At 72.2% G+C, this 190483-nt stretch carries 187 protein-coding genes, 6 tRNA genes, 1 other RNA gene and 2 riboswitches; of the genes, 66 read left to right on the top strand and 128 right to left on the bottom strand.

What is annotated here, in order from left to right; genetic code table 11:
• The 4 genes from ACE3QY_RS12840 to ACE3QY_RS12825 form a co-directional block, all read right to left on the bottom strand.
• On the bottom strand, positions 1–295 hold a 295-nt coding region (locus ACE3QY_RS12840), incomplete at its 3' end, for a dihydroxy-acid dehydratase (protein WP_374456413.1).
• A gap of 69 nt (positions 296–364) precedes the next feature.
• The gene (locus tag ACE3QY_RS12835; RefSeq protein WP_374456412.1) at positions 365–970 is read right to left on the bottom strand and encodes a helix-turn-helix domain-containing protein; all 606 of its coding nucleotides are present in this window, start codon (positions 968–970) and stop codon (positions 365–367) included.
• 276 nt (positions 971–1246) lie between these two features.
• On the bottom strand, positions 1247–1702 hold the full coding sequence (locus ACE3QY_RS12830; protein WP_374456411.1) for an SRPBCC family protein: 456 nt from the start codon (positions 1700–1702) through the stop codon (positions 1247–1249).
• A 31-nt stretch (positions 1703–1733) separates the two neighbouring features.
• Positions 1734–2825, bottom strand: a complete 1092-nt coding sequence (locus tag ACE3QY_RS12825) for a WD40/YVTN/BNR-like repeat-containing protein (RefSeq protein WP_374456410.1) — start codon at positions 2823–2825, stop codon at positions 1734–1736.
• Between the two features lie 54 nt (positions 2826–2879).
• Between ACE3QY_RS12825 and ACE3QY_RS12820 the strand changes: the two genes are divergently transcribed.
• From ACE3QY_RS12820 to ACE3QY_RS12810, 3 genes are read left to right on the top strand one after another with little or no spacing between them, the layout of a single operon-like run.
• Positions 2880–3461: a PadR family transcriptional regulator gene (locus ACE3QY_RS12820; protein WP_374456409.1), complete on the top strand. Its 582-nt coding sequence runs from the start codon at positions 2880–2882 to the stop codon at positions 3459–3461.
• Between the two features lie 9 nt (positions 3462–3470).
• Positions 3471–4370 (top strand): DMT family transporter, encoded by a 900-nt coding sequence (locus ACE3QY_RS12815; protein WP_374456408.1) that lies wholly within the window; start codon positions 3471–3473, stop codon positions 4368–4370.
• 11 nt (positions 4371–4381) lie between these two features.
• Complete coding sequence (locus ACE3QY_RS12810; RefSeq protein ID WP_374456407.1) at positions 4382–5518, top strand: sorbosone dehydrogenase family protein; 1137 nt, start codon at positions 4382–4384, stop codon at positions 5516–5518.
• On the opposite strand, the gene ACE3QY_RS12805 is transcribed toward ACE3QY_RS12810, so the two are convergent.
• The 9 genes from ACE3QY_RS12805 to gatC form a co-directional block, all read right to left on the bottom strand.
• On the bottom strand, positions 5505–6299 hold the full coding sequence (locus ACE3QY_RS12805; protein ID WP_374456406.1) for an ECF transporter S component: 795 nt from the start codon (positions 6297–6299) through the stop codon (positions 5505–5507). The two genes, ACE3QY_RS12810 and ACE3QY_RS12805, sit on opposite strands and share 14 nt — an antisense overlap.
• Positions 6296–7888: an ABC transporter ATP-binding protein gene (locus ACE3QY_RS12800; RefSeq protein ID WP_374456405.1), complete on the bottom strand. Its 1593-nt coding sequence runs from the start codon at positions 7886–7888 to the stop codon at positions 6296–6298. The genes ACE3QY_RS12805 and ACE3QY_RS12800 overlap by 4 nt, the downstream gene beginning before the upstream one ends.
• Positions 7885–8994, bottom strand: a complete 1110-nt coding sequence (locus tag ACE3QY_RS12795; protein ID WP_374456404.1) for an energy-coupling factor transporter transmembrane component T — start codon at positions 8992–8994, stop codon at positions 7885–7887. Before ACE3QY_RS12795 ends, ACE3QY_RS12800 begins: the two co-directional genes overlap by 4 nt.
• The gene (locus ACE3QY_RS12790; RefSeq protein WP_374456403.1) at positions 8991–10022 is read right to left on the bottom strand and encodes a hypothetical protein; all 1032 of its coding nucleotides are present in this window, start codon (positions 10020–10022) and stop codon (positions 8991–8993) included. The genes ACE3QY_RS12795 and ACE3QY_RS12790 overlap by 4 nt, the downstream gene beginning before the upstream one ends.
• A gap of 7 nt (positions 10023–10029) precedes the next feature.
• The gene (locus ACE3QY_RS12785) at positions 10030–11739 is read right to left on the bottom strand and encodes a hypothetical protein (RefSeq protein WP_374456402.1); all 1710 of its coding nucleotides are present in this window, start codon (positions 11737–11739) and stop codon (positions 10030–10032) included.
• A gap of 72 nt (positions 11740–11811) precedes the next feature.
• Positions 11812–11951, bottom strand: a riboswitch (cobalamin riboswitch).
• Positions 11952–12053: 102 nt separating this feature from the next.
• The gene (locus ACE3QY_RS12780) at positions 12054–13463 is read right to left on the bottom strand and encodes a prenyltransferase/squalene oxidase repeat-containing protein (protein WP_374456401.1); all 1410 of its coding nucleotides are present in this window, start codon (positions 13461–13463) and stop codon (positions 12054–12056) included.
• Between the two features lie 196 nt (positions 13464–13659).
• Positions 13660–15162 carry an Asp-tRNA(Asn)/Glu-tRNA(Gln) amidotransferase subunit GatB gene (gatB, locus tag ACE3QY_RS12775; RefSeq protein ID WP_374456400.1) on the bottom strand — a complete coding sequence of 501 codons (1503 nt, stop codon included), beginning with the start codon at positions 15160–15162 and terminating at the stop codon, positions 13660–13662.
• Positions 15159–16673: an Asp-tRNA(Asn)/Glu-tRNA(Gln) amidotransferase subunit GatA gene (gatA, locus tag ACE3QY_RS12770; RefSeq protein ID WP_374456399.1), complete on the bottom strand. Its 1515-nt coding sequence runs from the start codon at positions 16671–16673 to the stop codon at positions 15159–15161. The genes gatB and gatA overlap by 4 nt, the downstream gene beginning before the upstream one ends.
• Positions 16673–16972 carry an Asp-tRNA(Asn)/Glu-tRNA(Gln) amidotransferase subunit GatC gene (gene gatC / locus ACE3QY_RS12765; RefSeq protein ID WP_374456398.1) on the bottom strand — a complete coding sequence of 100 codons (300 nt, stop codon included), beginning with the start codon at positions 16970–16972 and terminating at the stop codon, positions 16673–16675. The genes gatA and gatC overlap by 1 nt, the downstream gene beginning before the upstream one ends.
• A 182-nt stretch (positions 16973–17154) precedes the next feature.
• On the opposite strand from gatC, the gene ACE3QY_RS12760 reads away from it, so the two are divergent.
• Genes ACE3QY_RS12760 through ACE3QY_RS12750 form a run of 3 tightly spaced genes read left to right on the top strand, consistent with a single transcriptional unit; the run spans position 17155 to position 20275 of the window.
• Entirely contained in the window at positions 17155–18702 is a 1548-nt protein-coding gene (locus ACE3QY_RS12760) for a N,N-dimethylformamidase beta subunit family domain-containing protein (RefSeq protein WP_374456397.1), read from the top strand.
• Positions 18703–18737: 35 nt separating this feature from the next.
• Positions 18738–19367 (top strand): hypothetical protein, encoded by a 630-nt coding sequence (locus ACE3QY_RS12755; protein WP_374456396.1) that lies wholly within the window; start codon positions 18738–18740, stop codon positions 19365–19367.
• Positions 19364–20275 (top strand): LCP family protein, encoded by a 912-nt coding sequence (locus tag ACE3QY_RS12750; RefSeq protein ID WP_374456395.1) that lies wholly within the window; start codon positions 19364–19366, stop codon positions 20273–20275. Before ACE3QY_RS12755 ends, ACE3QY_RS12750 begins: the two co-directional genes overlap by 4 nt.
• A gap of 3 nt (positions 20276–20278) precedes the next feature.
• On the opposite strand, the gene ACE3QY_RS12745 is transcribed toward ACE3QY_RS12750, so the two are convergent.
• The 4 genes from ACE3QY_RS12745 to ligA all read right to left on the bottom strand — a co-directional run bounded on the left by ACE3QY_RS12745 (position 20279) and on the right by ligA (position 26686).
• The gene (locus ACE3QY_RS12745; RefSeq protein WP_374456394.1) at positions 20279–20923 is read right to left on the bottom strand and encodes a response regulator; all 645 of its coding nucleotides are present in this window, start codon (positions 20921–20923) and stop codon (positions 20279–20281) included.
• Positions 20924–20946: 23 nt separating this feature from the next.
• Positions 20947–23187 (bottom strand): sensor histidine kinase, encoded by a 2241-nt coding sequence (locus ACE3QY_RS12740; RefSeq protein ID WP_374456393.1) that lies wholly within the window; start codon positions 23185–23187, stop codon positions 20947–20949.
• Between the two features lie 64 nt (positions 23188–23251).
• Entirely contained in the window at positions 23252–24502 is a 1251-nt protein-coding gene (locus ACE3QY_RS12735; RefSeq protein WP_374456392.1) for a hypothetical protein, read from the bottom strand.
• A gap of 78 nt (positions 24503–24580) precedes the next feature.
• Positions 24581–26686: an NAD-dependent DNA ligase LigA gene (ligA, locus tag ACE3QY_RS12730; protein WP_374456391.1), complete on the bottom strand. Its 2106-nt coding sequence runs from the start codon at positions 26684–26686 to the stop codon at positions 24581–24583.
• Positions 26687–26875: 189 nt separating this feature from the next.
• On the opposite strand from ligA, the gene ACE3QY_RS12725 reads away from it, so the two are divergent.
• The 4 genes from ACE3QY_RS12725 (at position 26876) to ACE3QY_RS12710 (ending at position 31004) form a co-directional block, all read left to right on the top strand.
• Positions 26876–27502 (top strand): TetR/AcrR family transcriptional regulator, encoded by a 627-nt coding sequence (locus ACE3QY_RS12725; protein WP_374456390.1) that lies wholly within the window; start codon positions 26876–26878, stop codon positions 27500–27502.
• 45 nt (positions 27503–27547) lie between these two features.
• A complete protein-coding gene (locus tag ACE3QY_RS12720; protein WP_374456389.1) occupies positions 27548–29155 on the top strand; it encodes an MFS transporter in 1608 nt (535 codons plus the stop codon).
• Positions 29156–29274: 119 nt separating this feature from the next.
• A complete protein-coding gene (locus ACE3QY_RS12715) occupies positions 29275–29907 on the top strand; it encodes an alpha/beta hydrolase (RefSeq protein ID WP_374456388.1) in 633 nt (210 codons plus the stop codon).
• A 47-nt stretch (positions 29908–29954) separates the two neighbouring features.
• Entirely contained in the window at positions 29955–31004 is a 1050-nt protein-coding gene (locus ACE3QY_RS12710) for a M57 family metalloprotease (protein WP_374456387.1), read from the top strand.
• Here ACE3QY_RS12710 and ACE3QY_RS12705 read toward each other — a convergent pair whose 3' ends face one another.
• From ACE3QY_RS12705 to ACE3QY_RS12690, 4 genes are read right to left on the bottom strand one after another with little or no spacing between them, the layout of a single operon-like run.
• Complete coding sequence (locus ACE3QY_RS12705) at positions 31005–31985, bottom strand: methionine synthase (RefSeq protein ID WP_374456386.1); 981 nt, start codon at positions 31983–31985, stop codon at positions 31005–31007.
• The gene (locus ACE3QY_RS12700) at positions 31982–32935 is read right to left on the bottom strand and encodes a serine hydrolase domain-containing protein (protein ID WP_374456385.1); all 954 of its coding nucleotides are present in this window, start codon (positions 32933–32935) and stop codon (positions 31982–31984) included. Before ACE3QY_RS12700 ends, ACE3QY_RS12705 begins: the two co-directional genes overlap by 4 nt.
• A complete protein-coding gene (gene mnmA, locus ACE3QY_RS12695; RefSeq protein ID WP_374456384.1) occupies positions 32932–34035 on the bottom strand; it encodes a tRNA 2-thiouridine(34) synthase MnmA in 1104 nt (367 codons plus the stop codon). Before mnmA ends, ACE3QY_RS12700 begins: the two co-directional genes overlap by 4 nt.
• Positions 34035–35216, bottom strand: coding sequence for a cysteine desulfurase family protein (locus tag ACE3QY_RS12690; RefSeq protein ID WP_374456383.1), 1182 nt, complete (start codon positions 35214–35216; stop codon positions 34035–34037). Before ACE3QY_RS12690 ends, mnmA begins: the two co-directional genes overlap by 1 nt.
• Before the next feature lie 73 nt (positions 35217–35289).
• On the opposite strand from ACE3QY_RS12690, the gene ACE3QY_RS12685 reads away from it, so the two are divergent.
• Positions 35290–36537 carry a hypothetical protein gene (locus tag ACE3QY_RS12685; RefSeq protein WP_374456382.1) on the top strand — a complete coding sequence of 416 codons (1248 nt, stop codon included), beginning with the start codon at positions 35290–35292 and terminating at the stop codon, positions 36535–36537.
• A 1-nt stretch (position 36538) separates the two neighbouring features.
• Here ACE3QY_RS12685 and ACE3QY_RS12680 read toward each other — a convergent pair whose 3' ends face one another.
• The 7 genes from ACE3QY_RS12680 to ACE3QY_RS12650 all read right to left on the bottom strand — a co-directional run bounded on the left by ACE3QY_RS12680 (position 36539) and on the right by ACE3QY_RS12650 (position 45215).
• Complete coding sequence (locus ACE3QY_RS12680; RefSeq protein ID WP_374456381.1) at positions 36539–37198, bottom strand: nucleotidyltransferase domain-containing protein; 660 nt, start codon at positions 37196–37198, stop codon at positions 36539–36541.
• 109 nt (positions 37199–37307) lie between these two features.
• Positions 37308–38426, bottom strand: coding sequence for a glutamate 5-kinase (gene proB, locus ACE3QY_RS12675; RefSeq protein ID WP_374456380.1), 1119 nt, complete (start codon positions 38424–38426; stop codon positions 37308–37310).
• Positions 38423–39985, bottom strand: coding sequence for a GTPase ObgE (gene obgE, locus ACE3QY_RS12670; RefSeq protein ID WP_374456379.1), 1563 nt, complete (start codon positions 39983–39985; stop codon positions 38423–38425). The genes proB and obgE overlap by 4 nt, the downstream gene beginning before the upstream one ends.
• A 117-nt stretch (positions 39986–40102) precedes the next feature.
• The gene (gene rpmA, locus ACE3QY_RS12665; protein ID WP_230443899.1) at positions 40103–40357 is read right to left on the bottom strand and encodes a 50S ribosomal protein L27; all 255 of its coding nucleotides are present in this window, start codon (positions 40355–40357) and stop codon (positions 40103–40105) included.
• A gap of 63 nt (positions 40358–40420) precedes the next feature.
• Complete coding sequence (rplU, locus tag ACE3QY_RS12660; RefSeq protein WP_374456378.1) at positions 40421–40723, bottom strand: 50S ribosomal protein L21; 303 nt, start codon at positions 40721–40723, stop codon at positions 40421–40423.
• Between the two features lie 194 nt (positions 40724–40917).
• Positions 40918–44160, bottom strand: a complete 3243-nt coding sequence (locus ACE3QY_RS12655; RefSeq protein WP_374456377.1) for an Rne/Rng family ribonuclease — start codon at positions 44158–44160, stop codon at positions 40918–40920.
• A gap of 335 nt (positions 44161–44495) precedes the next feature.
• The gene (locus ACE3QY_RS12650; protein WP_374456376.1) at positions 44496–45215 is read right to left on the bottom strand and encodes a TIGR03936 family radical SAM-associated protein; all 720 of its coding nucleotides are present in this window, start codon (positions 45213–45215) and stop codon (positions 44496–44498) included.
• A gap of 103 nt (positions 45216–45318) precedes the next feature.
• Here ACE3QY_RS12650 and ACE3QY_RS12645 point away from each other — a divergent pair, with 103 nt between their 5' ends.
• The 4 genes from ACE3QY_RS12645 to ACE3QY_RS12630 are packed head-to-tail and all read left to right on the top strand — an operon-like array spanning position 45319 to position 49267.
• Positions 45319–47154 (top strand): hypothetical protein, encoded by a 1836-nt coding sequence (locus tag ACE3QY_RS12645; protein ID WP_374456375.1) that lies wholly within the window; start codon positions 45319–45321, stop codon positions 47152–47154.
• A 48-nt stretch (positions 47155–47202) separates the two neighbouring features.
• On the top strand, positions 47203–47985 hold the full coding sequence (locus tag ACE3QY_RS12640) for a glycosyltransferase family 2 protein (RefSeq protein WP_374456374.1): 783 nt from the start codon (positions 47203–47205) through the stop codon (positions 47983–47985).
• Positions 47982–48386, top strand: a complete 405-nt coding sequence (locus tag ACE3QY_RS12635) for a DUF2304 domain-containing protein (protein ID WP_374456373.1) — start codon at positions 47982–47984, stop codon at positions 48384–48386. Before ACE3QY_RS12640 ends, ACE3QY_RS12635 begins: the two co-directional genes overlap by 4 nt.
• The gene (locus ACE3QY_RS12630; protein WP_374456372.1) at positions 48383–49267 is read left to right on the top strand and encodes a glycosyltransferase family 2 protein; all 885 of its coding nucleotides are present in this window, start codon (positions 48383–48385) and stop codon (positions 49265–49267) included. Before ACE3QY_RS12635 ends, ACE3QY_RS12630 begins: the two co-directional genes overlap by 4 nt.
• 11 nt (positions 49268–49278) lie before the next feature.
• On the opposite strand, the gene ACE3QY_RS12625 is transcribed toward ACE3QY_RS12630, so the two are convergent.
• A complete protein-coding gene (locus tag ACE3QY_RS12625; RefSeq protein ID WP_374456371.1) occupies positions 49279–50379 on the bottom strand; it encodes a glycosyltransferase family 4 protein in 1101 nt (366 codons plus the stop codon).
• 173 nt (positions 50380–50552) lie between these two features.
• Here ACE3QY_RS12625 and ACE3QY_RS12620 point away from each other — a divergent pair, with 173 nt between their 5' ends.
• The 6 genes from ACE3QY_RS12620 (at position 50553) to ACE3QY_RS12595 (ending at position 55959) form a co-directional block, all read left to right on the top strand.
• Positions 50553–51770 carry a glycosyltransferase family 2 protein gene (locus ACE3QY_RS12620; RefSeq protein ID WP_374456370.1) on the top strand — a complete coding sequence of 406 codons (1218 nt, stop codon included), beginning with the start codon at positions 50553–50555 and terminating at the stop codon, positions 51768–51770.
• A 123-nt stretch (positions 51771–51893) separates the two neighbouring features.
• The gene (gene rfbF / locus ACE3QY_RS12615; RefSeq protein ID WP_374456369.1) at positions 51894–52661 is read left to right on the top strand and encodes a glucose-1-phosphate cytidylyltransferase; all 768 of its coding nucleotides are present in this window, start codon (positions 51894–51896) and stop codon (positions 52659–52661) included.
• Entirely contained in the window at positions 52658–53902 is a 1245-nt protein-coding gene (locus ACE3QY_RS12610; RefSeq protein ID WP_374456368.1) for a methyltransferase domain-containing protein, read from the top strand. The genes rfbF and ACE3QY_RS12610 overlap by 4 nt, the downstream gene beginning before the upstream one ends.
• On the top strand, positions 53899–54432 hold the full coding sequence (locus ACE3QY_RS12605; RefSeq protein WP_374456367.1) for a dTDP-4-dehydrorhamnose 3,5-epimerase family protein: 534 nt from the start codon (positions 53899–53901) through the stop codon (positions 54430–54432). Before ACE3QY_RS12610 ends, ACE3QY_RS12605 begins: the two co-directional genes overlap by 4 nt.
• Positions 54414–55196 carry an NAD-dependent epimerase/dehydratase family protein gene (locus ACE3QY_RS12600; RefSeq protein WP_374456366.1) on the top strand — a complete coding sequence of 261 codons (783 nt, stop codon included), beginning with the start codon at positions 54414–54416 and terminating at the stop codon, positions 55194–55196. The genes ACE3QY_RS12605 and ACE3QY_RS12600 overlap by 19 nt, the downstream gene beginning before the upstream one ends.
• On the top strand, positions 55189–55959 hold the full coding sequence (locus ACE3QY_RS12595) for a CmcI family methyltransferase (RefSeq protein WP_374456365.1): 771 nt from the start codon (positions 55189–55191) through the stop codon (positions 55957–55959). Before ACE3QY_RS12600 ends, ACE3QY_RS12595 begins: the two co-directional genes overlap by 8 nt.
• A 7-nt stretch (positions 55960–55966) precedes the next feature.
• Here ACE3QY_RS12595 and ACE3QY_RS12590 read toward each other — a convergent pair whose 3' ends face one another.
• Complete coding sequence (locus tag ACE3QY_RS12590) at positions 55967–57307, bottom strand: lipopolysaccharide biosynthesis protein (protein ID WP_374456364.1); 1341 nt, start codon at positions 57305–57307, stop codon at positions 55967–55969.
• Between the two features lie 112 nt (positions 57308–57419).
• Between ACE3QY_RS12590 and rfbG the strand changes: the two genes are divergently transcribed.
• On the top strand, positions 57420–58493 hold the full coding sequence (gene rfbG / locus ACE3QY_RS12585) for a CDP-glucose 4,6-dehydratase (RefSeq protein ID WP_374456363.1): 1074 nt from the start codon (positions 57420–57422) through the stop codon (positions 58491–58493).
• A gap of 45 nt (positions 58494–58538) precedes the next feature.
• Here the strand turns inward: rfbG and ACE3QY_RS12580 are convergent, their stop codons facing one another.
• The 8 genes from ACE3QY_RS12580 to ACE3QY_RS12545 form a co-directional block, all read right to left on the bottom strand.
• The gene (locus tag ACE3QY_RS12580) at positions 58539–60353 is read right to left on the bottom strand and encodes a glycosyltransferase (RefSeq protein ID WP_374456362.1); all 1815 of its coding nucleotides are present in this window, start codon (positions 60351–60353) and stop codon (positions 58539–58541) included.
• Complete coding sequence (locus ACE3QY_RS12575) at positions 60350–61276, bottom strand: hypothetical protein (RefSeq protein ID WP_374456361.1); 927 nt, start codon at positions 61274–61276, stop codon at positions 60350–60352. Before ACE3QY_RS12575 ends, ACE3QY_RS12580 begins: the two co-directional genes overlap by 4 nt.
• 98 nt (positions 61277–61374) lie before the next feature.
• The gene (locus ACE3QY_RS12570; RefSeq protein WP_374456360.1) at positions 61375–63336 is read right to left on the bottom strand and encodes a TIGR03960 family B12-binding radical SAM protein; all 1962 of its coding nucleotides are present in this window, start codon (positions 63334–63336) and stop codon (positions 61375–61377) included.
• A gap of 112 nt (positions 63337–63448) precedes the next feature.
• Positions 63449–64621 (bottom strand): rod shape-determining protein RodA, encoded by a 1173-nt coding sequence (rodA, locus tag ACE3QY_RS12565; protein WP_374456359.1) that lies wholly within the window; start codon positions 64619–64621, stop codon positions 63449–63451.
• Positions 64618–66741 carry a penicillin-binding protein 2 gene (gene mrdA / locus ACE3QY_RS12560; protein WP_374456358.1) on the bottom strand — a complete coding sequence of 708 codons (2124 nt, stop codon included), beginning with the start codon at positions 66739–66741 and terminating at the stop codon, positions 64618–64620. Before mrdA ends, rodA begins: the two co-directional genes overlap by 4 nt.
• Positions 66738–67250, bottom strand: a complete 513-nt coding sequence (mreD, locus tag ACE3QY_RS12555; protein ID WP_374456357.1) for a rod shape-determining protein MreD — start codon at positions 67248–67250, stop codon at positions 66738–66740. The genes mrdA and mreD overlap by 4 nt, the downstream gene beginning before the upstream one ends.
• Entirely contained in the window at positions 67247–68200 is a 954-nt protein-coding gene (gene mreC / locus ACE3QY_RS12550; protein WP_374456356.1) for a rod shape-determining protein MreC, read from the bottom strand. The genes mreD and mreC overlap by 4 nt, the downstream gene beginning before the upstream one ends.
• Positions 68200–69228 carry a rod shape-determining protein gene (locus ACE3QY_RS12545; RefSeq protein WP_374456355.1) on the bottom strand — a complete coding sequence of 343 codons (1029 nt, stop codon included), beginning with the start codon at positions 69226–69228 and terminating at the stop codon, positions 68200–68202. The genes mreC and ACE3QY_RS12545 overlap by 1 nt, the downstream gene beginning before the upstream one ends.
• Positions 69229–69355: 127 nt before the next feature.
• Here ACE3QY_RS12545 and ACE3QY_RS12540 point away from each other — a divergent pair, with 127 nt between their 5' ends.
• On the top strand, positions 69356–69916 hold the full coding sequence (locus tag ACE3QY_RS12540; RefSeq protein WP_374456354.1) for a DUF937 domain-containing protein: 561 nt from the start codon (positions 69356–69358) through the stop codon (positions 69914–69916).
• A gap of 113 nt (positions 69917–70029) precedes the next feature.
• Here ACE3QY_RS12540 and ndk read toward each other — a convergent pair whose 3' ends face one another.
• Genes ndk through ACE3QY_RS12525 form a run of 3 tightly spaced genes read right to left on the bottom strand, consistent with a single transcriptional unit; the run spans position 70030 to position 72275 of the window.
• Complete coding sequence (ndk, locus tag ACE3QY_RS12535) at positions 70030–70461, bottom strand: nucleoside-diphosphate kinase (RefSeq protein ID WP_374456353.1); 432 nt, start codon at positions 70459–70461, stop codon at positions 70030–70032.
• A 30-nt stretch (positions 70462–70491) separates the two neighbouring features.
• A complete protein-coding gene (locus ACE3QY_RS12530) occupies positions 70492–70914 on the bottom strand; it encodes a DUF4233 domain-containing protein (RefSeq protein WP_374456352.1) in 423 nt (140 codons plus the stop codon).
• Entirely contained in the window at positions 70911–72275 is a 1365-nt protein-coding gene (locus ACE3QY_RS12525; protein WP_374456351.1) for a folylpolyglutamate synthase/dihydrofolate synthase family protein, read from the bottom strand. Before ACE3QY_RS12525 ends, ACE3QY_RS12530 begins: the two co-directional genes overlap by 4 nt.
• Before the next feature lie 50 nt (positions 72276–72325).
• On the opposite strand from ACE3QY_RS12525, the gene ACE3QY_RS12520 reads away from it, so the two are divergent.
• On the top strand, positions 72326–74218 hold the full coding sequence (locus ACE3QY_RS12520) for a M48 family metallopeptidase (RefSeq protein WP_374456350.1): 1893 nt from the start codon (positions 72326–72328) through the stop codon (positions 74216–74218).
• Positions 74219–74234: 16 nt separating this feature from the next.
• Here ACE3QY_RS12520 and ACE3QY_RS12515 read toward each other — a convergent pair whose 3' ends face one another.
• Positions 74235–75257, bottom strand: coding sequence for a hypothetical protein (locus ACE3QY_RS12515; protein ID WP_374456349.1), 1023 nt, complete (start codon positions 75255–75257; stop codon positions 74235–74237).
• Between the two features lie 9 nt (positions 75258–75266).
• On the bottom strand, positions 75267–76196 hold the full coding sequence (locus ACE3QY_RS12510; protein WP_374456348.1) for a GNAT family N-acetyltransferase: 930 nt from the start codon (positions 76194–76196) through the stop codon (positions 75267–75269).
• Positions 76197–76273: 77 nt separating this feature from the next.
• Here ACE3QY_RS12510 and valS point away from each other — a divergent pair, with 77 nt between their 5' ends.
• Positions 76274–78892 (top strand): valine--tRNA ligase, encoded by a 2619-nt coding sequence (valS, locus tag ACE3QY_RS12505; protein ID WP_374456347.1) that lies wholly within the window; start codon positions 76274–76276, stop codon positions 78890–78892.
• Between the two features lie 256 nt (positions 78893–79148).
• Here valS and ACE3QY_RS12500 read toward each other — a convergent pair whose 3' ends face one another.
• The 5 genes from ACE3QY_RS12500 to ACE3QY_RS12480 form a co-directional block, all read right to left on the bottom strand.
• A complete protein-coding gene (locus ACE3QY_RS12500) occupies positions 79149–79991 on the bottom strand; it encodes a hypothetical protein (RefSeq protein ID WP_374456346.1) in 843 nt (280 codons plus the stop codon).
• Positions 79992–80122: 131 nt separating this feature from the next.
• Positions 80123–81403, bottom strand: coding sequence for an ATP-dependent Clp protease ATP-binding subunit ClpX (clpX, locus tag ACE3QY_RS12495; protein ID WP_311288661.1), 1281 nt, complete (start codon positions 81401–81403; stop codon positions 80123–80125).
• A gap of 134 nt (positions 81404–81537) precedes the next feature.
• Positions 81538–82146, bottom strand: coding sequence for an ATP-dependent Clp protease proteolytic subunit (locus ACE3QY_RS12490; protein ID WP_310254171.1), 609 nt, complete (start codon positions 82144–82146; stop codon positions 81538–81540).
• A gap of 2 nt (positions 82147–82148) precedes the next feature.
• Positions 82149–82754, bottom strand: a complete 606-nt coding sequence (locus tag ACE3QY_RS12485) for an ATP-dependent Clp protease proteolytic subunit (RefSeq protein WP_374456421.1) — start codon at positions 82752–82754, stop codon at positions 82149–82151.
• A 116-nt stretch (positions 82755–82870) separates the two neighbouring features.
• Positions 82871–83299, bottom strand: coding sequence for a MarR family winged helix-turn-helix transcriptional regulator (locus tag ACE3QY_RS12480; protein ID WP_374456345.1), 429 nt, complete (start codon positions 83297–83299; stop codon positions 82871–82873).
• Positions 83300–83321: 22 nt separating this feature from the next.
• Here ACE3QY_RS12480 and ACE3QY_RS12475 point away from each other — a divergent pair, with 22 nt between their 5' ends.
• Positions 83322–84485, top strand: coding sequence for a phosphotransferase (locus ACE3QY_RS12475; RefSeq protein WP_374456344.1), 1164 nt, complete (start codon positions 83322–83324; stop codon positions 84483–84485).
• Between the two features lie 64 nt (positions 84486–84549).
• On the opposite strand, the gene tig is transcribed toward ACE3QY_RS12475, so the two are convergent.
• The 10 genes from tig to ACE3QY_RS12425 form a co-directional block, all read right to left on the bottom strand.
• Complete coding sequence (gene tig, locus ACE3QY_RS12470; protein WP_374456343.1) at positions 84550–85932, bottom strand: trigger factor; 1383 nt, start codon at positions 85930–85932, stop codon at positions 84550–84552.
• Positions 85933–86099: 167 nt separating this feature from the next.
• A tRNA-Pro gene (locus tag ACE3QY_RS12465) sits at positions 86100–86175 on the bottom strand.
• Positions 86176–86226: 51 nt separating this feature from the next.
• Positions 86227–86297 (bottom strand) — tRNA-Gly (locus ACE3QY_RS12460).
• A gap of 95 nt (positions 86298–86392) precedes the next feature.
• Positions 86393–87478 carry a PP2C family protein-serine/threonine phosphatase gene (locus ACE3QY_RS12455; protein WP_374456342.1) on the bottom strand — a complete coding sequence of 362 codons (1086 nt, stop codon included), beginning with the start codon at positions 87476–87478 and terminating at the stop codon, positions 86393–86395.
• Positions 87475–88371: an Fpg/Nei family DNA glycosylase gene (locus tag ACE3QY_RS12450; protein ID WP_374456341.1), complete on the bottom strand. Its 897-nt coding sequence runs from the start codon at positions 88369–88371 to the stop codon at positions 87475–87477. Before ACE3QY_RS12450 ends, ACE3QY_RS12455 begins: the two co-directional genes overlap by 4 nt.
• A complete protein-coding gene (locus ACE3QY_RS12445) occupies positions 88364–88870 on the bottom strand; it encodes a ribose-5-phosphate isomerase (protein WP_374456340.1) in 507 nt (168 codons plus the stop codon). Before ACE3QY_RS12445 ends, ACE3QY_RS12450 begins: the two co-directional genes overlap by 8 nt.
• 33 nt (positions 88871–88903) lie before the next feature.
• Complete coding sequence (locus tag ACE3QY_RS12440; RefSeq protein WP_374456420.1) at positions 88904–89773, bottom strand: alpha/beta hydrolase; 870 nt, start codon at positions 89771–89773, stop codon at positions 88904–88906.
• Positions 89774–89786: 13 nt separating this feature from the next.
• The gene (locus ACE3QY_RS12435; RefSeq protein ID WP_374456339.1) at positions 89787–90365 is read right to left on the bottom strand and encodes a hypothetical protein; all 579 of its coding nucleotides are present in this window, start codon (positions 90363–90365) and stop codon (positions 89787–89789) included.
• 32 nt (positions 90366–90397) lie between these two features.
• Positions 90398–92200, bottom strand: a complete 1803-nt coding sequence (gene metG, locus ACE3QY_RS12430) for a methionine--tRNA ligase (RefSeq protein WP_374456338.1) — start codon at positions 92198–92200, stop codon at positions 90398–90400.
• Positions 92201–92274: 74 nt separating this feature from the next.
• Positions 92275–92874 (bottom strand): DsbA family protein, encoded by a 600-nt coding sequence (locus ACE3QY_RS12425; protein WP_374456337.1) that lies wholly within the window; start codon positions 92872–92874, stop codon positions 92275–92277.
• A gap of 263 nt (positions 92875–93137) precedes the next feature.
• Between ACE3QY_RS12425 and pepN the strand changes: the two genes are divergently transcribed.
• The gene (gene pepN, locus ACE3QY_RS12420) at positions 93138–95696 is read left to right on the top strand and encodes an aminopeptidase N (RefSeq protein ID WP_374456336.1); all 2559 of its coding nucleotides are present in this window, start codon (positions 93138–93140) and stop codon (positions 95694–95696) included.
• 201 nt (positions 95697–95897) lie between these two features.
• On the opposite strand, the gene ACE3QY_RS12415 is transcribed toward pepN, so the two are convergent.
• Positions 95898–96284, bottom strand: a complete 387-nt coding sequence (locus ACE3QY_RS12415) for a DUF5130 family protein (protein WP_374456335.1) — start codon at positions 96282–96284, stop codon at positions 95898–95900.
• On the bottom strand, positions 96271–96648 hold the full coding sequence (locus ACE3QY_RS12410) for a hypothetical protein (protein ID WP_374456334.1): 378 nt from the start codon (positions 96646–96648) through the stop codon (positions 96271–96273). Before ACE3QY_RS12410 ends, ACE3QY_RS12415 begins: the two co-directional genes overlap by 14 nt.
• Before the next feature lie 30 nt (positions 96649–96678).
• On the opposite strand from ACE3QY_RS12410, the gene ACE3QY_RS12405 reads away from it, so the two are divergent.
• Both ACE3QY_RS12405 and ACE3QY_RS12400 read left to right on the top strand, forming a co-directional pair.
• On the top strand, positions 96679–97749 hold the full coding sequence (locus tag ACE3QY_RS12405; protein WP_374456333.1) for a mechanosensitive ion channel family protein: 1071 nt from the start codon (positions 96679–96681) through the stop codon (positions 97747–97749).
• Positions 97750–97780: 31 nt separating this feature from the next.
• Complete coding sequence (locus tag ACE3QY_RS12400) at positions 97781–98158, top strand: globin (RefSeq protein ID WP_374456332.1); 378 nt, start codon at positions 97781–97783, stop codon at positions 98156–98158.
• 3 nt (positions 98159–98161) lie between these two features.
• Here the strand turns inward: ACE3QY_RS12400 and ACE3QY_RS12395 are convergent, their stop codons facing one another.
• The 3 genes from ACE3QY_RS12395 to ACE3QY_RS12385 form a co-directional block, all read right to left on the bottom strand.
• On the bottom strand, positions 98162–98548 hold the full coding sequence (locus ACE3QY_RS12395) for an acyl-CoA thioesterase (protein ID WP_374456331.1): 387 nt from the start codon (positions 98546–98548) through the stop codon (positions 98162–98164).
• A complete protein-coding gene (locus ACE3QY_RS12390) occupies positions 98476–99003 on the bottom strand; it encodes an acyl-CoA thioesterase (RefSeq protein ID WP_374456330.1) in 528 nt (175 codons plus the stop codon). Before ACE3QY_RS12390 ends, ACE3QY_RS12395 begins: the two co-directional genes overlap by 73 nt.
• A gap of 65 nt (positions 99004–99068) precedes the next feature.
• Positions 99069–99251: a hypothetical protein gene (locus tag ACE3QY_RS12385; protein ID WP_374456329.1), complete on the bottom strand. Its 183-nt coding sequence runs from the start codon at positions 99249–99251 to the stop codon at positions 99069–99071.
• Between the two features lie 119 nt (positions 99252–99370).
• Here ACE3QY_RS12385 and ACE3QY_RS12380 point away from each other — a divergent pair, with 119 nt between their 5' ends.
• From ACE3QY_RS12380 to ACE3QY_RS12370, 3 genes are read left to right on the top strand one after another with little or no spacing between them, the layout of a single operon-like run.
• Positions 99371–99961 carry a TetR/AcrR family transcriptional regulator gene (locus tag ACE3QY_RS12380; protein WP_374456328.1) on the top strand — a complete coding sequence of 197 codons (591 nt, stop codon included), beginning with the start codon at positions 99371–99373 and terminating at the stop codon, positions 99959–99961.
• A gap of 52 nt (positions 99962–100013) precedes the next feature.
• Positions 100014–101228: an acetyl-CoA C-acetyltransferase gene (locus ACE3QY_RS12375; RefSeq protein ID WP_374456327.1), complete on the top strand. Its 1215-nt coding sequence runs from the start codon at positions 100014–100016 to the stop codon at positions 101226–101228.
• Between the two features lie 16 nt (positions 101229–101244).
• Positions 101245–101733 (top strand): MarR family winged helix-turn-helix transcriptional regulator, encoded by a 489-nt coding sequence (locus ACE3QY_RS12370; RefSeq protein WP_374456326.1) that lies wholly within the window; start codon positions 101245–101247, stop codon positions 101731–101733.
• Between the two features lie 118 nt (positions 101734–101851).
• On the opposite strand, the gene ettA is transcribed toward ACE3QY_RS12370, so the two are convergent.
• The 5 genes from ettA to ACE3QY_RS12345 all read right to left on the bottom strand — a co-directional run bounded on the left by ettA (position 101852) and on the right by ACE3QY_RS12345 (position 108774).
• Positions 101852–103534 (bottom strand): energy-dependent translational throttle protein EttA, encoded by a 1683-nt coding sequence (gene ettA, locus ACE3QY_RS12365; protein ID WP_374456325.1) that lies wholly within the window; start codon positions 103532–103534, stop codon positions 101852–101854.
• Positions 103535–103668: 134 nt separating this feature from the next.
• Positions 103669–104082 carry a single-stranded DNA-binding protein gene (locus ACE3QY_RS12360; protein WP_374456324.1) on the bottom strand — a complete coding sequence of 138 codons (414 nt, stop codon included), beginning with the start codon at positions 104080–104082 and terminating at the stop codon, positions 103669–103671.
• Positions 104083–104222: 140 nt separating this feature from the next.
• Positions 104223–105878 (bottom strand): YfjP family GTPase, encoded by a 1656-nt coding sequence (locus tag ACE3QY_RS12355; RefSeq protein WP_374456323.1) that lies wholly within the window; start codon positions 105876–105878, stop codon positions 104223–104225.
• Between the two features lie 38 nt (positions 105879–105916).
• Entirely contained in the window at positions 105917–107659 is a 1743-nt protein-coding gene (locus ACE3QY_RS12350) for a dynamin family protein (RefSeq protein ID WP_374456322.1), read from the bottom strand.
• Positions 107656–108774: a PrsW family intramembrane metalloprotease gene (locus tag ACE3QY_RS12345; protein WP_374456321.1), complete on the bottom strand. Its 1119-nt coding sequence runs from the start codon at positions 108772–108774 to the stop codon at positions 107656–107658. The genes ACE3QY_RS12350 and ACE3QY_RS12345 overlap by 4 nt, the downstream gene beginning before the upstream one ends.
• Before the next feature lie 107 nt (positions 108775–108881).
• Here ACE3QY_RS12345 and ACE3QY_RS12340 point away from each other — a divergent pair, with 107 nt between their 5' ends.
• The 3 genes from ACE3QY_RS12340 to ACE3QY_RS12330 are packed head-to-tail and all read left to right on the top strand — an operon-like array spanning position 108882 to position 112570.
• Positions 108882–110294: an aminopeptidase P family protein gene (locus ACE3QY_RS12340; RefSeq protein WP_374456320.1), complete on the top strand. Its 1413-nt coding sequence runs from the start codon at positions 108882–108884 to the stop codon at positions 110292–110294.
• Positions 110287–111441, top strand: coding sequence for a methyltransferase domain-containing protein (locus ACE3QY_RS12335; protein WP_374456319.1), 1155 nt, complete (start codon positions 110287–110289; stop codon positions 111439–111441). The genes ACE3QY_RS12340 and ACE3QY_RS12335 overlap by 8 nt, the downstream gene beginning before the upstream one ends.
• A 58-nt stretch (positions 111442–111499) precedes the next feature.
• Positions 111500–112570, top strand: coding sequence for a PASTA domain-containing protein (locus ACE3QY_RS12330; RefSeq protein WP_374456318.1), 1071 nt, complete (start codon positions 111500–111502; stop codon positions 112568–112570).
• 61 nt (positions 112571–112631) lie between these two features.
• Here ACE3QY_RS12330 and ACE3QY_RS12325 read toward each other — a convergent pair whose 3' ends face one another.
• On the bottom strand, positions 112632–113327 hold the full coding sequence (locus ACE3QY_RS12325; RefSeq protein ID WP_374456317.1) for a hypothetical protein: 696 nt from the start codon (positions 113325–113327) through the stop codon (positions 112632–112634).
• An 81-nt stretch (positions 113328–113408) separates the two neighbouring features.
• Here ACE3QY_RS12325 and ACE3QY_RS12320 point away from each other — a divergent pair, with 81 nt between their 5' ends.
• From ACE3QY_RS12320 to ACE3QY_RS12305, 4 genes are all read left to right on the top strand, one after another.
• A complete protein-coding gene (locus tag ACE3QY_RS12320) occupies positions 113409–113513 on the top strand; it encodes a putative leader peptide (protein ID WP_374456316.1) in 105 nt (34 codons plus the stop codon).
• A gap of 75 nt (positions 113514–113588) precedes the next feature.
• Complete coding sequence (locus ACE3QY_RS12315) at positions 113589–114977, top strand: dicarboxylate/amino acid:cation symporter (protein WP_374456315.1); 1389 nt, start codon at positions 113589–113591, stop codon at positions 114975–114977.
• 78 nt (positions 114978–115055) lie between these two features.
• A tRNA-Arg gene (locus ACE3QY_RS12310) sits at positions 115056–115132 on the top strand.
• A gap of 143 nt (positions 115133–115275) precedes the next feature.
• A complete protein-coding gene (locus tag ACE3QY_RS12305; protein WP_374456314.1) occupies positions 115276–116199 on the top strand; it encodes an aldo/keto reductase in 924 nt (307 codons plus the stop codon).
• Here ACE3QY_RS12305 and ACE3QY_RS12300 read toward each other — a convergent pair.
• From ACE3QY_RS12300 to ACE3QY_RS12290, 3 genes are read right to left on the bottom strand one after another with little or no spacing between them, the layout of a single operon-like run.
• Positions 116178–117206: an adenosine deaminase gene (locus ACE3QY_RS12300; protein ID WP_374456313.1), complete on the bottom strand. Its 1029-nt coding sequence runs from the start codon at positions 117204–117206 to the stop codon at positions 116178–116180. The two genes, ACE3QY_RS12305 and ACE3QY_RS12300, sit on opposite strands and share 22 nt — an antisense overlap.
• 13 nt (positions 117207–117219) lie before the next feature.
• Entirely contained in the window at positions 117220–118002 is a 783-nt protein-coding gene (locus ACE3QY_RS12295; RefSeq protein ID WP_374456312.1) for a DsbA family protein, read from the bottom strand.
• Complete coding sequence (locus ACE3QY_RS12290) at positions 117968–118519, bottom strand: MauE/DoxX family redox-associated membrane protein (protein WP_374456311.1); 552 nt, start codon at positions 118517–118519, stop codon at positions 117968–117970. Before ACE3QY_RS12290 ends, ACE3QY_RS12295 begins: the two co-directional genes overlap by 35 nt.
• Before the next feature lie 75 nt (positions 118520–118594).
• Here ACE3QY_RS12290 and orn point away from each other — a divergent pair, with 75 nt between their 5' ends.
• Together orn and ACE3QY_RS12280 are read left to right on the top strand one after the other, a co-directional pair.
• Positions 118595–119227, top strand: coding sequence for an oligoribonuclease (gene orn, locus ACE3QY_RS12285; protein ID WP_374456310.1), 633 nt, complete (start codon positions 118595–118597; stop codon positions 119225–119227).
• Between the two features lie 47 nt (positions 119228–119274).
• A tRNA-His gene (locus ACE3QY_RS12280) sits at positions 119275–119350 on the top strand.
• A gap of 61 nt (positions 119351–119411) precedes the next feature.
• On the opposite strand, the gene ACE3QY_RS12275 is transcribed toward ACE3QY_RS12280, so the two are convergent.
• Positions 119412–119675 carry a metal-sensitive transcriptional regulator gene (locus ACE3QY_RS12275; protein ID WP_374456309.1) on the bottom strand — a complete coding sequence of 88 codons (264 nt, stop codon included), beginning with the start codon at positions 119673–119675 and terminating at the stop codon, positions 119412–119414.
• 107 nt (positions 119676–119782) lie between these two features.
• Between ACE3QY_RS12275 and ACE3QY_RS12270 the strand changes: the two genes are divergently transcribed.
• Genes ACE3QY_RS12270 through ACE3QY_RS12260 form a run of 3 tightly spaced genes read left to right on the top strand, consistent with a single transcriptional unit; the run spans position 119783 to position 122239 of the window.
• A complete protein-coding gene (locus ACE3QY_RS12270; RefSeq protein WP_374456308.1) occupies positions 119783–121198 on the top strand; it encodes a rhodanese-like domain-containing protein in 1416 nt (471 codons plus the stop codon).
• Complete coding sequence (locus ACE3QY_RS12265) at positions 121195–122019, top strand: sulfite exporter TauE/SafE family protein (protein WP_374456307.1); 825 nt, start codon at positions 121195–121197, stop codon at positions 122017–122019. The genes ACE3QY_RS12270 and ACE3QY_RS12265 overlap by 4 nt, the downstream gene beginning before the upstream one ends.
• Before the next feature lie 37 nt (positions 122020–122056).
• Positions 122057–122239, top strand: coding sequence for a hypothetical protein (locus ACE3QY_RS12260; protein ID WP_374456306.1), 183 nt, complete (start codon positions 122057–122059; stop codon positions 122237–122239).
• A gap of 6 nt (positions 122240–122245) precedes the next feature.
• Here ACE3QY_RS12260 and ACE3QY_RS12255 read toward each other — a convergent pair whose 3' ends face one another.
• Positions 122246–123358 (bottom strand): aromatic acid exporter family protein, encoded by a 1113-nt coding sequence (locus ACE3QY_RS12255; RefSeq protein WP_374456305.1) that lies wholly within the window; start codon positions 123356–123358, stop codon positions 122246–122248.
• A gap of 58 nt (positions 123359–123416) precedes the next feature.
• On the bottom strand, positions 123417–124307 hold the full coding sequence (locus ACE3QY_RS12250; RefSeq protein WP_374456304.1) for a universal stress protein: 891 nt from the start codon (positions 124305–124307) through the stop codon (positions 123417–123419).
• Positions 124308–124470: 163 nt separating this feature from the next.
• On the opposite strand from ACE3QY_RS12250, the gene ACE3QY_RS12245 reads away from it, so the two are divergent.
• From ACE3QY_RS12245 to ACE3QY_RS12235, 3 genes are all read left to right on the top strand, one after another.
• On the top strand, positions 124471–125538 hold the full coding sequence (locus ACE3QY_RS12245; protein ID WP_374456303.1) for an NAD(P)-dependent alcohol dehydrogenase: 1068 nt from the start codon (positions 124471–124473) through the stop codon (positions 125536–125538).
• Positions 125539–125555: 17 nt separating this feature from the next.
• Entirely contained in the window at positions 125556–127124 is a 1569-nt protein-coding gene (locus tag ACE3QY_RS12240) for a phytoene desaturase family protein (RefSeq protein WP_374456302.1), read from the top strand.
• Between the two features lie 77 nt (positions 127125–127201).
• Positions 127202–127274, top strand: a tRNA-Lys gene (locus tag ACE3QY_RS12235).
• A 124-nt stretch (positions 127275–127398) separates the two neighbouring features.
• Here ACE3QY_RS12235 and ACE3QY_RS12230 read toward each other — a convergent pair.
• The 8 genes from ACE3QY_RS12230 to ACE3QY_RS12195 all read right to left on the bottom strand — a co-directional run bounded on the left by ACE3QY_RS12230 (position 127399) and on the right by ACE3QY_RS12195 (position 132660).
• A complete protein-coding gene (locus ACE3QY_RS12230) occupies positions 127399–127545 on the bottom strand; it encodes a GPGG-motif small membrane protein (RefSeq protein WP_191280429.1) in 147 nt (48 codons plus the stop codon).
• Between the two features lie 87 nt (positions 127546–127632).
• Entirely contained in the window at positions 127633–129618 is a 1986-nt protein-coding gene (locus ACE3QY_RS12225) for an NAD(P)-binding domain-containing protein (RefSeq protein ID WP_374456301.1), read from the bottom strand.
• A gap of 23 nt (positions 129619–129641) precedes the next feature.
• Positions 129642–129941, bottom strand: coding sequence for a co-chaperone GroES (locus ACE3QY_RS12220; RefSeq protein ID WP_374456300.1), 300 nt, complete (start codon positions 129939–129941; stop codon positions 129642–129644).
• A gap of 35 nt (positions 129942–129976) precedes the next feature.
• On the bottom strand, positions 129977–130225 hold the full coding sequence (locus ACE3QY_RS12215; RefSeq protein ID WP_374456299.1) for a DUF3618 domain-containing protein: 249 nt from the start codon (positions 130223–130225) through the stop codon (positions 129977–129979).
• On the bottom strand, positions 130222–130977 hold the full coding sequence (locus tag ACE3QY_RS12210) for an energy-coupling factor ABC transporter ATP-binding protein (protein ID WP_374456298.1): 756 nt from the start codon (positions 130975–130977) through the stop codon (positions 130222–130224). The genes ACE3QY_RS12215 and ACE3QY_RS12210 overlap by 4 nt, the downstream gene beginning before the upstream one ends.
• Positions 130974–131654: a cobalt ECF transporter T component CbiQ gene (cbiQ, locus tag ACE3QY_RS12205; protein WP_374456297.1), complete on the bottom strand. Its 681-nt coding sequence runs from the start codon at positions 131652–131654 to the stop codon at positions 130974–130976. Before cbiQ ends, ACE3QY_RS12210 begins: the two co-directional genes overlap by 4 nt.
• Positions 131654–131974 (bottom strand): PDGLE domain-containing protein, encoded by a 321-nt coding sequence (locus ACE3QY_RS12200; RefSeq protein WP_374456296.1) that lies wholly within the window; start codon positions 131972–131974, stop codon positions 131654–131656. Before ACE3QY_RS12200 ends, cbiQ begins: the two co-directional genes overlap by 1 nt.
• On the bottom strand, positions 131974–132660 hold the full coding sequence (locus ACE3QY_RS12195) for an energy-coupling factor ABC transporter permease (protein ID WP_374456295.1): 687 nt from the start codon (positions 132658–132660) through the stop codon (positions 131974–131976). Before ACE3QY_RS12195 ends, ACE3QY_RS12200 begins: the two co-directional genes overlap by 1 nt.
• Positions 132661–132791: 131 nt before the next feature.
• Between ACE3QY_RS12195 and bcp the strand changes: the two genes are divergently transcribed.
• The 3 genes from bcp to ACE3QY_RS12180 all read left to right on the top strand — a co-directional run bounded on the left by bcp (position 132792) and on the right by ACE3QY_RS12180 (position 134377).
• The gene (bcp, locus tag ACE3QY_RS12190; protein WP_374456294.1) at positions 132792–133262 is read left to right on the top strand and encodes a thioredoxin-dependent thiol peroxidase; all 471 of its coding nucleotides are present in this window, start codon (positions 132792–132794) and stop codon (positions 133260–133262) included.
• A gap of 105 nt (positions 133263–133367) precedes the next feature.
• Positions 133368–133440: transfer RNA gene (locus tag ACE3QY_RS12185), tRNA-Leu, on the top strand.
• Positions 133441–133501: 61 nt separating this feature from the next.
• Positions 133502–134377: a bile acid:sodium symporter family protein gene (locus tag ACE3QY_RS12180; protein ID WP_374456293.1), complete on the top strand. Its 876-nt coding sequence runs from the start codon at positions 133502–133504 to the stop codon at positions 134375–134377.
• Here ACE3QY_RS12180 and rdgB read toward each other — a convergent pair.
• Together rdgB and rph are read right to left on the bottom strand one after the other, a co-directional pair.
• A complete protein-coding gene (rdgB, locus tag ACE3QY_RS12175; RefSeq protein WP_374456292.1) occupies positions 134370–135011 on the bottom strand; it encodes an RdgB/HAM1 family non-canonical purine NTP pyrophosphatase in 642 nt (213 codons plus the stop codon). The two genes, ACE3QY_RS12180 and rdgB, sit on opposite strands and share 8 nt — an antisense overlap.
• Complete coding sequence (gene rph, locus ACE3QY_RS12170; RefSeq protein WP_374456291.1) at positions 135004–135735, bottom strand: ribonuclease PH; 732 nt, start codon at positions 135733–135735, stop codon at positions 135004–135006. The genes rdgB and rph overlap by 8 nt, the downstream gene beginning before the upstream one ends.
• Positions 135736–135973: 238 nt before the next feature.
• On the opposite strand from rph, the gene ACE3QY_RS12165 reads away from it, so the two are divergent.
• Both ACE3QY_RS12165 and ACE3QY_RS12160 read left to right on the top strand, forming a co-directional pair.
• Complete coding sequence (locus tag ACE3QY_RS12165; protein ID WP_374456290.1) at positions 135974–137137, top strand: sensor histidine kinase; 1164 nt, start codon at positions 135974–135976, stop codon at positions 137135–137137.
• On the top strand, positions 137116–137784 hold the full coding sequence (locus tag ACE3QY_RS12160) for a response regulator (RefSeq protein ID WP_374456289.1): 669 nt from the start codon (positions 137116–137118) through the stop codon (positions 137782–137784). Before ACE3QY_RS12165 ends, ACE3QY_RS12160 begins: the two co-directional genes overlap by 22 nt.
• Positions 137785–137790: 6 nt before the next feature.
• Here ACE3QY_RS12160 and ACE3QY_RS12155 read toward each other — a convergent pair whose 3' ends face one another.
• From ACE3QY_RS12155 to ACE3QY_RS12145, 3 genes are all read right to left on the bottom strand, one after another.
• The gene (locus ACE3QY_RS12155; RefSeq protein ID WP_374456288.1) at positions 137791–138576 is read right to left on the bottom strand and encodes an MBL fold metallo-hydrolase; all 786 of its coding nucleotides are present in this window, start codon (positions 138574–138576) and stop codon (positions 137791–137793) included.
• Complete coding sequence (gene murI / locus ACE3QY_RS12150; RefSeq protein WP_374456419.1) at positions 138573–139376, bottom strand: glutamate racemase; 804 nt, start codon at positions 139374–139376, stop codon at positions 138573–138575. The genes ACE3QY_RS12155 and murI overlap by 4 nt, the downstream gene beginning before the upstream one ends.
• 80 nt (positions 139377–139456) lie before the next feature.
• Complete coding sequence (locus ACE3QY_RS12145; RefSeq protein ID WP_374456287.1) at positions 139457–139813, bottom strand: winged helix-turn-helix transcriptional regulator; 357 nt, start codon at positions 139811–139813, stop codon at positions 139457–139459.
• A 105-nt stretch (positions 139814–139918) separates the two neighbouring features.
• Here ACE3QY_RS12145 and ACE3QY_RS12140 point away from each other — a divergent pair, with 105 nt between their 5' ends.
• Positions 139919–140779 (top strand): SDR family oxidoreductase, encoded by an 861-nt coding sequence (locus ACE3QY_RS12140; protein WP_374456286.1) that lies wholly within the window; start codon positions 139919–139921, stop codon positions 140777–140779.
• Positions 140780–140824: 45 nt separating this feature from the next.
• Positions 140825–141871 (top strand): alkaline phosphatase family protein, encoded by a 1047-nt coding sequence (locus ACE3QY_RS12135; protein ID WP_374456285.1) that lies wholly within the window; start codon positions 140825–140827, stop codon positions 141869–141871.
• On the opposite strand, the gene ACE3QY_RS12130 is transcribed toward ACE3QY_RS12135, so the two are convergent.
• The 4 genes from ACE3QY_RS12130 to ACE3QY_RS12115 are packed head-to-tail and all read right to left on the bottom strand — an operon-like array spanning position 141855 to position 144201.
• Positions 141855–142490 (bottom strand): DUF3152 domain-containing protein, encoded by a 636-nt coding sequence (locus ACE3QY_RS12130; protein ID WP_374456284.1) that lies wholly within the window; start codon positions 142488–142490, stop codon positions 141855–141857. The two genes, ACE3QY_RS12135 and ACE3QY_RS12130, sit on opposite strands and share 17 nt — an antisense overlap.
• 33 nt (positions 142491–142523) lie before the next feature.
• On the bottom strand, positions 142524–143474 hold the full coding sequence (locus ACE3QY_RS12125; protein WP_374456283.1) for a PLP-dependent cysteine synthase family protein: 951 nt from the start codon (positions 143472–143474) through the stop codon (positions 142524–142526).
• 11 nt (positions 143475–143485) lie between these two features.
• Entirely contained in the window at positions 143486–143758 is a 273-nt protein-coding gene (locus tag ACE3QY_RS12120) for a MoaD/ThiS family protein (protein ID WP_374456282.1), read from the bottom strand.
• Entirely contained in the window at positions 143758–144201 is a 444-nt protein-coding gene (locus ACE3QY_RS12115) for a Mov34/MPN/PAD-1 family protein (RefSeq protein ID WP_374456281.1), read from the bottom strand. Before ACE3QY_RS12115 ends, ACE3QY_RS12120 begins: the two co-directional genes overlap by 1 nt.
• 85 nt (positions 144202–144286) lie before the next feature.
• Here ACE3QY_RS12115 and ACE3QY_RS12110 point away from each other — a divergent pair, with 85 nt between their 5' ends.
• Positions 144287–145540 (top strand): MFS transporter, encoded by a 1254-nt coding sequence (locus ACE3QY_RS12110; protein WP_374456280.1) that lies wholly within the window; start codon positions 144287–144289, stop codon positions 145538–145540.
• A gap of 129 nt (positions 145541–145669) precedes the next feature.
• Here ACE3QY_RS12110 and ACE3QY_RS12105 read toward each other — a convergent pair whose 3' ends face one another.
• From ACE3QY_RS12105 to clpS, 3 genes are read right to left on the bottom strand one after another with little or no spacing between them, the layout of a single operon-like run.
• Positions 145670–146875, bottom strand: coding sequence for a DUF429 domain-containing protein (locus ACE3QY_RS12105; protein WP_374456279.1), 1206 nt, complete (start codon positions 146873–146875; stop codon positions 145670–145672).
• Between the two features lie 7 nt (positions 146876–146882).
• Positions 146883–147488 carry a DUF2017 domain-containing protein gene (locus ACE3QY_RS12100; RefSeq protein ID WP_374456278.1) on the bottom strand — a complete coding sequence of 202 codons (606 nt, stop codon included), beginning with the start codon at positions 147486–147488 and terminating at the stop codon, positions 146883–146885.
• 2 nt (positions 147489–147490) lie between these two features.
• Positions 147491–147787, bottom strand: a complete 297-nt coding sequence (gene clpS / locus ACE3QY_RS12095) for an ATP-dependent Clp protease adapter ClpS (protein ID WP_374456277.1) — start codon at positions 147785–147787, stop codon at positions 147491–147493.
• Positions 147788–147813: 26 nt separating this feature from the next.
• On the opposite strand from clpS, the gene ACE3QY_RS12090 reads away from it, so the two are divergent.
• Positions 147814–149103: a nicotinate phosphoribosyltransferase gene (locus ACE3QY_RS12090; RefSeq protein ID WP_374456276.1), complete on the top strand. Its 1290-nt coding sequence runs from the start codon at positions 147814–147816 to the stop codon at positions 149101–149103.
• Positions 149104–149135: 32 nt separating this feature from the next.
• Positions 149136–149711 carry an isochorismatase family protein gene (locus ACE3QY_RS12085; protein ID WP_374456275.1) on the top strand — a complete coding sequence of 192 codons (576 nt, stop codon included), beginning with the start codon at positions 149136–149138 and terminating at the stop codon, positions 149709–149711.
• On the opposite strand, the gene ACE3QY_RS12080 is transcribed toward ACE3QY_RS12085, so the two are convergent.
• The 3 genes from ACE3QY_RS12080 to ACE3QY_RS12070 form a co-directional block, all read right to left on the bottom strand.
• Positions 149712–150251: a DUF1697 domain-containing protein gene (locus ACE3QY_RS12080; RefSeq protein WP_374456274.1), complete on the bottom strand. Its 540-nt coding sequence runs from the start codon at positions 150249–150251 to the stop codon at positions 149712–149714. It abuts the gene before it with no gap.
• A 36-nt stretch (positions 150252–150287) separates the two neighbouring features.
• Positions 150288–151097 (bottom strand): hypothetical protein, encoded by an 810-nt coding sequence (locus ACE3QY_RS12075; RefSeq protein WP_374456273.1) that lies wholly within the window; start codon positions 151095–151097, stop codon positions 150288–150290.
• A gap of 98 nt (positions 151098–151195) precedes the next feature.
• Complete coding sequence (locus ACE3QY_RS12070) at positions 151196–152107, bottom strand: LysR family transcriptional regulator ArgP (protein WP_374456272.1); 912 nt, start codon at positions 152105–152107, stop codon at positions 151196–151198.
• A gap of 72 nt (positions 152108–152179) precedes the next feature.
• On the opposite strand from ACE3QY_RS12070, the gene ACE3QY_RS12065 reads away from it, so the two are divergent.
• Entirely contained in the window at positions 152180–152779 is a 600-nt protein-coding gene (locus ACE3QY_RS12065; protein WP_374456271.1) for a LysE/ArgO family amino acid transporter, read from the top strand.
• A 124-nt stretch (positions 152780–152903) separates the two neighbouring features.
• Here the strand turns inward: ACE3QY_RS12065 and ACE3QY_RS12060 are convergent, their stop codons facing one another.
• Both ACE3QY_RS12060 and hppD read right to left on the bottom strand, forming a co-directional pair.
• Entirely contained in the window at positions 152904–153701 is a 798-nt protein-coding gene (locus ACE3QY_RS12060) for a hypothetical protein (protein ID WP_374456270.1), read from the bottom strand.
• A 254-nt stretch (positions 153702–153955) separates the two neighbouring features.
• Positions 153956–155188, bottom strand: coding sequence for a 4-hydroxyphenylpyruvate dioxygenase (hppD, locus tag ACE3QY_RS12055; protein WP_374456269.1), 1233 nt, complete (start codon positions 155186–155188; stop codon positions 153956–153958).
• An 82-nt stretch (positions 155189–155270) separates the two neighbouring features.
• On the opposite strand from hppD, the gene ACE3QY_RS12050 reads away from it, so the two are divergent.
• Positions 155271–155741: an Lrp/AsnC family transcriptional regulator gene (locus ACE3QY_RS12050; RefSeq protein ID WP_374456268.1), complete on the top strand. Its 471-nt coding sequence runs from the start codon at positions 155271–155273 to the stop codon at positions 155739–155741.
• Here the strand turns inward: ACE3QY_RS12050 and ACE3QY_RS12045 are convergent.
• Positions 155722–156249 (bottom strand): PaaI family thioesterase, encoded by a 528-nt coding sequence (locus tag ACE3QY_RS12045; RefSeq protein ID WP_374456267.1) that lies wholly within the window; start codon positions 156247–156249, stop codon positions 155722–155724. The two genes, ACE3QY_RS12050 and ACE3QY_RS12045, sit on opposite strands and share 20 nt — an antisense overlap.
• 55 nt (positions 156250–156304) lie before the next feature.
• Between ACE3QY_RS12045 and ACE3QY_RS12040 the strand changes: the two genes are divergently transcribed.
• Positions 156305–156802 carry a winged helix-turn-helix transcriptional regulator gene (locus ACE3QY_RS12040; protein ID WP_374456266.1) on the top strand — a complete coding sequence of 166 codons (498 nt, stop codon included), beginning with the start codon at positions 156305–156307 and terminating at the stop codon, positions 156800–156802.
• Between the two features lie 16 nt (positions 156803–156818).
• Here ACE3QY_RS12040 and ACE3QY_RS12035 read toward each other — a convergent pair whose 3' ends face one another.
• The 4 genes from ACE3QY_RS12035 to ACE3QY_RS12020 form a co-directional block, all read right to left on the bottom strand.
• Complete coding sequence (locus ACE3QY_RS12035) at positions 156819–157454, bottom strand: IclR family transcriptional regulator (RefSeq protein WP_374456265.1); 636 nt, start codon at positions 157452–157454, stop codon at positions 156819–156821.
• Positions 157455–157482: 28 nt separating this feature from the next.
• Positions 157483–159165, bottom strand: coding sequence for a DEAD/DEAH box helicase (locus ACE3QY_RS12030; protein WP_374456264.1), 1683 nt, complete (start codon positions 159163–159165; stop codon positions 157483–157485).
• 92 nt (positions 159166–159257) lie between these two features.
• Positions 159258–159527: a DUF3039 domain-containing protein gene (locus ACE3QY_RS12025; protein WP_374456263.1), complete on the bottom strand. Its 270-nt coding sequence runs from the start codon at positions 159525–159527 to the stop codon at positions 159258–159260.
• A gap of 23 nt (positions 159528–159550) precedes the next feature.
• The gene (locus tag ACE3QY_RS12020) at positions 159551–160105 is read right to left on the bottom strand and encodes a YqgE/AlgH family protein (RefSeq protein ID WP_374456262.1); all 555 of its coding nucleotides are present in this window, start codon (positions 160103–160105) and stop codon (positions 159551–159553) included.
• 68 nt (positions 160106–160173) lie between these two features.
• On the opposite strand from ACE3QY_RS12020, the gene ACE3QY_RS12015 reads away from it, so the two are divergent.
• Entirely contained in the window at positions 160174–161547 is a 1374-nt protein-coding gene (locus tag ACE3QY_RS12015) for a calcium-binding protein (protein ID WP_374456261.1), read from the top strand.
• Positions 161548–161561: 14 nt separating this feature from the next.
• Here the strand turns inward: ACE3QY_RS12015 and ACE3QY_RS12010 are convergent, their stop codons facing one another.
• The gene (locus ACE3QY_RS12010) at positions 161562–162086 is read right to left on the bottom strand and encodes a hypothetical protein (RefSeq protein ID WP_374456260.1); all 525 of its coding nucleotides are present in this window, start codon (positions 162084–162086) and stop codon (positions 161562–161564) included.
• A 150-nt stretch (positions 162087–162236) separates the two neighbouring features.
• Between ACE3QY_RS12010 and ACE3QY_RS12005 the strand changes: the two genes are divergently transcribed.
• A complete protein-coding gene (locus tag ACE3QY_RS12005) occupies positions 162237–162893 on the top strand; it encodes a TetR/AcrR family transcriptional regulator (protein ID WP_374456259.1) in 657 nt (218 codons plus the stop codon).
• A 15-nt stretch (positions 162894–162908) separates the two neighbouring features.
• Here ACE3QY_RS12005 and ACE3QY_RS12000 read toward each other — a convergent pair whose 3' ends face one another.
• From ACE3QY_RS12000 to ACE3QY_RS11990, 3 genes are all read right to left on the bottom strand, one after another.
• Positions 162909–163928 carry a DUF3048 domain-containing protein gene (locus ACE3QY_RS12000; protein ID WP_374456258.1) on the bottom strand — a complete coding sequence of 340 codons (1020 nt, stop codon included), beginning with the start codon at positions 163926–163928 and terminating at the stop codon, positions 162909–162911.
• A gap of 116 nt (positions 163929–164044) precedes the next feature.
• Positions 164045–164593 (bottom strand): C40 family peptidase, encoded by a 549-nt coding sequence (locus tag ACE3QY_RS11995; protein ID WP_374456257.1) that lies wholly within the window; start codon positions 164591–164593, stop codon positions 164045–164047.
• A 7-nt stretch (positions 164594–164600) separates the two neighbouring features.
• A riboswitch (cyclic di-AMP (ydaO/yuaA leader) is annotated at positions 164601–164794 on the bottom strand.
• A 142-nt stretch (positions 164795–164936) separates the two neighbouring features.
• The gene (locus ACE3QY_RS11990; RefSeq protein ID WP_374456256.1) at positions 164937–165704 is read right to left on the bottom strand and encodes an SDR family NAD(P)-dependent oxidoreductase; all 768 of its coding nucleotides are present in this window, start codon (positions 165702–165704) and stop codon (positions 164937–164939) included.
• An 86-nt stretch (positions 165705–165790) separates the two neighbouring features.
• Between ACE3QY_RS11990 and ACE3QY_RS11985 the strand changes: the two genes are divergently transcribed.
• Positions 165791–166858 (top strand): phosphatase PAP2 family protein, encoded by a 1068-nt coding sequence (locus ACE3QY_RS11985; RefSeq protein WP_374456255.1) that lies wholly within the window; start codon positions 165791–165793, stop codon positions 166856–166858.
• Positions 166859–166861: 3 nt separating this feature from the next.
• Here ACE3QY_RS11985 and ACE3QY_RS11980 read toward each other — a convergent pair whose 3' ends face one another.
• Genes ACE3QY_RS11980 through ACE3QY_RS11970 form a run of 3 tightly spaced genes read right to left on the bottom strand, consistent with a single transcriptional unit; the run spans position 166862 to position 169255 of the window.
• Complete coding sequence (locus ACE3QY_RS11980) at positions 166862–168082, bottom strand: hypothetical protein (RefSeq protein WP_374456254.1); 1221 nt, start codon at positions 168080–168082, stop codon at positions 166862–166864.
• 51 nt (positions 168083–168133) lie between these two features.
• A complete protein-coding gene (locus tag ACE3QY_RS11975; protein WP_374456253.1) occupies positions 168134–168550 on the bottom strand; it encodes an HIT family protein in 417 nt (138 codons plus the stop codon).
• 27 nt (positions 168551–168577) lie between these two features.
• Positions 168578–169255, bottom strand: coding sequence for a nitroreductase (locus ACE3QY_RS11970; protein WP_374456252.1), 678 nt, complete (start codon positions 169253–169255; stop codon positions 168578–168580).
• Between the two features lie 82 nt (positions 169256–169337).
• On the opposite strand from ACE3QY_RS11970, the gene ACE3QY_RS11965 reads away from it, so the two are divergent.
• On the top strand, positions 169338–170516 hold the full coding sequence (locus tag ACE3QY_RS11965; protein ID WP_374456251.1) for a glycoside hydrolase family 6 protein: 1179 nt from the start codon (positions 169338–169340) through the stop codon (positions 170514–170516).
• Between the two features lie 302 nt (positions 170517–170818).
• Here the strand turns inward: ACE3QY_RS11965 and ssrA are convergent.
• From ssrA to ACE3QY_RS11885, 16 genes are all read right to left on the bottom strand, one after another.
• Positions 170819–171188: a transfer-messenger RNA gene (gene ssrA, locus ACE3QY_RS11960) on the bottom strand.
• 67 nt (positions 171189–171255) lie between these two features.
• A complete protein-coding gene (locus tag ACE3QY_RS11955) occupies positions 171256–172659 on the bottom strand; it encodes a M15 family metallopeptidase (RefSeq protein ID WP_374456250.1) in 1404 nt (467 codons plus the stop codon).
• A 58-nt stretch (positions 172660–172717) separates the two neighbouring features.
• A complete protein-coding gene (locus ACE3QY_RS11950) occupies positions 172718–174004 on the bottom strand; it encodes a hemolysin family protein (RefSeq protein ID WP_374456249.1) in 1287 nt (428 codons plus the stop codon).
• Positions 174005–174043: 39 nt separating this feature from the next.
• Positions 174044–174958 carry an ROK family protein gene (locus ACE3QY_RS11945; protein WP_374456248.1) on the bottom strand — a complete coding sequence of 305 codons (915 nt, stop codon included), beginning with the start codon at positions 174956–174958 and terminating at the stop codon, positions 174044–174046.
• Positions 174955–176361 (bottom strand): glycoside hydrolase family 3 protein, encoded by a 1407-nt coding sequence (locus tag ACE3QY_RS11940; RefSeq protein ID WP_374456247.1) that lies wholly within the window; start codon positions 176359–176361, stop codon positions 174955–174957. Before ACE3QY_RS11940 ends, ACE3QY_RS11945 begins: the two co-directional genes overlap by 4 nt.
• The gene (locus ACE3QY_RS11935) at positions 176361–177200 is read right to left on the bottom strand and encodes a carbohydrate ABC transporter permease (protein ID WP_374456246.1); all 840 of its coding nucleotides are present in this window, start codon (positions 177198–177200) and stop codon (positions 176361–176363) included. The genes ACE3QY_RS11940 and ACE3QY_RS11935 overlap by 1 nt, the downstream gene beginning before the upstream one ends.
• On the bottom strand, positions 177200–178168 hold the full coding sequence (locus ACE3QY_RS11930; RefSeq protein ID WP_374456245.1) for a carbohydrate ABC transporter permease: 969 nt from the start codon (positions 178166–178168) through the stop codon (positions 177200–177202). Before ACE3QY_RS11930 ends, ACE3QY_RS11935 begins: the two co-directional genes overlap by 1 nt.
• 115 nt (positions 178169–178283) lie before the next feature.
• Positions 178284–179573, bottom strand: a complete 1290-nt coding sequence (locus tag ACE3QY_RS11925; RefSeq protein WP_374456244.1) for an extracellular solute-binding protein — start codon at positions 179571–179573, stop codon at positions 178284–178286.
• A 56-nt stretch (positions 179574–179629) separates the two neighbouring features.
• Positions 179630–180763, bottom strand: coding sequence for an ROK family protein (locus ACE3QY_RS11920; RefSeq protein WP_374456243.1), 1134 nt, complete (start codon positions 180761–180763; stop codon positions 179630–179632).
• Between the two features lie 128 nt (positions 180764–180891).
• Positions 180892–181758, bottom strand: a complete 867-nt coding sequence (locus tag ACE3QY_RS11915; protein WP_374456242.1) for an amidohydrolase family protein — start codon at positions 181756–181758, stop codon at positions 180892–180894.
• A gap of 4 nt (positions 181759–181762) precedes the next feature.
• Positions 181763–182242, bottom strand: coding sequence for an SsrA-binding protein SmpB (smpB, locus tag ACE3QY_RS11910; RefSeq protein ID WP_374456241.1), 480 nt, complete (start codon positions 182240–182242; stop codon positions 181763–181765).
• A 31-nt stretch (positions 182243–182273) separates the two neighbouring features.
• Positions 182274–183509 (bottom strand): peptidoglycan DD-metalloendopeptidase family protein, encoded by a 1236-nt coding sequence (locus ACE3QY_RS11905; protein ID WP_374456240.1) that lies wholly within the window; start codon positions 183507–183509, stop codon positions 182274–182276.
• Positions 183510–183629: 120 nt separating this feature from the next.
• Positions 183630–184541 carry a permease-like cell division protein FtsX gene (gene ftsX / locus ACE3QY_RS11900; protein WP_374456239.1) on the bottom strand — a complete coding sequence of 304 codons (912 nt, stop codon included), beginning with the start codon at positions 184539–184541 and terminating at the stop codon, positions 183630–183632.
• Positions 184542–184574: 33 nt separating this feature from the next.
• The gene (ftsE, locus tag ACE3QY_RS11895) at positions 184575–185264 is read right to left on the bottom strand and encodes a cell division ATP-binding protein FtsE (protein ID WP_311288553.1); all 690 of its coding nucleotides are present in this window, start codon (positions 185262–185264) and stop codon (positions 184575–184577) included.
• Positions 185265–185365: 101 nt separating this feature from the next.
• Positions 185366–186481, bottom strand: a complete 1116-nt coding sequence (gene prfB, locus ACE3QY_RS11890) for a peptide chain release factor 2 (RefSeq protein ID WP_374456238.1) — start codon at positions 186479–186481, stop codon at positions 185366–185368.
• Positions 186482–186611: 130 nt separating this feature from the next.
• Positions 186612–187385: a hypothetical protein gene (locus tag ACE3QY_RS11885; RefSeq protein WP_374456237.1), complete on the bottom strand. Its 774-nt coding sequence runs from the start codon at positions 187383–187385 to the stop codon at positions 186612–186614.
• A gap of 99 nt (positions 187386–187484) precedes the next feature.
• Between ACE3QY_RS11885 and ACE3QY_RS11880 the strand changes: the two genes are divergently transcribed.
• Together ACE3QY_RS11880 and ACE3QY_RS11875 are read left to right on the top strand one after the other, a co-directional pair.
• Entirely contained in the window at positions 187485–190058 is a 2574-nt protein-coding gene (locus ACE3QY_RS11880; protein WP_374456236.1) for an AAA family ATPase, read from the top strand.
• A 77-nt stretch (positions 190059–190135) separates the two neighbouring features.
• Positions 190136–190387: a DUF4242 domain-containing protein gene (locus ACE3QY_RS11875; RefSeq protein ID WP_374456235.1), complete on the top strand. Its 252-nt coding sequence runs from the start codon at positions 190136–190138 to the stop codon at positions 190385–190387.
• The last annotated feature ends 96 nt before the right edge of the window (positions 190388–190483 follow it).

Here is a 190483-nt window from a genome sequence, read left to right as displayed (position 1 = left end):
GCATGCCCTCGTGGCCCATGGAGATGCCGTCGGAGACGGAGATGGTGCCGAACTCCAGGGGGTACCCGCCGCCGGCGTGCACGCCGCTCTTCACGGCCTTCGCGAGCCGGTCGAGGCTGAGGTTGCACGGCGTGATCTCGTTCCAGCTCGACGCGACGCCGATCTGGGGCTTCTCCCAGTCGTCGTCACCCATGCCCACGGCCCGGAGCATCCCTCGCGCAGCGGTCGCCTCGAGGCCGTCGGTGACGGCGCGGCTCCGGGGCTTCAGGTCGGGTGCGTCGGCTCTGTGGGTCATGCCGTCAGGCTAGTGCGCCCTCCCCTGCAGGCCGCGCGCCGTCTCATCCGGACCGCGGTCCGTGCGGCCTCAGGCGAGCGTCGCGCCTCGTCTCCGCTGCTCCCGGACCTCGTCGAGGTGCTCGGCCTCCGCGGCGAGCTGCCACACGGACGGGTGGTCGTCGGGGGTGCCCCACACCGCCCGGAAGACCGCTCGCCAGTGCGGGTCGTACGTGCACCGGATCCCGGGGTCCCGCTGCTTCCGCGAACGGTCGATCGCGCGGTAGTAGTCGATCGAAGTGCTCCGGAGGTGGCGCGGCACCCACCACCCCCGCACCGTGAGGTCGCCGTGTGCCGGGTAGCGGCTGCCACCGTGCTGCCGCGCGCCGTCGTCACGCATCGGACCCACCTCCTCCCCTGTCTCCTCGTCGTGGAAGCTGGTGCGCAGGCCAGCCAGCCACAGCAGGTGGCGCAGCACGCTGGCCCGTGGGCTCGTCCGCTCGGTCTCCCACCTCGCCACGACCGACTGCGACACCCCGAGGATCTCCGCCAGCCCGCGCTGCGACACCTCGAGGATCCGCCTGATGCGGCGTACGAGCCCTGGTATTCCGCCGTCGAAGGGCCCCATGGCCATCCACTCGATCTCCTCCTCCGTCAGGAGGTGGACGGGGATCTGGTGCGGGTCGGTGCTGGTCATGCTTGTCTCCTCCGGTCGGACGGAACGTCGTCCTGCCATCCCAGAGGCGGCCCCCGACAACCGCGGACTGCTCCTCCACACGCCATGCGCGCCACGCTCGGAGCCTGCGTCCTGTGGACGCTTCGTGGCCTGGTCGGCGCCGGCCGCCCTCGCCGCCGTACGTCCCTCGACCCCCTGCGCGTTGAGTCTCTGAGGGACTCGACGCGCATGCCGGGCGCGCGGCGGCCTTGAGTCTCCTGGAGACTCAACGCACACAGGGCGGCGGGCGGGGTCGGGTCAGACCCGCTCGGCCTCCTGCTTGAGGGACGCGAGGCCCTTCTCGAAGTCCTTGCCGATGGCCTTGTCGAAGAACAGCTTGCCCATCACCGACATGATCGCGCTGCGCTGACCGGTCATCGTCCACGTCACGTCGGTCGCGTCGCCGGACGGCACGAGGCGGAAGCTCGTCACGTTGGTGGCCTTGAAGGGCTTGAGGAACTGGAGGTCGACCACGACCGACGTCGGGGTGGACTCCTTGATCTGCATCTCGCCCTCGCCGGCCTTCTTGTTGCCGGCCCAGTGGTACGTCGAGCCGACCCCGTGGTCGGGGCCGGTGTACTCGCGGCTCAGGTCCGGGTCCAGGCCCTCCCACGGGGACCACTTCTGCCACTCGCGGAAGTCGTCGAGGAGGGCGTGGACGCGGCTGGGCTCCGCCTGGATGCGGGTGCTGCGGGAGAGCGAGAAGTCGGCCATGGCGCTGAGGGTAGACCCAGGTGGGCCGGTGTCAGGAGATCTTCGCGGCACGTACGACGAGCACGTCGGGCAGGTCCTTGTGGATCTCCTGCCACGACCCGCCCTCGTCGGGCGAGGCCCACACGCCGCCGTTGCGGCCGCCGAAGTACAACCCGACCTGCTCGTGGTCGTCGACGCACATCGCGTCGCGCATCACGGCCGTGAAGTAGCCGTCGGGGAGCGCGCCCTCGCCGAGCGGCTCCCACGACGACCCGGCGTCGGTCGTCCGGTAGACCCGCGCCTTGCCGTCGACGGGCCACCGGGCCTCGGCGCCGGTGATCGGGAAGTTGTACGCCGTGTCGGCGCGGTGCGGGTGGGCGACCATCGCGAAGCCGAACTCGGTGGGCAGCCCCGGAGCGATGTCCTGCCAGCTGGCGCCACCGTCGTCGGAGCGGTAGACGCCGCCGTGGTTCTGCAGGTAGAGCCGGTCGGGGTCGGCCGAGTCGCGGGCGACCTTGTGCACGCACTGGCCGAACTCTGGGTAGTTGCGCTCGCCCGGGAAGAACTCTGCCTTCACGCCGGTGTTGGACGGCTTCCACGACTCACCCCCGTCGGCGGTGGCGTACACACCACCGGTCGAGAGGGCGGCCAGGACGTGCTCGCCGTCGCGCGGGTCGGGCAGGATCGTGTGGAAGGCCTGACCGCCGAAGCCCTCGTTCCACTCGGGCCGGTGGGGGTGGTCCCAGAGCCCGCGCACCAGCGAGAAGGTCTCCCCGCGGTCGGTCGAGCGGAAGACGGCTCCCGGCTCGGTGCCCGCCCACACCACGTCGTCCTCGAAGCCCGGCTGGAGCTGCCAGACGCGGGCGAGGGTCGCCCCGGTGTCCTCCGGGAACCGAGCCGCACCGTTGGGTGTCTCGTCCCAGGTCGCGCCGAGGTCGTCGGAGCGCCACACCTGCGGCCCGAGCCAGCTCGACGAGGCGCCTGCGAGCAGCCGCGGCGACGCGCCGCGGTTGTCGATCATGACGGAGTAGACCTCCTCCATCGGGAAGTGCGGGCCCGTCCACTCCCAGGAGGTCCGGGCCTCGTCGGAGGTCCCCAGCCACATGCCCTTGCGAGTTCCGACCATGAGCAGCGTGCGCGACATCGAGCCTCCCCGTTCCGTGACTATTCCGATTAGGAACACTACTCTCGGGACGAGATGAGTCAAGACATCCCGGTGACCGGTTACGCGATCCTCGGCCTCCTCACCTTCGGCGACGAGCTGACGGGGTACGAGATCAAGCAGCGCGCCGACATCACGCTGCGCTTCTACTGGGTCTCCCCCGCGATGAGCCAGATCTACACCGAGCTCCGCCGGCTCACCGACCACGGCCTGGTGCGGGCCGACGCCCGGCAGGAGGGCGGGCGCGAGGTGACGTCGTACGCCATCACGGCGGACGGGCAGGACGCCCTGCGCGCGTGGCTGGACGGCACGCCGGCCGGGTTCCCGGTGCTCAAGCACACGGTGCTCCTCCGGCTGCTCATCGGTCACGCGACCGAGCCCGACCACACGCGGCAGATGCTGCACGACTACCTCGGCGAGCTCGACACGGCCCTGCACGACCTCGCCGAGGTGCGTGAGGCGCTCCGCGGTGCGGACCGGCCGGGTGAGCCGTTCCGGTTTCCCTCGCTGGTCGCGGACTGGGGCCTGGACTACTTCGCCGCCGAGGCCCGGCACGCCCATCGTGCGCTGGCCAGCCTCGGTGAGACCGGCGACGGCACCCGGGCCGCCACTGAATAGGCTGGCCGCGTGACCGAACGACCGAGCCGCTCCCTGCTCGGGCCGGTCGGCCTGGTCCTCGTCGGGATCCTCTCGGTGCAGCTCGGCGCTGCGATCGCGAAGGGCCTCTTCGGCGAGATCTCGCCGACGGCGATGGTCTGGCTCCGGCTCGTCACCAGCGCGCTCGTCCTCGCCGCGGTCGCCCGGCCGCGGTTCGCCGGCCACTCCCGCCGGGACTGGCTCGTCGTCGTCGGGTTCGGCCTGAGCCTGGCCACCATGAACTGGGCGATCTACCAGTCCTTCTCGCGCATCCCGCTCGGCATCGCCGTCACGATCGAGTTCATCGGGCCGCTGACGCTCGCCGTGCTCGGGTCACGGCACGCCCGCGACCTGGTCTGGGTGCTGCTCGCCGGGCTGGGGGTGGTGCTGCTCGGCTTCGAGCGGAGCGACCTCGACGTCCTGGGCGTCGTGTACGCCCTCCTCGCCGGCGCGGCGTGGGCGGCGTACATCCTGCTCAGCGCGAGCACTGGACGTCGCTGGCCGGGGTTCGACGGCCTGGCGGTCGCCAGCCTGGTCGCCGCGGCGGGGATGACGCTGCCGGCGCTGCTCAGCGCCGGGTCGAGCCTCTGGGACGGGCGGATCCTGCTCATCGGCGCCCTCGTCGGGCTGCTCAGCTCGGTGATCCCCTACAGCTGCGAGCTCGTCGCGCTCCGCAGCCTGCGCCCGGCGGTCTTCGGGATCCTGATGAGCCTCGAGCCGGCAGCCGCGGCGCTGGCGGCGATCGTCGTCCTGCACGAGACCCTCGCACCGGTCCAGTGGTTGGCGGTCGCGTGCGTCGTCGCCGCCTCCATCGGCGCGACCCGGTCGGGGTCGGCGCCCGGCGAGCATCCCTCGGAGCATTCGGCGGCGCCGGGCACACTGGCCACGTGAAAGGGGGCCACATGAGGTCACGACTCGCCATCGGTTCGCTGGCGCTGGCGCTGGGGGCAGCGGCCGGGTGCTCGAGCGACACGGAGGACCCGATCCCGCGCACGACCCAGCCCACCGACCTGCCCAGCCAGCCCACGCCGAGCCAGACCGAGGACGGTGGCGGCAACGGAGGCGGCAACGCCGCACCGAAGGCAGGGGGCACGATCGCGGACCTGCTCGAGGTCCCGTGGGGCGTGGGCTTCCTGCCCGACGGGGACGCGGTCGTCACCGAGCGGATCTCGGGCCGGGTCCTGAGGGTCACCGCCGACGGCACGCTGACCCGGCTCGGCGCCCTGTCGGGCGCGGTGCCCGAGGGCGAGGCCGGACTGCTCGGCGTCGCGGTGTCGCCGGACTTCGACAGCGACCGGACGCTGTACTTCTACCTCACCACCGATAGCGACAACCGGGTCGTCAGCGCCGAGCTCGACGGCGACGCGCTCGGCGAGCCGACCCTCGTCCTGGACGGCATCCCGCGCGGGTTCATCCACGACGGCGGGCGGCTGGCCTTCGGCCCGGACGGCTACCTGTACGTCACCACCGGCGAGACCGGGAACCCCGACCTGGCGCAGGACCCCGCCAGCCTCGCCGGGAAGATCCTGCGGATCACGGCCGACGGCGAGCCCGCGCCCGGCAACCCGGACCCCGGCTCCCCCGTGTGGTCGCTGGGCCACCGCAACGTGCAGGGCCTGGCGTGGGACGACGAGGGCCGGTTGTGGGCCTCGGAGTTCGGCGATTCCTCCTGGGACGAGCTCAACCTCATCGAGAAGGGCGGCAACTACGGCTGGCCGCGCTTCGAGGGCCGGAGCGGCGGCGAGGACTTCGTCGACCCGCAGCTCGTCTGGCCGGTCGAGGAGGCCTCCCCCAGCGGGCTCGCGTGGGCCGACGGCCACCTGTGGATGGCCGGTCTGCGCGGCCAGCGGCTGTGGCGGATCGACGTGTCTGCTAGCGGCAAGGCGTCGAACCCCACGGCGTTCTTCACCGAGGACTACGGCCGCCTGCGCACCGTGGCCGCCGCGCCCGACGGCACGATCTGGGTCACCACCTCCAACCGGGACGGACGCGGCGAGCCGACCCCGACCGACGACCGGATCATCGTCATCCAGCCCTGACGACGGCGCGCCGTGCCGCGCGGCGCAGCGTGGTCAGGATCGCCGGGCCGAGCACGACGACGGCAACGGCCGTCGTGATGGCCCGGCCGGTGTCCCACCCACCAGTCGAGGTGAGCAGCGAGTAGACGAGGAACCGGTGGGCGTTCTCCAGGACCGGGGCGCCGGCGACGTAGGCCAGCGAGCCCTCGTGCCCGGGCACCGCGATGCCGAGGGTGAAGGGCCAGGAGCTGAGGTTCATCAGGAGCCCGTAGAGGTAGGACGCCACCACCGCGTAGCCGGCGAGCATCGCGATCTCGACCCGCCCACCGACGCGGCGCGGCAGGAGCCCGGCCCCCATCCCGACCCACGCCGAGCAGATCATCTGGAACGGCAGCCACGGGCCGACCCCTGCCGTGAGCAGGGCCGAGGCGAAGAGCGACGTACAGCCCAGGGCGAAGCCGAATCCGGCCCCGAACACGCGCCCGCCCAGCACCAGCAGGAAGAACACCAGCTCGATGCCGGCCGTGCCGGCACCGAGGCCGCGCAGCACCGCGTTGATCGCCGACAGCACGCCGAGGACCGCGAGGACGCGCGAGTCCATGCCGCCCTCCCCCATCTCGGCGAGCACCACGACCATGACCAGCGGCAGGAGCGCGAGGAACACGAACGGCGGCTCGACGCGCTGCCCCGGCTGGGCGTCGAGCAGCAGCGGCCAGCACAGCATCATCAACCCGGCCACGGAGGCGAGCGCCAGGACCACGGCGGTACGCCGGCCGATCGGGAGCGCGACGGGGCTGCTCATCGGCCGCTCTCGCGCAGCGCCGCGGCCACTTCCTCGACCACGAGCCACGGCGGCCCGAGGACCTTGGTGACCTGCGGGGCGAACGACGGCGACTCGGCGAGCACCCGGCGCGGCGGGCCGCTGGAGACGACCTCCCCCTCGGCCATCACCACGACCTCGTCGGCGACGTGGGCGGCGAACTCGACGTCGTGCGTGGCCAGGAGGACGGCCCGTCCGTCGGCGGCGAGGTCGGACACGATCCGGGCCAGCTCGGCCTTGCCGGCGTAGTCGAGGCCGCGGGTCGGCTCGTCAAGGAGGACCACCGGGGGCCGGGCGGTCAGCACGATCGCCAGCGCGAGGGCGAGCCGCTGTCCCTCCGAGAGGTCGCGCGGGTGGCTGTCGCCGTCGATGCTCGGGGCGAGCCGGTCGAGCAGTCCCCGGCAGGTGCCCGGCTCGGCGTCGGTGCCGCCGTCGGCGGCCGCGCACTCGTCGGCGACCGTCTCGAGGTAGAGCAGGTCGGCGGCCGTCTGCGGCACCAGCCCGACGTGCGTACGTCGTTGCGCCGCGGACAGCGACGCCGGGTCGTCGCCGGCGATGTTCAACGTGCCGGAGCGGCGCTTCCCCGATCCCTGCAGCGCCCAGATCAGGCTCGACTTCCCTGAGCCGTTGCGGCCCATCAGCACGGTCACACACCCCGCGGAGAGGGTGAGGTCGACCTCGCGGACGGCCACCGTGGAGCCGTGGACGACGGTGATCCCCCGCCCGGCGAGGACGGGATCACTGACGGCCTCCGGCGACGGCTGCGGCGCGGGCAGCGCGGGGAGCGAGCGGGCGTGGCGCCGGGCATCGCGCACCGTCAGCGGCAGCGGCTCCCACCCGGCGAGGCGGCCGAGCTCGACCAGCGGCGGGGCGACCGGCGAGTCAGCGAGGACGACCTGCGGGCGGTCGACCCGGATCCCGCCGTCGCCGGTGACCAGGCAGATCCGGTCCGCGAACGGCACCACCCGCTCCAGCCGGTGCTCGGCGAGCAGCACCGTCAGGCCGAGGTCGTGGACGAGGCGGGTGATGGTGGCGAGCACGTCCTCCGCGGCGGTCGGGTCGAGCGCGGAGGTCGGCTCGTCGAGGACGAGGACGCGCGGGTGCGTGGTGAGCACGGAGCCGATGGCGACGCGCTGCTGCTGGCCGCCGGACAGCGTGCGGAGGTCTCGCGCCCGGAGGTCGGCGATGCCGAGCAGGTCGAGGGTCTCCTCCACCCGGCGGCGCATCGTCTCGGGGGCGGTCCCGAGCTGCTCCATCCCGTAGGCGAGCTCCTCCTCGACGGTGTCGGCCACGAAGCCCGCGAGCGGGTCCTGGCCGACGTAGCCGACGAGGTGGGCACGCTCCCGTGGCGGCTGCTCGACGATGCTGGTGCCGTCGAGGAGGACGTCGCCGGTGAGGACGCCGCCGGTGAAGCGCGGCACGAGGCCGGTCACCACGCCGAGCAGCGTGGACTTGCCGACGCCCGTGCGTCCGGAGACGAGCACGAGCTCGCCCTCCTCGAGCGTCAGGTCGACGTCGCGCAGCACCTCGTGGCGGTCGTAGCGGAAACCGATCCCGCGCAGCTCGATCATGCCGCCGCCTCCTGCGCGAGTGCGGTGGACGGCAGCGGCGTGGTGACGGCCGGGACCAGGCCGAGCAGGCCGACGAGCAGCGCAAGCGGGGAGAGGTACGGCGTCACGTCCACGCCGGGGTAGGCGACGGCCACCTGGCTGCGGGCGAACCACCAGCCGAGGACCGCGACCGCGAGTCCGATGCCGACGGTGACGAGCTCGGGCGAGCGCCACGCGTCGGGTCGGTAGCGGGTGCGCTGGACGCGGCGGCCGGCGCTGACCAGGCCGACGACCGCGGCGACCACCCCCGCGGCGAGCATCGGCAGGGCCAGCACCCGGGGCGCGGTCGGGTCGAGCCAGGCATAGGTGCCGACGCAGATGCCGGTCAGGGCGAGGAGCAGCAGGGAGCCGGTCGTCCAGCGCTCGCGTGCCGTCGCGCCACCGGAGCGGCCGTACCCGCGGGTGTCCATGCCGGCGGCGAGGGCGAGCGACCGCTCGAGCGCGTCCTCGAGCACCGGGACGAGGAAGCGGCGCAGCCGTCCCACACCCGTCGTCGTACCGCCGCGCAGCGCCTGGGCCGCCCGGACCCGGCGGGCGCTGTCGGCGAGCTGCGGGAAGATCGTGACCGCCACGACCATCGCGGTGCCGATCTCGTACAACGCCGGCGGCACCGAGGCGAGCAGGCGCTTGGGGTTGGCGAGCGAGTTGGCGGCGCCGACGCAGAGGATGATCGCGGCGAGCCGTAGCCCGTCGTAGAGCCCGGCGAGGAGCGCCTCGCTGGTGATCGGTCCGAGCAGCCGGATGCCGGCCGCCCAGTCCGGGAGCGGAACCTCGGGGAGGTCGAGCAGCACGTGCCCGACCTCCTGGCCGCCGAAGAGGATCCGGAAGACGACGCGCGCGACGACCGTGACGGCGGCGAGCAGGGCGTACAGCCGGAACGAGCGCCCGAACGGGTGACCGGAGCGTCGCGCCATCACCACCACCGTGGCCGACCCCATGACGAGGAGCAGCAGCAGAGGGTTGGTGGTCAGCGAGGCTGCGGTGGCGAGCCCGACCGCCCAGGTCCACCAGGCGATCGGGTGCAGGTCACGCGGCAGTCCCCACAGGGACGGCGCCGAACCGGTCACGGCGTGCCGGACCCCCGTCGACGCCGAGCGACCAGTGCACTGGCCACGATCGCGACGGCGAGCAGGCCGACGACGCTCCAGGTGACCGCCGCGGGGATCCGGGTCGGCTCGCCGGCGGCGGGCTCCCCGGCCTCGGACGACGCACTGGGCGTTGAGTCGCTGGGAGACTCAACGCCCACGGACGTGTCCTCGGAGGGGTCGCTGGACGTTGAGTCGCTGGGAGACTCAACGCCCACGGTCGGGTCCTCGGACGGCGTGCTCGACGCTGAGTCGCTGGGAGACTCAGCGTCAAGGGGCGACTCGGAGGGGCTGCTGGGCGAGGTCGACGGGGAAGGCGAGGGCGAGCCGGACTTCGTCGGTGACGGCGTGGCCGACGGCGAGCTGCCGCTGCCCTTGCCGCCGCCCTTGCCGCCGCCCGTGCTACCGCTGCCACCCTGGCCGCCGCCGCCACCGGATCCCGAGGTCGGCGTGGCCGTCGGCGACGAGGTCGGCGACGAGGTGGTCGGTGACTGCGTCGGGCTGGGCGGCGCGACCGGCGGGGCCACGGACGGCGGGACCGTCGAGCCGCTGGGGCGGTCCTGCTGCCACGACCAGCCCACGGACCCGCCGGCGGGGACGGTCTGGCCGCCGACGCCGGCGGAGGCGTAGGTCCACGACCCGGTCGTGCCGTCGGACCACCACAGGCCCCAGTAGGCGTTGGCGGGCGAGGCGTTCACGCACGGGTCGCTGGCAGGTACGCCGTTGACCCGGCAGACGAAGCCCGGCGACCGGGTGGCGTAGCTGATGTCCACCCCGACCGAGGCGAAGACCGCGGCTGCGCTCTTGCCGCCGCCGTCCGGGGCGCACGCCGTGACGGTGCTGCCGCCGAGCTCGCGGTAGTCGACGACGACGCTCACGCCGCCCGACGTGGTGCAGGTGGCGGCACCGGCCGCAGCGACGTACGCCGTCGGTGCGAGCAGGACCGATCCCCCGCCCACAACGGCGAGTGCCAGCGCGCGGGCGAGGGACCGCATCCAGGAGGAGCTCATCGAGTGATCAGCCCTTGGCGGCCTTGAGCCGGAACGTCGTGACCGAGCGCTGCGCGCCCTTGGCCTTCTGGACCGCGCGGACCTTCAGCGGACCCTTGGCCACGAGTGCACGCGCGGTCTTCGTCAGCTTGAGGACCAGGCGCTTCTCGCCGCCGGGGGCGACGCGGTAGGTGCGCTCGGAGACGGTCACGAGCTTCTTGTGGACCATCCCGGGGACCGTGACCTTGCCAGCGGTGCGGACGGTGAGGGTGCCCGCGCAGGCCACGGTCGAGACGCAGTCGACGTCGAGCGAGAAGCGGTTCTTCCGCACCTTCTCGACCTTGGCGGCGCTGAGCTTCCCGACGGTCGGCGGCACGACCGGCGTGGCGGTGGCGAGCGTGCTCGCGGCCGCGGACCCACCGAGGGTGGCCAGCTTGAAGGCGTGGGTGGCCGCGCCGGCCGGGAGGTCGAAGGTCACCGGGACCGCGCCGCCGGTGCCCGTGACGGGCTTCGCCACGGTGCCGAGGCTGACGCACGCCGCCTCACCCTGGCCGAGGCCGGTCACGGTGACGGTGACGGTGCTCTTCTCCACCGCGGTGGCCGGGGCGGAGAGCCCCAGGGTCCCGGTCGCGGCGGGCGCGCTCGCCAGGGCCGGGAGGGCCTGGGCGGTGGTCCGGCGGTACTGGTCGCGGGCGCCCACGGTGATGCCGGACGTCCGGGCGGCCGTCAGGATGCTCGGCTTGTAGGCCACGCCACCGTTGTCGGCGGCGAGCTTCGTCGCGCACGGGGCGAGGTCGGCGACCTGCACGGCCCGCAGCCAGGTGGCGGCCTTGGCGGCCGCGGACGTCTCGCCGGCGCGGGACAGCGCCCAGCCGGCCAGGCCGGTGGTGTTGGCGTTGTAGCCCTCGGTCGCACCGGCGCTGAACGAGCCGTCGGCGGCCTGCTGGCCCTTGAGCCAGTCGGCCGCGAGGGCGGCCGCGCCGCGGGAGGCCTTGGTGGCGCCCGGGGTGTCGAGGAGGTTGATGACCGTCAGGGCAGTCGTGTCGACGCTGCCGGTGTCGGCGCTCGTGCAGCCCTGCTCGGTGTCGGCCTTGTCGCCGTTGAGCTGGGCACGGAAGAAGCCGTCGTCGCACTGCTGGTCGAGCAGGAACGCCGTCGCGTCGGCCGCGCGCGACGAGCCGGCCGTGGTCAGCGCCCGCGCGGCGAACGACTGGCCAATGACGTTGACGAAGTCGGCGTCGTAGGGGTCGCTCGGGTTCACGCCGGCGTCCTCGAGGCGGCCGGTGAGCGGGGCGGAGGACGAGACGAGGTCCTCGAGGCGGGCGACCTGGTCGATGCCGTTGAAGTCGGTGGCGTCCTTGCCGGTCGCCTGGGCGAGGCTGACCAGCTTGGCGGCGCTGCCGGCGTACACCCGGCTGGGGGTCCACGGAGCCCCTGTGGCCCAGGACTCCGACAGCGGCTCGACCGCGTCGGTGATGCCGGCGGCGGCAGCGTCCTTGCCGACCGCCTTCAGCGCGAACGCGACGTCCGCGGACAGCCCGAGGTCGTCGAAGTCGTACTCGTCGTTGTGCACCACCCCGCCGGTGAGCTGGCCGGTCAGCCACGTCGCGCCCGCGTCGACGGCGCGCTGGGCGGTCGGGCTGGCCGGAAGCGGAGCGGCGTACGCCGGCTGGGTGAGCGCGGGGGCGAAGGTGGTGGCGGCCAGGGCGACGGCGGCCAGTCCGGAGAGGATCTTCATGGTCCCTTCCCTCACTGCGACAGCGAGGGCGCCGGTGGGACCGTCGACCCGCTGCATTCCTCGACAGCGATGGTGATCAAGACGCGTCGAGGCAGGTGTTCCGGCTCGCACGGGATCGCTCCCGTGCCCACGGTTGCGGGTCAGCGCCGGAATCGGACCGGCTTTCCCCAGCTCGGGCGTGTGTGGTGCCGACCCGGGTGGGTGCGGCGTGCGAAGCGTAACCCCGCCCCCGTCCGGGACGCACTTCGGCCCGGCGTCTCGGGACGCCGGGCCGAAGCAGGCCGAAGCCGGGTGGAGCGGGTGGTGCGGGTGGGTCAGTTGCGGACCCGGAGCGACGTACGAGCGTCGTCGTCCGAGGTCTTCACGAGGGCGACCCGGCGCTGGTTGCCCGCGGGCAGCTGCAGCTTGCGCACGATCTTCTCGCCGGACTTCTTGCCCGTCAGGCGCAGGAAGTCACCCTTGACCTGCAGGCAGGCGCTCTCGCTCGGAGCCAGGCCGTAGACCCGGAACTGCACGCGCTGGCCGGCGCGGGCCTCCTTGCGCACGGACACGATCTTCAGCTTGTCCTTGCTCGCCGGGGCGAACTGCAGGCCGAGGATCGCCTGGGCGGTGGCACGTCGCCACTCGTCACGGGCGTCGGCCGGGATGCCGGTGACCGCGGCGCCCTTCGTCCGGTCCTTGCGATAGGCGACGGCACCGGTGTCCTTGGTCAGCGCCGTGCGGCACTTGTACTTGTCGACCGGCTGGTTCTTGCGGACCCACAGCGCCGCCTTCTGGGACGCGTCGCGGTTCTGGAGCAGGCCGAGGGCGTAGCCGCCGATGGCCGTGGTGTTGGTGTTGATCTTGCTCACCGGGGCGGCGGCGCGGATGGCACCGCTGCCGCGCTGGCGCGCGGCCAGCCAGGTGCCGGCCTTGGCCAGGGCGCCGGTGACCGCGGCGCTCTTGTCGCCCGACTCGATCAGGTTGATCACGGCGATCGCGGTGGCGTCCGGGTCGGCCTGGCTCCCGGCGGCACCCTCGGCGCACGCCTGGCTGGGCACGTCGGCGTTGTCGAAGCCGCCGCGGAAGTAGCCGGAGGCGCACTGCTGCTTGAGCAGGAAGTCGCGCGCCGCACCCGCCTCGGCGGAGCCCGCGAGCGTCAGCGCACGCACGGCGTACGACTGGCCGATCACGTTGGCGTGGTTGCCGAACTCGGACTTGTCGAACACCCGGCCGGCGATGGCTGCCGCCTGCGGCTGTGCCGCGGGGTCGGCCGGGACGTTGGCCGTGCGCTCCTCGAGGCGGGCGATCAGGTTGATCCCGCCGTAGCTGGTCGGGTTCTTCTTGGCGACGCGGGCGAAGGTCGCGGCCTTGGCGAGCGGGCCGGCGTAGCTCTCCTTGGTGCCGTCACCGACGTACTCGGCGATGCGCGGCTCGAGGGAGTTGTTGATCGCCGTGACCGTCCCGCCCTGGCTGGCGACGGTGGAGAGCGACATCCCGGTGTCGATGGTCAGGCCGAAGTCCGGTGCGGACTTGCCCATCATCAGGCCGTTGCTGAGCTCACCGGCGATCCACTCCGCGGCGATCGTCGACGGCGTGCTGTCGGTGCCGCCCGCCGCCTTGGCGGCGCGCAGGGCGGGCGTCGGCTCCGCGGACGCGGGCGGCGCGGCGAGCACGCCGGCGCCCAGCGCCACGGTCGAGAGTGCGACCGCGGCCGATCGGATGGGTCGAATGCGATGGTGCATGACTTCCTTCCCGCTCGCCGAGGACCCCACGACGGCAGGCAGCCGTCCAGTACCCCGTGTGGTGCGAGCGTTGGTTGGTGATGTGACCAATGTGACTCGCCACGACCCTAACAAGTTGTCTAGACCGGGCCGCAAGTGGGCGAATCAGACCAAAGTCGGGGGTACCGGACGGCTATGAGGAAGCAATGGGGCCGGGTCAGGCCAGCTTCTCGAGGATCAGCTCGCGCACCCGGCCGGCGTCGGCCTGGCCACGCATCTCCTTCATCACCGCGCCGATGAGGGCGCCGGCCGCGGCGACCTTGCCGTCGCGGATCTTGTCGGCGACGTCGGGGTTGGCGGCGATCGCGTTGTCGACGGCCGCGCCCAGGGCGCCGTCGTCGGACACGACGGCCAGGCCACGAGCAGCCACGACCTCGTCGGGCGTGCCCTCACCGGCGAGCACGCCCTCAAAGACCTGGCGCGCGAGCTTGTCGTTGACGACCTTCTCGTCCACGAGCGCCTGGATGCGTGCCACGTCCGCCGGGGTGATGGGCAGGTCGACCAGGTCGACCCCGTCCTCGTTGCTGCGCCGCGCGAGCTCACCGAGCCACCACTTGCGGGCAGCCTGAGGCGCGGCCCCCTCGGCGATGGTCTCCTCGACCAGGCCGAGCGCGCCGGCACCGATCGTGTCGCGCATCTCCATGTCGCTGAAGCCCCACTCGGCCTGCAGCCGGGCGCGGCGCACGGTCGGGTTCTCCGGCAGCGTCCCGCGCAGCTCCTCGACCCACTCACGGCTGGGGGCGACGGGGACGAGGTCGGGCTCGGGGAAGTAGCGGTAGTCCTCGGCGTCGGACTTCTCCCGGCCGCTCGTGGTGATGCCGGTGTCCTCGTGCCAGTGGCGGGTCTCCTGCAGGATCGAGCCGCCGCTGCTGAGGATCGCCGCGTGGCGCTGCATCTCGAAGCGCACCGCCCGCTCGACGGACCGGAACGAGTTGACGTTCTTGGTCTCGGTGCGGGTGCCGAGCACGCCGCTGCCCTTGGGCGAGAGCGAGAGGTTCACGTCGGCGCGCAGGTTGCCCTGGTCCATCCGGGCCTCGGACACGCCGAGCGCGACGATCAGCTCGCGCAGCTGGGCGACGTACGCCTTGGCGACCTCGGGTGCCTTCTCCCCCGCGCCGAGGATCGGGCGGGTGACGATCTCGATGAGCGGGATGCCAGCGCGGTTGTAGTCGACCAGCGAGTAGTCGGCGCCGTGGATGCGGCCGGTGGCGCCGCCGACGTGCAGCGACTTGCCGGTGTCCTCCTCCATGTGGGCGCGCTCGATCTCGACGCGGTAGGTCTCACCGTCCACGTCGACGTCCATCCAGCCGTCGAAGCAGATCGGCTCGTCGTACTGCGAGGTCTGGAAGTTCTTCGGCATGTCCGGGTAGAAGTAGTTCTTCCGGGCGAAGCGGCACCACTCGGCGATCTGGCAGTTCAGCGCCAGGCCGATGCGGATCGCCGACTCGACGGCCTTGCCGTTGACGACCGGCATCGCGCCGGGCAGGCCGAGGCAGGTCGGGCAGGTGCCGGCGTTGGGCTCGCCGCCGAAGACGGCCGGGCAGCCGCAGAACATCTTCGAGGCGGTGTTGAGCTCGACGTGGACCTCCAGGCCCAGCGCCGGGTCGTACGCCGCCAGCACGTCGTCGTACGCCATGAGCTCGGTAGTGGTCGCTGTCATCGCGAGACTCCTTCCAGGCCGGCGGCCTTGTCGAGCAGCGGACCGCCCCACTTCTGGGTGAGCAGCGCCTCGGCGGCCGCGCCGACGCGGTAGACGCGGTCGTCGGCGAGGGCCGGGGCGAGGACCTGGAGGCCGACCGGGAGGCCGTCCTCGTCGGCGAGTCCGTTGGGCACCGAGATGCCCGGCACGCCGGCCAGGTTGGCCGGGATGGTGGCGAGGTCGTTGAGGTACATCGCCATCGGGTCGTCGAGCTTCTCCCCCAGCCGGAACGCGGTCGTCGGCGCGGTCGGCGAGACGAGCACGTCGACCTGGTCGAAGGCCGCCGCGAAGTCGCGGCTGATCAGCGTGCGCACCTTCTGGGCCTGGCCGTAGTAGGCGTCGTAGTAGCCGCTGGAGAGGGCGTAGGTGCCGAGGATGATGCGGCGCTTGACCTCGTCGCCGAAGCCGGCGTCGCGGGTCGCGCGCATGACCTCCTCCGCCGACGGGTCACCGTCCGGCACCACGCGCAGGCCGTAGCGCATCGCGTCGAACTTGGCGAGGTTGCTCGACGCCTCCGCCGGGAGGATCAGGTAGTAGGCCGCGAGCGCGTGGACGAACGACGGGCACGAGACCTCGACGACCTCCGCGCCCGCGGCGACCATCGTCTCGACCGACTCGGTGAAGCGGGACATCACGCCCGCCTGCCAGCCCTCGCCCTGCATCTCGGTGATGACACCGATCTTCACGCCCGTCAGGTCGCCACTGGCGCCGGCATGCGCCGCCTCGGTGAAGGAGGGCCACTCCTGGGCGATCGAGGTGGAGTCGCGCGGGTCGTGGCCGCCGATGACGTCGTGCAGCATCGCCGCGTCGAGCACGGTGCGGGTGACCGGGCCGGCCTGGTCGAGGCTGTTGGCCAGGGCCACCAGGCCGTAGCGGGAGACGCCGCCGTAGGTGGGCTTCACGCCCACGGTGCCGGTGACGGCGCCGGGCTGGCGGATCGAGCCGCCGGTGTCGGTGCCGATCGCGAGCGGCGCCTCGAACGCCGCGACCGCCGCGGCGGAGCCGCCGCCGGACCCGCCGGGGATCCGGTCGAGGTCCCACGGGTTGCGGGTCGGGCCGTAGGCCGAGTGCTCGGTGGAGGAGCCCATCGCGAACTCGTCCATGTTGGTCTTGCCGAGGATCGGCAGGCCGGCCTCGCGCAGCCGCGTCACCACAGTCGCGTCGTAGGGCGGGATCCAGCCCTCGAGGATCTTCGACCCGCAGGTGGTCGGCAGGCCGCGGGTGGCCAGCACGTCCTTGACCGCGATCGGTACGCCGTCGAGCGGGCCGCGCGCCTCGCCGCGGGCGCGACGGGCGTCGGACTCGGCGGCCTGGGCGAGCGCGCCCTCGGGGTCGACGTGCAGGAAGGCGTGCACCCGCTCGTCGACCTCGGCGATGCGGTCGAGGTGGAGCTGGGTCACCTCGACGGAGGTGACCTCGCCGGCGGCGAGCTTGTCGGCGATGTCGGCTGCGGTGGTGCGCGGGTCGCCCATCACGCCTCCTCACCGAGGATCCGCGGGACGGAGAAGCGCTGCTCCTCCACGGCCGGGGCGCCGGACAGCGCCTCCTCTGCGGTCAGGCCGGGCACCACGACGTCCTCGCGGAACACGTTGGTCAGCGGCAGCGCGTGCGACGTGGGCGGCACGTCGTCCCCGGCGACACCGTTGATGGACGCGACCGAGTCGAGGATGACGCTCAGCTGGGGCGCCAGGTGGTCGAGCTCGGCGTCGGAGAGGTCGATGCGGGCGAGCATGGCCAGGTGGGCCACCTCGTCCCGTGAGATCTCAGGCATGCGCGCAATCCTAGGTCCCTGCCCCGCCCACCCACGCGACCGGTCGGGACCGCCGTCCCGATCGTCCCGGGCTGCCGGGATCCGTGCCCCATGTGCCGGGAAGCGCCCCCGGCGAATCGTCGGTCCCACGGCGTCGGAGGGTCCGTCGCCACGGACCACCCGGCAGGGGCGAGGCGATCGCGATGAGGGCACGGACACTGGTGGTGGGGCTGGCGATGGCGCCGATCCTGATGGGGTGCGGATCGTCGTCACGCCTGCCGGTCCGCGACGCGGGACACGGGGTGGGGGCCCTGCCCGCGCCGCGGACCTCCGGCACGGCGACCGAGGAGCCGCTCCCCGAGCCCCGCGGCTCGGAGGAGTGGCGGATCAGCCGGCCGGGCCTGCACGGGGAGGTGGCGGCGTACACCACCCGCGCCAGCGGGCTCCCGGGGACGCGGGTCGGGCTCAAGGTCTCGACCACCGAGGGTGGCTACGAGGTCTCGGCCTACCGGATCGGCTCCTACGAGGGAGGGACCGGCGCCTTCGTGTGGGAGTCCGGCTTCCGGCTCGGCCGGCAACAGTCGGCCCCGCGCTACTCGTCGTACGAGCGCCGCACGGTCGTGGCACCGTGGAAGCGCGACCTGACCGTCGACACCTCGACCTGGCTGCCCGGGTTCTACGTCTTCCGCCTGCGCACCGACACCGGCTTCGAGACCCAGGTCCCCTACGTCGTCACGTCCCCCTCGGCCGCCGGCACCGTCGCCCTCGTCGCACCCGTCACCACGTGGCAGGCCTACAACGAGTGGGGCGGCTACAGCCTGTACGCCGGCGCGAACGGCGACCACCCCAGCCGGGCCGTCAGCTTCGACCGGCCCTACAACGGGGCCACGGGCGCCAACGACTACCGGACGGCCGCCATCCCGATCGTGGTCCGGGCCGAGAGGACCGGGGTCCCGCTGTCGTACTTCACCAACATCGACCTCCACACGACGCCGAAGGCGCTGCAGGGCGCGCGCGGCTACGTCTCGATGGGGCACGACGAGTACTGGACGAACGACATGCGCGACGCGGTCCTCGGCGCCCGGGACGCCGGGACCAACCTGGCCTTCCTCGGTGCGAACACGATGTACTGGCGGATCCGGCTGGAGGAGGGTGCCGAGGACCCCGGGCGGGTCGTCGTCGGCTACCGGCACTCGGCCCACCTCGACCCGCTCCACGCGCAGGGATCGGTCGACACCACCGGCCTGTTCCGCGACCCGCCGGTCCCCCGTCCCGAGCACGACCTGCTGGGCATGCAGTACGAGTGCTACCCGGTCGACACCGACTACGTCGTCGCCAGCCCGGGCTGGTGGGGCTTCCGCGGCACCGGCGTACGACGCGGCGACCACGTCCACGGCCTCGTCGGCCCGGAGGCCGACCGGGTCTACCCCGACGGCCGGCTCCCCCGCCCGCTGCAGGTCCTGAGCCACTCGCCGTACTCGTGCCGGGGCGTCACCACGACGACGCAGTCGGTCTACTACACCTCCCGGTCGGGGGCGGGCGTCTTCAACGCCGGCACCCTGCGCTGGGGCTGCGCGATGGTCGACCGGTGCGAGCGCCCGCTGGGCGACGCGACCGCGGAGTTCGCCCGCACGGTGACCGGGACGCTGCTCGAGGAGTTCGCCCGCGGCCCCGTCGGCGAGCGGCACCCGGCGCACGACAACGTCGCCGACTTCGACCTCTCGACCGTCAACACGGTCCCCGCGAGCTGAGACAGCACGGGACACCGTCGGCCATGATGAGCGACATGGGTCAGCCTGGACGCCCCACCGGTCGCGCCACGCGCACCGCTGCGGTCGTCGCGGCCTGGGTCGCGGTCGCCGCCCTCGCCGCAGGGTGCTCGACGGGCCAGGAGCCCGACGACCCCGACCGGACGCAGGACGCGGAGAACGCCGCGCTGCGGGTGCAGACCGTCTGGGGGGCCGACCGGCTCGACGAGCAGACCGTCACCCGGCTCGAGGGCGAGGTCGGTGACGTGCTGTCGGACTACGTCGTCGAGGCGTTCCTCGGCGAGTTCCCGCGGGAGGACTTCGTCCAGTCGTTCGGCGCGTTCACGAGCAGGGCCGCCAGCAAGGCCGCGGGACAGATCGACATGCTCACCGCGTCCAGCTCCGGCGACGCCACGGCGATGCGCGCCACGCAGCTCGAGGCCCGGCTCTCCTTCCTCTCCCAGAGACGCACCGTGTACGCCGGCAGCGCCGCGGTCCGCTTCGCGTTCGAGGCCACCATGGACGACGGGTCGACGCGGCCGCTCGTGCTCGACGGCCGGATCCTGCTCGAGACCGACGGTGACAAGTGGCGGATCTTCGGCTACGACCTCGACTTCGACGACGGTGTCGCGACCGATGCCGACACGGAGCAGGAGGATGGGTCATGAGGTGGCTGCGCCGCATGACGGCCCGCCTCGTCCTGCTGGCCGGGGTCGCCCTGGTGGTGCCCACGGGCGGGGTCCACCCGACGACGATCAGCCTGACGACGATCGGCACGGCGAAGGCCGTCGACGCCGGCGCCGACACTCTCTGGGTGCTCGCCCTGGGCGCGGAGGCGTCCGGCGGGGCGGACGTCGAGGAGGCGCTGACCGACGCGATCCAGCTGGTGGGCGTCGAGCCGGGCACCGGGCGCGCGGTCGCGATCGGCCTCCCCCGCGACCTCTACGTCGACCTCCCCGGCGACCCCGGCCGGCTCAACACGGCGCTGCGGGACCACGGCCCCGAGGAGGTCGCCCGGCAGGTGGCGCAGCTGACCGGCGTCGAGCCCGACGTGGTGCTGGTGACGGGCTTCGACGGCTTCCTGACGATGATGGGCACGCTGGGTGACGTCGAGGTCGACTCTCCGCTGGAGCGGTTCACGACCGAGGAGGGCGGCGTCGTCGTGCGGCGCGGCGCCAACACGTTCGACGCCGAGCAGGCGCTCTACTACGCCCGCACCCGCACCTCGTTGCCCGGCCAGAGCGACTTCGAGCGGGTCGCCAACCACCAGCGGCTGCTCCTGGCGGCGCTCGAGCGGCTCAAGGCGGCCGAGGACGAGGAGGGCTTCATGGAGAGCGTCGCGCTCTCGGCGCTGGCCGGCCTCGAGACCGACATGACCCCCGGTCAGGTCTACCGCCTGGTGCAGTCGCTCACCACGGTCGAGCCGCGCCGCACCGCGGCCTGCATCATCGGTGGCACCTTCGAGACGATCGACGACGCCGCCGTCGTCGTGCCCGACCGCGACCAGGCGCGTGCGGTCGGCCGGGACGCCCTCGACGACATGCGCCTGCAGGGCGGCTGCCGCGACGGCTCGTGAGGGTCACCCCATCCCGGCCTCGCGTGCCTTGACGATCGCCTGCGCCCGGTGGGCGACCTGCAGCTTGGCGAAGATGTTGCTCGCGTGGTTGCGCACGGTCTTGACCGAGAGGTTCAGCTGCCGGGCGATCTCGCCGTTCTCCTTCCCCTCCGCGATCAGGCCCAGCACGACCCGCTCCTTGTCGGTCAGCTCGGGGAAGGCGTCACCCTTCGGGCGGCTGCGGGCGCCCGCGAAGTACGCCATCACCCGGTCCGCGATCCCGGGACCGAAGATCACCTCGCCGGCACCGACGGCCTGCACCGCCCGGGTGATCTCCCCGCGCCGCGCACCCTTGAGCAGGTAGCCCCGCGCGCCCGCCCGCACGGCCGCGAACACCGACTCCTCGTCCTCCATCATCGTCAGCACCAGCACCCCGATGTGGGGCGAGGACTGCACGATCTGGGCCGTCGCGTCGATGCCGTTGACCCGCGGCATGTGCAGGTCCATCAGCACCACGTCGGGTTGCAGGTCGAGCGCGAGCGCGACGGCCATCGCGCCGTCGCCCGCCGTGCCCACCACCTCCAGCGCCGGCGCGGCCGCCAGCAGCGCCTCGAGCCCACGACGGAACTCCTCGTGGTCGTCGGCGATCAGCACCCGGTGGGTGTCCATGCCCGCACCTCCCTCGACCTCGCTCATCCCTCGCCGAGCGGCAGCCGGACCCGTACGACGGTGCCGCCGCCCGGTCGCGGCACCACCTCGAACGAGCCACCGAGCTCTTCGGCCCGCTCACGCATCGAGGACAGGCCTACACCCGCCCGCCGGTCCGGGGCCAGACCCGAGCCCGTGTCGGCCACCTCGACGTGGAGGTCCCCGCCCCCGCGGGACAGCACCACGGTGCAGCGGTCGGCCCCGCTGTGCCGCTGCACGTTGTTCACCGCCTCCACCACGATCCGGTACGCCGCCACCTCCACCGCGGCCGGCAGCGGCTCGAGGTCGTCGCCCGCCTCGACGCTCCACGGCACCCGGACCGGCCCCGTGCCGGTCGTGTGCTCGGCGGCCCGGTGCCGCAGCGCCGAGACCAGGCCGAGCTGGTCGAGCGCCGGCGGCCGCAGCCCCTCGACGAGGCGGCGTACCTCCGCGATGTCCTCGCGCGCCTGGTCCGAGAGCCGGGCGACCAGGTCGGCGGCCTCGCCGGGGTCCTCGTGGATCAGGTCGGACGCGGCCTCGAGCCGCATCGCCAACGTCGCCAGCGACGGACCGAGCCCGTCGTGCAGGTCGCGACGCAACCGGCGACGCTCCTCCTCGCGGGCCGCCACCAGCCGCTGGCGCGACACCTGCAGCTCGCGGTTGGCCGCCATCGCCTGCACCAGCGCTCCCACCTGGCTGCCGATGTCCTCGAGGAGCCGCCGGTCACCCGGGCCGAAGGGGTCCCGGCCGACGTCGACCTCGACCTGCAGCCGGCCGAGGGTGGTGCCGCCGACCGCGAGGTCGACCGTCGCCGGAGTGCCGTACGCCGTCCCGATGGACGTGGCGATCGGCTCCGAGGTCCCCGTCGCGACGACGTCCACGGCGGCGTACGACAGGTGCAGGCGGCGGGCCAGCAGCTCGAGGGCCTCGCGCAGCACGTCCTCGGGCGCCGTCACGGCGTCGAGCCGTCGCAGGTCGGAGACGACCCGGTCGGGGAACTCGCGGTCGCCGTAGACGACGCGGCGGACCAGGCGCTGCACGGCCACCGCGACCGGCAGCAGGAGGAGGGCGAGCAGGCCACCGGTGAGCATCGACCCGACCGAGATGTCGGCCGCGGCGTCGACCGCGCGGACCAGGGCGACGAACGCCACGCCCACCACGACCAGCACCAGCGCCTGGACCAGCCCGCGCCGCACCCGCGGCTCGATCTCGTCGAGGTGGAAGTGCGCCGCGGCCGCGGCCAGGCACGCGAGCGGCACGCCTGCAGCGAGCGCGGCCAGGACGTCCCAGCGCAGCGGCGAGTCCACCGACAGCCACGCCGGCAGCTGCCCGAGGAACACCCAGGTGCCGAGTCCGGCACCGAGGCCGAGCAGCACCAGGCGGGTGGCGAGCACGTCCTCGCGCCGCTCGGCGCGGGCGTGGGCGAACGCCGCGACGAGGACCAGGGCCGGCACCGCCGCCCACAGCGCGGGCGTGGCGATCGTGGCGAGCACGTCGAGTCGCTCGGGTCGGGAGCCGGCGTCCCCGAGCGCCAGCCCCAGCCACGCGGCGTAGCCGACGAGCGGGACCGGCAGCGCCAGCGCCGGCACCCACCAGCCCAGCCGGCCCGGCAGCCGCACGAGCAGGGCGGCGGCCACCACGAGCGCGACGAGCCCCAGCGCGGCCAGGGACTCACCGACCACCTCCGGCCAGGCGCCACGCGAGTCCACCAGGTCGATCACCCCGGTGCCGAAGGGCACCGAGGTCAGCACCGCCGGCAGCAACGCCGCGGCGGCGAGGAACGCCCGGGCGGAGCCGGCCAGGGGCCGCGCCCAGAACACGGCGGAGCCCACGAGCAGGACCACGACAGCAGCCACGACCGACCGCCACTCGGCTCGGAGCGCCGAGACCACGGGGTAGTCGACCAGCCGGACGTCGACCTGCTGGATGCGGTCCAGCGCCCCGCCCGCGCGTCGCACCTCGTAGCGGAGGACGTCGCCGACCTCGCGCGCCGTCGTGGCGTCGCCCGCCAGCCACTCCTCCAGCGCGCGGCCGTCCACTGCCTGCACGCGGTCGCCCGGCAGCAACGGCGTCGAGCCGAACGTGCGGGCCACGGTCACCGACTCCGGCGACCGGGTCCCGTCCGGGAGCAGCGACGCCGACAAGCTGGTGCCGTCGGACGGACCTGCGGTGAGCGCGAGCAGCAGCCAGCCGGCCGGCAGCACCCAGGCCGCCGCGAGCACGAGCAGCCTGCCGGAGCGCGACATGGAGGCATCGTCCCGCGCCGCACGGGCGTGCGGAAGTGGACGCGCGGCCGGGCGGCGGGCCCGCTCAGCAGCTGGAGCGCTTCTCCGCCGCCTTGCAGGTGTCGTTGCCGCCACGACCGCGGGCGATGTCGAATCCCTTGCCGCCGTCGAGGCGGTCGGGCTGCCGCGAGCCGGTCATCACGTCCGCGCCGCCGCGGCCGTAGATCTCCGCGCGGTAGTCGGGGTGCGCCGTGATCACCTCGGAGGAGTTGCTGCCCTTGAAGATCGAGAGGGCGCGCGCCGGCAGCTGGACGTCGCTGAAGCCGGTGATCTTGCCTTCGAGCGTGTAGGGCTGCAGGTCTCGGATCGTGGTCTTCCTGAGCTGGTCGATGCGCACGGTCGGCTTGAGGGCCGGGTTGGAGTTGGGCAGCAGGCGCAGCTTGTCCTGGCCGCCGGAGCCCTTGGCCACGAAGCCCGAGTCGACCGGGAGCGGGAACGTGATCGTGTCGATCCCGCTGCCGCCGCGGATCACCTGGTGCAGCTCCGAGGCGCTCGAGATGGTGTCGCTCCCGCTACCACCGACGAGGTAGTCGCTGCCGACGGTGCCGGTCAGCGTGTCATCGCCGGCGTCACCGTAGAGCCGGTCGTTGCCGACGGCACCCGCGGTGTCGGCGACGACCGTGTCGTCGCCACCGCGGCCGAAGATGGTGTCGTCGCCGCCACGCGCGTAGATCGCGTCGGCCTTGTTGGTGCCCTTGACGGTGTCGTTGAGGGCCGATCCGACCAGGCGGATGCCGCCGTTGAAGCCGGTCACCGTGTCGTTGCCCTCCGCGGCGATCGCCACCGTGGCGCCCGCGCGGAAGTCGACCACGACCGGCGCGGCCGCGTTGGCGTACGACACCCCGTCGAGCACCACGAGGGTGCCGTCGGTCGCCGGCCGCGGGTCGTAGCCGAGGTCGATCGTGTCGTTGCCCTCGCCGCCCCAGACGGTGTCGCCCTTCTTCACCACGCGACCGAACTGGTCGATCCTGAGGGAGTCCGACTCGCCCCAGATCCGGTCGTTGCCGGGACCGCCGGCGACCCCGTCGGCGCCGTCGCCGGCGCAGATCAGGTCGTTGCCGCCGAGTCCACGGATCGTGTCGTTGCCGCCGCGGGCGACGATGACGTCGCGGCCCTCGGTGCCGGTGATGGTGTTGGGCTTGTTGTTGCCAACGATCGTCGCCTTCACGCCACCGCACGTCGGCGGCGCCGCCTGCGCGGACGGCACCAGGGCGAGCGGGACGGCGAGGCCGACGGCCGCGGCGAGCGCGGGGACGAGTGACCGGACGAGGCGCATGCTGACTCCCAAGGACTAGTCGTTCCGGGTCTCCTACCGCATCCTGCGCCTCTCAAACCCCGGGAGCCACCCGACCGGCTAGGAGCCGACGCCTTCGGGGCCCTTCTCCAGCAGCGCGGTGAACTGCTCCTCGTCGAGGACCGGCACGCCCAGCTGCTCGGCCTTGTCGGCCTTCGACCCGGCGTTCTCGCCGACGACGACGTAGTCGGTGTTCTTGGAGACCGATCCCGCCGCCTTGCCGCCGCGGCTGATGATCGCCTCCTTCACCGAGTCGCGGGTGTAGCCCTGCAGCGACCCGGTGGCCACGATGGTGAGGCCCTCCAGGGTGCGGGCGATCGACGCGTCGCGCTCGTCGGCCATCGACACCCCGTCGGCCTCCCAGCGGTCGACGATCGCGCGGTGCCAGTCGACGTCGAACCACGCGATGACGGCCTCGGCGATCGTGGGGCCGACCCCCTCGGCCGCGGCGAGCTCCTCCTCGCTCGCGGCCCGGATCGCGGCCATCGACTCGAACTCCTGCGCGAGGGCCCGCGCCGCGGTCGGACCGACGTGACGGATGGACAGCGCGACCAGCACGCGCCACAGCGGCACCTGCTTGGCCCGGTCGAGGTTGGCCGCCAGGCGCTCGCCGTTGGCCGAGAGCTGCGGTCCGTCCTCCCCCTTCTTCGGCGCCCGGGTGAACAGCGGCGCCTGCACCAGCTGCTCGCGGGTGAGGGAGAACAGGTCGCCCTCGTCGGTGACCACGCCGGCGTCGATGAGGGCCGACGCCGCCTCGTAGCCCAGCCCCTCGATGTCGAACGCACCGCGGCCCGCCACGTGGAAGACGCGCTCCCTGACCTGGGCCGGGCAGTGCTGGTGGTTGGGGCAGCGGAGGTCCTTGTCGCCCTCCTTCTGCTCGGCCAGCCGCGTGCCGCAGGACGGGCACTCCTCCGGCATCACCCACTTCTCGAGGCCCTCGGGACGCAGGCCCAGCACGGGCCCGACGATCTCGGGGATCACGTCGCCGGCCTTGCGCAGCACCACGGTGTCGCCCGGCCGGACGTCCTTGCGCTCCACCTCGTAGCGGTTGTGGAGGGTGGCGTTCTCGACCGTGGAGCCGGCCACCTTGGTCGGCTCCATCACGCCGTAGGGGGTGACCCGGCCGGTGCGGCCGACGTTGACCCGGATCTCGAGCAGCTTGGCGTTGACCTCCTCAGGCGGGTACTTGAACGCGATGGCCCACCGGGGTGCCCGCGACGTCGAGCCCATCCGGCGCTGGAGCGAGACCTCGTCGACCTTCACCACGACGCCGTCGATCTCGTAGGGGACGATCGAGTGCCGGTGCTCGCCGGCGTTCTCGATGTAGGCCTCCACGTCCTTGAGCGTCGGCACCACCCGGACCTGGTCGGAGGTCGGCAGCCCCCACGCGGCGAGCGCTTCGTAGGCGTGGGACTGGGCGACCGGCTCGAAGCCGCGTCGCTCGCCGATGCCGTGACAGACCATGCCGAGCGCACGACTGGCGGTCACGCGCGGGTCCTTCTGGCGCAGCGATCCGGCCGCGGCGTTGCGCGGGTTGGCGAAGGCCGGTCGACCCGCCTCGGTCATCGAGAGGTTGAGCCGCTCGAACGCCTCGACGGGGAGGAACACCTCGCCCCGGACCTCGAGCAGGGACGGCACCGGGAACTCGTCGGTGCCGGTGAGGCGGTGGGGCACCGAGTCGATGGTCTTGACGTTGGGGGTCACGTCCTCACCGGTCCGGCCGTCGCCCCTGGTCAGCGCGCGGACCAGGCGACCGTCCTCGTAGAGCAGGTTGATCGCGAGGCCGTCGACCTTGAGCTCGCACAGCAGGTCGGGAGCGGACAGCCCTTCGCGCTGGAGGCGGGCGTGCCACCCCTCGAGCTCGTCGTAGGAGAAGGCGTTGTCGAGGCTCTCCATCCGCTGGAGGTGGTCGACGGCGGTGAACTCGGTCGACACCGCGCCGCCGACCTTCTGGGTCGGCGAGTCGGGGGTCCGCAGCTCGGGATAGCTCTCCTCGAGCGCCTCGAGCTCCCGCAGCCGGACGTCGAAGTCGGCGTCGGAGAGGGTCGGGTCGTCGAGGACGTAGTAGCGCCAGCGCGCGTCCTCGACCTGCTCGCTGAGCTCCTGGTGGCGCTCGCGCGCCTCGGGCGTGGCGCTGGCGACCTGGGGCTCGTCGGCGGGACTCATGGAGGACAGTCTGCCGCCCACCTCCGACACCCGGCGTACGCCCTCGCCGCGCGGCTGCGGCGAGGACCGGTCTGGACCGGATGAAACTGATTTGTTCCATCGGAATAACCGTGGCTACGCTCCGGTTGCTCGAAACGAAACCGTTTCGTTTCATCGCTTGACCGACCTACGGACCCCCGGAGAGGACGCATGACCCCGACCGAGACCGGCGCCCGCCCCCGTGTGGAGGGCGAGCGCGAGCTGGAGATCTTCGAGGCGACCCTCGCGGTGCTCGACGAGGTGGGCTACGACCTGCTCACCATGGATGCCGTCGCCACGCGTGCGAAGGCGTCGAAGGCGACCCTCTACCGCCGGTGGAAGGGCAAGCCCGAGCTGGTCGTGGCCGCGATCATGGCCCACAAGGGCGAGGCCGTCGTGCCCGACACCGGCACGCTGCGCGGCGACCTCCTGGAGGCCTACTGCGGGGCGAGCGGCGGCCTGGACGACCCCCTCGCCCAGTCGGTGCTCTCCGCCGTCGTCACCGCGATGGGCCGCGACCCTGAGTTCGCCGAGGTCTACCGACGCGACTTCATCGGCCCCAAGGTCGCCGTCTCGCGCGCGATCTACGACCGTGCGCGCGAGCGCGGCGAGGTCCACCCCGACGTCGACCTGGCCATCCTCGCGCCCTCGCTCGCCGGGATCGTCCTGCACCGGGCGTTCCTGCTCGGCGACACCGTCACGCCGGAGCTGGTCGGGCGGATCCTCGACGAGGTGATCCTCCCGGCCGCCCGCTGCGGCCCCCGCAGTCCGAAATCACCGTCCGACCCCACTGTCTGACCCTTCCGCTCCACTGGACCCGACCCACCCACTCTGAGGATTCCCATGACCGACCAAGCCCTGGTTGCCGACGAGGTGACCCCCGAGCAGCACAAGCGCCTGCGCTGGGCGCTCGTGCTCATCTCGCTCGCGCAGCTGATGGTGGTGCTCGACAGCACCATCGCCAACATCGCGCTGCCGTTCATCGGCAACGACCTGTCCATCGACCAGGCCAACCTGCAGTGGATCGTCACGGGCTACGCCCTGACGTTCGGCGGCTTCCTGCTCCTCGGCGGCCGGCTGGCCGACCTGATGGGCCGCCGCCGCATCTTCATCGCCGGCGTGCTGCTCTTCGCCGTGGCCTCGCTGGTGGGCGGCTTCGCCGCGAACGAGGCGATGCTGCTCGGTGCCCGTGCCTTCCAGGGTCTCGGCGCCGCGCTGGCCTCCCCCGCCGCACTGGCCCTGATCGCCACCACGTTCCCCGCCGGCCGCGAGCGCAACCGCGCCTTCGCCGTCTACGCCGCGATGGCCGGCGTCGGTGCCGCCGTCGGCCTGATCCTGGGCGGCTGGCTCACCGGCCTCGACTCGCCGCTGGGCATCGCGGGCTGGCGCTACACCTTCCTCATCGTGGTCCCGATCGGCCTGGCCGCGGCGTTCTTCGCCCCGCGCTTCTTCGACGAGTCCGAGCGCCACGAGGGCGAGCTCGACGTCCCCGGCGCCATCACCGGCACCGCCGGTCTCCTCGCCATCGTGTTCGGCCTGAGCCGGGCCGGTCAGGAGGAGTACGGCTGGGACGCCACCAGCACGATCCTCAGCCTCGCCCTCGGTGTGGCCCTGCTGGCGCTGTTCATCGTCATCGAGACCCGCGTCCAGCACCCGCTGCTGCCGTTCCGGATCTTCGCCAGCCGCAACCGCGCGGCTGCCTTCGCCGTGATGATGATCGTGCCGGCGGCGATGTTCGCGATGTTCTTCTTCCTGTCGCTGTTCATCCAGCTGGTCGTGGGCTACTCCCCGCTCCACACCGGCGTCGCGTTCCTGCCGTTCTCGATCGCGATGATCATCTCGGCCACCGCGGCGTCCAAGCTGGTGAGCTCGGTCGACCCGCGCTTCCTGTCCGGCATCGGCACGATCCTGTCGGCCGCGGCGCTGTTCGGCTTCAGCCGCCTCGACGTCCCCGACAGCGCCACCGGCATCCTCGACGCGGTGGCCGGCGGTGGCCACCTCGGTGACGGTGTGAACTACTGGACCCAGGTCCTGCCGTTCATCGTGCTGATGGCCTTCGGCATGGGGCTCAACTTCGTGCCGCTGACCCTCGTCGCGGTGCACCGCCTCCGCACTCAGGACTCCGGCATCGGCTCGGGCGTGCTCAACACGATGCAGCAGGTCGGCGGTGCGCTGGGCCTCGCGACGCTGAGCACGGTCGCGCTGTACTTCTCGCAGTCGCGGGCCGAGGAGGTAGCCCCGCAGCTGGGCGCGGCCGCGCAGGGCCAGCTCACGCCCGACCAGATCGGTCCGATCGCCGGGATCGTGGGCTTCGCCGACGGCGCGACGCACGCGTTCCTGGTCGGCTCGATCATGATGCTGGCCGCCTCAGTCGTCGTGTGGATCTTCCTCAACGTCCACCACGACGAGCTCGCCACCGACGACGCGCCCGAGGGCGTGGGCGTGCACTGATCGAGCACTGGTTCGTGCGGAGGGAGGATCTCCGGGGACGGAGGTCCTCCCTCCGCACGCCTCCCCCATCCCACCCGATCCACACCCATCCGAGTCCGCCCCGGTTCCGAAGGAGACGCGTGACCGACCCGCACCTGACCTCCTACGACGCTCCGGGCCGACCGCGCGCGGTCGCGCTGGTGCTCCACGGCGGCAAGCCGCGTTCGCGGCAGGCGGTCGACGGGAGGAGCGCCTCGTGGCGGCGCGCGCTCTGGTTGCAGCGCAGCATCGCGAGGCGTGCGCACGAGGCCGGCGTCGGGGTGTGGCTGGTGCGCTACCGGCGGCGCGGGTGGAACTCCGGCGAGCGAGTCGCGGACGCCCGCTGGGCGCTCGACCGGATCCGCACGGTGCACGGCGACGTGCCCGTGGTGCTCGTCGGCCACTCGATGGGCGCCCGCGTCGCGGTCCACGTCGCCGACGACCCGTCGGTGCGCGGCGTCGTCGGTCTCGCGCCGTGGTGGTCGGCCCAGGACCCCGTCGACACCCTGGCCGGACGGGTGATGCACGCCGCCCACGGCCGCCGCGACCGCATCACGTCCTTCCGCGAGACCACCCGCTTCGTCGAGCGGGCCGGCGCCGTCGCCGAGTCCGCCGACCTGCGCGACATGGGGCCGGTCGGCCACTACATGCTCACCGCGTCCGCGCGCTGGCACGACGTCGCGATCGAGTCGGTGCTCGACGTGCTCGATCGGACCCGCTTCCCAGGAGCCTGACCGCGTCGTACGCTCCCCGCACGTCGCACGCCCACGGGGGTTGTCCAGTGTCACGAGTCCGCGTCCTCCTCGCCCTGCTCGTCGCCGTCGTGCTGACGGCCGGCCTCGCGTCCGCTGCCGAGGCGGCGCCGCGCAAGTGGCCCAAGGGCCGCATCACCTACGTCGACAAGTCGAAGGACCCCGATGCGGTCAAGCTGGCCGTGCAGGTGTGGAACTCCAGCGGCCTCAGGATCAAGTTCGTCAAGGTGCGAAACGTCCGCAAGGCTCGGCTGGTCATCCAGAACACCCGGCGGGTCCCCTCGGGCTGCGGCTCGGGGTTCGGCACGCTCGGCTACCCGGGCCCGGGCCGCAAGGCCTACGTGAGCATCCTCCACGGCGGCGACGCCGACGGGCAGGGGTGCGCCTGGCCGGGCCAGACCCTGGTCGTGGCCCACGAGCTCGGCCACGTGCTGGGGCTGAACCACAACATGTCGGGGTGCTCGCTGATGAACACCTCGCACACCAACGGGGTCGCGCCGACGCTCTGCCTGGGCGACGACGTCGACGCCTCCAAGCCCGGCCGGTGGTACTGCCGGGTCCTGGAGAAGGTGGACCTGAGGAAGGTCAAGCGCATGTACGGCGGCAAGCCGAGGCTCCGCGAGCCCGAGTGGTGCGACGCGATCGAGCGGATCCCCGCCAGCGGTCCGGTGACCGTGGCGCAGGACCCCGACACCGGCTGGTTCACCACCACCGTCACGCGGGCAGCGGAGCCGGCGGTGCCGGGCTGGATCGGCACGTGGGGCTACGGCGAGCCGGGCTACGAGATCCACGCGACGCCCGCCGCGTGCACGGCGGTGCCTGGCGACGACAGCACCCAGGTCGGCATCGGGCTGTGGGGCGACGTCCCTGTCGGAGGCACCCTGACGGAGGACCTGCAGCCGGTGCCGGCCGGGCCGGTCTGCCTGTCGGTGTGGCAGTTCGACCGCGGCTACAACTTCGCGCTCGCGCCGAGCACCGTCATGGTCACCGGGACCGGGGCGCGCGACGCGAGCCTGCGTGCGCCGGACCTGCCGCCCCGCGCACGCCCGGCGGTCGCGGTCGTCACGCCCTTCGACTGATCAGAGGTTCCGCGCGACCGTCGCCGACAGCCGGACCGCCCGTGCCGCCCACGCCGGACTGGCACCCGCCAGACCGCAGGTCGGGGTGACCACCACCTGCTCCCCCACCGCCTCGGGGTCGAGGCCGAGCATGTCGAGCCAGCGCTGCACCCGCTCGGTGACGCGCGCATCGGACGGCTCCGTGGCCGGGTCAGTGGAGGGTACGACGCCGAGCGCGGCCGTGCGCCCACCTTCCAGCGCCTCGGCGAAGGTGTCGAGGTCCTCGGGACCGAGCATGGACAGGTCGGCAGACAGCCCGGCCGCCCCGGCCCCGGCCACCAGCGCCCACGGGGTCTGCGGTGCGCAGGAGTGCACCCACGGCTCGGCCCCCGCGTCGGCGATCGCGCCGACCACCCACTCCAGGTGGGCCGACGCCTCCGGCAGGTCGACGCTGCGGTGGCGGCCGTAGCCGCTCGCCGTGGGCACCTGTCCCGCCACGACCGCGGCGAGCGCGGGCTCGTCGACCTGCACGACCAGCCGGTCGACGCCGCCGAGGCGGCGCCGGAGGTCGGCCACGTGCGTGCCGAGGCCCTCGGCGAGCGACTGCGCGAGCTCGCGCCGGGCACCGTGGTCGCTGAGCACCTTGTCGCCGCGAGGCTTCTCGACGGTGGCCGCCAGGGTCCACGGGCCGGTGACCTGGGTCTTGAAGGAGCCCTTGTAGCCCTGCGCCAGCTCCTCGACGGTGTCGAGGTCCTGGGCGAGCAGCGACCGGGCGCGCCGGTGGTCGACCCCGCTCGCGTCGGTCAGCCGCCAGCCGGCGGGCTGGAGGTCGGCGGCGAGGCCCTCGACGACGGCCAGGCCGCGGGCCGTCATCCCCGCGGTCACCCCGCGACCCGGCAGCTCCGGCACGTGCGGCAGGTCGGGCAGCTCACCGAGCACCAGCCGCACGGCCTCGGCGTGGTCGGTCCCGGGCAGCGAGCCGACGCCGGTCGCTGTGCTCATGCGTCGCCGGCCTCGGCGAGGAGGCGCGCGGCGGCGCCGTCGACGGAGCGGGTGGAGGCGCTGACCAGGGCCACGCCGACGCCGTGGGAGCGGTCGATCCCGACGAAGGACCGGAAGCCGCCGGTCCCGCCGTTGTGCCAGGTGACCTCGCGGCGCAGCAGGTCGCCGGTGAGCCAGCCGGCGCCGATGCGCTGCTTCCCGGCGAACGGAACGCGCGGCTCGAGCGCGTCGGCCCCCGGGACGGTGCCGTCGAGCAGCGCGCGCAGCAGGACCGCGAGGTCGGCCGCGGACGACCGGACGCCGCCCGCCGGCGCGACCGCCTCGTTGGCCCACGGCTCCACCACACGGCCGACGCGGTTGCGCGGGGCGACGGCCCCCGGGCGTACCCCGGCCGTGGACGTCGGGACGTAGGTGTCCACGAGCCCCAGCGGGGCCGCGAGCCGCTGCGCGACCAGGTCGGCGTACGTCGTCCCGGCGGCGGCGGCGACCGCGTGCCCGAGCAGCTGGAAGCCCAGGTTGGAGTAGCTCGGCCGGCCGGCGCGGCGGATGCGCACGTGCTCGACCTGGGCCAGCAACGTCGGCAGGTCCTCGCGGTAGGGGTTGCGGCCCTCGCGCCAGAGCTCCCACGTGCGCCGCACCGCGTCACCGCCGGCGAGCCGCGGCAGGCCCGAGGTGTGGGTGGCGAGGTCCGCCAGCTTGATCGACCCGACCGGTCCGCCGACCGCGAGGTGGTCGGCCAGCACCGCCGTCGCGGCCACCTCGCCACGCGCGACCGCGTCGCGCCACAGCAGACCGGTGAGGCCCTTGGAGACCGAGCCCAGCTCGACGTCGGCATGCACGTCGGCGCCGACCGCGTCCACCTCGGTGCCGTCGGGGGTCACCAGCGCGACGACGTACGTCGTGTGCCGGGGGCCGAGCAGTGCCCCCGCCCGGTGGGTCAGCGTGCTCATGCCGGGACGGTGGCCGGCCGGGTCGAGGCGATGGTGGCCGACCCGACGACGCGCGTGCCGTCGTAGATCACGGCCGCCTGCCCGGGGGCGATGCCCTGGGCGGGCTCGTGCAGCTCGATCTCGACGCGGTCCCCCTCGACCACCACGGTGGCGCGGTGCTCGGCGCCGTGCGCCCGCAGCTGGACGGTGCCGTCGACGCGCTCGGGCACGGTGCCGCACCAGCGGGGCCGGATGCCGGAGACGTGGCCGACCGCGAGCCGCTCGCGCGGACCCACGGTGACGGTGCCGCTGACCGGCTCGATGTCGAGCACGAAGCGCGGCTTGCCGTCGGCGGCCGGCACGCCGAGCCGAAGCCCACGCCGCTGGCCGATGGTGAAGCCGTAGGTGCCCTCGTGCCTGCCGACCGTCTCCCCCGTCGTCGCGTCGACGATGTCGCCGCCGTGGTTGGGCGCGCGGTCCCCGAGCTTCTCGCGCAGCCAGCCGGCGTTGTCACCGTCGGCCACGAAGCAGATGTCGTGCGAGTCGGGCTTGTCCGCGACGAGCAGGCCGCGTGCCTGCGCCTCGCGGCGGACGGCCGGCTTGTCGGTGTCGCCGAGCGGGAAGAGCGAGTGCCGCAGCTGCTCCTGGTCCAGCACACCGAGGACGTAGGACTGGTCCTTGCCGTGGTCGGCGGCGCGGTGCATCTCGATCAGGCCGTCGGCGCCGGTCCGGAGCCGGGCGTAGTGCCCCGTGGCGACCGCGTCGAAGCCGAGCGCGAGCGCCCGGTCCAGGACAGCGGCGAACTTGATCTTCTCGTTGCAGCGCAGGCAGGGGTTCGGCGTGCGGCCGGCGGCGTACTCGTCCATGAAGTCCTCCACGACGTCCTCGTGGAAGCGGTCGGACAGGTCCCAGACGTAGAACGGGATGCCGATCACGTCGGCCGCGCGACGCGCGTCGTTGCTGTCCTCGATCGTGCAGCAACCGCGCGCGCCGGAGCGGTACGACGCCGGGTTGCGGCTCAGCGCCAGGTGGACGCCCGTCACCTCGTGGCCGGCCTCGACGGCCCGGGCGGCGGCGACGGCGGAGTCCACACCGCCGGACATGGCGGCGACGACCCTCATCACAGCCCCTTGGCGGCCCGGGCGCGCTCGACGACGGGTCCGATCGCCCCGACGAGGGCGTCGACGTCGGCCGGGGTGGTCGTGTGGCCGAGCGAGAAGCGCAGCGAGTGGCGGGCCTGGTCGTCGTCGCACCCCATCGCCAGCAGGACGTGCGAGGGCTGCGGCACGCCGGCGGAGCAGGCGGAGCCGGTGGAGCACTCGATGCCACGAGCGTCGAGCAGCATCAGCAGCGAGTCGCCCTCGCAGCCGGGGAAGCCGAGGTGGGCGTTGCCGGGGAGCCGGAGCGGGCCGCACGGCGTGCCGTGCAGGTGGGCGTCGGGCACGACCTCGACGACCCGGCGGACCAGGTCGTCGCGGAGCGCCGCCACCCGGACGGCGTGCTCGTGCTGGCCCTTGACCGAGGCCTCGACGGCCGCGGCGAGGCCGGCGATCGCCGGCACGTCGAGGGTGCCGCTGCGGATGTCGCGCTCCTGCCCGCCGCCGTGCACCAGCGCGCTGACGGCCAGGTCGCGGCGTACGACGAGGGCACCCACGCCGTACGGGCCGCCGACCTTGTGACCAGTGAAGGTGAGCGCGTCGACGCCGGCGCCGCCGAAGTCGACCGGCACCTGTCCGACCGCCTGCACCGCGTCGGTGTGCACGGGGATGCCGTGCTCGGCGGCGATGGCGACCACCTCGTCGATCGGCTGCAGCGAGCCGACCTCGTTGTTGGCCCACATCACCGAGACCAGCGCGACCGAGCCCGGGTCCCTGGCCACTGAGTCCCTGAGCGACTCGACGTCCAGGACGCCCTGCGTGGACACCGGCAGCAGCTCGACCTCGGCGCCGTCGCTCTCCGCCAGCCAGTGCAGCGGGTCGAGGACGGCGTGGTGCTCGATCGCCGTCGCGAGGATGCGGGTGCGGCGGGGGTCCTCGGCGCGACGGGACCAGAAGATCCCCTTCAGCGCGAGGTTGTCCGACTCGGTGCCGCCGGAGGTGAAGACCACGTCACCGGGTCGGGCCCCGATGACGCCGGCGATGGTCTCGCGCGACTCCTCCACGACCCGGCGGGCGCCGCGCCCGGAGGCGTGCAGCGAGCTCGCGTTGCCGACGCCGGTGAGCTGGCGGGTCATCGCCTCGACCGCGACCGGCAGCATCGGCGTGGTCGCGGCGTGGTCCAGGTAGACGATGCGCTCGCTCATGACCTGCCAAGCCTACGGGGCCACCTGCGCAAACCCCCTCCCGGCGCCACCCCTTCGACGTACGCTCCGCCGCATGCGCGCATCCCGGGCCTGGCTCGCCTGCCTCCTCCTGCTCCCGCTGGCGGCGTGCCAGGCCGACGGGAGCGGTCAGGACGGGTCTCCGGACCTTCCCGAGCGGTCCGCGCCCGCCGGCATGGACCAGACGCTGCGCGACGCGGCCCTGGCGCTCGTCGACGAGCGCGAGCAGGCGCTGGTCGACGGCGACCGCGACGCGTTCCTGACCACCGTCGACCCGCAGGCGGAGGACTTCGCCGAGACCCAGGCCCGCTGGTGGGACAACGTCGCGCAGCTGCCTGCCACCGACTTCTCGCTCGAGCTCGGTGACGAGTCGGTGATGACGCGGGTCCACGGCGAGGGCGACCTCCAGCTGCCGGTCAACTTCACGATGCGGCTCGACGGCTACGACGCGAGGCCGGTGACGCAGCCGCTGATCTACACGTTCGTCGGCGACGACGACGGCGTCCGGCTCGCCGACGACCGCAACATCCAGAGCGACGCCCTGACCGGCTGGGTCCCGGCTCCGTGGGACGTCACCGCCGTCACGGTGGAGGAGTCCGAGGGCGTCCTGGCCGTCTTCGACGACGAGACCCGCGACGACGCCGACGACCTCCAGGCCGACATCGTGGCCGCGCGTGACGACATCGAGCCGCTGCTTCCGGCCTGGTCAGGACGCGTCGTCGCCTACGACATCTCCGATCTCGACGCCATCGACCGGATGAGCGTGGTGGAGGTCGACGACACGGCGGGCATCGCCTTCCCGGTCCTGCGCCGGCCGGGTGTCGACCAGGTCGCCGCCTACCGCTTCGCGGTCAACCCGGCGCACACCGGGTCCGGCTTCGAGCGCGACCTCCTCTTCCGCCACGAGCTCGCCCACGTCGCGCTGGGCGACCGGGACGACTGGAGCCCTGCATGGCTGGTCGAGGGCACGGCGGAGTACGTCGCCCGCGCCGCCACCTACGACGTCGCGCAGCGCAAGGTCGAGGCCATGGGTCGCCTCGAGGGCCGGCCCGGCCTGCAGCTCCGGATGGGACAGGACTTCTACACACGCGGTGAGACGTGGTTGAACTACGAGCTCGCAGCGCTGGTCTGCGACTACCTCGCCAGCACCCGTGGTCCAGAGGCGGTCTGGAGCCTGATGGACGCCTTTGACGGTCGCCAGTTCGCCTCCCTCGCCGAGGCGGAGGCCTTCGTGCGCCGGCAGCTCGGGCTGACGCCTGCCCAGCTCCGGACGGCCGCGCTCGCCTGGGCGCGTACGGCCTGAGTCAGGTCATCACGTCGAGCCACGCGTGGCCCGGGTACAGGCGGCCCACGGCCTCGCGCAGCCACGCCTGCGCCTCCGCGTCCAGCAACGGCCAGGTCACCGCGAGGTCGCGCGCGTCCTTGGGCCGGCTCGGGATCGCCTTGTAGAGCAGCGTGACCTCGGGCCGTTGGTAGCGCACGCCGGTGTCGGCGACCCACGTCACCTCGTCCAGCGGCGCGACGTGGTCGGGGTCCCGCTTGTTGGTCCACAGCCCGTCACGGTCCGGGGTCGGCACCATGTCGACGACCCACGGGTCGGCGGCGCTGCGCCGGATCCACACCTGGCTGCCGACGTCCAGGACCTCGGGGTGGGTGTCGTTGAAGGGCCGCAGGGTGCCGCCGTGGTTGCTCCAGAGGTTCCACGCGTCGCCGACGTGCGCGCGGAAGGCGCCGAGGTCGCAGCCAAGGATCGACACGTCGACGTCCTCGTGCTCCCGCGGCCGCCCGGTGAAGGCCTCGATCGACCAGCCCCCGACGATCCACCACGGCCGGTCGAAGCCGGCCATCAGCTCGACGACGCCGTCGGGGTCGAGCGGGTCCCACCTGCCGTACCAGCGGAAGAAATCCTCGTCCTCCGCCACCTCCTCCGGGAACCGGTGCAGAGGCTCGCGCTCCTCGGTCATGCGGTGACGGTAGCGCCGCGGGTCCGGCCGCCACACGTGTCCGAGTCGTCGCCCCGGAAACCGCCGCGCGAGGGCGACGTCGCGGACACGTGTCCAGCGACTCGAAGGGCTAGAGGAGCACGAGGTCGTCGCGGTGGATGACCTCACGCTCGTACGCCGCCCCCAGCGCGGCCTTGAGCTCCCTGGTCGACCGGCCGAGCAGCCCCGGGAGCTCGTCGGAGTCGAAGTTCACGAGCCCTCTGGCCACCGCTGCGCCGGACGGGTCGAGCACGTCGACGGCGTCGCCGGCGACGAAGGTCCCGCCGACCGACGTGATCCCCGCCGCCAGCAGCGAGGCGCGACGCTCGACCACGGCGCGTACGGCACCTGCGTCCAGCGTCAGCGTGCCCTGCCCCGAGGTGGCGTGCGCCAGCCACAGCAGGCGGGTCGGGCGGCGCTTGCCGGTCGCCTCGAACAGCGTGCCGACCTCGGCCCCGGACAGCGCGGCGGCTGCCTGGTCGGCCGAGGTGAGCACGACGTCGATGCCCGCGCCGGTCGCGATCCGGGCGGCGTCGACCTTGGTGGTCATGCCGCCGGTGCCGACGCCCGAGGCCCCGGCGGAGCCGATGGTCACCGCCGCGAGGTCCTCCTCGGAGTGCACCACCGGGATCAGCTGTGAGCCCTCGCGGCTCGGCGGGCCGTCGTAGAGCCCGTCGACGTCGGAGAGCATCACCAGCAGGTCGGCGTGCACGAGGTGCGCGACCAGGGCGGCGAGGCGGTCGTTGTCGCCGAACCGGATCTCCGACGTCGCCACGGTGTCGTTCTCGTTGACGATCGGGACGACGCCGAGCTCGAGCAGCTTGGCGAAGGTCTGATGGGCGTTGCGGTAGTGCGCACGCCGGGTCACGTCGTCGACGGTGAGCAGCACCTGGCCGGTGACGATGCCGTGCCGGGCGAACTCCTCCTGGTAGCGGTGGGCCAGCAGGCCCTGCCCGACCGAGGCGGCGGCCTGCTGCGCGGGGAGCGCCCGGGGCCGCTTCTTCAGGCCGAGCGGCGCCAGGCCGGCGGCGATGGCTCCGGACGACACGAGGACCACCTCGGCCCCGGCACCGCGCGAGGCGGCGAGCACCTCGACCAGCTGGCGCACGCGCGCGGGGTCGATGCCGCCGGCCGCCGTCGTCAGCGACGACGAGCCGACCTTCACGACGATGCGCCGAGCAGCACGCACCAGCCCCGCGCGGTCGCTCACTCCTCGCCGTCCCAGTCGGGGTCGTCCTTCGTGCCGATCTCGTAGGCCATCGGGCCGACGCCCGAGCTGCCGGTGCTGCGCGAGCGGGCCTTCTTGCCCTTGCCCTGGTCGAGGCGGCGGGCCACGTCGGCGCGGGCCTCCTCCTCGGCCTTGCTCTCCATGCCCTCGTCGATGCTCCGGCGGCGGGCGACGGCCGGCCGCTCCTCGCGCAGCCGCTCGTCCTCGCCGCGGCGACCGAGCATCTCGGCACCCGCCTCGATGCTGGGCTTGAAGTCGAAGACGACCGAGTTGGCGTCACTGCCGATCAGGACCGCGTCGCCCTCCTGGGCCCCCATCTGCGCGAGCTTCACCTCGACACCGAGACGGTTGAGGCGGTCGGCGAGGAAGCCCACGGCCTCCTCGTTGCTGAAGTCGGTCTGACGCACCCAGCGCTCCGGCTTGGTGCCACGCACCCGCCACCCCTCGTCGGTCGCCACCACGTCGAAGTCGTCGCCGCCGTCGACCGCCTTCGGGCGCAGCACGATCCGCTCGGCCACGACCTCGGGGGCCGCCTCACGGGCCGCCACGACGATCTCGGCCATGGCGAAGGTCAGCTCGCGCAGCCCGGCGCCGGACGCGGCGCTCACCTCGAAGACGCGCAGGCCGCGTCCGCGCAGCTCCTCGACGACCATGTCGGCGATGTCCTGGCCGTCCGGGACGTCGATCTTGTTGAGGGCCACCAGCCGGGGCCGGTCCTCGAGGCCGCCGTAGCGGGCGAGCTCACCCTCGATGACGTCGAGGTCGTCGAGCGGGTTGCGGCCCGGCTCGATGGAGGCGGTGTCGATCACGTGGACCAGCGCCGCGCACCGCTCGATGTGGCGCAGGAAGTCGTGGCCGAGCCCACGTCCCTCGGCCGCGCCCTCGATCAGGCCGGGGACGTCGGCGACCACGAAGGTCGTCTCGCCCGCGGTGACGACGCCGAGGTTCGGGATGAGGGTGGTGAAGGGGTAGTCGGCGATCTTGGGCCGCGCCCGCGAGATCGCGGCGATGAGCGAGGACTTGCCGGCGCTGGGGAAGCCGACGAGGCCGATGTCGGCGACGACCTTCAGCTCGAGGCGTACGACGAGCTCGTCTCCGGGCTCTCCGAGCAGCGCGAAGCCGGGGGCCTTGCGCTTGGAGGAGGCGAGGGCGGCGTTCCCGAGCCCGCCGCGTCCTCCGGCCGCCACGACGAGGGTGGTCCCGTGGCCGACGAGGTCGGCCAGGACGTTGCCGTCGGCGTCCTTGACCAGGGTGCCGTCGGGGACCGGCAGCGTCAGGTCCTTGCCGTTGCCGCCGTTCTTGTGGTCACCGGCACCTTGGCCGCCGTTGTCGGCCTTGCGCTTGGGGCTGTGGTGGTAGTCGACGAGGGTCGTGACGCTCGTGTCGACCTGCAGGATGATCGACCCGCCCTGGCCGCCGTTGCCGCCGTCGGGGCCGCCGAGCGGCTTGAACTTCTCGCGCTTGACCGAGGCCACGCCGTTGCCGCCCCGTCCGGCCGCGAGGTGCAGCGTGACCTGGTCGACGAAGGTGGGGATGGCCATGGGGGATCTCAGTTTCTCTCGGTGGTTGAGGTGCGAGCGGAGCGAGCCTCGAAACCACGAAGGGCGCCCCCGAGACGGGGACGCCCTTCGCAGAAGTGGATCAGTGTCGCGGTGACGTCACTCGCCGGGAACGACGTTGATGACGCGACGACCGCGGCGGGTGCCGAACTCGACGGCGCCGGCCTGCAGGGCGAACAGGGTGTCGTCGCCGCCGCGCCCCACACCGGTGCCCGGGTGGAAGTGCGTGCCGCGCTGGCGGACGATGATCTCGCCGGCGCCGACGACCTGGCCGCCGAAGCGCTTCACGCCGAGGCGCTGCGCGTTGGAGTCACGACCGTTCTTGGTGCTCGCAGCACCCTTCTTGTGAGCCATTGTTCAATCCTTTGGAAAGAAGATCCGGTGAGTGGCGACCTCGGGACGGCCCGAGGACGGTGCTCAGAGGGAGATGTCGGTGACCTTGACCTGGGTGTACTTCTGGCGGTGACCCTGGCGCTTCTTGTAGCCGGTCTTGTTCTTGTACTTCTGGATGACGATCTTCGGGCCCTTGGTGGCACCGGTGACCTCGACGGTCACGGACGCCTTGTCCAGGCCGGTCGCGGTGACCTTCTCGCCGTCGACGACCATCACGACGGGCAGCGTCAGGGTGTCGCCCGTGGCCGCCTCGGTCTTGTCGATGTTGATGACGTCGCCCACGGCAACCTTCTGCTGCTTGCTGCCAGCGCGCACGACTGCGTACACGGCGACTCACTCTCCTCGTCAGACTGCGAAAACTAGGACTGGTACTCGGGGTCTGCGCACGACACCGCCTGTACTTCGGGCGAGGTACGCCGCGGGGCGGGCGCGCAGGATCGGTGCTCGAACACCGAGGGTCAAGAGTACGGGATCGGGTGCCGACCGGGCAAAACGACGCCTTGCGACAGAGATCACCGTACTCAGCGCTTGCGCGAGCCCTTCTTCTTGATCGGGACGTGCTCGACGCTCGGGGCCTCGGCAGCTGCCTCGGCCTCCTCGGACAGGGGCGTGCCGACGCCGGGCTCGACGTCGACCACACCGGGCTCGACCGCACCGGACTCCGGCAGGGTGCCGGCCACCCCCGGCGCGGCGCCCGGGGCGGGCTCGGCCTCGGGCAGCGACGGCGGGCCCGCGGGGCGGCTCGCGGAGCGGCGACGCGTACGCGTGACCACCCGCGGCTTCTCGGGCTCGGCGGGCGCCTCGACCTCCGGCTCCGCGACCTCCTCGGGCTCGCTCGCGGTCACAGCGTCCGCCGCCACAGCCGCATCAGCCTGGGCCTCGTCGGTCTGGGCATCGTCGACCTGAGCCTCGTCGGCCTTGGCCTCGTGGGCGGGGGTCTCGGCCGGGGCGTCTGCCGCAGGGTCGGCCGGAGCGTCGGCCGGGACCTCCGGGGAGGTCTCCTCGGCCGGCGCCTCGACCATCTCGTCGGAGGGCTTGTCGTGGCGCGCCATCGCGGCCACGTCCTTCGGGGAGGGGGCGTGGTGCTCGGCGGGCTTGTCGCCGCCGTTCTCGCTCCCGTTGCCGTTCGCGGCGCCCTCGCCGGACGAGCCGCGGCGACCGCGACGGCGGCTGCTGCGCCGGCCGTCGCCCTCCTCGGCCTTCGCGCCCGGGTCGACGGGCTGGTCCTTGATGACGACGCCGCGCCCGTGGCAGTGCTCGCAGTTCTCGCTGAACGCCTCGAGCAGGCCGGTGCCGATCCGCTTGCGGGTCATCTGCACCAGGCCGAGCGAGGTCACCTCAGCGACCTGGTGGCGCGTGCGGTCGCGTCCCAGGCACTCGACCAGGCGGCGTACGACGAGGTCGCGGTTGGACTCCAGCACCATGTCGATGAAGTCGACGACGATGATGCCGCCGATGTCGCGCAGCCGGAGCTGGCGCACGATCTCCTCGGCCGCCTCGAGGTTGTTCTTGGTGACCGTCTCCTCCAGGTTGCCCCCGGAGCCGGTGAACTTGCCGGTGTTGACGTCGACGACGGTCATCGCCTCGGTGCGGTCGATGATCAGCGAGCCGCCCGAGGGCAGCCAGACCTTGCGGTCCAGCCCCTTGTGGATCTGCTCGTCGATCCGGTAGGTCGAGAACACGTCACCGGCGCCGTTGCGCTCGTACTTCTCGACGCGCTCGGCGAGGTCGGGTGCCACCGACTCGACGTAGCCGTGGACGGTGTCCCAGGCGTCGTCGCCCTCGATGACCAGCTTGGAGAAGTCCTCGGTGAACAGGTCACGCACGACCTTGAGCGTCAGGTCGGGCTCGCCGTAGAGCAGCTGCGGGCCCGAACCCTTGTTGCCGGACTTCTTCTCGATGTCCTCCCAGCGCGCCTTCAACCGCTCGACGTCGTGGGTGAGCTCCTCCTCGCTCGCGCCCTCGGCCGCAGTGCGCACGATCACGCCGGCGGTATCGGGGACGATCTCCTTCAGCAGCGTCTTGAGGCGGTTGCGCTCGGTGTCGGGGAGCTTGCGGGAGATGCCGGAGGTGGTGCCGTCCGGGACGTAGACCAGGAAGCGGCCGGCCAGGCTGACCTGGCTCGTCAGGCGGGCGCCCTTGTGGCCGATCGGGTCCTTGGTGACCTGCACCAGGACCATCTGTCCGCTGGACAGCACGGACTCGATCTTGCGCGGCGAGCCCTCCTTGTGGCCGAGCGCCTGCCAGTTGACCTCACCGGCGTACAGGACGGCGTTGCGACCCTTGCCGATGTCGATGAACGCCGCCTCCATGGAGGGCAGGACGTTCTGGACGCGGCCGAGGTAGACGTTGCCGATCAGCGAGGTCTGCGACTCGCGGGCGACGTAGTGCTCGACGAGGACGCGGTCCTCCAGCACGCCGATCTGGGTCAGGTCCTTGCGCTGGCGGATCACCATCACGCGGTCGACGGCCTCGCGGCGGGCGAGGAACTCCGCCTCGCTCACGATCGGGGCGCGCCGGCGGCCGGCCTCGCGGCCCTCGCGGCGGCGCTGCTTCTTGGCCTCCAGGCGCGTCGAGCCGGAGACGGCGGTGATCTGGTCCTCGGCCGAGCGGCGGCTGCGGACCCGGGTGACGGTGTTGGGCTCGTCGTCGTCCGACGCACCCTCCTCGCCGGCGCGGCGACGACGACGGCGACGACGCGAGGTGCCCTCGCCGTTGCCCTCGGCCACGTCGCCGGAGTCGGCCTCACCGGAGTCGGCCTCGTCCGAGGAGCCCTCCCCCGTCGGCTCGCTGTCGCCGTCGGCGCCCTCGCCCTGCCCGTCGGAGGACTTGCGGCGACGGCGACCGCCACGACGACGGCGTCGGCGGGCAGGCCCGCCCTCGCCGTCACCCTCGGTGGACTCGTCCTGGCCCTCGCCCGACTCGGCGTCGGTCTCGGTGGCCTCGTCGGTCTCGACGGTGTCAGCCTCGGTGGCCTCGGTGGACTCGGCGTCCTCGTCCTCGGCCTCCTCCTCGGTGACCTCGGCCTCGGCGACCTTCTTCGCGGCCGTCTTCTTGCGCGACTTCGAGCCGGACTTCGAGCCGGACTTCGAGCCCGACTTCTTCGTGGCGGGCGCCTGCGCCTCGGCGCCGTCCGCTCCGGACTCCTCGGCTGCCGCGGACTCGACCGGCTCCTCGGCAGGTGCCGGGGCGGCCTTCTTGCGCGTACGACGGGTGGTGGTGACCACGGGGGCCTGGAACAGCACGGCGTGCCCGGTGGCGGCGTCGGTGGTCGCGTCGTTGGTGGCGTCCGTGGCGGCGTCCGTGGTGGCGTCCGCCGCGTCGTCGGCGGGGGCGGGCTCGGCGGCGGGCGCGGCCTTCTTGGCGGTCCGCCTGGCGGGAGCCTTGGTGGCCTTCTTCGCGGCCGCCTTCTTCGCGGGTGCCTCGGCAGGCGCCTCAGCAGGCACCTCAGCGCCCTCGGTGACCTCGGGCGTCGCGGCCGGCTCCGTGGCCGCGGTCTTCCGGGTCGTCGTCTTCCTGGCGGCCGCCTTCTTCGCGGGCGCCTTGCGCGCTGCGGCCTTCTTCGCGGCCGGGGCCGCGGCCGTCCCCTCGGCCGGCGCGTCGGAGGCGTCCGGGCCCTCGGCGGCGGGCGTGGCGGCCACCTTCTTGGCCGGGGCCTTGCGCGTGCGCCGGGTGACGACCGGCGCTGCCGGCGTCTCGGGCGCGGAGCCCGTGTCGGCGTTCGCGGCGTCGGTGGTGCTGTCGGGCTGGTCGGAATCGAGCATGTGGTGCTCCTCGGGCACCGTGACGGTGCCGGATACGGCGTCCACCGCTCTCTGTGGCGATCCCGGGGACGCAAAGCTTCTGTGGCGGCGACACCCTCCGCGTGTGCGTCACCGGTGGCTGTCGGTCACCTGCCGCGGTCGCCGGGCCCGTGTCGAGGTCGCTGTCACCGACCCCGGAGGCCGCGTCGCGGTCCGGTGACGTCCACCCGTCCGGGGTGCCGGGCACTCCCCACAGGAGCAGGTGTGACCGGCGAGAACGTCGTCGGCTCGACGGATCCCGACGGTGGTCGGGGCGTCGAACGTGGCGAGTATCGCACACGGACGCCCATCGGACCCTATGGCCGAGTCGCCAGCGGGTCGCCCACCTCACGGGAACGGACCAGCGGACCCTGCGCGAGGCGGGTCATCAGCGGGGCCTCCCCGGCCGCCAGGCCGGCCACCGCCTCGAGCCCGCGGAGCACGTCGTCGGGCCGCACGGCGGGCGTGCCGTGGCGCAGGACGACGTCGAGGGACGTACGACCGGAGTCGTCGGCCGGGAGGACCTCGAGCGAGACCACCGCCCCGCGGGCGTCGAACTCGCGCATGCCCTTCTTGGTCATCCGCTCGACCAGCGCCTCGTCGGCGGCGAGGAAGCGCTCGACCGCGGCGGTCGTGGCCTCGCGGTCGGCGTCGAGGTCGAGGCGCCACCGGCTGGCCTCGAGCAGGTCGGCCAGCGAGCCGCCGGGCGACTCGACGACCTCGAGGACGTCGAGCCCGGGCGGCAGCGCCTCGTCGAGCATCGCGTGCACGTCGGCGGGGACGACGACCTCGGCGAGCGCGAGCTCGAGGTACTCCGCCTCGCTGGCGGAGCCCGTCGGGGCCGCGCCGGCGTAGGAGATGCGCGGGTGCGGGTTGAAGCCCGAGGAGTACGCCATCGGCACCCGCGCCCGGAAGACCGCGCGCTCGAAGGCCCGGCTGAAGTCCCGGTGGCTGGTGAAGCGGAGCCGTCCGCGCTTGGCGTAGCGGACGCGCAGTCGCTGGACGGGCGGGGCTTGCTGCTCGGGCTGCTGCTTCACCGGCACAGGCTAGTCCGAGGCGGGGCGGAGGGCGTGATCGCGCGGCCACTACAGTGAGCCGCTGGACTCGAGCCAGATCCAGGCACCTGCAGGGGGAACGACAGTGAACGAGGCACGACGCCGGGTGGCGCTGCCATGGGCCGGTGCCGTGCTGGCGCTGGTCCTCCTCGGCGCGACCAGCGCCGTGGTGAGCAGCTCGGCGTTCCCGCTCGTCCTCGTCGTGCTCGCGGTCACCACCGCCGTCCACGCTCCGGTCGCGGGCTGGCGCGCGGCGTTCTTCCTCACCCTCCTGGCCGCCCTCACGCTCCAGACCTCGTGGGCATGGCTCACGCCCATGCTCGGCTGGTCCCTCGCGACGGACAACACGGTCGCGTGGACCGTGGTCGGCCTGGCCGCGGTGCCGGTCGCGGCGCTGCGGGGTGCGCCGCCGCTCAGCCGCCGGCAGATGGCGGACGCGGCGGCCGTCCTCGTGGTCCCGGTGGCCGTGATGTCCTACCTCACCTGGACCGCGGCGACCCGCCACTACGAGTTCCTCGGCTGGGCGATGGCCGGTGACTCCGCCAACAACATGATCCAGGTGCGGACCCTCATCGAGGACGGCGGCCTGCTCCGGAGCCAGGGCAACCCCGCCCCGCTGTCGGCCGCCGTCTACGCCGCGCTGGGCGCACCCGGCATCCCGGGCGACGCTGCTGGGGTGGTGAAGCACCTCGTCCTCGACGGTGGCCACCTCACCCTCCTGCTCGGGTGCCTGCTGAGCGTGCTCACCTCCCTCCTCGCCCTCCGCGCGACGCGGACCACCGGGGTGGGGCGGTTCGCGCTCGCCGCCACCGCCGGCCTGCTCCCGTGGCTGTGGTGCGTGATGGGGTACTCGTTCCGGCAGGGCTTCCACAACGCCGCACCGGCGATGATCGTGCTCCTGCTGGCGTGGTCGTGCTGGCAGGTCCAGCGCCGCCACCCCGTCGTCGCCGCCACCGGCATGATCCTGGCGACGTGGGCGTCCGCCGCCACCTGGGGACCGGTGCTCCTCATCCCTGCGCTGTGGCTGGTCGGTGTCCTGGTCTGGCGGTGGCGGGGCCTGCTCCGCGCGGGTCGAGCGCTGCTGCTGCCGGCCTCGGCGCTCGTCGGCGCCGGCACCTACGCGGTGCTGGTCACCCTGCGGGACCTGCGCGCCACCGGCGGCGTGCCCGGGGTCGACGGCGCCGTCCCCAACTACGACCCCTGGTGGTCGCTCGGGGTCGGCATCGCCCTCCTCGTGCTCTCCCTCGCCTGCTTCCGGTGGCTGCCCCGCGAGACGACGATCGGCTACTGGCTCGTCCTCCCCGGCCTGGCGCTGAGCCTCTACCAGCTCATCGGCACGCGGCTGGACGCGGGACTCCCGTTCTGGGGCTACTACCCGCTCAAGCTGACCTGGATCGTGATGGCCACGACCGTGCTCGTGCTCTTCAGCGTCGTGCAGCCTGCCCTCGAGCGCGTGGCGCGGCGCGGCTGGAACGGCAACGGCATGCTGCTGGCGTTCGCGGTGTGCGTGTCGACGATGTTCTGGACCACTCCCCCGCTCCGGCCAGCGACGCTCGCCTCCGTGGTCACGCCGGTGTGGTTGCACGACGACACCGGCAACGACCGCGCCTACCAGCGGATGTTCGAGCTGATGGAGGACCAGCCGCGCACCATCCTGTCCGGCTACTGGCGCCTGCCCGAGGGAGCGGGCTTCGACGGGCTCAGCAACTTCTGGCTGCTCCAGTCGGGTTCGGAGGACCTCGGCGACCCGCTGCGCAGCTGGGCGTACTTCATGAACCCCTCCGACCCGGCCCAGCTGTGCGCGGCCGTCACCGAGTGGGGCGGCGACGTGCGGGTGATGACGCGCGAGCGCAAGCTGGAGCGGTTGCTGGACAAGACGTGCCCCGACGCGGCGTACGACATCCGCCTGGCGCCGAAGTGACGACCCTCGACTGAGCCCCGGGCGGGCCACGTTGTTAGGATCGCGGCCATGTCTGGGGGTCTTCCAGCACGCCGTGTGCTGATCATCGTCCCGGCGTGGAACGAGCAGGAGGCGGTCTCCGAGACGGTGACCGAGATCCTGGCGACTGTGCCCGACGCCGACCTCCTCGTCATCGACGACGGGTCCGACGACCGGACGGCGCAGCGGGCGCGCGCCGCCGGTGCGCTGGTGTGCGAGCTGCCGTTCAACCTCGGTGTCGGGGGCGCGATGCGCACCGGCTACCGCCACGCCCTCCGTCACGGCTACGACGTGGCTGTGCAGATTGACGCCGACGGGCAGCACGACCCCCGCTACCTCGCCCGGATGCTCGAGCGCCTCCCCGAGGCCGACGTCGTCATCGGCGCCCGGTTCGCCACCCCGGACGACCCCTACAAGGTGCGTGGTCCGCGCCGCTGGGCCATGGTCCTGCTCGCGTGGGTGCTCTCGCGCCTCGCCGGCACCCGCCTCACCGACGTCACCTCCGGCTTCCGGGTGTCCAACCGCCGGGCCATCGCGCTCTTCGCGACGCACTACCCGGCCGAGTACCTCGGCGACACGGTCGAGAGCCTGGTGATCGCCGCCCGGTCGGGCTGCCGCATCGTCCAGGAGCCCGTCACGATGCGCGCCCGCGCGGCCGGTCGCGCGTCGCATTCGCCGGTCAAGGCCGCGATCTACCTCTTCCGAGCGGTCGTCGCGCTGATCCTCGCGCTGGTCCGTGACTGGTCGGCCCAGTTCGAGGACGGCGCCGACCAGGCGACCATGGTCGCCGCGGCCCAGGAAGCGCACCCATGAGCGGCGTGACGATCCTGGGCGTCGCCGGCTCGCTGATCATCCTGGTGTCGCTGTTCGAGATGATGCGCCGCAACCGGCTGCGTGAGAAGTACGCCCTCATCTGGGCCGTGGTGGCACTGGCGATCATCACCGTGGCCGCCTTCCCCGCGCTGCTGATCCGCGCCTCGGAGGCCATCGGCCTCGAGGTGCCGGCGAACCTCCTCTTCTTCGTCGCGTCGATGGTGATCATGGTGATCACGCTCCAGCACAGCACCGAGCTCGGTCGCCTCGAGGAGCGGACCCGCACCCTGGCCGAGGAGATCGGCCTGCTGCGCATGGAGATCGCCAGCCGCGAGGATGCCGCGGGCAGCACCCCGGACGCCGCACAGGAGTCGGGACCCGGCGACGAGAGCCGCCCGTGACCCTCGAGCTGCTCATCCCCTACTGGGGTGACCCGCAGCGGCTCTTCGCGACGATCGAGAGCATCCGGGCGCAGAGCGACCCGCACTGGACGGTCACGGTCGTCGACGACTGCTACCCCGACCCGAGCGTCGCCGAGCACTTCGCGCGCGAGCCCGACCCGCGGATCCGCTACGAGCGCAACGAGACCAACCTCGGCATCGCCGCCAACTGGCAGCGCTGCCTCGAGCTCGCCTCCGGCGACACCCTGATGTTCATGGGGTGCGACGACCTCCTCGAGCCCGGCTTCGTGGCCCGCGTCCGTGAGCTGGTCGAGCGCCATCCGGAGGCGGACATCATCCAGCCGGGCGTCCGGGTCATCGACGAGCGCGGCAGGCCCGCCACGACCCTGGCGGACCGGGTCAAGGCCTGGCTCCGGCCGAGCGTGTCCGGGCCCACCGTGCTCGCGGGCGAGGAGCTGGCGGCGAGCCTGCTGCGCGGCAACTGGCTCTACTGGCCCTCGCTGGTCTTCCGCACCGAGCGCGTCAAGCAGCACGAGTTCCGCCGCGACCTGCCGATCATCCTCGACCTCGCGCTGGTGGTCGACATGGTGGCCGACGGCTGCAACCTCCTGCTCGACCCCGAGGTCACCTTCGCCTACCGGCGCCACGCCTCCAGCATGTCGGGCACGACGCTCGCCGACGGCAGCAGGTTCGCCCAGGACCGGCGCTACTTCGCCCAGACCGAGCGGCAGATGCACCGGCTCGGCTGGGCGCGCGCCGCGCGCGCCGCGCGCTGGCGGTGGACGTCGCGGCTGCACGGCCTGACCGTGCTCCCCGACGCGGCGCGGTCGCACCGGCGCGCGGGTGTGGCGCAGGTGCTGCGCCACGTCGTCGGCCGCTGAACGAGCGTCCCTCAGGCGCGCTCGGCGAGGGCCCGGTGGAAGACCTCCAGGGTCTCCGCGGCCACGCGCTCCCAGCTGAACGAGCGCGACCGCTCCAGGCCGGCCGCGGCCAGGGCGGAGAGCTCGTCCGGCCGGGTGGCCGCGAGGCGGAGCGCGTCGGCGATCGACCCGAGGTCCAGCGGGTCGAACCAGACCGCCGCGTCGCCGCCGACCTCGCGGAGCACCGGCAGGTCGGAGGCGAGCACCGGCAGGCCCTGCGCCATCGCCTCCAGGATCGGGAGGCCGAAGCCCTCGGCGAGGGTCGGGAAGGCCATCGCCCGGGCGCGGGAGCGGAGGTCCGCGAGCTCGGCGTCGTCGACCCAGCCGCGCAGCTCGACCCAGTCCCCCATCCCGGACTCGGCGACGACCGGCTTCAGCGGGTCGTCGCCCCGGCCACCCGTGATGACCAGCCGGGGTCGTACGTCCTCCTCGACGAGGGCGAGGGCGCGGATCAGGCGGTCCCAGTTCTTGTGGGGGCGGCGCTGGCCGCTGGCGAGGACGAGGTTCTCGGTGGGCCGGTCGAGCGAGGCCGGCACCCCGGGCTGCTCGGCGGCCAGCGGCACGACGTGGAGCCGCTCGCGGGGGAAGCCGAGGTACTTCACGATCTCGTCGGCGGACACCTGGCTGTCGGTGACCACGTGGGCGGCGTTGGCCGACCCGCGCTTCTCCATCCACATGACCGGCCGCGTGTAGAGCGGCGTGGTCATCAGCTCCGGATGGCTCCAGTAGAGCATGTCGTGGATGGTGATCACGGTCGGCATCGACGTCCACATCGGGCCGAGAGTCGCCGGGCAGTGCACGAGGTCGGCCTTGCGGCGGCGCGAGATCCAGCTCGAGGCGACGAGCTCGCCGAAGGCCCACACGAAGCGGTTCTCGCCGCTGATGCGGGAGGCGATGACCTCGCCGGGGAACCACGAGAGGTCGAGCCGCGCGCCCTCGGCACTGGCGTACGCCACGAAGTCCAGCCCGGTGTCCATCCGCCCGAGCTGCCGGTAGAGCTCGCGGGTGTAGGTCTCCATCCCACCCTTGGTGCCCGTGTAGGACAGCATGTCGACGAGGACGAGGGGGCGCACGGGGTTCCTTCCACCGGGAGCAGGGGACAGGCGACCCTAACCGACCGGTTCCCCGCTCCCGCAGGCGTGCTGGGTGGCGGCCGACTCGTATAGTGACGCGGCCCGGTGCCCGCCCGCGCACCGGCCCTGCCGTGCCCGACCTTCCAGGAGGACCATTGAACGCCGGATCCGCGATGACGGGACTGGTCATCGTCGTGCCGACCCGCAACCGGGCCGACCTGGTCGAGCTGACGCTCACCTCGATCCTCGACCAGGCCCCCGGTGTCCCGCTGACGGTGGTCGTGTCCGACAACTCCAGCTCCGAGGAGCAGGCCGAGCGGACGCAGGACGTGGTCGAGCGCCTCGGCGGGCAGGCCCCGGACGGGACCGTGGTGCGCCGGATCCGCCCCCCGGAGGACCTGCCGATGGGGAAGCACTGGGAGTGGGCCAGGCGCGAGGCCCGGTCGACGTCCGACGCGAGCCACCTGATGTACCTCACCGACCGGACGCTCCTCAAGCGGGGCGCCCTGGCCACGCTGGTCGCGGTGGCAGCCGCCCGTCCCGACGAGGTGGTCAGCTACAACAACGACGAGGTCAATGACGACGTCGACCCGGTGACGCTGTCCGCCCAGAGGGGCACCGGCCAGGTCCACCGCATCCCCGCGCAGCGGCTCAAGGCCCTTGCCAGCGAGCTGATCCTGGCGCGCCCCCTGCCGCGCGCCCTCAACTGCGTCATCCCCCTCAGCGCGCTGGCCCGGATCGAGGCCGCCCACGGCGACGTGTTCGACTCGGTGGCACCCGACTTCTGCTTCTGCTTCAGGCTGCTCGACGACGCCGAGCACCTCGTCTACGTCGACCAGTCGATGACGGTCATGCACGGCCTGGCGAGGAGCAACGGCCGCTCGACCACCCGGGGCGTGGCCTCGCCCGACACCACGGACTTCATCAAGCACGCCGCGGCGCGCGGGATCGCCCCGTGGGCGCCGCTCCCCAGCGTGGCGACCACCTACAACGTGATCGCCAGCGAGTACCTCCGCGACCCCGACCGCACACCGGCCTTCAACCGGCACGCCTACCTCTGGTCGGTGGCCGCGGAGACCGACGGATTCGAGGCCGGTCCGATGCGGGAGGCCAACGTCCGCGACCTCACCGCGGCCGGGCAGCGGTTCGGACGCTTCTCCCCCCTCGTGCGAGCGCTGCGCCGAGCCGTCCACTTCCTGCGGGTGCTCGGCCCCGTGGACTTCCTCGTCCTCGCCTGGGACCGACGCAGCATGCCCCAGCCGCGGCCGTTCGCCACGTCGGGGGAAGCACTCGACGCGGCCCGCGCGGCCGGCGACCGCACGGGTTCGGGTGCGGCGCTGCGCTACCTCCGCGGCACCCGGCTGACCACGACGGACCAGACGTCCGCCTGACGCCCGGGACCACGGGAGGGCACCCCGGGCGGGGGTGCTCCGGACGGCCGGTGCGACGAGCCGGCGCGCGCTTCGTTACTGTGCGTGCCTAGTCCGCGCGGCCACGACGAGGGGAAGAGACGCGTGAAAACAGTGATCCTGGCGGGAGGCCGCGGGACTCGGCTGGCCGAGGAGACCCATGCGATCCCCAAGCCGATGGTCACCATCGGTGAGCGCCCGATCCTGTGGCACATCATGCAGCACTACGCCGCCCACGGGTACGCCGACTTCGTCGTCGCGCTGGGCTACAAGGGCTACGTGATCAAGGAGTACTTCGCCAACCAGCTGATGCACTCCTGCGACATGTCGGTCGACCTCTCGACCGGCTCCGTGGAGTACCTCTCGCGCAGCAAGGTGGACTGGAAGGTCACCCTGATCGACACCGGCGCCGACTCGATGACCGGCGGCCGGATCAAGCGCCTGTCGGACATCCTCACCGAGCGGTTCCTGCTCACCTACGGCGACGGCCTGTCCGACGTGCCGATCGACGCGGTCATCGCCCACCACGAGTCCGTCGGCGCGCTCGCGACGATCACCGCCGTGCACCCGCCGCCGCGCTTCGGCTCGCTGGGCCTGCGCGACGGCGTCGTGACCGAGTTCCGCGAGAAGCCGCACGACTCCCACGACTGGATCAACGGCGGCTACTTCGTCGTCGAGCCCGAGGTGCTCGACCTGATCGAGGGCGACGCGATGCCCTTCGAGTCGGCACCGCTGACCGCGCTCGCGGAGCAGGGCCGGCTGGGGGCCTACCAGCACGAAGGCTTCTGGATGCCGATGGACACCATCCGCGAGCGCGACGAGCTCAACAAGATCTGGGAATCTGGAAAGGCACCATGGTGGAGCACCCGATGAGCGACGAGCTGACCCCCCGGGGGTCCCTGACCTGTCGCGGCTGCGGGTCCGACGGACTGGTGTCCGTCCTCGACCTCGGCCGCCAGCCGCTGTCCAACGAGATGGCGCTGACGACCACCGAGCCCAGCCCGACCTTCCCGCTGCACCTGCGCGTCTGCCCGGCGTGCGGCCTGGGCCAGATCGGTGAGTACGTCCTCCCCGAGCGCATCTTCGGCGCCGAGTACCCCTACCTCTCCTCGGTGAGCACCTCGTGGCTCGCCCACGCGGGTGAGTACACCCGCCACATGACCGAGGAGCTCGGCCTCACCGAGGGCGACCTCGTGATGGAGGTGGCCAGCAACGACGGCTACCTGCTCACCCAGATGCGCGACGCGGGGATGCGGGTGCTCGGCATCGAGCCGGCACTCCAGGTCGCCGAGATCGCGCGCTCGCGCGGCGTCGACACCGTCAACGAGTTCTTCGGGCTCGCCCTCGCCGAGAAGGTCGCGGAGTCGCACGGCCGTCCGCGCCTGATCGCGGCCAACAACGTGATGGCGCACGTGCCGGACCTGCAGGACTTCCTCGCCGGCCTGAGCCACCTGTGCGACGACGACACCGTGGTGACCGTGGAGAACCCGTCGTTCGTCACGCAGATGCAGGAGACGCAGTTCGACACGATCTACCACGAGCACTTCTCCTACCTCTCCGCGCACGCGGTGGCGGCCGCGACCCGGGACGTCGGGCTCGAGCTGACCCGGGTGGAGAAGCTCACGACCCACGGCGGCTCCAACCGCTACTGGCTGACCCGCACCGGCGCCCGCGAGGCGCACCCCAGCGTCGCCGAGGTCGTGGCCGAGGAGCTCGCTGCCGGCCTGCTCACCCCCGAGCTCTGGGAGGACTTCGCCGACCGCAGCCGCGCAGTGATCCGGGGTCTCCGCACGTGGCTGGACGAGCGGCACGCCGCCGGTCGCACGGTCGCCGGCTACGGCGCGGCGGCCAAGGGCAACACCCTCATGAACGCCGCCGACGTGCGTGCCGACGACCTCGTGCTGGTCGTGGACGGCAGCGAGGCCAAGCAGGGCAAGTTCCTGCCCGGCAGCCACGTGCCCGTGGCCGCGCCGTCCGAGCTCGCCGCCGCCGAGCCCGACGACGTGCTCGTCCTCCCCTGGAACATCGCCCCCGAGATCAGCCGGCTCGTCGCCGAGCTCACCCCGGGCGCGGCGTGCTGGATCGCCGTGCCCGAGATGAGGGAGATCGGATGATCGAGGACCTCGGGCTCCGTGGTGTGGCGCTGCTCCGCGGCGCTCGTCACCACGACGACCGGGGCTTCCTGCGCAAGGTGCTCGTCTCCGACGAGGCGCGCGAGCACGGCCTCGACGTCGGAGTCGCCGAGGTCGTGACGACCGCCAACGAGGTGGCCGGGACCATCCGCGGGATGCACTACCAGGTGGCTCCCGCCGCCGAGTCCAAGACGCTGTGGGTCACCGACGGGACCCTCCTCGACGTCCTCGTCGACCTCCGCCCGGACGAGCCGACCTTCGGCCGCTGGATCTCGGTCGAGCTCTCCGCGGGTGACGACGTCGCCCTCCACGTGCCGACCGGCATCGCCCACGGCTACCAGACGCTCGAGGACGACACCCGCCTGACGTACCTGATCAGCGCGTCCCACTCCCCCGACCACGCCCGCACCCTGGCGTGGGACGACCCGACGGTCGGGATCGAGTGGCCGATGGCGCCGACGCGGATCTCGGTCAAGGACCGCGAGGGACACCCGTGGCCCCCCGCGCACTGATCACTGGGGCGTCCGGCCTGATCGGGCGCTGGGTCCTGCAGCACTGGGGCGACACCCCCGTGGAGCCCGTCCCCGTCCGGCACACCGACGTCGACCTCCTGGCGCCCGGTGCAGCAGCCGACCTCGTCGAGCGGACCGCGCCGACCCACGTCGTGCACCTCGCGTGGTCGGCCAGCGGGCGCGCCGACTACCGCACCACCGACGACAACGAGCGCTGGCTGGACGCCACCCTCGAGCTCGTCGAGGCGGTCCGGGCGTCGGGCAGCACCGTCTGGCTGACCGGCACCGCGGTCGACGACGAGGACGACGCCGCGGATGCCTACGCCCGCTCCAAGGCGCGCCTCAAGGCGACGCTCGCGCCCCTCATCGAGGACTCCTCGGTGGGCTGGCTCCGCCCCTTCTACGTCTTCGACGAGGCTCGCCGGCGCCCCGCGCTGGTCGACCTCGCGACGACCGCACGCGAGAGCGGCGAGACCCTCCACCTCCGCAGCCCCCACCAGCACCACGACTTCGTGCACGCCTCCGACGTGGGCCGCGCGGTCGTGGCGGCCGTGTCCCACGACCTCGTCGGCGAGGTGCCGATCGGCTCGGGGAGCCTGCGGTCCGTCGCGGACCTCGTGACCCGCCTCGGCGCCCCGTGGTCGGCCGACGACGCCCAGCAGACCCCCGCACCGACCCACTCCGGCGACACCGCCGACACCACCCGCCTGGCCGCCGTCGGCTGGGCACCCACCCGAACCGAGGAGTTCTTCACCCATGGCTGACACCACCGACCGCGAGTCACACGGCGACTACGTCCCCGACGGCGGCGAGTTCGCCGACCAGCGCCGCGCGTGGCGCGAGTCCCTCGCGGGTGACCAGGCCCTGCGCCAGCAGGCCGTCGACCTCCAGGTCGCCGCCGAGGCCCACAACTACACCTACCAGTGGGAGTGGGCCGGCGTGCCGGTCATCCGGATCCCCGACGACGTCATGGTGCTCCAGGAGCTCTTCTGGTCCTACCGCCCCGAGCGCGTCGTCGAGACGGGCGTGGCCCGCGGCGGCAGCATGCTCCTCAACACCAGCCTGATGAAGATGTGCGGCCTCGAGCCGCGGGTGCTCGGGATCGACCACAAGCTCTTCCCCCACACGACCACCGCGCTGGCCGATCACCCGCTGGGCGAGGGCGTCACCCTCCTCGAGGCCGACTCGACCTCGGAGCAGGCCGTCGAGGCCATGCGCGAGTTCATCGACGGCGCCGAGCGCGTCGTCCTCGTCCTCGACAGCAACCACACCCACGACCACGTGCTCGGCGAGCTCGAGGCCCTGGCCCCGCTGCTGCCGTCGGGCGGCATCGTGATGGTCGCCGACACCCTCGTCGAGGAGTTTCCCGAGGGGCACTACGAGGGTCGCCCGTGGGACCGCGGCGACAACCCGATGACCGCGGTCAACGCCTTCGTCGAGGCCCACGACGACTTCGACCGGGCCGACGAGTGGACCCGACGGGCCCTGGTCACCGAGTTCCGCGACGGGATCATCCGGCGCCGCTGAACCGAGGTCAGGGACGCGGCGCTCGCGCGAGCACCTTCGAGCGCGAGCGCCACCCGTTCCTGCCGAGCAGCCACATCGTCACCAGGGCGGCAACGACGCCCACCAGCGGGGCCGCGGTCGCCCGCCAGAGCGGGTCGACCGGGACGAGCAGCACGAGCACGAACGCGACGGCGGCGACCACCCACGCCCAGGCGATGCGGTCCCACAGGCCGAGCGCGCCGAGCGCGGCCTGCTGCACGACGCCGATGAACATCCCGCTGCTGGCCGCGGCCAGGACGGCGAGGTTGGCCACGCCGAGCGAGAAGTCCGGGCCGAGCATGATCCGGATCGCGAGCTGCCCGAGCAGCGCGAAGGCGACGACGAAGGCGACACCGGCGCCTGCCGTCAGGAGCTGTGCCCGCGCCCGCGTGCGCTCGAACGCCGCCTCGTCGGCCAGCTCGACGGCCTCGGACAGGTGCGCGAGCAGCGGACTCATCACCGCCGAGAAGAACTGGGTCGGGATCCGGCTCAGCGTGATGGCTCCGGCGAAGGCGCCAAGGAGGTGCGGCCCCACCTCGTCGGTGGACTTCAGCCACGGCACGGAGCCGTTGTTGGCCAGGAGCGGACCCACGGCGCCGATCAGCAGCAGCACCACCGGCAGCAGGGGCACGTCGGCACCGCGCACGGACGGCCTGGCCAGCCACGGCCCGATCACCCGTCCTCCCGCGACCAGGCTCAGCACGACGGCCACGCACGAGCCCAGCGCGAGGGACGTGACCGAGTCGTTGCCGGTCAGGGCGAGGACCCCGATGATGGCCGCTCGCGCGACACCGTCGGTGGACAGCTGGGTCGCGATCGCCACCATGTTGTGGCGTCCGGTCGCCGCCCCGCGCTGCAACGACTGCGACGCCGCCAGGCACATGAAGACCCACAGCAGCAGGGCCGGCGCCAGCTCGCCGCTGAACAGCTCGTCGGCCAGGAACGGCGACAGGGCCGCGATCACCACGCCCAGACCACCGGCCATCGCCATCGCCCGGCCGAGCATCACCCCCGTGACCCGCGCGGGCGACCCGCCACCGGCGAGCTCGAAGATGAGGAGCCTGGCCAGGTAGACCTCGAAGACGCCGAAGCTGGTGCCGAGGAGCGTGGCCACCGTCCACCACACCGCGAAGTCGGCGTACTCGGCGCTGGGCATGCTGCGCGCGGCGAGGCCGAGCATCGCCAGCGTGCCCACACCGGTGACGCCGAGTCCGATCGCGACCACCACTGTGCCGGTCAGGAGCGTCGTCCGCCTCGCCGCCGGTGGGACCGATCCCGGTCGGGGGGTCTGGTCCGACACTGACGGCGTCTCCTTCATCTGGTCGAGCACGTGCGGGGGCTGAGCCGCGCCAGCCTATCCTCCCGTGACCCGGGGACCTCGCGAGGGCTGCGCTCCCGTGTGGTTCAATCGCGGCCGATCACCACGACGTACGAGGGGACCCATGCACCGCACACACGATCCCGACTTCTGGTCCGGGCGCCGCGTGCTCGTCACCGGGCACACCGGGTTCAAGGGCTCCTGGCTCACCTGCTGGCTGAGGGACCTCGGCGCCGAGGTCCACGGCGTCTCGCTGCCGGCCGACGCCGAGGAGACACCGCTCTGGGACAGCCTCGCGCTCGAGGGCGTCCACGAGACGCGGGCCGACGTCGCGGGCACCGACTGGGTCGCCGACGCCGTGTCCTTCGCACCCGAGGTGGTCTTCCACCTGGCCGCCCAGTCGCTGGTCAGCGAGGGCTACCGCGACCCCGCCCTCACCTTCACGACCAACGTCCTCGGCACCGTCCGCCTGCTGTCCCTGGTCGAGTCCCTCCCCGACCTGCAGGCCGCGGTCATCGTCACGACCGACAAGGTCTACGACACGCGCCAGCCCACGCCGTTCGGCGAGGGCGACTTCCTCGGCGGCAAGGACCCCTACTCCGCCAGCAAGGCGGCCGCCGAGCTCGTCACGCACTCCTGGCCGGACCTGTCCGACCGGGTGGTGACCGCGCGAGCCGGCAACGTCATCGGTGGCGGCGACTTCGCGCTCAACCGGATCGTCCCCGACATCGTGCGCGCCTGGTCCGCCGGCGACACGCTGACGCTGCGCCGGCCCGACGCCGTACGACCCTGGCAGCACGTCATCGAGCCCCTCCTGGGCTACCTGCTCTACGCCGAGGACGTCGCTGCGCGGCGCCCCGTGCCCACCGCCCTCAACTTCGGCCCCGACCCCAGCCAGGCCGTCGCCGTGCGCCAGCTCGTCGAGCTCGCGTCCGAGCGGTGGCGCGACCTGCGCGGCGCCTCGTCGGCTGCCACGTGGGACGTGGAGGGTGCACCGACCATGGAGGAGACGCACGACCTCACCCTGGACCCCCGGCAGGCCCAGGACGTCCTCGACTGGGGCAACGTGTGGGGGTGGCGCGAGGCCACCAGCAAGGCCCTGGAGTGGTACGTCCGCGCGGACGCCGGCGAGCAGCCGCGCGACCTGGTCCTGGACCAGGTCCGCGAGTACGTCGACCGGGCGGGTCGGACCGCCTAGCGGCACGGGGCGCGGCCGGACGCCGCGCCCCGTCCGTCCGATGGCTCAGGAGCCCCGCAGCCGGCGCGCGAGCGCCTTGACGCGGGTCCGGGGGCGCAGCCGCGCCCGCAGCCCCGGCTTCGCGGCCCTGGCGCCGGCTCCACCCGGCTTCTGCCCCTGCGGCTGGCCCTGACGCACCTTGCCGCGCAGCCGGCGGATCTGCTGGGTCTTCTTCCGCGACGTCTGCTCCACGCGCCGGATCTGTCGCTCCAGGCGCGCGTTGCGCTTGCGGAGCTCCTTGAGCTCGAGCAGGTCGGTGCGCAGCTGGCGGGTCTCGCCCGGCGGCAGCAGGAAGGGACGGGAGTCCACGCGCCGCTCGATCTCGCGCTGGTTCTGCGCCCACTCGTCGGCGGGGTGGGCGGTGCGCGAGGACTCGCGGGTCTCCCACCAGCGGTAGATCGCGGTGCCGCGCCCGATGTCGGTGACGCCCGCCACCTGGGCCGCGCGGAGCAGGAACTCCCAGTCCTCGGTGGTGGTCATGGAGTCGTCGTAGCTCATCCCGAAGTCCGTGGCCAGCGATCGCGGGAAGATCCAGCTGATCGGGGGCGACTGGTTGGCGACGAGGTGGCCGGCCAGCGAGAAGTCGTGGTCGTAGGCCTTCTCCGGCGCCGTCGTGGAGCGGATGCCGGGGAGCCCGCGGACGGTGTCGACCGAGGCGCCCTGCTTCATGGCGATCGTGCGGAGCAGGCGGCCGCCGTGCTCGCGCTCGGCGTCGGCGAACTCCTTGACCCAGTCGCCCATCACGACGTCGTCGTCGTCGAAGATCGCGACGTAGCGCCCGGTGGCCGCGTCGATGCCCGCGTTGATCGGGGCCGAGCGCTGGCCGCGGTCGAGCAGGATCAGCCGGATCCGCTCGCGCAGGGCCGGCGGCTGGTCGTCGATGACGACCTCGACGGCCTTCTGCTCGGCCGCGTTGGTCCGGTGGGCGACGATCAGCACCTCGAAGTCCTGGCAGGACTGGGCGCCGAGGCACAGCAGCGCCTCGCGGAGCTCCTGGATCCGGCGGCCCTGGGTGCGCATCACGACGCTGAGGAACCGGTCGGCCTCGGTCGCGTCCGGGTCGACGTAGTGCCGCGTCGGCCGTGCCGGCGCGGCGGTCAGGGCCCACACGAACTGGTTGACCAGGCCGTTGGGCTCGGCGTCGCCGCGCACGGTGCGGAGGTAGCGGGAGAACGTCGTGGCCTCGGACAGCCCGACGTGGTGGGACGGGAAGTGCTGGTCGCTCTTGGCGAGAAGGACGTCCTCGCGACCGATGCGCGACAGCCCGGCCGAGCGGAACGCCGCAGTGAGGCTGCGCTCGCTGTAGAGCTGGAAGTGGGTGACGTCGAGCAGGCCGGCCTCGGTGTAGTCCCAGGTGCCGAGCAGCGTCTTGATGCCCACGTCGAGGTGGGTCACGTTGGGCACGCTCGTGACGGCGATGGCGCGGTGCTCGGCGAGCAGCTCGCCGAGGGCGTTGAGCGCGTAGGTGCCGTTGGTGAGGTGCTCGAGGCCGTCGAGGAACGTCACCGACACCAGCCGGCGGCCGTCGAGGACCTTGCGCAGCCGCTCCCCCACGTCGGGGTCGGTCAGGTCGGCGGCGTGCGCCTCCAGTCCGCGCTCGCGGAGCTGGTCGAGCTCGTGGTCGTCGACGTCGACGCCGACGTAGTGGAGGCCGAAGCGGTCCTTGATCGGCTCGGCGATGTGGCCGAAGCCGCACGCCAGGTCGAGGTGGACGCCGTCCTGGCCCAGGTCGGCCGGCAGGTGCTCCTCGAGCAGCCGGAGCGTGTGCCCGAACTTGTTGTCGGGCTGGACCTCGTTGTCGTACTTGTGGAAGTCGTTCACAGTGAGTACCTGTGCTCCGCGTAGCGGCCCTTGGCGAAGGTGCCGATCTTGTGCTGGGGGTCACGCTGCTCGACGAGGTTGCCGTGGCGCTCGCGCGCCCGGAACTCGGCGGCCGCGGCCTTCTCCTCCGGACTGGCGTCGTCGGACTCGAAGCGCCGCAGGATGGACTTCACGAGGCCGGGCTTGGACCACTTGTGGGCGATCAGCAGGCCCGCCTCGGCGGAGAAGCGCACCTCGGCACTGGTGGGCATCCACCGGCCGTCGGTGTCGAGGTACTTGTCGTGGAAGACCACGGCGGCGGGCTGGAAGACGACCTGCTTGCCGGCCTCGCGCACCCGCCAGGAGTAGTCGACGTCGTCGCAGTACATGAAGAAGGTCTTGGCGTCGAAGCCGCCGAGCTCGAGGAAGAGGTCGCGCGGCGTCATCGCGAACGCGGTCGTGGCCCACGAGGTGAACCCGGTGCCGCTCGAGTAGTCCTTGGGGTGCTCGATCGGCAGCTGCTTGGCCTCCACGAAGCCCACCGAGGAGTCCTTGAAGACCGCGAGCATCCGCCAGATCGCCCGCGGCTCGGCCACGACGTCGGGGTTGGAGAAGATGATGTAGTCCGGGTTGTCCAGGATCTGCGCCATCTCGTTGTGCCCGCGCGAGGTGCCGACGTTGCCACCGAAGAAGTGGTAGCGCAGCTGGTGGATGTGGGGCAGGCGGGCGCGCAGCTCCTCGAGCTGCTCCTCGCTCAGCAGCCGCTCGGAGGACGCGTCACCCAGGGTCACCACGAAGCCCGTGCACATGCCCTCGCTCTGGCCGATGCGGGAGGAGTTGTCGAGCGCCTCCAGCATGCGCTCCACGCCCTCCAGCGGCGTGTGGTAGAGCAGGGACTGCACCCCGACTATCACCGGCTCGTCCAGTCGTGGCTCGTCGAGCACGCGATTTCCCTCCTGTTGCACTACGGGTCGTCCGCGGGCGCGTGGGTGCACCCCGCAAACGTCGAGCAGTATAGGTGGCCCGGGTCCCGGGCCCTCGCTCAGACGACGCTGAGCGGCAGCAGCTTCTGGCCCGTCGGGCCGACCTGGATCTCGGTGCCCATCTCGGGGCACACGCCGCAGTCGTAGCACGGCGTCCAGCGGCAGTCCTCGATCTCGATGTCGGCGCCGTCGGCGGCCGCGAGCGCGTCCTCCCAGTCGCCCCACAGCCAGTCCTTGTCGAGGCCCGAGTCGAGGTGCTCCCACGGCAGCACCTCGTCGTAGTCCCGCTCGCGGGTGGTGTACCAGTCGACGTCGACGCCGGTGCCGGCGAGCGCCTTCTCGGCGGAGGCCATCCAGCGGTCGTAGGAGAAGTGCTCGCTCCAGCCGTCGAACCGGCCGCCGTCGCGCCACACCTCCTCGATGACCCGCCCGACCCGGCGGTCACCGCGCGAGAGCAGTCCCTCGACGATGCCGGGCTTGCCGTCGTGGTAGCGGAAGCCGATCGCCCGGGCGTACTTCCGGTCCTCGCGGACCACCTCGCGCAGCAGCCGGAGCCGCTCGTCGGTCGCCTCGTGGTCGAGCTGCGGAGCCCACTGGAACGGGGTGTGCGGCTTGGGCACGAAGCCGCCGATGGAGACGGTGCAGCGGATGTCGTTGCGGCCCGAGACCTCGCGGCCCTTGGCGATCACGCGCTTGGCGAGGTCGGCGATGGCCAGCACGTCCTCGTCGGTCTCCTGCGGGAGCCCGCACATGAAGTAGAGCTTCACCTGGCGCCAGCCGTGGGAGTACGCCGCCGCGACCGTGCGGATCAGGTCCTCCTCGGTGACCATCTTGTTGATCACCTTGCGCATCCGCTCGGAGCCGCCCTCCGGGGCGAACGTGAGCCCGGAGCGGCGGCCGTTGCGGGAGAACTCGTTGGCGAGGGTGATGTTGAAGGCGTCGACGCGCGTGCTGGGCAGCGACAGCGAGACGTTGGAGCCCTCGTAGCGGTCGGCGAGGCCCTTCGCGACGTCACCGATCTCGGTGTGGTCGGCGCTCGAGAGCGAGAGCAGGCCGACCTCCTCGAATCCGGACTTGCGGATGCCGTTCTCGACCATGTCGCCGATGGTCTTGATCGAGCGCTCACGCACCGGACGGGTGATCATGCCGGCCTGGCAGAAGCGGCAGCCGCGGGTGCAGCCGCGGAAGATCTCCACGGAGAAGCGCTCGTGCACCGTCTCGGCCAGCGGCACGAGCGGGTTGGCCGGGTAGGGCCACTGGTCGAGGTCCATCAGGGTGTGCTTGCGCACCCGGAACGGGATGCCCGGGCGGTTGGGGACGACGGCCTCGATGGAGCCGTCCGCGGCGTACGCCACGTCGTAGAAGCGCGGGACGTAGATGTTGCCGGTGACGGCCAGGCGGCGGAGCAGCTCATCGCGGCCGCCCGGGCGGTCCTCGGCCTTCCACTCGCGCACGACCTCGGAGATCGCGAGCACGACCTCCTCGCCGTCGCCGAGCACCGCGGCGTCGACGAAGTCGGCGATCGGCTCGGGGTTGAAGGCGGCGTGGCCGCCGGCGATCACGACCGGGTCGTCCTCACCGCGGTCGGCCGCGTGCAGCGGGATGCCGGCGAGGTCGAGCGCGTTGAGCATGTTGGTGTAGCCGAGCTCGGTGGAGAAGCTCAGGCCGAAGAGGTCGAACGCGCCGACCGGGCGGTGGCTGTCGACGGTGAACTGCGGGATCTGCTCCTCCCGCATCACCTTCTCCATGTCGGGCCACACCGAGTAGGTGCGCTCCGCGAGGATCCAGTCGCGCTCGTTGAGCACCTCGTAGAGGATCTGCACGCCCTGGTTGGGCAGGCCCACCTCGTAGGCGTCGGGGTACATCAGGGCCCAGCGCACGGTGGGGCCGCCGGTCTCCGAGGAGGCGGCGCAGTCCCAGTCCTTGACGACGGAGTTCAGCTCCCCGCCGACGTACTGGATGGGCTTCTGCACCGACGGCAGCTTCGCCTCCAGGCGCGGGAAGACCGACGCGACGGACATGATCGGAACACCTCGATGACAGCTCGACGACAAGACGGGAGAGGGGCGGGCCGGCACGCCTGGTCCGGCGGCCGACCCCCAAGGCTACGTCGCGTCGGGTGGTGCGACCTAGTCAGCGACCGACGGGGCCGGACGACCGCAGGTGGATGTTCTGGAGCAGGCCGAGTGCGAGCATGCCGGCGAACAGCGAGCTGCCGCCGTAGGAGACGAACGGCAGGGGGACGCCGGTGACCGGCATGATGCCGAGGCACATGCCGATGTTCTGGAAGGCCTGGAAGCCCCACCAGCAGGCGATGCCGGCCGCGGCGACGCGGCCGAAGAGGTCGCCGGCGTCGGCGGAGATCGCCAGCGCCCGCCAGACCAGGACCGCCAGCAGCAGGATCATCACGCCTGCACCGACCAGCCCCAGCTCCTCACCGGCGACGGTGAAGATGAAGTCCGTGTGCTGCTCGGGCACGAACCCCGACCGGGTCTGCGAGCCGTCGAAGAGGCCCTGGCCGAACAGGCCGCCGTTGCCGACGGCGATACGCGCCTGCTCGGTGTTGTAGCCGGCGCCGCGCGGGTCCAGGCCGGGGTTGGTGAAGGCGAGGAAGCGGTCGACCTGGTAGGGCTTGAGCACGCCGGCCGACACCGCGGCGACCGCGCCCGCGACGGCGCCGAGGGTCAGTCCCGCCAGCCAGCGGCGCCCGGCGCCCGCGACGGCGAGCACGCCGAAGACCGTGGCCGAGAGGACCAGCATGGTGCCGAGGTCGGGCTGCAGCAGGATCAGCACGGCGGGCACACCGGCGATGGCGAGCATGGCGAGGACCTCGAGGCTGCCCACGCTGCGCCCCCAGCGCCGCTCGGTCCGCTCGGCCACCACCAGGGCCATCCCGATGACCACGGCGAGCTTGGCGAGCTCCGAGGGCTGGATCGACATCCCGCCGACCTGCAGCCAGGAGCGCGAGCCGTTGACCGTGCTGCCCGCGACGAGCACGAGCACGAGCCCGACGACGCTGGCGAGGTAGGCCAGCGGCGCGAGGATCCGCACCCACCGGTGGTCGGTGGCCATCACCGCGACCATGAGCACGACGCCGATGGCGACGTTGACCAGCTGCTTGCGGAGGTAGGCGTTGGGGTCGCCGCCGGTGAGGTCGGCGCGGGTCGAGGTCGCGGACCACACCAGCAGGCTGCCGAGCACCAGCAGCGCCGTCGCGGCGAGCATCAGCAGCCAGTCGAGTCCCGGCGCCCGCAGGCTGCTGGTGGCCTGGCCGGGGCGTGCCGGCCGGGTGGACAGGATGGTCATCGCGTCACTCCCCCCACCCGCGGCGGCATGATCGACCCGTCGTCGAGGAACTGCGGCAGCTTCGCCGGCGGGACCGTGCCGGGCGTCGCGGCGCGCGCGGGGCGGACGGTCTCGCCGTCGACGCCGTACAGCGCCTCCCAGATCGCGCGGATGCCCTCACCCGTCGAGCCCGAGCCCGTGCCCGCCTGGCTGATCATCATCACGACGACGTAGTCCTTGGTGTAGGACGCCACCCAGCCGGTCGTCTGCTTGCCGTAGACCTCCGCGGACCCGGTCTTGGCCCGGATGGTCACGTCGTCCAGCGGGAAGCCGACGAGCTTCCAGGCCATCGTGCCGACGCGGCTGACGTTCTGCAGGGCTCCGTCGATGTAGTCGAGGTACTTCTTCGGCACGTCGACCTGGGCCACCTTGCGCGGGGCGATGCGGCGCAGCACCGTGCCCTCGGGACTCACGATCGCCTTGGCGACGGTGGGCGCCCAGAGGGTGCCGCCGTTGCTGAGGGCGGCGTAGGCCCGGGCGAGCTGCAGCGGCGTGACAATGGTGTCGCCCTGGCCGATCGAGAAGTTCACGGCGTCGCCGGCGCGGTAGAGGTTGCCCTCGAGGCAGAACTCGTGCGCGTACTTGTAGACGAAGTCGCTGGTGTCCTTGGTCTGCGGCTTGGCGCTGAGCTCGCAGTAGTAGTCCTTCTGCGCCTCGTAGTTGTCGAGCTTCCACTGCCGGTCGGCGATGCGACCGGGGGCCTCGCCGGGCAGGTCGATGCCGGTGCGGGAGCCGAAGCCGAACTCCTTGGCCTCCTCCACCAGCGGGTCCTTGGCCTTCACGTCGGCCGGGTCGCTCCCGAACTTCTGCCAGAAGTTGTAGCCGATCCGGTAGAAGAAGGTGTTGCAGGAGACCTCGAGCGCCTTGGCGAAGCCGATGTTGCCGTAGGCACCGGACTCGTAGTTCTTGAACACCCGGTTGCCGACCTGGAAGCCCGACGAGCACGGCAGCGCCGTGTCCATGGTGTAGCCGTTGGTCAGCGCGCCCGCGGTCATGAACGGCTTCCACGTCGACCCCGGCGCGAACTGGCCCTGGGTGGCCCGCGACAGCAGCGGCGTGCCGGCCTTCTCGGAGTAGAGGTGCGCGAGCTGCGCCTCGCTGATGCCGCCCGTCCACACGTCGGGGTCGTACGTCGGCTGACTGGCCATCGCGACGACGCGGCCGGTCTTGGCGTCGAGGACCACCGCGGCGCCGGAGTCGGCGACGTACTTGCGGCCGGTCACCGGGTCCATCTGGGTGCGCTGGTAGGCGATGCGCGCGGCAAGCTGCTTCTCGACGACGGACTGCACCTTGGCGTCGATCGACGTGACGAGCGTGTCGCCCGGGGTGCTCTCGACCAGCGAGTCGTCGCCGAGCACGCGCCCCATCGAGTCGACGGCCACGCGGCGGTAGCCGGGCAGGCCGCGCAGCCACTCGTCGTACTCCTTCTCGACGCCGGCGCGGCCGACGACGGAGGCCCCGTTGAGGGAGCGGTCGTCGCGCTCGGAGGCGAGGTCGTACTCGTCCTCGGTGATCGGGCTGAGGTAGCCCAGGACGTGGGCGAGGTTGATGCCGAAGGGCCGCGGGTAGGAGCGGACGTTCTGCTGCTCGGCGAGCACCCCGGGGTAGTCCTCGGGCTGCTCGAGGACGCGCAGCGCGACGGCCTTGGGGACGTCGGTCGCGACCGGCACCGGCTGGTAGGGCGAGCCGTTCCAGCAGACGTCGCGGACGCTGCCGGGGTCGCCGCACGTGACGAGCCTCGCCTCGACCTCCTTCGGCGTGCTGTCGACCACGACGGAGACCCGGCGGACGAGCTCGGTGCGCTCGTCCTCGTCGAGCTTGCCGAGCAGGGTGCGGTCGACCGAGATCACCCACGACGTGCGGTTGGCCACCAGCGGACGGCCCTGGCTGTCGACGATGAGCCCGCGCTGCGGCTGGACCACGATGTCGCGCACCGACTGGTTGGCGGCCTGCGCCTGGTAGGACTCGCCGCCGATCACCTGGAGGTAGTAGAGCCGGACGAAGAGCGTGGCGAACAGCGAGAACGCCAACGCCTGGACGACGACGAGCCGCAGGCGGCTGCGCTGGCTGGCCGGGCTCACGTGGTGGCCCACTGCGGGCTGAGCCGGCTGAACAGCCTCATCAGCGGCGGCAGCACGAACGGGGTGAGGAGCACGTCCCAGACGACCGCGACCAGCACGACCTCCAGCAGCCCCGAGATGGACATCGTCGGGTCCTTGAGCAGCACGCCGGTCAGGGCGAACAGCGAGGTGGCGACGAACGACGAGGCGGCCACGGTGCCGATGACCGCGAGGGCGCTCGGCTTCTGGTCCTGGCGGACGCGGGCGGCCAGGAAGGCGGCGACGGTGAGGGCCAGCGCCCAGCGGCCGGCGATGTGGTCGGCCGGCGGGGCCAGGTCGAGCGTGAGCCCGGCGGCGAAGCCGAGCACCAACGCGAACGGCGCCTCCACGGTGAGCGCGGCCGCGACCACGACGAGGAGGCAGAGGTTGGGCACGATGCCGTGCCACGCGACGTGCGGGAAGAGCGAGACCTGGAGCGTCAGCGCGAGGACCACTGCCGCCAGCGCGGCCAGCCAGCGGAGGTACGTCATCGAAGGCTCCCGTCGGCCTCGACGATCGCCCGGTCGCTCGCCGAGCCGCTGGGCACCATCACGCCCACCACGTCGAGGGCGGAAAAGTCGACGAACGGCTTGACCACCGCGCGCTGGGAGGCCTCGCGGAGCGAGCTGTAGACCTCGGTGATCGTGCCGATCGGCACACCCGGGGCGTAGGGGCCGGTGCTGCTCCCCCACGTCACGACGGTGTCGTCGCGCGAGGGGACGGAGGCGTCGTCGACCAGGCGGAGGTCGAGGCCGGCCTCCTCCTTCAACGAGCCGCTGCCGGTGACGAAGCCGATCTCCATGCTGGAGCCCACGCGGCCGCCGACGGTCGAGTCGGGGTCGACGATGAGCAGCACCGTCGCGGTGCCGCGCGTGACCCGCAGGACCCGGCCGACGAGGCCGTCGTTGTTGACGACGGTCATGTCTGGGCCCACCCCGGCGTCGGAGCCGGCGTCGATGGTGACGGTGAAGCTCTGCGACTGGCGGGAGCCGAGCGCGACCACCCGGGCGGGGACCAGAGCGGACCCGAGGTCGGCAGCGGCGCTGGTGAGGCCGTCGTACTGCTCGAGGCGGTTGCGGTCGAAGCCGGCGAGCTCCACCTTGCCGCGGAGCTCGGCGTTGCTGGCCTCGAGGTCGCGGACCTGGTCGGCGAGGTCTCCCTTGCTGCGGAACCAGGCGGGCACCGAGGTGAAGGGACGTACGGCGGCAGCGGCGGCGGACTCGGCCGGGCCGAACGCCTCCCCCACCGCGCGGCGGGCCGGCTCGAGCGGCGAGCTGCCGCCGCCGGAGACGTCCAGCGTGATCAGGGTGACGCTGGCGAGCAGCAGCGCCACCAGGAGCGAGCGGGGCGCGCGGTTGCGCGACTCGAGCCGGTCGAGCCCGGTCCAGCGCCGCTCACGGCCGTCCTGGCCGCCGCCGAGCCTGCCCCCGAGGCCACGCATCAGAACCGCCTCACGTCGGAGACGAGGACCTGCTGGAGCGCCTCGAACTCCTCGACACACTTGCCGGCGCCGTAGGCGACGGAGGACAGCGGGTCCTCGGCGACGTGGACCGGCATGCCGGTCTCGTGGCGCAGCCGCTCGTCGAGGCCGCGGAGCATGGCGCCGCCGCCGGTCAGCACGATGCCGCGGTCCATGATGTCGCCGGCGAGCTCGGGCGGGGTCTGGTCGAGCGTCGAGCGGACCGCGTCGATGATGTTGTGGAGCGGCTCCTCGAGCGCCTGGCGCAGCTCCGAGCTGGACACCACGACCGTGCGGGGCAGGCCGGACACCATGTCGCGGCCGCGGATCTCGGCGTCGGGCTCGGTCGGCAGCGGGAAGGCCGACCCGAGGGTCATCTTCATCTCCTCGGCGGTGCGCTCCCCCAGCATGAGGGAGTACTCCTTCTTCATCCACGCGATGATCGCCTGGTCGAGGTCGTCGCCGGCGGTGCGCACGGACAGGCTGGTCACGATGCCGCCGAGGCTGATCACCGCGACCTCGGTGGTCCCGCCGCCGACGTCGACGACCATGTTGCCGGTGGCCTCGTGGACCGGCAGGCCGGCGCCGATGGCGGCCGCCATCGGCTCCTCGACGATGTAGACCCGGCGGGCGCCGGCCTGGTAGCCGGCCTCCTTGACCGCGCGCTGCTCGACCGCGGTGATCCCGCTCGGCACGCAGATCACCATGCGGGGCTTGGCGAAGTAGCGGCGGCGGTGCACCTGGTGGATGAAGTAGCGCAGCATCTGCTCGGTCGCCTCGAAGTCGGCGATCACGCCGTCCTTGAGCGGCCGGATGGCGGCGATGTTGTCGGGCGTGCGGCCGATCATCCGCTTGGCCTCGTGGCCGACGGCCAGCACCTCGCCGTTGGTGGTGTTCATCGCGACCACCGACGGCTCGTCGAGCACGACGCCCTTGCCGCGGACATAGACCAGCGTGTTGGCGGTGCCGAGGTCGACGGCCATGTCGCGGCCGATGATGTTGTTTGCCATTGGCGCTGGAGCCCTTGCGGTCGGGTGCTGCTGGGAAGAGGGGTCAGCGGTGCCACCGACCCACGCTCAGGCTAAGGAGCGCGCACGGCTGTTCCCGGGAGGACACGCGCGGGTCTACGTTCAGGACATGGCTGACCTCGACGAGCTCCGCGCCTCGCTCCCCATCGACCAGATCGCCGCGCAGGTCGGTGAGGACCCCGACGACGTACGCCGTGCGGTGGACGTGGCGCTGCCCGCGCTGCTCGGCGGCCTCCGGGCCAACGCCGAGGACCCGGGCGGCGAGGCGTCGCTCGCCGAGGCGCTCGGCCAGCACGACCCGGCCGTCGCGACGGCGCCGATCAGCCTGGCCGACGTCGACACCGCGGACGGCGAGCGGATCACGCGCCACATCTTCGGGGGGCAGCAGGACCAGGTGGTCCGCCAGCTCGGCAGCACCGGCGCCGGGAGCTCGCTGGTGCAGAAGCTGCTGCCGATCCTCGCGCCGATCGTGCTGTCGTACGTCGCCAAGCAGATGGGGGCCAAGGGCGGCGCGGCCGGCGGCGGCGTGGTCGGCTCGATCCTGTCCTCGATCCTCACCGGCGCCGCCCAGGGCGCGGGCGGCTCGTCCCGCTCGAGCTCCTCGGGTGGCTTCGGCGACCTCCTCGGCGACCTGCTCGGCGGGCTGCTGGGCGGCGGCCGCAAGAGCTGACCTCGTCTCAGCGAGAGCCTGACAAGTCCTCCGACGCCCGCGGTCGATGCTGGGGTCGCACGGGGCTGATGTTCAAGAACCTCGCTCGCGGACTGACCGCGAGCGAGCTCGCGTCAGTCCGCGAGCCCGGGAAACCAGATGCCGATCTCGCGGGCGGCGGACTCCTCGGAGTCGGAGCCGTGGACGATGTTCTGCTGGACGGCGACGCCCCAGTCGCGGCCGAGGTCGCCGCGGATGGTGCCGGGGGCGGCGACGGTCGGGTCGGTGGCGCCGGCGAGGGAGCGGAAGCCCTCGATGCAGCGCTGGCCCTCGACGACCACGGCGAGCACCGGGCCGGAGAGCATGAACTCCACGAGCGGACCGTAGAAGGGCTTGCCCTCGTGCTCGGCGTAGTGGGCGGCGAGGATCTCGCTGGTCGCCTCGCGCAGCTCGACGGCCGCGAGCGTGTAGCCCTTGGCCTCGATCCGGCGGAGGACCTCCCCCGAGAGGCCGCGGCGTACGCCGTCGGGCTTGACGAGGACGAGGGTGCGCTGGACGTCGGTCATGGGCTGCAGCCTAGCCAGCGGAGACCGCGGTCACTCCTGCTGGGCCTGCTCCGACCGCCAGGCTGCCCACGCCTCGGCGCGCTCGCGCTCGATCTTGCGGCCGAGCAGGTCGGCCGCGGCCCAGAGGGCCGCGAAGACCGCCCCGAGCGCGAACATGACCGGGATGACGAAGCCGAGGCCGATCGCGGCCACCTGTACGACGTAGCCGACGAGGTAGGCCCACTCCGCGCGCAGCATCCCGGCCAGCAGCAGGCAGACCACGGCGAGGCCGAGGCCGACCGACAACGCGGTGCCAGTGGCGACGCCGGCGATGGTGATCATGACCGGAGTGGTCAGGCCGAGCGTGATCGCCTCGAGGCTCAGCACGGCGGCGCACATGCCGCGGCGCGGCGAGCGCTCGGTGTTGGTGGGGGTGTCCTGCTCGGCGATCCGCTCCGGGGTGTCGTCGCTCATCGGCGGCCCTTGAGCAGCGCGCGGGCCTCGCCGACGGTGACGACGGACCCGGTGACCAGCACCGCGCCGGCGCCGATCGAGACGTCGATGGCCTCCCCCGCCTCGGCGAGGGTGGCGGCCCGGTCGATGGCGTCGGCCAGGTCGGGGACGACCGAGACGCGGTCGTCGCCGAAGACCTCGACGGCGACGCGGCCGAGCGAGGCGGCCGACATCGCGCGCGGCGTGGAGTTCTGCGTGCACACGACGTAGGCGAGGTGCGGCTCGAGGGCGGCCAGGACGCCTTCGTAGTCCTTGTCCTCCATCACGCCGATGACGCCGACGAGCGGGCTGAAGGAGAACGAGTCCTCGAGGGCCTCGCCGATCGCCTCCGCGCCGTGCGGGTTGTGGGCCGCGTCGAGCAGGATCGTGGGGCTGCGGCGGATGATCTCCAGCCGGCCGGGCGAGGTGACCTCGGCGAACGCCGCCCGCACGAGCTCGTCGTCGAGCTCGCCGTTGCCGAAGGCCTCGACCGCGGCCAGCGCCACGGCGGCGTTCTGCGCCTGGTGGGCGCCGTAGAGCGGCAGGAAGACGTCGTCGTACGTCCCTCGCAGGCCCTTGAGCGTGACGACCTGGCCACCGACCGCGGGGGTCCGCGACAGCACGCCGAACTCCACGCCCTCCCGGGCGACCGTCGCGCCGACCTCGGCGGCCCGCTCCAGCAGCACGGCGGCAACCTCGGGCGTCTGCTCGGCCAGCACGGCGAACGATCCGGACTTGATGATCCCGGCCTTCTCCACCGCGATGGTCGCGGGGTCCTCGCCGAGGTACTTCGCGTGGTCGACCGCGATCGGCAGCACGACGGCGACGTCGGCGTCGATGACGTTGGTGGCGTCCCAGCTGCCGCCCATCCCCACCTCGACCACGGCCACGTCGACCGGAGCGTCGGCGAAGGCGGCGTAGGCCATCCCCACGATGGTCTCGAAGAAGCTCAGCGGGTGGTCCTGCTCGGCGTCGACGAGGTGCGTGTAGGGGGCGACGTCGTTGAACGCGCGGACGAACGCCTCGTCGTCCAGCGGCTCGCCGTCGATGCTGATCCGCTCGCTCATCCGCTCGAGGTGCGGCGACGTGAAGCGACCCGTGCGCAGGTCGAGCGCCCGCAGCAGGGTCTCGATCATCCGGCTGGTGCTGGTCTTGCCGTTGGTGCCGGTCAGGTGCACCGAGCGGAAGGCGTGCTGCGGCTCGCCGAGCAGCTCGGTGAACGCCTCGATCCGGTCGAGGCTGGGCTCGAGCTTGGTCTCGGGCCAGCGCGACAGCAGCGCGTCCTCGACCTCGTCGAAGGTCTCGGCGAGGCGGCCATTGCCGGAAAACGTCTGCTCGGACACTCCCGGGAGTCTAGTGTCACCGCATTCGAGGTTCTGGGGGAGGACCTGCCATGAGTCACACCGGTCGGGCCGCGCTCGCCGTCGCCCTGCTCGTCGGGTTCTACGTCTACGGCGTCGCCGTCCTGGTGGGCCTCGGCTGGCTGCTGGTCCTCGCGCTGCAGCACGGCCTGCCGGGCTTCCTGGCGGGCAAGGGCTTCCTCGTCCTCGCGATCGTCGCGGTGGCGGTCGCCCGCAGCCTGTTCGGGCTCCGCAGGCGCGACACCACGCCCCCGCCCGGACTGCTGCTCACGCCGCAGGAGCAGCCGCGCCTCTGGGCCGTCGTACGCCAGCTCGCGGACATGGTCGGCACCCGCCCGCCCGACGAGATCCGGCTGGTGCCCGACGTCAACGCCGCGGTCTCGGAGGAGTCGAGCTGGCTGGGGCTGCGTCCCGGGCGGCGGCGCATGTTCGTCGGCGCCCCCCTGGCCACCACGTTCAGCGAGGCCGAGCTGGCCTCCGTGCTGGCCCACGAGCTGGGCCACTACAGCGGACGCCACACGGCGCTGGGCGGGCTGGTCTACCGGAGCCGCGAGGCCATCGGGCGGACCCTCGAGCGACTCCAGGACCACCCCGTCGTGGCCACCTTCTTCCACCTCTACGCCCGGTTCTACGTCGCCGTCACTGCGGCGACCAGTCGCGCGCAGGAGATCGAGGCCGACCGGTTCTCCGTCCAGGTGTCCGGGACGTCGACCGCGACCCGCGCCCTGCTGGCGGTGGAGCCGCTGGCCGCGGCGTGGGCCTTCTTCCTCGAGACGTACGCCCTCGCCGGACGCGAGGACGGCCTGCGGCCGACGGACGTGTTCGGCGGCTTCGAGCTGTTCCTCAACGACCCCGAGCGGCAGCGCCAGCTCGCCGAGCTGAACCTCCGCGCCGAGCCCGAGCCCACCCGGTGGACCGACACGCACCCGTCCGTCGAGCACCGGGTGCGGGCGATGGAGGCGCTCGGCCTGCCCGACGCCGACGACTCCTCCCCTCCCTCCATCGAGCTGCTCGGCGACTACCTCGTCGTGCTGCGCGCGCTCGAGGACGAGATGTTCGCCGGCACCGGCCTGAGCGCCGCCGGGTGGGACGAGGTGGTCGGCTCCGGTGCCCGGCGCACGTGGGACGAGCTCTCCGGCCTGGTGACCTCCTCGGCCCGGGTCGGCGACGCCACCCCGCGCCTCGGAGGGGTCCTCGACGCGGTGGCCGACGGTCGCTACCGCGGCTACGTCGCCGCAGTGGTGGCCGATCCGGAGACCCACGGCGAAGCGGCCCAGCGCGAGCTGCTGGACGCCCTGTGCCGATCGGCGCTGGTGGCCGGTGGCGCGCGGGTGCGCGTGAACTGGGCAGGCCCCGCACACGTGGTGGGCACCCACGCCGGACGCCTCGACCCCGCGCCCCTCGTGAGCGCGTCGCTCGACGACCCGGCCGGTGTCGCCGCCCTGCGGGAGTGGCTGGTGGCCAACGGCGCGTCCCTCGACCACGAGCCCCCGGAGGTCCCGACCGACGTGGGACGGGGTGCGGCCGTCGCGGCCGGACCGCCCGAGCTGCTGGCGGTGATCGGTCGCGTGAGGTGCGCGGGCGCCTTCCGCTCCGGCGGCTTCTGCTGGCTCCTCACCCACGGCCTCGTGCTCCGCAGGATGCGGATCAAGGACAGCGCGGCGGGCATGGGCTCGTACTCGGCCATCCTGAGGAGGGCACGCCGCCGCACCGCGGACGAGGTGCTGGGTGACCGGAAGGCCGTGTTCGTGCCCTGGGACGACGTCCGCAGCGCACAGCTCTCCACGAAGTGGCGCTTCAAGCGCGTGCGCCTCGACCTCGTCGACGGCCGCAGCCTGACGCTGAAGTGGCTCTACGACACGATCGACGACCCGTCGTTCCTCCCGGCCCTGGCCTACTTCCTCGGCGACCGCTTCGAGGAGTGAGGCGCTGGTCGGGCGCTCAGCAGGAGACGACCTTGCGCCACGGCTTGACGACCTGCAGCGAGCGCCCGTCGAGCGGCTTGGCACGGAACTGGTCGAGCGCGTCCTCCCACCGGGGGTCGGCGGTGCCGGTGACGTACATCGCGGAGCCCTGGTCGGCGTAGACCAGGCCGTACGTCTTCATCGCCTTCACGATCGTGCGGGCCACGCCGGTGTAGCGGTTGGCAGGGAACGACCTCGGCAGCCGGAAGCGCAGGCCGTACGCCGGCAGGTCGCGCGCGGTGTTGCCGCTCGGGCCGCAGTGGCGGGCCGGCCACGTGTAGGCGCTGCGGGCGCTCGGCATGGTGAAGCGCAGCGCGTGGGTGATCCGGCCGGAGGCGGCCTCCTCGTAGGACAGCAGGCCGGGCGTGATCGGCAGGCCGGCGGCGTCGGCGGAGGTCCAGCGGGCGGGTCGCAGCTTGTTGGAGGAGAGGTCCCACCGGGCCGCCGCCGCCGCCCGCCAGGCGACCACCCTGCCGGAGGCGTCGCGCACCCGCTCGGCGGCGTACAGCTCGATCAGGTCGCACGTGCCGCTCCGCACCGCCAGCACGTGCCGGTCGCCCTCCCCCGGGTCGGGCTCGGCGCGGCTGCCGCCCTCGATCGCGGCGTCGGCCGGGACGAACACCGGGCCGCGGTCGCTCTCGTCGCCGTAGTCCTCCCCGTCCACCCCGAACTGCAGGGGCAGGAGCGGCTGGTCCTGGGGCACCACGTTGACCGGGATCCCGTAGTACTCCTCGGTCGTGCCGAGGTCGAGGTGGAGGTCGTGGCCGGCGAGCTGCCGGCCGACGATGGCGTCGGACCACTTCCACTCCGGGCGCCGGTCGACGCGCTGGTTCCACGGGTTGTCCGCCGGGAAGACCTGGCAGCCCCCGATCCGGTGGACGCGGGGTGCGGACCTCACGTCGTCCGCCGCACCCCGGTCGGGGACCGAGGCCGGAGCCGCGGTGACCGGGAGCACCAGGGCGAGCGGGAGGAGCGCGAGGGCCAGGGTCGTACGCCGCATCGGGCGAGCCTAGGCGTTGGTCGGGACCTTGACGAGGTGCTCGGCCATGTCGACCACGGGCTCGTAGCCCAGGCTCGCGTAGATCTTGTTCGACGTCGGGTTGGCCTGGTCGGTGAACAGGCACATCCGGGTGCCGGCCTCGAGGCCGCGCCGGGTCAGCTCCCCGACGACGTACGACGCGATGCCGCGGCCACGGAACGCCTTGGGCGTGTAGACCGGCCCGATCCGCCCGACGCCGTACGACGGCAGGCCGGAGCCGGTCAGGTGCGCGACCGTGCCGTCGGGGAGCTCCCACAGCCACTCGACGCCCTCGCGGATCCGGACCAGCACGCTGTCGAGGGTGTTGTGCTCGCCCGAGTGCGGGTCGGGCTCGCGGCCTGCCTGCTCGTCGGCCTCCTCGTGGAAGGCCGTGAACCACGCGAGCACCAGCTCCGCGTCGTCCTCGGTCGCCTGCCGCAGCCGGCCCTCGGGTGCCCGCGGCACGTCGACCGCGGTGGCCTCCCAGAGCCGCGTCGCCTTGTCCGAGACCATCACTCCCCCGGCCAGCTCGGCGGTGGCGCGGGCCAGCACCTCGGCGCCGGGCAGCGCGCCGTTGGCCCCGCCGAGGAGCTCGCCGCGCTCGTGCAGGGCGACCGCCAGCGCCCGCGCGGCCGCCTCGGGCATCGGCAGCGCGAAGGTCGGGTAGGGCTTGAACGTGGCGGTGCGCATCGCGGCGCTGACCACCTCGCCCGAGCCGTCCCGCACCGCGAGCCACCAGCGCGCGAACGGCGCGTCCGCCTCGACCCAGGAGTCACGCCCCTCGGCCAGCTCCCGCTCGATCCGCTGGGTCACGCTGGCGATCACGCTGCCGAGCACGGGCTCGGCGGCGAGCAGCCCACCCGCCGCCGCGAGGAACGGCTCGGGGGCGTCGAAGAACTCCAGCGTGAAGGCGGCTTCCATGGCCGCACGCTAGGGCCCGGCAGCCGTGGGTCGATACTCGTTTTCGCAGGCCGGAGGCCCGTCAATAGACTTCCGGCATGACTGAGAACCCCAGCACCCACGCCCCGGACACGACGAGCGCCGACCCGCGTGCCGTCGTCGTACCCGAGCGTCCGGCGCTGGAGGGCCTGGAGGACAAGTGGTCCCGGGCGTGGGCCGACAACGACACCTACGCCTTCGACCGCACCCAGCCGCGCGAGAACGTCTACTCCATCGACACCCCGCCGCCCACCGTGAGCGGTTCGCTGCACGTCGGCCACGTCTACTCCTACAGCCACACCGACCTGATCGCGCGCTACCAGCGCATGCAGGGCAAGGCGGTCTTCTACCCGATCGGCTGGGACGACAACGGCCTGCCGACCGAGCGCCGCGTGCAGAACTACTTCGGCGTCCGCTGCGACCCGACCCTGCCCTACGACCCCGACTTCACCCCGCCGGAGAAGCCGGACCCCAAGCGGCAGGTGTCGATCAGCCGACCGAACTTCATCGAGCTGTGCGAGCAGCTCGTCGTCGAGGACGAGAAGGCCTTCGAGGCGCTGTGGCGCCAGCTCGGCCTGTCGGTGCAGTGGAACCCCACCTACACCACGATCGGCGACCACTCCCGCACGGTCAGCCAGCGCGCGTTCCTGCGCAACTACGCCCGTGGCGAGGCCTACCTGTCCGAGGCGCCGACCCTGTGGGACGTCACCTTCCAGACCGCGGTCGCGCAGGCGGAGCTCGAGGCCCGCGACTACCCCGGTCACTACCACCGGGTCGCGTTCCACAAGCCCGACGGCAGCCCGATCCACATCGAGACCACCCGGCCCGAGCTGATCCCGAGCGTGGTCGCGCTGATCGCGCACCCCGACGACGAGCGCTACCAGGACGTCTTCGGCACGACCGTCACCTCGCCCGTCTTCGGCGTCGAGATCCCGGTCCTGGCCCACCCCGCCGCCGAGCCCGACAAGGGCGCCGGCATCGCGATGTGCTGCACCTTCGGCGACCTCACCGACGTGATGTGGTGGCGCGAGCTCGACCTCCCGATCCGCACCGTGGTCGGCCGCGACGGCCGCCTCCACCGCGAGACCCCGGAGTGGCTCGCGAGCGACGCGGCCTCGATGGCGTACGCCGAGATGGCGGGCAAGACGACGTTCAGCGCCCGCGAGGCGATGGTCGCCCTGCTGCGCGAGTCGGGCGACCTCGATGGCGAGCCCAAGGCCACCCAGCGCATGGCGAACTTCTACGAGAAGGGCGACAAGCCGCTCGAGATCGTCGCCACGCGCCAGTGGTACATCACCAACGGCGGCCGCGACGCCGCGCTGCGCAAGGAGATGCTGGTCCGCGGCGAGGAGATCACCTGGATCCCCGCCCACATGAAGCACCGCTACGACAACTGGGTGGGCGGCCTCAACGGCGACTGGCTCATCTCCCGCCAGCGGTTCTTCGGCATCCCGTTCCCCGTCTGGTACCCGCTCGACGTCGACGGCGAGCCCGACCACGACCACCCCCTGCTGCCCACCGAGGACCAGCTGCCGATCGACCCGTCGACGCAGGTCCCGGGCGGCTACACGGAGGACCAGCGGGGCAAGCCGGGCGGCTTCATCGGGGACCCCGACGTGATGGACACGTGGGCGACGTCCTCCCTCACCCCGCAGATCGCCGGCATGTGGGAGGAGGACGACGACCTGTTCCAGCGCGTCTTCCCCTACGACCTGGCCACCCAGGCGCACGACATCATCCGCACCTGGCTGTTCTCCCGCGTGGTCCGCGCCGATTTCGAGCACCAGGTCGTGCCGTGGTCGCACGCGATGATCTCCGGCTTCATCGTCGACCCCGACCGCAAGAAGATGTCGAAGTCGAAGGGCAACGTCGTCGTCCCGACCGACATCCTCGACACCTACGGCGCCGACGCCGTCCGCTGGCGCGCCGCCATCGGCCGTCCCGGGCTGGACTCGCCGTTCGACGAGTCGCAGATGAAGGTCGGCCGCCGGCTGGCGATGAAGGTGCTCAACGCCTCCAAGTTCGTCCTCGGCAACGTCGGCGCGACCACGTTGGTGCCCAGCGCCGTCAGCGCTCCGGTCGACTGCGCCCTGCTGGGCCGCCTGGAGATCGTGGTCCGCAAGGCCACCGAGGCGTTCGACGCCTACGACTACACGACCGCGCTCGAGGTCACCGAGAAGTTCTTCTGGGAGTTCTGCGACGACTACCTCGAGCTGGTCAAGGAGCGCGCGTACGACACCGAGGGCGGCGCCGCGACCGAGTCGGCCAAGGCGACGCTGGCCATCGCGCTGCACACCCAGCTGCGGCTGCTCGCGCCCTTCCTGCCGTACGCCACCGAGGAGGTGTGGTCGTGGTGGCAGGACGGGTCCATCCACCACGCGTCGTGGCCCACCGCCGCCGACCTCGGCTCCGCGGCGGCCGCCCAGCCGCTCGTGCTCGACGCCGTCGCCGCCGCGCTCACCGGGATCCGGGGCGCGAAGTCGCAGGCCAAGGCCAAGATGCGCGCCGCGCTCTCCCGGGTGGAGATCACCGGCCCGGAGGCTCTGGTCACCGCGGCTCGCGAGGCCCAGGACGACCTGAGGGCGGTCGGCACGATCGTCGGCGAGCTGGTGTTCACCACCGACGAGGCGGCGACCGAGCTGCGCGTCAGCGCCGAGCTGGCGCCGACCGACGCCTGACCGGAGCGACCCGACGAGCGACCGGGCCCTGGCCCGGCTGCGGACCCACGAAGCCGCAGCCGGGCACCCCCCTGCTCACATGAGGATCATCAGGACCAGGCACAGCAGGGCCACCAGCACCGCCGCGATGATCGGTCGCTTCTCCTCGGCCCGTAACGGGTCTTCGCCCCACATGCCAACGAGACGGGGATCACGCCGATCCATGACACGGTTCCGGCGTCGAGTTCCGTCGGGATCCCCAACGGGCTAGACCACCTCAGGGGTGGCGCGCCGCCTTCGCGGCGTCGCGCGCGGCCTGAGCGGCGTCGCGCGCGGCCTGTGCGGCCTGGTGCTCGGCCTCCCGCGCGGCCTGTGCGGCCTGGTGCTCGGCCTCCCGCGCGGCCTGCGCCGCCTGGCGCTCGGCCTCCCGGACTGCCTGCGCAGCTGCGCGCTCCGCCTCGCGCGCGGCCTGCGCCGCGGCGTGCTCGGCCTGGCGCTCGGCCTGACGGGCCGCCTTCGCTGCCTCGTGCTGGGCCTGACGGGCCGCCTGGGCGGCGTCCCGCTGGGCCTCACGGGCCGCCTTGGCCGCCTCGTGCTGGGCCTGACGGGCCGCCTTGGCGGCGTCCCGCTGGGCGTCACGGGCCGCCTTGGCTGCCTCGTGCTCGGCCCGGCGCTGCGCCTTCGCGGCGTCCCGGAGCGCCTGCTCGACCAGGCGCTCGGCCTCGGCCTGCTCGTCACCCTGAGCCGCAGTCTCGGCGGTGGTGCTCCCGGTGGGCTCAGGGGTCTCGGGGGTCTCGGTGCCCTCCGGGGTCGCCACCGACCGGCCGGACGTGCGCACGGGACGGGCGTGGGCCTTCGCGTGGGCAGCGCCACCGGTGGCCACGCCCAGGGGCTGGGTGCTCAGCTCGGTGGGGATGCTCACCGGGGCCGGGTCGGTGGTGGGCGCCGGGTGCCGACGGACGTGCGGAGCAGCGTCGGCCTGTCCGGCTGCCGCGATCGGCCGGCCGGGGTGGAAGATGTCCAGTCCCCATCCGCGTGCCACCGAGAGCGTCATCAGCACGGCGCAGAGCACGGCGACCAGCGCGAAGCCGGCCAGCGGCCGCTTCTGATCGATCCCCACGGGTTCCCCTTCCCACATGCTGACGAGACGCCAGTCTCGCCGGGCCATGACGCAGGGGCACGGTCGATAGTCCGGAATGGCCCGAAATGACTAGGCGGAACTAGTCACCCCGGGCCATGGGACGGTCGAGGTCAGGCCGACTTCTTCTTCTTCGCCTCGGACTCGCGCGGGATCAGCGTCGGGGCCACGTCGTCCTCGACCACCTCGCGGGTGACGATCACCTTGGCCACGTCGCCGCGGGAGGGGACGTCGTACATCACGTAGAGGAGGACCTCCTCGATGATCGCGCGGAGGCCGCGCGCACCGGTGCCCCGCTCGAGGGCCGCTTCGGCGATCGAGTCGATCGCGTCGTCGGTGAACTCGAGCTCGACGCCGTCGAGGTCGAAGAGCTTCTGGTACTGCTTGATGAGCGCGTTGCGCGGCTCGGTGAGGATCTGGACGAGCGCCTCGCGGTCGAGCTTGCTCACGCTCGCGATGAGCGGCAGGCGACCGATGAACTCGGGGATCAGGCCGAACTTGGTGAGGTCCTCGGGACGGACCTGCGCGAGCAGGTCGTCGGCCTCGCGCTCGGCGGCACCGCGCACCTCGGCGGTGAAGCCCAGCGACTTCTTGCCCACGCGCTGCTCGATGATCTGCTCGAGGCCCGCGAAGGCACCACCCACGATGAAGAGGATGTTGGTGGTGTCGATCTGGATGAACTCCTGGTGCGGGTGCTTGCGGCCGCCCTGCGGGGGCACCGACGCGGTCGTGCCCTCCAGCATCTTCAGCAGCGCCTGCTGGACGCCCTCGCCGGAGACGTCGCGGGTGATCGAGGGGTTCTCCGCCTTGCGGGCCACCTTGTCGATCTCGTCGATGTAGATGATGCCCGTCTCGGCCTTCTTGACGTCGTAGTCGGCGGCCTGGATGAGCTTGAGGAGGATGTTCTCGACGTCCTCGCCGACGTAGCCGGCCTCGGTCAGCGCCGTGGCGTCGGCGATCGCAAACGGGACGTTGAGCATCCGGGCCAGCGTCTGGGCGAGGTAGGTCTTGCCGCAGCCGGTCGGACCGATGACCAGGATGTTGGACTTGGCGACCTCGACGACGTCGTCCTTGGCCTTGCCGGAGACCGGCTGGAGGCCCGCCTGGACGCGCTTGTAGTGGTTGTAGACCGCGACGGCGAGGGACTTCTTGGCGTGCTCCTGGCCGATGACGTAGGAGTTGAGGAACTCGAAGATCTCACGAGGCTTGGGGAGCTCCTCGAGGCTCACCTCGGAGCCCTCGGCGAGCTCCTCCTCGATGATCTCGTTGCAGAGCTCGATGCACTCGTCGCAGATGTAGACGTTGGGTCCCGCGATGAGCTTCTTGACCTGCTTCTGGCTCTTTCCGCAGAAGTTGCACTTGAGCAGGTCGCCGCCGTCACCGATACGTGCCACGAGTCGTGTCCTCCAGTCTCGCCGGTCGGGGGTCCGGCTGGTCATCACCCTGCAACGGGCCCCACGACGGTACCCCGAGCCGGCCCCCTGCGGGGGCCGGACACGAGATGTCGCCGATCATTGTTGTGCTGGTGTCAGGCGAGCGCCGGGGCGCCCTTGCGGGACTCGATGACGGCGTCGATGAGGCCGTACTCGACGGCCTGCTCGGCGGTCAGGATCTTGTCGCGCTCGATGTCGCGGCTGACCTGGTCGATGTCCTTGCCGCTCGAGTCGGCGATCATCTTCTCCAGCAGCTCGCGCATCCGCAGGATCTCGTTGGCCTGGATCTCGATGTCGGAGGTCTGGCCGAACGTGCCCTCGGTGTAGGGCTGGTGGATCAGGATGCGGCTGTTGGGCAGCGCCATCCGCTTGCCCTTGGCGCCGGCGCCCAGCAGGATCGCCGCCGCCGAGGCCGCCTGGCCCAGGCACACGGTCTGCACGTCGGGCTTGATGAACTTCATCGTGTCGTAGATCGCGGTCAGCGCCGTGAACGAGCCACCGGGGCTGTTGATGTAGATGCTGATGTCGGTGTCGGGGTTCATCGTCTCCAGGCACATCAGCTGGGCGATGACCGCGTTGGCGACGTCGTCGCTGATCGGCGTGCCGAGGTAGATGATGCGCTCTTCGAAGAGCTTGGCGTAGGGGTCGATGCGGCGGAAGCCGTAGGAGGTCCGCTCTTCCCACTGGGGGATGTAGTAGTTCATGTTCAGTCCTGCTTCCGGGCCGGGCGACCCTCGTCGGCTGCCTCGCGGGCACTGGTGATCACCTGGTCGACCAGGCCGTACTCGACCGCCTGGTCGGCGGTGAACCACCGGTCACGGTCGGCGTCGGCCACGACCTGCTCGACGCTCTGGCCGGTGTGCTCGGCGATCAGGTCGAGCAGCACCTTCTTGATGTGGAGGGACTGCTGGGCCTGGATCTTGATGTCGGAGGCCGAGCCGCCCATGCCCGAGGAGGGCTGGTGCATCATGATGCGCGCGTGGGGCAGGGCGTAGCGCTTGCCCTTGGTGCCGGCGCAGAGCAGGAACTGGCCCATCGAGGCCGCCAGGCCCATGCCGACGGTCGCCACGTCGTTGGGGATGTAGTTCATCGTGTCGTAGATCGCCATGCCGGCGTCCACCGAGCCACCGGGGCTGTTGATGTGGAGGAAGATGTCGGCCTCCGGGTCCTCGGCGGAGAGCAGCAGGAGCTGGGCGCAGATCGCGTTGGCGTTCTGGTCGCGCACCTCCGAGCCGAGGAAGACGATGCGCTCGCGGAGGAGGCGCTGGTAGATGTGGTCGTCGAGGCCATACATCCCACCGGCGCCGTTCATCTCAGGCGAGAGGGCTGGGCTGGAGTTCTGGTTCACGCTGGCGACACTAGCCGGAAGGACGGACACTTCCACGCGATGACCCACCCTGTTCGCCCACAGCGGATTCGCTGACGTCCTCAGCCGCGGGCCACCTGCTCCAGCACCTCGCGGAACACGCGGTAGCGCTCGGCGCCGACGGAGTCGGCCCACTCCCGCTCGCACGAGTCGAGGACGCCGCGCGCCCGGGCGAGCCCCTCGCGCCCGAGGTCGGTGATGGTCACCCGCTTGGCGCGGTGGTCCCGCGGGTCGGGGCCGACCTCGACCATGCCGGTCCCGGCGAGCTGGCGGACGAACTGCCCGCAGCCCTGCGTCGTCATGCCGGTGCGCTCGGCGAGCTCCGAGATCGTGAGGCCGCCGGCCGGGAGCCACTCCAGGACCCGCAGCTGCGAGGGACGCAGGGCGGGCGCCTCCTGCGCCAGCCGCCCGCGCACCCGGCCGAACACGAGGCCCATGAGGAGCGGGACGTGCGGCTCGAGACCTTCGGGAAGCCCGTTGACGTACGTCATGAAAGCAACTTACCTTGTTTTCATGAAAGCCGCTTTCGCTTCGACGGACGAGACCGGTCGCCGCGACGCCCTCGGCGCGGACGACGTCAGCGACGAGGCCCTGGCCGCGATGGTGGCGGACCTGTGGGGCGTCCCGTCCGCACGGCTGGTGGACTCGGCCGCCGAGGAGGTCGCCTACGACGTCCCCTCGATCCTCACCGGCGCACGCACCTGGGTGCGCGGGCACGCCGACGCCGGCGACGGTCCACGGCCGTTCACCTTCTTCGTCAAGCGCGTGCACCACTGGCGCCACTCCCCCGCCTTCGCCTTCGTCCCGCCCGAGGTGGCCGCGTGGGCGGCCGACTCCGTGCCGTGGCGTGCCGAGGTCCTGCTGTACGCCTCCGACCTGGGCGAGCGCCTGCCCGAGGGCCTGACCGTGCCCCGGGCACTGCGCGTGGACGACCGGCCCGACCAGACCGCGGTGCTCTGGCTCGAGGCCGTCGAGCACGACCCGACGCCGTGGGACGAGTCGACCTACCTCCGCGCCGCGCACCTGCTCGGGCGGCTCTCCGCCAGCGCCGACGTCGCCGGGCTCGCCGCGATCGACCCGCAGCCGTGGCACATCCGCTCCTTCGTCGTGGGGCGGCTGGGGCACACGACGCTGCCGGTGCTCGGGGACGAGGCGGTGTGGCAGCACCCGGCCGTGGCCGAGCACTTCGGCCCGCTGCGCTCGCGGCTGGCCGAGGTCGCCGGCCGGCTCGACGCGCTCGCCGACGAGTACGCCGCGCTGCCGCACCTGGCCGCGCACGGCGACGCCTGCCCCAACAACCTGATGCGGCACGTCGGCGATGACGGGTTCACGCTGATCGACTTCGGCTTCTGGCGCCCGCAGCCGGTGGCGTACGACCTCTCCCAGCTCCTGGTGGGCGAGATCCAGATGCGCCGCCTCGACGCCGACGGCCTGCCCGAGCGGGCCGCGGCCTGCCTCGAGGCGTACGCCGACGGGCTGGCGGCGGAGGGCGGCTCGGTCGACGCGGACGTGCTCCGGCGGTCGCACGCGGTGAGCCTGGCGCTGTTCAACGGCCTGCCGAGCATCCCGGCCGAGGCGCTGGCCGAGGAGGACCAGGAGGCGGCGGCCCACCACGTCGCCCAGCGCGCCGCGATGGCGGCGTACTCCTTCGACGTGCTGGCCGCCACGGAGGGCTGAGCGGCCGCACGCACGACCGGCGCCCACCCGAGGGGTGGACGCCGGTCGGAGGGTGTGCGCAGGCTCAGGCCTCGGCGGGCTCCTCGGTGCTCTCGGCAGCAGCCTCGTCGGCGGGCTCGCCGATGGTGCCGTCGGGACGCAGGTTCTTCAGCTCGACCACGTTGCCCGAGGCGTCCTTGACGGTCGCGGACTCCACGATCGTCGCGAGCGCCTTGCCGCGCAGGATCTCCTGCACGAGCTCGGGGATGTGGTTGTGCTCGAACATGTGGTTGGCGAACTCCTGCGGGTCCTGCCCGGACTGCTGGGCACGGCGCACGAGGTGCTCGGAGAGCTCGGCCTGGTCGATGCCGAACTCCTCCTTCTTCGCGATCTTGTCCAGGATGAACTGGGCGGCGACCGCGTCGCGGACCCGGCGCTCGAGGTCGGCCTCGAACTCCTCCTGGGTCTGGCCCTCGTCCTCGAGGTACTTCTCCATGGTGATGCCGGCGAAGCCGAGCTGCTGCTCGACGTTCTGGCGACGGGCGTTGAGCTCGTCGGTGACCATGATCTCGGGCAGCGGGATGGAGACCTTCTCCAGCAGGGCCTCCAGCACCGCGTCGCGGGCGGCGGCGGCCTGCTCGAGGCGCTTGCCGCGGCCGAGGCGCTCGCGCACGTCGGCGGTGAGCTCCTCGGCGGTGTCGAACTCGGAGGCGAGCTGGGCGAACTCGTCGTCGACCTCGGGGAGCTGCTGCTCCTGGACGGCGGTCACCTTGACGGTCACCTGGACCGGCTCGCCGACCAGGTCGCCACCGACGAGCTCGGAGTCGAAGGTGGTGTCCTCACCGGCGGAGAGGCCCACCAGGGCCTCGTCGAGGCCGTCGATCATGCCGCCGCGACCGACCTTGTAGGACATGCCGGTGACCTCGCCGCCCTCGACGGTCTCGCCGTCCTTGGCAGCCACGAGGTCGATGGTCACGAAGTCGCCGTCGGCGGCCGCGCGCTCGACGGGGACGAGGGTGCCGAAGCGCTCACGCAGCGCCTCGACCTGCTCCTCGACGTCGGCGTCGGTGATCTCGATGTCCTCCACGCTGGCCTCGAGGCCGTCGTAGGAGGGGAGCTCGAAGTCGGGCTTGACGTCGACCTCGGCGGTGAACTCGAGGGACTCGTTGTCCTCGAACTTCGTCACCTCGATCTCCGGCTGGGCCAGCGGCTCGAGGTCGTGCTCCTGGAGCGCGGCCATGTACTGCTGGGGGACGACGGCGTTGATCGCCTCGTCGAGGACCGGGCCGCGGCCGATCTGGCGGTCGATGACGGCGGGCGGGACCTTGCCGCGGCGGAAGCCGGGGACGTTGATCTGCTTCGCGATCTTCTGGTAGGCCGCGTCGAGGCTCGGCTTGAGCTCCTCGAAGGGCACCTCGACGGTCAGCTTGGCCCGGGTCGGGCTCAAGGTCTCGACGGCGCTCTTCACAAATGTCTCCTGATGCTGAAGGTCAGTGGGGGGACCACATGAGTGTGTTGCATGGGGTCGTACGGGATCGGCACGGCCGCACGCACGGGGGAAGCCGGCGGCCGCAAACCTCGTCAGTCTATCGACGGGTCGGGCACAGGCCGAATCACGCCCGCGCCGTGGCCGGCTGGTCGGGGCGACAGGACTCGAACCTGCGATCTCCTGCTCCCAAAGCAGGCGCGCTAGCCACTACGCTACGCCCCGCCCAACGGGCCGGCGGGCCGCCCCGGAGGGCGGTCGCGCAGGCCTGCTGGGAGCGGATGACGGGAATCGAACCCGCGTAGCCAGTTTGGAAGACTGGGGCTCTACCATTGAGCTACATCCGCGCGCGCCGGTCGACATCTCCATCGCCGGTGCGGGATTCATGGTGCCACACGCGTGAGCACGCGCCCCAACCGGCCGCTCCCGGTCCGGCCGGCGGTCAGCGGCGGTGGACCAGCAGCAGTGCGGCGTCGTCGTTGCGCGACCCGAGCGCCTCCACGAGCCGGGCGGCGCCGCCCTCGAACTCGCCGCGCAGCAGGTGCTCGAACTGGCCGAGCATCTTGTCGATGCCCAGGCCGATGTCGCGGTTGCGGGTCTCCACCATGCCGTCGGTGTAGAGCAGGAGCGCGTCGCCCGGACGCATCTCCCCCGACGTGGCGACGAAGTCGGCACCGTCGATCAGACCGAGCACCGGGCCCTCGGTCTCGACCACCTCCCACCGGCCGGAGCCGGCATGCCGCAGGGCTGCGGGCGGGTGGCCGGCCGTGCGCAGGTCGTAGTGGCCGGAGCGGAGGTCGAGCGAGAGGTGGATCGCCGTCGCGAACCCCTCGTCCCAGTCCTGGCGGAGCAGGAACGTGTTGGCCGCCGGCAGGAACTCCTGCGGCGGCAGCGCGCTCAGCAGGCCGCCGAGGGCGCCGGAGAGCAGCAGCGCCCGGGTGCCCGCGCCCTGGCCCTTGCCGGACACGTCGACGACCGCGACCTCGAGGCGGTCGCCCACCCGTGAGGCGACCACGAAGTCGCCCGCGAACGGCGTGCCACCGGCGGACCGCAGCTCGGCGGTGGCGTACCAGTCGGGGGGCAGGGCGGGGATGCCGCCCTGGCGCAGGATGCGGTCGCGGAGGTCCACGAACATCTGCTCGCCCTGGATGCCCGCGACGCCGAGGCGCGAGCGACGGAACGACGACAGCAGGACGAGGAAGCCGAGGCCGAACATGATCACCACGGCCACGGAGGTGCGGATCGTGATGTCCTGCGTCGGCACGGTCACCGCCAGCACCAGCAGCACGAAGACGACGAACCACGGCAGCTGGCGCGGACCCAGCACGAGGCTGGAGACGACCAGCGGCACGAGCAGCGTGACCAGCGGCACGAAGTCCTGCAGCCGCCAGATCGCCAGCCCGACGAGCACGGTCGAGACCACCAGGGCCGTGAGCATCCGCGAGCCGCGGGGCACCACCCGGCTGAGGGCGCCGCTGAGCCGCGAGCCGGGGCCGGTGTTCGTGCGGCGCTCGGCGGAAGAACTCATGGCCGAGCTCCTCGCGACGTCTCAGGGGTGTTGCTGGCAGATCGTACGGCCCGCGAGCGGAAGGTTGGCTGACATTTGGGGCACCAGAAGATGTTGCGTCCGACGAGCTCACCCGTGCGGACGGTCGAGCCGCACAGCAGGCACGGCATCGAGGTGCGCCGGTAGACGTAGACCTCGCCGCCGTGGTCGTCCTTGCGCGGCGGCCGGCCCATCGCCTCGGGGGTGTGCTCGGGGCGCACCGTGTCGATCCTTCCCGAGCGCACGCCCTCAGCCATCAGCTCGACCAGGTCGGCCCACATGGCCCGCCACTGGCCGACCCGGAGCGTGCTGCCCGGGCGGAGCGGGTGGATGCGGTGCCGGAAGAGGACCTCGGCGCGGTAGACGTTGCCGACGCCGGCGAGCACCTTCTGGTCCATCAGCAGGTCGCCGATGGGGCGGTGGCTGGCGCGGATCCGGCGCCAGGCGAGGTCGGGGTCGGCGTCGGCCCGCAACGGGTCGGGGCCGAGCCGCGCGAGCACCTCGTCGCGCCGGGCCGGGCCGATCAGGTCGCACAGGATGGCGCCGCGGAGGTCGGCGTACGACGTCGGCAGCCCGTCGTCGGGCGTGGTGACCAGGCGAAGCCGCACGGCGCCCACGGGCGCGGGCACCACCTCGACGCCCGTGTGCACGTCGAACTGCCCGATCAGGCCGAGGTGGACGTGGACGAACCGCTCGCCCTGGAGCTCGACGAACAGGTGCTTGCCCGCGGAGTCCGCACCGACGAGGCGCGAGCCGTCGAGCTGCTCGGCGTCGGCGGCGAAGCGGCCCTGCGGCGAGGACACGCGGACCGTGCGCCCGGCGAACGCAGCGGTCAGGTCGTCGGCGAGGCGACGGAGGGTGTGGCCCTCAGGCATCCGGGCCGCGCAGCGCCGACTCCGGAAGCGGCGGCAGCTCCTTGGTCTCGTCGTACGTGCTGACCTGGCCGATGCGGCGCACGTGACGCTCGTCCTCCGTGAAGGGGGTGGTCAGGAAGACCTCGACGAAGCGGGTCATCTCGTCGACGGAGTGCATGCGGCCGCCGACCGAGACGACGTTGGCGTCGTTGTGCTCGCGGGCGAGGACGGCGGTCTCCTCGGACCAGACCAGGGCGCACCGGATGCCCTCGACCTTGTTGGCCGAGATCTGTTCGCCGTTGCCGGAGCCGCCGATCACCACGCCGAGGCTGTCGAGGCCCTCGGCCCGGTCGGCGGCGACGCCCTCGGCCGCCCGGAGGCAGAAGCAGGGGTAGTCGTCGAGCGCGTCGTAGACGAACGGACCGTGGTCGACCGGCTCGTAGCCGTGGTCGACCAACCAGGTCATCAGGTGGTCCTTCAGCTCGAGGCCGGCGTGGTCGGAGCCCAGGTGAACGCGCATGGTGGAAGTCTTCCAGAGGGCGGGGACGCCGGTTCAGACCAGGTGCTGGTCGAGGTAGCCGGCCACCTGGCGCACGAGCGGCTCCGACGCGGTGAACTGTGCGTGGCGCCAGAACCCGTGGACCTGGCCGAGGCACCGGATGCCGACGGTCACGACACCGGCCTCCGCGAGCAGCCGGGCCAGCTCCTCACCCTCGTCGCGCAGCGGGTCGTGCTCGGCGGTCGCGACGAAGGTGGGCGGGAGGGTGTGCAGCCGGTCGGAGAGCAGGGGTGCGAGGTCGGGGTCGTCGTAGTCGGCCTCGCTGCGGGCGTACTGCTCCCAGTACCAGCTCGCCTCCGACGGGTCGAAGCCTGAGCCGGGCCCCTCGGACCACGACGGGAAGCTGGCGCGGGGGTCGAGGAAGGGGTAGATGAGCGCGACCACCCGGAAGAAGCCGGGGTTGCGCAGCGCCGCGACCAGCGCGAGGTTGGCTCCTGCGGAGTCGCCGTGGGCGGCGTACGGCCCCGGCGGGCCCTCGCGGCGCAGCCAGCCGACCACGGTGTCCAGGTCGTCCGGGGCCGCGGGGAACTTCGCCTCGGGCGGGCGCCGGTAGTCCACGCTCAGCACCGGACGGCGCAACCGGTTGGCGAAGCGCCGGACCACGGCGTCGTGCACGTCGACGTCGTTGAGCACGAACCCGCCGCCGTGGGCGTGGACCGCGAGCCCCTCCAGCGGGTCGGCCGGGGTGTAGAGGCGGCACGGCACACCGTCCGCGTCGACGTCCTCGACGGACGCGACGTGCTCGCGCGGCTGGCGGAGGTTGAACAGGCGGACCTCCTCCCGGTGCGCGGCGAGGTCGAAGCCGGGCGCGCCCAGGGCGGGGCCGTCGTCCGCGGCGACGGCCGCCCGGACCTCGGGGTACATCACGGAGCGGTCCTCAGCGGGACATCAGCGCGTCGAGGCCGACCGCGATGGCGGCGGCCACCCGGAAGTCGACGCGCTGGTCCGGCACGGCGACGCGGTAGCGGTCGCCGATCGACATCTTGCGCTCCACGGAGAACAACGGCTGGCCGCTCGCGTCGAGGAAGTCGAAGTGGATCGGCAGGAAGTCCACGTCGGTGAAGCGGCGCAGCAGGCCGACGACCTGGTTTCGCTCCTGGCCCGTGCCGGTGTAGCCGGGGCCCTCCACGTGGAAGGTCGAGCGGAGCAGCGAGGCGCCGAAGTCCTTCCTGAAGAAGCCGATCTGGGCACCGCCCTCGTCGGTGATGTCGTAGCCGGCGTTGAGGTCGAGCTTCTTGCGCGCCTTGAAGCCGAAGACCGGCCGCGACTTGCCCGCGTCGGAGTAGAAGGTGACCTGCTCCTTGAACGCCATCCGCTTCTGCTCGGCCAGCGCCATCAGCCGGGTCGGGTTGCCCGCCTCGTCGGACTCCGAGATCTCGTAGCGGTTGATCATCATGGTGAGCTTCTGGTTCACCACGAAGTGGGGCAGGTACATCTCGGCGGTTTCGGAGGACATGCGGAGAGCCTAGCCAGACCGGCTCAGGCCCCTCAGGCGCCGAACCCGGCGAGCTCCTCCTCGACCACCGAGGGGTCGAGCTTGGTGAAGATCGGCGTCGGCTTCTCCACCGGCGCACCCACGGTCACCGGGCGCGACTCCCACGCAGGCGTCGAGGAGTACTCCCCCGTGATGATGGAGTACGACGTGTGGCCGGCGCCGTTGTCGGGCTCGAGCTCGTCGACCTGCTCGATGCGGGGCATCGGCATGAGCTCGCCCTCGCCGCCGAGCGCGGCGTGCACCTGGTTGGCGGAGTGCGGGAGGAACGGCGAGAGCAGCGTGTTGCAGTCGCTCACGCACTGGGCCGCGACGTGCAGCACGGTCGCCAGGCGCTCGCGCTGGGACTCGTCCTTCATCTTGTAGGGCTCGGTGACGGTGAGGTACTTGTTCACCTCGCCGACGACCCGCATCGCCTCGGCGATCGCGGCGCGCAGCCGGTGCTTCTCGATGAGGCCGCCGACGGTCGTGAAGCCCTCGCGGACGGTGGCGAGCACCTGCTCGTCGACCTCCTCGAGCGCGGCCGCGGCGGGGATCTCGCCGAAGTTCTTCGCGATCATCGTCGCGGTGCGGTTGACCAGGTTGCCCCACCCGGCGACCAGCTCGGAGTTGTTGCGGGTGACGAAGTCGGCCCACGTGAACGCGGCGTCGGAGGTCTCGGGGCCGGCCGCGCAGATGTAGTAGCGCAGGGCGTCCGCGCCGTAGCGGGCGAGGAAGTCGCCGACGTAGATCACGTTGCCGCGGCTGGTGGAGAACTGCGAGTCACCGAAGGTCAGGAACTCGCTGGAGACCACCTCGGTCGGCAGGTTGAGCGTGCCGAAGGTGCCCGGCTCGCCGCCCTTGTCGCCCGCGCCGTTGTAGGCGAGCAGCTCAGCCGGCCAGATCTGGGAGTGGAAGACGATGTTGTCCTTGCCCATGAAGTAGTAGGACTCCGCGTCGGCGTCGTTCCACCACTCGCGCCACTTGTCGGGCTCGCCGAGGCGGCGCGCCCACTCGATCGAGGCCGAGAGGTAGCCGATGACCGCGTCGAACCAGACGTAGAGCCGCTTGGTCGGCTGGTCCTCCCAGCCCGGCACCGGGATGCCCCAGTCGATGTCGCGGGTCATCGCGCGCGGCCGGATCTCCTTGAGGATGTTCTGGCTGAACTTGATCACGTTGGGGCGCCACAGGCCGGTGGCCTCGCGCTGGTCGAGCCACTCCCCCAGCGCCGCGGCGAGGGCGGGCAGGTCGAGGAACCAGTGCTGGGTGTCCTTGAACTCCGGCGTCTCACCGTTGATCTTCGAGCGCGGGTCGATCAGGTCGGTCGGGTCGAGCTGGTTGCCGCAGTTGTCGCACTGGTCACCGCGGGCCTCCTTGTAGCCGCAGATCGGGCAGGTGCCCTCGATGTAGCGGTCGGGCAGCGTGCGGCCGGTCGAGGGGCTGATCGCGGTCTTGGTGGTCTCCTCGACCATGTAGCCGTTGCGGCGGCAGGTCTCGAACATCTCCTGCACCACGGCGTAGTGGTTGCCGGTCGTGGTGCGGGTGAAGAGGTCGTACGACAGTCCCAGCCCGCAGAGGTCGTCGACGATCACCTGGTTGTACTTGTCGACCAGCTCCCGCGCGGGCATGCCCTCGTTGTCGGCGAGCACCAGGATCGGGGTGCCGTGCTCGTCGGTGCCGCTGACCATCAGGACGTCGTGGCCCGCCATCCGCATGAACCGGCTGAAGACGTCGGAGGGCACGCCGAAACCGGCGACGTGGCCGATGTGGCGCGGGCCGTTGGTGTACGGCCAGGCGACGGCGGACAGGACACGAGTCATGGGCGCAAGCCTAGTGACCGGACGCCACCCGGTTTCCCCGGGTGGCGTCCGTGATCACGCTGGTCGGGGCGGGGTCAGGAGAAGTCGAGGTCGCCGGTGCGGGAGCGCTTGAGCTCGTAGAAGTAGGGGAACTTCGCGACGGCGACGGCGCCGTCCCAGAGCTCGCCGGCCTCCTCGCCGCGCGGGATCTTCGACAGCACCGGACCGAAGAAGGCCGAGCCGTTGATGTGGATGGTCGGGGTGCCGACGTCGTCCCCGACCGCGTCCATGCCCTCGTGGTGGCTCTTCGCGACGGCGTCGTCGAGCGACGCGTCGTCCCAGGCCTCGATGAGGTCGGCGGGCAGGCCCACGTCGGCGAGCGAGGCGGCGACGGTCTCCTTCGACAGGTCCTCGCCGTTGTTGTGGCGGCGGGTGCCGATCGCGGTGTACCAGTCACCGAGCTTCGCGTTGTCGTAGTCCTGGGCGATCCTGATCGCCACCCGCACCGGCTTCTCGGTGCCCTGGAGCATCTCCCGGTACTCCGCCGGGATGTCCTTGTCCTTGTTGAGGTACGCCAGCGACATCACGTGCCACTGCACGTCGATGTCGCGGACCTGCTCGACCTCGCGGATCCAGCGCGAGGTGATCCAGGCGAACGGGCAGAGGGGGTCGAACCAGAGGTCAGCGGTAGCCATGTCGAGCACAATCCCGCATCGCACCGGACTATTCCGCACCGGGTTCTGCACCGGGCTCGGCACCGGGTTCGGCAGCGGGCGGACCGACCCTCCCGCCGGGCCACCCACTGCCTGTTCCTGGAACCGGACCAACCTGCCCACCCACGGCGGATTCGTCAACAGCAGTGTCACGACCAGTTGCATCGTGAGACCCGCCGTGGGCCGGACCTCGACCGGGCGCCCGGAAAGGGACGGGTCACGGGGGTGGGTGGCAGGATGCGCGCATGCCTGGAACCAACCTCACCCGGGACGAGGCCGCCACCCGCGCTGCCCTCCTGGACGTCACGTCGTACGACGTGGCCCTGGACCTGACCACCGGAGACACCACCTTCGCCTCCGTGACCACCCTGGAGTTCACCTGCCGCGAGCCGGGGGCGAGCACCTTCGCCGACCTGGTCGCGCCCACGGTGCGTGAGATCACGCTCAACGGACGCTCCCTCGACCCCGCCACGGCGTACGTCGACAGCCGGATCGCGCTCGACGACCTCGAGGCGACCAACACGCTCGTCGTCACCGCCGACTGCGCCTACTCCAACACCGGCGAGGGCCTGCACCGCTTCGTCGACCCGGTCGACGACCGCGTCTACCTCTACAGCCAGTTCGAGGTGCCCGACGCCCGCCGCGTCTTCACCACCTTCGAGCAGCCCGACCTCAAGTCCGTCTTCACCTTCACCGTCACCGCCCCCTCGCACTGGGTCGTCGTGTCCAACGCGCCCACGCCCGAGCCCGAGGCGGCCGGGCAGGACGGCGTGGCGGTGTGGCGCTTCCCGACCACCAAGCGGATGTCGACCTACATCACGGCCATCGTGGCCGGCGAGTACCACGGTGAGTTCGACACCTACGAGGGCAAGTTCGGCACCATCCCGCTCGGGCACTACTGCCGCCAGTCGCTCAAGGAGCACATGGACACGGCCGAGCTGGTCAAGCTCACCAAGCAGAGCTTCGAGTTCTTCGAGGAGCAGTTCGACTACCCCTACCCCTTCGGGAAGTACGACCAGCTCTACGTCCCCGAGTACAACGCCGGCGCGATGGAGAACGCCGGCTGCGTCACGCTGCGCGACGAGTACCTTCCCCGCAGCCGCCAGCCGCGCTCGTTCTTCGAGTTCCGGACCTCGGTCATCACCCACGAGATGGCGCACATGTGGTTCGGCGACCTGGTCACCATGAAGTGGTGGGACGACCTGTGGCTGAACGAGTCGTTCGCCGAGTGGGCCTGCTACTGGTGCGAGGCCAACGCCACCGACTTCACCGACGCCTGGACCGGCTTCGCCAACGCCCGCAAGCAGACCGGCTACCGCGCCGACCAGCTGCCGTCGACGCACCCGATCGCGGCCGACAACGTCGACCTCCACGCGGTCGAGGTCAACTTCGACATGATCACCTACGCCAAGGGCGCCTCGGTGCTCAAGCAGCTCGTCGCCTGGGTCGGTCTCGAGCCCTTCCTGGAGGGCCTGCGCAGTTACTTCAAGGAGTGGGAGTACGGCAACCCGGAGTTCAAGGACCTGCTGACCACGCTGGAGAAGGCCTCGGGCCGCGAGCTCGACAGCTGGGCCCAGGAATGGCTGCAGACGGCGGGCGTCAACACCCTCGCCCCCTCCTTCGAGCTCGGCGCCGACGGCACGTACTCGTCCTTCGCCGTCGCCCAGTCCGCGCACCCCGACTGGCCGACGCTGCGCCGCCACCGCCTCGGCATCGGCCTGTACGACTCGGTGTCCGACGAGAACGGCGACGCGCGCCTGGTCCGCCGGGAGTACCTCGAGATCGACGTCGAGGGCGACCGCACCGAGGTGCCCCAGCTGGTCGGCGTCGAGCAGCCCGCGTTGCTGCTTCTCAACGACGAGGACCACGCCTACGCCAAGATCCGCCTCGACGAGCGGTCGCTCGCCACGGCGATCTCCGCGCTCTCGACCTTCGAGGACTCGCTCCCCCGCGCCATCGTGTGGGGCGCGGCGTGGGACATGACCCGCGACGGCGAGATGCGCACGCGCGACTGGCTCGACCTGGTGCTGGCCAACATCGGCCAGGAGACCGACGCGTGGGCCGTCACCCGGATCCCCGCCTCCACCGCCCTCGCGGTCGCCTTCTACTCCGACCCGGCGCACCGAGACGAGCTGAAGGCGACGTGGGAGTCCGGGCTGCGTGAGCTGCTGCTGGCCGCCGAGCCGGGCAGCGACCACCAGCTCACCTTCGCCCGCTCGTACGCCGGCGCCGCCCGCAGCGACGCCGCGCTCGACGACCTGATCCACTTGCTCGACGGGTCGTTCACGGTCGAGGGCCTGGCGGTCGACCAGGACATGCGCTGGGTGCTGATCACCGCGCTCGCAAAGTCCGGTCGCTTCGGCGACGCCGAGATCGACGCCGAGCTCGAGGTCGACAAGACCATCTCCGGCAAGGAGCAGGCAGCCGCGGCCCGGGCCTCGCAGCCCACGGCCGAGGCCAAGGAGGCAGCCTGGAGCGCCATCGTCGACCCGGCCACGCCCAACGAGACCTCGCGCGAGATCGCCTTCTCGATCTTCCGGTTCGGCCAGGAGGACGTCCTCGAGCCCTACCTCGAGAAGTTCCTCACCGCCTCCGAGACGCTCGTCGACGTGCTGGGCTTCCACAAGGCCTCGACCGTCCTCGAGTACGGCTTCCCCAAGCCCCTCGGCTCGGAGGCCACGCTTGCGCGCCTCGACGAGTGGCTCGCCACCTCGGACGCGCCCAAGCAGGCCAAGCGCTACATCGGCGAGGCCCGCGCCGAGATCGCCCGCGCGCTGACCAACCAGGCGTACGACGCCAGCTGACCGGGCACGTCGTCCCCGTCCTGCCCGCCGACCGGGCACTTCCTCCCCCCCACGGGGAGGAAGTGCCCGGTCGGTCTTTTGGACGGGGAGGAACTGCCCGGTCGGTGCTATTTGGCGCTCGCTGCGCTCGCGCGTGCTCGGCTGGGGAGGTTGAGGCGGTCCGAGCCCATGAGTAGCAGGCTGCTGGAGCGGCCCGCCGCTTCAGCCCGCGTGGAGGGTGTTCTGGGGGCGGGCGTGCTCGGCGAGCATCGCGATGCCGCGCAGGAGGCCGCCGAGGAGGGTGCCGGCGCCGAACTCGGAGTTCATCGCCGCGACGGCGAGCTCGACCTCGGCGTCGGTGAGGTGACGGCGTACGTCGCCGCCGGTGACGACCTCGGTGACGCGGCGGCGCGGGTCGACGAGGATCAGCACGCTGCGCGCCGGGGCGACGAGGCGGTTGTGCAGGCGGGTCGCCCAGGCACGGGTGTCGTCACCCTCGGCGGGGCCGACGTAGACCGAGAACTCGAAGCGGCTGGACTGCTCGGCCAGGCGGATGGCGCGGTCGAGGGCAAGCCGGTCGGACTCGCTCAGCGGGTCACCAGCTGCCACTGGCGCCACCCGCTCGGGAGTCCTCGCCGTCGGCGGCGGGCAGCTCGGCCACGCCCTGGCGGGGGCCGCCGATCCACTGGCCCTCGCCCGGGGAGTGGTCCGGGAGCAGCCGCTCGCCGCGGATCATCGCGGGGAGGTACACCGCGACGGCGATGAGCACGAACAGCAGCAGCGGGGCTCCGACGAGCAGCATCAGCGCGTGGAGCGCGTCGACGCCCACGACGGGCGCCCAGCCGTCCGCCATCTCGGCGTTCGCCGGGGCGGCGACCAGGGCCAGCACCGGCGCGCTCGCGAGGACGAGCGTGCGGACGCGACGCCGGGACGAGCGCGGGGACGAGGGGGGCGAGATGACGGGCTTGGTCACGGCTACAAGGCTATCGCCATACTGGCGGGCATGCCTCACCCCCTCATCACCCCGATCATGAACGTGACCGAGGTCTCCGGGAGCGAGACCAACCCGCTGACCACCTGCTCGAGCGACGAGAACCTCTGCACCTGGGTCCTCGAGCAGACCGGCAACGAGAAGCTGGCCACCGCGGTGGACTGGGTCGTCGGCAAGCCGTCCGCCCTCGTGGGACTGATCCTCATCGGACTGCTGGTCCGGTGGCTGCTCCACCGGGTCATCGACCGTGTCGTCAAGCGCGCCGAGGTGGGCGTGCTCCCCAACCGCCTCAGCCGCGCCATCACCGGCGGCAAGGTGGGGGCGGCCCTCAACCTCCGGGAGGACCCGGGCTTCACGCGCCGGGTGCAACGCGCCGCCACGATGGGCTCCCTGCTCAAGAGCATCGTCACCGGCGTCGTCTTCGCCGTGATCGCGCTGATGTTCATCTCCGAGCTCGGCTACGACATCGCGCCGCTGATCGCGAGCGCCGGCATCATCGGCGTCGCCCTCGGCTTCGGCTCGCAGGCCCTGGTCAAGGACTTCCTCTCCGGCATCTTCATGATCTTCGAGGACCAGTACGGCGTCGGCGACGTCGTCGACGTCGGGGAGGCCTCCGGCACCGTCGAGGCCGTCAGCCTCCGCGTCACCCGGCTGCGCGACGTCAACGGGACCGTCTGGTACGTCCGCAACGGCGAGATCCTCCGCGTCGGCAACATGAGCCAGAACTGGGCGCGGACCGTGCTCGACGTGACGGTGGGCTACACCGAGGACCTCATGCACGTGCGCCGCGTGCTCGAGGAGGTCGCCCACGACCTCTGGGAGGACGAGGAGTTCCAAGGCCTGATCATCGAGGAGCCCGAGGTGTGGGGCGTCGAGTCGCTCGGCGTCGACGGCATCGTCGTAAGGGTGACCCTCAAGACCGCCCCGCTGGAGCAGTGGGCCGTGGCCCGCACCATGCGCGAGCGCGTGAAGGCACGCTTCGAGCACGAGGGCATCAACCTCGCGGTGGCGCAGCGCGTGGCCTGGCAGGAGAGCTCGCCGTCGGCGGCGCACGCCGACACCGCCGGGGAGACCCCGACCTGAGCGCGCTGGCGTCGGACGGGAGAATGGCGCCGTGACCACGACGTTCTACGACGAGATCGGCGGGGCGGAGACGATCCGCACCATCGTGCACCGCTTCTACGAGGGCGTGGCCACCGACGACGTCCTGCGGCCGATGTACCCCGAGGAGGACCTCGGCCCGGCCGAGGAGCGGTTCGCGCTGTTCCTCATGCAGTACTGGGGCGGGCCGACGACGTACTCCGACAACCGTGGCCACCCGCGGCTGCGGATGCGGCACGCGCCCTTCGCGGTGACGCCGGCGGCCGCCCAGCGCTGGCTGGTGCACTTCCGTGCCGGCCTCGACGCCGCGGAGCTGACGCCCGAGCAGGACGCCCGGTTCTGGGACTACGTGACCCACGCAGCCCAGTTCATGGTCAACACGATGGAGTGATCGTCACCCGCTGACGAACGCCCGGAACTCGTCGGGGACCGGCGCCGGCCGGCCGGTCTCGTTGTCCATGCAGACGCCGACGACCTTGGCGCGGGCGAGCACCTCGTCGCCGTCGCGCACCACGGACTCGAAGACCACCGAGGTGCTGCCGATCCGGGACACCCAGGTCCGGCAGTCGTAGGGCTCCGCGCGGAACAGGATCGGCCGCCGGTAGTCGACGTCGGTCTGCGCCACCACCAGGTGGTAGCCGGCGCCCAGCTCCCTGCCCTGGGCGACCATCAGCTGGATGCGCGCCTCCTGGAAGTACTCGAAGTACTTCACGTTGTTGACGTGCCCGTAGACGTCGACGTCGGAGAAGCGGACGTGCACGGCGTAGTCACCGCCCGGCACCTCGACGACCTTGCGGCGGCCGGGCGTACCGGCTCGTCGGGCTCGAGCAGCCTGGTCAGCGCCTGCTTCTCCTCGTCGTTGAGGCGGCGTGGGCGCTCGGTCGCGAAGACGTACGGCGTCAGCACCGTGCGGGCGCGCAGGAAGACCGTGCGGTCGCCGGCCTCGTCCTCCGCGAAGACCTCATAGGCCATGGTGAAGCTCGCAGCGCGGATCTCGGTTACCCAGCACTCGATGGAGACGGGCTCGAAGGAGAAGGTCAGGGACGAGACGTAGGTGACCTCGTGCCGGACCACCACGACGCCCTCGGCGAGGTCCTCGCTGCGACTGTCCGGGGCGTGGGTGCGGAACATGTCCACCCGCGCCTCCTGGAGGTAGTCGACGTAGGTGACGTTGTTGACGTGGCCCAGCAGGTCCAGGTCGGCCCACCGCAGCGGGCAGCGGTACAAATGGCGCACGCCCCGATCGTCGCAGAAAGCAGACGATCGGGGCGTCGTGGTGTCAGCCCGTGGCTCGGCGCCGGTCAGGCAGCGAAGTGCAGGCGGCCGTAGTAGGTCGGGATCGACTCGTGGCGGGCCTGGCGGTCGCGGCGGGTGACGCGGAGGGTGGCGGGAAGCGCGACCGCGGCCATCGTGAGGGCGGCCAGGGCGGCGATGCCGACGACGACCAGGAGGGCGATGACGGCGGTGGGGTCGATGAGCTGCATGATCGGGTTCCTTTCTACGGGTGAAGAAGTTCTACGTATGTAGAAGCATACGCTTCTACATACGTAGAGCAAGTCCTGCGAGTAGTGTCCTGCGTCACCAGAGCCGGAGGGAGGGGACCGTGGGACGAGCCAGCGAGGAGCTGACGCCGCGCCGTCGCGAGATCCTGGCCGCGGCCACCACCGTCCTGGCCCAGCAGGGCAACCGCGGACTGACCCACCGGGCGGTCGACCGGGAGGCCGGCCTCCCCGAGGGCAGCAGCTCGGCCTACTACCGCTCACGCAGCGCCCTCCTCGGCGCCCTGGGCGACTTCGTCGCCGACCGGCTGGCCGCCGACGTCGAGGCCCTCGGCGGCCGGCTGGCGACGTGCCCCGGCGACCACGAGCGCGCCGTGGCGGAGGTGTCGAAGCTGTTCTCGCGGTGGCTCGACCAGCCTGACCTGCTGGCCGCCCGGCTCGAGCTCACGGTGTCGGCGACCCGGGACCCGGAGCTGGCCGAGCGGTTCGCGCTCTGGCGCGACGACCTCGTCGGCATGGTGGACGCGGTGCTCACCGGCGCCGGCAAGGACGGCGGCGCCTCGGCCCAGACGCTGGTCGCGGCGCTCGACGGCGTGCTGCTCGCCTCGCTCCTGCTGCCGGCGCGGAGACGGCGTACGTTCGTGAGCGAGAGCGTCGAGCAGCTGCTCAGCGGCCTGGGGCAGACCAGGTCCTGAGGGGGCACTAGTCTGCCGGGAGACAGTGACCGACGAGTAACCGGAGTTCTCCATGCCCGAGGCAGTGATCGTTTCCGCAGCGCGCTCCCCCATCGGCCGCGCCAACAAGGGCTCGCTCAAGGACTTCCGTCCCGACGACCTCACCGCCCTCGTCGTCCAGGCCGCGCTGGACAAGATCCCCGCGCTCGACCCGACCACGATCGAGGACCTGCTGCTCGGCTGCGGGCTCCCCGGCGGCGAGTCCGGCAACAACATGGCCCGCGTGGTCACCACGCTGCTCGGCCTCGAGGTCCCGGGCGCCACGATCACCCGCTACTGCTCGTCCTCGGTGCAGACCACCCGGATGGCCTTCCACGCCATCAAGGCCGGCGAGGGCGACATCTTCGTCTCGGCTGGCGTCGAGACAGTGTCGCGCTTCGCCAAGGGCACCTCCGACCACATCCCCGGCACCCGCAACCCGCTCTTCGACGACGCGGGCGCGCGCACCGACGAGCTCGCGAAGGGTGGCCAGGACTGGCACGACCCGCGCGAGGACGGCCACCTCCCCGACATCTACATCGCGATGGGCCAGACGGCCGAGAACGTCGCCCGCCTGCGCGGCCTCGACCGCAAGGAGCTCGACGAGTTCGCGGTCCGCTCGCAGAACCTCGCCGAGAAGGCGATCGCCGACGGCTTCTGGGAGCGCGAGATCACGCCGGTCACGACGCCCGACGGCACGGTCGTCAGCAAGGACGACGGCCCGCGCGCCGGGGTGACGTACGACGCCATCGCCGGCCTCGACCCGGTCTTCCGCCCCGACGGCGTGGTCACCGCCGGCAACTGCTGCGCGCTCAACGACGGTGCCGCCGCCGTGGTGGTCATGTCCGACACCAAGGCCGCCGAGCTCGGGCTCACGCCGCTGGCGCGGATCGTCTCCACCGGCGTCTCCGGCCTCTCCCCCGAGATCATGGGCCTGGGCCCGGTCGAGGCGACGAGGAACGCCCTGAAGCACGCCGGCATGAGCATCGGTGACATCGACCTCGTCGAGATCAACGAGGCGTTCGCTGCGCAGGTCGTGCCGTCCTACCAGGACCTCGGCATCGACCTGGACCGGCTCAACGTCAACGGCGGTGCGATCGCGGTCGGCCACCCCTTCGGCATGACCGGCGCGCGCCTGCAGAACACGATGCTCAACAGCCTGGACTGGCACGACAAGTCCACTGGTCTGATCACCATGTGCGTCGGCGGGGGCCAGGGCATGGCGCTGATCCTCGAGCGGCTCTCCTGACACTAGGCTGCCCCCTATGACCACCCCGGGGGAACCTCGCTGGCTGAACGACGACCAGCAGCACTCGTGGCGTGCCCTGATGATGGGCATGACGCTGCTGGAGGAGCGCCTCGACGACGACCTGCGGCGCGAGTTCAGCATGTCGCTGACCGAGTACGAGGTGCTGGTGCGGCTCTCCGAGCGTCCGGGCCGCGCCATGCGGATGGCCCAGCTCGCCGACGCGATGGCGCACTCACGCAGCCGGGTGACCCACACCGTCGCCCGGATGGAGGCAGTCGGCTACGTCACCCGCGGCACCACCCCGGAGGACGGCCGCGGCGTCGTCGCCACGATGACCGAGAAGGGCTACGAGCTGCTGGTCAAGGCCGCGCCCTGCCACGTGGAGAGCGTGCGACGCAACCTCGTCGACCTCGTCGCCGAGGAGGACTTCGCCGCCGTTGGGCGGGTCTTCGACCGGGTCGCCGACCACCTCGTCACCCGCCACCCGGAGTCGGAGATCCGCTAGTCGCGTCGCGCTGGTCTCGATACGAGCCTTGCGCGACCTCGTGCCTCGGTCGCGGGCTCCCTCGACCTGGCCGAGCCCACGCCGGCCGCTCGTTCCTCGCGGCCGGCTGCTCGTCACATCAGTCGCGGGTCAGGCGGCGGTGCGTGACCCGGTGCGGGCGCGCAGCCTCGATGCCGAGGCGCTCGACCTTGTTCTCCTCGTACGAGGCGAAGTTGCCCTCGAACCAGAACCACTTGGCCGGGTCCTCGTCGTCGCCCTCCCAGGCGAGGATGTGGGTGGCGACGCGGTCGAGGAACCACCGGTCGTGCGAGGTGACCACGGCACAACCGGGGAAGTCGAGCAGCGCGTCCTCGAGGGAGGACAGGGTCTCCACGTCGAGGTCGTTGGTGGGCTCGTCGAGGAGCAGCAGGTTGCCGCCCATCTTCAGGGTCAGCGCGAGGTTGAGACGGTTGCGCTCACCACCGGAGAGCACGCCGGCCTTCTTCTGCTGGTCGGGGCCCTTGAAGCCGAACGAGGCGACGTAGGCGCGGCTGTTCATCTCGAAGTTGGCGACCTTGATGAAGTCCAGGCCGTCGGAGACGACCTCCCAGACGTTCTTGTTGGGGTCGATGCCGCCGCGGCTCTGGTCGACGTAGGACAGCTTGACCGTCTGGCCGACGGTGAGAGTGCCCTCGTCGGGCTCCTCCGAGCCGGTGATCATCCGGAAGAGCGTGGTCTTGCCGACACCGTTGGGGCCGATCACGCCGACGATGCCGGCGCGGGGCAGCTTGAACGACAGGTCGTGCATGAGGGTGCGGCCCTCGAAGCCCTTCCCGAGGTCGTCGGCCTCGAGGACGATGTCACCGAGGCGCGGGCCCGCGGGGATGTTGATCTCCGAGGTGTCGATCTTGCGCATCCGGTCGGCCTCGGCCGCCATCTCCTCGTAGCGCGCGAGACGGGACTTGCTCTTGGCCTGGCGGGCCTTGGGGTTGGAGCGGACCCACTCCAGCTCCTTCTCGAGCATCTTGGCGCGCTTGGCGTCCTTCTGCCCCTCGACCTTGAGCCGGTCCTTCTTGGTCTCGAGGTAGGTCGAGTAGTTGCCCTCGTAGGGGTGCGCCTTGCCGCGGTCGAGCTCGAGGATCCACTGGGCGACGTTGTCGAGGAAGTAGCGGTCGTGGGTCACGGCCAGGACGGCGCCGGGGTAGGACGCGAGGTGGCCCTCGAGCCACTGCACGGACTCGGCGTCGAGGTGGTTGGTGGGCTCGTCGAGGAGCAGCAGGTCGGGCTGCTGGAGCAGCAGCTTGCACAGCGCGACGCGGCGGCGCTCACCTCCGGAGAGGTTGTCGACCAGCACGTCCGGCGGCGGGCAGCGCAGCGCGTCCATGGCCTGGTCGAGGCGGCTGTCCAGGTCCCAGGCACCGGCGTTGTCGAGCTCGGTCTGGAGGTCGCCCGTCTCCTGCATGAGGGCGTCCTGGTCGGCGTCGGGGTCGCCCATCTCCATGTAGGCGTCCTCGAGGCGCTTCATCTTCGCCTTCAGGTCGCCGACCGCCTCCTCGACGTTCTCGAGGACCGTCTTGCCCTCGGTCAGCGGGGGCTCCTGCTGCAGCATCCCGACCGTCGCCTCGGGGTCGAGGATCGCGTCGCCGTTGTTGGCGTGGTCGAGCTGCGCCATGATCTTGAGGAGCGAGGACTTGCCCGTGCCGTTGGGTCCGACGACGCCGATCTTGGCGCCGTGGAGGAACGACAGGGTGACGTTGTCGAGGACGACCTTGTCACCGTGGGCCTTGCGCACGTTGCGCAGCGTGAAGACGTACTCAGCCATGCGGGCGAGCCTACGGGGGAACGCACCCGCGCCGACAATCGCGCCCCCGCTCGTGCCACCCCCGGGACGCTCGACGGCACGTGTGACGATCCGGTCGTCCCGGCGACCGGACCGTCACACGTCCCGGACGCGGCTCAGGCCGCCACCTGCTCCGCCGCCGGGGCCACCTGCGGCTGCTCGACCCGCGGCTCGACCGGCGCGTCCTTGGCGAACGTCGCGGTGCCGTGGGTCAGGTCGTGGCCCACCGCGCTCGCGACCACCTCAAAAGAGGTCTGAGGGCGGCCCTCCCGCTCCCACACGTCGGCGACCAGCCGGCCGTGGACGACGACGGGGTCGCCGCTGGCGAGCGACTGGGACAGGTGGCGGGCCAGCTGGTTCCACGCCTTGACGGTGTGCCACGACGTGGCGCCCTTGACCCACTCGCCGTCGCGGAAGCGCGAGGGCGTGCAGGCCACCCGGAACGAGGCGACCTGCCGGCCGTCGCCGAGGTCGCGGAGCGTGACCGGGCCGCCGATCCAGCCGGTCAGGGTGATCTGGGTGTCGTTCATCGCACGATGCCTCCTGTGTCGGCGGCGGAGGGTCCGCCGCGTCAACCCAAGGCTCGGCAGCAGGGCCGACAGTGCCGACCGCCAGCGCCGCCGGGCTGTGGACGACCTGCCGCGAGCCGTCGCTGTGGACGGCTGGTGGCCTACTTCAGGGCCGCGGCGAGTCCGTCGCGCACCGCGGCGTACGACGCCAGCTCGGCCTGGATCGGCTCGACGACCACCTCGGCGGAGACCGCCGAGATCGCGTCACGCAGCCGCTTGTCGGCCGCGCGCGCCCGCGACCTGGCCGTCATGGAAACCAGCCATCGGCACACCAGCGCGAGCAGCAAACCGAGCACGATGCCGCCGATCAGCAGCAGCGTCGGCACCGGGAAGGCCCCGACCTCGGGCGTCGGCGGCTCGGGCAGCCTGGCGTACGAGCCGAGGGCCAGCAGGGCCAGCCAGCCGGCGCCGACGATGGCGGAGAGGATCAGGAGGTACTGGAGCACCCGGACCAGGCCGGCCCACACGGGGATCTTCGCGGCACCGAGGTCGGTGGCGGCCACCGCGCGGTCGAGCCGGTCGTTGAGGTCCGGAAGCCGTGAGATCGACGCCGAGCGGACCGCGCTCGCCCACGGCGGCGCCATGCCCTCGCCCACCTGGTCGGCCAAGGCGCGCACCTCGCTGTCGATGCGCGCGCGCTGCACCCCGGTGGCCTGCGGCACCGAGGTGCGCGCCGTGCCGGTGAGCTCCTTGCCGGAGGCGCCGAGGTCGAGGTGAAGCCGCTTGAGCGGGTCGGGGCGGAGCCTGGAGAACCACGCCGTCACCGGCCAGCCGGTCGCCCGGTTGGCGCGCATCCGGGTGGAGTCGGCGACCGCCTTCACCACGATCGGCACTCCGGCGGCGTCGGCGAAGGCGTCGTCGAGCGCGGCGACGCGCTCGTCGGACAGCCTCGGCACCTTGCCGCTGCCGACCTCCTCCTGGAGCCGGAGCGCGGCGGTGCGCACGTCGGCCTCCAGCCGCGCCCGGGTCGCCTTCTTCTCCGCGACGCGCTTGACGATCAGGGAGCGGAGCTCGTCGACGCCCCAGCCGTGGCGGGCGCTGACCGGCAGCACGGGCACACCGGAGAGGCCGTCGGCCTCGAGCAGGCGGCGTACGTCGTCGAGCATCGACTGGCGCCGCTCCTCGGGCACGGAGTCGATGTGGTTGAGCACGACCAGCATCACGTCGGCGTGGCCGGACAGTGGCTTGAGGAAGCGGTCGTGGATGGCGGCATCGGCGTACTTCTGCGGGTCGAGGACCCACACGAGCATGTCGGCGAGCTGGACCAGCCGCTCGACCTCGAGGTGGTGGGAGACCTCGGTGGAGTCGTGGTCGGGGAGGTCGAGCAGCACCACGCCGCGCATCTCGACGTCCTCGTCGCCCTTGGACAGCATCGAGTCGCGGGTGACCTGGTGGCGGGCGGGGATGCCGAGCCACTCGAGCAGCTCCTCCGCGCCTTCCTTGCCCCACACGCAGGCGGTCGCCCACGACGTGGTGGGACGGCGTACGCCGACGGCTGCGAGCTCGAGCTCGGTCAGGGCGTTGAAGGTGGAGGACTTGCCGGACCCGGTGGCGCCGGCGAGTGCGACCACGGTGTGGTCGGCGGAGAGCTTGAGGCGTCCGGCGGCCCGGGCGGCGACCGCGGTGGCGTCGTCGACCACGGCGTCGTCCACGCGGCCCCGTGCGGCGGCTGCGGCGCGCTCGAGTCCCTCGACGCGGGCGCCGATGTCAGAGCTCCTGGTGACCAGCTTCTTGGCCCCTTCGAGCAACGACGTCATGACTCCCTCACGGCACTTGCGGACTTTGACCCTTAACCCTAGGGCTCGGTGTCCTCCGCCAGCGAACCCTGGGTGGTGCGCGTCGCGGCGTAGCGCAGGTCGTCGACCTTGCGGGCCGCCGCGCGCATCCGCTCGGGCGCCTCCGGCGACACCTGGAGGCTGTCGAGGAGGTCGGTGTAGCGGCGGCGCTCGGAGTCGAGCAGCTCGCCCACCGAGGCCTCGAGCCGGCGGCGGGCCCGGTCGGCGAGCGAGCGGACCGCCTGGTCGCCGAAGACCGCCTCGAGCAGCTTCTGGCCGAGCACCGCCGACCCTCCGGCGATGCCCGCCTCGGCACCGGTGACGCCGGCGGTGTGGGCGAACACCACGACCATCAGCGCCACCGAGAGGCCGTTGACGCCGAATGCCAGGAACCGCGCGGTCGAGCGCTTGTCGGCGCCCTCGGTGCGGACCATCTCCAGCACGTCGGACTGCCAGTCGCGGACCGCGCGCTCGGCCTTGCGCCGGAAGTCGCGCGAGGCCCGGCCGAGGTCCTCCCCCGCGTCCTTGAGCAGGATCTGGCCGGCGGCCGTGCTGCGCCAGGACGCCTCGGCGCGCTCGGCGGCGGCCTCGGCGTGCTCGAGGATCAGCGTCTCCAGCCCGGACTCGACCGCGACGGTGACGCGCTCGGCCTGCTGGGGCTTGCCCTTCACGGCGTTGACGACCTTGTCGCGGATCCAGCCGACCCGCGTCTCCAGCGAGCGCAGCAGCTCACCGGTGCCGACGAACTCCTGCCAGCGCGCGAGCACCTCGCCGCGCAGGAGCGTGCCGTCGGCCGACGCCTCGCCGACCTCGGCGACCGCCCGGTCGTAGGCGGCGTTGGCGTCCTCGCGCAGCCGGCGCAGGGCCTCGGTCTGCTCGGTCGCGGCGTCGGCCACCGTGTGCGTACGACGTCCCAGGGTGCGGATCGCGCCGTCCAGGGTCTGCTGCACGACCGCGGCGCGGGCCTCCTGGTCATCGGCGAGGGCCTGGAGCCACTGCCGGATCTCCTGCACCGACGACGACGGCAGGAGTCCCATCTCGGAGACCTGCCCCTCCTCGACGCTGAAGAGCGGGGAGTCCTTGAGCCCGCGGCTGGCGAGCATGCGGGCGAGGTGGGTGGAGATGGTGTCGACGGCCTCCGGCGGCGTGCGGTCGAGCACGATCGCGACGGCCGCCGAGCGCTCGGCGGCCTTGCGGAGGAAGTCCCACGGCACCTGGTCGGCGTAGCGCGCGGCGGACGTGACGAACAGCCACAGGTCGGCGGCCGCGAGCAGCTGGGCGGCGAGCACGCGGTTGCGCTCCTCGACCGAGTCGATGTCGGGGGCGTCGAGGATCGCCAGGCCCGGGCTCATCGCCGGTGAGGGCACGAGCTGCAGCGCCTCGGGGTCGTTGGTCTGGCGTGAGACCCGCTCGAGCTCGGGGAGCAGGCGGTCCTGGCCGAACCACTTCGCGTCGTCGGGGTGGTGGACCAGGACGGGCGAGCGGGTCGTGGGCCGCAGCACGCCGGGCGTGGTGACGCGGGTGCCGACGAGGGAGTTGACGAGGGTCGACTTGCCGGCGCCGGTGGACCCGCCGACGACCGCGAGCAACGGCGCGTCGAGCGTCATCAGGCGCGGGATGACGTAGTCCTCGAGCTGGTCGACCATCTCGGCCTGGGAGGCGCGCTGCTCCTCGGCGCCGGGCAGCTCCAGCGGGAGGCGCGCCTCCTGCAGCGCACCACGCAGCCGGACCAGGGCGGTGACCATGGCGGTGTTGTCGGTCATCGGGTGGGCACCACCTGTCCGGGGAAGGAGATGTACGGACGGATCCGCCGGAGCTGCTCGACGTGCTCCTGGCCGCGGATGCTGAAGTCGTCCGGTGCGGTGCCGCGGAGGTAGCGGTGGTGGAGGTAGCCGAGCTCGACGGCGGCGGCCTGGTACTCCCGCATGCCGCGCTCGGCCTGGGTCCCGCCGTGCTGCCGGGCCCAGCGCCGGGCGTGCCGCCGGGCCCGCAGGTCGACCAGCCACGGGATGTCGGTGGCCGGGAGGAGGCCGCGGGAGGCGGCGTCGGCCAGGGCCTCGGCCAGCAGCGGGCGCTCCGAGCGACGCCGGTAGACGGCGAAGGCCACGACGCCGAGGAAGGCGGGGAGCATGAGGGTGCCGTAGACGACGAAGAAGTGCGCGGTGCCCGACAGCGTCGAGGCGTTCCAGAGCCCGTGCAGCAGCGCGGCGAGCGCGAAGCCGACGAGGGGCGCAAGCACGCGCACCACGATCCGGCGCGACGTGATCGCCAGGCCGACGCCGATGCCGGTGAAGACGGTGAACAGGGGGTGCGCGAACGGGCTGATCAGGCAGCGGATGATGAAGGTGCCCGTCAGCGCCGTGGTCCCGCCGGGGCCGAGGCCGTTCGTGCCGTCGTAGGCCGCGGCGAGGTAGAGGATGTTCTCGGTGAAGGCGAAGCCGATGCCCACCATGCCGGCATAGACGATGCCGTCGAGGACGCCGTCGAGCTCGTGGCGGCGCCACCACAGGAGCAGCAGCAGGAAGAAGCCCTTGGTCGCCTCCTCGGTCACCGGCGCGACGACCGCGAGGCTGTCGCGCTCGCTCGCGCCACCGGCCATCCCGATCCCCTGGAAGACGAGGGCAGCGGCCGTCGCGACGAAAGCGCCCCACAGCAGGCCAGCGACGAGGAGGTTGCGCGGCTCGGGCTCGTAGCGGTCGAGCCACATGAAGCAGCCGACGAGCGGTCCGACAGGTACGGCGGCGAGCAGGGCCGCGACGACCAGCGAGCCGGGAGCCCCGGAGAGGCCGATGACGAGCGCCATCGCGATCCCACCGATGAGGACGAGGACGCCCACCACGACGGTGAAGGCAACACTGTCGCGGCGGCCTCGGTGCATGTCCCGACCCTAACGGAGCGGCCGCGCGAGGGCGCCTTCCGCCGCACCCCTCTGGGGGAGGCTCATCTGCCTCGTGCGCGCGCGTGCGTGCGTCGTACAGTGACCGCGTGAGCGAGCCCACTGCGGAGATCCCAGCCGAGAACCCTGCCGAGTCCGCGACGCCGGTCGGCGACGAGCCGCGGACCGAGTCGCACGACCCCGCCGTCCCCGCGGCCTACGCCGCGTTCATGCGCGAGGGCTGGGGCAACCGCGACCTCGAGTTGCCGCGCCACGCGGTCGCCGACTGGGCCGCCGCCCGCCGCGCGAAGCTGGCCGAGGCGTTCCCCGGTGAGCGGCTGGTGCTCCCCGCGGGCACCTACAAGGTCCGTGCCAACGACACCGACTACCGCTTCCGCCCCGACACCGCGCACGCCTACTTCACCGGCAACCAGACCTCCGACGCAGTGCTGGTGATCGAGGACGGCGAGTCCGTGCTCTACGCCCGCCCGCGCTCGGAGCGCGACACCGACGAGTTCTTCCGCGACCGCCAGTACGGCGAGCTGTGGGCGGGCCGCCGTCCGTCGGCCCAGGAGATCTCCGACTCGCTCGGCATCGAGGTGCGCCACGTCAAGGACCTGCCGTCCTTCGACGACGACCGCAAGACCCGCGACATCACCAGCGACGAGGACCTTGCCCGCGTGGCCGACGAGCTGCGGCTCATCAAGGACGAGTGGGAGGTCGGCGAGCTCCAGCAGGCCTGCGACATCACCACGCTCGGCTTCGAGGACTCGGTGCGCGAGTGGGACCGGGTGCTCGAGTTCGGCGAGCGCTGGATCGAGGGCACCTTCTTCCGCCGGGCCCGCGCGATGGGCAATGACATCGGCTACGACTCGATCTGCGCCGGCGGCTCCCACGCCACGACGCTGCACTGGATCGACAACACCGGCTCGATCGAGCGCGGCAAGCTGGTGCTGCTCGACATGGGCGTCGAGGGCCACAACCTCTACACCGCCGACGTGACCCGCACCCTCCCCGTCGACGGCACCTTCACCCCGCTGCAGCGCGACCTCTACGACCTGGTGCAGAAGGCCCAGCAGGCCGGCATCGACGCCGTGCGTCCCGGGGCGGCCTTCCTCGCAGCGCACAACGCCGCGATGGACGTGCTGGCCCACGGGCTCGAGGACATGGGCCTGCTCCCGGTCTCCGCCGAGGAGGCGCTCGACCCGGAGTCGAAGGTCTACGCCCGCTGGACCCTGCACGGCACCTCGCACATGCTCGGCATGGACGTCCACGACTGCGGTCGCGCGTCCGCGGACATCTACCCGAAGGGCGACCTCGCCGAGGGCATGGTGCTCACCGTCGAGCCGGGCCTCTACTTCCAGGAGGACGACCTGCTCGTCCCCGAGGAGCTGCGCGGCATCGGCATCCGGATCGAGGACGACATCCTCGTCACCGCCGACGGCAACCAGAACCTCTCGGCCTCGCTCCCCCGCACGTCGGCCGACGTCGAGGAGTGGATGGGGTCCCGCATCGGTGGCTGACCCGGCGCCGGCGCCCAGCCTCACGCTCGTCGACGGGCTGCCGCGCTGCCACCACTTCGACGCCTTCCGCTGCCGCTCCTGCTCGCTGCTCGGCGTCGCGCGGGGACAGCAGCTCTCCGACAAGGAGGCGCACGCGCGCTCGCTCGTCGACGCACCGTCCTGGCTGCCGACCGTCGCGGGCGCGGACGCCGGCTTCCGCAACAAGGCCAAGATGGCCGTCGGCGGCACGGTCGAGGCGCCCACGCTGGGCATCCTGGACCGTGACCTCGCCGGGGTCGACCTGCACGACTGCGGCCTGCACTCCGACGGCCTGCGGGCGGCCCTCGACCGGGTCGCCCGGTGGATCAGCAGCGCCGGTCTGGCGCCGTACGACGTCGCGGCGCGGCGCGGCGAGCTCAAGCACGTCCTGCTGACCGAGTCGCCCGACGGCGAGCTGCTGCTGCGGCTGGTGATGCGGTCGACGGCACTCGAGGCGCGCGTTCGGTCGCGGCTGCCCGCCCTGCGCGAGGCGCTCCCCGAGCTGCGGGTGGTGACCATCAACGTCCAGCCCGAGCACAAGGCGGTGCTCGAGGGCGAGCGCGAGATCGTGCTGACGCCGGAGTCGACGATGCCCATGCGCCTGGCCACCGGGGTGACCCTGTGGCTCGGACCCCGGTCGTTCTTCCAGACCAACACCGCCATCGCGGAGGCGCTCTACGAGCAGGCGCGCACGTGGGTCGGCGACCTGCCGGACGTCCGCACCGTGTGGGACCTCTACTGCGGTGTCGGCGGCTTCGCGCTCCACCTCGCCGGCGAGCCGCGCGAGGTCGTCGGCGTCGAGGCCTCGGCCGAGGCGATCAGGTCCGCGCTCAGCGCCCGGGTCGCCGGCGCGGCCTTCGTCGCGGCTGACGCCACCCAGTGGGCGCTCGAGCAGTCGAGCGTCCCCGACCTCGTCGTGGTCAACCCGCCGCGGCGCGGGATCGGAGCCGAGCTGGCCGTCTTCCTGGAGGAGTCGGGCGTGCGTCACGTCGTCTACTCGTCGTGCAACGCCGAGTCGCTGGCGCGCGACCTCGCGTCGATGCCGTCCCTGCGGCCCGTCGAGGCGCGGGTGCTCGACATGTTCCCGCACACCACCCACTACGAGGTGATCGTGCTGCTGTCGCGCTGACGGTCAAGATTCCGTCATTCGCCCGACACCGGCAGACCGGTCGTGGCATCTTCCGCGCGTGCGTACCTCACTCCTCCGCCGCGGCACCGCCGCCGCCGTGCTCTCGCTCGTGTCCACAGGGCTCATCGCCTTCACCGCTCCTGCCGCCCACGCCCAGGCGACCCGCACCTGGGTCTCCGGCGTCGGCGACGACGTCAACCCCTGCTCGCGCACGGCACCGTGCAAGACCTTCGCGGGCGCGATCTCCAAGACGGCCGCCGGCGGCACGATCAGCGCGCTGGACAGCGCCGGCTTCGGCGCCGTGACGATCACCAAGTCGATCATCCTCGATGGCACGGGGACGCAGGCGTCGATCCTCGCGACCGGCACCAACGGCGTCGTCATCACGAGCGACACCGCGGACGTGGTGCTCCGCAACCTCGACATCACCGGCTCGAACCCCACGACCGGCTGCGGCGGGCTGAGCGGCGTCAGGGCCAACGCGGTGAACTCCCTGCGCCTCGACGGCGTCTCGATCTCCGGCTTCCAGCGCGGGGTCGAGCTGCCGCTCGGCACCGCCAACCCCGACGTCTTCGTCGACGTGACGCTCCACGAGGTCGACCTCGCGAACAACTGCACGGCCGGCGTCTCGGCGGAGCCGACCAACGGACGACGTACGCGCGTCGTGCTGGCCGAGTCGCACATCAGCACCTCGAACCAGGCCCTCGTCGCCGGCCCCGGCTCCGAGGCGTGGGTGTCGTCCTCGAGCCTGAGCCTGAACAACGTCGGCATCGTGAAGACCGGTGCCGCGGTCCACGACATGTGCGGCAACACGATGGTCGGCAACGCGAGCGACTCCGCCTTCACCGACGTGGCCCCCGCCTGCGCGCCCGCACCCACCCCCGCGACGGTCCAGATGCCGGTCTACGTCCCCACCCCGGTCCCGGCGACGTACTGCGTCGTGCCGCAGCTGAAGGGCCTCACCCTGGCGAAGGCCAGGACCGCCCTGACCGCCGCCCACTGCGACCTCGGCAAGGTGACGAAGGGCAAGGCCGCCAAGGCCAAGCGCGGCAAGGTGCTCAGCCAGGCCGTCCCGGCGAAGCTCGAGGTGCGCTCCGGCACCAAGGTGGCGATCAAGCTCGGCAAGTAGTCCCTGTACGGCACGAGGCCCGGTCCCCTCTCGGGGGCCGGGCCTCGTCGTGTGCGGACGGTCAGCCGCGGCGGACCTTCGGGCTGCGACCCAGGCTCTCCAGGCTCACGCCGCCCCGGAACGCGTCGTCGACGAAGCTCGCGATGTTGGCCGAGCCGTCCGCCTGCGGAGTGACCTGCGTCCGGCTCAGTCCCGCCGCGACCTTCACCCACCTCGGCGAGCCGAGGCAGGACGTGGGCGCGGACGCGGTCAGCGTGTCGGCAGCGACGTCGTAGCGGGCCCGCACCGTCCGGCAGGGCTTCTCGACCGGTCCCACCGTGACCGTGACCGCGCCGTCCTCGGACACCGTGACGGTTTCGCCGCCCCGTCCGAGCGGGGAGAGGTCGGCGATCGTGCGGCCGTCCATGACGCCGGCGGTGAGGGCGTAGCGACCTCGGGGGGTGACGATGCGGAACTCAACCGAGCTCCCGGTGGCGTCGACGAGGTCGCGGAGCTGCACCGTCAGCGTGAGGCGCTTGCGTGCGTGGTCGATCGTGGTGCGGACGACATCGGTCGACGTCTCCGCCGGAGCGTCGAGGAGGAGCGGCCCTTCCTGGGTCGAGCCGCCGAGCAGACCGCCCAGGGCGACGGCCATGTTGACGGCCTTGCCGTCACCGGCGGCGTCGTCGAAGGTCATCTGGTCGGCATGGGCTGCGGCGGGCAGGAGGAGGGCAGCAGGAGCGAGGACGGCGAGCAGCCGTGTGGCGATTCGGTTCACCCGGCGAACCCTGGGGACCGCCTGCCGACCGTGTGACAGGAACCACGGAATCCGTGGTGAGGACCACAGGTTGGGGCTGGTGTGCGCACCTCAACCTCCGTCGGGGACCTGCTGACGCAGCGTCGTGCCGTCGACCTGGTCCGCACCGGGAGCGCGCTGTGTCGCCTCCGGTGTGCCGTCGACTGACCCTGCACGTCTGATCCCGTACGTCGTCCGCACCCGCCTCGCCGTGGCGCGGTCCCGAAAGGTTATCTTTTAAGTATGAATACTTCTGTTACGGCCGCGAAGCACACCCGCTTCCGGCTCCCCTCGTTCGGCGTTCAGGTCCTGATCGGCCTGGTCCTCGGCGTGGTTCTCGGACTCATCGCCCGCAGCATCGGCGCGGACGGCGTCGACGCCTCCACCGGGGAGGTCGACCCGAACTGGCTCACGGAGACCCTCGACACCGTGGGTGGCACGTTCGTCACGCTGCTGCGCGCCGTCGTACCTCCCCTGGTCTTCCTGGCCATCGTCGCATCTATCGCCAACCTGCGCGACGTCACCGGCGCCGCCCGGCTGGCCTGGAAGACGCTGGCGTGGTTCGCCATCACCGCGCTGACCGCCGTGTCGATCGGCATCGTGCTCGGCCTGGTGCTGCAGCCCGGCGACCACACGAGCGTCACCTCCGACGCGGCGAGCGCCCCGTCGAGCACGGGCTCGTGGCTCGACTTCCTGACCGGCCTGGTGCCGGCCAACGTGCTCGGCCTCGAGGGCTACGACACCGGTGACGGCACCGTCGGCTTCTCCTTCAACGTGCTCCAGATCCTCGTGGTCTCGATCGCCGTCGGCATCGCCACCCTCAAGGTCGGCGAGGCGGCAGACCCGTTCCTCTCCTTCGTCCGCTCGGCCCTCGCCGTGGTGCAGAAGGTGCTCTGGTGGATCATCCTGCTCGCGCCGATCGCCACGATCGGCCTCCTCGGCAACGCGGTCGCGAGCTACGGCTGGGACGCGCTCGGCTCGCTCGGCATGTTCACCGTGGCGATCTACGCCGGTCTGGCGCTGGTCGTCCTCGGCGTCTACCCGACGCTGCTGCGGCTCAACGGCCTGTCCGTGAAGCAGTTCTTCTCCGGCGCGTGGCCGGCCATCTCGCTGGCCTTCGTGTCCCGCTCGTCCGTGGGCACCATGCCGCTGACCGAGTCGGTGACCGAGCGCAACCTCGGTGTGCCGCGGGCGTACGCCTCCTTCGCCGTGCCGCTCGGCGCGACCACCAAGATGGACGGCTGCGCCTCGATCTACCCGGCCATCTCCGCGATCTTCGTGGCGCAGTTCTTCGGCCTCGACCTCTCGATCACCGACTACGTCCTGATCGCCTTCGTCTCAGTCATCGGCTCGGCCGCGACCGCCGGCGTCACCGGCGCCACGGTCATGCTGACGCTGACCCTGTCGACCCTCGGCCTCCCGCTGGAGGGCGTCGGCCTGCTGCTCGCGATCGACCCGATCCTCGACATGGGCCGCACCGCGGTCAACGTCACGGGCCAGGCGCTCGTGCCCACGCTCGTGGCCAAGCGCGAGGGCATCCTCGACCAGGTGGCGTACGACGCTCCGCGCAGCGGCACGCCGTGGCGCGAGGAGACCACCGAGGTCCGGGAGCCGTCCACCGCCGCCGCCTGAGCGTGACGACGTGTTGCGATGCGGTCGCCCGGGCGGCCGCATCGCAGCACGTCGGGGCTGGGATACTGCTCCCGCCAGGCCCCCGTAGCTCAGCTGGATAGAGCGAGTCACTTCTAATGACTTGGTCGCAGGTTCGAATCCTGCCGGGGGTGCCAGTCATGCACGACCAGGCGACACGCCGTGGAGCATCCCCGATCCTCGCGTCCGGTCACGTGAGGATCTGTCCAGGCCCGGCGGAGTATGAGTTCGCCGGGCCAAGTACGTCCCGGGGCCCGCCAGCGCGAGTATCTTCGGCGCCGTGATCAACGACCTCGTCCTGGGGACCATGTACTTCGGCACCCGCACCGACCGGGACGCCTCCTTCGCGCTGCTCGACCGCTTCGTCGAGGCCGGCGGCCGGTGGATCGACACCGCGAACTGCTACGCCTTCTGGGCCCACGAGAGCGGGCACGGCGGGCAGAGCGAGATCGTCATCGGCGAGTGGCTGCGCGCCAACCCGGGCGTCCGCGAGCAGGTCGCCCTCGCGACCAAGGTCGGCGTCGAGCCGGTCGACGGCGGGGTGGAGGGCCTCTCGGCGCCGGTCGTGCGATCCGGCGCGATGGCGAGCCGCGAGCGGCTCGGGATCGAGACCATCGACCTGTTCTGGGCGCACGCGCGCGACATGGCCACCCCAATCGAGGAGACCGTCGAGGCGATGGGCATCCTCGTCGACGACGGCGTCGCGACCCGGCTGGGGCTCTCCAACCACGCCACCTGGCAGGTCGAGCGCGCCCGCGCCCACGCCATCGCGCAGGGCCTGGAGACCATCACCGCGCTCCAGCTCTCGACGTCCTACGTCGAGGCCCGCCCGGGTGCCGCCGTCGAGGGCAAGGACCACCGCTTCGGCTGGGTCACCGAGGAGACCCGTGACTACGTCGAGCAGCACCCCGAGGTCGAGGTCTGGGCCTACAGCCCGCTCATCCAGGGGTCCTACGACCGCGCCGACCGGCCGTTCCCGTCGGCCTACGACCACCCCGGTACGACGGCCCGGCTGGCCGCCCTGGGCGAGGCGGCCGGCAGGCTCGGCGTCGCACCCAGCGTGGTCGTGCTCGCGTGGCTGCTGCGCCGCGGCATCAAGCCGATCCTGGGCGTCAGCAGCCTCGAGCAGCTCGACTCGGGCCTGGCCGCCGGGGAGCTCGCGCTCGACGACGAGGCGATGGCTCAGCTCGACGCGCCGGCCTGAGCGGCGTACGCGTCGATCTCCCCGCGCACCCGCGCCTTGACGTCGTCCGGGGCGAAGGACGCCGCCACCGCCGCCCGGGCCAGGTCGGCGACCCCGGTCTCGTCGAGGCCGAGGAGGCCGGCTGCGACCTCGTAGTCGTTGTTCAGCGTGGTGGAGAACATCGGCGGGTCGTCGGAGTTGATCGTCACGGTCACGCCCGCCTCGACGAAGGTGCGCAGCGGGTGGTCCTCGATCCGGTCGACGGCGCGGGTCGCGATGTTGGAGGTGGGACACACCTCCAGCGCGATGCCCGCCTCGGCGAGGTGCGCCAGCAGCTCGGGGTCCTGGGCAGCCGAGCAGCCGTGCCCGATCCGCTCGGCGCCGAGGAGGCGCACCGACTCCCAGACGGTCTCGGGTCCGGTGGTCTCGCCGGCGTGCGGCACCGACCGGAGGCCGGCGGCGCGGGCCAGGTCGAAGTGCTCCCGGAACTGCGCGCGCGGCACGCCGATCTCCGGCCCGCCCAGGCCGAAGCCCACGAGCGCGTCGGTGCGGTGCCCGAGCGCGTACTCCAGCGTCGCGTCCGCCGCGGGGATGCCGGACTCCCCCGGGATGTCGTAGATCCAGCGCAGCACCAGCCCGAAGTCGCGCTCGGCGGCGACCCGCGCGTCCTCGATCGCCTCGGTGTAGGCCTCGATCGCGATGCCGCGGACCACGGAGGTGTACGGCGTGCAGGTGAGCTCGGCGTAGCGCAGCTTCTGGCCCTCGGCCATCTCCCGCGCGACCTCGTAGGTCAGCAGTCGGATGTCCTCCGGCGTCCGGACCAGGTCGACGACGGCGAGGTAGACGTCGATGAAGTGGGCGAAGTCGCGGAAGGTGAAGTAGTCCTTCAGCCCGTCGAGGTCGCTGGGGACCCCGGCGTCGGGGTGGCGCGCCGCGAGCTCGGAGACGATCCGCGGCGACGCCGACCCGACGTGGTGCACGTGCAGCTCGGCCTTGGGCAGGCCGGCGATGAATTCCTGGAGGCTCACGCCCGGCAGTGTGTCAGTTGCCGGTCCCGACCATGGCTTCGGCGATCTCGGCCATGGTCTGGCCCTCGACCTTCTCGCCGTCGACGAGCACGGTCGGGGTGGCGTTGATGCCGGCCTTCGACGCGGCCTCGCCCGCCGCATCGACCCAGCCCTCGAACGCCATGTCCTCGATCCCTGGGCGTACGTCGGTCTCGGTGGCGCCGGCCTCGACCGCGAGGTCGATGATCTCGTCGGTGCTCGGGAACGGCCCCTCCTCGGACGGCTGGTTGTCGAAGAGCAGGTCGTGGAACTTCTTGGCGACCTCCGGACCGGACTCGTTCAGCACGACGGCGAAGGCGTTGGCACTCTCCGGCGAGTAGTCGTCGATCCGCTCCAGGAAGGGCAGCGGGCGGTACTCGACCTTCACGTCACCGGCCTCGACGGCGGCGTCGAGCTGGTCACGCACCGTCTGCTCGAGCTGGCCGCAGAACGGGCAGAGGAAGTCCTCGTAGACGACGATCGACTTCGGGGCGTCCGCGTCGCCAACGACCATGCCGTAATTGCCGGTGGCGCCCTCGGGCGCGGTGTCCGGCTTGTCGGACCCGAGGCTGGTCACCAGGAAGTAGCCGCCGACGACCAGGGCGAGGACGGCGGCGATCAGTCCGAAGCGCGTCATCTGCTCCTTGCGCTTGGCCGCCTTGCGGCGCTCCTCCGCCTGCGCGCGGGCGCGCTCGGTCCGGGCCCGCCGGGCGTCGCGCTTGGCCGCGGTCGCGGCCTTCTCCTCAGCGGTCCTGTGCGAGGTCTTCTTCTGCGCCATCGAGGCTTCCTTCAATGTCGTGATCGGTGTCGAGATCGTGGTCGTGATCGGTGTCGTGATCGGGGGACGAGCGGAACAGGACGGTGTCGAGTGCCAGTCGCGAGCGTGGCCGGACCACCAGCCACACCGACAGGGCCAGAAGTCCCACGTCGCGGGCGATCTCGCCGGGGTACTTCGCGGCGGCATCGGGGATCTCTCCCCCGCCGCCGAAGCACCCACAGTCGATCGAGAGCCCGCGGGCCCAGGCACTGCTGATGCCGATGATGAACGCGACGAACAGCAGCGCCGAGACGGCCGACGCGCTCCGCACGAGCACGCCGAGCACGAGGCACAGGCCGATGACGACCTCGACGACCGGCAGCAGGTGTCCCACGGCAGGGACCACCGTTTCCGGGAGCAGGTCGTACGCGCGCACGGCTCGGACGCTGTCGGCGGGGTAGGGCAGCTTGAGGGCGCCCGCGACGATCCACACGCCGCCCGTCACCAGGCGCGCGACGAGGCCGAACCAGTCCTTCACATCCCGAAGGGTAGGAGGTGAGCCTGAGTCGAGCCTGAGAACGGTCGTCGGTGGAGGTCGGTAGGGTGGCGGCTCGTGAACGACAGACTGGTGTGGATCGACTGCGAGATGACCGGCCTCGACCTCGGCGCCGACGCGCTGATCGAGGTGGCGGCGCTGGTCACCGACTTCGACCTCAACGTCCTCGGCGAGGGCGTCGACGTCATCATCAAGCCGTCGCAGGAGTCGCTGGACCAGATGGTCGAGTTCGTGCGCACCATGCACGAGACGTCCGGCCTGCTCGAGGAGCTCGACAGCGGCACGACGCTCGCCGACGCCGAGGAGCAGGTGCTCTCCTACATCAAGGAGCACTGCCCCGACGGCACGCGTCCCCCGCTGGCCGGCAACACCGTGGCCACCGACCGCTCCTTCCTGGCCCGCGACATGCCGACCCTGGAGTCCTTCCTCCACTACCGGATCGTCGACGTCTCCTCGATCAAGGAGCTGTCGCGCCGCTGGTATCCGCGCGCCTACTTCTCGGCGCCGACCAAGCGCGGCAACCACCGGGCGCTGGCCGACATCCAGGAGAGCATCGAGGAGCTGCGCTACTACCGCGAGGCCGTCTTCGTGCCCCAGCCCGGTCCGGACAGCAACCAGGCCAAGGAGATCGCGGCACGGCACGGCGGGCAGCTGACCGGTCTCGGTCCCGATGCTGGATCTGGCGACTGATTGCCCTACACTTCACGTCGTCCTCGCATCCGTGCGAGCAGACGATGGTGGGTATAGCTCAGCTGGTAGAGCGCCGCCTTGTGGTGGCGGATGTCGCGGGTTCGAGTCCCGTTACTCACCCCAAGAGATCGAGCCCCCGACCTGAGTGGTCGGGGGCTCGATCCGTCTGCGGCAGATGACCGGGTCACGCCAGCGACAGGAAGAGCTTCTCCATCTTCTTCACGTCGACGGAGTCCACGCCGTCGCCCTCGGCGAGGCACTGCTGGAGCCCGCTCGCGACGATCGCGAAGCCGGCGCGGTCGAGGGCCTTGGACACGGCTGCGAGCTGCATGACGACGTCCTCGCACTCGCGGCCGTCCTCGAGCAGCTTGAGCACGCCCGCGAGTTGGCCCTGGGCGCGCTTGATGCGGTTGATGACCGGCTTCATCGATGTCGGGTCGAGCTCCATCTGTCCTCCTGTGACGAGAATACCCCCGGGGGTGTTTTGCCTTCGGGCGTTATACCCCCTAGGGTATCTCTCGAACGGCGAGAGCTCAACGCACAGGAAGGCATCGCATGTCACACCAGACCTCCGCGATCCCCGTCGGGGACGCAGCCCAGCGCGACCTCTCCGTCCTCCCGATCGAGACCCCGACCCTGGGCGACCGGAGCTACCTCGTCCACGACGGCGAGGTGGCCTTCGTGGTCGACCCGCAGCGCGACATCGACCGCGTCCTCGACCTGCTCGAGGAGCACGGCGTGCGCCTGACCCACGTCTTCGAGACCCACATCCACAACGACTACGTCACCGGTGGCCTCGCGCTCGCGCAACGCAGCGGTGCCCAGTACCTCGTGAATGGCGAGGACGACGTGTCCTTCGTCCGCACCCCCGTGGCGGACGGGCAGGTCGTCGAGGTGGGTGGACGTATGCGCGTCACTGCGCTGGCAACCCCCGGCCACACGTTCACCCACCTCTCCTACGCCCTGACCGACGCCACTCGTGGCGAGCAGGTCGCGGTGTTCTCCGGCGGCTCGCTGCTCTACGGCGCCACCGGCAGGCCCGACCTCCTCGGCCCCGAGCACACCCACGACCTCGTGCGCCACCAGCACGCCTCCGCCCACAGGCTGGCCGAGCTCCTGCCCGACGAGGCCGAGGTCTACCCGACGCACGGCTTCGGCTCGTTCTGCTCCGCCACGCAGTCCGACGCCACGTCCTCGACGATCGGGCAGGAGAAGCAGGCCAACCCGGTCCTCACCCAGGACGAGCAGACCTACGTCGACGAGCTCCTCGCCGGGCTCGGCGCCTACCCGACCTACTACGCGCACATGGCGCCCGCCAACGCCGACGGGCCGGCCGAGCCCGACCTGTCCCTGCCCTCGGTCGCCGACGCGGCCGAGCTGCGCCGTCGGATCGAGGCCGGTGAGTGGGTGGTCGACCTGCGCAGCCGTACGGCGTTCGCGGCCGGCCACGCGCCCGGCACGCTCAACTTCGGTCTCGACGGCAGCTTCGCGACCTACCTCGGCTGGCTCATCACCTGGGGCACCCCGATCACCCTGCTCGGCGAGACCGCTGACGACGTCGCCGAGGCCCAGCGCGAGCTGGTCCGCATCGGGATCGACCGCCCGGCCGCGCACGCCACCGGCGGACCGGAGGACTGGTCGGACCGCGAGCTGAGCTCCTTCCCGACCGCGACCTTCGCCGACCTCGCCCAGGTGCGCCACCACCGCGAGGTGGTCGTCCTGGACGTCCGCCGCGCCGACGAGCACGACAAGGCCCGCATCGCCGGTGCCGTCAACATCCCGATCCACGAGCTCCCGCAGCGCCTGGGTGACGTCCCGGCCGGTGAGGTGTGGGTCCACTGCGCCGGTGGCTACCGCGCGTCGGTCGCCGCGTCCTTCCTCTCGGCCGCCGGAACGAAGCTCGTCGCGGTTGACGACAGCTTCGACAACGCCGAGAAGGTCGGACTCCACCTGGTGGGACCGGAGGCGTGACCTTCGCCCTCGCCGTCGTCGCCGGCGCGCTCATCGGGCTCAGCCTGGGCGCGCTCGGCGGCGGCGGATCGATCCTGGCCGTCCCCGTCCTCCTCATACTCGGACAGACCGCGACGCAGGCCACCACCGGGTCGCTGGTCGTCGTGGGCGTCACCTCCCTCGCGGGTGCCGTGACCGCCCACCGTGCCGGGAACGTGCTCCTGGCACGTGGTGTCGCGTTCGGCGCGGTGGCCATCGGCGGCGCGGTCCTCGGTGCGCACGCGTCCGCCGCCGTGCCTGAGCCGGTGCTGCTCGCCGCCTTTGCCGGCCTGATGCTCGTCGTCGCGAGCCTGATGACCGCCCGGCAGCTGCGCAACCGCCGCGACACCTCGGCGAGCGCCCATGCGGACCGACCGCGCCTCGACGACCCGATCATCACGTTCAGCCCCACCTTCATGTGCCAGTGCCCGCGCGCCCTGAAGGTGCTCGTCACCGCCACTGTCGTGGGGCTCCTCACCGGCTTCCTCGGCGTCGGCGGAGGCTTCCTCGTCGTCCCCGCCCTCACCCTGGCGCTCGCCCTCCCGATGGGGTACGCCGCCGGCACTTCGCTGGTCGTCATCACCATCACCAGCACCGCCGCTCTCGCCACCCGCGCAGGCACCGGCATCGCCCCGGACTGGTGGCTCGTCGCCGCCCTCACCGTCACTGCCGTGGCCGGCTCCGTCGCCGGCGCCCGCATCGCGGCCCGCGCCGACACCCGCGGGCTGTCCGCCGCCTTCACGGCCCTCGTCGTCTCGGTCGCTGCATGCACCGCGGTCGCCGCGCTACCCGCGCTCACCTGATCCCCACACCCGACACCCACACAGAACGGAGCACGACATGTGCCGAGCAGTCCGATGCAAGACCTGCGGCAGGACCACCTGGGCCGGCTGCGGCCAGCACGTCAGCCAGGTCCGGGCGGGCGTGCCCGCGAAGGACTGGTGCAACGGCCAGCACACCCCGGCCGAGAAGGCGGCAGCCGGCTCCGATGGGGGCTTCCTGGCCCGGCTCTTCGGCCGCTGAGCGCCCTCAGGGCTGGTCGACGCCGCCCATCCGGCTGGGGATCCTGATGTTCAGCGGACGGCCGCGGATGGGGTTGGCCGCGGCCACCTCGTCGAGCGAGTCGACGATGTTGCGCAGGTTGATGATCAGCGCGCCGTAGACCGGCCACTGGGGCGACCTCTGCGTGGACCGCAGCTCGTCGCTGAACTCCTGGAGCCGTCGGCGTACGTCGACCAGCGCGGCGGGGTCCGCCTCCACGGCCGCCCGGCCGGCGTCGCGCAGCATGTCGATCCACCGGAGGGCGAACCGCTCGTCGAGCGCGCTGCGCTGGGCCTGGGCGCCGAGCGTACGGGCCAGGCTCCTGGTCTCCGCGACCGACTGCTCGAGCCGGCGCAGCAGCCCGTGCCACTGCTGGGGATCACGCATCGTGCGCGCCGAGCGGCGAGGGTTCATCCGGGCGCTCTCCTGCGCCTGCCTGACCAGCGCCCAGGCGTGGTCCAGGTCCTCGTCGATCTCGCGCGTGCGCTCGACCCACTCCTGGGCCTCCTCGACGCCGGCGCCGGCCGCCAGCCCGTCGGCCATCTCGGCCAGGAGCTCGCCCACGCCGTCGTCGACGCGGTCCAGCGCCTTCGCCGCGGTGTGCCGGCGCAGCGGCGGCCAGACCAGGGCGTTGACCGCCAGCCCGACCACGACGCCGATGGCGGTGTCGAACAGCCGCGAGATCAGCATGATGTCGCTGTCGAAGCCGGTCGTGAGGACGACCAGCCCGGTGGTGGCGATCGTGGTGGCCTCGGCGCCGAGCCAGGGCACCGCGCCGAGCACGAGCGACACCACGAGGAGCACCGCGATCGCCGTCGTCGTCAAGCCGAGCGCCTCGCCCACGGCTGAGGCCAGCACCACCGCCACGACTGTGGCGGCCACCTGCTGGGAGCCCTTGGAGAAGGTCCGGTAGACCGTGGCATGCACGACCAGCAGGGCCGCCCACGGCGCCAGGAACGGCTGGGGCAGGTCGAGCACGCTCGCCGCGATCACCCAGGCCACGACGGCGGCGAGCACCGTCTTCACCAGCTGGAGGACGTCATTCCACCAGACCGGGTCGCTGAGCCTGTCGTCGACCCGCTCCCGGATCGTCTCCCACATGCCGACCCCTCCTCCCCGATCGACCCTACGGGCCGGGAGGTGGGGGTCGGGCACCTCCCTAGCGGCGTACCTCCGGCGCCGCCAGGAGCACGGGGCAGGTCGCCTCGCGCAGCACGGCGCGCGCCACGCCGCCGATGTGGGAGCCGACGGGGAGCAAGGGGTCGTGGCGGCCGATGACCAGGAGCTCGGCATCGGTGGTCGCCTCCATCAGCGCCTCCACCGCGCCACCGCGGCGCACGCGGACATCGGCCTCGATGGCCACCTCGAGGTCGCCGAGGGCGTCGAGGGCGGAGCAGATCTCGGCACGCGAGCGGTCCGTCCACCGCTGTTGCTCCTCCGGGCTGATCCGCAGCCCGTCGTAGGGGTCGGGCAGCGACCACGCGTGCACGACCCTCAGGGACGCACCCAGCGCCTTGGCCTGCGCCGTGGCCGCGGCCAGGACGGCGGCCGAGCGCTCGGGCACGTCGACCCCGACAACCACCACGGGGTCGCCACCGGACGGCTTCCAGCCGGTCGGCACCGCGACGACGGGCACGCGGGTGTGCGCGGCCACGCCACCGGCGATGGTCCGGTTCACCAGCCGCGCCAGGCGGGACAGGTGGCGGTGCTCCAGCACGACCAGCCTGGCCTCCTTGGCCGCGCGCACCAGCACCGGGACGGGCGCGCCGCGGTGCAGCACCTCGACGACCGGGACCAGCCCGTGGACGACGTCCTCGGCCTGCTCGGCGGCCAGCGCGAGGCTCTCGCGGCCGAACTTCTCCACGCCCTCCGCGGTGATCAGCACCGTCTCGGGCCCCTGCGGGACCACAGGGACGGCGTGCACGAGGTGCAGCGGGCAGCCGGCGCGCAGCGCCTCCTCGGCGCCGTAGCGGACGGCGGACCTCACGTCGTCGTGACCCACGGCGACCACGACGGGCGGTGCCGTGGTGCTGTCCGAGTGCTCGATCATGGCGTCCTCCTCGGGTCGCTGGGGTGATCTCCCACCTCCACGGTCCCCCGTGCATGCCGCGACACCTAGGGACCAAGGGCCTCAGCACCAGCGCCGAGCGACCCTGATCCGACGCCCTCCGCGGCGGGATGCTGGGAGGGTCCCGACGAGCGAGGAGGATCCCGTGAAGGCGCTGCGACTGAACAGCTGGAAGAGCGAGGCGGTGCTCGAGGACGTCCCGGTCCCCGAGCCGGGCCCCGGACAGGTCCTGGTCCAGGTCGGCGCCGCCGGCGCCTGCCACTCCGACCTGCACCTGATGCACGAGTTCGCGCCGGGCGTCCTGCCGTGGTCGCCCCCCTTCACGCTCGGCCACGAGAACGCCGGCTGGGTGCACACGCTCGGTGAGGGCGTCACCGAGCTCGAGGTCGGGCAGCCCGTCGCCGTCGTCGGCGCCTGGGGCTGCGGCCACTGCGAGCACTGCCTCGCGGGGCTCGAGACGTACTGCGAGAGACCCGACCGTGCGCCCGTCCCAGGCGGCGGCGGTGGTCTCGGCCTCGACGGCGGCATGGCCGAGTTCCTGCTGGTGCCGTCCGTGCGACACCTCGTCCCGCTCCCGGACGGGCTCGAGGTCGTCGACGCCGCGCCGCTGACCGACGCCGCGCTGACGCCGTACCACGCCGTACGCCGCTCGCTCGGCAAGCTCGGCCCCGGCGCCACCGCCCTGGTGATCGGCGTCGGCGGGCTCGGCCACCTCGGCGTGCAGGTCCTCAAGGCCGTGTGCGCAGCCCGCGTCATCGCGATCGACGGGCGCGAGGAGGCGCGCGAGCACGCCGTCGCGCTGGGGGCCGACCTGGCCATGGCGCCGGGTGCGGACACCGCCGCGCAGGTGCGGGCCGCGACGTTCGAGGGCCGCGGCGTCGACGTCGTGCTCGACTTCGTCGGCTCCGACGAGACCCTGGCGACGGCCGCGCAGGTCATGCGCCAGATGGGCGACCTCACGATCGTCGGCATCGCCGGCGGCACCCTGCCGGTGTCGTTCTTCGGCCTGCCCTACGAGACGAGCGTGCAGACGACCTACTGGGGCAACCGCCAGGAGCTCGTCGAGGTGCTCGAGCTGGCCGCCCGTGGCCTGCTCCGCGCCGAGTCGACGATCTACACCCTGGACGACGCGCTCAGCGCCTACCGCGACCTCGAGCACGGCAACGTGCGCGGACGCGCGGTCGTCGTGCCCAACGACTCCTTCAGCGGCTGAGGGTCTACGTTGGCCCGGTGACTCCCGGGAACAGCAGCTATGACGTCGTCGTGGTCGGCGGCGGCCACAACGGACTGGTCGGCGCCGCCTACCTCGCGCGCGCCGGCCTCAGCGTCTGCGTCCTCGAGCGACTGGGCCACACGGGAGGAGCCGCCGTCTCCGTCGAGCCGTTCTCCGGCCAGCCCGCCCGGCTCTCGCGGTACTCCTACCTCGTGAGCCTGATGCCCGAGCAGCTGATGGCCGACCTGGACCTCGACGTGCGGCTGGCCTCGCGCACCACGGCGTCGTACACGCCCTGGGTGCGCGGCGACCGCACCGGTGGCCTGCTCGTCGAGCGTCCCGAGGGCGAGGCGACGCGCGCGTCGTTCCGCGAGCTCACCGGCGGCGACGACGAGTACGCCGCGTGGCAGGCGTTCTACGCCGAGGTCGGCCGCCTCGCCGAGGCGGTCTCCCCCACCCTGATGCAGCCGCTCCCCCTCGAGCGCGACGTGCGCTCGCTGGTCGACGAGCGGATCTGGGACGAGGTCGTCGCCGAGCCGCTGGGTCGTGCCATCACGTCCCGCTTCACCGACGACACCGTCCGCGGCGTCGTCGCCACCGACGCCCTCATCGGCACCTTCGCGTCGCTGGACGACCCCTCGCTGATCCAGAACCGGTGCTTCCTCTACCACCTGATCGGCAACGGCACCGGCGAGTGGCGGGTGCCCGTCGGGGGGATGGGATCGGTCACCGACGCGCTGGCGAAGGCCGCCGTCGAGGCGGGCGCCGAGATCGTCACCGGAGCTGGCGTGAGCGCCATCGCCGCCGGCCCGGACGGCGCGGAGGTCACGTTCCACGACGGCTCCGAGCAGCGCTCGGTGACCGGTCGCCGGGTGCTGTCGGGCGTCGCCCCGTGGGTGCTGCGCATCCTGCTCGGCGAGGGCGAGGACGCCGAGACCAAGCCCGCCGGCTCGCAGCTGAAGATCAACTTCCTCCTCGACCGCCTCCCCCGGCTGCGCTCCGGCGCCGACCCCGAGGTCGCCTTCGCCGGCACGCTCCACCTCGCCGAGGACTACACCCAGCTCGAGAGGGCGTACGACGCCGCGGCCGGCGGTGCGGTGCCCGACCCGATGCCGGGCGAGGTCTACTGCCACAGCCTCACCGACCCCTCGATCCTCGGCGACCGGGCTGGCTCGGCGCACACGTTGACGTACTTCGGGCTGCACACTCCGGCCGCCCTCTTCGACGCCGACCCGTCGGCGCGTGACGTGGCGACCGCCCGCGCGCTGGCGTCCCTCGACGCCGTGCTCGCCGAGCCGATCGCGGACTGCCTGGCCACCGACGCCGACGGCAACCCCTGCCTCGAGGCGAAGATCCCGCAGGACGTGGAGAAGGACCTCGCCATGCCGGGCGGCCACATCTTCCACGGCGACCTGGAGTGGCCGTGGGCGCCCAACCGCGCCCGCCTCGACACCCCCGCGCAGCAGTGGGGCGTGCAGACCGAGCACGACGCGGTGCTGCTGTGCGGTTCGGGCGCCCGACGCGGCGGCGCCGTCTCCGGGCTCGGTGGCCACAACGCCGCGCAGGCCGTCCTGGCCGCGCTCTAGGCAGCCGCGGGAGGAGGGTGCCCCTCGATTTCGCGCGCTGGTCGGGGCGCGGTAATGTTGTCCTCGCTTCACCGCCTGCGCCATTAGCTCAATTGGCAGAGCAGCTGACTCTTAATCAGCGGGTTCGGGGTTCGAGTCCCTGATGGCGTACAGAAGCCGAGAGCCGGTCCTTCGGGGCCGGCTCTCGGCGTCTTCCGACGTGCCGCACGCTCAAGGCCTAGGAACAGCGAGGAGCCGGTCCCTCGGGGACCGGCTCCTCGCGTCTTGCGGGGTGCTACTTCGTGAACAGGCTGACTCCACCCGGGCCGACCAGCAGGCCGACGATGATCAGGACGATGCCCCAGAGCATCTGGCCCCGGATCAGCGAGACGATGCCGGACACCACGAGGATGACGGCAAGGATCCACAGCAGAAATGCCATTGCTTGCTCCCTTCGGTTGCGCGTTCAACCTAGCCGTCGGAGGACGACGCAGAAAGGCAGCCACACCCCTAGGGTGGGAGGCCCGGATCAGCCCTCCTCGCGCAACCGCGGCGGCGTGAATCCCTCCGGCTTGAAACCGGTCTTGTCGGCGTAGAACTCGCGCAGCACGTCCATGTCGGCGGAGACGTCGCCGGTCGGGTGGAAGGTCGGGCCCCAGCCGACGGTGCGCGAGGGCACGTCGAGGAACGCCAACGTGATCGGCAGCCCGGTCTGCTGGGCGATCCGGTAGAAGCCGGACTTCCAGTACTCCCCCCGCGAGCGCGTGCCCTCCGCGGCGATCCCGAGCAGCCAGGGGTCGTCCCCCTCGGCCTCGGCCAGCAGGTCCTTGACGGTCGCGGCGGGGTTCTTGCGGTCCAGCTCCACCGCACCCGTACGCCGCAGCAGCCAGCCGAGCGGGCCGACGAAGAGCTCCTGCTTGACCAGCAGGCGGATCGTGATGCCGTAGCGCCAGGCCAGCAGGAGGGTCAGCACCCAGTCCCAGTTCGAGGTGTGGGGCGCGCCGACGAGCACGCCGCGCTGCGGCACCTCTCCGACGGCCTTCCACCGGACCGCGCGCAGCGCGACACCTGCGAACGCCCGGCGGACGCGGGCGCCACCGGTCGGCACCGGCGCGGGCGTCGGCACCGCGGCGAGCGGGGCGCGGGCCGCACCGGCGCGCTCGCGACCCTGCTTGCGCTCGCGGTCGAGGTCCCACAGGTAGTGGTCGAAGTCGACCTCCATGGTGTGGCGGGGCGACGCGTAGAACTGCTTCGTGTCGCGCTCGTGGTCCGCGGCCATCTGGCGCCGGATCACCGCGTCGGACGGCGGCAGGTAGCCACCGCCGAGCATCTCCGCGATCCACGCGGACTGGGCCTCGGCGAGCGGCATGACCGCGCCGATCGGCTGCAGCAGCCCGAGGAAGAACAGGCCCGGCAGGTCGGGGTGCACCGCGCGCTTCCACAGCGGCAGGTCGTTGGCCTCGACGGAGACCAGGTCGGGCTTGAGGAACGGGAAGCTCACCTTGTAGCCGGTGGCCCACACGATCAGGTCGGCCGGTGCGCTGGAGCCGTCGACGAAAACGACGCGGTCTCGCTCGAGGCGCTCGATGGCCGGCTTCGCGGTCGCCGCGCCCGCGGCCAGCCGCTCGCGGATCTTCTCCGACTGGACCGGGTGGGACTGGCCGGGCTTGTGGGTGGGCGCGGGCAGGCCGTACTTCGTCATGCTGCCGGCGGCCGTGGCGCCGACCCGCAGCCTGGCCGCGGTGACCCACCACGGCAGCCAGCCCGGCAGGGCGACCTGGTCGCTCGGCTTGCCGAGGAAGAACTTCCGCAGCACCCACTCGGTGCGGCGCACCGACCACGTCGTCGTACGCGCGCGGTAGGACGACTCGACGGCGATGTCCATGGCGGAGTTGCCGGCACCGACCACGACGACGTCGCGGCCCTCGAGCTGGTCGCCGGAGCGGTAGTCGTGGGCGTGGATCTGCTCGCCGTCGAAGTCACCCGGGTAGGCCGGCTCGGGCCACCGCGCGTCCCAGTGGTGGCCGTTGGCGACCAGCACGGCGTCGTACGTCCGCGTCTCGGTGCCGCCCGGGCCGGTGATCCGGACCTCCCACCGGCCGTCGGCGGCACGGGAGACGTCCTCGACGGTCGTGTCGAAGGTGATCGTGTGGCGGAACCCGAAGTGGTCGACGTACTTCTCGAAGTAGGCGTGGACCTGGTCGTGGCGGGCGTAGGGCGGGTAGTCCTCCGGCATCGGGAAGTCGGAGTACGCCATCCGCGGGCACGAGGTGTTGATCTCGAGGGTGTCGTAGCAGGCCGACTGGCCGTTGGAGTTGTCGTACACCCAGGTGCCGCCGATGTCGCTCCCCTTCTCGAAGCAGTCGAAGGGGATGCCGGCGAGGTAGAGGTGCTTGGCGGCCGTGATGCCGGAGGAGCCGGCGCCGATGACGCACGCGCGGGGCAGCGACGCGTCGACCGGGACGGGCGCGGTGACCGCCGCGGCGCGGTGCGACTGCTTGACGAGGTAGGCCATCGGGCGCTCCTGGCTGGGAAGGGCTAGAGGTAGAGACCGGTCGAGCCGCCGTCGAGGCGCTCGGCGGCCACGGCGTGCACGTCACGCTCGCGCATGACGACGTAGACCTCGCCGTGGACCTCGACCTCGGCCTTGTCCTCGGGGTCGAAGAGGACCCGGTCGCCGATCTCGACGGCCCGGGCGTGCGGCCCGACGGCGATCACCCGGGACCAGGCGAGACGGCGCGCACCCATCGCGGCGGTCGCGGGGATGACGATCCCGCCGGTCGACCGGCGCTCGCCGGCCTCCTTGTCGACCTCGACCAGGAGGCGGTCGTGCAGCATCTTGATCGGGGCGGACCCGCCCCCGGTCGGCGTGCTCAGCTCGCGACCTTGCGGACGACGGCGAACAGCACGATGACGCCCACCACGGCGCCGGCGGCCTTGAGGATGTTGTCGGTGCGCGGGGCACCGCTCTCGAGGTCGACGAAGTGGGACTTCACCGTCGTCACCTGGCGCCCGACGATCGTCTTGGGGTGGGCACGGTAGGCGAGCTGGTCGATGGTCGAGGCCAGGCGCTGGCGCGTCTCCTCGATCTCGCGCTCGAGCGCGCTCATGTCCTGGGTCACCCGGGAAGGCTATCAATGCGGCGCGGGTCGAAACCCCAGGGCAGCTCGAGCCGGTGGGCCGCCATCAGCGCGTCGTCGGTGAGCACGTCGAAGGTCGGACGGTCGGCCACGACGACCCCCTCGCTGAGCACCACGCTCCGCGGGCACAGCTCCAGGGCGTAGGGAAGGTCGTGGGTGACCATCAGCACGGTGACGTCGAGGCCGCGCAGGATGTCGGCGAGCTCGCGACGTGACGCCGGGTCGAGGTTGGAGGACGGCTCGTCGAGCACGAGGACCTCCGGCTCCATCGCCAGCACGGTCGCCACGGCAACGCGCCGGCGCTGGCCGTACGACAGGTGGTGGGGCGGGCGGTCCACGAAGGCCGTCATGCCCACCTTCTCCAGCGCCTCCATCACCCGGCGGTCGAGCTCGGCACCCGTGAGCCCGAGGTTGGCCGGACCGAAGGCGACGTCCTGGCGGACCGTGCCGAGGAAGAGCTGGTCGTCGGGGTCCTGGAAGACGATCCCGACGCGCCGCCGGATCTCCTTGAGGTGCTGCTTGACCACGGGGAGGCCGCTCACCGCGACCGAGCCCCGGCCGGCGGTGAGGATGCCGTTGAGGTGGAGCACCAGGGTCGTCTTGCCGGCACCGTTGGGGCCGAGCAGGGCGACCCGCTCGCCCTGGTGGACGTGCAGGTCGACGCCGAACAGCGCCTGGTGGCCGTCGGGATAGGCGAAGGCCAGCCCACGTACGTCGAGGACCGGGGTGCTCATCGACCCTCCACGGTGGGCAACCTGCCGTCGTACCCACGGGACAGCATGGCGAGGTGGACCCGCTCCCCGCGCTCGTAGGACCGGATGAAGAGCGCGCCCAGCGAGCGGGCCAGCACCGGCCAGTGGCGCGGCGACCGCGGGTCGCACCCGCGCGAGCGGAGCGCGGTCATCATCCGCGCGAGCTCGTCGGTCACCACGTCGAGGTAGCGGATCATGAAGCCCATGATCTGCACGACCAGGTCGGGCATCCGCAGGCGCTGGAGGCCTTGGAGCAGGTCCTGGGGCTCGGTCGTCGCGGCCAGGGTGAGCGACGCGAGGACGCCGATGCTGCCCTTGACGAGGAGCGCGACGCCCGCCGCGAGACCCGTCTCGGAGACGGTGAGGCCGAGCACCTCCGTGCGGGGGCCGTGGGCGATGAACGGCATGAGCACGGCGAAGACGGCGAACGGCGCCTCGACGACCATCCGCGGCAGCAGGTAGGTCAGGGGCACCCGGGACAGCGCGATCACGCCGAGCAGGACGGCCAGCTCGAGGGCGAAGAAGGCGTACGCCTCCCGCGGGGTCGCGACGACGACGAGCATGAACCCCAGCAGCGCGAGCACCTTGAGGTGCGCCGGCGCGCGGTGGACGGGGCTGTGGCCGTGGAAGTGCAGCCGGTGGCCGTGCCCGGCGCCCATCAGGCGTCCGCGTGGTCGGAGGCGTCCCGGGGCTCGCGGCGGCGGATCACCCAGAAGAGGCCGGTGCTGAGGACGAGCATGACGACGACGCCGATCACTCCGGCGACACCGCCGCTGAGGCGGGCGTCGTCGATGCCGGAGGTCTGGTAGTCGGCCAGCGGGCTGTCCGAGGTCGGCGAGTCCTTCGCGGAGTCGAGGAAGCCGGTCTGCTCGGCGACGTACTCGAGGCCGTCGGGGTGCGCGGAGGCGTAGTAGCTGGCCACACCCGCGACGAGCAGGCTCAGGATCAACGCGACGGCGAAGAAGCGGCGGGTGCTCATCAGACGTCGACCTTCCGGGTCTCGAGGACGCGCTCGGCGATCAGGGGCCTCGCACCGTGCACGAGGTCGGGGCGTGCCCTGACCACGCTGCCGACGACCAGCCCGGTGACGACCGCCTCGCCGATGCCGATGACCGTGTGCCAGCCGAGCATCGCCGTGGCGACGGCGCCGAGGTCGACGGGCGCCTGGCCGCCGATCGCGAAGAGGCCCGTGAAGACGAGGGCCGCGACCGGGACGCTCACCAGCGCGCCGACCGCTGCGGCGGGCGCGACGACGGAGAGCCGCGCCGGCAGCAGCGCGCGCAGGGCGGCGAAGACACCCCACCCGACGACGACCGTGACGATGCCGATCAGGGTGATGTTGGTGCCGAGCGCGGTGATGCCCCCGTCGGCCATCAGCAGGCCCTGCACCAGGAGCACGACCGACAGGCAGAGCACCGCGGTCCACGGCCCGACGAGGACGGCGGCGAGCGCACCTCCCATCAGGTGCCCGCTGGTGCCGGCGCCGACCGGGAAGTTGATCATCTGGGCGGCGAAGACGAACGTCGCGACCAGCCCGGCCATCGGCGCGGTGCGGTCGTCGAGCTCGCGGCGCGCACCGCGCAGCGAGACCGCGACGGCGGCCGCCGCGACGACGCCCGTCGCCACCGAGGTGGGGGCGTCGAGGAACCCGTCAGGCACGTGCACGTCGTTGCTCCTGTGCTGGTTTGATGTCTGGTGGCCGACCCGGATCCCCCGATGCCGCGCCGGCACCCCTCGACCTTATTGCAAACCTGTTGCAACAACCACACCGGCCCAACTCGAGCCCAGGAGCCCCCATGTCCGACCGCCTCACCATCGGAGACGCAGCGCCCGACTTCACGCTCACCAGCGACGCCGAGGAGCAGGTGTCGCTGTCGGACCTGCGCGGCAAGAAGGTGATCGTCTACTTCTACCCCGCCGCGATGACCCCCGGCTGCACGAAGCAGGCGTGCGACTTCTCCGACTCCCTCGACTCGCTGCGCGGCGCCGGCTACGAGGTCCTCGGCATCTCCAAGGACAAGCCGGCCAAGCTCGCCAAGTTCCGCGAGCGCGACAGCCTGACCCTCACCCTCCTGTCCGACGAGGACCTCACGGTGCACCGGGCCTACGGGGCGTACGGCACCAAGAAGCTCTACGGCAAGGAGGTCGAGGGCGTGCTCCGCTCGACCTTCGTCATCGACGAGGCCGGCAACGTCGAGCTCGCCCAGTACAACGTGAAGGCCACCGGCCACGTCGCCAAGCTGCGCCGGGACCTCGGCCTCGACTGAGGGCGTACGCCGCATGGCCCGGACCGCCGCACGTGTCCGACGTGTCGCCCTCGGGACCCACCGCGGAGGGCGACATCCCGGACACGTGTGAGGATTGGACCCCTCGCGCTCGTAGCCCAACGGCAGAGGCACCGCGTTTAGGGCGCGGCCAGTGAGAGTTCGAATCTCTCCGAGCGCACGCAGCACCAAGTTCGCGCGAGTCACTCCCCTGTGACCGCCGTCACCACTAGGGTCCGCGCATGGACTCAGCGCTGACCACCGTCGGACTGCCGCTCGCGCTCGCGATCATCATGTTCGGGCTCGGCCTGGACCTGACCGTCGGCGACTTCAAGCGCGTGGGCCGCGCGCCGAAGGCCGTGGCCGTCGCCCTGGCCTGCCAGATTGTGCTGCTTCCGGCGATCTGCTTCGGACTGGTGGTGCTGTTCGACCTGCCCGCCCTGCTCGGGATCGGCATGCTGCTGCTCGCCGCGTCGCCGGGCGGCACGACCGCCAACCTGTTCAGCCACCTCTTCCGCGGCGACGTCGCGCTCAACATCACCCTGACGGCGATCAACACCGTCATCGCGGTCGTCACGCTCCCCCTCATCACCGGGTTCGCCATCGCGTACTTCGACCGCCAGGACGACGTGTCGATGCCGTTGGTCGAGATCGTGAAGGTGTTCGCCCTGATCCTCGTGCCCGTGGGCATCGGCATGCTGGTCAACCACCGCGCCCCCGGCTTCGCCCGGCGCATGGACAAGTCCGTCCGCATCGGCTCGGCGGTGATCCTGGCGATCCTCGTGCTCGGGATCCTGCTGGACCAGCTCGAGAACGTCGGGGACTACCTCGCCGACGTCGGCCTGATCGCCGCGATCTTCTGCGCGGTCAGCCTCGTCGTCGGCTACGTCGTGCCGAAGGCGTTCGGCGTCACGGGCCCGCAGGCGATCGCCTCCTCGATGGAGGTCGGCGTGCACAACGCGACGCTCGCCATCTTCGTCGCCGTCGAGGTGCTCGACGAGGTCGAGATCTCGGTGCCGGCGGCCGTCTACTCGCTGATCATGTTCCTGTTCGCGGCGCTCTGGGGCATGTGGGTCAGCAAGCAGGTCGGCGCGCGGGAGGACGTGCCGGTCAGCTGAGGTCCGCCGCCACCTGCGGTGCGAGCTCGCGGAGCGCGCGGCCGCGGTGGGAGATGCGGTCCTTCTCGGCCGGGTCGAGCTCGGCGGAGGTGAGTCCGTCGGCGTCGTGCTCGACGGCGACGAAGACCACGTCGTAGCCGAACCCGCCGCTCCCCCGCACCTCGCGGATGATGCGGCCGTCCATCCGGCCCTCGACGACCCGCTCGCGCCCGTCGGGCATCACCCACGCGACGGCGCAGGCGAAGTGCGCGCCGCGACGCTCGTCGGGGACGTCGTCGAGCTGGTCGAGCAGGAGCGCGTTGTTCCGCTTGTCGCTCTTGGGCTGGCCCGACCACCGCGCGGACAGCACGCCGGGCATCCCGTTGAGCGCGTCGACGCACAGCCCGCTGTCGTCGGCGATGGACGGCAGACCCGTGGCCGCGACCCCGGCCCGCGCCTTGAGCAGCGCGTTGCCCTCGAAGGTCGGCTGGTCCTCGACGGGCTCGACGTAGCCGTCGACGTCGTCGATGCCCAGCACCTCGATGTCGGGCACGTGCTCGGCCAGGATCCGCTGCATCTCGGTGATCTTCTTGGCGTTGGCCGAGGCGAGGAAGACGCGTGGTTTCGAGGCTCGCTGCGCTCGCACCTCAACCACCGAGAAGAGCTTCCTGCTGCAGGCGGGTCAGGTCGGCGCAGCCCTTCTCGGCCAGCGCGAGCAGGGCGTCGAGCTCGGCGCGGTCGAAGGCAGCGCCCTCGGCGGTGCCCTGCACCTCGACGAACTTCCCGTCGCCGGTCATCACGACGTTCATGTCGGTCTCGGCGCGGACGTCCTCGACGTAGGGCAGGTCGAGGCGTGGCGCGCCGTCGATGATGCCGACGCTGACCGCGGCGACCGACCCGGTGAGCGGCTCGCCGGTCAGCGCGCCGTTGGCCCGCAGGTGCGCGACGGCGTCGGCGAGGGCGACGTAGGCCCCGGTGATCGCGGCCGTGCGGGTGCCGCCGTCGGCCTGGAGCACGTCGCAGTCGAGGACGATCGTGTTCTCGCCGAGCGCCTGGTAGTCGATGACGGCGCGCAGCGAGCGGCCGATCAGCCGCGAGATCTCGTGCGTGCGCCCGCCGATGCGGCCCTTGACCGACTCGCGGTCGGAGCGGGTGTTGGTCGATGCCGGGAGCATGGCGTACTCGGCGGTGACCCAGCCCAGGCCGGAGCCCTTGCGCCACCGCGGGACGCCCTCGGAGGCCGACGCGGCGCACAGCACCTTGGTGCCACCGAACTCGATCAGCACGGAGCCGGCCGCGTGGTCGAGCCAGTTGCGGGTGATGGTGATCGGGCGGAGCTCGTCGTCGGCGCGACCGTCTGCACGGGGGGTCGAAGTCATGGCTCGACCCTAGAGGCTGGCACAGACGAAGCCGGGTCCGGTCACCCCCGTGAGTCACCGGACCCGGCTCACAGGTCCCTACCCCCGTGGGACCAGTACTACGCGCGGCCCCACGCCGCGCAGCTCCCTCCACGCGGTGGTACGCCAAGACTGGCCGCCCGCGGATCGCCCGCGCATCCTCCCGGAGGCGATGGCACGTGCGACCAAAGTAGGAATTCCGGTCGCTACCCTGAGCGCCGTGGAGTCCCGTCCCGCCCTCTCCGAGACCCAGCCCGAGCTGAGCTGGCGCGCGCAGGCGTGGCGCTACGCCCTCGCGCTCGCGATCTCGGCGGCGGTGTGGCAGTCGGTCGCGGTGGCCGAGTGGCGCGAGCACCCGGCGCTCTTCACCACCGAGCTGACCCTGGGCTGTGCGGCGTTCGTGCTCGTCTGGTTCCGGCGGAGCGCACCCGTGCCGATCGCGCTCGCGATCGCGGCCATGAGCGCGCTGTCCGGCCTGGCCGCTGGTCCGGCGACGCTGGCCGCGGTGTCGGTGGCGACCCGGCGCAACTTCTGGCAGGTGGTGATCGTCGGCGCGGCCAACTTCGCGGCCGCCCAGACCTACACGAGCATCGCGCCGATCGAGGACAACGACCCGGTGATCACGACCCTGGTCAACCTCGCGGTCAACACCGGGATGATGGGTTGGGGCCTCTACATCGGCTCGCGGCGCGAGGTCATGTGGAACCTCCGCACGCGCGCCGAGCGCGCCGAGCGCGAGCAGGAGCTGAGGGTGGCGCAGGCGCGGCTGACCGAGCGCGCCCAGATCGCGCGCGAGATGCACGACGTGCTGGCGCACCGGATCACCCAGGTCTCCATGCAGGCCGGCGCGCTGGCCTTCCGGGAGGACCTCGACGGCGACCGGCTCCGGGAGGGGCTCGGCCAGATCCAGGGCCAGGCCAACGACGCCCTCCACGAGCTGCGGGGCGTGCTCGGCGTGCTCCGCGAGGACGACCCCGGTCCGCCCACGGCGCGCCCCCAGCCGACGTACGACGACATCACCCCGCTCGTGGAGGAGGCGAGGTCGCTCGGCCTCGACATCGCGTGGTCGGACGAGGTCGACCCGGCCACCGCGGTGCCGGTGGCGACCGGACGCACGGTCTACCGCATCGTCCAGGAGGGCATCACCAACGTGCGCAAGCACGCGCCCGGCTCGGTGGTGGCGATCCGGGCGACGGGCGACCCCGCCTCGGGCATCACCGTGGTGCTGGCCAACCCGCTCGACGGCGCGCCCACCGCCGCCCCCGGCTCCGGGCTCGGCCTCGTCGGGCTGCGCGAGCGCGCCGAGCTCCGCGGCGGTCGGCTCGACCAGCGCACCGACGGTTCGACCTTCGTGCTGGAGGCATGGCTACCGTGGACCGCGTGATCCGCGTCCTGCTCGTCGACGACGACCCGCTGGTGCGCTCCGCGCTGTCGCTGATGCTGGGCGGCCAGGCCGACATCGACGTGGTCGGTGAGGCACCCGACGGCCAGGCCGGCGTCGACCTCGTCGAGGACCTCCGGCCCGACGTCGTGCTGATGGACATCCGGATGCCGGTGATGGACGGCCTCGAGGCGACCCGGCGCCTCCACAGCCGGCCGTCCCCGCCCTCGGTCGTCGTGCTGACGACGTTCGACGCCGACGACCACGTCGTGCGTGCCGTGGCGGCCGGTGCCGACGGCTTCCTGCTCAAGGACACCCCGCCTGGCGACATCGTCGGCGCGATCCGCACCGTGGCGGCCGGTGACGCGATGCTGTCGCCGTCCGCGACCCGCAGCCTGGTCTCCCGGCTGCGCAGCACCACCACGACGGACCGCACCACCACCGCGGCCGACCGGCTGACGGTGCTCACCGAGCGCGAGCTCGAGGTCGCGATCTGCGTGGGCCGCGGGCTCAGCAACTCCGAGATCGCCTCGGAGCTCTACCTCTCGATCCCGACGGTGAAGTCACACGTCTCGCGGCTGCTCACCAAGCTCGACAGCTCCAACCGCGTCCAGGTGGCGATGGTCGTCCACGACGCCGGCCTGGTCTGAGGCCGCTCAGACGTCGTACGTCGCCCCGGCGCGCGCCAGCTCGACCGGGCCGTCCCACTCGGCCCGGGCCTCGGCCTCGGCGTCGGCCGGGTCGTGCCACGGCGGGATGTGGGTGAGCACCAGCCGCTCGACGCCCGCCTTGGCGGCGGTGCGGCCGCAGTCGGTGCCGGTCATGTGCAGGTCGGGCGGGTTGTCGTCGACGCTGCGGAACGACGCCTCCGCCAGCAGCAGGTGGGCGTCGGTGGCGGCCGCGTCGAGCGCCGGGCACGGGCCGGTGTCGCCGGAGTAGACGAGGGTGCGCCCGCCCGCGGTGACCCGGAGCGCGAAGGCGGCGACCGGGTGCACGACGGGGTGCGCCTCGACGGTGAACGGTCCCACCTCGACCGTCTCCGCGTGCTCGCGGCTGGGGTGCTCCTGGAAGTCGAACTCCTCGTGCATGCCGGGGTCGAGCGGCAGGTCGTAGGCGCGTGCCATCCGGTCGGCGGTGTCCGCGGGGCCCCACACGGGGATCCGCGGCTGGGCGCCAGTGGGGTGGTACTTGCGCATCACGTAGTAGCCGCAGAGGTCCAGGCAGTGGTCGGCGTGCAGGTGGCTGACGAACACCGCGTCGACGGTGAGCGGGTCGACGTAGCGGTGCAGCTGGCCGAGGGCGCCGTTGCCGAGGTCGAGCAGGATCCGCCAGGTGCGGCCCTCCCCCGATTCGGACACCGTCTCCTCCTCGAGGAGGTAGCAGCTGGCGGCGGAGTCCGGGCCGGGGTAGGAGCCCGAGCAGCCGACGATGGTCAGCTTCAACGGAGACCTCCTGCGAACTGGCTGGCGCTGAGCAGCTCGGAGCCGAGGAAGCGGCGGCCGACGGTCGCGAAGTCCTCGGGGCTGCCGGTGGTGGAGAAGGTGTAGTCGGGCTCGCCGGTCTCGCGCATCAGGCCGGTGCTGGCGAGCATCTTGTAGACGTCCTTCGCACACTCCTCGGCGGAGCTGACGAGGGTGACCCGGTCGCCCATGACGTAGGAGATGACGCCGGTCAGCAGGGGGTAGTGGGTGCAGCCGAGGATCAGGGTGTCGACGTCGGCGGCGACCAGCGGGTCGAGGTAGTCGTGCGCGGCGGCGAGCAGCTCGTCACCACCGGTGACCCCCTGCTCGACGTAGTCCACGAAGCTCGGGCACGCCTGGATGCTCAGGTCGAGGTCGGGCACCGCGGCGAACGCGTCGTCGTACGCCATCGAGCTGGCGGTCGCGCGCGTGCAGATGACGCCGACCCGCCGGTTGCGCGTGGCCGCGGCCGCACGGCGGGCGGCCGGGAGGATCACCTCGACGACGGGCACGTCGTAGCGCTCGCGCGCATCACGCAGCATCGCCGCGCTCGCGGAGTTGCAGGCGATGACGAGCGCCTTGACGCCCTGTCCGTAGAGGTGGTCGAGGCACTCGAGGGCGTACTCGCGGACCTCGCCGATCGGCTTCTGGCCGTAGGGCTGGCGGGCGGTGTCACCGAGGTAGATCACCGACTCGTGCGGCAGCTGGTCGATCACCGACCGGGCCACCGTCAGGCCGCCGAACCCGGAGTCGAAGATGCCGATCGGGGCATCGGCGGTCATTCGCGGGTCAGGGGTCGGCACAGGCAGAAGGCTAGGCGGTGGGGCCGTCACGGGTCACGCCATCGGGGGCGTCGGTCCGGTCACATGTCGCCCGAGTGGATCGCCACCCACTTCATCAGCGGGACCAGGTGGCCGGCGAGATCCTCGCCTGCCGGGGTGAGCGAGTACTCCACGTGCGGGGGCACGACCGGGTGGGCGTGCCGCTCGACGATCCCGTCGGCGGCGAGGGTGCGCAGCGTCTGCGCCAGCATCTTCTCGCTGACGCCCTGGGCCCGGCGGCGGAGCTCGCTCCAGCGCAGCGGCTCGCCCTCGGACAGCGCGAGCAGCACCAGCACGCCCCACTTGCTCATCACGTGGTCGAGCAGCGTGCGGCTGGCGCACGCCTCCGGGAAGACGCCGTCGGGGTAGAACTCCCGCAGCGGACTACTTACCTCCATGGCAGTACCTTACTTCAAAGTGGGTACTAACCAATGGGAAGCATGACGGAAGCCCGTTCGTTGGGGCGGTCGACAACCCCCTCCGACCCCAGACAGGGAGCTCCCATGACCACCTACCTCGTCACCGGCGCCAGCGGGCACCTCGGCCGCCTCGCCGTCCAGGCCCTCCTCGAGCGCGGCGTCACCGCGTCCGACGTCGTCGCGACCGCCCGCGACCTCGACGCGATCGCCGACCTCGCCGCCCTCGGCGTCGAGACCCGCGCCGCCGACTACACCGACCCCGCCTCGCTCGAGCAGGCCCTCAAGGGCGTCGACCGCGTGCTGCTGGTCTCCTCCAGCGCCGTCGGCGAGCGCGTCCCGCAGCACGCCAACGTGATCGAGGCGGCCAAGGCCGCCGGTGTGGAGCTGCTCGCCTACACGAGCATCACCCGCGCCGACTCCTCCACGCTCGCGCTGGCCGAGGAGCACCGCGCGACCGAGGAGCTGCTGGCCGCCTCCGGTCTGCCGGTCGCCCTGCTGCGCAACTCGTGGTACCTCGAGAACTACACCGGCCAGGTCGCCACCGCCCTCGAGCACGGCGCCGTGCTCGGCGCCGCCGGCGAGGGCCGGGTCAGCGCCGCGACGCGCGCCGACTTCGCCGCCGCCGCTGCTGCGGTGCTGGTGGCCGACGACCAGGCCGGCCGGGTCTACGAGCTCGGCGGCGACACCGCGTTCACCCTCGGCGAGTACGCCGCCGCGCTCGCCGCCGAGTCCGGCACCGAGGTCGTCTACCGCGACCTGCCCGCCGAGGACCTCACCGCCGTGCTGACCGGAGCCGGCCTGCCCGAGCCGTACGCCGCGATCCTGACCGACTCCGACCTCGGCCTCGCCCGGGGTGAGCTGCAGGCCGACACCGGCGACCTGTCGCGCCTGATCGGCCGGCCGACCACGACGCCGGCCGAGGCGATCCGCGCCGCGCTGGCCTGAGCCGAGGAACCCGGGACGAGGCGGCACGCGGGTTAGGGTCGGGCAGTGCTCCGTCGAACCTCGCTCGTCAGCTCCCTGACCGCCGCCCTCGTCTCGGGTTCCCTCCTGCTCGGTACGCCCGCGTGCGCCGTCGTACCGTCCGAGCCCTCCGACGCGCCGCGGCAGGTCGCGCGCAAGGCCGACTCGGAGTCGGTGCTCGCGATCTCGATCGACGGCATGAGCGTCGCCGCGGTGCGCAAGCTCGGGAAGAAGCAGCTCCCGAACCTCTACCGGTTCATGAAGGCCGGCGCCTCCACGATGAACGCGCGCACGGAGCGCGAGATGACCGTGACGCTGCCCAACCACACCGGCATGGTCACCGGCCGGCGGATCGAGGCCGCGACCGGCGGGCACGGCGTCACCTGGAACGACAACCGGCTCGTCCCCAACACTGTGCAGGCCGCCGCCGGCCACGAGCTCGGGTCGGTCTTCACCGCCGTCGACGCAGCAGGCGGCTCGACCGCGCTGTTCGCGGCCAAGACGAAGTTCACGCTGTGGCAGCGCTCGTGGCCCGACGCGATCGACCGCACGACGGTCGACGAGGACAACGCGGCGCTCGTCGACGAGCTCGTCGCCGACCTCGACGAGGACCGCGACTTCCGCTTCCTGCACCTCTCCCCGCCCGACGTCGCCGGCCACGCCCACGGCTGGATGTCCAAGCCCTACCTGCGCGCCGTGCGCAGGGCGGACGCGCTCGTCGGTCGGGTCGTGGCAGCCGTCAACTCCGACCCCGTCCGCAAGGCGGGCACGACGATCCTGCTGACCAGCGACCACGGCGGCCACGGACCCAGCCACGACAACGCACGGGTGCTCGACAACTACCGGATCGTGTTCATGGCGCGCGGCTCGGCCGTCGACAAGGGCGTCGACCTGTACGCGATCAACCCGACCTACAAGGACCCGGGCACGCGGCGCACGTCCTACGGCGCGCGGCGCCCGCCCGTGCGCAACGGGATGATCGCCAACCTCGCGCTCGACCTGCTCGACCTGCCGCCCGTCGAGGACAGCGAGTTCGACGTCCTGCAGGACCTGCGGCTCACCACCGCGCCCTGACGGCGGCCGCCTCCCAGCCGAGCGGCCACGGGTTGAACCGGCAGCCGCCGGTGCCCTTGGACTGCTGCATCATCACCGGCGCCGGCCCGCCGCCGCGCGGGCACGACGCGTGCCCACGACCCAGCCAGTGGCCGGTCTCGTGGTTGACCACGAGGTGGCGGTAGTCCCGCAGCGAGCGACCGGCGGCGTTCCACGCCGGCGACGCGTGCTTCCACCGGTCCTGGTTGATGATCACGAACCGGCCCACCCGGCACGACCACATCGTCGAGCAGGTCGAGGAGAAGGACGGCACCGTGCCGGCGGCCGCGAGCACCAGCGTGAAGTCACCGCCCCGCCGGACCCGGCGGAACTGCACGCCGCCGTAGCGCCAGCCGCGCGGATCGGCGTACGTCTGCTGCGCCTGCCGGCGGAACTGCGCGAGCGAGGTGGTGATGCGCCCGCGCGTGCTGACCGAGTACGTCACCCGCCGGCGCACCGGGATCGCGTAGCCCTCGGCGGTCTGCTGCCCGGGCGTCGTGGTCCGGACGTGCTCGTCGCCGGGACCAGCCTGGGCCGGGGGCGCGACCAGGCCGAGCAGCAGCGCGGCGAGCAGCACGACGACACGGGGGGCGCGGGTCACGGCCCGACTCTAGGGCCGCCCGCAGTGCCCGGACTAGGCCCAGAGCTGGCCGTCGAGGGCGTCCTCGGCCTCGTCGACGGTGCCCTCGTAGGCACCGGTGGAGAGGTACTTCCAGCCGCCGTCGCAGACCACGAACGCGATGTCGGCCCGCTCCCCCGCCTTGACCGCCTTCGCGGCCTGGCCGAGCGCGGCGTGCAGGATCGCGCCGGTCGAGATGCCGGCGAAGATCCCCTCGAGCTCGAGCAGCTCCCGCACCCGGCGTACGGCGTCGCGCGGGCCGACGCTGAAGCGGGCGTCGATCAGCGAGGCGTCGTAGAGCTCGGGCACGAAGCCCTCGTCGAGGTTGCGCAGGCCGTAGACCAGCTCGCCGTAGCGCGGCTCGGCGGCCACGATCCGCACGTCGGGCTTCGCGCTGCGGAAGAAGCGGGAGACGCCCATGAGCGTGCCGGTGGTGCCGAGCCCGGCGACGAAGTGGGTGATCTCCGGGAGGTCGGCGAGCAGCTCGGGGCCGGTGCCCTCCTCGTGCGCGAGGGCGTTGGCGTCGTTGCCGTACTGGTAGAGCATCACCCAGTCGGGGTGCTCGCCGGCGATCCTCTTCGCCACGCGCACGGCCTCGTTGGAGCCGCCGGCAGCGGGCGAGGAGACGATCTCGGCGCCCCACATCCGCAGCAGCTGGCGCCGCTCCTCGGAGGTGTTCTCGGGCATCACGCAGACGATCCGGTAGCCCTTGAGCTTGGCGGCCATGGCGAGCGAGATGCCGGTGTTGCCGCTCGTCGGCTCGAGGATCGTGCAGCCGGGGCGCAGCGTGCCGTCCTTCTCGGCCTGCTCGATCATCTTCAGGGCCGGGCGGTCCTTGATGGAGCCGGTCGGGTTGCGGTCCTCGAGCTTGGCCCAGATGCGTACGTCGGGGCTCGGCGAGAGCCGTGGCAGCCCGACCAGTGGCGTGTTGCCGACGGACGCCAGGAGGTCGTCGTAGCGGACCATGGGCTCGCGGCTCAGCCGCCTGCGACGGCGGGCAGCACGACGACCTGGTCGCCGTCGGACAGCTCGGCCTCGAGGCCGCCGATGAAGCGCACGTCCTCGTCGTTGATGTAGACGTTGACGAAGCGACGGAGGTCGCCGTTCTCCACGAGCCGGTCCTTGATGCCGGGGTGGTTGCCCTCGAGGTCGTCGATGAGCGCCGTCAGGGTGGAGCCCGAGGCCTCGACGGCCTTGGCACCGTCGGTGTAGGTGCGGAGGATCGTGGGGATGCGGACCTCGATGGCCATCAGGGGGTGCTCGCTCTCTGCTGCTCGGGGGTGATCGTGACGTCCTCTTCGGTCACGACACCGTCGATGATTCTGTAGGACCTGAACTCCACCGGCCCATCGCTATTCCCGTGCTCCCGTGTGCTGACCAGCACATAGTGGGCGTGGGGCTCCGACGCCAGGCCGATGTCGGTGCGGCTCGGGTAGGCCTCGGTCGCGGTGTGCGAGTGGTAGACGACCACCGGCTCCTCGTCGCGGGCGTCCATGTCCTTGTAGAGCGCCAGCAGCTCGGTGGAGTCGAACTCGTAGAAGGTCGGGCTGCCGGCCGCGTTGACCATCGGGATGAAGCGCTCGGGACGGTCGCTGCCCTCGGGACCGGCGACGACGCCGCAGGCCTCGTCGGGGTGGTCGCGCTTGGCGTGCGCCACGATGGCGTCGTACGTCTCCTGGGCGATGGTCAACACGCGTCCCAGCCTAGGCAGGCCACCGATGCGACCGGCACGCGTCTCACGACATAGTCTTGACGTCGAGATACTTCGAGGGGGAGAGATGTCGGTGCAGGCGGCCCAGGCGCCACTGACACGTCGCGGCATCCCGGTCGAGCGGGACCTGCGTGTCCTGGCGCTGGGATCCTTCGCCAACCGTTTCGGCGGGGGCGCCGTGATGACGACCAGCGCCCTCTACTTCACCCGGCAGGTGGGCTTCTCCGCCGCCGAGGTGGCGCTGGCGATCTCGGTCTCGGCGGTGATCGGCATCCTGGTGCAGGTCCCGGCCGGGCACCTGGGCGACACCCGCGGTCCGCGCCGGGTGCTCACGCTCTGCATGACCGGCGCGGCTCTGACCAGCGCGCTCCCCGTCCTGGCCCGTACGCCGTGGCAGCTGGCGCTGCTGCTGTCCCTGCTGGCCCTCTTCGAGCGGTCCGCGGGCTCGGTGCAGCAGGGCGTGATCGCCCAGCTCGCCACGGGCGGGCGCGGCGTGCTCTTCAAGGCCTACCTCCGCGCGGTCACCAACACCGCGATCGGCCTCGGGTCGGTCTTCGGCGGCGCGGCGCTGGTGATCGACGAGACGTGGGCCTACGTCGCGGTCTTCGTCATCAACGCGGTGTTCACCGCCTTTGCGGCATGGAACTCCACCCGGCTGCCCGACCTCCCCGGCTACGTCCGCATCGAGGGCGAGCCCCGGCTGGCCGTGCTGCGCGACTGGCCCTACGTCGTGGTCGTCGCCCTCACCGGCCTCTACTCCCTGCACTTCTTCGTGATGGAGCTCGGCCTGGCGCTCTACATCTCCGAGCGCACCTCGGCCCCGACGGTGATGGTCGCGATCCTGCTCGTGCTCAACACGGCCTGCGTCGCGCTCTTCCAGGTGCGGCTCTCGCGCCGCGCGGACTCCGTCGAGGCAGGCGCTCGCGCCCTGTTCCGCGGCGCGGTCTGGATCGCCGTCGGCTTCGCCGTGGTCTCACTGGCCGATCGCGGCGACGCGACCTTCGCCGTCGTGGTGCTCGTGGCCGGGTCCCTCGCCCACGTCGTCGGCGAGATGATCGGCTCGGGCGGCCAGTGGGGCCTGCAGATGGGCCTGGCCCCGCACGAGCGGCAGGGCCAGTACCAGGGGTTCGCCGGCCTCGGCTTCGGCGTGGTCTCGGTCGCCGGCCCGCCGCTGGTGACGCTGCTGTGCGTCGACATGGGCGAGACCGGCTGGTTGGTGCTCGCGGCCCTCATGCTCGCCGTCGCGGCCGTGTCCGTGCCGGTCTCCCGCTGGGCGCTCGCCTCCCGGGAGCGCTACGGCGTGCTCAGCCACTCCGGATAGCGGCGGCCGGCAAGGGGCGCGACCCCACACGTGTCCGGGACGTTGCCCCCGCAGCGGCCGCCCGAGGGCCAGAACCGCCACACGTGTCCGGGAAGTTGCCCCGGACCGGCACGGGTCCGTGGGGCGGCGCTACGCCCGAATGGCCGCCGGGATGCCGTCGGAGAACACCTCGGGGGTCGCCGGGAACGACTCCGAGACGCCGAGCGAGTGGCGTACGGCGGTCCAGGCGGCCGCGCAGGCATCGAGCAGGTCGTCCTCGCCGAAGCCGGAGCCCCGGAACCACGGCGGCGCGACGATGCCGTGCGCGGCGAGCGCCTCGCGTCGGACCCGCACGCCCTCGGCGTCCTTCTTGCGCTCCAGCAGCGGGTGGCCCGCCATCCGGGTGAAGCTCAGCTCGGGGTGCACCTCGACGACCGTCACACCCGGCTTCTCGCGCACCCACGCGTCGACCTGCAGCACCTTCTCGCGCAGCGCGTACGCCTGGGCGCTGACGCTGGTGCGGCCGTCGGTCGCGGCCAGGTTGGCCGCGCGGCCCGCCTCGTAGGTCGGGGCCTCGAGGGCCGCGCGCACGGGCGTGGAGAACAGGGACGACGACTTGCCGACGAGCTCGCGGCGGGCCTCTGCGTCGGCGCGCCGGCCGCCGGTGTCGGGGAGGCCGATCGGGATGTCGACGCCGACGACCGCCACGTCGTGGGTCTCGCGCACCAGTGCGACCAGCTCGGTGATGGTGGGTGCGACGAAGACCGAGGCCCGGCGGTCGGGGTCGAGGACCACGCCGACCCAGCCGGCCGGGCAGGCGTCGACGCCGAGCACCGGCGCGTCGGGCGACAGGACCGGTGGCGGCTCGTGCGCGTCCTGCCCGGCGGGGGCGACGTACCTCGCCTCGCGCTCGCCGCTGAGGGCGGCGTCGATCCGCGCCTCCATGATCTCCCCCATCGGCGGCAGCCCGGAGACCGGCCACCACCGGACGTCGGTGGACTCGTCGTCGGCGACGTGCGCCTCGCCCTCCACCCATGTGCAGGCGAAGGTCAGGTCGAGGTAGGTCGCCCTGTCGCCGTTGGCGTGCACGATCTCGCCGTGCACGCCGGTCGAGGCGAGCCGGTCCACGCGGATCCGGACGCCGGTCTCCTCCAGTGCCTCGCGCGCCGCGGCGACTGCTGGCTCCTCGCCGGGGTCGGGGATGCCGGTGATCGGCGCCCAACGACCGTTGTCGGAGCGCTTGACCAGCAGCACCTGGTCGCCGCGCCGCACCACGGCGGTGACGCCGGGCAGCCAGAGCGGGTCCTGCCCGATCTTGCGGCGGATCTCGACGACGAAGTCGGGGATCGGGCTCACAGGGCCCTCACGAGGGCTCGGGTCGTGAGGTCAGGGCCTCGACCACGGTCTCCTGGAGGTAGCCCACCCACTCGTAGATGTCGTGCGCCTGCGCCCGCGGGTCGTCGTCGGGCAGCGAGTGCCAGTACGCCTCGTCGCCGGCCTCGACGCCCAGCCGGGTGGCCAGGGCGAGCCGGATGTCGGTGAAGGCGCGCATCCAGGTCTCGGCCTCCGCGCGGGTCAGCTCGACGTCGAAGACGAGCCCCTCCTCGGTCAGCTCGGGCGGCAGGCCGGCGTCCTCGAGGGTGTCGATGAGCAGCCCCGCCGCGGCCGCCTTCCCGTCGCGCAGGCCGCCCTCGGTGAAGCGGCGGAAGTCCGAGGCCGCCTCCTCGTCGTCGGGGTACGCCGTCGGGAACAGCCGCGCCAGCACCGGGTCCTCCGGGATGGTCGTCGCCCCGGAGAACTCCGCCATCAGCGCCTCGAAGGGGTCGGCCGCCGGCACGGCCGGCTCGGCGCGCTCGTTGCGCAGCAGCTCCACCATCTGCGAGGCCAGCGACCGGAGCAGGTCGGCCTCGAAGCCGGTGAAGGTGGCGATGATCCGGTCGGACTTCACGTGGTGCTCGAACCCGCTCATCCTCAGGTGGCCTTCTCCATCGTCGCCCACAGGCCGTACTCGTGCATCGCCTGCACGTCGCGCTCCATCTCCTCGCGCGTGCCCGTGGAGACGACCGACTTGCCGTCGTTGTGCACCTCGAGCATCAGCTTCTCGGCCTTGTCCTTGTCGTAGCCGAAGTACTTCTGGAAGACGTACGAGACGTAGGACATCAGGTTGACCGGGTCGTCCCAGACCAGCGTCACCCACGGCTTGGAGAGGAAGGTGATCTCGTCAGGAGTCTGGGTCGGCTCGACCTCGACGGGACTTGCGGCTGACACGCGCCCATCGTGGCACAGTGTCGGTCGTGATCAGCTCAGCGGCGCTCCTGACCGACCACTACGAGCTCACCATGGTGCAGGCGGCGCGGCACTCGGGCACCGCGGATCGGCGCTCGGTCTTCGAGCTGTTCCCCCGCCGCCTCCCGGAGGGACGCAGGTACGGCGTCGTGGCCGGGGTGGGCCGGGCGCTGGACGCGATCGAGTCGTTCCGCTTCGACCCGCCCGCGCTGGCGATGCTCGAGGGGATCGTCGAGCCCGACATGCTCGAGTGGCTGGCGTCGTACCGCTTCTCCGGCGACGTGTGGGGCTACCCCGAGGGCGAGGTCTACTTCCCCTACTCCCCGCTGCTCGTCGTCGAGGGCACCTTCGCCGAGGCGGTGCTGCTGGAGACGGTGCTGCTCTCGATCTACAACCACGACTCGGCGATCGCCTCGGCCGCCTCCCGGATGACGCTCGCCGCGGCCGGACGACCGTGCATCGAGATGGGCTCGCGGCGCACCCACGAGCAGGCGGCCGTCGCCGCGGCCCGGGCGGCGTACGTCGCCGGCTTCGACGCGACGAGCAACCTGGCCGCCCGCCGGCTGCACGGCGTGCCCAGCGCGGGCACCGCGGCGCACTCCTTCACCCTGCTGCACGACAGCGAGCGCGACGCCTTCGTCGCCCAGGTCGAGAGCCTCGGCGTCGGCACCACGCTGCTCGTCGACACCTATGACGTCGCCGAGGCGGTCGGGCTCGCGGTCGAGGTGGCCGGCACCGGCCTCGGCGCCGTGCGGCTGGACTCCGGCGACCTCGGCGAGGTCGCCCGCGAGGTGCGCGAGCAGCTCGACGGCCTCGGTGCCACCGAGACCCGGATCGTGGTGACCAGCGACCTCGACGAGCACGCGATCGCGGCGCTGGCGGCCGCACCGGTCGACGCCTACGGCGTCGGCACCCAGCTGGTGACCGGATCCGGGCACCCGACCTGCGGCTTCGTCTACAAGCTCGTGTCGCGCGAGGGCGACGACGGCGAGATGGTCCCGGTGGCCAAGCGCTCCACCGACAAGGCCTCGATCGGCGGTCGCAAGTACGCCCTGCGCCGCCGCTCCCCCGCCGGCCGCGCCCAGGCCGAGGTCGTCGGCATCGGCGAGCCGCCGGCCGACGACGGGGACGACCGCCCGCTGCTCGTCCACCTGGTCGACGGGGGCCAGGTCGTCGGCCGCTCGACCCTCGAGGAGGCCCGGGCCCGCCACCGCGCGTCCGTCGCCGAGCTGCCGCGCGCGGTCACCATGATGTCCGCCGGCGAGCCGGTGATCCCGACTCTCCACGAGGGCGGCTGACACCCACCATCGGCACTCGCTAGCCTCGAGCCATGGCACGGGCACTGATCGTGGTCGACGTCCAGAACGACTTCTGCGAGGGAGGATCCCTCGCGGTGGCCGGTGGTGCGCGCGTGGCCGCCGACATCGGCGACCTGCTGCACCGCTGGTCGTCGAAGGGTGAGGACGCACCGTCGTACGACGTCGTGGTGGCCACCAAGGACCACCACGTCGACCCGGGCGACCACTGGGCGGCGAAGCCCGACTTCGCGCAGTCGTGGCCGGTGCACTGCAAGGTGGGCACCGAGGGCGCCGGCTTCCACCCCAACCTCGACCCGCAACCCTTCGACGAGGTGTTCTTCAAGGGCGAGCACGCGGCCGCCTACTCCGGCTTCGAGGGGCGTACGTCGTCGGGCGACGCGCTCGCGGAGTGGCTGCGGGACCGGTCGGTCACCGAGGTCGACGTGTGCGGCATCGCCACCGACCACTGCGTCCGCGCCACCGCGCTCGACAGCGCCCAGGCGGGCTTCGAGACGCGCGTGCTGACCGCGCTGTGCGCCGGGGTCGCCGAGGACACGACGGCGGCGGCCATCACCGAGATGACCGGCGCCGGGGTGGAGATCGCCTGATCAGCACCACTTCTCGGTGACGGTGCGCAGCACCTTGATGGTGCGCGCCGTGCCCTGGCCCAGCGCCGCGAACTGCTTGGACGACAGGAGCTTCGAGGTGTGGATGTTGCCGGCGAGGAGGACGTAGGCCGCGCGTCCGTCGACCACCACGCGCTCGCCTGCGTGCTCCAGCGCGTGGACGGCCTCCACCGTCGCGGCGGTCGGCGGCGCGGAGAAGAGGGTGACGTAGTGGTTGCCGATGTCGCCGTCGTGCCCTGCGTGGAGCTCCTCGCCGCGCGCTGTGAGCGCCGCGAGGTCCTTCGCCGTGAAGACGACCGTGGGCACCTCGAAGCCCGCCTCGGCGGCGTACGCCTCCTCCAGCGCCGCCTGCACCTTCGCCACGGAGCGGGCGGAGTGCGTCAGCCGGACGTTGCCGGTGTTGATGTAGGTCTCCACGCCGGAGCCGCCCGCCGCCTCGGTGGCGGCCCGGATCGCGTCCTTGGGGAACTTCCGCGTCGCGCCGAGGTTGATCGCGCGCAGGAAGGCGACGTAGGTGGGCATGGGCAGATCATGCCCGCTGCCGGCACGTGGTGCGGGTCAGCCCCGCTTGCACTGGCTCGGCGGCGTCTTCACCGGGTCGAAGATGTACTTCGGCGGCGCGATCGGGGTGCCGTCCTGCGACTCCTTCATCGTCATCGCCCACCAGCCGGCCTTGCGCGTCTCGATGTTGGCCAGCGCCTCCTCGGGCACGGCGCTCCACATGTTCAGCACGTCGACGCTGACCTCGATGAAGTGCGAGCCGTGCGGGGTCACGACACCCTTGGCCTCGACGCCGTCGAGCGCAGCCGGCACGTCGGGGAAGAGGCCCCGCGGCATGCCGGTGAGGACCTTCTTGGCCGGGATGCCGACGGCGACGCCGTCCCCCGCGAGGCGGATGGCACGCGCGGCGGCCACCGGCCAGGTCGGGTCGAGGTCGGACGGCAGCGCCCAGCTCCGACCCTCCGTGTCGTCGGTGATGTCGACCCAGCAGTCGGAGGCGTTGGGGCCCCAGACCTCGCTGTTGAAGTAGGTGCGGCCGGCCACCACGAGGTAGTCGACCTGCTGCTTGTTGCCGTCGATCGCGGAGTCCATCGAAAGCTCGCTGTAGCCCGTGGAGGGGCTGTAGCGGCCGTCGAGGTCGAAGATCCGCTTGCCGCCGTTGTCGGGGTTCTTGGTGAGCAGCTGGCCGTGCCACTCCATGATGCCCATCTTCTCCACCTGGGCGACCATGGCCTCGAGCTGCTCGCCCTCCATGAGCACGTCTGTGGTCTTGGTGGACGCGGCCTCGCCGGATCCTCCGCAGGCGGAGAGCGTGAGGAGCAGGCCGGTGGCGAGGGCAGAGGCCCACGTAACGTTGCGACGAGTCACAGGGAGTCCCCGATCCGGTCCGTGACGAGCTCCGTGCTCGATCTCGCCCGGCAGCCTAGGGTCCGCACGGGGGCCTGTCAGGCGAATCGGGGATCTGGTCACGTGGCCATCCAGCGCCGCGCCGCCACCACGACCTCCTCCGTCAGGTCGGCCACCAGCGTCGATCCCAGCCGCCAGTGCTGCCAGAACAGCGCCACCTCCGACCGGCGACCAGGCACCAGCTCGACGAGGCGGCCGTCCTCGAGCTCGGTCGCCACATCGGACTCGGGCAGCAGCCCCCACCCCATGCCGACCCGGATCGCGCGGTCGAACTCGCGCACCGACGGCACGTACGTCACCGGCGGCGCGAGGTGGCGCCGGGTCACCTTGCGGACGAAGTCGTGCTGGAGCGAGTCGTTGCGGTCGAAGGCGACGATCGGCGCCTCGGCGAGCGTCGCGGACCCGACCCCGTCGGCGAAGTGGGCGGCGTGGAAGTCGGCGGTCGCCACGGCGGCGTACCGCAGGCGGCCGAGCCGCACGACCCGGCAGCCGGGGACGGGCTTCGGCTCACCCGTGATCGCCGCGACCACCTCGCCGCGACGCAGCCGCTCCGCCGTGCGCGTGTGGTCCTCGCGCACGACCTCGAAGACCACGCGGTGCCGCGACTGCACCTCCGCGAGGGCGTCGACGAACCAGCCGTAGAGGGCGTCGGCGTTCACCGCGATCGGCAAGGAGGTGTACGCCGTCCCATCGGCGTCGGTCTCCTCGACGAGCTCGGCGACCGCCTCGCGCTCGAGGATCTCGCTCTGCGTGGCCAGCCGGACCAGCACCAGGCCCGCCTCCGTGGGCTCGAGCGGCTTGACCCGGTGGAGCAGCACGCGGCCGATCCTGGTCTCGAGCGCCTTGATGCGCTGGCTCACCGCGGAGGGGGTGACGTGGAGCTCGCGAGCGGCTGCCTCGAAGGTGCCGAGCCGGACTGCGACGGCCAGTGTGCGCAGCGCCACAGGGTCGAGCTGGGTGATGTCTTTCATACTTAGACATCTTAATGATTCGTGAAAATAGTTCGCTGGATTGAAGGCCGAGATCCTTCTACCGTTGTAGGCATGTTCCAGGTTGTCCTCACCGGTCTGCTGACCGGCCTCGCCCTCATCGTCGCCGTCGGCGCACAGAACGCGTTCCTCCTCCGGCAGGGGATCCGCGGTGAGCACGTGCTGCCGATCGTGCTGACGTGCCTTGTCTCCGACGTGGTCGCGATCACCGCCGGCGTGGCGGGCCTGGGCGTGGTGCTCGAGCGCTGGCCGGCCGTCCTCCCGGTCGCGCAGGTGCTCGGCGGGCTCTACCTGATCGCCTTCGGCATCCACGCCGCGATGCGCGCCTGGCGCCCGGCGAAGCTCGAGGCAGGCGAGGGCACCGCGCTGACCCCCGGTCGCGCGATCGTGCTGACGCTCGCGCTGACCTGGCTCAACCCGCACTTCTACCTCGACGCGGTCCTGATGCTGGGCACCGTGGCCAACAGCTTCGGCACGGACCGGTGGTGGTTCCTGACGGGCACCCTGCTGGCCAGCCTGATGTGGTTCTTCGGCCTGGGCTACGGCGCCCGCCTCCTCCGCGGCCTCTTCGCGCGGCCGACCGCCTGGCGGGTGCTCGACTCCGCGATCGCCGTGGTGATGGGCACGCTCGGCGTGGGGCTGCTCGCCCACTGACCCGGCGTACTAGCGTCACGCCCATGCCGTGCGACTACTGCGGGAAAGAGTTCGACCCGATCTCCACACGCTGGCTGTGCCCGCACTGCCACATGAAGGCCAACTGCTGCGACGGCGCCCCGCTCTAGTCGACCGTCAGGGTCCTGCCCTGCGCGGCCAGCGCCTCGCGCAGCCGGGCGATCGCGACCGGGCCCACGCCGTGCATCGCGGCGAGCTGCCCGGCGGAGTACGCCGCCACCTGCTCGAGCGTGGTCACCCCAACCTCGCGCAGTGCCCCGGTTGCCGGGGCGCCGATGCTGCGTGGCAGTGGCGTGCCCTGCTCGCGCAGCGCGCGCACGCGGGGCTCCGGCAGGCCGGCGTCGACGACCGCCTCGCCCCGAGGTGAGAGCAGGTAGCCGATCGCCAGGGACTCGGTCAGCCCGAGCTCCTTGAGCTTGCGGACGTCCTTCTTGAAGTCTGCGGTCTCCCGGCCGACCTGCGCCGCGAGGTCGGGCGCGCGGACCGTCGGGTTCAGGTCGATCAGGTCGAGCGTCTGCCGCGTCCACGGACCGTACGACGCCGACGCGTCGAGGCGGTCGAGCCGGGCGTTGATCGAGGCGATCTCCTCAGTGTCGGGCACCGCCGACCGCAGCGCCTCGCGCGGGTCGGGTCCGGCGTACGCCACCCCGATCCGCCACGCCGGGTCGTCGGGGCGGGCCGCGAGCGCCTGCTTCAGTGCGGCCAGCGACGGCGCCCCTGCGCGCCGGGCATCCTCGGCGCGCAGGCTGCTGACACTGACCTGCTCGACGCTCGTGACCTCGATGAGCCCGACCCCCGTCCGCATCCGGGTGCCGACGACCACCCGCGGTTTCGCCCACCTGCGGAACGCCAGGTCGATCGTCCCCGCCTTGATCGCAGCCAGCTCGGCCGGTCGGATCATCATGCGGGCAAGCCTAGGAGCAACGCTGACGAGCGGTGGTCCACCTACATTCGGACGGCTCGAAATGTGGGTGGGTCACCACTCGTGGGCGTGGCGCGCGACGGCTCGCCCGCGGGCGGTGGTCCACCTACATTCTGCCGACGCGAAATGTGGGTGGACCACCGCTCAGCGGAAGGTCAGGATCTCGATACGCCCTGGTCGCGCCCTCGCAAGCTCGGTCGCGGGGCTACTCGATCTGGCCGAGCCCACGCGGCTCGTCACAGGTTGCCGCGCTTGTCCTGCTCGCGCTCGATCGCCTCGAAGAGGGCCTTGAAGTTGCCCTTGCCGAAGCCGAGGGAGCCGTGGCGCTCGATGAGCTCGAAGAACACGGTCGGGCGGTCGCCGAGGGGCTTGGTGAAGATCTGGAGGAGGTAGCCGTCCTCGTCGCGGTCGACGAGGATGCCGCGCTTCTGCAGCTCCTCGATCGGCACGCGGACCTCGCCGATGCGGGCGCGCAGCTCCTCGTCCTCGTAGTAGGAGTCGGGGGTGTTGAGGAACTCCACGCCGTTGGAGCGCAGGGCGTCGACGGTGGCGATGATGTCGCCGGTGGCGAGCGCGAGGTGCTGGGCGCCGGGGCCGCGGTAGAACTCGAGGTACTCGTCGATCTGCGACTTCTTCTTGGCCACGGCCGGCTCGTTGAGCGGGAACTTCACACGGTGGTTGCCGTTGGCGACGACCTTCGACATGAGGGCGGAGTAGTCGGTGGCGATGTCGTCGCCGATGAACTCGGCCATGTTCACGAAGCCCATGACCCGGTTGTAGAAGCCGACCCACTCGTCCATCTTGCCGAGCTCGACGTTGCCGACGATGTGGTCGAGGGCCTGGAACAGACGCTTGGGCTGGCCGTCCTTCTTCTCCCAGCGCGGCTCGACGGCGACGTAGCCGGGGAGGTACGGGCCGGCGTAGGTCTGGCCGTCGACCGTGCGCTGCACGAGCGTGTGGCGGGTCTCGCCGTAGGTCGCGATGGCGGCGATGCGGACGGTGCCGTGCTCGTCGCTGACGTCCTCCGGCTGGCGGAGCACGGTCGCGCCGGCCTTCACGGCCTGCGCGATGCACTGGTCGACGTCGGGCACCTCGAGCGCGATGTCGACGACGCCGTCGCCGTGCTTGGCGTGGTGGGCGATCAGGTCGCTGTCGGGCGAGACCGCACCGCTCAGCACGAACTTGATGGAGCCGGACTTGAGCACGAACGACTTGTGGTCGCGGTTGCCGTTCTCCGGGCCGGAGTAGGCGACGAGGTCCATGCCCCACGCCGAGGCGTAGTAGTGGGCGGCCTGGGTCGCGTTGCCGACCACGAAGCAGATCGCGTCCCAGCCCGTCACCGGGAACGGGTCGGACTCGGCGTCGTACTCCACGAGGCCGACGAGCTGCTGGAGCTGCTCGAGGGACAGGTCGGCCTTCATCTCGTCCACGGTCAGGGCGCCACCGGTCGAGGCGATGTCAGTCGTCATGCGGCCAACCCTCCCAACGCCTCGCAACGTGTGCAACAGTACGACGAAACGTTGGGCAGATTGCACAGCCGAAGGGGCCCAGATGGACGAGATTGACAGCAGAGTGATCGAGCTCTTCGCCGCCGAGCCCCGGCTCGGCGTGCTCGAGGCGAGCCGCCGTCTCGGCATCGCCCGCGGCACCGTCCAGGCCCGCCTCGACAAGCTCGCGGCCGCCGGCGTGATCACCGGCTGGGGGCCCGACCTCTCGCCCGAGGCGATCGGCTTCCCGGTGACGGCGTTCCTGACCCTGGAGATCCGCCAAGGGGCCGGCCACGACGCCGTCGCGGGCCACCTCGCCGGCATCCCCGAGGTGCTCGAGGCCTACACGATCACCGGCGCCGGGGACATGTGGGCGCGGGTGGTCGCGCGCTCCAACGCCGACCTCCAGCGGGTCATCGACCTGGTCCTCACCGAGCCCGGCATCGACCGCTCGACGACGGTGATCGCCCTTGCGACCCAGATCCCCTACCGCGTGGTGCCGCTGGCCTCGGCGGTCACGAGCCCGCCTGCATGATCAGGCAGGTCGAGGTCGCGTGCGCGACCAGCCGGCCGGCGCCGTCGGAGAGCTGGGCCTGCGCCAGCGCCGTACGCCGGCCGCGCTGGATCACGGTGCCCTCGCACGTCAGCAACCCGGAGTCGACCGTCACCGGCCGGAGGAACTTCACGGTCAGGTCGACCGAGGTGTAGAGCTCGCCGACGGCCAGCGTGGTGTGCACGGCGCAGGCCGCCGCGGTGTCGAGCAGCGTCGAGATCACCCCGCCGTGCACGCCGCCCAGCGGGTTGTAGTGGAACTCCGCGGCCGGCATCTCGACCACGACGCGGCCCGGCTGCGGTCGCAGGTCGGTGAAGCCGAGCGTGTCCATGATCGGCGGGTGCGGCAGCTCGCCGTCGCGCATCGCCTGCAGCTGTTGGAGGCCGTCGAGCTCGAGCAGCCGGGTGAGGTCGGCCTGCCCGGGCGTGGCCCACGAGAAGGTGCGGCTCTCGGTGGCGAACTGCTGGGCGGAGTCCTGGGTCTGCGTCATGGACCCAGCGTGGCACTCCTTGCCTGAGTCTGTCAACGAGACCTAGGATGGCGCCATGACCACCACGCCCTCCCCCGGACCGACCGCGCTCCAGTGGTCCACCGACAACTGCACCGTGGGCCGGGCCATGGAGGTGCTCGGCGAGCGCTGGACCTTCGTGGTGCTGCGCGAGGTCTTCAACGGCGTACGCCGCTTCGACGACATGCGCCGCCACTCCGGCATCCCGCGCCAGGTGCTCACCAACCGGCTCGCCCTGCTCGTCGACGCGGGCATCCTGCGTCGCGAGCCCTACCGCGAGCCGGGCCAGCGCGAGCGCCACGAGTACCGCCCCACCGACAAGGGCTTCGACCTCTACCCGGTGCTGGTCGCGGTGCGCGCCTGGGGCGACCGCTACCTCGCCGACCCCGAGGGCTCCCCCGTCGAGTTCGAGCACGTCGGCTGCGGCGCCCAGGTCGACGTGCTGCTGCGCTGCCGTGAAGGGCACGAGGTGACCGGCCGCCGCGACGTCGCCACCCGGCCCGGTCCGGGCATCAAGCCCTTCAGCGAGGCCTGAAACGAGGGCTGAGGGCTCAGCGCAGCCGCTCGGCGACCTCGGCCGCGGCCGCGATCACCTGCGGCGCCACCACCGACTCGTCGATCGCGCCGTCGAGGGTCACGATGCCGACGCTCGCGCGCAGCCCCTCGACGCCGCGCACGGGGGCGGCCAGGCCGCGCGCCCCGCTCTGCAGCTCACCGCTCGTCACGGCGTACGTCGACTCGCTCCCGTCGAGCAGCGTGATGGCCTTGCCCGCCGCACCCTGGGAGAGCGGGTGGCGGGCGCCGACGCGGTAGGCCACGTGGAAGTCGGTCCACGTCGGCTCCACCACCGCCAGTGCCAGGGCCTCGTCGCCGTCGGCCACGGTGAGGTGCGCCGTCGACCCGATCGCCTCGGCCAGCGAGCGCAGCACCGGCATGGCCAGGTCGCGCAGCAGCGGCTGGACCGCGCTGGCCAGCTGCAGCACGCCGAGCCCGACGAAGAGCCGGGACCGCGCGTCGCGCCGCACCAGGCCGTGCTGCTCGAGCGTGCTGATCAATCGGTAGACGACGGTCCGGTTGACGGCCAACCGGCCGGACAGCTCGGTGACGGTGAGGCCCTCGGGACTGTCGGCCAGCACCTTGAGCACGCGCAGGCCGCGGTCCAGGGTCTGCGAGGTCTCCGAGGGCACAGGCCCACTATGTCAGTGGAGTGGGGACTCAGGACGTCTGACGCATCGCCCACTCGCGGATCCGGTTGATCCGCTCGTGGAGCTGGTCGGCGTTGGCGACCGCGGCCGGCGGGCCGCCGCACTCCTTGCGCAGCGCGGCGTGGGTGATGCCGTGCGCCTGCCCGGTGCGGTGGTGCCACGCGGCGACCAGGCCGTTGAGCTCGCGGCGCAGCACGCCGAGCTGCTGGTGGGTGGTGAGCTGCTCGACCGAGTCGACCACGCGGTCTCCCCCACCGTCGCTCTTCTGCCGGCGGGCGCGCTCGCTCTGCCGCGAGTGCAGCAGCTCGCGCACCTGGTCGGGCTCGAGCAGGCCGGGGATGCCGAGGAAGTCCATCTCCTCCTCCGAGCCGACGTGCACCTCGCCGGAGTGGCCGAACTGGGCGCCTTCGTAGAGGACGTGGTCGAAGGACGCCGTCGAGCCGAGCGCCTCCCACGACATCTCGAGCTCGGACGAGGCGGCGTCCTCGGCGTTGGCCGCGGCGAGCAGGCCCTCCTCAGCGGCGAAGATGTCGTCCTCGTCGGTGACCCGGCGGCCCAGCACGTGGTCGCGCTGCGCCTCCATGTCGGAGGCGAACTCCAGCAGGTGCGGCACCGACGGCAGGAAGACCGACGCGGTCTCGCCGCGCGAGCGGGCGCGCACGAAGCGGCCGACCGCCTGGGCGAAGAACAGCGGCGTCGAGGTGGTGGTCGCCCACACGCCGACCGCCAGCCGGGGCACGTCGACGCCCTCGGAGACCATCCGGACCGCGACCATCCACCGCTTGTCGGAGTCGGAGAAGGTCGCGATCTTCTTCGACGCGCCCTTCTCGTCCGACAGCACGACCGTCGGCGCCTCGCCGCTGATCTTCTTCAGCAGCGCGGCGTAGGCGCGGGCGGTGTCCTGGTCGCTGGCGATCACCAGGCCGCCGGCGTCGGGCACGTGTCGGCGTACCTCCGACAGGCGACGGTCCGCGGCCTCCAGCACCGCCGGGATCCACGACCCCTGCGGGTCGAGGGCGGTGCGCAGGGCCTGCGCGTGCATGTCCTTGGTCAACGGCTCGCCCAGCCGGGCGACGACCTCGTCGCCGGCGCGGGTGCGCCACTGCATCTCGCCGGAGTACGCCATGAACAGCACCGGTCGCACGACGTGGTCGGCGAGGGCGTGGGCGTAGCCGTAGGTGAAGTCGGCCTTCGACGTCGGGATGCCGTCGTCGCCCGGGGCGTAGCTGATGAACGGGATCGGGTTGATGTCGGAGCGGAACGGCGTGCCGGTCAGGGACAGCCGGCGGGCCGCCGGGTCGAAGGCCTCGCGGACACCGTCACCCCACGACAGCGCGTCGCCAGCGTGGTGGATCTCGTCGAGGATGACCAGGGTCTTGAAGCGCTCGGTGCGGATCCGCATCGCGAGCGGGTTGACCGCGACGCCGGCATAGGTGACCGCGATGCCGACGTAGTCGTCGGACGTCCGCCCCTTGCCCGCGGAGTACGTCGGGTCGATCGGGATCCCGGCCCTCGCGGCGGCCTCGGCCCACTGGGTCTTGAGGTGCTCGGTGGGCGCGACGACGGTGATCCGGTCGACGATGCGGCGGCTCAGCAGGTCGGCCGCGACGGTCAGGGCGAACGTCGTCTTGCCGGCGCCGGGGGTCGCCACGGCGAGGAAGTCGCGGGGCTGGCGGGACTGGTAGTGGTCCATCGCCGCCTGCTGCCAGGCACGGAGGGAGGGCGCGGTGCCCCAGGCGGCCCGGTCGGGCCACGCGGGGGGCAGCGGCGCGTCAGGCCGCCCCGTCACTCGTCGGAGCCCGAGCCGTCGTCACCGGGCTTGAGCGACTCCCAGATCTCCTTGCACTCCGGGCACACGGGGTACTTCTCCGGCACCCGGCTGGGCACCCACACCTTGCCGCACAGGGCGATCACGGGAGTGCCCATGACCATCGCCTCGGTGAGCTTGTCCTTGGGGACGAAGTGCGAGAACCGCTCGTGGTCACCCTCGTCCACGGGGACGGTGCGACGATCCTCGATCGTCTGGGTGCCCGGGGAGAATCCGATGGTGCTCATGATGGGCAAGCCTAACGCGGACGTCAGTTCATGTCGGGATCGACGGGCCGGTTCACGTGCCAGGCGAGCATGCCGGGCTGCCGGCGCATCACGTCGCGCCACAGGCCGCGGGTGTCACCCCGGAAGGCGTCGCCGGCCTCGCTGCTGACGACGTACCAGCTGCCCTCCTCGATCTCGCCCTCGAGCTGCCCGGCACCCCAGCCGGCGTAGCCGGCGAAGACCCGCATCGTGGCCAGCGAGCCGTCGACGAGCTCGGACGGGGTGTCCAGGTCGACCATGCCGAGCAGCCCGGCGACCGGCCGCCAGCCGACCGGCGGGTCGTGGACGTCGCGCAGCTGGGCGACCGCGAGCGCCCCGTCGGTGCCCACCGGACCGCCCCGGAAGAGGACCTCCGGCTCGGACACCACCTCGCGCCAGGCCTCCAGCACGTCGGCCACGAGGATGTGCGAGGGACGGTTGAGCACGACTCCGAGGGCTCCCTCGTCGTTGACGTCGAGCAGCAGCACCACGGTGTCCGCGAAGTTGGGGTCCTGCAGGACTGGTGTGGCCACCAGCAGCATCCCCGATGCGAGCTGCATGTCGTCCACTATGGCAACCAATCGGCTGTCCGGCGAGTCTCCCTCCCGACTCGGGAAGGAGTTCACCCATGCGCACGACACCGCTGGCCACCGCACTCGGACTGGCCGCCGCCCTGACCCTCACCCCCGCCCTCACCGGCGCCGGGAGCCCAGCCTCGGCCGCCGGGGAGACCTGCGACGGCAAGGCGGCCACGATCGTGGTGCAGCCGTCGACGGCGTTCCCCAAGCCGTGGGTCGTCGGCACGCCCGGCGACGACGTCATCGTCGGCACCGACGACCGGGACCGGATCGACGGCGCGGGCGGCAACGACACCATCTGCGGCCTCGACGGCGACGACCACCTCGTCGGCGGCGACGGCAACGACCGGCTCTTCGGCGGCTTGGACTGGTACTACCCCGACGACGACTACTGGGGCGACGTCGTCGAGCCTGGCCCCGGCGACGACTACGTCGACCTCGGCGCCGACGGCGGCTGGGCGGACATCGACTTCGTCGACAGCGTCTACGCCGACCAGGTGTCGTACGCCAACGCGGCCGGCCCGGTGCGGGTCGACCTGACGACGCTGACCGCGACCGGCGAGGGCACCGACACCTTCGCGCCGACCCCGGCGGGGACGTTCACCGGCATCGTCGGCTCGCCGCACGACGACGTGCTGACCGGTGGACCCGCGGACGACCAGGTCCACGGCGGTGGCGGCGACGACCTGATCACCGGCGGGCCGGGCGACGACCTGCTGCACGGCGACCTCAACTGGGCACCCGACAAGCGCAACTACGACACCTCGGTCCCCGGCGACGACCGGGTCGAGGGCGGACCCGGCGACGACGTCGTCGAGGGCGGCCACGGCGCGGACACCCTGCGTGGGGACGACGGCGACGACTACGTCATCGCGGCCAAGGATGCCCGGGGCACGTCCATGGACGGTGGCGACGGCGACGACGACTTCCGCAGCGCGCAGGGCACGAGCGCGCGAGGTGGCGCCGGCAACGACACCTTCGACCTCAGCATCGGCCGCGGCAAGAAGGCAGACAGGTCCCGCACCGTGTCCGGCGGCCAGGGGCGCGACAAGGTGGCGCTCTCGTCGTACGTCGGCGGGAAGAACCGCTACGACGTGACCATCAGCGTGCCGAAGCGACGCATCGACGTCGGCGGCGGCCGCTTCGCGAAGGTGAGGAGCACCGAGGAGTTCGTGGTCGAGGGCAACGACGGCCCCGGGCTCGTCGTGTTCCGCGGCAGCAACGGTCCCGAGCTGTTCCGGCTGCGCTGGGTCATGAAGGCGAAGGTGCACGCCTTCGGCGGCGGCGGTGACGACGTGCTGGTCTCGGGCTACGCCGCCGACGTGCTCGACGGCGGCCCGGGACGCGACCGGCTCGACGCCAGCCGCGGCCGGGACCGCTGCGTGCGCGGCGAGGTGCTCAAGGGCTGCGAGCGGCGCCGCTGACCCCGGGCGGGGGATCAGGCGGCCAGCACGGCCCTGATCCGCTGCACCAGCGACGGGGTCGCCGCGGTCGGGCGCACGGCGCCCGGGACGTACGACGTCCGCGCGGCGACCTCGATCGCCCGGCCCACCCGCTGGGCGGCCTCGCCCGGTGCGCTGGCGCGGCCGGCCATGAGCGCGAGCATCTCGTGCTCCTTGGCGGTCGCGACGGCCGTGGTCCGCGCCATCTCCGCGCCGGTGGGGTGGGCGACGTGGTGGTCGATGATCGCCCGGATCCCCGGCATGTCGGCGGCGGCCTTCCCCCACGCCCGCGCGACGGCGTCCTCGAGGTGGAGGGGCTGGTCGGCGAGCTCGCGCTCGACGTGGCCGGCGAGGCGGGTGTGCCAGCGCAGCTGCAGGGCGCCGAGCAGGGTGAGCTCGTCGCCGAAGGTCTCGGTGACCCCCTCGACGTCGACCGGCAGGCGGCCGTCGAGGCGGGTGTCGGCGGCACGGACCACCTCGCGGAGCACGTCTCCGCGTCGGTGGTGGGACGTCCAGGTCATGGCGGCCTCCTTCTCGTGCGCACCCGGCTACATACCGCGGGTACGTACTTCGAGTATGCCCGCGGCCGAGCTGCGTTCCAAGCAGGTCGCGGGTGAGCCGTCCCACAGCGAACCGGCTCCCCCGGCGCGGCGGTCACCTAGGCTGCGCGGATGACCACACCCGCCTCCCGGCTGATCCCGTCCCGACGGCAGCGGTGGTCCGCCTCGACCAAGCGCGCGCTCGTGGACGTGGCCGAGCAGCTGTTCACCGAGCACGGCTACCAGGCCACGTCGCTCGACGCGATCGTGGCGGGCGCCGACGTGACCAAGGGTGCGCTCTACCACCACTTCAGCGGCAAGCAGGCGATCTTCGAGGCGGCCTTCGAGCGGGTGGAGTCGCGCGCCACCGAGGGCATCGCCGAGGCCACCGCCGGCAACGACGACCCCTGGGAGCGGGCGCAGGCGGGTCTGCGCGCCTTCCTGACCGCCGTGCAGCAGCCGGCCTACCGGCAGATCGTGATCTCGGACGGACCGTCGGTGCTCGGCCACGAGCGGTTCCGCGAGCAGGAGGAGCGCTCGACGTACGCCATCGTGGACCAGATCGTGCGCTCGGTGCTGACCTCGGACGAGTGGGACCTCGACGAGGCGATGCTCGACACCTTCACCCGGATCTTCTTCGGCGCGATGTCCGCGGCCGGCGGGTCCGTCGCGGTGAGTGACGACCCCGCCGCCGCGGCCGCTCGGGTCGAGGCCGCGATCGGCTTCATCATGACCGGCCTCCGGCAGCTGCTGGAGACCGGCGCCGGGATGCCCGACCCGGGCGAGTGAGGTCTGCTGCGGGACCTACTTGGCGTAGGTCACGTTGCCGTTGACGGCGGGGACCAGCTCGATCCACACGTGACCGGCCGGCACCTTCAGCTCTCCGGACTTCGTCTCGAGCTCGATGGCACCCGTCAAGCCGTCCTTGGTCCAGGTGCCGCGGATGATGCGACCGCCGTGGAACAGCATGGCCGCACCCGTGCCCTCGAACTTGGTCTCCGGCACGGGGTAGCCGGCCGGGTCGCGGTAGCCGGCGTCGCCGACCTTGACCCGCAGCACGAGCACGGAGTCCGCGGGGAACTGGTCGCCCTGGGCGGCGTACGAGTCGGTGTTGACGTAGCCACCGCCCTGGTACTGCCAGGACGTCGAGTGGGCGCCGAAGTCGGCGGTCAGGGTGCGCGCCTTCTGCCCCTTGGGCAGGTCGTCCTCGGTGCCCCACGGCAGGTACGCCGGCGGCTCCTCGTCGGTCTTGAGGCGCTTGGCGATGTCGCCGAGGTGCGCGAAGAGGTTGTAGGGGGCCGAGCGCGTCGTCTCGCGGTAGACACCGGCCGCACCCTCGGTGATCCACGGGATGCCCGCGCCCTTGACCCGGTTGAGCGTGACCTGGGCAGCGCCGCTGGTGACCACGGTCGCGCCGTCGGGCACGATGCCGATGTCGCTGGCACGCATCGAGCGGACCGGGCCGATGTTGGCGGGCACCTTGGAGTAGTAGAAGGCCGCGAGCCGGGTGTAGCCGCCCTCGACGAGCTCCTCCACGACCAGGTCGGCCGAGCCGAGGCCCACCTGGGGGGAGCTGGAGGCGGTGTTGTCCACCTTCGTCACGATCACGCCGTGCGTGGGGGCGTCACCGGTGCGCTCGAGTCCCGTCAGGGGCCAGTACGTCGGCTCCGGGGCCTCGCTGGTCTCCTGCGAGGTCGGCTCCGACGACGGCTCCGCGGACGGCTCCTCCTCGTCACTGCCGCCGCATCCGGCGAGCAGCAGCGAGGCCGCGACCAGGACGGCGGCGACTGCCTTGGAGGAGGACGTGGTGGGACGGTGACGCACGGGGAACTCCGATCGAGCGGGGGTCTCTGCTTGGAAGTGTGGGGGCGCGCCCGCCCCGATCAGGGAAGGCGCGCCACAGGGTAGATCAGCAGGATGTGCCTACCAATCCGAGCCTGTCACCGACGGCGCAGCGTGCCGCCGAACCACTGCGAGGTCCACGGCACCGCGACCCGGACGCGCTGGCCGGAGCCCGGCGCGTGCACCATCACGGCGTGCCCGTGCGACCACTTCAGGAAGATGGCGGCGTGGTAGACGCCGCCGCTGCCGTAGAAGAACATCAGGTCGCCGGCGCGCAGGTCCTTCTTCGCGACGCGACGGGCGAAGCCCGCCTGGGCACCCGAGGTGCGGGGCACGTCGAAGCCGGCGCGACGGTAGCTGTAGAACACCAGCCCGGAGCAGTCGAAGCGCGACGGGCCCGCCCCGCCGTAGGCGTAGGCGTCGCCGCGCTGCCGCATGGCGGTGTCCTTGGCGCCGATCACCCGCCGGGCGACCCGCTTCTTGGCGGTGACCTTGCGGGCGCTGGGCTGGGCGGTGATCCCGGAGTCGCGGGTGGTGCTGTCGCCGGAGGCGGCGCTGGCCGGCACGGCGGCCATCGTGGATGCGGTGACGCCGAGTCCGGCGAGGGCGAGCGCGCAGGCTCGCGCCGTACGAGAAGTCGCAGGCATGAGGTGTGGTTCCTTTCCCACGCCTGTGAGGTGAGCTGTCGGGCTAGGGCTGGAAAGTGCCCTGCCACCGCGTGGTGGCTTCGCCCCGAGCCGACGCGTGCAGACCTGCGCGAGCCGGCGTGGAACCTGTGGGTCCCCCACTCCTGCCCTCGATTCTCTCGGGGGACGCCCCGGCCGGGCAGGACTCGGCGTTGTCCGGGGCGGATGGGTCTCTCGACCGCCCACCAACGTAGGCAGGCCCCCGCCGAGGGGCAAACCCACCACGCCCCCGGCCCCTCCCGTCGCCGGTCAGGGGCGTGAGGTCGGTCTCACCGCCGTCAAGCACGCCTTGTCGGCGGCACGCTCAGCCGAGCTTGCGCCCACCGTCGACGTAGAGCGTCTGCCCTGTGATGAACGACGCATCGTCGCTGCAGAGGAACGCAGCGGCCGCGGCGATGTCCTCCGGCTGGCCCACCCGGCGTACGGGCGTCGCCTCGGCGTTGACCCGCTGCAGCTCCTCGGGCTCCATCTTCAGGCGTCGCGCGGTGGCGTCGGTCATCTCGGTGACGATGAAGCCCGGCGCGATGGCGTTGGCGGTGATGCCGAAGGGGCCGAGCTCGATGCCCAGCGTGCGGGTGAGGCCCTGGATGCCCATCTTGGCCGCGGAGTAGTTGGCCTGGCCGCGGTTGCCCAGCGCGCTGACGCTGGAGAGGTTGAGGATCTTGCCGTACTTCTGCTCCACGAAGCGCGACTGCGCGGCCTTGGTCATGTTGAAGACGCCCTTGAGGTGGACGCCCATGACGAGGTCCCAGTCCTCCTCGGTCATCTTGAAGAGCAGGTTGTCGCGGGTGATGCCGGCGTTGTTGACCAGGACGTGGATCCCGCCGAGCTCGTCGACCACGCGCTGCACCGCAGCCTCCGCGGCGGCGCCGTCGACGACGTCGCACCCGATGCCGATCGCCTTCGCACCGTCGGCCAGGTCGAGCCGGCCGGCCGCCTCCTGCGCCGCGGACTCGTCGAGGTCCAGGATCGCGATCGAGGCGCCCTCGCTGGCGAAGCGCCGGGCGATGCCGAAGCCGATGCCGCGCGCTGCTCCGGTGATGACGGCGACTCGCTGGTCGAAACGGCCCATGGGAACTCCTGCGCTCGAAGTGGAAAATCGGTGAAGGACGTGCGCAGGGCAGGCTATCGAGCCGCCGGGATCGCTACGGTGTGGGGATGGGCCGGAGGGATTTCAGGGCCGCTGCGGTAGTGGCGGTCGTGATGGCGCTGGCTGCTGCGCTCGTCGCGTGGACGCACCACCTGCCGATGCGCGACCCCGACGGGGCCTCGCTGCCGACCTGGTTCCGGCTCCCGGTGATCGTGGCGTCCGCCGTGCTCCTCGACGTGCTCGCCCGCTGGGCCCTGGTCGTGCGGCGCAACCGCACGTTCATCGGCACCTCGCTGCGAGCCGTGCTGGTCGAGCGCTGGAACCGCGACCAGATCTGGTTCACCGTCAGCGGCCTCGTCACGTGGTACGTCGCCTACGTCGCGTTCCGCAACCTCAAGAGCTACGTCCCCTTCGTCACCGACCGTCTGGCCGACCCCGAGCTCGCCCGGCTGGACCGCTTCCTGTGGTTCGGCCACGACCCAGCGGTCGCCCTGCACGAGACGCTCGGCACCTCGTTCGCCAACTGGGTGATGGCCGCGGTCTACCTGATCTGGATCGGCCTGGTCCCGGCGAGCCTGGCGATCGCACTGGTCTGGACCCGCCGCTCGGCCTACGGCGCCTGGTACGTCACCGCCGTGTCGGTCGACTGGCTGCTGGGCGTGGTCTTCTACTACCTCGTGCCGTCGATGGGGCCGACGTACACCTCGCCCGGATGGTTCGACTCCCTGCCCCGCACGCCCAACAGCGAGGTGCGCGACCTGCTGCTCTCGGACCGGATCAAGGTCCTCTCGGGTCCGTGGGACACCGGCGCCGTGCAGACGATCGCGGCCTTCGCGTCCCTGCACGTGGCCGTGATGTTGACCATCTGCCTCACCGTGACCGTGATGCGGCTGCCGCTGACCATCCGGGTCGTCAGCTGGACCTTCCTGGCGCTGACCTGCGTGGCGACGGTCTACCTCGGGTGGCACTTCTTCGTCGACGTGCTGGCCGGGATGGTGGTCGGCGCGGCCGCCTTCGTGCTCGCAGCGCGGGCGACGGGCAACCCCCTGCGCCGGCGCGAGGAGCCGTGGACGTTCCGCGCGGCCCTCGACGTCTCGACTCCCGCCGAGCGCGACCCGCTGGCCGGGCACCGCTGAGGCTCACCAGATCCAGGCACGCACCTCGGTCGCGGCGAGCGCTTCGCGCCACGCCTCCTTCCGACCCAGCCGGGTCAGCACCGTCTCGGCCTTCGTGACGGGGTCGAAGAGGGCGAGCGTCGCCCGCGTCCTGGTCGACGCGCAGTCGTCCTTCTGGTGGGCGAGGACGAGCCGGTCGTCGCGGGTGCCGAGGAGCGACAGCGCGCCGGTGCTGTCCGGCACCCGGACCAGTCGCACCTTCCCCGCGGCCGTCTGCCGGGTGAGGAACCCACCGCCGCAGCCGCCGAACGACTCGTACCAGGAGCGTCCCTGCGCGACGCGGACGTCGCCGTCGTCGAAGACGGCCGGCCCCGACGCGCGGGTCCTCTCGGTGTGCCGGACCCCCAGCCTCGACGAGGTGCCGGCGAGGTCCACCCGGCGCAGCTGGCTCCAGCGCGCGGTGCCGCACGACGCGACCACGGAGTCGGCGTCGTACCACCGACGCGGGGTGCACGACCCGCGCGTGTCGATCGTCGTGCTGGTCCCCGCGACGAGGTCGGTGACCCACCACCGACGGCCGGCGACCGTGACCAGCGTGCGGCCGTCGGCGCTGGTGATCGCCGGCCCCTCGGCCCGCGCCGGCAGCCACGTCCTCGTGCCGTCCCAGTCGAGCGCGGCCACCCGGCCGGGGCGACGTCCGGCGGGGTACGTCGCCATGAGCACGCCCGAGCCGTCCGGGTCGAGCGCGAAGAAGGCGCCGCGCCGCGGTGCGGTGACCTCGTGGACCGCGCCGGTGGTGACGTCGTACGACACGAGCGTGTCCCGCTCCGTGCCGTGCATGACCCGCAGGAGCGCGGTGTGCAGCTCGGGACGCCAGTCGGCGATGAGGAAGTCGCCCGGGTAGACGTCGGGCGGCCCCTCCTCGAGGTCGACGCTGTAGACCGGGTGCCGGACCCCGTCCGGGGTGATCACCTCGAGCGAGCGGGCCAGGCCCGCGGCGTTGCGCTGCTCGATGTCGCCGTGGGTCACGACCGCGACGACCGAGTCCGGACCGAGCTGGTCGGCGGTCACGGTCGCGGTGGTCGGCACAGGCAGTCCCCCGCCGTCCGCGGTGCGCGCGGCCGCGGCCGGCTGGCCGGCATCCGACGCCGATGCATCGCCGGCGACCGGCAGGGTGCTCGCGAGGCCGGCGGTGAGCAGCGCGGCAGCCGCGAGCCCGCGGCGGATGGTCGATCCGATCTCCATGTGTCCCCCTTGTCTGACCGGGAGACGTCGCGGCGCGGCGATTGGTTGCGTCTACACCTCGGCCAGCGCGGCACGCAGCTTCTCGGCGTACGCCGCTGCCTCGCCGTCGGCGTACTTCGTGCGCGGCCAGAAGAAGCCGCGCAGCCCGTCGCCCTTCGTGCGCGGCACCACGTGGAGGTGGAGGTGCGGGACGGACTGGCTGACCGTGTTGTTCATCGCGACGAAGGATCCCTGGGCACCGAGGCCGGTCTTCACCGCCGTCGCGAGCGTCTGGGCCGCCGCCAGGAACGGGTCGCGGAGGTCGGCCGGGAGGTCGGGCAGGGTGTCGACGTGCTCGCGCGGCACCAGCAGGACGTGCCCCTTGAAGACCGGCCGGGTGTCGAGGAAGGCCACGAGGTCGTCGGTCTCGAGCACGACCTCGGCCGTGACCTCACCGGAGACGATCTGGCAGAAGACGCAGTCACTCACCCGCAGGATCGTCGCACAGCGACCGGTTCACCGCTCCCAGGTGACGACGTCGTCGAGCCCGGCCCGCGAGGTGCGGAAGCCGTTGACCGGGTGGTCGGTGTCGGCGTACCCGAAGGAGATCCCGACCACGACGCGACGGGTCTCGGGCAGGCCGAGGTGCTCGCGGAGGAAGCCGGCGTAGCCGGCCAGGGCCGCCTGCGGCGCGGCCGCGAGCCCGAGGGCCTGCGCGCCGAGGAGGAAGGTGCTGATCCAGAGGCCGCAGTCCACGGCGCCGTAGACGCCGAGGTCGGCCTCGGTCGTGAGGATCGCGACGTGCGGCGCGTCGAAGAGCTCGAAGTTGCGCAGCATCTGCTCGAGCCGCCGGTCGGCGTCGTCCTTGCGGATGCCGACGGAGTCGTAGAGCTGGAAGCCGCACTCGCGGCGGCGGTCGCGGAAGACCCCGGTGTACGCCGCGGGGAACGGGAAGTCGGGCGCCTGCGGCTGGGACATCACGTGCTCGGCCAGCCCCGCACGCAGCCGGTCGGTCGCCTCGCCGCTGGTGACGACGACCTGCCAGGGTTGGGTGTTGCACCACGACGGCGTCCGCTGCGCCAGCGTGAGCAGCCGCTCGATCTCGGCCTGCGGCACCTGGTCGGGCAGGAACTGGCGGCACGTCCACCGCTCGTCCAGCAGGCGGGTCAGCGTCTCGAACTGCTCGGTGGTCACCCCGGCATCCTGCCCGCCGGCGCCACGGATCTCGCCAAAAGGGCCACGCGCCGCGCCGGCCTCGCCCACCATGGACGACGCCATGACGATCCTCCCCCTCGCCCGCGCCCTCGCCGTCCTGCTCCTGCTGACGGCGCCGTCCGTCGCCGCCACGACCGGAGCGGCCGCAGTCGTCCCGGGCGAGCGGCACCGGGCGGAGCGCGCGGCGACGGTGCCGGTCTGGCTCGCCCCTGCCGAGCCGCATGCGGAGAACCCGACCAACCCGCTCGCGGGCCGCCTGTGGGGCGTGTACCGGGGGCCGCAGGACCAGGTGTGGCGGCCGTACATGCGAGCGAAGGGCGCGACCCGCAGTGCCCTCGCGATGATCGCGGAGCGCCCGCGGACCAAGTGGTACGGCAAGTACCTCCCGGATGCACGGGTCCGCGCCACCGTGACCGGCTACGTCGCCTCGTCCCAGGCCGGCAACCCCGAGACACTCGCCCAGATGGCGGTCTTCCGGATGGTGCCGTGGGAGGGCGAGGCCTGCAAGCGGCCCACGACGCCGGCCGAGGCCGCGAGCTATCGCACCTACATCCAGGAGCTCGCTGCCGGCATCGGTGACGCGCACACGCTGGTGGTGATGCAGCCCGACGGCCCGTTCCTGCTGTGTGCTCCGGACCGCGCGGTGAAGTCCGAGCTGCTCACCTGGGCCACCCAGACCCTCAGCGCACTGCCCAACACCAGCGTCTACATCGACGCGGGGGCGGCCGACTGGTGCCAGAACGGCACCGCGCAAGAGTCGTGGCGGTGCGCGAAGATCCTGGAGCTGAGCGGCATCCAGTACGCCCGCGGCTTCGCGCTCGACTCCACCCACTACACCGGCCCGGTCGAGAACATCGACCGCGGGATGGAGATCATCGCCGAGCTCGTGGCAGACGGCTACGCGCCGCCGCACTTCATCCTCGACACCGCGAAGTCCGGCCGCCCCACCATGTGGCGCGACATGGTCTCGGCGACGCCGAGGGGCCTGCGCAACAACGCCCGCACCTGCACGACCCGCGCGATGACGCGGTGCGTCACCCTGGGGATCCCGCCCACGCCGCGCCCCGCCGACCCCCAGTGGGGGCTCCCGGAGCCACAGCGTCAGCAGGCCGCGGCGTACGTCGACGGCTTCGTCTGGTTCGGGCGGCCCTGGCTCTACAACCAGGCCGACCCGTTCGTGAAGAAGCGTGCCCTCGCGATGGCCGCCAGCACCCCCTGGACCGACACCGGCCGCCGCTGAGCCCGCACCTCGACCGCCGGCGTTGCCGGTTGAGGTGCGAGGAGCGCCAGCGACGAGCCTCGAAGCCTCCGGGTAGATGACGGACATGGTTTCGAGGCTCGCTGCGCTCGCACCTCAACCACCGAGAGTCGGGGGTGCGGGTGGCGAAGCCCCCCGCCTCGCGCGGCCCGGGCCCGGCGACCAGACTGACGGAGCAGGGGGGTGCGGGTGGCGAAGCCCCCGCCTCGCCGCGCGGAGCGCGGCACAAATGACGAGAGCGACGTGGTCAACGGCGTTAGCCGTGACACACGTCGCCCTCGATCGAGTGGAGCTGCGGGGAATCGAACCCCGGTCCTCGAGCGCCGAACCAGGTCTTCTCCGGGTGCAGTCTGTGCTGTCGCTTTCTCGGCCCCGGCGCTCGCACAGACACGTCGCCGACAGGCTCAGTCAGGATTGAGTCCCGGTCACCCCTCCTGACAGAGAGCGACCAGCAAGTCTCCTAGATGAGGCCTGGGTCCGGGACGGAGACGGATGCCCGGTCAGACCCTTCGATCACTGCTCAGGCAGCGAGAGCGAAGTCGTTGCGCTTGGAGTTGGCAACTATGGATTTCCAGCGATCGTTTACGAGATGACGCTGGCTTCTCGACCCGCTTCCCCTGGAACTAACGTCCCAAGTCGAAACCGATCAGCCCCTCTGAACTTGTCAATGACCACAGTCTACGGGCTCCAACCGACAACGGCCCACCGGTATTCCTGCAGGTCAGTGGCACACGCCTGCGCAGCGGGCCGCGAGCCGGGCGGTGACCCGGGCGCTGCCGGGGGCGTCGAAGTGCTGGGAGTCCATCGTCCCGTAGGTCCAGCGGAAGCCGTGGCGCCGCAGGATCTCGACCACCGCGTGCCCGCGGCCGCGCCAGGCGATCCGGGCGTGCGAGCGGCCGGCCCACCAGGCGTTGGGCAGCCAGCGCCCGCCCACGCGGTAGGGGTTCTCCCACGGATTGAGGTCGAGCGCGCGTCCCCACGCGTGCGGGGAGCGCACGCCGGGCCGCCCGACGACGTGGCGGCAGTTGAAGGCCGAGGTGTTGCCGGCGGCCATGGACCGTACGTCGTTCGCGCCGTGCAGGCGCGGCGAGAAGCCGAAGCGGTCGACCCGGTACATCGAGCGGACCGGCACCCGGCGGTCGTGGAGCTCGGTGAACAGCGAGGCGAAGGCGGGGGCGGCCGAGGACGCGACGACGAGCTCGCCGCGGTGGCGGTAGCCGTCGTACCCGACGTAGTTGACGCGCAGCAGCCGGAGGCCCTCGCGCCCGACCGGGCAGCCCGGCCGCCACGAGCGACCCACCATCGAGCGCCACACCCCGTCGGGGATCGGGGTGACCCGGGCGTCCGCACCCGCCGCGACGGCACGCGGTTGCTCCGGGAGCCGCACGCGCGGACGCGGAGCGCCGCGCACCGAGACCGGCCGGGCCGGCGGGACGTTGTCGACCCGCACCCGTGCGCTGGTGTCGCCCTCGACCCAGTCGAGCGCCCGCGCGCGCACGCGGTACGCCGTGTCGGTGCGCGGCGTGACCGTGACGGCGGCGGCACCGGCGGCGTCCGTGACGAGGTCGGCGACGGCACGCCAGCCCCGGCGGGTGCGCTCCTGCACCCGCACCGGCCCGGAGACCGGAGCACCGGAGGTGGCGGTCCAGCTGACCGAGAGGGTGACGCTCTGCTCGTCCTTGACCTTCCGCGGCGCGTCGAGGACCAGGCGGCTGCGCCACCGCACGAGCGGGACCTGGACCTCCGGACTGGCGGCGGGCGGCTGCGTCCCGTCGCCGGCGTACGACGCCCGCACCACGTTGTCGGCGGGCACGGTCGACATCGGGAGGGCCGCGGTCGCGGCGCCCGAGGCGTCGGTCACGACGGTGGCCAGCGGTTGCCACACCCCGGCCACGCGTCGCTCGACGGTGACCGTCGCGCCGGGCAGGGGTGCGCCGCCGGGGTCGGTCAGCGCCACCGCGAGGGGTGCGGCCTCACCGGCCCTCGCCGGCGACCCGGACAGGGTCAGTGCGGTCGACGCGGCACGATCGAGCCGTGGCGCCAGACCGTGGGCCGGCCCGGTCAGCAGGGCAGCCAGCAGCACCAGTCCGGTGGCGACGGCGGCGAGGCGGGGGCTGGCGCGCATGGGTCTCCCGAAGGTCCGAGGTGGGCCCATCGTGGCAGCAACCGGCGGCGGGAGGACCTCAACCCGCCGTTGGGTGCGCGTCGGTCGAGACCTGGTGGACCCGCACCCGGGTGATGCGGTGGCCGTCGACCTCGGCGACCTCGAGGACGTGGTCGCCCACCGGCACCCGGTCGCCGACCTCCGCCATCCGCGCGAGGGCCTGCAGCAGAAAACCCGCCACCGTCTCGTAGGGACCGTCCGCGAGCTCCACGCCGGTCCGCTCGCCGAACTCCTCGATCGTGATGCCCGCGTCGACGGTCGCGGGGTCCGCGGACGCGGCGACCTCGGCGTCGCGGTCGTACTCGTCCTGGATCTCGCCGACGAGCTCCTCCATCAGGTCCTCGAGCGTGACGATGCCGTCGGTGCCGCCGTACTCGTCGACGACCAGCGCGATGTGCGCACCGAGGCGGCGGAGCTGGTCGATGGACGGGAGCACGCGGTTGGTGCGCGGGAGCACCGGCAGCTCGCGGGCGATGTCGGCGACGGTGAGGTCGCGCTCGTCGGCGTGGCCGAGGATGTCGCGCAGGTGGAGGTAGCCGAGCACCTCGTCGAAGGACTGCCCGGTGACCGGGTAGCGCGTGTAGGGCTGGGCGGCGATCACCGCGACGGCGCTGGCGAGCGGCAGGTCACCGCGCAGGAACACCACGTCGCCACGCGGCTTCATCACCTCGCTCAGGGAGCGGTCGCCGGCCTCGAAGACGTCGTCGACGATCTTGCGCTCGTCCTCGGGGATGTCCTCGTGCCCCGAGATCATCATCCGCAGCTCCTCCTCGTCGACCTCGTCACCCGCGGCGTCAGGGTTGCCACCGAGCAGCCGCACGATCGCGTCGGTCGAGATCGAGAGCAGCCAGATCACCGGCGTCATCACCTGGGCGAAGCGCCCCAGCGGCGGCGCGAACAGCCGCGACACCTGCACCGAGCGCTGGAGCGCCAGGCGCTTGGGCACCAGCTCGCCGAGGACGAGGGAGAGGTACGACACCACGAGCGTGACGACGACGAGCGAGACGGTCTCCGGGGCGGGCACGCCGAGGCTCTCGAAGGCCGGCGCGAAGGACGGCGCGAGCGTCGAGGCGCCGAAGGCGGCGGAGAAGAAGCCGGCGACGGTGACGCCGATCTGGACCGCCGAGAGGAAGCGGTTGGGGTCGCGGGCGAGCGACGCGACGGCGTGGCCACGACCGCCCTCGGCCTCGAGCTTGTCGACCTGGGCCGAGCGCAGCGACACCAGCGCGAGCTCGGTCGCGGCGAAGACACCGCCCATCAGCACGAAGGCGAGGACGAGCAGGACGTCGATCCAGGTACCGGACACGCCCCTCACCGTACCGAGCGGCGCGAACCCGGCCGGCGCTCAGCGGCCCAGGATCGCCGCGCCCACCGCGGCCACGGGATAGCCGGGCGGCACCATGCTGAGCCGGTCGGCGAGGCCGAGCGAGGCCAGGAAGGGCGAGCCCTCCCCCAGCACCTTGAGCTGCTCGACCACCGCGAGCCGCAGCGGCTCGCCGACCTCGGTGACGCCACCGCCGAGCACGATGCGCTCGGGGTCAATGGTCAGGCCGAGCATCCGGATCGCGCTCGCCACGCCCCAGCAGAAGCGGTCGCGCACGGCCAGGGCGGCGGGGTCACCCGTCTCCGCGGCGGCGAACAGCGCGGCCGCCGGCCACTGCTCGGTCGTCGGCCAGGCCAGCGACAGGGCGGCACCCGACGCGATGGTCTCGAGGCAGCCGCGCTGGCCGCAACCGCACCGCGCGCCCTCGGGGTCGACGGGGATGTGCCCGATCTCCCCTGCTGCGCTGTGCTCGCCGCGGCGCAGGCTGCCCTGCATCACCAGTCCGGCCGCGAGCCCGGTGCCGACGCTGAGGTAGACGACGTCGTCCGCCCCGGCGAGGGCCCGGGCGGCGAGGGCGGCGGCGTTGACGTCGTTCTCGATGACGACCGGGACGCCGAGCCGGTCGGCGAGGAGGTCGCGCAGCGGCAGGTCGTCGCCGTTGACGTCGAGGTTGACCGCGTGACGCAGGATGCCGCGCTCGCCGTCGACCAGGCCCGGCACGCCGACCCCGACCCGACCGTCGAGCGGCAGGTCCGTGGAGCTGCGCAGCGCGTCGAAGACCCGGGCGGCGGTGGCGGTGACGCCGTCGGCACCGGGCACGGTCGACTCGCGCACCTCGGCGAGGATCGAGCCGTCCGGCTCGAGGACCACCCCGTGGGTCTTGGTCCCGCCGATGTCGAGCCCGACCGCTCGCGTCCCTGCCAGTGCGGCACTCACCGCGTCCACCCTGCCTCTCGCAACACCTCGACCACCGCGGCGACGCCCGGACCGGACGAGCCACGCGTACAGATTCTGGCAAGCCCACCGGCGTACGGCCCCGGCCAGCCCCACTCGACGACCACGACGGACCGCCCAACCGCCAGTCGGTCCAACAGGGCCAGCACCTCCGGGCGCCGGTGCGCGTCGCGCACCTGCACGACCAGCGGTACGTCGTCGGGGACGCCGTCCGGCGCGGCTGGATCGACCGTCAGGTCCGGCCCCAGGCCCCACGCGACCTCGCCGACGGCGATGTTGGCCGTCGTCTCGACGCTGACGATCACGGCGCCGGTCAGGTCGGGCAGCGTGCCTTCGACGAGCAGCGCCCCGACCGCTGCCTCGGTCTGGCGGACCCGGTCGGGCGGACCGGCGGCGTCGCCGGCGGGCAGCTCCATCACGGCCACGCGCGCGGCCGCATCGGCGAGCCGGTCGCGGTCGAGCCGGCCGTCGGCGACCGCGGCCACCACGGCGTCGACGACCTCCTCGACCAGCGAGGCGGGCTTGTCCGGGCCGATGCAGAGGAGGTCGCAGCCCGCCGCCAGGGCCAGCACCGACGCCTCGGGGATGCCGCGGTCCGCGGAGGCGCCGGCCATGTCGAGCGCGTCGCTGACGATGACTCCGTCGAAGGCGAGCACGTCGCGCAGCATCGCCAGCACCACGGGGCTCAACGTCGCGGGGCGGTGCGGGTCGAGCGCCGGCACCACGATGTGCGAGGTCATCACGGCCCGCGTCCCGGCCTCGACGGCCGCGTCGAACGGCACCAGCTCGCGGGTGGCGAGGGTGTCGGCGTCGACGTCGATCCGGGGCAGGTCGAGGTGGCTGTCGGTGGCGGTGTCGCCGTGCCCGGGGAAGTGCTTGGCGCACGCGGCGACGCCCGTCGACTGGAGCCCGCGGGTCCATGCGGCGACGTGCCCGGCGACGGCCTCCGGGTCGGTGCCGAAGCTCCGGGTGCCGATCACCGGGTTGTCGGGGTCGCTGTTCACGTCGGCGTCCGGCGCGAGGTCGAGGGTGACGCCCACCGCGGCGAGCTCGGCCCCCACCCAGCGGCCGACCGCCTCGGTGAGGTCGAGGTCGTCGATCGCGCCGAGGGCGGCCGCGCCGAGCACCGGGCTCGGCGTGCGGGTGTGGAGCCGGCTGACGTCGCCGCCCTCCTCGTCGACGGCGATCACCGCCCGCGGGTTGGCCGCACGGATGGCGGCGCTCAGCGCGGCCGTCGCGTCGGCGCCGTCGGCGGTGTTGCTGCCGAAGTAGCAGATCCCGCCGAGCCCCTCCTCGAGCAGCGCGCGGTAGTCGTCGGGCAGGGTCGTGCCGCTGAAGCCGGGCAACAGCACCTGGAGCGCGAGGCGTCGTACGTCGGTGGTCATCAGCCCTTCACCGCGCCTGCCGTCAGGCCGCTGACCATCCGGCCCTGGACGACGAGGAAGAAGATGATCACCGGCACCGCGATGAGGGTCGAGCCCGCCATGATGCCGCCCCAGTCGGTGCCGCTGTTGACGTCGGTGAAGGTCGAGAGCCAGAGCGGGAGGGTGCGCTGGTCCTCGCGGGTCATCACGACCAGCGCGAGGGTGAACTCGTTCCAGGCCTGGATGAAGCCGAAGACGCCGGTGGCGACCAGGCCCGGCGCGAGCAGCGGGAAGGTGACCCGCAGGAACGCCTGCATGCGGGTGCAGCCGTCCATCATCGCGGCCTCCTCCAGCTCATAGGGGACGCCGGCGACGAAGCCGCGCAGCGTCCAGATCGTGAAGGGGAGCACACCGGCGACGTAGACGATCGTCAGGCCGATCACGGTGTTGAGCAGCTCCATGCTCTCCAGCATCTTGTACTGGGAGATGAAGAGCCCCTCGACCGGGATCATCTGGATCACCAGCAGCGTGACGATGAACGACATCCGGCCGCGGAAGCGGAAGCGCGACACCGCGACCGCGGCGACGAACGCGAACGCCAGCGCCACCACGATCGTCAGCCCGGTGACCATCAGGCTGACCTGCAGTGCGTTGACGAACTGGTCGGTCTCGAAGACGGTGCGGAAGTTATCGAGGTCGCCGCCGAACGGCACCCACGTGGGCACCGGGTTGCGGATCTCGTTGCGGTCGAGGAAGGAGCTGTTGACCATCCAGTAGACCGGGAAGGCCGCGACGACGAAGGTGAGCAGGCCGATCACGTCGGCAGTCACGCGCGCGGGGCGGGTCGTGGGGCGGGGCATCAGTCTTCGGTCCTCTCCTGTCGGATCATCGACCGGACGTAGGGGGCGGTCAGCAGCACGGTGAGGGCGAGCATGAAGATCGCGACGGCTGCGGAGGTGCCGAAGTCACCACCGCCGATGCCGAGCCGGTAGATGTAGGTGCCGAGGAGGTTGGTGTCGGTGGCGCTGCCGCCGGCCTTCTGGAGGATGTAGATCTGCGCGAAGACGCGCAGGTCCCAGATCACCTGCAGCAGCCCGACCACCATCAGCACCGGGCGGATGCTCGGCAGCACCACGTGGCGCAGCCGGTGCCACACCCCTGCACCGTCGATCTCCGCGGCCTCGACGAGCTCCTCGGAGACCTGCGTCAGCGCGGCGTACACGGTGAAGGCGACGAACGGGACGCTCATCCACACCACGACGACGGTCGCGACGAAGTAGAAGGACAGCGGCCGCAGCAGCCAGCCGTGGCCCTGGAAGTCGCCCCCGAGTGCGGTGAGGAGGTAGTTGATCACGCCGTACTGGGTGTCGAAGAGCCACTGCCACACCGTCAGCGACGCCACCACCGGCATCGCCCACGCGAGCAGCAGGCCGGTCTGGGCGAGCAGCCGCACCGGCGTCGACATGGCCCGCATCACCAGCGCGAGGCCGACGCCGATGAGCATCGTGACGGCCGCGTTGGCCAGGCAGAAGACGACCGTGCGGACGGTGACGCGCCACAGGTAGGCGTCGGAGAACAGCTCGCGGTAGTTGGCGAGGCCGACCCACTCCGGGGGGCGGCCGAACTGCTGGGCCAGGCCGAACTCCTGGAAGGACAGCACGACCTGCCGCACGAGCGGGTAACCGAGCGCCAGGCACAGGGCCAGCACCGCCGGGGTGATCAGGAGGTACGGCAGCGCGGCGGCGCTGCGACCGGTCCGGGACCGCCGCACCGGGCGGTCCGGGCGCTGGCGGCGGACGGGGCGGAGGGCGGTCCGACGCTCGGTCATCGGTGCCTCCTGTCGTACGGCGGTTCGGGTGCTCATCATGCTGGCTCTCGTCCGGTCCCGGGCAGGCGACGGCGGGGGCAGCGGCTCGCGCCGCCCCCGCCGTGCCGTCCGTGGGTCAGCCGTTCAGCTGGCCGCTCATCTGCTCGTCGGCCTTGCCCGCGAGCTCGGTCACGTCGCCACCCTGGGCGAGCGCGCTGAACAGGTCCTCGAGGACCCTCGAGCCCTCGACGTTGGCCCAGCCCGGCGCGGCCGGGGTGAGCTTGGCGTTGGACGCGGCCTCGATGGTGGCGGCGGCGTACTCGTCGTCACCGAGCAGCGAGGCGAGCGACTCCTTGGCCGGCGTCAGGCCGTTCTCGGCCATGATCGTCTGGTAGTCGTCGCTCAGCATCAGCGCGACGGCCTCCTGGGCGAGGTCCTGGTTGGGCGACTTCGCGGCGATCGCGATGTCGGAGCCACCGAGCAGGACCGGGGCGGGCGAGCCGTCGCTGCCCGGCAGGGCGAAGACGCCCATCTGCTTGGCGAAGGTGTCGGGGCAGCCGGTCTCGGGGTCCTCGATGAGGCCCTTGACCCAGCCGGGCGTCGACATCATGCCCACCTCGCCGGCGCACCACGGCGTCCACGGGTCGGCCTCGTTGCCGTCCTTGGGCGCGCCCGAGGCCTCGGTGAAGAGCTTCTGCGCGGTCTCGAGCCCGGCGATGGACTCCGGCGAGCTGAGCGCGGGGGCCCACTCGCCGCCGTCCTCGGTGGCCAGGTCGCCGCCGGCGTCCCAGACGAACGCGGCGCCGTTGCGCCAGTCCTGGCCGGGGAACCAGAAGCCGGAGAAGTTCGCGGGCTTCGGGTTCTCCTTCTTCAGGGTGATCGCGGCGTCGACGAACTCCTCGAGCGTGGTCGGCACCTCGAGGCCGGCCTTCTTGAGGAGGTCCTTGCGGTAGAAGATGTACTTCGAGCCGGCGTAGTAGGGCACGGCGTACGTCTTGCCGTCGACGGTCGCGCCGTCCACGAAGCCGGGCAGCAGGTCGTCGCCGCCGAGGTCGCCGAGCTGGTCGGTGAGGTCGGCGAACGCGCCGGCCGAGGTGAAGGTCGGCGCCTGGGTGTTGCCGATCTCCACGACGTCGGGCGTCTCGGACTCGCTGGACAGGGAGGTGGTGAGCTTCTCGACGAGGCCGTCCCACTCCTGCTGCTCGATGGTCAGCGTGGAGCCCGGGTTCTGGTCCTCGAAGGTCTTCTTCAGCCAGTCACGGGCTTCCTGCGGGGTGTCCGTGCCGTTGAGCCAGACGCGGATGTCCGCGGACTCGGCACCCCCCTCGTCGCTGGACGAGCCGTCGTCGTCGCTTCCGCACGCGGCGAGCGTCGTCAGCGCGAGAGCTGCGACCGCCACCCCGGTCAGTGACTTCTTGATGCGCACCACAGTGTTCCTCTCATCGGTGTACCTCGTGCGGGTACCTGTTGGGGTAGCGGGGCTCACGAGACGCCCAGCTCGCCGGCGAGGACGAGGACGGCCGCACCAACGACCACGACGTCATCACCGAGCTTGGAGGTGCGGACGGTGAGGCCGGCGGAGCTCACCGGCATCGTCCGTTCGCGGATGGTCCGGTCCGCCGCGTCGAGCAGCGGACCGCCGAGAAGCTCAGCGGGGCCGCTGAGCACGATCTCGTGGAGGTTGAGCGCGGCGACGATGGGCGCCAGCACCTCCCCCAGCCGGGTGCCGACCTCGGCGAGCGCCGCCGGCACGTCGACGCCGTCCTCGGCCGTACGACGACGCAGCCGCGGCGCCGAGAGCACGGTCTCCAGGCAGCCGGTGCGCGAGCACGCGCACCGCTCGCCGTCGGGGTCGACCACGACGTGGCCGATCTCGCCGGAGGCGCCGAGGTGGCCGTGCAGCAGCGAGCCGCCGAGCACCAGCCCGGCGCCGACGCCGGTGCCGACCCGGATCACCATCAGGCCGCCGTCGCCGGACTCGCCGAAGGTGTGCTCGCCGAGCACGGCGGTGTTGGCGTCGTTGGCGACGAAGACCGGGACGTCGAAGACCTCCGCCAGCCGGGCGGCGAGCGGGGTGTCGGACCAGGCCAGGTTGGGCGCGTCGATGACGGTGCCGGCGGTGTCGACGACGCCCGGGCTGCCGACGCCGATGCCCAGCACGGGACGCTCGGTCATCTCCATCAGCTCGGCGGCGAGCTGCTGGACCAGCTCGACCGCCTGCTCGCCCTCCGCCCCGTCGACGTGCACCTCGTGGCGGGACAGGACGGTGCCGGCCAGGTTGACCACAGCGCCGGACATCGAGTCGGTCTCGGACAGGTCGAGCGCGATGATGTGGTGGGAGTCGGCCGCCAGGCCGACGAGCGTGGGGGGCTTGCCGACCCGGCTCTCGGCGGGGGCGCCCAGCTCGGTCACGAACCCCTCGGCGAGCATCTCGCCGACCAGGTCGGACACGGTGACGCGGGTCAGGCCGCTGGCCCGGGCGAGGTCGGCGCGGCTCGCCGGCCCTTCGCGGAACAGCTGCTGGAGCAGCAGGGAGCGGTGGTGGCGGCGGGCGTCCTCCTGGAGGAGCTTGCCTTGCGGTCGCAGTGGGCGACCCACCGGTGTGTTCGGGCTCACATTAGTTAGTTCACCGCACTTACTTATCCCCCGTCAAGTACCTCCTCGCACCTGGTCCAGTCCGCCAGCGGTGGTGGACCTACATTTCCGGGCCGCCGAATGTAGGTGGACCACCGCTCACGAGGGAGTCAGCCCAGCAGGGCGGCGGTGTTGTCCCAGCAGACCGCGCGCAGCCAGTCCTCCCCCAGGTCGAGACGGACCAGCGCCTCGAGCTGGTCGGCGTAGGGGTAGGGGATGTTCGGGAAGTCGCTGCCGAGGTGCACCTTGCCGGCCAGGCCCAGGTCGCGCAGCCGCGGCAGCAGCGCGGGCGGGTAGGCGCCGCCCATCTCGTCGAAGAACGGCGTGAAGGCCATGGTCGTGTCGAGCGCGACCCGCTCGTGGGCCTCGGCGAAGCCGAGGAACTCGGCGTACTCGGGCGCGCCGGCGTGGGCGATGACCAGCCGCAGCCGCGGGTGCCGCCCCAGCAGGGCCGCGACCGGGCCGGGACCGGTGTGCTCGGTGGGCACCGGTCCGCTGCCGGCGTGCAGCACCACGGGGGTTCCGGTCTCGGCGATGACGCCCCACGCCTCGTCGAGCAGCGGGTCGGTGACGGTGAACGCGCCGACCTGGACGTGCACCTTCCAGACCTCGACCGTCGCCGAGCGGGAGGTGACGTACGCCGTCACGCCGGGCTCCGGGAAGAACGTGCCGCACACCGCTGCCTCGGGCACCCGCGCGGCGAAGCCGGCGGCCCAGTCGTTGAGGAACTCGGCCATGTCGGGCCGGTGGGCGTAGGGCAGCGCGGTGAAGCGGCGCACGCCGAAGGAGCGCAGCGTCTCCACCAGGACGTCGTCGTCGTCGCGGTAGTGGAGCGGCCAGGTCCGGCCGATGAGCGGGCCGGCGGAGTCGAACTGGGCGCGCACCTTGGCCGTCACGCGCGGCGGCAGGAAGTGGGTGTGGAGGTCCTGCAGGCCGGGGATCCCGAGGTCCTCGGCGAACGCGACCGGGTCCGTCACGCGCTCAGTCCCGGTGGCCCTTCAGGCGGCGCTGGACCGCCTCGACCTTCTCCCGGTTGGCCGTGCGCTCGGCGAGCGTGTGGCGCTTGTCGTAGGACTTCTTGCCCTTGGCGAGCGCGATCTCGACCTTGGCGCGGCCGTCCTTGAAGTAGAGCGACAGCGGCACGATCGTGTAGCCCTTGTCGGTGATCTTGCGCTCGATCTTGTCGATCTCGGAGCGGTTGAGCAGCAACTTGCGGCGCCGGCGGGCGGCGTGGTTGGTCCACGTGCCCTGGCTGTACTCGGGGATGTGCACGCCGAGCAGCCACGCCTCGCCGTTGTCGATCTCGGCGAAGCCGTCGACGAGCGACGCGCGCCCCTGCCGCAGCGACTTCACCTCGGTCCCCATCAGGACGAGGCCGGCCTCCCACGTGTCCTCGATGTGGTAGTCGTGGCGCGCCTTCTTGTTCTGCGCGACCAGCTTCTGGCCCTGCTCCTTCGCCATGGGTCCATCCTCTCAGGCGGGACCAGCCAGGCTAAAACCAATTCATCGGGTCGACGGCCTGGCCGTTGGCCATCACGGTGAAGTGGAGGTGGCAGCCGGTGGACCAGCCGGTCGAGCCCTCGTAGCCGATGACCTGGCCCTCGGAGACCTGCGCGCCAACGCCGACGTTGTAGCTGCTGGCGTGGTTGTAGATGGTGGCGATGCCGCGCCCGGCGATGACGCCGTGGTCGATGACGAGGCGGTGGCCGTAGACGTCGCTCCAGTACGACGCCACGACGCGGCCGGGTGCCGCGGCCTTGAGCGGGGTGCCACAGCCGCCACCGAAGTCGACGCCGTCGTGCAGGCCCCAGTAGTGGTAGATCGGGTGCTCGCGGTAGCCGAAGGGCGAGGTGACGTAGCCGTCGACCGGGTGGGCGAGCAAGCCGCTGGACGGACCGCTGGCGGCACCACGCGCGTTGGCGCGCTGGCGGCGCAGGGCGGCGAGCGCCCGCTTGCGGAGCATCTCCTCGATCTTCTTCTGCTGGGCCTGGTGCTTGCGGAGCTTGGCGAGGTCCTGCGCCCGCGCCTTGCGCGCGTCGCCCCGGGCGTCGCGGCGCTCGATGACGAGGGAGACGACGGAGTCCTTCGCGGCCTGCTGCTCGGTCTCGAGCTCCGTCATCAGCGTGAGGTGCTCGGCGGCGGCCTCCCGCTTGGCCGCCACGTCGTCGCGGGCGTCGGAGACCTGCTGCTCCTGGACCTCGAGCAGGACCTCGGCGGCCTTCAGCTCGTCGTACGCCCTGGCCTCCTGGCCGACGACGACGTCCCGCACCCCGTCGCGGCGGGTGAGCTCCTCGGTCGTCTCGGCGTCGAGGAGGGAGGAGAAGGCGATCAGCTCGGGGTCGCCCTCGGCGTACATGTCGGCCACGGTCGAGGCCACCCGCTGGCGCTGCTTCTCACGGTCGACCTGCCCCTGGGCGAGCGCGGCCTCGGCGGCGGCGAGGTCGACCTCGGCCTGGGCGAGCTCGGCCTGCATCTGGGCGTCCTTCTCGCGGGCGACCTCCACCTTGCCCCGCGCGGTGGCGAGCCGGGTCTTGGCGCCGACGAGCTGCTCGTGGGCAGCCTCCAGGCGCGCGCTGGCCTTGCGCAGCTTCGCGCTCGACTCGTCGAGGTCCTGGTGCGCGCGCTTGAGCTGGCGCTCGACCTTGTGCTTCTTGTCCTTGAGGTCGTCGGCCTGCGCAGAGGGGACCGTGGAGACGCCCAGGGCCATGACCACGACGAGCGCGGCCATGCGGCGATGAGCGGTACGGGGGAAGTGACGCACCGGGGGAAGCCTTTGCGTTGGGGAAGCGGGGAAGGTCGCCGTCCCGGGCCGAGGCCGGGACGACGCCTAGACGCTAACCTCCGCGAATCAGACTTTGAGGTATTTCCGCGTCAACACGAGTGTCGGGAGCAAGGTCAGCAGCGGACCGAGGATCGCCACCGACCCGGCTGCGAGCCAGAACTCGTCCCAGCCGATCCACGGCACGAACTTCAGGCGGTTCTGCGAGAGCTCGTCGATGCCGAAGTACATGAAGCCCCACAGCGCGGCCCCGGCGAGTGCGACACCGATCAGTGCGGTGACCAGCGCCTCGAGGAGGAACGGCAGGGCGATGTAGAGGGTGGAGGCACCGACCAGCCGCATGATGCCGATCTCCTTGCGGCGCGCGAACGCCGCGAGGCGGATGGTGTTGGCGACCAGGAGCAGGGCCGCGAAGACCAGGAACGCCGCCGTGCCGAGCGCCACCCACTGGAGCATGTTGATCGACTCGAGGATGGGCGCGACCTGCTCACGCATGTCGCGGACCTTGGAGACGCCGTCGAGCCCCTGGACGGCGCTGGTGATGCCTTCGTACTGCTCCGGGTCGTGCAGCGTGATCCAGATCGTCTGGGGCATGTCCTCGGCGGTGATCGCCGGGTTGTCGCCGGAGAACAGCTCGTCGCCGTAGAGCTCGCGGGCCTTGTCGAGCGCCTGCTCGCTGGACTCGAAGTGGAAGTCGTCGACCTCCGGGTTGTCCTCCACGACCTGCGAGATCTCGGTCTTCTGCGCGTCGGTCACCGCGTTGGGGCAGACGGCGGCGCTGTCGTTGGCCCGGCACAGGTAGACGGTGATCTGGAGCTGGTTGCCCCAGTGCTCGGCGGCCTTGGCGGCCTGCTGGTTGAACAGCACGCCGATGCCGACGAGGGTCAGCGAGACGAACAGGGTCAGCACCACTGCGAGGTGCATGGACAGGTTGCGGCGCAGGCCCTGGCCGAGCTCGGAGTAGACGTAGCGAAGCTGCATGGAGTGGGGGCTCTCGATCCGTTGCGGGGAAGGTCAGTTCTGGTGGCCGTAGACGCCCTGCGCCTGGTCGCGCACGACGTGGCCGTTCTCGAGCTCGATGACGCGCTTGCGCATCTGGTCGACGATCCCGGCGTCGTGCGTGGCCATCACGACCGTCGTGCCCGTGCGGTTGATGCGGTCGAGCAGCTTCATGATGCCGACCGATGTCGTGGGGTCGAGGTTTCCGGTCGGCTCGTCGGCGATCAGGATCATCGGCCGGTTGACGAAGGCGCGCGCCACCGCGACGCGCTGCTGCTCGCCGCCGGAGAGCTCGTCGGGCATCCGGTCGCCCTTGCCGCTGAGGCCGACCAGCTCCAGCGTCTCGGGGACGACGTCCTTGATCTCCTTGCGCGACTTGCCGATCACCTGGAGCGCGAAGGCGACGTTCTCGGTGACGGTCTTGTTGGGCAGCAGGCGGAAGTCCTGGAAGACGGTGCCGATGTCACGGCGCAGCCGGGGCACCTTCCAGCTCGCGAGGCGGTTGATCTCCTTGCCGGCGACGTAGACGCGCCCGGTGGTGGGGCGGTACTCGCGCAGGACGAGGCGGAGGAAGGTCGACTTGCCGGAGCCCGAGGATCCCACGAGGAAGACGAACTCCCCCTTCTCGACGTCGACGGAGATGTTGTCGAGCGCGGGATGGGGGTGGCCGGGATAGGTCTTGGTGACCTTCTCGAAGCGAATCACGGCGTCGAGGCTACGTGAGGGGTGTGCGCATCCCCGAAAACCCGCGCCGGCCCTGCGTCATGAGCAACCTCGGTGCGGACCGGGATCCTCATGAGGTCAGCTCAGGCGTCGACCTTCTCCGCACCCCGGCGCCAGCGGATGCCAGCCTCCATGAAGTCGTCGAGGTCACCGTCGAAGACGGCGCTGGGGTTGCCGGACTCGTGGCCGGTCCGCAGGTCCTTGACGATCTGGTAGGGGTTGAGCACGTAGTTGCGCATCTGGTCGCCCCAGCTCGCGGCGACGTCGCCCTTGAGGTCCTTCTTGAGCGCGGCCTCCTCGGCCTTCTTCTGCGCGAGCAGCTTGGCCTTCAGGACCACCATCGCGGACGCCTTGTTCTGCAGCTGCGACTTCTCGTTCTGGCAGGACACGACGATGCCGGTGGGGATGTGCGTGAGGCGGACGGCGGAGTCGGTGGTGTTGACCGACTGGCCGCCGGGGCCGCCGGAGCGGAAGACGTCGACGCGGATGTCGTTCTCGTCGACCTCGATCTCGTCGGTCTGCTCGAGGACGGGCACGACCTCGACGGCGGCGAAGGAGGTCTGGCGGCGGCCCTGGTTGTCGAAGGGGCTGATCCGCACCAGGCGGTGGGTGCCGGCCTCGACCGAGAGGGTGCCGTAGGCGTAGGGGGCGTGGATGGCGAACTCGGCGGACTTGATGCCCGCCTCCTCCGCGTAGGACACGTCGTAGACCTCGACGCCGTACTTGTGCTGCTCGGCCCAGCGCGTGTACATCCGCATCAGCATCTCGGCGAAGTCGGCGGCGTCGACGCCACCGGCGCCGGAGCGGATCGTCACGATCGCCTCGCGCTCGTCGTACTCACCGGAGAGCAGGGTGCGGATCTCCAGCGACTCGACGGCCTTCTTGACCCGGCCGAGCTCGGCCTCGGAGTCGGCGAGGGTGTCGGCGTCGTCCTCCTCCTGGGCCATCTCGACCATCAGGGCGAGGTCCTCGATGCGGGTCTCGAGCCCGGTGAAGCGGTCGAGCTCGCCCTGCAGCGCGGAGAGGCGTCCGGTGACGCGGGTGGCGTTGGCCTGGTCGTCCCAGAGGTCGGGCGCGGCGACCTGCTCGCCCAGGTCGGCGATCTCGGCACGCATCCGGTCCAGGTCGAGGACCTGGCCGATGGTCTTCATGGTCGCCTGGAGCTGCTTGATCTCTTGGTCGAAGTCGATGCCTGCCACGAGAGCCAACCCTACGGCCAAACGCCAGCCGGGGCCCGATCGGCACCGCCCGCACAGAGCAACGGCGGGCACCCCCGGGGAGCCTGTATCCCCGGGCGTGCCCGCCGCTGCGGACTGGTGCCGACCGACGTCAGCGGGTGCAGAGCACCTCGGGCGTGGCGACGGCGGCGTAGGCCGACGCGCTCGTGGTGAGGTCGAACTTGATCCGGAAAGCGTCCTTGATGTCGATCACCTCGTCGGCGACGACCGTGCCCACGCCGAGCTGGTGGTTGGCGCGGACCGCGCCGTCGGCGGTGACCGTGACCCCACCGGTGGATCCGCTCGCCGACTGGTCGGTGAGGGCGTACGTCGCCCGCAGCTGGAGGCACTTGCGGCCCAGCGTGTACTCGATGGACGAGGCCGTGGCGGGCGTGGCGGTGACCAGGCTGGCGGCGTAGTAGTCGGTGGCGATGAGGGCGCCGTTGAACTCGATGTTCTGCAGCGGGCCGGCCGGGCGGGCGGTCAGGCGGCCCCAGCTGTAGACCTCGACGTCCAGCGCGGGGCTGAAGCCCTTGGCGAGGCCGTTGGAGGCGGGCTTGAGGACGCGGTACTGGCGCTTGCCCGGGGTCGACGGGTCGTCCTTGAGGACGTAGGTGCCGTTGCGCTTGATCTTCGCGTCGCCGGTGGCCTTCCACGACTTCTTGTTGCCGACGCGCTGCTGCAGGATCACCTTCTGGCCGGCGGCCTTCGGCGTGACCTTGCCCTTCACCTTGATGGTGGTCTCCTCGCCGATGGCGACGGTCTTGTTGACCTTGGCGGTCACCTTGTATCCGGCCTTGGCCGGAGCGGCGGTCGAGGGCGCGGCCAGCGCGAGCGGCGCGACGGCCAGGGCGGCGGCGGCGGTGAGGGCGATGATGCGGTTCATGGTGGTTCCCCGTCATGAGTGCTGCGGCCCCGGAGGGCCCTTTCGTGGTGGAGACTCTCAGGCTCCCGGAAAAGTTGCGACCGATCTAGCATCGTGGCCATGACGCTGCTGGAGCGTGACGAGCACCTGCAGGCCGCCGCGGGCTACCTCGCCGACGCGGCAGCCGGGCACGGGCGACTCGTCTACGTCGGCGGCGAGGCGGGCGTCGGCAAGACGACGTTTCTCGAGGGCGTGTCCGCCCAGGCCGACGCGCACGTGGCGGTCGGGTGGTGCGACGGCTCGGCGACCCCGCCACCGCTGGGGCCGCTGGTCGACATGCTGCCCGATCTCCCGGACGGGGTCTGGCCGGACGAGATCTCCCGGTCGCAGCTCTTCGCCAACGTGCTGGCCGCGCTGCGCGACCCGCCCGGCGGTACGCCGTACCTGCTGGTCGTCGAGGACGCGCACTGGGCCGACGAGGCGACGCTCGACCTGGTGCGCCACCTCGCGCGACGCATCCACGCGTGCCGCGCGCTGGTGATGGTGACCTACCGGCCCGAGGACACGAGCGTCGGCGACGGGCTGCGGGTGCTGCTCGGCGACACCGCGTCGGCCACCGGCACGCGGCGCATCGACCTGTCGCCGCTCACCGTCGACGGCGTCGCCAAGCTCGCCGCGGAGCACGGCGCGACCGACGCCCGCACGGCGTCCGAGCTGTACGCCGTGACCGGCGGCAACCCGTTCTTCGTGACCGAGGCGCTGGCGTCGCGCGGCGAGCTGCCGCAGACCGTCCGCGACGCCGTGCTGGCCCGGGTGGCGAGGCTCGACGAGCCGAGCCAGCGGGCCTTGGAGCTGGTCGCGCTGGCGGGGTCGCGGGCCGAGTCCGACCTGGTCGGAGCGTTGCTCCACGACGGCCTCACCGCCCTCGACGAGCCGCTGGCGCGCGGCCTGCTGCGACGGTCGGGCGACGACGTGCTCTTCCGGCACGAGCTCGCCCGGCTGGCCGTGCTCGGGGAGGTCCCGGCCGGTCGCGCCGTGCACCTGCACCGCCGGCTCCACACGGCCCTGGCCGAGCGTGGCGCCGACCCTGCCCGCCTCGCCCACCACGCGGAGGCCGCCCGCGACGGCGCGTCGGTCCTCCAGCACGCCCGGGCCGCCGCGGCGAGCGCCGCCGAGCTGGGGGCGCACCGCGAGGCGTCGCGGCAGTACGAGCGCGCACTGCGCCACGGCGACGACCTGCCGACGGGCGAGCGCGCGCAGCTGCTCTGGGACCTGGGCTACGAGTACTACCTGACCAACCGGATCGCGGAGTCGATCGAAACCGTCGGCCGGGCGCGCGACCTGTGGGACTTGCTCGGCGAGACGCTGCGGGTCGGCGACGCCTGGCGCTGCCAGTCGCGGCTGCAGTGGTTCGCCGGGCAGAACGACGAGGCCCGCGCGTGCGCCGACCGCGCGGTCGAGCTGCTCGAGGGGTCCGACTCGGTGGAGCAGGCGATGGCGCTCAGCCACCGGGCCGGGCTGTCCATGCTGAAGACCCAGCTCGCCCCGACCCGCGACTGGGGCGAGCGCACCCTCGCCGTGCTCGACAGGCTCCCGGACGACGCCGGGCAGGAGGTCCGCGTCCACGCGCTCAACAACCTCGGCACCATCGAGATCACCGCGGGAGACCTCGAGCACGGCAGGCAGATGCTCGAGCAGTCGCTCGACGGCGCTCGGACCGCCAACCTGCAGGAGCACGCCGCGCGTGCCTACTGCAACCTCTCCTCCACCGCCGTGGCCCAGCGCCGTCACGCCGAGGCGTTCCGCTGGCTCGACGAGGGCCTCACCTACTGCGTCGACCGCGACCTCGACTCCTGGACGGGCTACCTGCGCGGCTGGCGCTCGCGGCTGCACCTCGACCGGGGCGAGGAGGCCGAGGCCCGGGCCGACGCCACCGCAGTGATGCGCAGCGGGTCCAGCGCGGTCGGCTCGCTCGAGCCCCTGCTCGTGCTCGCTCAGCTCGACGTCCGTGCCGGCACCGGCTCCCCCGACGAGGCCTTCGCGCAGGCCGTCGAGATGTCCGAGGCGATGGCGGAGGCGCAGCGGATCGGGCCCACCTCCTCGGCCCGGTGCGAGGCGGCCTGGATCGCCGGCGACGACGAGGCCATCACCAGGATCGCGTCGGCGGCGTGGCCCCACGTCGCCAGCGTGGACTGCCCGTGGCACCGCGGCGAGGTCGCGACGTGGCTGCCCGCCGACGTCGACGCCGGTCAGCCGCTGGCACCGCCGTACGCCCTGGAGCGTGAGAGGCGCTGGGCGGAGGCCGCGGCGCTGTGGGAGTCGCTGGAGTCGCCATTCGAGCAGGCGCTGGCGCTGTCCCGCAGTGGCGACCCGGCGCTGCTGACCGAGGCGGTGCGGATCTTCGACCGGCTGGGTGCCGCAGCCGCCGCAGCCCGGGCCCGTACGTCGTTGCAGGCGCTCGGCGCGCCGGTGCCGCGTGCGACCCGGGCCAGCAGCCACCCGCACGGCCTGACCCCCCGGGAGCAGGAGGTCCTCCAGCTCGTCGCGCGCGGGCTGAGCGACGCCGCGATCGCCGAGACGCTGGTGATCTCGCGCCGCACCGCCGAGCACCACGTGGCCGCGATCCTCGGCAAGGTCGGCGTACGTAGTCGCCGCGAGCTCGAGACAGGTAGTGCCGAGGGCTCTTCTGGGTAGCCGCTACCGATGAGCCGCAGGGGTGGCGCGGAGTCCACTTGGGAGGTCAGCAGAGACCCGACGAAAAGGAAACCGCCATGCCTCTCTTCATGGACGTCCACTCGCTCGGCGACGGCGTCACGATGGACGACGTCGCCAAGGCCCACCAGGCCGACCTGGCCACCCAGGGCCCCCATAACGTCAGCTACCAGCGCTACTGGGTCGACGAGGAGAAGGGTCAGATCTTCTGCCTCGTCGAGGCCCCGGACGCCGAGGCCGCCAACACCGTGCACCGCGAGGCGCACGGCCTGGTCGCCGACCGCATCTTCCAGGTGCAGGAAGGCGTCTGAGGCGACGTCGCGGGGAGGGGGCCGCGGGGCCAGAACCCGCCCGCCCCAGGGGTACCGGCCCAATGGGATGGACCCCAGCCTGGGGGCGCTATATAT

Source organism: Nocardioides sp., from assembly GCF_041913365.1.
GTDB lineage: Bacteria > Actinomycetota > Actinomycetes > Propionibacteriales > Nocardioidaceae > Nocardioides.
Note: the sequence above shows the minus strand (reverse complement) of the source record. Positions and strands in the feature narration are given on the sequence as shown.

Bases quoted from the DNA above. Each gene is read 5' to 3' on its own strand.
- ACE3QY_RS12835 (WP_374456412.1), bottom strand. From the start codon at position 970: ATGACCAGCACCGACCCGCACCAGATCCCCGTCCACCTCCTGACGGAG.
- ACE3QY_RS12830 (WP_374456411.1), bottom strand. From the start codon at position 1,702: ATGGCCGACTTCTCGCTCTCCCGCAGCACCCGCATCCAGGCGGAGCCC.
- ACE3QY_RS12825 (WP_374456410.1), bottom strand. From the start codon at position 2,825: ATGTCGCGCACGCTGCTCATGGTCGGAACTCGCAAGGGCATGTGGCTG.
- ACE3QY_RS12820 (WP_374456409.1), top strand. From the start codon at position 2,880: ATGAGTCAAGACATCCCGGTGACCGGTTACGCGATCCTCGGCCTCCTC.
- ACE3QY_RS12810 (WP_374456407.1), top strand. From the start codon at position 4,382: ATGAGGTCACGACTCGCCATCGGTTCGCTGGCGCTGGCGCTGGGGGCA.
- ACE3QY_RS12805 (WP_374456406.1), bottom strand. From the start codon at position 6,299: ATGAGCAGCCCCGTCGCGCTCCCGATCGGCCGGCGTACCGCCGTGGTC.
- ACE3QY_RS12800 (WP_374456405.1), bottom strand. From the start codon at position 7,888: ATGATCGAGCTGCGCGGGATCGGTTTCCGCTACGACCGCCACGAGGTG.
- ACE3QY_RS12790 (WP_374456403.1), bottom strand. From the start codon at position 10,022: ATGAGCTCCTCCTGGATGCGGTCCCTCGCCCGCGCGCTGGCACTCGCC.
- ACE3QY_RS12785 (WP_374456402.1), bottom strand. From the start codon at position 11,739: ATGAAGATCCTCTCCGGACTGGCCGCCGTCGCCCTGGCCGCCACCACC.
- ACE3QY_RS12780 (WP_374456401.1), bottom strand. From the start codon at position 13,463: ATGCACCATCGCATTCGACCCATCCGATCGGCCGCGGTCGCACTCTCG.
- gatB (WP_374456400.1), bottom strand. From the start codon at position 15,162: ATGACAGCGACCACTACCGAGCTCATGGCGTACGACGACGTGCTGGCG.
- gatA (WP_374456399.1), bottom strand. From the start codon at position 16,673: ATGGGCGACCCGCGCACCACCGCAGCCGACATCGCCGACAAGCTCGCC.
- gatC (WP_374456398.1), bottom strand. From the start codon at position 16,972: ATGCCTGAGATCTCACGGGACGAGGTGGCCCACCTGGCCATGCTCGCC.
- ACE3QY_RS12760 (WP_374456397.1), top strand. From the start codon at position 17,155: ATGAGGGCACGGACACTGGTGGTGGGGCTGGCGATGGCGCCGATCCTG.
- ACE3QY_RS12755 (WP_374456396.1), top strand. From the start codon at position 18,738: ATGGGTCAGCCTGGACGCCCCACCGGTCGCGCCACGCGCACCGCTGCG.
- ACE3QY_RS12750 (WP_374456395.1), top strand. From the start codon at position 19,364: ATGAGGTGGCTGCGCCGCATGACGGCCCGCCTCGTCCTGCTGGCCGGG.
- ACE3QY_RS12745 (WP_374456394.1), bottom strand. From the start codon at position 20,923: ATGGACACCCACCGGGTGCTGATCGCCGACGACCACGAGGAGTTCCGT.
- ACE3QY_RS12740 (WP_374456393.1), bottom strand. From the start codon at position 23,187: ATGTCGCGCTCCGGCAGGCTGCTCGTGCTCGCGGCGGCCTGGGTGCTG.
- ACE3QY_RS12735 (WP_374456392.1), bottom strand. From the start codon at position 24,502: ATGCGCCTCGTCCGGTCACTCGTCCCCGCGCTCGCCGCGGCCGTCGGC.
- ligA (WP_374456391.1), bottom strand. From the start codon at position 26,686: ATGAGTCCCGCCGACGAGCCCCAGGTCGCCAGCGCCACGCCCGAGGCG.
- ACE3QY_RS12725 (WP_374456390.1), top strand. From the start codon at position 26,876: ATGACCCCGACCGAGACCGGCGCCCGCCCCCGTGTGGAGGGCGAGCGC.
- ACE3QY_RS12720 (WP_374456389.1), top strand. From the start codon at position 27,548: ATGACCGACCAAGCCCTGGTTGCCGACGAGGTGACCCCCGAGCAGCAC.
- ACE3QY_RS12705 (WP_374456386.1), bottom strand. From the start codon at position 31,985: ATGAGCACAGCGACCGGCGTCGGCTCGCTGCCCGGGACCGACCACGCC.
- ACE3QY_RS12700 (WP_374456385.1), bottom strand. From the start codon at position 32,935: ATGAGCACGCTGACCCACCGGGCGGGGGCACTGCTCGGCCCCCGGCAC.
- mnmA (WP_374456384.1), bottom strand. From the start codon at position 34,035: ATGAGGGTCGTCGCCGCCATGTCCGGCGGTGTGGACTCCGCCGTCGCC.
- ACE3QY_RS12690 (WP_374456383.1), bottom strand. From the start codon at position 35,216: ATGAGCGAGCGCATCGTCTACCTGGACCACGCCGCGACCACGCCGATG.
- ACE3QY_RS12685 (WP_374456382.1), top strand. From the start codon at position 35,290: ATGCGCGCATCCCGGGCCTGGCTCGCCTGCCTCCTCCTGCTCCCGCTG.
- ACE3QY_RS12680 (WP_374456381.1), bottom strand. From the start codon at position 37,198: ATGACCGAGGAGCGCGAGCCTCTGCACCGGTTCCCGGAGGAGGTGGCG.
- obgE (WP_374456379.1), bottom strand. From the start codon at position 39,985: ATGGCCATCCCCACCTTCGTCGACCAGGTCACGCTGCACCTCGCGGCC.
- rpmA (WP_230443899.1), bottom strand. From the start codon at position 40,357: ATGGCTCACAAGAAGGGTGCTGCGAGCACCAAGAACGGTCGTGACTCC.
- ACE3QY_RS12655 (WP_374456377.1), bottom strand. From the start codon at position 44,160: ATGCTCGATTCCGACCAGCCCGACAGCACCACCGACGCCGCGAACGCC.
- ACE3QY_RS12640 (WP_374456374.1), top strand. From the start codon at position 47,203: ATGTCTGGGGGTCTTCCAGCACGCCGTGTGCTGATCATCGTCCCGGCG.
- ACE3QY_RS12635 (WP_374456373.1), top strand. From the start codon at position 47,982: ATGAGCGGCGTGACGATCCTGGGCGTCGCCGGCTCGCTGATCATCCTG.
- ACE3QY_RS12620 (WP_374456370.1), top strand. From the start codon at position 50,553: ATGACGGGACTGGTCATCGTCGTGCCGACCCGCAACCGGGCCGACCTG.
- ACE3QY_RS12610 (WP_374456368.1), top strand. From the start codon at position 52,658: ATGAGCGACGAGCTGACCCCCCGGGGGTCCCTGACCTGTCGCGGCTGC.
- ACE3QY_RS12605 (WP_374456367.1), top strand. From the start codon at position 53,899: ATGATCGAGGACCTCGGGCTCCGTGGTGTGGCGCTGCTCCGCGGCGCT.
- ACE3QY_RS12595 (WP_374456365.1), top strand. From the start codon at position 55,189: ATGGCTGACACCACCGACCGCGAGTCACACGGCGACTACGTCCCCGAC.
- rfbG (WP_374456363.1), top strand. From the start codon at position 57,420: ATGCACCGCACACACGATCCCGACTTCTGGTCCGGGCGCCGCGTGCTC.
- ACE3QY_RS12570 (WP_374456360.1), bottom strand. From the start codon at position 63,336: ATGTCCGTCGCGTCGGTCTTCCCGCGCCTGGAGGCGAAGCTGCCGTCG.
- rodA (WP_374456359.1), bottom strand. From the start codon at position 64,621: ATGACCATCCTGTCCACCCGGCCGGCACGCCCCGGCCAGGCCACCAGC.
- mreD (WP_374456357.1), bottom strand. From the start codon at position 67,250: ATGACGTACCTCCGCTGGCTGGCCGCGCTGGCGGCAGTGGTCCTCGCG.
- mreC (WP_374456356.1), bottom strand. From the start codon at position 68,200: ATGCGTGGCCTCGGGGGCAGGCTCGGCGGCGGCCAGGACGGCCGTGAG.
- ACE3QY_RS12545 (WP_374456355.1), bottom strand. From the start codon at position 69,228: ATGGCAAACAACATCATCGGCCGCGACATGGCCGTCGACCTCGGCACC.
- ACE3QY_RS12540 (WP_374456354.1), top strand. From the start codon at position 69,356: ATGGCTGACCTCGACGAGCTCCGCGCCTCGCTCCCCATCGACCAGATC.
- ndk (WP_374456353.1), bottom strand. From the start codon at position 70,461: ATGACCGACGTCCAGCGCACCCTCGTCCTCGTCAAGCCCGACGGCGTA.
- ACE3QY_RS12530 (WP_374456352.1), bottom strand. From the start codon at position 70,914: ATGAGCGACGACACCCCGGAGCGGATCGCCGAGCAGGACACCCCCACC.
- ACE3QY_RS12520 (WP_374456350.1), top strand. From the start codon at position 72,326: ATGAGTCACACCGGTCGGGCCGCGCTCGCCGTCGCCCTGCTCGTCGGG.
- ACE3QY_RS12515 (WP_374456349.1), bottom strand. From the start codon at position 75,257: ATGCGGCGTACGACCCTGGCCCTCGCGCTCCTCCCGCTCGCCCTGGTG.
- ACE3QY_RS12510 (WP_374456348.1), bottom strand. From the start codon at position 76,196: ATGGAAGCCGCCTTCACGCTGGAGTTCTTCGACGCCCCCGAGCCGTTC.
- valS (WP_374456347.1), top strand. From the start codon at position 76,274: ATGACTGAGAACCCCAGCACCCACGCCCCGGACACGACGAGCGCCGAC.
- ACE3QY_RS12490 (WP_310254171.1), bottom strand. From the start codon at position 82,146: ATGAACTACTACATCCCCCAGTGGGAAGAGCGGACCTCCTACGGCTTC.
- ACE3QY_RS12485 (WP_374456421.1), bottom strand. From the start codon at position 82,754: ATGAACGGCGCCGGTGGGATGTATGGCCTCGACGACCACATCTACCAG.
- ACE3QY_RS12480 (WP_374456345.1), bottom strand. From the start codon at position 83,299: ATGACGTACGTCAACGGGCTTCCCGAAGGTCTCGAGCCGCACGTCCCG.
- ACE3QY_RS12475 (WP_374456344.1), top strand. From the start codon at position 83,322: ATGAAAGCCGCTTTCGCTTCGACGGACGAGACCGGTCGCCGCGACGCC.
- ACE3QY_RS12455 (WP_374456342.1), bottom strand. From the start codon at position 87,478: ATGAGTTCTTCCGCCGAGCGCCGCACGAACACCGGCCCCGGCTCGCGG.
- ACE3QY_RS12450 (WP_374456341.1), bottom strand. From the start codon at position 88,371: ATGCCTGAGGGCCACACCCTCCGTCGCCTCGCCGACGACCTGACCGCT.
- ACE3QY_RS12445 (WP_374456340.1), bottom strand. From the start codon at position 88,870: ATGCGCGTTCACCTGGGCTCCGACCACGCCGGCCTCGAGCTGAAGGAC.
- ACE3QY_RS12440 (WP_374456420.1), bottom strand. From the start codon at position 89,773: ATGTACCCCGAGGTCCGGGCGGCCGTCGCCGCGGACGACGGCCCCGCC.
- ACE3QY_RS12435 (WP_374456339.1), bottom strand. From the start codon at position 90,365: ATGTCCTCCGAAACCGCCGAGATGTACCTGCCCCACTTCGTGGTGAAC.
- metG (WP_374456338.1), bottom strand. From the start codon at position 92,200: ATGACTCGTGTCCTGTCCGCCGTCGCCTGGCCGTACACCAACGGCCCG.
- ACE3QY_RS12425 (WP_374456337.1), bottom strand. From the start codon at position 92,874: ATGGCTACCGCTGACCTCTGGTTCGACCCCCTCTGCCCGTTCGCCTGG.
- pepN (WP_374456336.1), top strand. From the start codon at position 93,138: ATGCCTGGAACCAACCTCACCCGGGACGAGGCCGCCACCCGCGCTGCC.
- ACE3QY_RS12405 (WP_374456333.1), top strand. From the start codon at position 96,679: ATGCCTCACCCCCTCATCACCCCGATCATGAACGTGACCGAGGTCTCC.
- ACE3QY_RS12385 (WP_374456329.1), bottom strand. From the start codon at position 99,251: ATGCAGCTCATCGACCCCACCGCCGTCATCGCCCTCCTGGTCGTCGTC.
- ACE3QY_RS12375 (WP_374456327.1), top strand. From the start codon at position 100,014: ATGCCCGAGGCAGTGATCGTTTCCGCAGCGCGCTCCCCCATCGGCCGC.
- ACE3QY_RS12370 (WP_374456326.1), top strand. From the start codon at position 101,245: ATGACCACCCCGGGGGAACCTCGCTGGCTGAACGACGACCAGCAGCAC.
- ettA (WP_374456325.1), bottom strand. From the start codon at position 103,534: ATGGCTGAGTACGTCTTCACGCTGCGCAACGTGCGCAAGGCCCACGGT.
- ACE3QY_RS12360 (WP_374456324.1), bottom strand. From the start codon at position 104,082: ATGAACGACACCCAGATCACCCTGACCGGCTGGATCGGCGGCCCGGTC.
- ACE3QY_RS12355 (WP_374456323.1), bottom strand. From the start codon at position 105,878: ATGACGTCGTTGCTCGAAGGGGCCAAGAAGCTGGTCACCAGGAGCTCT.
- ACE3QY_RS12350 (WP_374456322.1), bottom strand. From the start codon at position 107,659: ATGACCGACAACACCGCCATGGTCACCGCCCTGGTCCGGCTGCGTGGT.
- ACE3QY_RS12345 (WP_374456321.1), bottom strand. From the start codon at position 108,774: ATGCACCGAGGCCGCCGCGACAGTGTTGCCTTCACCGTCGTGGTGGGC.
- ACE3QY_RS12315 (WP_374456315.1), top strand. From the start codon at position 113,589: ATGAATACTTCTGTTACGGCCGCGAAGCACACCCGCTTCCGGCTCCCC.
- ACE3QY_RS12295 (WP_374456312.1), bottom strand. From the start codon at position 118,002: ATGGCGCAGAAGAAGACCTCGCACAGGACCGCTGAGGAGAAGGCCGCG.
- ACE3QY_RS12275 (WP_374456309.1), bottom strand. From the start codon at position 119,675: ATGGAGCTCGACCCGACATCGATGAAGCCGGTCATCAACCGCATCAAG.
- ACE3QY_RS12270 (WP_374456308.1), top strand. From the start codon at position 119,783: ATGTCACACCAGACCTCCGCGATCCCCGTCGGGGACGCAGCCCAGCGC.
- ACE3QY_RS12260 (WP_374456306.1), top strand. From the start codon at position 122,057: ATGTGCCGAGCAGTCCGATGCAAGACCTGCGGCAGGACCACCTGGGCC.
- ACE3QY_RS12255 (WP_374456305.1), bottom strand. From the start codon at position 123,358: ATGTGGGAGACGATCCGGGAGCGGGTCGACGACAGGCTCAGCGACCCG.
- ACE3QY_RS12250 (WP_374456304.1), bottom strand. From the start codon at position 124,307: ATGATCGAGCACTCGGACAGCACCACGGCACCGCCCGTCGTGGTCGCC.
- ACE3QY_RS12230 (WP_191280429.1), bottom strand. From the start codon at position 127,545: ATGGCATTTCTGCTGTGGATCCTTGCCGTCATCCTCGTGGTGTCCGGC.
- ACE3QY_RS12225 (WP_374456301.1), bottom strand. From the start codon at position 129,618: ATGGCCTACCTCGTCAAGCAGTCGCACCGCGCCGCGGCGGTCACCGCG.
- ACE3QY_RS12220 (WP_374456300.1), bottom strand. From the start codon at position 129,941: ATGCTGCACGACCGCCTCCTGGTCGAGGTCGACAAGGAGGCCGGCGAG.
- ACE3QY_RS12210 (WP_374456298.1), bottom strand. From the start codon at position 130,977: ATGAGCACCCCGGTCCTCGACGTACGTGGGCTGGCCTTCGCCTATCCC.
- cbiQ (WP_374456297.1), bottom strand. From the start codon at position 131,654: ATGGGCGCCGGGCACGGCCACCGGCTGCACTTCCACGGCCACAGCCCC.
- ACE3QY_RS12200 (WP_374456296.1), bottom strand. From the start codon at position 131,974: ATGAGCACCCGCCGCTTCTTCGCCGTCGCGTTGATCCTGAGCCTGCTC.
- bcp (WP_374456294.1), top strand. From the start codon at position 132,792: ATGTCCGACCGCCTCACCATCGGAGACGCAGCGCCCGACTTCACGCTC.
- ACE3QY_RS12180 (WP_374456293.1), top strand. From the start codon at position 133,502: ATGGACTCAGCGCTGACCACCGTCGGACTGCCGCTCGCGCTCGCGATC.
- rph (WP_374456291.1), bottom strand. From the start codon at position 135,735: ATGACTTCGACCCCCCGTGCAGACGGTCGCGCCGACGACGAGCTCCGC.
- ACE3QY_RS12160 (WP_374456289.1), top strand. From the start codon at position 137,116: ATGGCTACCGTGGACCGCGTGATCCGCGTCCTGCTCGTCGACGACGAC.
- murI (WP_374456419.1), bottom strand. From the start codon at position 139,376: ATGACCGCCGATGCCCCGATCGGCATCTTCGACTCCGGGTTCGGCGGC.
- ACE3QY_RS12145 (WP_374456287.1), bottom strand. From the start codon at position 139,813: ATGGAGGTAAGTAGTCCGCTGCGGGAGTTCTACCCCGACGGCGTCTTC.
- ACE3QY_RS12140 (WP_374456286.1), top strand. From the start codon at position 139,919: ATGACCACCTACCTCGTCACCGGCGCCAGCGGGCACCTCGGCCGCCTC.
- ACE3QY_RS12125 (WP_374456283.1), bottom strand. From the start codon at position 143,474: ATGGTCCGCTACGACGACCTCCTGGCGTCCGTCGGCAACACGCCACTG.
- ACE3QY_RS12120 (WP_374456282.1), bottom strand. From the start codon at position 143,758: ATGGCCATCGAGGTCCGCATCCCCACGATCCTCCGCACCTACACCGAC.
- ACE3QY_RS12110 (WP_374456280.1), top strand. From the start codon at position 144,287: ATGTCGGTGCAGGCGGCCCAGGCGCCACTGACACGTCGCGGCATCCCG.
- ACE3QY_RS12100 (WP_374456278.1), bottom strand. From the start codon at position 147,488: ATGAGCGGGTTCGAGCACCACGTGAAGTCCGACCGGATCATCGCCACC.
- ACE3QY_RS12085 (WP_374456275.1), top strand. From the start codon at position 149,136: ATGGCACGGGCACTGATCGTGGTCGACGTCCAGAACGACTTCTGCGAG.
- ACE3QY_RS12080 (WP_374456274.1), bottom strand. From the start codon at position 150,251: ATGCCCACCTACGTCGCCTTCCTGCGCGCGATCAACCTCGGCGCGACG.
- ACE3QY_RS12070 (WP_374456272.1), bottom strand. From the start codon at position 152,107: ATGAAAGACATCACCCAGCTCGACCCTGTGGCGCTGCGCACACTGGCC.
- ACE3QY_RS12065 (WP_374456271.1), top strand. From the start codon at position 152,180: ATGTTCCAGGTTGTCCTCACCGGTCTGCTGACCGGCCTCGCCCTCATC.
- ACE3QY_RS12060 (WP_374456270.1), bottom strand. From the start codon at position 153,701: ATGATGATCCGACCGGCCGAGCTGGCTGCGATCAAGGCGGGGACGATC.
- hppD (WP_374456269.1), bottom strand. From the start codon at position 155,188: ATGACGACTGACATCGCCTCGACCGGTGGCGCCCTGACCGTGGACGAG.
- ACE3QY_RS12050 (WP_374456268.1), top strand. From the start codon at position 155,271: ATGGACGAGATTGACAGCAGAGTGATCGAGCTCTTCGCCGCCGAGCCC.
- ACE3QY_RS12045 (WP_374456267.1), bottom strand. From the start codon at position 156,249: ATGACGCAGACCCAGGACTCCGCCCAGCAGTTCGCCACCGAGAGCCGC.
- ACE3QY_RS12040 (WP_374456266.1), top strand. From the start codon at position 156,305: ATGACCACCACGCCCTCCCCCGGACCGACCGCGCTCCAGTGGTCCACC.
- ACE3QY_RS12030 (WP_374456264.1), bottom strand. From the start codon at position 159,165: ATGGACCACTACCAGTCCCGCCAGCCCCGCGACTTCCTCGCCGTGGCG.
- ACE3QY_RS12025 (WP_374456263.1), bottom strand. From the start codon at position 159,527: ATGAGCACCATCGGATTCTCCCCGGGCACCCAGACGATCGAGGATCGT.
- ACE3QY_RS12020 (WP_374456262.1), bottom strand. From the start codon at position 160,105: ATGCAGCTCGCATCGGGGATGCTGCTGGTGGCCACACCAGTCCTGCAG.
- ACE3QY_RS12015 (WP_374456261.1), top strand. From the start codon at position 160,174: ATGCGCACGACACCGCTGGCCACCGCACTCGGACTGGCCGCCGCCCTG.
- ACE3QY_RS12010 (WP_374456260.1), bottom strand. From the start codon at position 162,086: ATGACCTGGACGTCCCACCACCGACGCGGAGACGTGCTCCGCGAGGTG.
- ACE3QY_RS12005 (WP_374456259.1), top strand. From the start codon at position 162,237: ATGACCACACCCGCCTCCCGGCTGATCCCGTCCCGACGGCAGCGGTGG.
- ACE3QY_RS11995 (WP_374456257.1), bottom strand. From the start codon at position 164,593: ATGCCTGCGACTTCTCGTACGGCGCGAGCCTGCGCGCTCGCCCTCGCC.
- ACE3QY_RS11990 (WP_374456256.1), bottom strand. From the start codon at position 165,704: ATGGGCCGTTTCGACCAGCGAGTCGCCGTCATCACCGGAGCAGCGCGC.
- ACE3QY_RS11985 (WP_374456255.1), top strand. From the start codon at position 165,791: ATGGGCCGGAGGGATTTCAGGGCCGCTGCGGTAGTGGCGGTCGTGATG.
- ACE3QY_RS11980 (WP_374456254.1), bottom strand. From the start codon at position 168,082: ATGGAGATCGGATCGACCATCCGCCGCGGGCTCGCGGCTGCCGCGCTG.
- ACE3QY_RS11965 (WP_374456251.1), top strand. From the start codon at position 169,338: ATGACGATCCTCCCCCTCGCCCGCGCCCTCGCCGTCCTGCTCCTGCTG.
- ACE3QY_RS11955 (WP_374456250.1), bottom strand. From the start codon at position 172,659: ATGCGCGCCAGCCCCCGCCTCGCCGCCGTCGCCACCGGACTGGTGCTG.
- ACE3QY_RS11940 (WP_374456247.1), bottom strand. From the start codon at position 176,361: ATGACCACCGACGTACGACGCCTCGCGCTCCAGGTGCTGTTGCCCGGC.
- ACE3QY_RS11935 (WP_374456246.1), bottom strand. From the start codon at position 177,200: ATGCCCCGCCCCACGACCCGCCCCGCGCGCGTGACTGCCGACGTGATC.
- ACE3QY_RS11930 (WP_374456245.1), bottom strand. From the start codon at position 178,168: ATGACCGAGCGTCGGACCGCCCTCCGCCCCGTCCGCCGCCAGCGCCCG.
- smpB (WP_374456241.1), bottom strand. From the start codon at position 182,242: ATGGCGAAGGAGCAGGGCCAGAAGCTGGTCGCGCAGAACAAGAAGGCG.
- ACE3QY_RS11905 (WP_374456240.1), bottom strand. From the start codon at position 183,509: ATGGCCGCGCTCGTCGTGGTCATGGCCCTGGGCGTCTCCACGGTCCCC.
- ftsX (WP_374456239.1), bottom strand. From the start codon at position 184,541: ATGCAGCTTCGCTACGTCTACTCCGAGCTCGGCCAGGGCCTGCGCCGC.
- ACE3QY_RS11885 (WP_374456237.1), bottom strand. From the start codon at position 187,385: ATGAACCGCATCATCGCCCTCACCGCCGCCGCCGCCCTGGCCGTCGCG.
- ACE3QY_RS11880 (WP_374456236.1), top strand. From the start codon at position 187,485: ATGACGCTGCTGGAGCGTGACGAGCACCTGCAGGCCGCCGCGGGCTAC.
- ACE3QY_RS11875 (WP_374456235.1), top strand. From the start codon at position 190,136: ATGCCTCTCTTCATGGACGTCCACTCGCTCGGCGACGGCGTCACGATG.